Annotated in this window: 156 protein-coding genes and 3 tRNA genes (1 of these 159 only partly in view); 63 read left to right on the top strand and 96 right to left on the bottom strand. The window is 69.3% G+C overall.

Going from position 1 to position 230,686, the window contains the following annotated elements; genetic code table 11:
• From BSZ36_RS02285 to BSZ36_RS02240, 10 genes are all read right to left on the bottom strand, one after another.
• On the bottom strand, window positions 1–1,196 hold the 5' portion of the coding sequence (locus BSZ36_RS02285; RefSeq protein ID WP_094545585.1) for a DUF92 domain-containing protein. It extends 334 nt beyond the left edge of the window; only the first 1,196 of its 1,530 coding nucleotides appear in the window; the start codon lies at window positions 1,194–1,196; the stop codon falls past the left edge of the window.
• Window positions 1,197–1,246: 50 nt separating this feature from the next.
• A complete protein-coding gene (locus BSZ36_RS02280) occupies window positions 1,247–1,492 on the bottom strand; it encodes a hypothetical protein (RefSeq protein ID WP_179270975.1) in 246 nt (81 codons plus the stop codon).
• A 68-nt stretch (window positions 1,493–1,560) separates the two neighbouring features.
• Window positions 1,561–2,730 carry a type IX secretion system outer membrane channel protein PorV gene (gene porV, locus BSZ36_RS02275; RefSeq protein ID WP_179270974.1) on the bottom strand — a complete coding sequence of 390 codons (1,170 nt, stop codon included), beginning with the start codon at window positions 2,728–2,730 and terminating at the stop codon, window positions 1,561–1,563.
• A gap of 76 nt (window positions 2,731–2,806) precedes the next feature.
• Window positions 2,807–6,850 (bottom strand): type IX secretion system sortase PorU, encoded by a 4,044-nt coding sequence (porU, locus tag BSZ36_RS02270; protein WP_094545576.1) that lies wholly within the window; start codon window positions 6,848–6,850, stop codon window positions 2,807–2,809.
• Between the two features lie 317 nt (window positions 6,851–7,167).
• Window positions 7,168–8,175, bottom strand: a complete 1,008-nt coding sequence (locus tag BSZ36_RS02265) for a tetratricopeptide repeat protein (RefSeq protein WP_143536725.1) — start codon at window positions 8,173–8,175, stop codon at window positions 7,168–7,170.
• 274 nt (window positions 8,176–8,449) lie between these two features.
• Window positions 8,450–9,130, bottom strand: a complete 681-nt coding sequence (locus BSZ36_RS02260) for a histidine kinase dimerization/phospho-acceptor domain-containing protein (protein ID WP_094545570.1) — start codon at window positions 9,128–9,130, stop codon at window positions 8,450–8,452.
• Between the two features lie 102 nt (window positions 9,131–9,232).
• The gene (locus BSZ36_RS02255; RefSeq protein WP_094545568.1) at window positions 9,233–10,987 is read right to left on the bottom strand and encodes a PAS domain S-box protein; all 1,755 of its coding nucleotides are present in this window, start codon (window positions 10,985–10,987) and stop codon (window positions 9,233–9,235) included.
• 151 nt (window positions 10,988–11,138) lie between these two features.
• Window positions 11,139–11,582, bottom strand: coding sequence for a T9SS type A sorting domain-containing protein (locus BSZ36_RS02250; RefSeq protein WP_094545565.1), 444 nt, complete (start codon window positions 11,580–11,582; stop codon window positions 11,139–11,141).
• A 30-nt stretch (window positions 11,583–11,612) separates the two neighbouring features.
• The gene (locus tag BSZ36_RS02245; protein WP_094545563.1) at window positions 11,613–12,491 is read right to left on the bottom strand and encodes an MBL fold metallo-hydrolase; all 879 of its coding nucleotides are present in this window, start codon (window positions 12,489–12,491) and stop codon (window positions 11,613–11,615) included.
• A 172-nt stretch (window positions 12,492–12,663) separates the two neighbouring features.
• Window positions 12,664–14,055, bottom strand: a complete 1,392-nt coding sequence (locus BSZ36_RS02240) for an ABC transporter substrate-binding protein (protein WP_094545560.1) — start codon at window positions 14,053–14,055, stop codon at window positions 12,664–12,666.
• A 207-nt stretch (window positions 14,056–14,262) separates the two neighbouring features.
• Between BSZ36_RS02240 and BSZ36_RS02235 the strand changes: the two genes are divergently transcribed.
• The gene (locus BSZ36_RS02235; protein WP_094545558.1) at window positions 14,263–17,046 is read left to right on the top strand and encodes a DUF5916 domain-containing protein; all 2,784 of its coding nucleotides are present in this window, start codon (window positions 14,263–14,265) and stop codon (window positions 17,044–17,046) included.
• 96 nt (window positions 17,047–17,142) lie between these two features.
• Here the strand turns inward: BSZ36_RS02235 and BSZ36_RS02230 are convergent, their stop codons facing one another.
• From BSZ36_RS02230 to dusB, 11 genes are all read right to left on the bottom strand, one after another.
• Window positions 17,143–17,754 (bottom strand): hypothetical protein, encoded by a 612-nt coding sequence (locus tag BSZ36_RS02230; protein WP_094545555.1) that lies wholly within the window; start codon window positions 17,752–17,754, stop codon window positions 17,143–17,145.
• 54 nt (window positions 17,755–17,808) lie between these two features.
• Complete coding sequence (locus BSZ36_RS02225) at window positions 17,809–18,336, bottom strand: hypothetical protein (protein ID WP_143536724.1); 528 nt, start codon at window positions 18,334–18,336, stop codon at window positions 17,809–17,811.
• Between the two features lie 166 nt (window positions 18,337–18,502).
• Entirely contained in the window at window positions 18,503–20,728 is a 2,226-nt protein-coding gene (locus tag BSZ36_RS02220; RefSeq protein ID WP_425442694.1) for an APC family permease, read from the bottom strand.
• A gap of 142 nt (window positions 20,729–20,870) precedes the next feature.
• Window positions 20,871–21,815 (bottom strand): quinone oxidoreductase family protein, encoded by a 945-nt coding sequence (locus BSZ36_RS02215; RefSeq protein WP_094545547.1) that lies wholly within the window; start codon window positions 21,813–21,815, stop codon window positions 20,871–20,873.
• Window positions 21,816–21,903: 88 nt separating this feature from the next.
• Window positions 21,904–23,478, bottom strand: a complete 1,575-nt coding sequence (guaA, locus tag BSZ36_RS02210) for a glutamine-hydrolyzing GMP synthase (protein ID WP_094551110.1) — start codon at window positions 23,476–23,478, stop codon at window positions 21,904–21,906.
• Window positions 23,479–23,604: 126 nt separating this feature from the next.
• Window positions 23,605–23,988: a glycine cleavage system protein GcvH gene (gene gcvH, locus BSZ36_RS02205; RefSeq protein WP_094545545.1), complete on the bottom strand. Its 384-nt coding sequence runs from the start codon at window positions 23,986–23,988 to the stop codon at window positions 23,605–23,607.
• A gap of 68 nt (window positions 23,989–24,056) precedes the next feature.
• Entirely contained in the window at window positions 24,057–25,409 is a 1,353-nt protein-coding gene (gene accC, locus BSZ36_RS02200; RefSeq protein ID WP_094545543.1) for an acetyl-CoA carboxylase biotin carboxylase subunit, read from the bottom strand.
• 85 nt (window positions 25,410–25,494) lie between these two features.
• Window positions 25,495–26,022 carry an acetyl-CoA carboxylase biotin carboxyl carrier protein gene (accB, locus tag BSZ36_RS02195; protein WP_094545541.1) on the bottom strand — a complete coding sequence of 176 codons (528 nt, stop codon included), beginning with the start codon at window positions 26,020–26,022 and terminating at the stop codon, window positions 25,495–25,497.
• Window positions 26,023–26,285: 263 nt separating this feature from the next.
• The gene (efp, locus tag BSZ36_RS02190) at window positions 26,286–26,855 is read right to left on the bottom strand and encodes an elongation factor P (RefSeq protein ID WP_094545539.1); all 570 of its coding nucleotides are present in this window, start codon (window positions 26,853–26,855) and stop codon (window positions 26,286–26,288) included.
• A 123-nt stretch (window positions 26,856–26,978) separates the two neighbouring features.
• Window positions 26,979–27,893, bottom strand: a complete 915-nt coding sequence (locus tag BSZ36_RS02185; protein ID WP_094545537.1) for a DUF302 domain-containing protein — start codon at window positions 27,891–27,893, stop codon at window positions 26,979–26,981.
• An 85-nt stretch (window positions 27,894–27,978) separates the two neighbouring features.
• A complete protein-coding gene (gene dusB / locus BSZ36_RS02180; protein ID WP_094545535.1) occupies window positions 27,979–29,085 on the bottom strand; it encodes a tRNA dihydrouridine synthase DusB in 1,107 nt (368 codons plus the stop codon).
• Between the two features lie 334 nt (window positions 29,086–29,419).
• On the opposite strand from dusB, the gene BSZ36_RS02175 reads away from it, so the two are divergent.
• Window positions 29,420–31,159 (top strand): RAD55 family ATPase, encoded by a 1,740-nt coding sequence (locus tag BSZ36_RS02175; protein ID WP_094545533.1) that lies wholly within the window; start codon window positions 29,420–29,422, stop codon window positions 31,157–31,159.
• An 84-nt stretch (window positions 31,160–31,243) separates the two neighbouring features.
• Here the strand turns inward: BSZ36_RS02175 and BSZ36_RS02170 are convergent, their stop codons facing one another.
• Together BSZ36_RS02170 and BSZ36_RS02165 are read right to left on the bottom strand one after the other, a co-directional pair.
• Window positions 31,244–33,751, bottom strand: a complete 2,508-nt coding sequence (locus tag BSZ36_RS02170; RefSeq protein ID WP_094545531.1) for a TonB-dependent receptor — start codon at window positions 33,749–33,751, stop codon at window positions 31,244–31,246.
• A 225-nt stretch (window positions 33,752–33,976) separates the two neighbouring features.
• Window positions 33,977–34,738 (bottom strand): hypothetical protein, encoded by a 762-nt coding sequence (locus BSZ36_RS02165; protein ID WP_094545529.1) that lies wholly within the window; start codon window positions 34,736–34,738, stop codon window positions 33,977–33,979.
• 558 nt (window positions 34,739–35,296) lie between these two features.
• Between BSZ36_RS02165 and BSZ36_RS02160 the strand changes: the two genes are divergently transcribed.
• Window positions 35,297–35,935 (top strand): MarC family protein, encoded by a 639-nt coding sequence (locus BSZ36_RS02160; RefSeq protein WP_094545527.1) that lies wholly within the window; start codon window positions 35,297–35,299, stop codon window positions 35,933–35,935.
• A gap of 95 nt (window positions 35,936–36,030) precedes the next feature.
• Here BSZ36_RS02160 and BSZ36_RS02155 read toward each other — a convergent pair whose 3' ends face one another.
• Entirely contained in the window at window positions 36,031–36,933 is a 903-nt protein-coding gene (locus BSZ36_RS02155; RefSeq protein WP_094545525.1) for an SDR family NAD(P)-dependent oxidoreductase, read from the bottom strand.
• A 125-nt stretch (window positions 36,934–37,058) separates the two neighbouring features.
• On the opposite strand from BSZ36_RS02155, the gene BSZ36_RS02150 reads away from it, so the two are divergent.
• The gene (locus tag BSZ36_RS02150; RefSeq protein WP_094545522.1) at window positions 37,059–37,313 is read left to right on the top strand and encodes a MoaD/ThiS family protein; all 255 of its coding nucleotides are present in this window, start codon (window positions 37,059–37,061) and stop codon (window positions 37,311–37,313) included.
• 54 nt (window positions 37,314–37,367) lie between these two features.
• Window positions 37,368–40,247: an alpha-amylase family glycosyl hydrolase gene (locus BSZ36_RS02145; protein WP_094545520.1), complete on the top strand. Its 2,880-nt coding sequence runs from the start codon at window positions 37,368–37,370 to the stop codon at window positions 40,245–40,247.
• 48 nt (window positions 40,248–40,295) lie between these two features.
• Here the strand turns inward: BSZ36_RS02145 and BSZ36_RS02140 are convergent, their stop codons facing one another.
• The 4 genes from BSZ36_RS02140 to BSZ36_RS02125 all read right to left on the bottom strand — a co-directional run bounded on the left by BSZ36_RS02140 (window position 40,296) and on the right by BSZ36_RS02125 (window position 44,964).
• Entirely contained in the window at window positions 40,296–40,589 is a 294-nt protein-coding gene (locus BSZ36_RS02140) for a DUF202 domain-containing protein (RefSeq protein WP_094545518.1), read from the bottom strand.
• 34 nt (window positions 40,590–40,623) lie between these two features.
• Window positions 40,624–42,054, bottom strand: coding sequence for a sugar MFS transporter (locus tag BSZ36_RS02135; protein WP_094545516.1), 1,431 nt, complete (start codon window positions 42,052–42,054; stop codon window positions 40,624–40,626).
• A gap of 116 nt (window positions 42,055–42,170) precedes the next feature.
• Window positions 42,171–44,705, bottom strand: a complete 2,535-nt coding sequence (locus BSZ36_RS02130; RefSeq protein ID WP_094545514.1) for a M14 family zinc carboxypeptidase — start codon at window positions 44,703–44,705, stop codon at window positions 42,171–42,173.
• A 170-nt stretch (window positions 44,706–44,875) separates the two neighbouring features.
• Window positions 44,876–44,964: transfer RNA gene (locus BSZ36_RS02125), tRNA-Ser, on the bottom strand.
• Between the two features lie 137 nt (window positions 44,965–45,101).
• Here BSZ36_RS02125 and BSZ36_RS02120 point away from each other — a divergent pair.
• Window positions 45,102–46,400 carry a M24 family metallopeptidase gene (locus BSZ36_RS02120; protein ID WP_218827525.1) on the top strand — a complete coding sequence of 433 codons (1,299 nt, stop codon included), beginning with the start codon at window positions 45,102–45,104 and terminating at the stop codon, window positions 46,398–46,400.
• A gap of 235 nt (window positions 46,401–46,635) precedes the next feature.
• On the opposite strand, the gene atpG is transcribed toward BSZ36_RS02120, so the two are convergent.
• The 10 genes from atpG to BSZ36_RS02070 all read right to left on the bottom strand — a co-directional run bounded on the left by atpG (window position 46,636) and on the right by BSZ36_RS02070 (window position 54,430).
• On the bottom strand, window positions 46,636–47,565 hold the full coding sequence (gene atpG, locus BSZ36_RS02115; protein WP_094545511.1) for an ATP synthase F1 subunit gamma: 930 nt from the start codon (window positions 47,563–47,565) through the stop codon (window positions 46,636–46,638).
• 59 nt (window positions 47,566–47,624) lie between these two features.
• Window positions 47,625–49,229 carry a F0F1 ATP synthase subunit alpha gene (gene atpA / locus BSZ36_RS02110; RefSeq protein WP_094545509.1) on the bottom strand — a complete coding sequence of 535 codons (1,605 nt, stop codon included), beginning with the start codon at window positions 49,227–49,229 and terminating at the stop codon, window positions 47,625–47,627.
• Window positions 49,230–49,307: 78 nt separating this feature from the next.
• Entirely contained in the window at window positions 49,308–49,859 is a 552-nt protein-coding gene (locus tag BSZ36_RS02105; RefSeq protein ID WP_094545507.1) for a F0F1 ATP synthase subunit delta, read from the bottom strand.
• 66 nt (window positions 49,860–49,925) lie between these two features.
• Window positions 49,926–50,435, bottom strand: a complete 510-nt coding sequence (gene atpF, locus BSZ36_RS02100) for a F0F1 ATP synthase subunit B (RefSeq protein ID WP_094545506.1) — start codon at window positions 50,433–50,435, stop codon at window positions 49,926–49,928.
• A 107-nt stretch (window positions 50,436–50,542) separates the two neighbouring features.
• Window positions 50,543–50,785, bottom strand: coding sequence for an ATP synthase F0 subunit C (gene atpE / locus BSZ36_RS02095; RefSeq protein ID WP_094545505.1), 243 nt, complete (start codon window positions 50,783–50,785; stop codon window positions 50,543–50,545).
• Window positions 50,786–50,887: 102 nt separating this feature from the next.
• Window positions 50,888–52,132 carry a F0F1 ATP synthase subunit A gene (atpB, locus tag BSZ36_RS02090; protein WP_094545504.1) on the bottom strand — a complete coding sequence of 415 codons (1,245 nt, stop codon included), beginning with the start codon at window positions 52,130–52,132 and terminating at the stop codon, window positions 50,888–50,890.
• A gap of 7 nt (window positions 52,133–52,139) precedes the next feature.
• Window positions 52,140–52,490 (bottom strand): hypothetical protein, encoded by a 351-nt coding sequence (locus tag BSZ36_RS02085; RefSeq protein WP_143536723.1) that lies wholly within the window; start codon window positions 52,488–52,490, stop codon window positions 52,140–52,142.
• A gap of 134 nt (window positions 52,491–52,624) precedes the next feature.
• Entirely contained in the window at window positions 52,625–53,020 is a 396-nt protein-coding gene (locus BSZ36_RS02080; protein ID WP_094545502.1) for an AtpZ/AtpI family protein, read from the bottom strand.
• Window positions 53,017–53,436, bottom strand: coding sequence for a bactofilin family protein (locus BSZ36_RS02075; protein WP_179270973.1), 420 nt, complete (start codon window positions 53,434–53,436; stop codon window positions 53,017–53,019). The genes BSZ36_RS02080 and BSZ36_RS02075 overlap by 4 nt, the downstream gene beginning before the upstream one ends.
• 67 nt (window positions 53,437–53,503) lie before the next feature.
• Window positions 53,504–54,430, bottom strand: coding sequence for a M23 family metallopeptidase (locus tag BSZ36_RS02070; RefSeq protein ID WP_094545500.1), 927 nt, complete (start codon window positions 54,428–54,430; stop codon window positions 53,504–53,506).
• Between the two features lie 194 nt (window positions 54,431–54,624).
• Between BSZ36_RS02070 and rpsT the strand changes: the two genes are divergently transcribed.
• The 6 genes from rpsT (at window position 54,625) to BSZ36_RS02040 (ending at window position 64,396) form a co-directional block, all read left to right on the top strand.
• Window positions 54,625–54,879 (top strand): 30S ribosomal protein S20, encoded by a 255-nt coding sequence (gene rpsT, locus BSZ36_RS02065; protein ID WP_094545499.1) that lies wholly within the window; start codon window positions 54,625–54,627, stop codon window positions 54,877–54,879.
• A 348-nt stretch (window positions 54,880–55,227) separates the two neighbouring features.
• Entirely contained in the window at window positions 55,228–56,871 is a 1,644-nt protein-coding gene (locus tag BSZ36_RS02060) for a PKD domain-containing protein (RefSeq protein WP_179270972.1), read from the top strand.
• 453 nt (window positions 56,872–57,324) lie between these two features.
• Window positions 57,325–58,587 carry an OmpA family protein gene (locus tag BSZ36_RS02055; RefSeq protein ID WP_094545497.1) on the top strand — a complete coding sequence of 421 codons (1,263 nt, stop codon included), beginning with the start codon at window positions 57,325–57,327 and terminating at the stop codon, window positions 58,585–58,587.
• Between the two features lie 166 nt (window positions 58,588–58,753).
• Complete coding sequence (locus tag BSZ36_RS02050) at window positions 58,754–59,317, top strand: ECF-type sigma factor (protein WP_094545496.1); 564 nt, start codon at window positions 58,754–58,756, stop codon at window positions 59,315–59,317.
• Between the two features lie 46 nt (window positions 59,318–59,363).
• Window positions 59,364–61,823 (top strand): tetratricopeptide repeat-containing serine/threonine-protein kinase, encoded by a 2,460-nt coding sequence (locus BSZ36_RS02045; RefSeq protein ID WP_094545495.1) that lies wholly within the window; start codon window positions 59,364–59,366, stop codon window positions 61,821–61,823.
• Window positions 61,824–61,870: 47 nt separating this feature from the next.
• Entirely contained in the window at window positions 61,871–64,396 is a 2,526-nt protein-coding gene (locus BSZ36_RS02040) for a serine/threonine-protein kinase (protein ID WP_179270971.1), read from the top strand.
• 44 nt (window positions 64,397–64,440) lie between these two features.
• Here the strand turns inward: BSZ36_RS02040 and BSZ36_RS02035 are convergent, their stop codons facing one another.
• The 3 genes from BSZ36_RS02035 to BSZ36_RS02025 form a co-directional block, all read right to left on the bottom strand.
• Window positions 64,441–65,979, bottom strand: a complete 1,539-nt coding sequence (locus BSZ36_RS02035) for an HAD-IG family 5'-nucleotidase (protein WP_094545493.1) — start codon at window positions 65,977–65,979, stop codon at window positions 64,441–64,443.
• Between the two features lie 108 nt (window positions 65,980–66,087).
• Window positions 66,088–66,759, bottom strand: coding sequence for a deoxyribonuclease V (gene nfi / locus BSZ36_RS02030; protein WP_094545492.1), 672 nt, complete (start codon window positions 66,757–66,759; stop codon window positions 66,088–66,090).
• 79 nt (window positions 66,760–66,838) lie between these two features.
• Complete coding sequence (locus BSZ36_RS02025) at window positions 66,839–67,240, bottom strand: hypothetical protein (protein WP_094545491.1); 402 nt, start codon at window positions 67,238–67,240, stop codon at window positions 66,839–66,841.
• Window positions 67,241–67,561: 321 nt separating this feature from the next.
• Between BSZ36_RS02025 and BSZ36_RS02020 the strand changes: the two genes are divergently transcribed.
• A tRNA-Val gene (locus BSZ36_RS02020) sits at window positions 67,562–67,635 on the top strand.
• Window positions 67,636–67,713: 78 nt separating this feature from the next.
• Here BSZ36_RS02020 and BSZ36_RS20130 read toward each other — a convergent pair.
• Window positions 67,714–68,829, bottom strand: a complete 1,116-nt coding sequence (locus tag BSZ36_RS20130; protein ID WP_425442693.1) for a glycosyltransferase family 4 protein — start codon at window positions 68,827–68,829, stop codon at window positions 67,714–67,716.
• Window positions 68,830–68,958: 129 nt separating this feature from the next.
• Window positions 68,959–69,984 carry an NAD-dependent epimerase gene (locus BSZ36_RS02010; protein WP_094545489.1) on the bottom strand — a complete coding sequence of 342 codons (1,026 nt, stop codon included), beginning with the start codon at window positions 69,982–69,984 and terminating at the stop codon, window positions 68,959–68,961.
• Window positions 69,985–70,320: 336 nt separating this feature from the next.
• Between BSZ36_RS02010 and BSZ36_RS02005 the strand changes: the two genes are divergently transcribed.
• On the top strand, window positions 70,321–72,183 hold the full coding sequence (locus BSZ36_RS02005) for a T9SS type A sorting domain-containing protein (RefSeq protein ID WP_094545488.1): 1,863 nt from the start codon (window positions 70,321–70,323) through the stop codon (window positions 72,181–72,183).
• Window positions 72,184–72,197: 14 nt separating this feature from the next.
• Here BSZ36_RS02005 and BSZ36_RS02000 read toward each other — a convergent pair whose 3' ends face one another.
• The gene (locus BSZ36_RS02000; protein WP_094545487.1) at window positions 72,198–73,160 is read right to left on the bottom strand and encodes a serine hydrolase; all 963 of its coding nucleotides are present in this window, start codon (window positions 73,158–73,160) and stop codon (window positions 72,198–72,200) included.
• Between the two features lie 131 nt (window positions 73,161–73,291).
• Here BSZ36_RS02000 and BSZ36_RS01995 point away from each other — a divergent pair, with 131 nt between their 5' ends.
• Entirely contained in the window at window positions 73,292–73,705 is a 414-nt protein-coding gene (locus BSZ36_RS01995) for a BlaI/MecI/CopY family transcriptional regulator (RefSeq protein ID WP_094545486.1), read from the top strand.
• On the top strand, window positions 73,698–75,509 hold the full coding sequence (locus tag BSZ36_RS01990) for a TonB family protein (protein ID WP_094545485.1): 1,812 nt from the start codon (window positions 73,698–73,700) through the stop codon (window positions 75,507–75,509). The genes BSZ36_RS01995 and BSZ36_RS01990 overlap by 8 nt, the downstream gene beginning before the upstream one ends.
• Window positions 75,510–75,649: 140 nt before the next feature.
• Here BSZ36_RS01990 and BSZ36_RS01985 read toward each other — a convergent pair whose 3' ends face one another.
• From BSZ36_RS01985 to radA, 5 genes are all read right to left on the bottom strand, one after another.
• Complete coding sequence (locus tag BSZ36_RS01985) at window positions 75,650–76,939, bottom strand: N-acetylmuramoyl-L-alanine amidase family protein (RefSeq protein WP_094545484.1); 1,290 nt, start codon at window positions 76,937–76,939, stop codon at window positions 75,650–75,652.
• 273 nt (window positions 76,940–77,212) lie between these two features.
• Window positions 77,213–77,971: a hypothetical protein gene (locus tag BSZ36_RS01980; protein ID WP_094545483.1), complete on the bottom strand. Its 759-nt coding sequence runs from the start codon at window positions 77,969–77,971 to the stop codon at window positions 77,213–77,215.
• Complete coding sequence (locus BSZ36_RS01975; protein ID WP_094545482.1) at window positions 77,971–79,674, bottom strand: hypothetical protein; 1,704 nt, start codon at window positions 79,672–79,674, stop codon at window positions 77,971–77,973. The genes BSZ36_RS01980 and BSZ36_RS01975 overlap by 1 nt, the downstream gene beginning before the upstream one ends.
• A gap of 52 nt (window positions 79,675–79,726) precedes the next feature.
• Window positions 79,727–80,389 (bottom strand): RNA polymerase sigma factor, encoded by a 663-nt coding sequence (locus BSZ36_RS01970; protein WP_094545481.1) that lies wholly within the window; start codon window positions 80,387–80,389, stop codon window positions 79,727–79,729.
• A 496-nt stretch (window positions 80,390–80,885) separates the two neighbouring features.
• Window positions 80,886–82,289 (bottom strand): DNA repair protein RadA, encoded by a 1,404-nt coding sequence (gene radA, locus BSZ36_RS01965; protein WP_094545480.1) that lies wholly within the window; start codon window positions 82,287–82,289, stop codon window positions 80,886–80,888.
• Between the two features lie 309 nt (window positions 82,290–82,598).
• Between radA and BSZ36_RS01960 the strand changes: the two genes are divergently transcribed.
• The 3 genes from BSZ36_RS01960 (at window position 82,599) to BSZ36_RS01950 (ending at window position 85,280) form a co-directional block, all read left to right on the top strand.
• Complete coding sequence (locus BSZ36_RS01960) at window positions 82,599–83,369, top strand: MlaE family ABC transporter permease (RefSeq protein ID WP_218827524.1); 771 nt, start codon at window positions 82,599–82,601, stop codon at window positions 83,367–83,369.
• Window positions 83,370–83,493: 124 nt separating this feature from the next.
• A complete protein-coding gene (locus BSZ36_RS01955) occupies window positions 83,494–84,264 on the top strand; it encodes an ABC transporter ATP-binding protein (RefSeq protein ID WP_094545478.1) in 771 nt (256 codons plus the stop codon).
• On the top strand, window positions 84,261–85,280 hold the full coding sequence (locus BSZ36_RS01950; RefSeq protein WP_094545477.1) for an MlaD family protein: 1,020 nt from the start codon (window positions 84,261–84,263) through the stop codon (window positions 85,278–85,280). Before BSZ36_RS01955 ends, BSZ36_RS01950 begins: the two co-directional genes overlap by 4 nt.
• A gap of 145 nt (window positions 85,281–85,425) precedes the next feature.
• Here BSZ36_RS01950 and BSZ36_RS01945 read toward each other — a convergent pair whose 3' ends face one another.
• From BSZ36_RS01945 to BSZ36_RS01935, 3 genes are all read right to left on the bottom strand, one after another.
• A complete protein-coding gene (locus BSZ36_RS01945; RefSeq protein ID WP_143536722.1) occupies window positions 85,426–86,031 on the bottom strand; it encodes a hypothetical protein in 606 nt (201 codons plus the stop codon).
• Between the two features lie 241 nt (window positions 86,032–86,272).
• Entirely contained in the window at window positions 86,273–88,024 is a 1,752-nt protein-coding gene (locus BSZ36_RS01940; RefSeq protein ID WP_094545475.1) for a T9SS type A sorting domain-containing protein, read from the bottom strand.
• Between the two features lie 123 nt (window positions 88,025–88,147).
• The gene (locus BSZ36_RS01935; protein ID WP_094545474.1) at window positions 88,148–91,186 is read right to left on the bottom strand and encodes a TonB-dependent receptor; all 3,039 of its coding nucleotides are present in this window, start codon (window positions 91,184–91,186) and stop codon (window positions 88,148–88,150) included.
• A gap of 307 nt (window positions 91,187–91,493) precedes the next feature.
• On the opposite strand from BSZ36_RS01935, the gene BSZ36_RS01930 reads away from it, so the two are divergent.
• Window positions 91,494–92,855 carry an MFS transporter gene (locus BSZ36_RS01930; protein WP_179270970.1) on the top strand — a complete coding sequence of 454 codons (1,362 nt, stop codon included), beginning with the start codon at window positions 91,494–91,496 and terminating at the stop codon, window positions 92,853–92,855.
• 3 nt (window positions 92,856–92,858) lie between these two features.
• Here BSZ36_RS01930 and BSZ36_RS01925 read toward each other — a convergent pair whose 3' ends face one another.
• From BSZ36_RS01925 to BSZ36_RS01895, 7 genes are all read right to left on the bottom strand, one after another.
• Window positions 92,859–93,557, bottom strand: a complete 699-nt coding sequence (locus tag BSZ36_RS01925) for an HAD-IA family hydrolase (protein ID WP_094545473.1) — start codon at window positions 93,555–93,557, stop codon at window positions 92,859–92,861.
• Between the two features lie 65 nt (window positions 93,558–93,622).
• Window positions 93,623–95,104, bottom strand: a complete 1,482-nt coding sequence (gene rho, locus BSZ36_RS01920; protein WP_094545472.1) for a transcription termination factor Rho — start codon at window positions 95,102–95,104, stop codon at window positions 93,623–93,625.
• Window positions 95,105–95,238: 134 nt separating this feature from the next.
• On the bottom strand, window positions 95,239–96,513 hold the full coding sequence (locus tag BSZ36_RS01915; protein WP_218827523.1) for a bifunctional folylpolyglutamate synthase/dihydrofolate synthase: 1,275 nt from the start codon (window positions 96,511–96,513) through the stop codon (window positions 95,239–95,241).
• Window positions 96,510–96,971 (bottom strand): tRNA (adenosine(37)-N6)-threonylcarbamoyltransferase complex ATPase subunit type 1 TsaE, encoded by a 462-nt coding sequence (gene tsaE, locus BSZ36_RS01910; protein ID WP_179270969.1) that lies wholly within the window; start codon window positions 96,969–96,971, stop codon window positions 96,510–96,512. The genes BSZ36_RS01915 and tsaE overlap by 4 nt, the downstream gene beginning before the upstream one ends.
• Window positions 96,972–97,014: 43 nt before the next feature.
• Window positions 97,015–97,701, bottom strand: coding sequence for a metal-dependent hydrolase (locus tag BSZ36_RS01905; protein ID WP_094545470.1), 687 nt, complete (start codon window positions 97,699–97,701; stop codon window positions 97,015–97,017).
• Between the two features lie 253 nt (window positions 97,702–97,954).
• Window positions 97,955–98,749: a Rad52/Rad22 family DNA repair protein gene (locus BSZ36_RS01900; protein WP_094545469.1), complete on the bottom strand. Its 795-nt coding sequence runs from the start codon at window positions 98,747–98,749 to the stop codon at window positions 97,955–97,957.
• 177 nt (window positions 98,750–98,926) lie between these two features.
• Entirely contained in the window at window positions 98,927–100,600 is a 1,674-nt protein-coding gene (locus tag BSZ36_RS01895; protein WP_094545468.1) for a sensor histidine kinase, read from the bottom strand.
• Window positions 100,601–100,978: 378 nt separating this feature from the next.
• Here BSZ36_RS01895 and BSZ36_RS01890 point away from each other — a divergent pair, with 378 nt between their 5' ends.
• Window positions 100,979–102,457, top strand: a complete 1,479-nt coding sequence (locus tag BSZ36_RS01890) for a beta strand repeat-containing protein (RefSeq protein WP_143536721.1) — start codon at window positions 100,979–100,981, stop codon at window positions 102,455–102,457.
• An 81-nt stretch (window positions 102,458–102,538) separates the two neighbouring features.
• Here the strand turns inward: BSZ36_RS01890 and BSZ36_RS01885 are convergent, their stop codons facing one another.
• The gene (locus BSZ36_RS01885; RefSeq protein WP_094551099.1) at window positions 102,539–103,849 is read right to left on the bottom strand and encodes an MFS transporter; all 1,311 of its coding nucleotides are present in this window, start codon (window positions 103,847–103,849) and stop codon (window positions 102,539–102,541) included.
• A gap of 166 nt (window positions 103,850–104,015) precedes the next feature.
• Here BSZ36_RS01885 and BSZ36_RS01880 point away from each other — a divergent pair, with 166 nt between their 5' ends.
• From BSZ36_RS01880 to BSZ36_RS01870, 3 genes are read left to right on the top strand one after another with little or no spacing between them, the layout of a single operon-like run.
• On the top strand, window positions 104,016–104,396 hold the full coding sequence (locus BSZ36_RS01880) for a SpoIIAA family protein (RefSeq protein WP_094545467.1): 381 nt from the start codon (window positions 104,016–104,018) through the stop codon (window positions 104,394–104,396).
• Window positions 104,393–105,547: an MBL fold metallo-hydrolase gene (locus tag BSZ36_RS01875; RefSeq protein ID WP_094545466.1), complete on the top strand. Its 1,155-nt coding sequence runs from the start codon at window positions 104,393–104,395 to the stop codon at window positions 105,545–105,547. The genes BSZ36_RS01880 and BSZ36_RS01875 overlap by 4 nt, the downstream gene beginning before the upstream one ends.
• Window positions 105,544–106,647 carry an adenylate/guanylate cyclase domain-containing protein gene (locus tag BSZ36_RS01870; protein ID WP_094545465.1) on the top strand — a complete coding sequence of 368 codons (1,104 nt, stop codon included), beginning with the start codon at window positions 105,544–105,546 and terminating at the stop codon, window positions 106,645–106,647. Before BSZ36_RS01875 ends, BSZ36_RS01870 begins: the two co-directional genes overlap by 4 nt.
• Window positions 106,648–106,823: 176 nt before the next feature.
• On the opposite strand, the gene BSZ36_RS01865 is transcribed toward BSZ36_RS01870, so the two are convergent.
• The 3 genes from BSZ36_RS01865 to BSZ36_RS01855 form a co-directional block, all read right to left on the bottom strand.
• A complete protein-coding gene (locus tag BSZ36_RS01865; protein ID WP_094545464.1) occupies window positions 106,824–107,579 on the bottom strand; it encodes an ATP-binding cassette domain-containing protein in 756 nt (251 codons plus the stop codon).
• Between the two features lie 110 nt (window positions 107,580–107,689).
• The gene (locus tag BSZ36_RS01860; protein ID WP_094545463.1) at window positions 107,690–109,162 is read right to left on the bottom strand and encodes a DUF5687 family protein; all 1,473 of its coding nucleotides are present in this window, start codon (window positions 109,160–109,162) and stop codon (window positions 107,690–107,692) included.
• A gap of 93 nt (window positions 109,163–109,255) precedes the next feature.
• A complete protein-coding gene (locus BSZ36_RS01855) occupies window positions 109,256–114,754 on the bottom strand; it encodes a DUF7619 domain-containing protein (protein ID WP_094545462.1) in 5,499 nt (1,832 codons plus the stop codon).
• A 141-nt stretch (window positions 114,755–114,895) separates the two neighbouring features.
• Between BSZ36_RS01855 and BSZ36_RS01850 the strand changes: the two genes are divergently transcribed.
• Window positions 114,896–116,077 (top strand): CNNM domain-containing protein, encoded by a 1,182-nt coding sequence (locus tag BSZ36_RS01850; RefSeq protein WP_218827522.1) that lies wholly within the window; start codon window positions 114,896–114,898, stop codon window positions 116,075–116,077.
• A 58-nt stretch (window positions 116,078–116,135) separates the two neighbouring features.
• The gene (locus BSZ36_RS01845; RefSeq protein ID WP_094545461.1) at window positions 116,136–117,629 is read left to right on the top strand and encodes a UDP-N-acetylmuramate--L-alanine ligase; all 1,494 of its coding nucleotides are present in this window, start codon (window positions 116,136–116,138) and stop codon (window positions 117,627–117,629) included.
• 218 nt (window positions 117,630–117,847) lie between these two features.
• On the opposite strand, the gene BSZ36_RS01840 is transcribed toward BSZ36_RS01845, so the two are convergent.
• Both BSZ36_RS01840 and BSZ36_RS01835 read right to left on the bottom strand, forming a co-directional pair.
• A complete protein-coding gene (locus BSZ36_RS01840) occupies window positions 117,848–118,732 on the bottom strand; it encodes a hypothetical protein (protein ID WP_094545460.1) in 885 nt (294 codons plus the stop codon).
• Window positions 118,733–118,794: 62 nt separating this feature from the next.
• The gene (locus tag BSZ36_RS01835; RefSeq protein ID WP_094545459.1) at window positions 118,795–119,238 is read right to left on the bottom strand and encodes a CBS domain-containing protein; all 444 of its coding nucleotides are present in this window, start codon (window positions 119,236–119,238) and stop codon (window positions 118,795–118,797) included.
• 99 nt (window positions 119,239–119,337) lie between these two features.
• Between BSZ36_RS01835 and BSZ36_RS01830 the strand changes: the two genes are divergently transcribed.
• Together BSZ36_RS01830 and BSZ36_RS01825 are read left to right on the top strand one after the other, a co-directional pair.
• The gene (locus BSZ36_RS01830; protein WP_094545458.1) at window positions 119,338–120,105 is read left to right on the top strand and encodes a helical backbone metal receptor; all 768 of its coding nucleotides are present in this window, start codon (window positions 119,338–119,340) and stop codon (window positions 120,103–120,105) included.
• The gene (locus tag BSZ36_RS01825) at window positions 120,102–121,331 is read left to right on the top strand and encodes a CaiB/BaiF CoA transferase family protein (protein ID WP_094545457.1); all 1,230 of its coding nucleotides are present in this window, start codon (window positions 120,102–120,104) and stop codon (window positions 121,329–121,331) included. The genes BSZ36_RS01830 and BSZ36_RS01825 overlap by 4 nt, the downstream gene beginning before the upstream one ends.
• Window positions 121,332–121,367: 36 nt before the next feature.
• Here the strand turns inward: BSZ36_RS01825 and BSZ36_RS01820 are convergent, their stop codons facing one another.
• The 5 genes from BSZ36_RS01820 to argS all read right to left on the bottom strand — a co-directional run bounded on the left by BSZ36_RS01820 (window position 121,368) and on the right by argS (window position 127,363).
• Complete coding sequence (locus BSZ36_RS01820) at window positions 121,368–122,483, bottom strand: saccharopine dehydrogenase family protein (protein ID WP_179270968.1); 1,116 nt, start codon at window positions 122,481–122,483, stop codon at window positions 121,368–121,370.
• A gap of 137 nt (window positions 122,484–122,620) precedes the next feature.
• The gene (locus BSZ36_RS01815) at window positions 122,621–123,220 is read right to left on the bottom strand and encodes a hypothetical protein (RefSeq protein ID WP_094545455.1); all 600 of its coding nucleotides are present in this window, start codon (window positions 123,218–123,220) and stop codon (window positions 122,621–122,623) included.
• A gap of 131 nt (window positions 123,221–123,351) precedes the next feature.
• The gene (locus BSZ36_RS01810) at window positions 123,352–124,335 is read right to left on the bottom strand and encodes a Rossmann-like and DUF2520 domain-containing protein (RefSeq protein ID WP_094545454.1); all 984 of its coding nucleotides are present in this window, start codon (window positions 124,333–124,335) and stop codon (window positions 123,352–123,354) included.
• 6 nt (window positions 124,336–124,341) lie between these two features.
• Window positions 124,342–125,121 carry an AmmeMemoRadiSam system protein B gene (amrB, locus tag BSZ36_RS01805; protein ID WP_094545453.1) on the bottom strand — a complete coding sequence of 260 codons (780 nt, stop codon included), beginning with the start codon at window positions 125,119–125,121 and terminating at the stop codon, window positions 124,342–124,344.
• Window positions 125,122–125,590: 469 nt separating this feature from the next.
• On the bottom strand, window positions 125,591–127,363 hold the full coding sequence (gene argS / locus BSZ36_RS01800) for an arginine--tRNA ligase (protein WP_094545452.1): 1,773 nt from the start codon (window positions 127,361–127,363) through the stop codon (window positions 125,591–125,593).
• A 381-nt stretch (window positions 127,364–127,744) separates the two neighbouring features.
• Here argS and BSZ36_RS01795 point away from each other — a divergent pair, with 381 nt between their 5' ends.
• Entirely contained in the window at window positions 127,745–130,384 is a 2,640-nt protein-coding gene (locus BSZ36_RS01795) for a M36 family metallopeptidase (RefSeq protein ID WP_094545451.1), read from the top strand.
• Window positions 130,385–130,482: 98 nt separating this feature from the next.
• Here BSZ36_RS01795 and BSZ36_RS01790 read toward each other — a convergent pair whose 3' ends face one another.
• The 3 genes from BSZ36_RS01790 to BSZ36_RS01780 form a co-directional block, all read right to left on the bottom strand.
• Window positions 130,483–132,195: a Mur ligase family protein gene (locus tag BSZ36_RS01790; RefSeq protein WP_094545450.1), complete on the bottom strand. Its 1,713-nt coding sequence runs from the start codon at window positions 132,193–132,195 to the stop codon at window positions 130,483–130,485.
• 93 nt (window positions 132,196–132,288) lie between these two features.
• Window positions 132,289–135,195 (bottom strand): cyanophycin synthetase, encoded by a 2,907-nt coding sequence (gene cphA / locus BSZ36_RS01785; protein ID WP_094545449.1) that lies wholly within the window; start codon window positions 135,193–135,195, stop codon window positions 132,289–132,291.
• Window positions 135,196–135,384: 189 nt separating this feature from the next.
• Complete coding sequence (locus BSZ36_RS01780) at window positions 135,385–136,992, bottom strand: YncE family protein (protein ID WP_094545448.1); 1,608 nt, start codon at window positions 136,990–136,992, stop codon at window positions 135,385–135,387.
• A 255-nt stretch (window positions 136,993–137,247) separates the two neighbouring features.
• Between BSZ36_RS01780 and BSZ36_RS01775 the strand changes: the two genes are divergently transcribed.
• The gene (locus tag BSZ36_RS01775) at window positions 137,248–137,985 is read left to right on the top strand and encodes a DUF429 domain-containing protein (RefSeq protein ID WP_094545447.1); all 738 of its coding nucleotides are present in this window, start codon (window positions 137,248–137,250) and stop codon (window positions 137,983–137,985) included.
• 17 nt (window positions 137,986–138,002) lie between these two features.
• On the opposite strand, the gene BSZ36_RS01770 is transcribed toward BSZ36_RS01775, so the two are convergent.
• Window positions 138,003–138,551, bottom strand: coding sequence for a GNAT family N-acetyltransferase (locus BSZ36_RS01770; RefSeq protein ID WP_094551095.1), 549 nt, complete (start codon window positions 138,549–138,551; stop codon window positions 138,003–138,005).
• Window positions 138,552–138,730: 179 nt separating this feature from the next.
• Between BSZ36_RS01770 and BSZ36_RS01765 the strand changes: the two genes are divergently transcribed.
• Complete coding sequence (locus BSZ36_RS01765; RefSeq protein WP_094545446.1) at window positions 138,731–139,453, top strand: YqjF family protein; 723 nt, start codon at window positions 138,731–138,733, stop codon at window positions 139,451–139,453.
• A gap of 64 nt (window positions 139,454–139,517) precedes the next feature.
• Here the strand turns inward: BSZ36_RS01765 and BSZ36_RS01760 are convergent, their stop codons facing one another.
• Window positions 139,518–140,624, bottom strand: coding sequence for a hypothetical protein (locus BSZ36_RS01760; protein ID WP_094545445.1), 1,107 nt, complete (start codon window positions 140,622–140,624; stop codon window positions 139,518–139,520).
• Between the two features lie 186 nt (window positions 140,625–140,810).
• Between BSZ36_RS01760 and BSZ36_RS01755 the strand changes: the two genes are divergently transcribed.
• A complete protein-coding gene (locus tag BSZ36_RS01755) occupies window positions 140,811–141,197 on the top strand; it encodes a hypothetical protein (RefSeq protein ID WP_094545444.1) in 387 nt (128 codons plus the stop codon).
• 105 nt (window positions 141,198–141,302) lie between these two features.
• Entirely contained in the window at window positions 141,303–143,003 is a 1,701-nt protein-coding gene (locus BSZ36_RS01750) for an FAD-dependent oxidoreductase (RefSeq protein ID WP_094545443.1), read from the top strand.
• Window positions 143,004–143,009: 6 nt separating this feature from the next.
• Here the strand turns inward: BSZ36_RS01750 and BSZ36_RS01745 are convergent, their stop codons facing one another.
• From BSZ36_RS01745 to BSZ36_RS01735, 3 genes are all read right to left on the bottom strand, one after another.
• Entirely contained in the window at window positions 143,010–143,804 is a 795-nt protein-coding gene (locus BSZ36_RS01745) for a DUF3667 domain-containing protein (RefSeq protein WP_094545442.1), read from the bottom strand.
• A 102-nt stretch (window positions 143,805–143,906) separates the two neighbouring features.
• A complete protein-coding gene (locus tag BSZ36_RS01740; protein ID WP_094545441.1) occupies window positions 143,907–145,499 on the bottom strand; it encodes a trypsin-like peptidase domain-containing protein in 1,593 nt (530 codons plus the stop codon).
• A 397-nt stretch (window positions 145,500–145,896) separates the two neighbouring features.
• Window positions 145,897–147,297, bottom strand: coding sequence for a class II fumarate hydratase (locus BSZ36_RS01735; protein ID WP_094545440.1), 1,401 nt, complete (start codon window positions 147,295–147,297; stop codon window positions 145,897–145,899).
• Between the two features lie 154 nt (window positions 147,298–147,451).
• Here BSZ36_RS01735 and panC point away from each other — a divergent pair, with 154 nt between their 5' ends.
• From panC to BSZ36_RS01690, 9 genes are all read left to right on the top strand, one after another.
• On the top strand, window positions 147,452–148,357 hold the full coding sequence (gene panC / locus BSZ36_RS01730) for a pantoate--beta-alanine ligase (protein ID WP_094545439.1): 906 nt from the start codon (window positions 147,452–147,454) through the stop codon (window positions 148,355–148,357).
• A 53-nt stretch (window positions 148,358–148,410) separates the two neighbouring features.
• Window positions 148,411–148,881: an aspartate 1-decarboxylase gene (gene panD / locus BSZ36_RS01725; RefSeq protein WP_094545438.1), complete on the top strand. Its 471-nt coding sequence runs from the start codon at window positions 148,411–148,413 to the stop codon at window positions 148,879–148,881.
• A complete protein-coding gene (locus BSZ36_RS01720) occupies window positions 148,878–149,267 on the top strand; it encodes a hypothetical protein (RefSeq protein ID WP_094545437.1) in 390 nt (129 codons plus the stop codon). Before panD ends, BSZ36_RS01720 begins: the two co-directional genes overlap by 4 nt.
• Before the next feature lie 59 nt (window positions 149,268–149,326).
• On the top strand, window positions 149,327–152,683 hold the full coding sequence (locus BSZ36_RS01715; protein ID WP_094545436.1) for an exodeoxyribonuclease V subunit gamma: 3,357 nt from the start codon (window positions 149,327–149,329) through the stop codon (window positions 152,681–152,683).
• Between the two features lie 225 nt (window positions 152,684–152,908).
• A complete protein-coding gene (locus BSZ36_RS01710; RefSeq protein ID WP_179270967.1) occupies window positions 152,909–156,760 on the top strand; it encodes a UvrD-helicase domain-containing protein in 3,852 nt (1,283 codons plus the stop codon).
• A 256-nt stretch (window positions 156,761–157,016) separates the two neighbouring features.
• Complete coding sequence (recD, locus tag BSZ36_RS01705; RefSeq protein WP_094545434.1) at window positions 157,017–158,939, top strand: exodeoxyribonuclease V subunit alpha; 1,923 nt, start codon at window positions 157,017–157,019, stop codon at window positions 158,937–158,939.
• 175 nt (window positions 158,940–159,114) lie between these two features.
• On the top strand, window positions 159,115–159,765 hold the full coding sequence (locus tag BSZ36_RS01700; RefSeq protein WP_094545433.1) for an NUDIX hydrolase: 651 nt from the start codon (window positions 159,115–159,117) through the stop codon (window positions 159,763–159,765).
• A 4-nt stretch (window positions 159,766–159,769) separates the two neighbouring features.
• A complete protein-coding gene (locus BSZ36_RS01695; protein ID WP_094545432.1) occupies window positions 159,770–160,648 on the top strand; it encodes an SPFH domain-containing protein in 879 nt (292 codons plus the stop codon).
• Window positions 160,645–161,694 carry a diacylglycerol kinase catalytic domain-containing protein gene (locus tag BSZ36_RS01690; protein WP_218827520.1) on the top strand — a complete coding sequence of 350 codons (1,050 nt, stop codon included), beginning with the start codon at window positions 160,645–160,647 and terminating at the stop codon, window positions 161,692–161,694. The genes BSZ36_RS01695 and BSZ36_RS01690 overlap by 4 nt, the downstream gene beginning before the upstream one ends.
• A gap of 43 nt (window positions 161,695–161,737) precedes the next feature.
• Here the strand turns inward: BSZ36_RS01690 and BSZ36_RS01685 are convergent, their stop codons facing one another.
• The 8 genes from BSZ36_RS01685 to BSZ36_RS01650 all read right to left on the bottom strand — a co-directional run bounded on the left by BSZ36_RS01685 (window position 161,738) and on the right by BSZ36_RS01650 (window position 172,019).
• Entirely contained in the window at window positions 161,738–162,658 is a 921-nt protein-coding gene (locus tag BSZ36_RS01685; RefSeq protein ID WP_094545431.1) for a 1,4-dihydroxy-2-naphthoate polyprenyltransferase, read from the bottom strand.
• Window positions 162,643–162,993 carry a hypothetical protein gene (locus BSZ36_RS01680; protein ID WP_094545430.1) on the bottom strand — a complete coding sequence of 117 codons (351 nt, stop codon included), beginning with the start codon at window positions 162,991–162,993 and terminating at the stop codon, window positions 162,643–162,645. The genes BSZ36_RS01685 and BSZ36_RS01680 overlap by 16 nt, the downstream gene beginning before the upstream one ends.
• 142 nt (window positions 162,994–163,135) lie before the next feature.
• Complete coding sequence (locus BSZ36_RS01675; protein ID WP_094545429.1) at window positions 163,136–163,987, bottom strand: 3-hydroxybutyryl-CoA dehydrogenase; 852 nt, start codon at window positions 163,985–163,987, stop codon at window positions 163,136–163,138.
• Between the two features lie 48 nt (window positions 163,988–164,035).
• On the bottom strand, window positions 164,036–165,142 hold the full coding sequence (locus BSZ36_RS01670) for a WG repeat-containing protein (protein WP_143536720.1): 1,107 nt from the start codon (window positions 165,140–165,142) through the stop codon (window positions 164,036–164,038).
• 136 nt (window positions 165,143–165,278) lie between these two features.
• Entirely contained in the window at window positions 165,279–166,454 is a 1,176-nt protein-coding gene (locus tag BSZ36_RS01665) for a thiolase family protein (RefSeq protein ID WP_094545427.1), read from the bottom strand.
• 295 nt (window positions 166,455–166,749) lie between these two features.
• Window positions 166,750–168,816 carry a threonine--tRNA ligase gene (gene thrS, locus BSZ36_RS01660; protein ID WP_094545426.1) on the bottom strand — a complete coding sequence of 689 codons (2,067 nt, stop codon included), beginning with the start codon at window positions 168,814–168,816 and terminating at the stop codon, window positions 166,750–166,752.
• A 139-nt stretch (window positions 168,817–168,955) separates the two neighbouring features.
• A complete protein-coding gene (locus tag BSZ36_RS01655; RefSeq protein WP_094545425.1) occupies window positions 168,956–171,463 on the bottom strand; it encodes a serine/threonine-protein kinase in 2,508 nt (835 codons plus the stop codon).
• Window positions 171,464–171,467: 4 nt separating this feature from the next.
• Window positions 171,468–172,019 carry an ECF-type sigma factor gene (locus BSZ36_RS01650; RefSeq protein ID WP_094545424.1) on the bottom strand — a complete coding sequence of 184 codons (552 nt, stop codon included), beginning with the start codon at window positions 172,017–172,019 and terminating at the stop codon, window positions 171,468–171,470.
• A 276-nt stretch (window positions 172,020–172,295) separates the two neighbouring features.
• On the opposite strand from BSZ36_RS01650, the gene BSZ36_RS01645 reads away from it, so the two are divergent.
• Window positions 172,296–173,348 (top strand): YfaP family protein, encoded by a 1,053-nt coding sequence (locus tag BSZ36_RS01645; protein WP_094545423.1) that lies wholly within the window; start codon window positions 172,296–172,298, stop codon window positions 173,346–173,348.
• Between the two features lie 194 nt (window positions 173,349–173,542).
• Here the strand turns inward: BSZ36_RS01645 and BSZ36_RS01640 are convergent.
• The 3 genes from BSZ36_RS01640 to BSZ36_RS18785 form a co-directional block, all read right to left on the bottom strand.
• A tRNA-Ala gene (locus BSZ36_RS01640) sits at window positions 173,543–173,615 on the bottom strand.
• Between the two features lie 131 nt (window positions 173,616–173,746).
• Window positions 173,747–178,141, bottom strand: a complete 4,395-nt coding sequence (locus tag BSZ36_RS01635) for a M36 family metallopeptidase (RefSeq protein ID WP_179270966.1) — start codon at window positions 178,139–178,141, stop codon at window positions 173,747–173,749.
• Window positions 178,142–178,541: 400 nt separating this feature from the next.
• Window positions 178,542–182,159 (bottom strand): M12 family metallo-peptidase, encoded by a 3,618-nt coding sequence (locus BSZ36_RS18785; RefSeq protein ID WP_179270965.1) that lies wholly within the window; start codon window positions 182,157–182,159, stop codon window positions 178,542–178,544.
• Between the two features lie 205 nt (window positions 182,160–182,364).
• On the opposite strand from BSZ36_RS18785, the gene acnA reads away from it, so the two are divergent.
• The 5 genes from acnA (at window position 182,365) to BSZ36_RS01605 (ending at window position 194,337) form a co-directional block, all read left to right on the top strand.
• The gene (acnA, locus tag BSZ36_RS01625) at window positions 182,365–185,088 is read left to right on the top strand and encodes an aconitate hydratase AcnA (protein ID WP_094545421.1); all 2,724 of its coding nucleotides are present in this window, start codon (window positions 182,365–182,367) and stop codon (window positions 185,086–185,088) included.
• Window positions 185,089–185,373: 285 nt separating this feature from the next.
• A complete protein-coding gene (locus BSZ36_RS01620) occupies window positions 185,374–187,788 on the top strand; it encodes a T9SS type A sorting domain-containing protein (protein ID WP_179270964.1) in 2,415 nt (804 codons plus the stop codon).
• A gap of 994 nt (window positions 187,789–188,782) precedes the next feature.
• Window positions 188,783–191,251 carry a T9SS type A sorting domain-containing protein gene (locus BSZ36_RS01615; protein ID WP_094545419.1) on the top strand — a complete coding sequence of 823 codons (2,469 nt, stop codon included), beginning with the start codon at window positions 188,783–188,785 and terminating at the stop codon, window positions 191,249–191,251.
• A gap of 233 nt (window positions 191,252–191,484) precedes the next feature.
• Window positions 191,485–192,780: an MFS transporter gene (locus tag BSZ36_RS01610; RefSeq protein ID WP_094545418.1), complete on the top strand. Its 1,296-nt coding sequence runs from the start codon at window positions 191,485–191,487 to the stop codon at window positions 192,778–192,780.
• A 258-nt stretch (window positions 192,781–193,038) separates the two neighbouring features.
• The gene (locus BSZ36_RS01605) at window positions 193,039–194,337 is read left to right on the top strand and encodes a GAF domain-containing sensor histidine kinase (RefSeq protein WP_094545417.1); all 1,299 of its coding nucleotides are present in this window, start codon (window positions 193,039–193,041) and stop codon (window positions 194,335–194,337) included.
• 26 nt (window positions 194,338–194,363) lie between these two features.
• Here BSZ36_RS01605 and BSZ36_RS01600 read toward each other — a convergent pair whose 3' ends face one another.
• The 5 genes from BSZ36_RS01600 to BSZ36_RS01585 all read right to left on the bottom strand — a co-directional run bounded on the left by BSZ36_RS01600 (window position 194,364) and on the right by BSZ36_RS01585 (window position 201,007).
• The gene (locus BSZ36_RS01600) at window positions 194,364–196,631 is read right to left on the bottom strand and encodes a hypothetical protein (protein WP_179270963.1); all 2,268 of its coding nucleotides are present in this window, start codon (window positions 196,629–196,631) and stop codon (window positions 194,364–194,366) included.
• A 2-nt stretch (window positions 196,632–196,633) separates the two neighbouring features.
• Window positions 196,634–197,227, bottom strand: a complete 594-nt coding sequence (locus BSZ36_RS18780) for a hypothetical protein (RefSeq protein ID WP_143536718.1) — start codon at window positions 197,225–197,227, stop codon at window positions 196,634–196,636.
• A gap of 229 nt (window positions 197,228–197,456) precedes the next feature.
• Complete coding sequence (locus BSZ36_RS01595; protein WP_094545415.1) at window positions 197,457–198,503, bottom strand: TIGR03915 family putative DNA repair protein; 1,047 nt, start codon at window positions 198,501–198,503, stop codon at window positions 197,457–197,459.
• Complete coding sequence (locus tag BSZ36_RS01590) at window positions 198,503–199,864, bottom strand: putative DNA modification/repair radical SAM protein (RefSeq protein WP_094545414.1); 1,362 nt, start codon at window positions 199,862–199,864, stop codon at window positions 198,503–198,505. Before BSZ36_RS01590 ends, BSZ36_RS01595 begins: the two co-directional genes overlap by 1 nt.
• A 117-nt stretch (window positions 199,865–199,981) precedes the next feature.
• Window positions 199,982–201,007, bottom strand: a complete 1,026-nt coding sequence (locus BSZ36_RS01585; protein ID WP_179270962.1) for a LacI family DNA-binding transcriptional regulator — start codon at window positions 201,005–201,007, stop codon at window positions 199,982–199,984.
• 259 nt (window positions 201,008–201,266) lie between these two features.
• On the opposite strand from BSZ36_RS01585, the gene BSZ36_RS01580 reads away from it, so the two are divergent.
• The 3 genes from BSZ36_RS01580 to BSZ36_RS19640 all read left to right on the top strand — a co-directional run bounded on the left by BSZ36_RS01580 (window position 201,267) and on the right by BSZ36_RS19640 (window position 208,161).
• Window positions 201,267–203,900 (top strand): TonB-dependent receptor, encoded by a 2,634-nt coding sequence (locus tag BSZ36_RS01580; RefSeq protein ID WP_094545412.1) that lies wholly within the window; start codon window positions 201,267–201,269, stop codon window positions 203,898–203,900.
• A gap of 388 nt (window positions 203,901–204,288) precedes the next feature.
• A complete protein-coding gene (locus BSZ36_RS01575) occupies window positions 204,289–205,881 on the top strand; it encodes a sodium:solute symporter (protein ID WP_094545411.1) in 1,593 nt (530 codons plus the stop codon).
• Between the two features lie 120 nt (window positions 205,882–206,001).
• Window positions 206,002–208,161 (top strand): PfkB family carbohydrate kinase, encoded by a 2,160-nt coding sequence (locus tag BSZ36_RS19640; RefSeq protein WP_218827518.1) that lies wholly within the window; start codon window positions 206,002–206,004, stop codon window positions 208,159–208,161.
• A gap of 80 nt (window positions 208,162–208,241) precedes the next feature.
• On the opposite strand, the gene BSZ36_RS01565 is transcribed toward BSZ36_RS19640, so the two are convergent.
• On the bottom strand, window positions 208,242–210,872 hold the full coding sequence (locus BSZ36_RS01565) for a T9SS type A sorting domain-containing protein (RefSeq protein WP_094545410.1): 2,631 nt from the start codon (window positions 210,870–210,872) through the stop codon (window positions 208,242–208,244).
• A gap of 156 nt (window positions 210,873–211,028) precedes the next feature.
• On the opposite strand from BSZ36_RS01565, the gene BSZ36_RS01560 reads away from it, so the two are divergent.
• From BSZ36_RS01560 to BSZ36_RS01525, 8 genes are all read left to right on the top strand, one after another.
• Window positions 211,029–211,607, top strand: a complete 579-nt coding sequence (locus BSZ36_RS01560; protein WP_143536717.1) for a GNAT family N-acetyltransferase — start codon at window positions 211,029–211,031, stop codon at window positions 211,605–211,607.
• A gap of 3 nt (window positions 211,608–211,610) precedes the next feature.
• On the top strand, window positions 211,611–212,696 hold the full coding sequence (locus BSZ36_RS01555; RefSeq protein WP_094545408.1) for a serine hydrolase domain-containing protein: 1,086 nt from the start codon (window positions 211,611–211,613) through the stop codon (window positions 212,694–212,696).
• 103 nt (window positions 212,697–212,799) lie between these two features.
• Window positions 212,800–213,291 carry a DUF427 domain-containing protein gene (locus tag BSZ36_RS01550; RefSeq protein WP_094545407.1) on the top strand — a complete coding sequence of 164 codons (492 nt, stop codon included), beginning with the start codon at window positions 212,800–212,802 and terminating at the stop codon, window positions 213,289–213,291.
• 159 nt (window positions 213,292–213,450) lie between these two features.
• Window positions 213,451–214,944 (top strand): ammonium transporter, encoded by a 1,494-nt coding sequence (locus tag BSZ36_RS01545; RefSeq protein WP_094545406.1) that lies wholly within the window; start codon window positions 213,451–213,453, stop codon window positions 214,942–214,944.
• Window positions 214,945–215,103: 159 nt separating this feature from the next.
• On the top strand, window positions 215,104–216,192 hold the full coding sequence (locus BSZ36_RS01540) for a hypothetical protein (RefSeq protein ID WP_094545405.1): 1,089 nt from the start codon (window positions 215,104–215,106) through the stop codon (window positions 216,190–216,192).
• 107 nt (window positions 216,193–216,299) lie between these two features.
• Window positions 216,300–217,553 (top strand): YihY/virulence factor BrkB family protein, encoded by a 1,254-nt coding sequence (locus BSZ36_RS01535; RefSeq protein WP_179270961.1) that lies wholly within the window; start codon window positions 216,300–216,302, stop codon window positions 217,551–217,553.
• Between the two features lie 89 nt (window positions 217,554–217,642).
• Window positions 217,643–219,940, top strand: coding sequence for a BamA/OMP85 family outer membrane protein (locus tag BSZ36_RS01530; RefSeq protein ID WP_094545403.1), 2,298 nt, complete (start codon window positions 217,643–217,645; stop codon window positions 219,938–219,940).
• A gap of 56 nt (window positions 219,941–219,996) precedes the next feature.
• Window positions 219,997–225,411, top strand: coding sequence for a translocation/assembly module TamB domain-containing protein (locus BSZ36_RS01525; protein WP_094545402.1), 5,415 nt, complete (start codon window positions 219,997–219,999; stop codon window positions 225,409–225,411).
• A gap of 44 nt (window positions 225,412–225,455) precedes the next feature.
• Here BSZ36_RS01525 and BSZ36_RS01520 read toward each other — a convergent pair whose 3' ends face one another.
• Window positions 225,456–226,007 carry a J domain-containing protein gene (locus BSZ36_RS01520; RefSeq protein WP_218827517.1) on the bottom strand — a complete coding sequence of 184 codons (552 nt, stop codon included), beginning with the start codon at window positions 226,005–226,007 and terminating at the stop codon, window positions 225,456–225,458.
• A gap of 141 nt (window positions 226,008–226,148) precedes the next feature.
• Here BSZ36_RS01520 and BSZ36_RS01515 point away from each other — a divergent pair, with 141 nt between their 5' ends.
• The 4 genes from BSZ36_RS01515 (at window position 226,149) to BSZ36_RS01500 (ending at window position 230,638) form a co-directional block, all read left to right on the top strand.
• Window positions 226,149–227,093, top strand: a complete 945-nt coding sequence (locus BSZ36_RS01515) for an MlaE family ABC transporter permease (RefSeq protein WP_094545400.1) — start codon at window positions 226,149–226,151, stop codon at window positions 227,091–227,093.
• 98 nt (window positions 227,094–227,191) lie between these two features.
• Complete coding sequence (locus BSZ36_RS01510) at window positions 227,192–227,992, top strand: ABC transporter ATP-binding protein (protein WP_094545399.1); 801 nt, start codon at window positions 227,192–227,194, stop codon at window positions 227,990–227,992.
• A 165-nt stretch (window positions 227,993–228,157) separates the two neighbouring features.
• Window positions 228,158–229,306 (top strand): MlaD family protein, encoded by a 1,149-nt coding sequence (locus BSZ36_RS01505; protein WP_094545398.1) that lies wholly within the window; start codon window positions 228,158–228,160, stop codon window positions 229,304–229,306.
• Window positions 229,307–230,638, top strand: coding sequence for an AI-2E family transporter (locus tag BSZ36_RS01500; protein WP_094545397.1), 1,332 nt, complete (start codon window positions 229,307–229,309; stop codon window positions 230,636–230,638).
• Window positions 230,639–230,686 lie beyond the last annotated feature (48 nt).

The raw sequence follows: 230,686 nt of genomic DNA, 5'->3' as shown, positions 1-230,686 counted from the left end.
AGCGTGCCGCCGAACGACACGCCGCCGGATTCGCCCGCGTCTACGCGCCGCCAGCGGAGCACCTCGCGTGTGGGCCCGCCGATCCACGTGCCGATCTCCGTGCCCCACGTGTCCGCCGCCGCTGCGGCAAACGCCCCCACAAAGCTCCAGTAGAGTGCTGCACTCCAGGCCTCTGGCGCGAACAGCGTAGCCGCTAGGAGCAACCCTGCTACGCCCCCGTTGGCAACGACCTGCGCGGCATCGCGCTGGCTCCCTTTCGCGGCCTTCGCCTCCGCCGCGTGCTTCCTCTGGCGCCCGAGGCGGGAGAGAACACTGGAGGCGAAGAAAAACGTGAAGCCGGGCACCGCCCATGCCACGCCGCCCAGCGCCACCACCGCCCACGCCAAGAGCCCCGCCGCGAGCGCTCCCGAGAGGTCCAGAAACCGTGCTCGCACCGAGAGCAACCCGAACGCCACCGCAATGCTCAACGCCGCCAGCGCGACGCCGGAAGCCTCTGGCGCCTCGTGCATCGCCGTCAGCCCGACGATCACGGCGAGCACGATCCACAGGTTGTCCCAGCCGCGCACGCCCAACGCCTCGGCAGCGCCCGCGAGCGACGCCGCGACGAGCGCGCCCGCACCGATCCAGCGCCAGTCCGCTCCGCCGGAGGCCTGGAGCTTCAGAGCCTCTGGCGCCCAAAACGCTAGAGACAGTGCCAGCAGGGCCACCGCGCTCACCACGAACGCGACCGAGCCCGCAATGGTCTTGGTCTGCCCGTTCACGCGGTAGCGACCGCCAGAGGCCCGCCCGCCGACCCACGCTGCCAGAGGGTCCGAGATCGCGAGGACGAGAAACGCCGCGCGGAGGATGTAGACGCGCTCCGGGTCCAGCGTCCAGCACAGATACAGCGCCACGATCAGCGCCAGAGGAAACGCGACCGTCCCCCACGTCTCTCTCGCGATCCCGTGCATGCCCAGGAACAGCCGTCGCCGAACCGCTACGAGGTTGACGCCCACAAACACGACCGCCAGCACGTAAATCCCCGCCGGCCCGGAGAAGAACGGCGGACACAGCGCCACCGCGATCCCCGTCGCCGCGTGCACGAATCGCCGCGAAGCCTCTGGCGCCCAGCCCGCCCACGCGCGCAGCGCCTCCCCTGCCCCGACGACCGTCAGCAGCGTCAGGAAAAAGAGCGCGGTTGCGAGGAGGTCGGGCACGGACTGCGAGGAAGCCGCCCGAAGCTACCCGCGCCTCTGGCGCCAGAGGCTCAGTCGCCGCTCTCCCTCTGCCGTCGCTCGCGCGAACGGCGCACCTGCGGCGGCTCGCCGAGCATCGGGGCCATCTGAAACGCGGGCGGCTCCGGCCCGCGGAGGTCCAACACGATGGGCCTCAGCAGGACACGCCGCGTCGGCTCACGCATCGGCATCGCGTGCACGCCAGAGGCCATCACCGCTAGCCACGAGGCCTCTGGCGCTACGTCCGCTTCTGGCGCAGGACTGGCCGCCGGGGCCAAAACCTGCGCGGCGCTGGCCCCCGAAAGAGCCAGCGCCGCGCAGAGCAAAAAGCCGAAGCGGCTCACGATCAGCGGGGAACGTTGAGCAGCAGCGAGAAGCGCAGCTGGTCCGCCAGAGGTGAGTCGTCCGCGAGCGCGTAGATGTACGAGAGGTCGAAGCCGACCACGTTGTAGCGGATGCCCGCGCCGAAGGTCAGGAACTCGCGGTTGCCGTTGGCCGGGTCCTCGTAGAAGTAGCCCGTCCGCAGCGCGAGGAGGTCGTTGTACCAGTACTCCAGGCCGGCGCCGAGCGTGAGCTGCTGGAAGCCGCTGATGAGCTCGCAGTCGTTGGTCGCGTTGTCGTCCGCCGCGCGGGAGTCGCACGAGCCCTGCGTACCGCCAGAGGTGTCCACGATCCGCTCGCCCCACGAGGACGTGAGTGCCTCGAAGAACGAGTCGTACTCGCCCGTCTCCGGGTCGCGCGAGACGATCAGCTTGTTGAGGTCCGCCGCGACCGTCACGCGGTTGAACTCGTCCAGGTCGATGTCGATGCCCGTGCCGAAGCGGAGGTTCGTCGGGATCGCGTTCGGGATGCCGTTCTCCAGGTACTTGATGGACGGCCCCATGTTGGCCAGGTTCACGCCCAGCTTCGGCGTCACACCCACACCGCCCGCGTCGATCTCCGGCAGCTTATAGATCGCTCCGAGGTCGAGCCCGAAGGACAGGCCCGCCTGCGTCTCCACATCGTCCACCTCCTGGCCGCCCGTGAGGTTGGAGTAGATCACGCGCCCGCCCGCGCCGAGCGAGAGGCCTTTCCCCACCTCCACGCCGTAGCTCGCGCCAGCGGCCAGCTCGAAGCTTTTGAAGTCGCCCAGCGAGTTGCCGATCTCGTCCGTCCACTGCTGCTCACCCAGGTTGAAGTAGGTGAAGTGGCCCCCGAGCGTGCCGGCCTTGCCCATCGAGTGCTTGCCGGAAACGTAGTTGAACGAGAGGTCCGCGCCGAGGGCGGGAAGCCACGGGGCGTAGGTAAAGGAGACCTCGGTGCCCTCCTGCCCGGCCAGGCCGGCGGGGTTCCAGAACGGAGCGTAGGCGTTGTCCGCGATCGCGACGCCGGTCATGCCCATGCCCGCAGCCCGGCTGTCGGGCTCGATCTGCAGGAAGGGGACGGCCGTCGTGATCACGACGTTGTCCTGGGCGGCGGCGCCAGAGGCCCCGGCGGCGAGCGCGAGGAGGAGCGCAGAGGAGAAAAAGCGGTTCATCAGCATGCCCACAGGGCGGATATGTCAGATCGGTATACCAGAGGGAGAGGGCGGCCTCTGGCGCAAAAAAGGTGGGTCAGCGGATCACGGCGAGCCGGTCACGGCGCTCGGCTACGCGCTGCGTGCCGTCGGCGGCGTCGACCTCCACGCGGAGGCGGTAGAGGTAGATGCCGCTGGCGAGCGGGTCGAAGTCGTCGTCCAGCCCGTCCCAGTCCATCCGGACCATCCCGCCGTTCAACGGCTCATCGCGCTCCAACGTACGTACGGGCCGGCCCGCCAGGGAATAGATCCGGAGTTGGATGCGCGCCGGCGTGCCCGGCGGCTGGTTGTGCTCGAAAAAGAACGTGCTCCGCCCCGAGGTCGGGTTGGGGTACGGGTACGCGTTCTCCACGACGAGGTCCGAGCCCTCGGCGACGACAAAGGAGATCTCCTCGGTGGTCGCGTTGTTGGCGCCGTCCCAGGCCGTGAGCGAGAGCGTGTGCCGCCCGGGCTCCAGCTCGCTCAGCGGGAAGCGGATCGTGCCGGAGCGGAAGGTATCGAGGTCGCCCTCGTAGTAGCGGCCCACGTCCACGGCTTTCGTCGGATCGCCGTCGATGGTAAGGAGCAGCTCATGCCCCACGCCCGCGCCGACGGTGTTGATGCCGTTGGCGTCGCGCAGCCGCGCGATCAGGACCGGGTCCGGGCGCGAGATGCCACCGGAGACGAACGTGGTGTCGTCGAGGAACAGGCGGACTTCAGGCCCGACGCCGTCGTCGGGCCGTTCCGCGGCGTCCTGCGCAATCAGGGCTTCTTGCGTCTGGCCGAGCCCGTCCATGAGGTCCGCGCCCGTCCCCCCGCCGAGCACGTAGGCCGCGATGCGGCCGGGGCGGCCGGAGTACGAGACATCCTGCGGGACGAGGAACTGCGCGTCGAAGCGTCCAGCCTGGACTGAGGCGCGGCCGGCGTAGATCGGGTCGTTCTGGACCACGTAGTAGCCCGGCGTGTTGACGCGGACCGGGAGTTGGATCTGGCGCTCCACGTCCTGAACCGTGAGCGAGACCGTGCCCTCGAACGATGCGTCCGGCTGGCCGCCGAAGGTCAGCACCTCGCCCTGGATCCGCGCCGTCTCAAAGGCGCGCAGTTGGGGCGCTGTCCCGGCGGGCAGCGGCACGCCGTTGACGTGTGTGATCCGCACGGGCCGCTCTGGCAGGCCGATCCGCATCGCGGGATCGCCGAGGAGGTTGAACTTCCGGTTGTTGCGCTGCGCGCCCACGTCCGTGTTCTTCGCCTCCGCGAGGATGTCGCCCAGGCGCCTCGGGCGCCCATTCGCGTCGCGCTCCAGCATGGCACGGGTCAGCGCGATGTTGAGGCCGAGGTTGAGCGAGGTTGTGGAGATAAACGTGTAGACCACGCGGACGGTCGTAAACATGGCGACGGAGCCACCGCCGTCGCGAAGGAGCGTTTCCTCGGCCAGGCTCTGCCCGTCTACGATGTCGTACTTGCCGAACGAGCACGTCGCCGTGACGAAGATGGGGAGCCGGTCCGGGTTGTCCATCGCGCGGACCTCGCTGGCCGTGAACAGCTGCTCATCGGCGAGGCCTTCGGGACCGCCGTGGCCCATATAGTTCCACACCAGCGTGCCCTCGTTGAGCGCGCGCAGCGAGGCCTCGGTCGCGCCCGGGCGGCGACGGCGGCCGGACTCGCCGCCCACCTCGGGGTAGGACGGCATGTAGATCTTCTGGACCGTGATCTCCGGGCTCTCGCTCCGCACCCGCTCCGCAACGGCGTCGGCGTTCTGGATGTGGAGGTCGGTGTCGGTGTTGTTGGGGTACTGGTCGTCGCCCAGGAACGTCATGCGCGTGCGCCACTCGCCCAGCGCCTCTGGCGACTCGTAGGCGATCATCTTGTCCACGAGGATGTTCGCGTCCTCGCGCGTCTGCACGGGGAAGCGCCCGATGCCGAGGTCCACGCGCTCAAAGCTGGTGGAGGACGCGCCCTGCGAAGCCGTCCATTCCCAGACGCCCTCGTCGTCACCGAGGAGGCCGAAGTAGTCGTCCGAGGTGTAGCTCCGGTCACGGACCAGCATCTCCTCCGTCTGGTACGTCGGCACGTAGATGGGCGGGCCGTTTTTGATGCCTCGGAAGTCGTAGTGGCCGTCGCCGAAGAGGAGCAGGTGCTGCGGCAGGCTGGCCTCGTCCGGCGCGCGGTCGTAGAGGAACTTCATGTAGTCCCGGATGGCGCGCATGTCCAGCACGCCGTTTCCGAACTCGTTCTGGATCTGCCCGACCGGCACGACGAGCGTCTCAAGCCCGTCCGCCTGCCGGTAGGCCGCCAGACGTTCGGCGGGCTCACGCAAGCTCTCATGGACCACGATCACGTAGTCCGGGTAGCTCCCGATCCCGTGCAGGTTCTGGTTCGCGACGGCCTCGCCGCCCGTGAACGTCCGGAGCGGCGCGCCGGGATCGAACGCGACGATCTCGCGCTCCCCACCCGCGGCTTCCACCTGCACGCGGTAGTTCCCGCCAGAGGCCTGGACTCCCAGGCGGCGGACCGCACCCGGCTCGGTTACGTCCCACGCCTCTGGCGCGGCGGCGAAGCCCTCCAGAGCCACTTCGAAGCGTCCGGTCTGTCCGCCGGGCGTGGGAAACTGCACGACGCCGCCAGAGGCCCGCGCGCGGCGCTGGAACGTGGCCTCGATCCAGTCGATCCAGGCCGTCGCGCCGAGGCCGGCGGTGGGGGCGCGCGCCGTGATGGCAAGAGTGGATGCGGGCGACGTGCTCACCTCGGCGACCTGCATCGTCGCAAGCGCGCCGACGGGCGTGGAGAAGTCGACCTGTGGGGGGCGCACCTGCGCGATGGTCTGCCCATTCTGGACAAGCGTGACCGGAATGGAAGGAGCCGCCCGGGCGGCGAGCTGCGCGCGGTACAGCACGGCGCCGACGCGGTCGGGCGGGATCGTGTCCAACACCGTTACGCCGGTGCTGGTGCGCGTGATCTCCTCACCCAGCCAGTGGAGACCGGAGCCGCTCTGCTCGCGCTCCAGGTTTTCCAGGTCCCTCTCGTGCAGGAGGCGGCCGGTCACGGTCGCCAGAGGCTGCGCGTCGCTCCAGCCAGGGAACGTGGCCGCGCCCACGCGGCGGGCCTCTGGCGCGTCGACGCGGATAAACACGGCGGACGTGGTCGTGAACGGGTTGAGGGTGTGGTCCCAGCCGTCGTCATCGGGCGAGGCCGTGCCGCGGTCGCTCCACTGCCACGTGCGCGGACCCTGGGCGTAGAGGATCACGGCGTCGCCCTCGCCAAAGCTGCCGTCCCCCCCGCCGATCACGAGCGAGGGCGTTTCCACGAGATCCACGGGCCGGTCTGCGCCCGCCAGTTCGGGCAGCGGCTCGCCGCCGTTGTGGTACGTCGCGATGCGGTTGGGGTCGGTCGTGGCCGGGTCCACGCCGAGATCGGTGAGCAACGTGCGCGTGATGCGGTACACGCCGCTTTCGGGGACCGGGAGCTTGAACCAGCGCCCTTCGGCGAGGGCGCTCCGCGTCACGGCGAGGTGCGCGCTGCCACCGCCGGCCTTGAGCGCGAGCGAGCCAGCCCCTGGCGCCGTGCGCCGGACGCGGACGAGCACGCGCGTGTACCGCGTGACACGGTCGCCGTCTACCTGTAGAAGGCGGATCCGGAGGCTGCCCACCGTTTTGCGCCGCCGCTCCCCCACGCCGACGACCTCCGCCAGAGGCCCAGCAAACGCTTCGGTCAGGCGCGAGGCGCCCGCCATCTGCACGTCTTCGCCGTCGGCCTCCAAGACCTCCACTTGCGGGGGAACGCGGGAGCCGAGTTCGATCAGGGCCGTCGCGGTGGCCTCACTGCCGACCAAGCGCGCGGCGAGCGCGTCGGCGCTTTCTGGCGCCGAGCCGTCCTTCATCCGCTCCGGCCAGTACGCGGTGACCTCCAACGTGACCGCTCCCGGGGTTTCCTCCACGATGCGGACCGTTGCCCCCTGTTTCGGCGCGAGATCACCGGCCGCGGCGGAGCGCGCAACACCGGCCTCTGGCGCGAGGAGCTGAGCGGCATCGGCGCGCTGCTGGGCAGCGGCGGGGAGCGCGATCAGGGCCGTAAAAACGGCAGCGAGACGCAGGACATGCGTCATAGGTCTGTGCAGGCTAGAACCGAGGAGCGGGCCAAGAATGACTCGCGGGGGTAGCACAGATGCCGATACGCTGGAGGTCTAACGGGTGGGGACCCACTAAGATAGGGTGTGCCCCGTTTGGAGGAAGGGCGCTCTGCAGGGCCCCTGCCGGTTTCACACAACACCTCCACATGCACGCCAGAGGCGCTTTGTGTGGCTCGGGCCTCTGGCGCCCCACCGTTTCGTGGAAGCGGCTCCCCACTCGCCTCCTGCTTCAGAAGCGAATGGGGAGCCCACCACGAGACGATTGCAGACGGGCGGCTCCGTGCCGCAAGTGGCTAGCTGTTGATGTTGCGGTGGATGGCCTGCCGCGTGAGGCCGATCCGGTTGCCGAGCTGCGTCCGGTTGTCGATGCCGGGGATGCCGACGAAACCGTTGACGAGGCTCGTGAGGTACTCCTGGCGCAGCCGCGCGATGGGGATGGGGCCGAGGATCTTGGCGAGGTCCAGTTCGGCGAGCTCGCTCTGCGCCGAAGCCATGTCCTCGTCCACGCGCTCCACGACGCTGGGCCACACGGGCACCTCGTCGAAGATGGCGCGGGCCTGCTCGTAGTACTCCAGCGCGAGGCCGTAGAACTTGAAGTCGTGGTGGTAGACCTGCGCGAGCATGTGGAGCGCGATGCCCTGCTCCGCGAGGAGGTCGTTGCGGCAGGCGAGTTCGTACGCCTTCTGGAGCTGCTCCTCGCCCTGCTGCGGGCGGCCGAGCTGAACGAGGGCGTAACCCTTGTTCATCAGCGCTTTCGGGATGTACTCCACCAAGCCGTTGCGGCGGCTGAGGTTGTACACGCGCATGCACACCTCGATGGCCTGCTCCAGCGAGCCCTGCGCCATCAGCGTGGCGCTCTTCTGGAGCAACGCCGCGATCTCCCAGGGACGCGTCCCGAGGCGGCGGGCCTCCTCGCGCACGCGGTCGAAGTACTGCAGCGCGGCGGCGAGGCTGGAGAGCCGGTGGCGCATCAGCCAGCCGAGACGGTAGTCCAGCACGACGGTCTGGTAGGCGTCGTGCGGCTCGATAAGCGCGAGTTCGGTCTTGACCCGCTCGACGGGCGCGTCCCGGAGGCAACGGACCGCCTGGAGCTGCGCGTCGGTGCGGGCCACGGCGTCCAGGCCGGGCATTTTGAGGAGCTCGTTGAACTCCAGGAAGGCATCGTAGACGCGGGCGTTCTCGACGTGCTCGTTGGCGCGCGTCCATCGTTGACGGGCGGCATCAGGGAGCGCTTCGAAGGAAGCAGCGGCGCGATCGAGGTGGTCTCGTTCGTGCGCCGGGGTCATCGGAGCGGAAGGCATGGGCGCGTGCTGAGTAGGTGGGCATCAGCGGGCTGCGCTGACTCCCACGGTATCGGTGCCGCGCGCGCTTCCCTTAAGTGGGATGGAGGCTCCTTTTTCCCACATCGCGTCCCATCCCGAGAACTCGCGCGGCGTGTGGCAATAGCGCGCGGTTCGCCCTATCGCCCGGTTTTCCGGTCCCCTCCTGCGCGCCGGTCGCCCGCCGTTACGTTTCCGCTCCTCGCGCGCACGTTTCGCCCCCTCATCCGGGCGGCGCCAGAGGCCTCTGGCGAGCTCAGCCGAGCTCCGGCGGGGGCGGCGCGAGCGAGCGCCGGAGCTCGTTGATGTCTTCGATCAGTGCGCCGAGCTCCTTGGCGGCCGTCTGGATGTCCTCCAATGAGCTGGACACCATCGGGTCCTCTGGCGCGGCGACGATGAGCTCACGCGCGAGCTGCACGTTCCCGGAGATCACCGCGAGCGGGTTGTTGAGCGCGTGCGTGATGCGGCCAAGCTCGCCGCGCACGCGCTCCAAGTAGAGTGCGGTCGCCTCTGGCATCTGCTCGTCGCTCGCGCCTTCATCCCCGCCGGCTTCGTCCGCGCCTTCGCTTTCCGCCAGAGGCGCCACGAGTTCGGAGAGCCCCGCGTGCCACGCGACGAATGGCCCCAGAGCGCGGGCGTCCGGCCCGGCCACGAAGCCGACGGCGCCATCGCGCAAGGCCTCTTCCGCCCGGAGCGCGCTCCCTGCGCGGACCCACAGCGGGGGTATGGTGACTGGGAGTTCGAGAAGCGAGAGCGCCGGTCCATCGGGGAGGTCGTACTCCGCGAGGATGGCGCCGAACCGGCTCCCGACGAGGTGCGCGCGCGCGGCCACGAGGCTCGTGCACGGCGTGACGCTCAGGCCCGGCACGTCGCGTTGCAGCGCTTCCGCCAGAGGCGCTGCGTCCCGGTCGATGAGCAAAAGCGCGAAGGAGGCCATGTCAATGCGAGAGGAGTGCGCGAATCTAGTGACGCGCCCCTTCTCGCTCGGCCCCGCGGTCCCATCGGGAGCAGCGAGGGTCTCGGCAGGCCTCCCGCCGGCCTAGGCGATGCCGTCGCCTCCCGGGCCTCTGGCGACCCAGGTACCGCCACCGGGCGGCGGCTGGCGGCGGCGGCCACCGCCTCCAAAGGCGTCCGGCTTGTCCGAGGACAGGCGTCGGATCCAGGCCTCTTCCTCCGCGATGGCCTCTGGCGTGGGCGCCTCGTCCATCGTGGCCTCGAACACGTAGCCGCCCGCGCGCGCGTGGCGGGACGCCAGAGGCGCATGGGGAATGGCGGACGGGCGCGGCGCCTCGGCCGGGAGCTCCTGGATGGGGAGCGAGTCGGGGACCTCGACGCCGACGAGCGTGCGCGAGTCGGTCTGGCCGGGCTCGGCGTTGCGGACGCGGCGCCACACCATGCGGCGCTCGACGCTTTCACCGCTTTCCACCTCGAAGGAGGACGTGGCGACAAACGGGTGCTCGGCGTCGCTCCAGAACCAGCGGGCGAGCGAGGCGGCTTCTTTCTCCGTGAGGCCGAGCGTGGCGACGGCGGCGTGGAAGCCCGCGGCGTCGGCCTGCATCCGGCCAGTGAGGGTTTGGGCGGCGCCGTTCCAGCGGATCGTGATGCCGGCGGCGTCGAAGGAGGCGAGGACAACGCTCGCGCGGTCGATGAGCTGGCGGAGCGTGGTGCGGCCGGCGGAAAGGGCGGCGACGCGCTGATCCACCATCAGCTCCAGGGAGTCGCTGAAGGCGGCCACCTGGCGCTCCAAGCGCTTTTGCGTGGACACGTCCGTCGCCTGGATGAGGACGGCTTTGCGGCGGCGCACCGTGACGGCGCGCAACGAGACGAGGACGGGGAGCTGGCGTCCTTCCCAATCCACCAGTTCGTACTCGATGCCCTGGATGGAGGAGTTCTCGCGGTCGCTCCGGTCGGCGACTTCGAGGAGCGGCCCGAGCGGGAAGATGTCTCGCAAGAGGTCCACGCTGCCCCCGCGCACGACTTCGTGCGAGAGGCCTGTGGCCGCGTAAAACGACGGGTTCGCCTCGATGATCTCGCCGTCGAACGTCGCGATGACGACGTAGTGCGGGTTGATCTGGAGCAGCGCCGCGACCTGGCGGCTGGCGTCGCTCAGGTCGGAGCGGTAGGCGAGTAGTCGGTTCGCCAGAGGCTCCAGCGAGGTCGCCAGAGGCCCGAGCACGCGCGTCGCGGCGACGACCTGGGTTCGAGGATCGCCCTCGCGGTTGGCGGCCATGCGCTCGGCGGTGACGCTCAGCACGGCCGTCGCCCTGGGTCCGGCGTACCACGCGAGCGCGGCGACGGCGCCGAGCACGAGCGCGGCAAGCGCGAGCGCGATGCCGAGCACGCCCCACGTCCCGCCCGCGGGCTCCACGTACTGCACGACGCCGAGCGACTGTCCGCTCTGCCCCAGGGCGCGAACGGCGACCGCCACGCGAGAATCGCCGCGCGAGACCACGATGGCCCCTGGCGTGAGCGCGGCCTGGCTCCACGGCGTGACCTCGGCCATCGCGGGATCGGAGGCGCTGACGATCTCGCCAGAGGCGTCCAAGAGAGCGAGCCCGGCGGGCCAGTCCAGCGAGGCGAGCGCGTCGAAGCGGTCGGCAAGGCTGCCCCCGCTGCCGTCGGTCGCGAGCGCGGCGGCGAGCGTGGCGGCGCGGGCCTCGACGCCTCTGGCGGCGGCGGTCTCCGCTTCGTGGTCCACGCGCAAGAGGTGCAGGACAACGGCGAGCACGCCGACGATCACAACCACGAAGGCCGCGACGAGGGCGGCGCGTACGGCGGGAGTCGGGGCGGTCATAGACGGGCGGTGGGATTACGGTTCTACCCGGCAGGGGCACGCACGGGCCGCGCGTCGCACGCCGGAGGCGCGCGGAGGGCCAGAGGGAGCCACGCAGGGCCGAACACAGGGATCGCCTCCTGACGGTTCAAACCGCGTGCCGCCTCTGGCGCTACCGCGCGACCGTCAGCCGCGCGCTCACCGCCCCGCCCCCGATCTCGGCGCGGACGACGTAGACGCCAGCGGCCCACGCCGACGCGTCGATCTCCCACGCGTGCTCGCCTCTGGCGGGGCCGGCGCCAGAGGCCCACACCGCCCGGCCTCTGGCGTCGAAGACGGTAACGGTCACGGCCTCTGGCGCGCCGAGGTCCAGCGGGGTCCAGTCCCGCTCGTCGTCGTCGAGCCGGTAGGTCCGCCCCGCGTGGACGTAGACGGCGGTGCCCCCCCCGGGCGCCTCCGCGAGGGCGAGGGCGGTCACCATGGCGTTCTCGTTCACCGTCTGCGCGGTGGAGGGGAGCGGCTCCCACACGACCGGCGGCTGGGCCGCGGCAGGTGTGATGACCGCCGCCGCGCCAGAGGCGAGGACCACCGCGAGCAGGACGAACGGCAACCGCATGGCCCAGGATACAGCCTCTGGCGCCAGAGGCTAGAGCGCCGCCCGCGCGTCCTCCACCGCGAAGCCGCGCTCCGTCTCCACGATGCGCCCGGCGGCGGTTTCGGCGTCGTGCTCGAAGACGACGGTCCAGCTGCCTCTGGCGGCTTGCTCCAACAGCGGCGCCTTTTCCGCAATCGTATCCAGCGGCGCGATGTCGTACGCCATGATCCAGAGGAGCGGGACGTGCGCGGCGGTCGGGAAGAGGTCGCCCGCGAAGAGGAGCGTGTCCTCCTCCCCCACCACCTTGAGGAGTTGCTGGCCGCGCGTGTGGCCGTCTACGGTCACGATCTCCGTCTGCTCGAACGGACTCGGCGCGCCGCTCTCCAACAGCGCCAGCCGCGCGCCGTCGCCCTCGCGAGGCAAAGACGCCAGAGGCTCCAGGTTTTCGGCGAGGAACGAGGCCATCTCGCGCGGGCTCTCGTGTGCCCACTCCCAGTGCTCTGCCTGCACCCAGTGCGCGGCGTTGGGGAACGTGAGCCGGAGCGCGCCAGAGGCGACATCGCCAGCGGCCGGGCCTCGCGTGACCGCGCCGCCGACGTGGTCGAAGTGGAGGTGCGTGAGGAACACGTCGGTCACGGCCTCTGGCGCCACGCCGAGCGCGCCCAGTTCGTCCAGGAGCGTGAACGGCCCGGCGTCGTAGATGCGGGCGAACTTCGCGTCGTGCTTGTCGCCCATGCCGGTGTCCACGAGGATGACGCGGCCGTGGCCGCGCAGCAGCAGGCACCGCGCCATCATGGGGATGCGGTTCTGCTCATCCGGCGCGATGTGCCGCGCCCACAGCGCACGCGGCACGATGCCGAACATGGCTCCGCCGTCGAGGGCAAAGCGCCCGGCGTCTACGGTGTCGATCTGGTAGCCTGCGAGGTGCATGGGGGGGGTACGGGGTACGAGGTGCAGGGTACGCCCAGCCGAGCTACAGAGGCCACATGGGTGGGAGCCTCTGGCGAGGCTCAGGAGACAGCATATCTGCTGTCTTTCTCGGGCGCCAAAGCCCCTTCGCAAGCAAAGCCCTCCACGTACCCGGCCCCCTGTACTCGGTACCCTACTCCACCAGGATCGCGTTGCCGTCGCGGTAGGCGAGGATGAACAGCGCGGTGTTGACCTGCCCGCCGTCGAAGTTGAAGCGGTGGCCGAGGCCCTGGTAGGTCGTCGCGGCGCGGAGCCGGTCTGCGAGCGAGCCCTCGCCAGAGGCGTCGAGGTTGCGCGCGACGAAGCCCGTGAGGTCGTAGCCCATCAGCGCGAGGCGGTCCGGGCCGATGCCCGAGAGCTCGCGGTAGCGCGCGCCAAAGGCGTCCACGGCGCCCGGGGGCGAGAAGAAGTCGCGGGTGAAGAGCGCCGCGAGGCGGCTGGCGCGGGCGCGGCTCGTCGTGAGGCCCTCCCACTCCGTGTTGCCGAGCGGGCGCGGCGGCGCGGCGAGGCCTTCCAGGCTGCGGAGCGCGTCGGCGGCGTAGGCCGGAGCGTCCTCGCCCGTGACGGGGAGGTAGACCGCCTGCGCGCGGCCGAGCACGCTCGCGCCCACGCGGCGCTCCAGGTCGCCCCACCCTGCGGCGCCGACGAGGCGCTCCTGGAACACGACGGCGGCGCCCAGGCGGCTGGCCTCTTGCGCGAACGCCGTGCCCATGTCCTCACCAAAGGTGTTCGATTCGCTCACCACACCCAGGCGCCGGTAGCCCAGCACGTTGACCGCGTAGCGGGCCATCGCGCGGCCTCTGGCGGGGAAGGTTGGGTTGGCCTGGAACGCGAGCGTGCGGCCCTCGGTCACGTCGGCGGCAGTCGCCAGAGGCGCGAGAAGCGGGATGCCGGCCTCTTGCGCGGCCTGGGCAGCCATCACGGCCTCGCCGCTGTACAGCGGGCCGATGACCGCCTCCGCGCCCGCGGCGGCGGCATCGCGGACGGCCTGGGCCGCGTTCTCCGCCGAGCCGCCGGTGTCGCGGAAGATGAGGCGGACCGGGCGGCGTGGGGAGCCTGCGTTGTGCTCCTCGACGGCGATCCGGATGCCGTTAAAGACGGCCTGACCGAGGTACGCGTCCTCGCTACCAGCCGGCAGGATCACGCCGAGATCGAACGGCACCTGCACGTCGGCGCCAGAGGCCTGCGCGAGGACGCGGCGCGCTTCCTCAGCGTAGCGGCTCGCGGGGTACTCGGTGATGAGTTGGTCCAGCGCGGTGCGGGCGCGCGAGAACAGGCCGTCGGCGTAGGCGGCTTTGCCGGCCATGAGCAGCGCGGCGGTCGTCCGCTCGTGGTACGGGTAGCCCCGGGCCACGTTCATGAACAGGCCGTAGGCCTCGTCGTAGGTGCCCGCGTTGTAGCTCTCCAGCCCGGAATCGAACGTGTTGTTGGCGGCCGTCAGCACGTCCGCCGTCTCCGGCTGCGCCGCCAGAGGCGCGGCAACGAGGAGGGAGAGCGCCAGGCAAAGCGTCGAAAAGCGAACCATCGGAGTCAGGCAGGGTGAGTTGCAAGGTCCGACTTCGCGAGGGGCGCGGCAACCGCCATCGCGCCGGCGCCGGGTCAATCCGCGGTGAACGCCGCCGGGCGCCTCTGGCGGCCCGAGGAGCAACGGCCGTGCTGTTTTTTTAGCACCTCCTGTAACTCCCCTGGCGCGGCGTCCGTCCTGAGGCACATCCCCAGGACTTCTCTGCACATGCCTATCCCCTTTCGCGCCGCTCTTGCCCTCCTTTTCTTCGCGCCTCTGGCGCACGCCCAGCCCTCTGCGAGCGTGGCGCCCGCCGCCAGAGGCACGGCGCCCTCGCTCCGCGCCCTCGCGCTTCAGCCGGGCCAGGAGCCGCGCATCGACGGCGTGCTGGACGAGGCCGCGTGGGCCGAGGCGCCGCGCGCGGGCAGCTTCGTGCAGCGCATCCCCAACCCGGGCCAGCCCGCCGGTGAGAAGACCGAGGTCTCGGTCCTCTACGGGACCGACGCCGTCTACGTCGGCTTCACGTGCTGGGTGCGCGATCCCTCCACGCTCGTGGCGCGCATGGCCCGGCGCGATCAGTTCGTCGGCAGCGACCGCGTGGCCGTCGCCTTCGACTCCTACAACGACGACCGCACGGCCTTCTACTTCGGCGTGACGGCCGCTGGCGTGAACCAGGACATCCTGATGTTCAACGACGGCAACGAGGACTCCAGTTGGGACGCCGTGTGGGAAGGCAAGACCGCGCGGTTCGACGACGCCAGAGGCCAGGGCTGGACCGTCGAGATGCGCATCCCGTTCTCGCAGCTCCGCTACAGCACCGGCGCGGGGCCGGAGGTGTGGGGGCTTCAGTTCCAGCGCCGCGTGCCCGCCTCTGGCGAGGACGTGTTCTGGGCTCCGATCCTGCCCGAAGGCAACGGCTTCGTCTCGCGCTTTGGCCAGTTGGACGGCCTGGACGTGGAGCGCGCGCCGCGCCAGCTGGAGGTCATCCCGTACGCGCTCACCCAGCTCACGCGCGCCCCTGGCGACGCGGACGATCCGTTCTACGCGGCCAACGACCTCGGGCCCAACGCGGGCTTCGATGCCAAGGTCGGCCTCACGTCGGATCTCACGCTGACGGCGACCGTCAACCCGGACTTCGGGCAGGTGGAAGCCGATCCGGCCGTTGTGAACCTGAGCCAGTTCGAGGTCTTCTTCCAGGAGCGCCGCCCGTTCTTCGTCGAGGGTGTGGACATCTTCGACTACGGCAGCACGCGGACGAACAACACGTCCAACCGCCCGACCTTTTTCTACTCCCGCCGCATCGGGCGCTCGCCCGTCCGGCGCGTGGGTGGCCCCGGCATCGCGTACGTGGACAGCCCGCAGCAGACCACCATCGCGAGCGCGGCCAAGGTCAGCGGTAAGATCGGCGGCTGGTCCGTGGGCCTCTTGGACGCCGTGACGCTGGAGGAGCGCGCCCGCTACGTCACCGCCTCTGGCGAGAACCTGACGACGCCCGTGGAGCCGCTGTCCAACTACCTCGTCGGCCGCGTGCGGCGCAACGTGGGCGGGAGCAACACGAGCATCGGCGGGATCGTGACCGCGACGAACCGGCAGATGGGCAGCGAGGCGCTGTTCGACGGCGTCGCGGCCTCTGGCGCGTACATGGCCGGTGTGGACTTCGAGCACTGGTTCTCAGGACGCCAGTGGGTCGCCAGCGGCGTGGCTGCGGCGACGACTGTGAACGGGACCGAGGCGTTTATCACGCGGCTCCAGAACGCGCCGCAGCGCTACTACCAGCGGCCCGACGCCGACCACCTCGGCGTGGACCCGACGCGCACGAACCTCTCGGGCGCCTACTCCGAGCTCTCGCTGCAGCGCAGCGTGGAAGGCAGCTGGGACGCCTCCCTCACGGCCAACGTCCTCACGCCCGGCCTGGAGCTCAACGATCTCGGCTTCCAGGGCCGCGCCGACGCTGCAAGCCTCAACTACTTCATCGGCAAGCGCTGGCCCGAGGCCAAGGCGTTCCGTCGCGTGAACCTCTACCACTACGGTGGCAGCGGCGTCAACTTCGCGGGTGACCGCGTGATCACGTACTTCGGCGGAGGCGCCGGCGGCGAGCTGAACAACCGCTGGAATTTCGACGCCGGGTTCAACTTCGCGCCCGTCAGCAAAAACGACCGGCTCACGCGCGGCGGGCCTCTGGCGGAGCGCCCGATGGACGCGAGCATCAACGCGAGCCTCGGGACGGACGACAGCAAGACCGTCTCCGCAGGCGTCGGCGTCAGCTTCCGCTCCGAGTTCGGCAACGACTACGCCGGCGCGCCGCCGGAGTACGACCGCGGCATCGGGCTGGGCGTCACCGTCCGGCCGAGCAACGCCATCGCGCTCTCCTTCGAGCCGGAGTACTCCCGCGAGTTCGACAACGACCAGTACGTCACGCGCGTCGCCGCGCCAGAGGCCACGTCCACTTTTGGCAACCGCTACGTGTTCGCGGACATCGATCAGGAGTCCTTCTCGCTCGGCATCCGCGCGGACTGGACGTTCACGACCGACCTCTCGCTCCAGCTCTACGCGCAGCCGTTCGTGACCGCCGGCCGCTACTCCAACCTCAAGGAGTTCGCCACGCCCGGCTCGTTCGACTACGACGTGTACGGCGACGCTAGAGGCTCGGCCACGCCCCAGGTGCCGCAGCGCGACGCCTCTGGCGCGATCGTCCGCGACGGCGACGGCAACACGCTCTACCGCGAGGCCGGTGCCGATGAGACCGCGGCGCGCTACCTCGTCGATCCCGGCGATGGGGGCGAGGCCTTCGCCGTCGGCAACCAGGACTTCAGCTTCCGCTCGCTGCGCGGCAACGCGGTCCTGCGCTGGGAATACCGCCCGGGCAGCTCGCTCTTTTTCGTGTGGCAGCAGCAGCGCACCGTCTCCGACGACTTCAACGGCTTCAGCGTGCCGCGCGAGCTCGGCGAGGTGTTCCGCTCGCCCGTCGAGAACGTGTTCCTGATCAAGGCGACCTACTGGTTCGGGCTGTAGGGGCCCGCACCAGTAGGCGGGAGCGGGTACCCTCCCTCCCACGCCGCACCGCCAGAGGCCTCCCCGCCTCTGGCGGTTTTGATTCGGCGCCAGAGGCTACCGCTCCAACGCCGCGGCCTCTGGCGCGGTGGTAGCGGTCGGACTCGGCTCCGCCAGAGGCTCCGCGGTCAGGAGTTCGAGCGCAGCGTCGGGGTAGCGCGTCACGGGCGCTTCGTAGACCGGCACCATCTCCCTGGTCGTCGCGCCGAGCGCGCCGGCGCCTGTGCCCACGACGGCGCCCAGGACCGCGACCGCACCTCCGCCGGCAATCATGTATGCCTCCGCGAAGCACCAGTCGCAGTTCGTCGTCGCGAGCGATATGCCCCCGGCTCCCGCCATGAGGAGGCCCGGAATCGCTCCGTAGAGCGCGCCATTTCCTGCCCCTTGCGCCGGCGTGAGGCTCGCGTCCAGTTCCACGCGGAGGATGTCAGCGGTGGGGACGCGGTGGTTCTCTCCCGACCGCTCCACCACCGTCGTTTCCTCGGCACCGATGCGCACGAACCCGCGCACTGGCTCCCGCCCATCGGCGTAGACCACGTTCGCGCGGTGCCCCTCAAGTGCCCGGTTGACCTCGGAGAGCCTCACCGGTGGCGGGGTCAACTCGGCGCGGCGCGAGGACGCACACCCGGTGAGCATGAACGCGACGAGGAAAACGGCGAGGCAACGCATATTGAGACGGGTGCTGGATGGATAGATACGGCCCCGAGCCTCTGGCGCCAGAGGCTACCGCTCCGGTGCGGCGGCCTCTGGCGCGGACGTCGCGGTCGGGTTCGGCTCCGCCAGAGGCTCCGCGGTTAGCAGCGCGAGCGCGGCATCGGGGTAGCGCGTGATCGGCGCCTCGTAGACCATCAGTGTTTTCTCGAACTCGTTGGCGCCGCCGCCGCGCAGATAGCCCACCGTTACGGCCAGCGCGCCGAGTGTGGCGCCCCAGGCCAGGCGCGTGCTCGCGCAGTCCCCCGGTCCCCACGCGGCCGTGCAGGGCGTGTCGTTGACGGCGGCGACGGCGCCCGCTCCCATCACCACCAGGGCCGGCAGCACACCGTACGCGGCACCGCGCTTCTCGCCGTAGGCCTCTGGCGACTCCGTCCGGATGCGGATGTGCGAGATGTCCGCGGTCAGCACGCCCGCAGGCTCATCGAGGGGTTCCATTCCGAGCGGCTGAATGCTCGTTGCCGCCTCGCCCACCCGGACGTAGCCCTCCACGGGCCTCCGCTTGTCCAAGAAGTGCACCACCACGATGCGATCCCGCATGACCTCGTTCACTTCCGCGAGCGTAGCCGGGGGCTCGCTGTAGTTCGGAGATCGGACCGAAGCGCAGCCAGAACAAACGAGTAGAGCAAAAACGAATCCAAACAAACGCATCGGGACGCAGTCGAGTACTAGGAGTAAAGCTACCCCGGCCTCTGGCGCCAGAGGCCTACGCCTGCATCTGCCCGAACGCGATGTCCTCCGCCGCGAGCACGAACAGCGTCGTGGGCAATCCCTCCGTCCGGTCGCGGAGCGCGGCGTAGTAGTCCGCGAACCCGTCGCCCTCGCCGGGTGAGGCCATGCCGAGAAGGACGAGGTCCGCGTCGCGCGAGGTCTCGCGCAGGATCTGATCGAACGGCCGGGAGCGGGCAAGGATGACGTCCAGTTGGGCGCCGGTCCGCGTGTCGCGCAAGAGGCCCTCCACGCTTGCGCGCATGTCGCGGGCGGCCTTCTCTGTAGGCGCCACCATCTGGATGCGGACCTCAGATCCGCGCCAGTCCAGGCTGGAGTGGAGCAGGTACGCCAGGATGAGCATCAGCCCCCCGTTGCCGCGCAGGCCGCCCCACCACACGTCGATGCGCTTGCGCGCGCCGAAGCCCTGGGCGCCCCCGTCCCGCGCGATGATGACGTTGCGGTTGCGGGCGTAGAAATGCGCGATGGTCTGACCGTACCGCTTCTGGCGCTCGGGATCTTGCGGGTCCCCCAGGAGGATGGTGTTGGGTACGAGCGCGCCCAGGCCGTAGCTGTCCACCAGGCGCTCGGCGCCCTCAAACGGGTCCGGCGCAGCGATCACGCGGACGAGCGACTGCACCGCGCGCTCGGCGAGGTACTCCTCGATCTGGCGCTCTGCCTTGCGCACGCGCTCGGGCGTGACCTCTGGCGCGGTGAGGACCGTCGAAACGGTGAGGATGGAGCGGTTGTGCGTGATCGCGCTCGCGAGTTGGACCAGCGGCCAGCGGTTCTGCGGCGCGCCCGAGAGCACGAGCAGGTTGGGCCGCCAGTTCTTGCTGTCGTCGGCCTCGCGGAGGCGCAAGAGGCCCGCGCGCGTGACCGCCATCCACACCCCGCGCCGCACGTCGCCCCAGGTGGTCTCCAGGCTGCGCCGCTCCAGCCACAGGTACACGCCGAAGATGGACGCGATAGCCACGACCGTCGCGATGGCGTTGATGAGGAACATGACCGCCAGGCACCCCGCGAAGCCCAGCAGCGAGAGCGCCCAGTGCACCCGGAACGTCGGGCGGAACGAGGGGCTCTTGAGCAAGGACTCGACAAACGCCGATGCGTTGAGCACGCCGTACGTCGCGAGGAAGAACATGCTCAGAACCGGCGCGATGAGATCCAGGTCGCCGAACCAGACGGCCGCGAGCGCGAGGCCGAGCGTGAGTCCGGTCCCGATGCGCGGCGTGTCCTCGTCGCCGCTGCCGCGCCCCAGGAACGCCAGAGGCCTCGGGAGCACGCCGTCTCGCGCGAGCGCCTGGAGCACGCGCGGCGCGCCCAGCACGCTGCCCAACGCGGACGACAGCGTCGCGCCCCACACGCCGACAAGGATGGAGTCCCCCCAAACCGCGATGCGCGTCATCACGAGCGGGTCCGAGAGCAACGCGGCCTCTGGCGCCCGGAAGAACAGCAGGATGGGGAGCAGCATGTAGATCGCGTAGCCCACCGCGACGGCCGCAAACGTCCCGGCCGGGATCGACCGGTTGGGATCGCGCAGGTCGCCCGACATGTTCACGCCCGCCATGATCCCCGTCACGGCCGGGAAGAAGACCGCGAAAACGGTCCAGAAGCCCACGCGCTCGACGGCGCTCGCGGCGCCAGAGGCGGCCTCTGGCGGGATGGACGAGCCGAAGATCAGCGCGAGCAGCGAGAGCACGATGCCCGCCATGATGACGTACTGCGCCCGGATCGCGAGGCTCGCCGAGACCAACGCGAGAACCGCCACGGCGACCGTCGTGACGAGCCCGATGAGCTTCTCATCCACGCCCGGAAACCGCAGCGCGACCGATTCCGCGAAGCCGATCGTGTAGAGCGCAATCGAGAGCGCCTGCGCCAGGTACAGCGGTACGCCCACCGCGCCGCCAGTCTCGATGCCGAGGCTCCGCGAGATCATGTAGTACGCGCCGCCGGCACGCACCCGCTGGTCCGTCGCGATGGCCGCGATGGAGAGCGACGTCAGAAACGTGATGCTCGTCGCGAGCGTCACGATCACGAACGTGCCCAGCAGTCCCACTTGGCCCACCACCCAGCCGAAGCGGAGGTACATGATCACGCCCAGGATCGTCAGGATCGAGGGCGTAAAGACGCCGCCAAACGTCCCGAGTCCACTCGGGATGGGCTGGACGACAGACGCTACGGGGGGACGGGAGCGGCGGAGTCGCCGGAGCACAGGCAGCAGGTGGTGGGGCCGCGAAGGGTACGCACGCGTGCCCCTCCGGGCCTCTGGCGCCAGGCGGGCCGCCCTCTCCCCCGTACACGAAGGCCTCTGGCGGAGCACGTCTCGCCAGAGGCCTGGAGGGGGTTAGAGCCGGGCGCTGCCGCTACGGCTTGAGGATGATCTTGCCCTCGATGCCGCCCTTCTCGATCCGGCGGTGCGCTTCGGCGGCGTCCGCCAGAGGCATCACGCTATCGATGCTGGGCTCCAGATCGCCGGTCTCGACCAGCGCCGCGATGCGGTCCAGCATCCCGCCGTCGCGCTGCATCATCATGGGGAAGATGGAGCCGTTTTTCTGGTACACCTTGCCAAACGCGCCAGAGGCGTCGCCGACGATGGTGACCATCCGGCCGTTGAGCGCGAGCGCGTCTACGCTCTTGGCGAGCGTCTCGCCGCCGACCGTGTCGAAGATCACGTCGGCGCCGAGGCCGCACGAGAGGTCCTCCATCGCGCTCGTGCCGTCGGCCTCGTGGTAGTTGACGAACACGTCCGCACCGCCGTCCAAGAGCACGTCCTCCATCTCGGGACTGCCGACGACGACCACGCGAGCGCCAGCGGCGTGCGCGATCTGCACCGCGAAGTGGCCCACGCCGCCGCCGCCGTGGATCAGCACGTGCTCTCCGATCTTCAGCCCCGCCTTGTCGATCAGCGCCTGCCACGCCGTGCAGGCCGCCAGCGGGATCGCCGCCGCCTCTTCGTGCGAGAGGTCCGCGGGCTTCACGACCACGATGCCGGAGTCGGCAACGTGGTACTCCGCATAGGCGCCGTTTGCGTCTAGCTCGGGCGTGTAGAACACCTCGTCGCCCACGACGAGATCGTCCACGCCGTCACCGATGGCTTCGACCACGCCCGACACGTCGTACCCGATGATGACCGGCGGCTCGATCCCGTACTGATCGCCATGCTGGCGGATCTTGGTATCGACGGGGTTGACCGAGGCCGCGTGGACGCGGACGAGCACCTGACCGGGCCCGGCCTCTGGCGTGTCCACGTCGTCGCGGAGTTTGAGGTGGTCAGGGGAGCCGAACTGCTCGAGGACGATGGCGCGCATAGGAGAGAGCTGGGGGAAAGAAGGGTCTCTTCTTATGCGGCACGGCCGCTGCCGTTCGCAGCGGCGCCAGAGGCCTCTGCACCCGCCCCTACTCCCACTCGATCGTCGCCGGTGGCTTGCTGCTTACGTCGTAGGCGACGCGGTTGATGCCGCGCACCTCGTTGATGATGCGGTTGGACGCGCGGCCCAGCACTTCGTACGGCAGCTTTGCCCAGTCGGCGGTCATGCCATCGGTGCTCGTTACGGCGCGGAGGCAGACGGCCTGCTCGTAGGTCCGGTAGTCACCCATGACTCCCACGCTCTTGACGGGGAGCAAGACCGCGAAGGCCTGCCACACGTCGTCGTACGTGCCGCTGGTTTCGAGTTCGTCCAGCCAGATGGTGTCGGCCTGCCGCAAGAGGTCGGCGTCGGCGCGCGTGATGGGGCCGAGGATGCGGACGGCGAGGCCCGGCCCGGGGAACGGGTGGCGGCGGATGATGGCATCGGGCACGCCCAGTTCGGTGCCCACCTCGCGGACCTCGTCCTTGAACAGCTCGCGGAACGGCTCCAGGAGCTCGAAGCCCAGCTTCTCGGGCAGGCCGCCCACGTTGTGGTGGCTCTTGATCGTCGCGCTGGGGCCCTTAAAGCTCACGCTCTCGATCACGTCCGGGTAGAGCGTGCCCTGCGCCAAAAACTTCGGCCTGTGGCCGAGCTCCTCCTCCAGCTTGTGCGTCTCCTCGGTAAACACGTCGATAAACGCCGCGCCGATGATCTTGCGCTTCTCCTCCGGATCGGCCACGTCGGCCAGGCGCGAGAGGAAAAGCTCGCTCGCGTCGACGGCGCGGAGGTCGATGTGGAAGCCGTCGCGGAACGTGGTCTGCACCTGCTCGAACTCGCCGGCGCGCAAGAGGCCGTTGTCCACGAAGATGCACGTCAGCTGGTCGCCGATGGCTTTGTGCAACAGCGCCGCCGCGACCGACGAATCCACACCGCCCGAGAGGCCGAGCACGACGTGGTGGTCACCCACGGTCTCGCGGATCTCGCGGATCTTCTCGTCGATAAACGACTCGGTCGTCCAGTCGCCTCTGGCGCTGCAAACGGCGAGGGCGAAGTTCTGGAGCAGCCGCGCGCCGTCGTCGGTGTGGACCACCTCGGGGTGGAACTGCACGCCGAACAGCGGGCGGCTCTCGTGGGCGACGGCCGCCAGAGGCGCGTTGTCTGTCGCGGCGATGGCGCGGAAGCCTTCGGGCACCTTTGTCAGGTGGTCGCCGTGGCTCATCCAGACGCGTGTGTGGGTCGGGATGCCCGCGAACAGCGGCGTCTCGGCGTGTCCCACCAAGTCGGCGTGGCCGAACTCGCGGCGGTCGGACGCTTCCACCTTGCCGCCGAGCGCCGTCGCCATGGCCTGCAGCCCGTAGCAGATGCCAAGCACGGGAACGGGCTCCCCCGCTTCGCCGGTCATCTCGAACAGCGAGGGGTCCACCTGCGGCGCGCCCTCGTCGTAGACCGACATCGGCCCGCCCGAGAGGATGAGCCCGGTGGGGTTCATCTCCACGACGGCCTCTGGCGCGATCGTGCACGGGTGGATCTCGCAGTAGACGCCCGCCTCGCGGACGCGCCGCGCGATGAGCTGGGTCGTCTGGCTCCCGAAGTCCAGGATGACGATGGTTTCGTGATTCGGGATACGTGACACGTGAGGCGGGAGGTCTGTGTGGGTGCGGACGCCAGAGGCCGTCGGGAACGGGGTAGAAATGCGTGAGGGTGCCTCTGGCGGTCGGCCGAGGCACCCTCACGAAGCGCGCATCGCAGATCAGCTATCGGCGCCGATCATGTGGGCGTACTCCTCGGCGGACATCAGGCCGCTGCCGTCGTCGTCGGTCGTGATCCGGATCATCCAGCCGTCGCCGTACGGGGCGGAGTTGACCGTCTCGGGCGCGTCCTCCAGGTCCTCGTTGATGGACTCGACGGTGCCCGCCAGAGGCGCGAACAGCTCGCTGACGGTCTTGACCGCCTCGACGGTCCCAAAGGCGGCCTCGGCCTCGACCTCGTCGCCCTCGGCCACGTCCATCTCGACGAACACGATGTCGCCCAGCTCGCCCTGGGCGTAGTCGGTGATGCCGATGGTGGCGACGCCGTTTTCGAGGCGGACCCACTCGTGGTCTTTGGTGTAGCGGAGGTCAGCAGGGATGTTCATGGTTGGGGGGACTGGGTTCTGGGGACTCGCGACTGGGGTAGGACCGGCCTCTGGCGGGTCCCCAATCCCTAGTCGCCAGTCCCCTTAACGAGCTCGAAGCGTTCGAGGAACTTGGTATCGAAGTCGCCCGCCTGGAAGCGGGGGTCCGCCAGGAGCTGCTGGTGGAACGGGATGGTGGTCTTGACGCCCTCGACGATGAACTCGCCGAGCGCGCGCTGCATCTTGGCGATGGCCTTTTCGCGGTTGCTGTCGCGCACGATCAGCTTGGCGATGAGGGAGTCGTAGTACTGCGGGATGGTGTACCCGCCGAACACGTGCGTGTCGCAGCGGACGCCTCGGCCCTTCGGGCTGTGGAACGCCGTGAGCGTGCCGGGGCTGGGCGCGAAGTTGCGGAACGGGTCCTCGGCGTTGATCCGGCACTCGATGGAGTGGCCGTAGAGCTTGCGCGCGCCGCTGTCGAACGTCTCGCCAGAGGCCACGCGGATCTGCCACTCGATGAGGTCGGTGTCGGTCACCTCCTCCGTGACGGGGTGCTCCACCTGGATGCGCGTGTTCATCTCCATGAAGTAGAAGTCCCGGTTCTTGTCGACCAGGAATTCCACGGTCCCGGCGCCGGTGTACTTCACGGCCTCGGCGCCGGCCATCGCGGCCTCGCCCATCCTCTGGCGCAGATCCTCGTCCACGATGGGTGAGGGCGCCTCTTCGAGCAGCTTCTGGTGGCGGCGCTGGATGGAGCACTCGCGCTCGCCGAAGTGGATGACGTTGCCCGTCCCGTCGCCGAGCAGTTGGATCTCAACGTGGCGCGGCTCCTCAACGAACTTCTCGATGTAGATCCGGCCGTCGCCGAAGGCGCTCATGGCCTCGTTGCTGGCCGCGACGAAGAGCTTCTCGAACTCGGCCTCGTCGCTCGCCATGCGCATGCCTTTGCCGCCGCCGCCGGCAGAGGCTTTGATCATGACCGGGAAGCCGGCATCTCGCGCTGCCTTCAGGCCCTCGGCTGCGTCGGCCACCGCGCCGTCCGAGCCGGGCACGACGGGGACGCCTGCCTTGACCATTGTCTCCTTGGCGACGCTTTTGTCGCCCATGCTGGAGATCGTCTCGGGGCGTGGGCCGATAAACGTGAGGTTGTGATCGGCGCACGTCCGCGCGAAGTCGGCGTTCTCGGCGAGGAAGCCATAGCCGGGGTGGATCGCGTCGGCGCCGGTGACCTCGGCCGCGGCGATGATGCTCGGGACGTGGAGGTAGCTCTTCGCGCTCGGCGGCGGGCCGATGCAGACGGCCTCGTCCGCGAAGCGGACCGGGAGGGAGTCGCGGTCCGCCGTGGAGTACACCGCGACGGTCTGGATGCCCATCTCGCGACAGGTCCGGATGATGCGCAGCGCGATCTCGCCGCGGTTGGCGATGAGGACTTTCTTGATCATGCCTGGTTCGTGATGCGAGATGCGTGAGGGCCTCTGGCGCGGGATCTCGCCAGAGGCCGGGCGGCGTGGGGCGGAGCCCGGCGCGCTAGCCCTGGATCACGAAGAGCGGCTGGTCGAACTCGACCGGCTCGGCGTTCTGGACGAGGATCTGCTTGACGACGCCGGCCTCCTCGGCCTCGATCTCGTTCATCAGCTTCATGGCCTCGATGATGCACAGCGTCTGGCCCTTCTCGACGCGATCGCCGACCTTGACGAAGGGGTCCGAGTCGGGCGTGGGCGCGCTGTAGAACGTGCCGACGATGGGGGCGGGGACGAGCGTCTCGCCGGCGCCGGAGCCGGGCTCGGCAGCGGCCTCTGGCGCCGGGGCCGCGGGCGCGGCCGGAGCAGCCGGCGCGGCGGCGGGAGCCGGCGCCGCCGGGGCGGCAGCCATCGGGGCCGCGGGCGCGCCGTAGCCGGGCATGGCGATCACCATCGGCGCCTGGGCGCTAGAGGCCTCTTGCGGCGCGCTGGTGGCGCGGACGGTGAGCTTGAAGTCCTTTTCTTCGACCTCTACCTCGGCGAGGCCGCTCTTGGCGACGATGTCGAGGAGCCGTTCGATCTTGTCGAGGTCCATGTGTGGGAGGAGCAGTCAGAGGGGGAGCGCCAAAACTACGACGCGCGCGCGCCGGGTTCCTCCCTCTGCATAGCCTCTAGCGCCAGAGGCGGGCGGACGGGCGTGCAGACCCCTAAAACGGAGCTCTGGCCCGCAGGGGCCGTCGCCACATTCTCACGCGCTCCAACGTCGCTCAGCGTCTGCGCAGCAGCTCCTGAAACGGACGCCGCCCCGCAAGCACTCGGCTCGCGGGGCGGCGGGGCGGTCGCCAGAGGCCCCTGGCGCTAGGCGGCGGTTACGCGCGTCTGGTAGCTCTTGCTCTCGATGTCGACGCGGATGAGGTCGCCCTCGTTGATGAACAGCGGGACGTTGACCGTTGCGCCGGACTCCAGCGTGGCGGGCTTGGTCGCGCCCTGCGCGGTGTCGCCCTTGAGGCCGGGATCGGTCTGCGTGACGATGAGCTCCACCTGGCGCGGAAGCTCCACGTTGAGTGCCTCCTCGGTGCCGGCGTCGATGAGCACGTCGATCATGCCGCCCTCCTTGATAAAGTCCTTGTCCTCCACCATGTCGGCGCGGAGCGTGCGCTGCTCGTACGTCTCGGTGTTCATGAAGTGCAGCCCGAGGTCGTCCTCGTAGAGGTACTGCATCTCGCGGCGCTCCACGCGCGCGATCTCGATCTTCTCGCCGGCGCGGAACGTGTTGTCCACGATCTTGCCGTTGCGCACGTTCTTGAGCTTGCCGCGCACGAACGCGCCGCCCTTGCCGGGCTTGACGTGCTGAAACTCGACGATCTGCCAGAGATCGTTTTTCCAGGTGAAAACGAGGCCGTTGCGGAAGTCTTGAGTGGAGGCCATGTGCGCTCGGAAAGGGTGGAATCAGCGCCAAACCTACCGCCAGAGGCCTCTGGCGGCGATGAAGCGCGGGCGAGAAGTGCGCGCGAAGGAGTTGGGTAGCCGGAGCCTGCCGCGCCAGAGGCGTTAGTCGCGGCCTGCGGCGCCAGAGGCCAGGCCTTCGAGCGCGTTCGAGATCGTCGTGAGCACGTCGTCCTGGCCGGTGATGCCGTGACGTGAGGCGATGTACACCGGATCGTTGTAGGCGATGGTCACGGCGCCGTCCTCGCCTTCGTAGACGAGCATTTTCTGCGGCAGGTCGATGGCGGCGGTCTGTCCGGACTGCATGAGCGGCGTTCCGAGGCCGGGGTTGCCGAACACGAGCAGGACCGTCGGCCGGAGGTCCATGCCCACCGAGGCGGCGTTCTCCGCGTGATCCAGTTCGGCGACGAGCGTGAGGTTCGGGTTGTCTTGAATGGCCTCCTTCAAGCGGCCGACGGTCACGTCCACGCTGTTCTCGCTCGCCACGGTCACGACGCCTTGCTCCCCGGCAACGCCCGTTGAGGGGTTCCGCACCGCCCGAACGGAGGTTGGAACGGCGGCACTCGCGAAGGTGGAGAGAGCCGTTTCGATCTGCGCCAGCGTCCCCACGCCTCCGACGCCATGGCGCGCAGCGAGGTACTCGGTCGTGTTGTACGCCACGATGGTGTACCCGTCGGCGTCCTCGTACACGAGCACTTTCTGCGGAAGGTCGAGACCGGCTTGCTGGTTGGCCTGCATCAAGGGCGTCCCCAGCGCCGGGTTGCCGAACAGGACGACGCGCGTCGGGCGGAGCGCGAGCCCCGCGCCAGAGGCATTGGCCGCGTGGTCCACCGTCGCGACGACGGAGACGGGGCCAGCGTTTGAGAGCGCGGCCTGGAGTTGGGAGGTCGCCTGCTCCACGGACGTCTGACTGGCCGAAAGGTCCAGGCCGGGGACGGAGGTCGCGAAGCGCACCTCTTCCGTTGAGGAGCAGGCCGCGAGAGCGAGCAGGAAGGCGAGCAGCGGGAGACGAGCGAGCATGGAGAGGCCAGGGGGCGAAGGGCCTCCCTATACGCCTCTGCCGGCCCGGCGGTCCGTCCGCGCCCATGGCGCCGGCCGCGTCGTCTTAGGCCGCGCGCTGGGCGATGCGCTCGCGGAGCGCGGGCGGCAGCGTCGCCTTCTTGGGAAGCCGCGCGGGCTTGACCGCCAGCGGCGCCGGCGTCCCGGCCTCTGGCGCCAGAGGCCCGACGGGCACCTGGACCTCGGGCTCGTTCTCGCGCCAGTTGAGCAGCACTTCGAGGACCGAGTCGCGCTCTTTGTGCTCCATCAGCGCCATGCGGAGGCCGCTGGCGCCGCGGTGGCCCTTGAAGTAGCCGCCGTACATGCGGCGCATCTCCAGCACGCCTTTGCGTTCGCCCAGCCACGCGCACTTGCCCGTGAGGTGCTCGGCCACGACCGAGATGCGCTCCTCCCATGAGGGTGGATCCGGCACCTCGCCGGTTTCGAGCAGCGCTTTCGCGTCGCGGAAGATCCACGGGTTGCCGATGGCGCCGCGGCCGATCATGACCGCGTCCACGGGCGTCTCGTCGAACATCGCCTTGACTTTCTCGGGCGTCGTCGCGTCGCCGTTGCCGAGAAGCGGGATGTCCTGGAGCGCCTCACGGATCTTGGCGAACCACTGCCAGCGCGCCTCGCCGCGGTACATCTGCGCCCGCGTCCGCGCGTGGACGGCCAGCGCCGCAACGCCCGCCTGTTCCAGCATTCGCGCGACCTCCTCGATCTGGATCGAGTCGTCGTTCCAGCCCAGCCGCGTCTTGACCGTCACGGGCCGCGTGGCCTCTTCGATCACGGCCCGCGTGATGGCTTCCATCTTGGGGAGGTTGCGCAGGATCCCCGCGCCGCCGTCCTTGCAGACCACCTTTTTGACCGGGCAGCCGAAGTTGATGTCGATCAGCGTCGGGTTCTGCGCGTCGGCGATCCGCGCGGCCTCGCGCACCTGATCGATCTCGCCGCCAAAGATCTGGATCCCGACCGGCCGCTCCTCTTCGTAGAACTCCAGCTTCTGGACGGAGCCCTTCGCGCCGTAGCTCAGGCCGCCCGCGGAGATGAACTCGGTGTAGACCACGTCGGCGCCCATCCGCTTGCAGAGCAGGCGGAACGGGGGGTCGCTCACGTCCTCCATGGGCGCGAGAAGCAACGGGCGGGGGCCGAGATCGATGTCTGCGATACGCATACCGTGATTGTACAACGCCTCTGGCGCCCTGTTCAATGAGGAAGAGCGGGATTGCCAGAGGCCGCAGGCAAGACCGCTCAGGCCTCTGGCGTTCGCTGCGCGGGTGCGGCACCGGCGCCGAGAGCCCGAGCCGGCAGCGCCAGAGGCCGCGGGCGCCCACCCCCATCGCTCCGCCCCCGCGCCGCGTTCCGTTTCCATTCGCCCCGGCCATTCCACCTTTTCTCCCTACGTTCCGACTCTGCGCGCGCGATCCGTTCTCGAAACGAGAAGGGAGCCCTGCGCAGCCTGGCACGTCCTTTGAGCTTACGCAACGCTGAGACCTCTCCCTTCCGACATGACTGCCGCCTCCTCCCCCCCTACGCCATCCGGTATCGCCGCCGTCGATGACCGCTGGGACGGGCTCCGCCCCGGATCCGCCCTCCTGCTCGTGGGCCGGTCCGGCGCGGGCCGAACGGACCTCGGGATGGCTGCCGTGCGCTCCGCCGTCGAGGCCGGGCAGACGTGCCTGCTGCTCTCTCCGCGCGCAACCGATGCTCTCGCCGAGGCCGCCAAAGCCGCCGGCGTGGACCTCGCGGCGCTCCACAAGACGGGCCGCCTGCGCGTGCTCCGCATTCCCTCTGGCGCCGACCTCGCGGCGAAAGGAAACGCCGGGCTGGATTCCGCCTACCGCGACCTCGGCGCCCTCGCGGTCAAAGCGGGCGCTCACCGCGTCGTGATCGAGGACTTCACGCCGCTGGTTCAGTACACCACCTTCGAGGCGTTCGGGGCCGCCTTTAGCGGCCTGCGCAAAACCCTCGCCGACGCAGGCGCGGCGTTCCTGCTCGGCCTCGGCGAGCCCGCCAACGAGGCCTCGAAGCGCTTGCTCTCGGTCGTGCAGACGCGCGTGGACGCGACCGTCCGTGTGACCTCTGGCGAGAACGGACGCATCGTCAGCATTGACGAGACCGTGATGGCTGAGCCTCCGGTTCCGGCGCCCAAGGCACAAGCCGCGCCAGAGGCCCGCACCACGCCTGCTCCAGAAACCCGCGCTCCAGCCGCGCCAGAGGCCAGGCCCGCTGCGTTCGCACCTGAGGCCCCTGCGCCGGAGCCGACCGCACCGGAACCGTCCGCAGCAGAGCCGCCCGCGCAGCCCTTCGCGCCCGCTCCCTTCGCGCCTGCTGCGCCAGAGGCCTCAGCCGAGCCGTCGCCTCCGCCCATGCCGGACGCCTTCTCGCTCGACAGCGCTCCGGACCCGTTCGAGACGGCGCCGCCCGCGTTTCCATCCAGTGATGGAGCGTCTCTGCCCGTTGATGAGCCTCTGGCGCCAGAGGCCTCCGGCCTGGAAGCGTCCCCCGATTTCGGCGAGACGCCGCTCCCGCCGCCTGCGGTTCAGGAGACCTTCGCGCCGGAGCGCCCCTCACCTCCGTCGAGCGTGATGAACGCGGGCATCGAAATCGCGCCGCCGCCGGACCCAGACCTGCTCGCCCCCATCGCCGACCCGTTCGGGCGCGACCCGGGCGGCACGTTCTTCGACAACGGGTACCTCGTGGACTCGAAGGGGGCCGCTACCATTCCGGTCACGTCGGTCCATCAGGAGGCCTACCCCGAGGTGTTCACGCCGCCCACCCAGGAGCCCGAGCCGCTGGCGCCCATGCCTCCGCCCACCATGCCCTCGTTTGCCTCCATTCCGGCGGCACCGGCGCAGGACAACGGGCGCGCGGCCACTCGGCAGGCGCTCGATTCCGCTTTCGCCGCGCGGGACTACGGCACGCCGTTCCTCATCGTCGCCGCGCGGATGGAGCGCTCGCAGCCGGAGTCCGTCTCGTTCGAGACCGTGACCGACGGGCTACGTGCCGCCCTCCCCTCTGGCGGCACGCTCTACGCCGACTCGGCGCGCCTCCGCTCGCTTCTCGTCCTCCCGGGCGCGGACGCCAGCGGCGCCCAGCAAATCTTCGCGACGTTGCAGCAGCACCTCCAGAAGCACCTCGGCCAGCAGGCCGAAGCCACGCTTCAGGCCGTTGCCGCCATCACGGTCCCGGACGGACAGCCTTTCGGCTCCGCCGAGGAGCTTTGGAACTACGCCGTCGAGAGCTAGGCCTCTGGCGGATCACAGACAACGCCCCCTCCCCCAAGCGGGCCTCTGGCGCCAGAGGCCCGTTTTGCGTTTGTCCGGCCGGGGCTAGAAGTCCACGCGCAGGCGCACGTTGAATGTCCGCGGCGTGAGCCGCGTCGGCACGGCCTCGAAGAAGTTGCTGCCGTTGGGCCGCTGCTGGAGGTTGTACGCGTTCGCGATCACGTTGGCCTGGTCGAACACGTTGAGGATCTCGACCGTCGCCAAGAGCATGAGCGGCGCGCCAGAGATGCCCTTGCCGATTCGGAGGCGCTTGGTGGCTCCCACGTCGAAGCGGAAGTAGGCGGGCAGCGAGATCGCGTGGCGCACTCCGTCCTCGAACGTGCGCTCGCCCGTCTCGGCGTCGATCGTCACCGCGGGCGCGGTCGTGGGCAGGCGCGAGCCGTAGAGCGAGCGGAGGTGGAGGCTCCACGTGTCGTCTCCCGGAATGCGGTCCTGCACGAAGATGGACAGGTTGTGGCGCCGGTCCGTCGGCCGCCGCACCCAGTCGCCGCCGCCGTTGCGGACGAACCGGAGCGAGTCGGCGCGCTGCTGTGGCGAGGCCGGGTTTTCAAACCCGTCGGGCGTGAGGAACCGCTCCTCGGTGAGGAGGAAGCCGTAGTTGATCCAGCTCTCCAGGCCAGGCACCAGCTCGCCACGCAGCTGCATGTCGATGCCGCCCGCGTAGCCCTCCGAGTCATTCTCTCCCGAGTACCCCACGCGCACGTTGTCGACGGTGTACGAGATGAGGTTCGTCAGCCGCTTGTAATAGGCCTCGGCGCGGAACGTGAGGCGCCTCTGGCGGAACAGGTGCTCCACGCCCAGAACCGCCACGTCGGCACGCTGGGACTTGAGGTCTGTTTGGATCGTGATCGTGCTCTCGCCAGGGGCTGGCTCGCCGCGGAGCTCGCGGTACGTGGGGGCCTGGTGGTACACGCCGAGCGAGCCGGTAAATGTGGTGATGTCGCTCGCGCTGAAGACCGCCGCGAGGCGAGGCGATACCGTCCACTCGTCCGTGAGGTCGTAGTAGTCCGCGCGAACGCCAGCGGTGGCGACGAACCGGCCCCGCTCCGGGAGGAGGTCCAGCGCCTGCTCCAGCCAGAGGCCCGCCTGCACGGCCGTCGTGTCGAACTCCGCCTGGAGCACGCCCTGCTCGAACTCCGTCGTGTCGTTGGACACCGTCGGGTAGGAGAACAAAGAGCGCTCGTTGATGCGGTCCGTAAAGCGGAGGCTGCGCAACTGCCAGCCGATCTCGCTCGCGCCGCGGCCGAGCCCGAGGCGGTAGCGGCCGCCGCCGGTAAGCGTCGCCACGCCGACGGAGTTGTCCGCGAAGTCGGCCTGGGTCACGGGAGTGCCCGTGGGGATGTTGTCGAACTCGGTCGGCGGCGCGCCGGGGCGCCGCACGCGGTTGGAGTACTGCACCGTGGACGAGATGTCGCTCGTCTCGAACTCTTCAGTGTCGTACGCCGAGAGGCTGTGCTCCAAACGGAGCGACTGCGCCAGAGGCGTCTCCAGGCGGAGCCCGCCGAAGAGCACGTCGTAGCCGTCGTTTTCCGACCCTCGGAACTCGAACGACGCCGTGCGCACCAAGTCCGGGAAGATGCCGAAGGTGGTCACGCGGCTCTGCGGCTTGAAGCGGAACCGGTGCCGCGCCGCGAGCCCGATGGCGCGGAGCCTGTGGCCGCCGCCGAGGTCGAGATCGGCGAGGCCCTGTACGTCGCGGAAGTCCGGGTCGTAGTCGCCCTTGAGTTCCTGACCGCCCAAGAACGACTGCGGGCGCGAGATGCGGGACGCCACGGCGACCCCGAGCGGGCCTGCGCCGCCCTGGATGGCCGCGCCGCCGTCCAACGTGGAGGCGTACGCCGTGCCGACGATGGCACCCGTCGGACGGGCGTACGTCACGTCTAGGACAGACGCCAGCTTGCCGCCGTAGCGGACGGGAAAGCCGCCGGCGTACAACGTCAGCCCCTCGGCCAGGTCGCCGTTGACGAGGCCCAGCCCCTCCTGCTCCCCCTGCTGTGTACGGATGGGCCGGTAGATCTCGAAGCCGTCGATAAAGAACTGGTTCTCGTTCGTGCTCCCGCCGCGGACGGAGTAGGCGTTGGAGAGCTCGTTGTTGCTCGTCACGCCGAGTTGGACCTTGACGGCGCGGAGCGCGTCGGCCACAGGCGTCGGCATCGCGCGGATGTCGGCAGGCGTGATGCTGCTGACGCCCGCGCCGATGGTCGCGCGGTCCGCGGTCACCTCTACCGAGCCCAGGTCGTCATCGAGCGCGAGCGCGACGTTGAGCGCGACGGTCTGCCCCTTTCGCACGCGAAGCGTGTCGCGCGCGCTCGCGAACCCCACGGCCGAGACCACCAGGACGTAGCGCCCTTCGGGTATGCGGAACGAGAACGCGCCGTCGAGATCCGCGGCCGTCCCGAAGTTGGTGCCCTCCACGAGCACGTTGGCGCCCGGGACCGGCTCCCCCCCGGCCTCTTGCGTGACGACGCCCGCGATCGTGCCCTGTACCTGGGCGGAGACGGCGGCGGGGAAAAACGCCGCGAGAAGAGCGGCGAGCGCGAAGAGACGGGACATGGTCCGGAAGGTCCGCAGGGCGGAAAGAGACGAAGGCGTACCGAACGGACCGATGGGCGTCTAGTGTGTGAGCCGCAAGATAGAACGCGGCGCGTCGCCCGTCCGGGGCCTCTGGCGTGCCCCGCCCTCGCGCCGGGTGGTGTGTTCACTGTCCCCACCAAACAGAACGTCGCGGCCTCTGGCGCCAGAGGCCGCGACGGGGCGACGCGAGGAATCAACCCCGCTCTAGCTGTCGACGCGGGTCATCCGCACCTCCTGGCAACGGAGCGCGAGGCCCGTGATGCTGTCGCCACGGCGGTATACGTCCAGCCCGACGCCAACCTCACCGCTCGGGCACACCTGAGCCGTTTCCCACTTCCGGCAGTGCGAACGCGTGAACTGGTCGGAGAAGCTGGCATCGCGCACCACCCGTCCACGCCCGTTCGGGTTGAGGCGCGTGCCGAAGATCTTGATGCCTTTGAGCTTGATGTTGCGGTCGTTGCGGTCGTTGGTGCATACCTGCAAGCCGTGGATGGCAACATGGCTTTCATACCCATCCACAGTAGGCGCCGACGGCGGGCGCACCCTCTTCGTCGTCGATTGGACTCCCTGCTCCATGGTCTGCCTACTGCTCGTGCCCATCCAATTGGTGCCGCATCTGAAGTCGACCCTCGTATCGAGCTGTTCTCCGTTACTGGGCTCGTACTCGTGATCGGGCCCCAGAGTGTAATGGACAAAGCTCGCCTGCATGAAGCATGGCTCATCCCCGCGTTCGCGGAACAGAAGGCTTCTGAGGAAAGAATGGGGCTGCGATGGAATCAGAGTGAACGAACTCGACCCCGTGTTTCCCGAAATGCCTGTCGTGGTGATGTTGCCGACGAGCCTGATTTTCTGACTGCTCGGACCTGAGACGGTGCGTGTCATCGCCGGAGCCCGGCTGATTCGGCGCTGGGCCTCGGCAGCATCGGTGGCGAGAGCGGCGAGAAGGAGGAAGAGGAGAATGCGCATGGTCTAGAAGAGGGATGTGTGTATCCATACGTCGCTGCGTCGCGTGAGGGACCACACCGCGCCAGAGGCGCCCGGCCTGCTCCTCTCGCGAGTTCCAACCGCTCTGGCCGAGGCTTCTGGCGCCAGAGGCGAGACAAGACGCTCCTCACTCGTAGAGAACCGATGTCCTCCCGTGTTTTCATGCTCATGCCCACCGACACGCTGTTCGGCGGCGTCGCCCTCGCCTCGGGCGCGCTTGTTCTCCTTCGCCGCAAGGGCGACCAGCTGGGTGCACCGCCACTCCGGTTTGGTCTACGTCGTCTTGATGCTGCGTCTCCGTGCAGACAGTCGGGACCGGAATGCGCAAGGGGCTCGGCCTGCGGCCAAGCGTAGCGTTTCCTCTCGTCGTCGCAGTGTCCCGCCACTGCTGACCGTCTTCAGGTTGCGCGCCAGAGGCCTCTGGCGAAGGCGCAGCGGAGGCGAGGTGAACGTGAGGCGAGATCGCGACGCAGCGCGGCAATTTGTTTTTTCAGACGTTGGAGGTGGCGATACTCGCCCGCTCGATTTCCACTCTGTTCTGTGCCTGACTTCGGCGCCGCCCTTCTTGCGGCCTTTCTTCCTCTCTTCGTCGCCATCAACATTCCCGGCATCCTGCCTATCTACATGGGCATGGCCGAGGCGTTCACGTTGCAGGAGCGGCGGCAGCTTCTCGTGCGCGCCCTGGCCGCGGCGGCGGTCCTCGCTGTGCTGATGCTGTTCGCCGGCGAGGTCATTTTCGCCTCGCTCGGCATCACGCTCAACGACCTCCGCGTCGGTGGTGGGCTGATCCTGCTCATCATCGCGATCACCGACCTCGCCTTCGGGGATTTCAAGAAGCGCCGCGGCGGCCGCAACGGCGACGCCATCGACGAGATCGACGCCGATGACCCGGACTTGCCCGTCGTCCCCCTCGGCATTCCGCTCATCATCGGGCCGGGGGCGATCACCACGATCCTGCTCTCCCAGGGAGAGTTCGGCTACGCGCCGACGCTGGCGTCCATCCTGCTCAACCTCACTCTGGTGTTCATCGCGTTCACCTTCGGCCCGTCGATCCTGCGGCTGTTCGGCAAGGACACGTCCAAGGCTGTCGCGAAGGTGGCGAGCCTCTTCCTGGCCGCCATCTCGGTGGCGATGATCCACGCGGGCATCGCGGGCATGATCGCGGGGCCGAACGCCTAAACAGAGCACCCCGGCCTCTGGCGCCAGAGGCCGGGGTGGAAGCCGACAGGGGTGCACGGTGAGCATGTCCCGCTAGAGGCCTCTGGCGCGGGCGCCTAGCTCGTCGGTGCTGCCGAGGGATCGGAGGCGGTCTGGAAGCGGAGCTTGAGTTTGCCCTTGGGCTCCTGCTTGATGTCCTTCGGCACGTCGTCGCCGGGCAGGCCGTGCACGATGGTCGTGGCGCCGTCGACGAGCCAGAGCGCGCCGGTGACGTAGCTGGCCTCGTCGCTCGCGAGGAACGCGTACACGTTGGCGATCTCCTCCGTCGTGCCGCGACGACCGAGCGCGGTCGCACCCGTCAGCGTCTTGACCGTCTCCTCGTCCATCGGACCGGTCTCGACGTGCGTCCACGACGTGTCAACGGGGCCGGGGCAGACGCAGTTGGCGCGGATGCCGTACTTGCCTTGCTCGCCCGCGATGCCCTTCATGAACGCGTGATTCCACGCCTTGGTCGGGCCGTAGGGCGTGAACTGCGGCGTGCCGTTCCAGCCCGCCTCGGAGCCAGCGCTGACCACGTTGCCGCGCGACTTCTGGAGTTCTGGAATCGCAGCGCGTGTCATGAAAAACGTCGTGTTGATGTTGTTGTGGACGAAGCGGTGGAAGTCCTCGACGGGGTACTCGTCGATCTCGGCGAGCGTGGGCAGCACGCCCGCGTTGTTGACGAGGATGTCCAGAGCGCCGAACGCGTCGACGGCAGCCTTGACCGCGGCCTCGGCGTTTTCCTGCGTGCCGATGTCCCCGGCGAACGTCTCCACCCGGGTGCCGGGGTACTGCTCCTCGATGTCCGACTTGACCTCGTCGAGCGGGTCGTCCGGGAGCCCCGCGAGCAAGAGGCCGCTGGCGCCTTCGTAAGCAAACTTATGAGAGATGGCTTCGCCGACGCCCTCGGCGGCGCCAGTGATGATGGCGACTTTGCCGTCGAGCTTGCCGGGGCGGGCGTGTCCGTTAGAGGCTGACATGGGGATTGGGGGAAGTGAGAAAGGATGTCTTTGAGAGGCCGTGCGCCCTCGCTGTTCCGTGAATCGCCCACGCTCAGCTCTCCCCCTACCCCTCACAGGCCTCGCGCCGAGAGCGATATTCCGCCATGTCCATCTCCGTCCGTGTTCTGCTTTTCGCCGCCCTCCAAGACGCCGTTGGCGAGAGCGAGCTGACCGTGCCTCTGGCGCCAGAGGACGCCACGAGCACGGCGCTACTCAACGCCCTCGTCGATGCGCATCCCGCCATCGGGCCGCACCGGCCAACGCTGCGGCTGGCCGTCAACCAGCGCTACGTGCGCGGCGACGTGCCTCTGGCGGACGGCGACGAGGTCGCGCTGATTACGCCGGTCAGCGGCGGATAGCGCCGGGACGCCGCGGCTCCAGAGCGGAGCGCTCGCGCCAGAGGTTCGCGTGCCATGGAAGCGCTTACTTTCGGGCAGTCCCCCGCCCTGCCGATGTTCCGCTTTCTCCTCCTCGCGCCGCTGGCGCTGCTCCTCGCCGCCTGCGCCATGCCCGCGCCCGTTGCTCAGACCTCGCCAGAGGCGTACGCCTTTACGCCCTTGGAGCGCGCCCAGGGCTACGCCCTCCGCGGCGACACGACGGTCTTCGTGTTCGACAGCGCGCTCTACGGCCGCGCCCCCGAGCGCGTGGCGGTGACCGGCGCGTTCCGAAGCTGGAGCGACGACATGGACGACACCGCGTGGGCGCTCGCGCCAGAGGCCTCTGGCGGCGTCGATGCCGGCGTGTGGACGCTCGCGGTGCAGAACCCCGAGTTCAGCGTCGTCGGCGCGGCGACGCCGTTCAAGTTCCGGGTAGACAATGGGATCTGGCTGGACCCGCCCGGCGCGGCACCCAACGTGGAGGGCGGCAACTACGTGTTCATGTTCGGCGTGACGCCGCCGCGGCTCGTGGCCGAGCTCCGCGGCGAGCGCTCGGTCTGGGTCGAGATCACCGGTGAGGACCTCTCGCGCCCGACCTCGCCAGAGGCCTACACCATCGTGCGGTGGGACGGGCAGCGCGTCCCCGTCACGACGGCCATCCCCAACGAGGCGCATAGCGTGCTGCTCGTGCCCGCCGGGCCTCTGGCGGCCAACCAGGTGCATTACGTGGAAGCAAGCGTCCCGGGCCGCGAGCAGCCGCTTCGCGGCATGGCGCGCTTTGACGGCCTCTGGCGCAACATGGCCGACGGGCAGCCACTCGGCGTCACGTTCCAGCGGCCCATCGGCGTGCCGGGAGCAGACGGGGCCGCCCCGTCCCCCGCCCCCGACTACACGACCGTCTTCCGGCTATTCGCACCTCGCGCAGATTCCGTCCACCTCCTTCTGTACGACGACCGCGAGGGCGACGCGCGCCAGAGGATTGAGATGGACCGCAGCATAAGCGGCACGTGGGTGCACCGCGCAGACGCGGACCTCCACGGCACGTGGTACGACTACGCCGTCTACGGACCCGACGGCCCCGGCTCTCACTTTTTCAACCAGACCGGCGAGACCGTCTCCGATCCGTACGCGCTCGTCAGCGACGACTCGTGGGGCCGCGCTCGCGTCTGGCGCGATGACTTCGGGGCGCCAGAGGCCTTCGACAAGCGTCCCAAGATGGAGGACGTCGTCGCCTACGAGGTCCACCTGCAGGACTTTACCGACACGCTGCCCGTGGCCTCTGGCGTCGGCCCGTTGGAGGCGTTTATCGCGCCCGGGCTGACCAACGCCAGAGGCGAGCCCATCGGGCTGGATTACCTGGAGCGCCTAGGCATCAACACCGTCCACCTCATGCCGGTCCAGGAGTTCTTGCACTACCCGGACGATGCGTGGCAGGCCGCCTTCGGCGATGACCCGTTTATGCAGGAGCAGGGCATCGCAGATGAGAACTACCAGTGGGGCTACCGCACCACGCACGCCCTCGCGGTCGAGAGCCGCTTCCGGTCCGCTGGCGACGAGCCGGGCGCCGAGCGCCAGCGGTTCCGCGATCTCGTGGACGCGCTCCACGCCAGAGGCATGGCCGTCCTCATCGACGTGGTCTTCAACCACACCGGCGAGAACATGGAGGGCCGCCAGCAGCTTCTCACGTTCAACGGCATCGACAAGCACTACTACTACCGCTTGGATCCCAACGGCGAGCACATTGGCGCCTTTGGCAACGAGGTCAAAAGCGAGAACCGCCCGATGACGCAGCGCTGGCTGCTAGACCAACTCAAGCACTTCGTAGAGGTCTTCGGCGTGGACGGCTTCCGCATCGACCTCGCGGGCCAGACGGATCAGCAGACGCTGGAGTGGATCCAGTCCGAGTTGGGCGAGGACGTGCTGATCTACGGCGAGCCGTGGATCGGCTCCAACGACCCCGATTACGAGGCCAACCCGAGCTGGGACTGGTACAAGGTGGACTCCCCCATCACCTTTTTCCAGGACGACTCCCGCAACGCCTTCAAGGGCTCGACCGCCGACCCGACGCCGGCCGTCACCTCTCGCGGCTTCGCCGGCGGCGATCCTCTGGCGCGAGAGGCCGCCATGCGCGCCATCGCGAACGACTTCCCAGACGAGGCGACGCCCAACACGGGCATCAACTACCTCGACATCCACGACAACTGGGCGCTGGCCGACCGCTTCGCGTCGAACACCTCTGGCGAGAACGCCTGGGACGGGCGCGAGGGAGTGCGCGAGGCCGAGATGCGCATCGCGGCAACGCTCCTGATGACGAGCCTCGGTCCGGTGGTGATGCACGGCGGGACGGAGATCGCGCGGAGCAAAGGCCTCGCGCCGCTGCCAGAAGAGATCGGCGGTCAGCAGGTGCTGACCGAGATGAGCATCGCGCCGATCTACATCAAGGGCCGCGGCGACACGTACAACCTCCGGACGGCCAACCACTTCCTCTGGGAGACTGTCGGCGAGGCCTCTGGCGCCGTGGACTTCAAGGCGATGGAGGAGTGGTGGAAGGGTCTCATCGCGCTGCGGATGTCGGACGCGGGCTCGGTCTTTCGCGTGGGGCATAAGCCGCAGGCTGGGTACGTGGAGTTCCTCGCGCCAGAGGCGCACCCGCAGGCACTCGGGTGGCTCGTGGGCGACTACGCGCTAGTGCTCGTCAACGCAGGCGACTCCCCTGCTACATTCGATTTCAGTGACAAACTCGCGTGTCACACATGGTGGCTCGCAGCATCCTCAGACCAAGCGGAAATGTCCGTGAATCGAGAATGGCAGAGGACGCCATCTCAACGATTTAGAAGTAAGGCAGCAGCGCCGAAGTCAGCGCAAGTCTGGTTTCGCGCTGCGCCTTGCGAGACATACACCCTAGATGACGACTAGCGCCAGAGGCCTCTGGCGTGATGGCCCCTCCCCGCAACCCCGCGGCTGTTAGCCCACGACGGGCTTCGCGAGCAGCGGCTTCAGCTTTTTGCGCACGCGGAGGTACCGCCAGAGGCCATAGCCGAACGCCATTGGCGCGATGGTCATAAACACCACGCCGATAGCGACCAGAGAGTCGTTCCCGAGGTAGATCAGCGCCCCGCCGCCGCCGATCAGGCCCAGCGCGGTGCGGACGTGTGCGAGCAGCGTCCGCTCGTTCGCGAGAACCGTGCGGTCGGTCGCGAGGCGGTCGCGGAGCGTGAGCGCGTCCGGGTCGAGGTCGGCGTAGGCGTCGTAGGACATGGGGCCTCTGGCGCCAGAGGTGCGGTGGAGGATGCTACCGGCGGCCGGTGGGGAACTCGTCGTTCTCGGCGTATACCGCCGTCGAGGAGCGCTCGGCGTCTACGGCGGGCGTGGCGCGGGCGCGCCAGAGCCCGTAGGTCGCGATGTAGCCGTAGCAGAGCGTCAGGAGCAGGAACGCGGGCTGCACGCCGACGGCATCGGCGAGGGCGCCGTAGAGCGGCGGGATGATCGCGCCACCCACGATGGCCGTGCAGAGGATGCCTGAGCCTTGCGCGGTGTTCTCGCCCAGCCCGTCGATGGCGAGCGTAAAGATGGTCGCGAACTGGATCGAGTTGCACAGTCCGACGGCGAGGATCGCCACCATCGCGACGGCGCCAGAGGACGAGACGCTGAGCGCGATCAGGGCGATGGCCGCGCCGGAGAACAGCGCCAGAAGCCGTCCGGGCGAGACGAACTGGAGGAGCGCCGAGCCCACGAACCGGCCGATCATCGCGCCGCCCCAGTAAAGCGCTACGAACGTGCCCGCCAGCCGCTCCACGTTGAACGTCTCGAAGTCGCCCCCGGAGAGGAAGCCCGCGATACCCGCGAGTCCCGGGCTCTCCCGCACCAGCGCGGCCACGTCCAACTCTAGGAAGTAGTTGACGAGGTAGCTGCCAATCGCGACCTCGGCGCCGACGTAGACGAAGATGCCGAGGGCGCCCCACATCAGCGCGCCAGAGGCCCGCGCGGCGCGGTAGCTGCCCGCGATGTGCCCGTCGCCCTCCAGGATCGTTGGCAGCTTGAACAGTGCGAAGCCGACGGCGATGGCGGCGAGGATGACCGCGAGGACGATGAACGGCGTCTGCACTGTCCCTGCCTCCGCCGCGAAGTAGGCCGCCTTGGCCTGGGGTGACATGGCGCCGATCTCGTCCGAGGTGAGCACCGTGTTGCCCAGGATGAACGCCGCCCCCACGAGCGGCGCGATGGTGGTCCCGAGCGAGTTAAACGCCTGCGCGAGGTTGAGCCGGGACGAGGCGGTGCGCGCCGGTCCGAGCGCGGCCACGTACGGGTTCGCGGCCACCTGCAGAACCGTGATGCCGCCCGCGAGCACGAACATCGCGAGCAAGAACAGCGGGTACACCCGGATCCCCGCCGCCGGCACGAACAGCAGACACCCCGCCCCCATCGCGAGCAGCCCCACGACCACGCCGCGCTTGTAGCCGATCCGCGCGATGAGGTTGCCGCTCGGGATGGAGACGATGAAGTACGCCGCGAAAAACGCGAACTGCACCAGCGCCGCCTCGAAGTAGCTCAGCTCGAAGACCGCTTTCAGCCTGGGCACGAGCGCGTCCACCATCACGGTGATGAACCCCCAGATAAAGAAGAGGCTCGTGACGACGATAAACGGCGTCCTGTAGCGGGCGGCGGTGGTGGCGCCAGAGGCCTCTGGCGCGATCGCGGTGTCTAGCGGGTTGGTCTTGGCCATGCGGGTGGGGATCGGAGCCCTGAACCTACCCGATGCGCCGGGCTGTGCCTAGCGGGACGGCCGACGCCGGGCGCGGCCTCCGGCGCCGGGCCGCGTTCTGGCGCCAGAGGCCGCGGCTAGAACGTCCGTCCGAAGTAGACGGCGTTCAGCAGCAGGCCGTCGGTGCCGTACCAGAAGGCTCGGAAGGCGGGGTTGAAGTCCATCAAGATCACGCGCCCGCGGCCCATCGACGAGGCCCGGAGCGCGGCGGCGCCGGCGAGCCTCTGGCGGACGGCGCCTGACGCGTACCCGCTTAAGACCGGCGTTTGGGCGTCGTAGCGGCCCACGTCCACGCCCGAGTTGGTGGAGTCGGGCGCGAAGACGGCCGTGCCGGACTTGAAGACGGGGATGCGCGCGCCGTAGCCATAGGCCAGCGGGTGCGTGGGGTCTACGACGAGATCGAGGATGGAGCCGCCCAGCGCCTGCGCGCCTCTGGCGCCGTCACGCTCGGCATACGGGTAGGCCGTGGAATCCGGCGGGCTGCTGCGCGTGGGAGACGTGAGGAGCCCGCCTCTGGCGGCCCACAACGCGCCGCCCTGCAGGCCAATCACGACGCCGCCGCCGCGCACCCACGCTTTCATCCGCTCGATGTCGGCGTCGCTGAGCGAGTTGTACGAGCCGTTCGCGAGAATGAGCGTCGTGTAACCGTCCAGCGACGGGAGCTCGGCGGGGTCGATCAGCGAGACCTCCTGGCCGAACCGCTCGCTGAGCAGGTGCCACACCTCGCCGACGCCGTAGGAGCTGGTGCCCTCGCCCGCGAGAAGCGCGACGCGCGGCGCGACCAGGACCGGCCAGTCGTTGCTGCCGAGGTCGTTGCCGCTCGGCGTGAGGCCGGAGTCCAGCGCGTACGCCTCGACGTGGTCCATCTCGGCGGCCCGCATCACGACGGCGTGGACGGAATCGGGCGTGATCTCGCCTTGCCGTGCCTGCACGATCAGCGTGCCGCGGTCGAATTGGCGGCGCGAGCCGCCAGAGGCCGCCTCGAACGGGCTTTTCGCCAAGCGCACGCGCAGCCCGGCCTCTTGCATCCGACGCAACGCGCGGGGCGCGAAGTAGCGGCCCCACGGGATCGCGTACGCCACGCGCGCTTGCCCGCCGACCACGCGCCCGCCATCGTAAACGGGCTGCATCTCGGCGCCCATCCGTGGCACGCGAGAGACCTCGGCCACGTCCGCGCCGTAGGCGAGCGGGAAGGTCCAGGCGGAGACATCGTAGAACAGGCTGTCGGTGTAGGTCAGCACGCGCTCCATCGCGGCTTTGACCAGGCGTCCCTGCGTTTGCGCCAGAGGCACCACGTAGGCCTCACCGGCGCGGTAGGTGCGGCCACCGGCGGTCACGTCTTGCTCCAGCGCGTACATCTTGACGCGGCTCCGCGAGAGCGCCTGCGCCAACGCCTGCCCACGCGTCCGGCTCTCGCCGAGCCCGATCACGTAGGCGCCAGAGGCCGCGTCTTCGGCGTAGAAGTCGCGCGCGTGCGTCAGAAGCCTCTGGCGGAGCGCGATGGCGGCGCGGAGCGTGGAGACCGACGTCGCGAGCTGGTTGCGAACAGTGACAGCGTAGGTGAGCTCGCCGTTGGCCTCGGTCTCGCGGCGGAGCGCGCGCGAGGACGCCTGCTCGAAGAGGATGCCGACCGCGCCGTTCACGTCGGGGTAGGTAGAGCCCTTGCCGTAGTAGAAGTCGTCGAAGCTCTCCTCGGAGTAGTAGAACTGCCCGATGCGGTCCAGCTCGTCGGCGTGGTACCGCGCGATCGCGCCCGTGAGCTCGTACGTCGCCTCTGGCGTGTTCGGGTTGTTGCGCGAGGGGATGCCGGGTTGGAAGAAGAAGGTGGACTCCGAGCCCATCTCGTGGTGGTCCGTGCTCACCTGCGGGCGCCACGTGTGCCACCACGCCATGCGGCCCTGGCTCTCCTTCAGTTCCGTCGGCAGCCAGTCGCGGTTGATGTCGAAGAAGTAGTGGTTGGTGCGTCCGTTCGGCCACGGCTCGCGGTGCTCACGGTTCTGCGGGTCTGCGACGCCAGAGGCTCCGCGGTAGCCGTTCACCCAGTCCGCGAAGCGGTCGCGCCCGTCCGGGTTGAGCATGGGATCGAGCAGGACGACGGCCTCCGCGAGTTGTGCGTCGATCTCGGGTCCTAGCGCCGCGGCGAGGTGATAGAGGTAGACGAGCGCTGCCTCGGTCCCCGAGGCCTCGTTGCCGTGGACGGAGTAGCCCTGGTACACCACGACCGGCATGGCCGCGATCTCGCTGTCGCTCACGGCCTCTGGCGACTCGCTGAGCATCAGGTTCGCGTCGCGGATGGTCTCCAACCGGGCGTGGTTCGCGGGCGAGGTGACAATGGCGTGGACCAGCCGCCGCCCTTCGTACGTGGTCCCGTGGAAGCCTATCTCCACGCGCGGTGACGCGGCGGCAACGGCCTCGACGTAGCGGATCACTTCCTCTGGACGCGTGTGCCGCTCGCCGATGGTGTAGCCGAGCACGGCCTGGGGCGTCGGGATGGAGGCGTCGTAGCCTCTCGTCCCTTCAACGGCGTAGGGGGTCGCCAGAGGCACCTGCGGTTGGGCGCCAGCGGCGGTGGCGGCGAGGAGAACAGCGGCGAGAACCGAAAAACGAAGCATGATGGGGCGGTGGGCTCGGCCGAAACCTACTTCGCCTCTGGCGGGCGGGCCGGCCGTTGATGCCAACCGCTGCTCGAGCCTCTCGCGGCGCGGCGTAGAGCTCTCGCCAGAGGCCGCTGGCGCCACAAAAAACGCCCCGCACGGATTCGTGCGGGGCGTCCTAAGACCGGCGGAGAGGGGGGGATTCGAACCCCCGGTACCCCGTAAAGGGTACACTGCTTTAGCAAAGCAGCGGTTTCAGCCACTCACCCACCTCTCCGTGGGGCGCGCAAAGTAGAGCCGTGGGCACCTGGGAATCAACCGCTCGTCTCGTCGCCACACAGATTTCGACAGCGCGGCGGCTCCGGCCCCTGAGGCCTCTGGCGGTAGGTTCGGACACGCCCCTCCCCTATCCCGATGCGCGCCACCTTTCTCGCTCTCCTCTTTCCCCTCGCGGTCGTCGCGCAAGAGGCTCCCGCACCGGAGACTTCGGGCGATCCGTGGCCGGCCATCCGCGCCGAGCGCGTCGCCACGCTCCTACCGGACGCGATGGACCGCGCAGACGTGGACGCGTGGCTCGTGCTCTGCCGCGAGAACGACAACGACCCGATGGCGCGGCACGTCGGCTGCGAGAACGCGGGCGGAGAGGCCGCCTTCCTGTTCTTCCGGACCGCCTCTGGCGTGGAGCCGTTTGCCGTCTCGCCCGCGGGGGAGGCCGCGTCGCTCGCGGAGCTGGGCCAGCAAGAGGTGATCGAGATCCCGCGCGGCGAGTCCGTTTGGTCGTCCGTCGTCTCTCTCTTCCAGCGGTTCGCGCCAGAGGCCATCGCGATCAACCGCGGCGGCTCGCCCATCTCGGATGGCCTCTCGTCTACGCAGTACGAACGGATGCAGGCCGGCCTGGACGACTGGATGGACCGAACTGCATCGGCTGAAACGCTGATCTCCGAATGGCTCTCGGTCAAGACACCAGAGGAGGTCGACTTTATGCGCCGCGCCGCGAACCTCACCGCACTCTGGCAGGAGCTGGCCTACGCCGCCGCTGTCCCGGGCGTGACCACCGACCGCAACATCGCGGACTTCCTCGAAGCCAAGATGCGCGAGGCGGGTGTTGACGATGGGTGGGCGCCGGATCAGAACCCGGCCGTCAACTCAGGGCGCGACCGCGGGCACTCTCACCCGACGGACCGCGTGATCCAGCCCGGCGACTTTATCCAGACCGACTTCGGGATTCGGGTCGGGGACATGTGGGTAACGGATATCCAGCGCTTCGCCTACGTCCTCGCGCCTGGAGAGACGGAGGCGCCGCCAGAGGCCGTCGCGAAGTGGGAGGCCGCCAAGCGCGGACGGCAAGCCGCCTTCGAGGCCATGCGGCCCGGCGCCAGAGGCGTAGACGTGGACCGCGCGCAGCGTGCGGAGATGCGCGCCAGCGGCTCGCTCCCCGTCATGTGGAGCACCGGCCACCCCGTCGGCTACTGGGCGCACGATAGCGGACCCAGCCTCGGCGGCGGTCAGGAAGGCCGTACGCCCTCTGGCGCCCAGCTCAAAACGCTCCGCCCCGGCATGACCTTCGCCTTCGACGGTTTCCACAGCTGGCCTCTGGCGAACGGTGAGACCAAAACCATCTCGGTCGAAGAGATGGTCGTTATCACCGAAGACGGCGCCGAGTGGCTCGTGCCGCCGCAAGAGGATCTGATCCTGATCCGCTCGCGGGATTAAGACCGTCGAACCAAACCCTATGGGTGTCATCCCGAGGGGATAGTGACCCAGCGCCCCCGTTACTCCCCGCTCATCTGGACCAGATTGCGTCGCGAGCGCTCGCAATGACAACAGGGTTTGTCAGGGCGTGTAAGCCTCTGGCGCCAGAGGCGCACGAAAAAAGCCGGAGGCGACACGCGCCCCCGGCTTCGGGATCGGGATCGGTCTCGCCAGAGGTGGCCTCTGGCGAATCAGCTCAGCCGCCGGTGGCCTGCCGCAGCGCCTCGGCACCCGACGAGATCTCGATGATCTCCGTCGTGATGGCGGCCTGACGGGCGCGGTTGTAGGTCAGGCGGAGGTCCTTGAGTAGCTCGCCCGCGTTCGTCGTGGCGTTCTCCATCGCGACCATGCGCGCGCCCTGCTCGGCCGCGTTGCTCTCCAGCATCGCGCGCCATAGCTGGTACTGCATGTACTCCGGCACGAGGCGCTCCAGCAGAGCCTCGGCGCTGGGCTCGAAGATGTACTCCACCTCGCCGCCTTCGTCGCCGCCAGAGGCCACGTCCTCAGCGTTCTCCATCACGGGCGTGAAGAAGGCCTCTTGCGGGATCGGGAGCAGCTGCTCCGCGATGCGGTTCTGCGAGATCGTGTTCTGGAACTCGTTGTAGACGACCTCCACGAGGTCCCAGCGGCCGTCCTTCCATCCCTCGATCGCCACGTCCAGCACCTCGCCCGCGATGGGGAAGCGGAGGTCATTAAACGCGCCGCGGAAATCGCCGACGAGGTCGTAGCCGCGGTTGCCGAAGTACTCGTGGCCCTTGCGGCCCACGGCGAGCACGTGGATGTTCTCCTGCCCGAGCCCGGCGTAGTCCTCGCGGATGCGCGTCTCGGCCACCTTGAGAAGGTTGGTGTTGAACGCGCCGGCCAGGCCGCGGTCGCTCGTCACGACGATGAGCAGCACGCTGTTCACCTCCTCCCGAGGCTGGAAAAACGGGTGCGCCAGAGGATCGAGCCTCTGGCGGAGGTGCCCGATCATCTCGCGGATCTTGAAGGCGTACGGACGGGTCGTAAAGATCCGCTCCTGCGCCTTCCGCAGCTTCGCCGCCGCGACCATCTTCATGGCGCGGGTGATCTGCTGCGTGTTCTTGACCCCACCGATGCGGGTGCGGATGTCGCGAAGAGAAGCCATCTAGAGAGATGCGCGGGGGCTGAGGGGAAGCCTCTGGCGCGTCGCCAGAGGCCCGGGGGTTAGGCGTCGGCGGTCTCGGCGTAGCGGGAAGCCACGTCCTTGGCCTCCTGCTCGAAGGCCGCGATCGCCTCGTCCGAGAGCTTACCGCTGGCGACGAGCGAGTCGAGGGTGTCGCGGTGCTTGAGGCGGAGCGCCTCGCGGAAGTCGTTCTCCCACTCCTTGATGCGGCTCACCGGCACGGCATCGGCGAGGCCCTGGCCTGCGGCGTAGACCACGGCGACCTGTTCCTCGACGGGAACCGGCGCGTACTGCGGCTGCTTGAGCACCTCCACGAGACGGGCACCACGGTTGAGCTGGCGCTGCGTCGTCGGGTCCAGGTCGGAGCCAAACTTGGCGAAGGCCTCCAGCTCGCGGTACTGCGCGAGGTCCAGGCGGAGCGTACCGGAGACCTTCTTCATCGCCTTGATCTGCGCATTACCACCGACGCGAGACACCGAGATGCCCACGTTGATGGCCGGACGCACACCGGCGTTGAAGAGGTTGGACTCCAGGAAGATCTGACCGTCCGTGATCGAGATCACGTTGGTCGGGATGTACGCGGAGACGTCACCCGCCTGCGTCTCGATCACCGGGAGCGCCGTCATAGACCCGCCGCCTTTGACGATCGGCTTGAGGTCGGCCGGCAGGTCGTTCATGTCGGCCGCGATGCCGTCGTCGTTGATGATCTTCGCGGCGCGCTCCAGAAGGCGGGAGTGCAGGTAGAACACGTCGCCCGGGTACGCCTCGCGGCCCGGCGGGCGGCGGAGGAGAAGGGATACCTCACGGTACGCGACGGCCTGCTTGGAGAGGTCGTCGTAGATGCAGAGCGAGTGGCGGCCGGTGTCGCGGAAGAACTCACCGATGCAGGCGCCCGCGAAGGGAGCGATAAACTGCAGCGGGGCCGGAGCGGAGGCCGGGGCGCTCACGATAACCGTGTACTCCATCGCGCCGTAGCGCTCCAGAGCGGACTGCACCTGAGCAACCGTGGACGCCTTCTGACCGATGGCGACGTAGACGCAGTAGACGGGCTTGTCGCCCTCCTCGTGCGTGCGCTTCTGGTTCAGGATCGTGTCCAGCAGGACCGCCGTCTTACCCGTCTGGCGGTCACCAATGACGAGCTCACGCTGGCCGCGGCCGATCGGCACCATCGCGTCGATGGCCTTGATCCCCGTCTGCAGCGGCTCGGTGACGGGCTCGCGGAAGACGACGCCCGGCGCCTTGCGCTCGATGGGCATCTCGTAGAACGGGCCCTCAAGCGCGCCCTTGCCGTCCACTGGGTTGCCGAGCGGGTCGACCACGCGGCCGAGCATGGACTCGCTGACGCGGATAGACGCGATGCGCTTGGTGCGCCGCGCCTCGTGGCCCTCCTTGACCGTGGACGCGTCGCCGAAGAGCACGGCGCCGACGTTGTCCTCCTCAAGGTTGAGGACCATGCCGGTCACGCCAGAGGCGGGGAACTCGATGAGCTCACCGGCCTGGACCTTGCTCAGGCCGTAGAGGCGGGCGATACCGTCACCGACCTGGAGGACGGTGCCGACCTCGTAAACGTCGGTCTCGGCATCGAAGCCGCCAAGCTCCTGGCGGAGCACGGCGGTGACTTCATCAGGGCGAATCGCGGTGGCCATGTTCAGATGGGGTCAGTGGCCTGTGGCCAGTGGGTCAAATCGGGTGGCCTCTGGCGCCAGAGGCGCGCGAGGCGAATGCTAGTTGAGGCTGACGGCGGCGCGCTCCAGGAGCTGCTCGCGCATCGTCTTGAGTTGGTGCGAGACGCTCCGGTCATAGACCACGTCTCCCATGCGGACGACGAGGCCGCCCATGAGCGACGGGTCGACGACCATGCGGACGCGGACGCTTTTGCCGGCCTGCGCTTCGAGCTTCTGGCGGAGGCGGTCCGCCTCATCGTGCGCCAGAGGCTGCGCGCTCTTTACCGTGGCCTCCACGATGTTCAGGCGCTCGTCGCGGAGGGCGGCGTAGGTGCGGACGGTCTCGGGCAGCAGCTCTTCGCGCTGCTTCTCGACCATCAGGCGCAGGAACCGCATCGTGAGGTCGTTCACCTTGCCCCCGAAGAGGCTCTGGAGGACGGCGTCCTTCTTTTCGCGCGCGATGATAGGGCTGGCGAAGACGGCGGCGAGGTCTCGGGAGCCGTCGAGGGCGGAGTGGAGCGTTTCCACGTCCGAATCGATGGTCTCGACCATGCCCTTGGCTTCGGCCTCTTCGTAGAGCGCGAGCGCGTAACGGCGAGCGACGGGGTTCATGCGTGAGGGGACTGGGGGCGGAAGGACCGGGGTGGAGCCGAGCCCCACGCCCTCGTCTCTGCGCCCCTAATTCTGGGGCAGCTCGGAAATGAAGTCGTTGACGAGCCGGCTCTGCGTCTGCGCGTCGATCTCCTGACGGAGGATCTTCTCCGCGCCGTTGACGGCGAGGTTGGCGACTTCGGCGCGCAGCTCGGCGAGAGCCTGGCGCTTCTCGCGCTCGATGTCGGCGCGGGCGCTCTCCTTCATCTCGGCGAGGTCGGCGCGGGTCTTCTCCACGTCGGCCGAGCGAAGGGCTTCAGCCTCCTCGCGAGCCTCGCGAAGGATGGCCTGCGCCTGCTGCTCGGACTGACGCCGCGCGGAGTCGTTGTCGGCCTGGAGCTGCTTGGCCTGTGCGAGGGCGCGGTCGGCCTCGGTAAGCGAGGTCTCGATGCGGCGCTCGCGCTCTTCGATCCCGCCGACAATGGACGGCCACGCGAACTTGCCGAGCAGCGTCAGCAGGATCGTCAGCGCCAGAACCATCCAGAAGATGAGCCCGGCGTTGGGTGCGAGGAGGTTGGCGGCGAGGACGAACGTCATAGCGGGGTAGGGTCAAAGCGCCCTCCGCCTGCCCCTGGCGCCAGAGGCACAGGTATGCCGCCGGAGCAGGCGAGGCGGAGGGCCGGTTCCCGGACGCGAAGCGTGAGCTACGCGCCGATCGGCGCGCGGAGCGCCATGAGGATGCAGACGACGAGACCGAAGAGCGCCACACCCTCAATGAGGGCGGCAGCGATGATCATCGTGGTCCGGATGTCGCCAGCGGCTTCGGGCTGACGGGCAGAGCCTTCGAGGGCGGCGGCAGCGAGGCGGCCGATGCCGAGTCCAGCGCCGAGGGCGACGATGCCAGCTCCGAGGCCGGCGGCGATGTAACCGAGTGCGAGGGGATCCATTTCGCGGGTGAGGTTTGGGGGGTGTTGTCTACGAGAGGGCGCAGTCGCGCCCGGGGTGTTGGGTGGCCTCGGAGAGGCGCCTCTGGCGCCAGAGGCCGAGCGCTACGCGAATGTGGCTTCGGTGCCGACGGTGCGCTCGTGGAGTTTGTGGGGGGCCGTTCCGTTCGCTTTCGCGACGGCGACGTCGTGGTTCGTCAGGCCGTGGTCCTCGGCGTGGTCGTGGTCATGCTCGTGCTCTGCCGAGGCCATGCCGATGAACAGCGCGCTGAGGATCGTGAAGACGTAGGCCTGGATAAACGCGACCAGGACTTCGAGGGCGTACACGAACAGCACCATGAACGTCGCCGCGACGCCCGTGCCGATGCCGGCGCCGGTACCGAACGTCTTCGAGATGATGAAGATGATCCCGATGAGGTTCAGGATGACCAAGTGCCCTGCCGTGAGGTTGGCGAAGAGACGGATGGCGAGCGCGAACGGCTTGGTAAAGATGCCGATGAACTCAATGGGGATGAGGATCGGCTTCAGCGCCAGAGGCACGCCAGGGGGATTGAAGATGTGACCCCAGTAGTCCTTCGTGCCGGCAAGCTGCGTGACGATAAACGTGAACACAGCCAGCACGACCGTAATCGAGATGTTCGCCGTCGCGGTCGCGCCAAAGGGCACGAGGCCGAGCAGGTTACAGATCAGGATGAAGAAGAAGACCGTCAGCAGGTACGGGAGGTACTTGCTCGTCTTCTCGCCCAGGTTGGGGCGCGCGATCTCGTCGCGGACGTAGATAATGACCGTCTCCAGCATGTTCTGGAGCAGACCGCGCGGGGCGGTGTCGCGGCCGATGCCCTTTTTGTACTTGCCCGCCATCGGCAGGAAGAGCAGGCAAAGCACGCCGATCGCCAGGAAGACGAAGACGAGGTGCCGCGTCGGAGAGAGGTCCACAACCACATCCGATCCGCCTGTGGCCACCAAGTGCGCATCGTAGGGGGCAGCGCTGTCCTCGATCACGCCCAGCTCTACAAGCGACTCGTCTGCGACATCCTCAACAGGAGACTCCTCGTGGCCGGCATCCCCGACGTGCTCCTCTTCACCATGAGCGGCCCCGCCGTGGCTCTCGATTTCGAATTCGCCAGAGGCCACCGCAGCCGTGGACGAGCCGAAGAACCGGACGCCGAGCGAGCCGCTGGCGTCACGCACCACGAATAGGCGCGGCAGCTCAACCTTGCCGATCGGCAGGAAGTCGAGGTAGTTGCCGTCGGCGGTGTGGTGAACGGCGTCGAAATCCTCTTCGTCGCCAGCGGCCGAGGCCGCAGGAACGAGTGCGAGGGCAAAGAGGAACGCGAGAGCGAGGCGCATCGGGGCGTCAGGCGCGGGTGGGGGTAGCGGACGAGTGCCGCAGCAGCAGAAAGACCTCTGCGATGAGGCCGATCACGAACGTCACGCCGAGCCCTGTGATAAACGAGGCGATCTGAACCGACGAGAACAACAGGAGCAGCGCGACGACACCCAACACCATCATCATGCGCAACGCGGTGCCGCCGAGAATCACGGTGGCGAGCACGTTGCCCGATGCGCCTCTTGCGAGGCGAGCGATCACGAGGCCCGCGAGGCCATGCGCAACTCCGAGAGCGGCGCCGAGCAGCAGACTCGTGATAGCAGTCATGGGGCGGACGGACAGGATGGGGATCGGCCCCCTTTCGGGGAAGTCCAGCAAGCTAGCCGCCCCCCCGCGGAGGCCCCCGCAAGGGGGGGTGAAATCCGATAGAAGCGGTCTGGACTCCTTGCTTCTCCCCTCTTGCCGCTCACCTGATTCTCTGCCCGCCCTCACTTCGCCAGAGGCCTCTGGCGCTATGGCTTCGTTTTGGCGTCGTTCGCCAGCCGGAGGACGAGTGCCATCACGCCCAGAAAGCCGAGCACCGTTCCGACCAAGATGCCCCACGGCGAGGTGCCCGCCCACTCATCTAATGCCCACCCGCCCCCGACGAAGAGGAACATCGAGCCGGCGATCTGCAGACCGATAGTGAGGTAAGGCCCAGCCTCTCGCATCCCCTCCTCGTAGGAGTCCGCGACGGACTTGATGCTCGCCTTCTCGGGGCGGTACGCTGCCGAGGGCGGCTCCACCTCGTCATCGCCAGAGGCCTCTGGCGCTTTGTCGGTCCACTTCTCTTTCCACGCGCGGTCGTCCTCGGCCCACCGGTCCGGCGGATCGGCCCAAGCGTCGCGTTCGTCAGGGGGCGCGCTCACGCGGCCTCCTTTTGCTCGGCGGGGATCACGCGGCGCTTCCGGTCGGCGCCAGAGGCCCCAGCCTGCGCGCCCATCTGGCACCCGCCGTTAAACGTCGCGCCGTCCTCAATGACCAGCTTGGCCGTCTGGATGTCCCCATCCACGACGGCCGTCGGCTTGAGCACGAGGCGCTCGCGGCACGTGACCTGACCTTTTATATGGCCGCCGACTTCCGCGCTCGTGGAGGTGAGCTCTCCGTCTACGACGCCGCCTGGCATGACCACCGTCCGGCCTTCCACTTCCACATTGCCGTTGATGGTGCCCGCGATGTGGACGTTGCCCCCGCCTCGGAGGGTGCCCTCGACGACGGAACCCGCGCCGATGATGTTGTGCTGGTCGGCGGGGCCTACGGAGGCGACGGGGCGTTGCTTAGCCATGGATCCGGACGGGCTGGAGTTAGAGTCTGAGCGGAAGAGGGCCATCGGTCAGGGAGGGAAACGGAGCCTAGCGGGCTCCACGCGATGGCACGATCAGGAACGAGGCGGGGTCTTGCGCCAAGCCGTCGCGCCAGATCTCGAGATGTAAATGCGGCCCGGATGTCACCTCGCCCGTGTCGCCAGAGAGGGCGACGGTCTCACGGTTGCGGACGCGGTCTCCCACTCGCTTGAGCAAGCGGTCGTTGTGCTTATAGACAGAAAGGTAGCCGTCGGCGTGTTGGACGGCAACGGTCCACCCGCCGGCGTTCGTCCAGTCGGCGGCCACCACGTACCCCTCGCCCACGGCTCGAACGGGCGTGCCCTCGTCAGCCGCGATGTCCAAGCCGAAGTGGCCCGAGCTGGCGTCGAAGCCCCGCGAGACGACGCCGTCCAGCGGTGGCGGAACAGGAAGGCGGAGACTGGAGAGGTACGCCTCGGCTGCGGATCCCGGAGCCGGCCCCTCGCCTCTGGCGCGCAGAGCGCGGAGCGAAAGCCCCGACGGCTCGCCAGAGGCCTGGCGGGGCGCCTCGGGCGGCACAGGCCGCGGCGTATCCCCCAGCTCCGCAAGCTCGTCCTCCGACGGCAGGACCACGGATTCCGGGTCCAGCATCGCCTCGTCGGTCAAGTCACCCGTGATAAGCGCCCGGAGCTGAGAGATCTGGCGGTACTGGACCTCCAGCGAGTCCTCCAGAGCAGCGGCGCGGATCGCGTTGTCCTCGGCTGTGTCACGAAGCTCACCCGTGGACGGCCCGGCGAGCACCCGGCGGAGCGGCGTCAGCACCACGAGCACGATGAGGAGCGAGGACAGCAGGACAGTGCCAATCACCGCTGCATACGCCGCGTAGCTCGGACGCACCTCATATTGGCGCGGCGTGCTCATCGTGTCCTGCTCCAACAGAATCACCGTCCGGGTCGCTCCCGGGCGGGAAAAGAGGTCACGGAGGAAGTTGAGCATGGGAGCGGGCCTCTGGCGGGCGCCAGAGGCGTGTGGGACGCGCGAGCGCGGCGCGCAAGAAGGGTTGTCGAGGTGTGCTGTTTCGCTTCATCTGCACAGAGAGCCGTCTAACTTAGCTGGCTGCATCCCGAGCGCTTCTCTGGATGCGTTGAACTCTGACTGAAACCCTGCCCGATTCGGATCGGGCCCGCCTTATGCCCCAGCACAAGTCTGCTGCTAAGCGCGTCCGTCAGGACGCCCGTCGCCGCCTTCGCAACCGCCAGCACAAGCTCCGCGTCCGCACCATGATGAAGGACCTCGAAGGTCTGACGGATCGCGCGGCCGCCGAAGCCAAGCTCAACGACGTCAAGGCCCAGCTCGACCGGATGGCGACTCGTCGCATCATCCACCCGAACAAAGCCGCGAACATCAAGAGCGCGCTCGAGCAGCACGTTCAGTCGATCGACTAGCTCCGGCCGCTGGCGCCAGAGGCCCGTCGTTCGCTTCCCTCCCTCTTCGCAGGGAGCGATTCGTTTCGATGGAACCCGTTTCTATGTGGACGGTATCGGCCTCACCGCCTCCACGCCCCTTTGTGAGGAGTTTTACGTCTGACGTTGGTCTAGCGGCCGCTCTCGCAGCGCCCGCTTTCTTGCGCGGACGAGCTTGATTTCGCATACTTGGGACGCGGATTCGGCCATGGCTTTTGCCACCGATCTCCCCGGCACCCGCCTCGTTTCCGGCGTTCGCCACCTTTCCTTTTCGGCCCGCCCTTCACCCACACCCCTTCTATGATGCTTCTGAACCGACAGGAGAAGAATATGACCTCGCGTCTCTCTTCCTCGCTCCTGCTCGGGTGCACGGCGCTTCTGCTCCTCGCCTCGTCGGCTCAAGCGCAGGTCGTGCGACCCAGCAACACTCTCTACCTCGCCCTCAAGGGCGGCGTGGTCACCTACGGCGGCGAGCTTGATCGCACCAACGGTGTCATCACGGGAGACCGCATTGACAACCGCGCTTGGGCTACCCGCGACTTCGGCCCCGGCTTCGGCCTCGAAGTCGGCTACCAGTTCACTGAGAGCCTCGCTCTCGGCGTGACGGGCCAGTACGCGGCGTACAAGAACCTCAACGAGGCGTACCCTGCCCCCAACGGTACACGGAGCGCGGCGGACTGCCGTCTGCCCGAGAACGAGGACGCGTGTCGGATCAACGAGAGCGAGTCGCTCCCGTCCCTGATCGCAGCGCTGCGTTACAGCCCGTTCCCGAGCTCGCGCATCTCGCCCTACACCAACATCGGTGGTCAGGTGACGTTCGGCAACGACGACCCGACGCAGCGTGATGTTGGCTTCGGTCCGTACGCGGGCCTCGGCATCGACTTCATGCTCGGCCAGCAGCTCTCCGCATTCGTGGAGGGCAACGTCTCGTTCATCTTCGACGACGCCGCTGTTGACGGCGTTGACCCCGGTTCCGTCACGGGCGGTATCGGCGAAGGCGGCGACGACGCTGACTACGACAACCTCGGCTTCTACAACATCGGTCTCCGGTACGCCTTCAAGGCGCCGTACACGCCGGTGATGATCGAAGGCCTGCAGTGCCCTGCAGAGCTGACCGCAGGTGAGTCTGGTTCGTTCATGGCGATGACCAACATGGACGCCACGCCTCCAGTCAGCCTGAGCTGGGATTGGGGCGACGGTGCAACGGGTGCAGGCATGAGCGCTTCGCACACGTACCGGACTCCTGGCACGTACACTGTCTCCGCGACGGCTGTGGGTGACTACAACGAGGACATGGACACCTGTGTCGTGACGGTCGTCGAGCCGCAGATCGCGCCGGTCCTTACGGCTTGCCGTATCAGCCCAAGCACGGCTGGCCCTGGCGACACGGTCACGCTTAACGGCACCGTCAACTCCGACGCTTCTCAGCCCGTGACCATCTCGGTCCAGTGGGGTGACGGCGACGGCGACAGCGGTACCCGCTTCCCATCCTCGCACAGCTACAGTGAGCCTGGTACGTACACCGTTACCGCGACTGCGCGGAACGCATACGGATCCGACTCCTGCACGGCGACTGTGACGATCGCAGACACCTACTGCGCCGACGTGTCCGAGCTCAACTCGGTCTACTTCGACTTCGGTAGCGCAGCCCTCACGGCTGATGCCCGCGAGCGTCTCGACGAGAACCTCGACGTTCTCCGTCGCTGCCCGGACATCTGCGTTCTCGTCCGTGCTTACACGGATGACCGCGAGACCGAGCAGATCCGCCTCTCGCAGGCCCGCGCCAACGCCATCCGCGACTACTACGTCGCCAACGGCATCGCGATGGACCGCGTCCGCGCAGAGGGCCTCGGTGAGGATCCCAACGCTGACTCGAAGGAGGATCCAGGCCCAGGCGATAGCCGCGCACGTCGCGGTGACTCGATCCCGGCCACATGCGGGACGTTCACGCCCCGCGGCACCTCGCGTCGCTAATCGGTTCTCAGTAGGCGGCCACGCCGCCTGCTGACTCCGCCAAAGGGCGGCCTGCTGGGTAGCAGGCCGCCCTTTTTCTATGCCTGAGCGGGGCCTTTCCCCACCGAAGCCTCTGGCGCCAGCGGCTGATCCTACGAGTTCGCCAGAGGCCTCTGGCGTTCCGGCTTTCAGCCAACTGGAAGGTTGGGGCTGCGCGCGGCCGCATTCAGCATGTGCCCAGATCTACTCGCGAGAAGCCTTCGCCACAGCGGCGCTCGGAGACAGGAAGCCTGACAGGAGTAGATCCACTCCGTTCTGACCTTTACGGATCGGCCTCGGGAACGATCATCGGTCCAAGAGCGAAGTTGAATCCGCTCACATGCCGTTCCGTCCGGTTTTGGTAAGGGACGAGCCCGAACGCCCGCACACGGGACCACATCCCCTGGTAGACCGGCCACTCCTGGCCCTTCCGATATGACACACCGTCTCTCATTTCCCCTCTTTCTGATCGCCTTGCTCATGACGAGCGTGGCGTCTGCACAAGTCATCGGCACGCGCTATGACACCGACGGCGGTAGCTCCGGTGTCCGCATTGGCATAGGTGTCGGCGCATCCGTGTACAACGGCCCCAACACTCTCTACCCGCTCGACAACGTCGTGCAGGAGAATGTGACCGAGGTCAAACCCGCTGTTACGGCCTTCGTAGGGCTCCCCCTCGGTGGAGACCGCCTGTACGGGCGCCTGTTGGCGGGCTTGTTGAACATCGGCGCGGACAGCGACAACGAGATCGCGCGGCAGGGCGGCAACCCGTTCCTCACCAACGAGCAGGCGCTTGCCGAGGTAGACCTCCTCTTCAACCTCGCATCGCCACGTACCTCCAGCGTAGTGCCTTACGTCTACACGGGTATTGGCGCCATCATCGCAGATCCCTTTGGAAGGGACGATGTCGCAGATGCGTTGGACCGCGACCGTGTCGCATACGTTCTGCCGGTCGGTATTGGGGTGGACCTCAACCTCTCGCGCAACCTCTCCCTGTTTGGTGAAGCCAGCTACCGCTTCCCTCTGAACAACGTCGGTCAGGGAGCACGAGTCGCGGCCGACTTCTTCGAGCTCTGCGACGGTGACCCGGACTGCATCGCGAAGTGTGAGGCCGATCCAACGGACCCCGCGTGTGTCCTCGGAGACGGTGACAGCCTGTTCGACACCAAGTTCGGCTCCGCCCTCCTTACGGGTGGACTGCGCCTCGGCTTCGGAGCCCGCTCCCCCGCCCCCGTCGAGTACATCCCACCGGTTCCAACGCGGGAAGTCATCGTGGAGCGCGAGACGATTTACGTGGAGCCAGAACCACTGGTCTGTGACCTTGTCGAGCTCAACTCGATCTATTTCGACCACGGCTCGTCTAGCCTGTCGATGCGGGCGCAAGATCTCCTTGGTGAGAACGTCGAACTGCTGCTCGACAACTCCGCTTGCTGTGTATTCCTGGATGCCTACACCGACACGTCAGAGCACGACCGCTTCGGAATGGGTCTGGCGGGACGCCGCGCTCAGGCCGTCTACGACTACTACCTGACGCAGGGGGTCGCTGCCAGCCGCCTCCAGATCCGCAACCGCGGCGTCGCGTCGCCCTCGTGCGACAAGGAAGACCCCGGCGTTGGCTGCAGCCGCAACCGGCGTGTGGACTCCGTGCCGATGGACTGCGAGCGCTTCCGCCTCATGCTGGAAAACGGCGGGCAGTAGACCGGCAGCCTCTGGCGTGAACTGCGCGGGCGTTCACGTGAGGCCGTTACCTACCGGCGACGCTCGCCTCACGCCGCGCGACGGCCTCGTTTCCTCGGAAGCGGGGCCGTCTCTGTTGTTTCCGGCCGGAGTCGTACCCTAGGTCATCCCACCCTCTCTTGGTCACATGCCTTCTGCCGACGTCACGGCCTTGCTTGCGGACTCCCGCAACGGAGACTCCAGCGCGTCCGACCGGCTTCTGGGCGCGGTGTACGACGAGTTGCACCGGCTCGCGCAGATCCACCGCTCCCGCTCCCGACGCGATGGCACGCTCAACACGACTGCGCTCGTCCACGAGGCCTACCTCAAGCTCGTAGATGGAGACCGGCTGCCCTTCGACGGCCGCGCTCATTTTTTCGCCGCGGCGGCACGCGCCATGCGGCAGGTGATCGTGGACGACGCGCGCAAGCGCAACCGGGTCAAGCGAGGAGGCGGGGAGCGGCCCACGTCACTCGACCGCGTCGGCGAGATCCGCGCGGACGAACCGGCAGACGAGATCCTGGCCCTGGACGAAGCCCTTAAACGCTTTGAAGAGATCGACCCGCGCGCAGCGCGAGTCGTCGAATGCCGCTACTTCGCGGGCCTGACGGTCGAGGAAACGGCGGAAGCGCTGGGCATCTCCCCCACGACCGTCAAGCGCGAGTGGGTGGCCGCACGCGCGTGGCTGTACCGCGCCCTTGCCGAGGCATGACCCGACGGGGCCTCTGGTGACGTATGGACAAGACCCACCCCGCCTCATGGAACTCGCTCGCTGGTCAGAAATCAAGGATCGGCTGGCTGAAGCGCTCGCGGTTGAGGGCGTAAAGCGGACGGCGTATCTGGAATCCCTCTCGCACGACGTGCGCTGCGAGGTGGAGGCCCTGCTTCAGGCAGACGAGGATCACGGCGTCTTGGAGCACCCGCCTACAAGCGGTCCGCCTGTGGAGGACACAGAATGCTTTCTCGATCTGGCTCCCGACCGATTGATCGGGACCACGATCGGCCCGTATCACATTGAGGAACGGGTGGGACAGGGCGGTATGGGCGACGTGTACCGAGCGAGGCGTGCCGACGGGCTTTTTGACCGGGAGGTCGCGCTCAAGATGGTGCGCCGTGGGGCGAACACCGAAGCCGTGCTGCGCCGGTTTGCAGCGGAGCGGCAGATTCTGGGACGGTTGCGCCACCCCGGCATCGCGCGCCTACTGGACGCCGGCCTCGAAGATGGCCGCCCGTGGCTCGCGATGGATTACGTATCTGGCGACTCCATCACCGATGTCGCCAGAGGCCTCCCCGTTCGCGAGCGCGTGGAGTTGATGATCGGCGTCGCCGAAGCGGTCCACACCGCGCACCAGTCGCTCGTGGTCCACCGCGACCTCAAGCCGTCCAACGTGCTCGTCTCGCGAGACGCAAGGGGCCTCTGGCGCCCCATCCTGCTGGACTTCGGCATCGCGAAGATCCTGGACCCTGAGTCGGACCCCGACCTTACGAGCGTGGACGGCCACCGGCCGATGACGCGCACCTACGCCGCGCCCGAGCAAATCCGCGGCGAGGTGCCGACCACCGCGACCGACGTGTACGGTCTTGGTCTGCTGCTCTACGAGGTCCTCGTGGGAGAGCGCCCGTTTCCAGACACAGGACACCAGACGGCACTCGAGCACGCCATCCTCCACGACGAGCCCCTCCTCCCGAGCGCGGCCTCTGGCGGCGCGCCAGAGGCGCAAGGGGCGGACCCGAAGGCTTTGCGCGGAGACCTCGACACGATTTGTCTCAAGGCGCTCCGCAAGGAGCCAGCCGAGCGGTACGCGTCGGCGGAGGCGCTGGCGGCGGATCTCAGGCGGCACCTAGATGGACTGCCCATCGAAGCTCGTCCGCCATCGGCGGGGTACCGTGTGGGCAAGTTCGTGGGGCGCCACCGCGTGGGCGTGGCCGCCATCGCGGCGGCGCTTCTGGCCACCATTGCGCTGAGCACCGTGTACGCGACGAGCCTCGCGCAGGAGCGGGACCGGGCGCGGACGGAGGCAGAAACGGCCGAGCAGGTCGCGGGCGTCATGGCGCTGATGTTCGACCGCGACCCCTTTGCTGCCGACGCCGAACGCCTGGACACGATGCGCGTCGGCACCTTTCTCACCCAGCGCGGCGACTCCGTGATCGCGCGGCTTGGGGGCCAGCCTCTCGTGCAGGCCCGTTTGGCGCGGATGCTGAGCCACCTCCACGCCAACCTCGGCAACTACGGAGCCTCCGAGCCTCTGGCGCGCCGCGCTGTCGCCATCTACGATTCCCTCGGCGCCTCCGGCGCGGACGTCAGCCACGCGCATACTGCGCTCGCGAGCGTGCTGAGCTATACCGGCGACTACGAGGAGTCCGAGCGGCACTACCGCCGAGCGCTCGCCCTGGCGCAAGAGGCCTTCCCTCCAGGCCACGCGTCGGTTGCCGAAGCGACGAACAACCTCGCGTACCTCCTCTCCGACGTGAGCCGCGAGGGCGCTCTCGAAGAAGCCATCCGACTCGGCACGCGGGCGCTCGCGCTCACGCAAGAGGCCCTGGGACCCGACCATTTGGACGCGGCGCAGACGCACAACAACCTGGGGGCCTACCTCTACACTGCGGACCGAGGCTCAGAGGCGGCGGAGCACTACCGGAAGGCGCTCGCGATCCGCGAGTCGAACCTGGGCACGCACCCGCTTGTGGCCAACACGCTGAGCAACCTTGCGAACCTGCTCAACAGCGAAGGCAACGCGGAGGAAGCCGTTGTCCTGTTCGAGCGCGCGATTGAGATCTGGAGCCAGACGCTGGGGGACAATCATCCTTCCATCTCGACAGGACTCTACGGCCTGGGCGGCGCCTACCGCGACCTCAGGCGGTGGGAGGACGCCGAGCGCGCCTACCAACGCTCGCTCGACCTCGACCGCGCCAGCCTTCCCCCCGATCATCCCTACATCGCCGACGGGCTGGTCAGCGTCGGGCAGATCCGTAACGAGGGCGGCCGCTACAGGCAAGCCGAAGCGGTGCTCCGCGAGGCACTCGCCATCCGCCTCTCGCGTGAGGACACAAGCGAGGAGGACCTCGCCGTGGCCCGCGCGGCGCTGGGGTACTGCCTCTTGCGCCAGAAGCGCTCGGAGGAGGCGATCCCGCTTCTGGAGCAGGCCATTCCAGCGTTGGAAGGCGACGCCCAAACCCGGACGCAGGCGCACCTCACCGAGGCTCGCGCGGCGCGATGACAGAAGGCGGTCCAAGCTGGAGCGAGGTAAAAGCCCGCCTCGCAGACGTGCTCTCTCTCTCCGGCGCGGAGCGGGACGCCCTATTGGGCACGTTCAGCCCGTCGCTTCGAGAGGCCGTCGAGGGCTTGCTCGGCGCGCACGACACCTCTGGCGACTTCCTGGACACCTCGCCGATCAACAGCGGCGCTGCCATCCGCTCGCTCGCGGAGTCCATGCGGCGAGATCCGCTGCTGGGCGAGGCCATCGGCCCCTGGCGCGTGCGCGCACGCCTCGGCGAGGGAAGCATGGGGACAGTCTACCGCGCCGACCGCGACGACGGATTGTTCGAGCGCACCGTCGCGCTCAAAGTCATCCGCGCGGGCCTCGCTACAGGCCCGGCCTCTGGCGAGTTGCGCCAGCGCTTCGACGCCGAACGGAGGCTCCTGGCCAATCTGGACCACCCCGGGATCGCGGGCCTCTTGGACGGCGGGACGCTACCCGACGGGCGCCCGTGGCTCGCGATGGAACTCGTGGAAGGCGAAACGATCACGGTCTGGGCCGAGCGCCAGAGGCTGGACGTGCCCGGGCGGGTTGGTTTGTTCCTAGGCGTGCTGGACGCCCTCGCACACGCCCACCGCCACCTCGTCGTCCACTGCGACCTCAAGCCGCCCCACGTCCTCGTCGAGACGGGCCGAGCAGGGCGGCCGCAAGTACGCGTGCTGGACTTCGGCGTCGCCGCAGCGCTTGGCGACGGTGCCACGGCTGGCCCGCACACCACCGCCTACGCCCCGCCCGAGCAGATCGCCTCTGGCGCGATTACGACCTCGGCCGACGTGTTCGCGCTGGGCGTGATGCTGTTCGAACTCCTCGCAGGCCGCAGGCCCGAGCGCAGCGCCTCTGGCGCCGTTTCCGAGTCCTTGTCGAGTGCCGCGGCGCCAGAGGCCCGGCGGCGGCTCAAGGGCGACCTCGATGCCATCCTCGACCGCGCACTCCACGATGTCCCCGAAGCGCGCTATCCCACGGCCGAGGCCTTCGCGGCAGACCTCCGGCGCCACCTCCGGCACGAGCCCGTCCAAGCGCGCCCCTCGACTGCGTGGTACCTGCTGAGCCGCTTTGTGCGGCGTCGGCGGCTGGCCGTCGCGGCCTCTGGCGTCGTCCTGGCCGCTCTCGTCGGGCTAGGCGCCTACCACACGGCGTCGGTCACGCGAGAGCGAGACGCGGCGCGTCGCGAGGCAGCCAAGGCGACCGCCACGGCCTCGTTCCTAACCGACCTTTTCCGCACGTACGACCCCGACGCCGAGATCGGCGACCGCGTTTCGGCGCGCGACCTCCTCGATTCTCGCGTCGCGCGGCTGCGCGAGATGACGACCGACCCGGCTACGCCGGGGTTGCTGGAAGCCGCCGCCCGGGCCTACGCCGGCCTCGCGCTCTACGACGAGGCCCTGCCTCTGGCGCAAGAGGCCCTCGCACTCCGGCGCGCGGACGCGGCAACGCGGCCCGCCGAACGCCTCGCGTCCCTTCTGCTCCTCTCCGACCTTCAACTCTGGACGGAGCAGTACGGCGGGGCGGACAGCCTCACGTCGGAGGCCATCGCTCTCGCCAGAGGCCAGCGCGACCCCGCCATTCTCGCCGAGGCGCTCCGCATGCGCGCCAACTACGTCGCGGTAACGGAGGGGCACGCGAGAGCGGACTCGCTTCTTCAGGAGGCTCTGGCGATCCAGCGCCGCACGCTTCCCGCAGACGCGCCAGAACTGGCTGCGACGCTCCACGTCTATGGCATGACGCTCGTGCACAGCTTCCAGCGTGCCCAGGCGGTCGCACCGCTTCGAGAGGCGCTCCGCATCCGCCGTGCCCGCCTGGGCCCCTCTCATCCAGACCTGGCGCAAACGCTCACGATGCTCGGCGTCGCCCTCTCCACGTCCGGCAGCGACCGGCGCGAGGCCGTGCGCATGCTCGTAGAGGCCGACCGGATCTTCGATGAAGCCCTGGACCGCGCGCACCCCGAAGCCGCAACTGCGATCATGAACCTCGGGCACGCCGCATGGAAAGACGGCCAGCATGAAAGCGCCGAGGCGTATTACCTGCAAGGGCTCGCACTCCGGCGCAGCCTCCTGGGGCCGCAGCACCACACGGTCGCGTTCAGCTTGAACCACATCGGCTACGCGCGGGCGTATGCGGGCGACTTGGGCGAGGCGTACGCCCGGTACGATGAGGCACGGCGCATTCTGGAGCGCTCCTTTCCCGAGGGCCACATCCGGACCTCGCATCAACTCGTCGCGATGGGGAAAATCCGGCGGCGCCAGGGGCGCTACACAGAGTCCGCCGCCCTTCTCCGCGATGCCGTAACTCTGCGCGAGCGCGTGGCGGTGCACCGCCCGAAGCTTATCGCCAAGGCGCGGCTCCACCTCGCCGCAACCCTTCTTCCACTCGGCCGCCGCCAGGAAGCCGAGCGGCTGCTCGACGCTGCTGCCACGCGGCTTACGGATCCGACCGATCCAGACTGGCCTACGCTAAACACCACGTACGCGCAGCTCTACGCCGAGACCGGGCGGCCACGCCTCGCGGCGCGCCACGAGGCCTTGGCCCAGCAGTAGCCTCTGGCGGTGGCCCGGAGGCCTCTGGCGCCAGAGGCCCGCTGCTACTCCGCCGCGCTTCCGTCGCCGAAGTCCTCGATGCCGAGATCCTCAGCGGCGGCTTCCAGTCCCCCGTCCTGAGGCGTCGCGTCGTCGTGCGGGAGCGAGCCGCGACGGCTGCGGAGGTACACGAACGGCGTGTAGTGGAGGAAGTTGGAGACGCGCGCGGTGTAGATGTCCGCGCTGGATTCCATCTGGCTCGCGAGCAGGCTTTTGTCGTTCCCCGCTCTCAGTAGCGGCCCCCAATTCTCGTTGACCAGCCGGCCCGAGGCTTTCGCCAGAGGCGAGATCTCGGCGTCGAGTTGGACGAGCGTTTCTCGCACCTCTTCGAACCGAGCCTGGAGTTCGTCCGGGTCGCGGTCGGTCCGAGGGCCGTAGCCCTCGGCGTTGCGCTGCCGCTCCAGACGGAGCGCCGAGGCGTAGGCCTCCAGGCGCTCTTTGCGCTCCATCAGTCGCGTCAGGCGCTCCTGCTGCGGGGCGAACCCGTCCATTGCTTCGATCTCGTCCTCAACAGCGCGGAGCACGAGCGCGGTCCGCCAGCGGTTGAGTTGCTTGCTCACGCGGACGTCCGAGAACACGTGGTCGCCTACGTAGAGGATCTGGTCGCCACGCACGCCGAGGCTCGCTTCCACGAGCGCCGCGTGCCCGCCGACGTAGGCCCGCCCTTCTTCGAGCGGTCCCCTCACGCGCCGCAGTTCGCCGGCATCGCCCACAACCTCAAACGCGGGCGCCGACTCGTTGAAAAACGCGGGCTTGCGCGCGCCCACAATCGCGAGGGAGAACAGGTCGCGCCACGTCATCTCGCCCGGCAGGTAGGGATCGAACGCGTGCTCCATGATGGGCGCGGCGTAGTCCCAGTCGGAGTTGGTGATGAGCAGCACCTTCTTGCCCGCCATCTTCTGGTCCAGCAGCGCCAGAGGCACCTCGGGATCGGCTTCGACGAAGCGCTCGGGGTTGGCGAGGATCTCGGCCTTGAGCAGGCCTTCGATGTGCGCCGCGTCCAGCGTCTCGCGGACCGTCCGGTACAGGTCGTCGTAGCCCAGCCGTTCGGGGAGCTTGCCGGCGTCCAGCAGGTCCACGAGTTGGAGGTAGATCCCCGCCTCGGAGATCGAGAACAGTGTATTCATGAACCGCCAGCGCCGGTCGTGCAGGTCCACGAGCGAGCGGCGGTACGTATCCCGGAGCTCGGAGTAGCTCAGCGCGCGCGTGCCGTGGAAGGCGCGCTTGATGTAGCCGAAGCGGTTGGCCTTGACGACGTTGCCGGTCTCGGTGTCCACCACGAGCCCCTGGATAACCAGCGACGGGTCGAACACGAGATCTTCCACCGGCCAGCCTCTGGCGGCGAGCCCCTGGCGGACGTAGGCGTACGCGCGCTCTTCCCACAGCTCGACGTGGTAGTGGACCAGCGTGTAGTCCATGTCGTAGCCGATGGCCTCGATGCTGCGGAGGTTGAGGGTGCGGTTGCAGAACAGGCCGCGCGGGTGCGCGAAGGCGTCGGGCACGCCGGGGTTCTGGGTGGTCCCAGAGCTGATAGTGGCTTCCATGCTTAGGATTCGGTTGACCCGTTTAACGCGCGAACCCGGACGGCGTCCCGCCGCCGCGCGATTCTTGACAGCGGCGCAACACCCCAGCCTCCGGCGCGGCGCCAGAGGCTACAACTCCCCGCGGTAGCTGAGCCGGTGCGCGAGGTGCGTCGGCATCGGGAGCTTGTACTTCGTCGCGAGGCGGACCGTGAGGAGGCACGCGTCCCGCAGCGTGACGCGATGGCCGACGGAGACGTAGACCGGCTTGACGTTTTCGCGCGTGCGGACGGCCATGCCCACCGTTTCATCATTGTGGATCAGTTCGGTGCCGCTCCCCTTTTTCTCCGCCAGAGGTCCGTGCTTCCCTACGAGGATGCTTTTCGCGACGCCAAACGCAGGTCGTTCCAGAAGCACCCCGAGGTGGCACGCGAGCCCGAAACGCCGGGGGTGCGCGTAGCCCTGGGCATCGAGCATGAGCACGTCCGGCAACGCCCCCAGTTGCTCCAGCGCGGGCAGAATGGCTGGGACCTCACGGAAGGAGAGCAACCCTGGCACGTATGGAAACGGCGTCGGACCTTCCCAAATCGCCTGGTCCACGACGGCCATCTCGCGCACGTCCAGCACGACGATGGCCGCTCGCACGCGGTCGTCACGCACGCTCACGTCCAGCCCCGCGACGGTTCGGACAGCGTCGAACGCAAGAGGCTCTTCGCGCACGAGCGGCGCGAGGTCTCGCTGGATCTGGACGGCTTCTTTCGGCGTGACGTCCCAGGGGTGCGCGTGGTGGAGGTCGAGAGTCATCGCCAGGGTGCGTCGGGTGTGGCGCTCTCAAACGCACCTGCGCGAGCACCGGTCCGGCCTCTGGCGGCGCGCCAGAGGCTCAGGCGCTGTCCAGACGCACCACGCCCAGGATTTCCTCGCGAGGCAGCATCTCGGAAACGTCTTCGAGCCCTTCTGGCAGGCCAGAGCCGATCCACGTCGCGTCCACGCCCTCGACGGCTAACGAGAGCAGGTAGCGCTGAATCGCCGTCAGGCACCGCTCGCGCGTATGCTCTTGGGCGTCGCTCCGCCGGCAGGTCACCACGATCCACGACCGGCTGCGCCCCTCGAAGTCGTCCAAGATCCGCTTAGCCGCTGGCGTGGCGGGTCGGAAGCCCCACGGTGCGCGAGCGTACGCCCCCGGCACGGCGTCTGCGTCACGCGCGGCTTGCTGGAGCGCGGCGTCGAGGAACGCGGCGGGGGCTGCGGGCGCGTGCGGGAGGTGGGGGTCGAGTCGGAACATTGGAGGCGGAGAACGCCCGTCGCCTTCCAAAGCGCGTGCCACGGCCCCCGTTTCCTCGGGGGGGGCGCCTCTACACCTATCGGTATTGTCACGCCCTCACGCCCGGAGTCCAGACAAACGGCCTCTGGCAGCGCCAGAGGCTCACTCGCGCCAGAGGCCCAGCCGGGCATCCCACCCGGGGTTTCGGTAAATGTGAAGCGCGCCCGGGCTCTGGGCGTCACCTTCCGCACGGCCGATTCACACGCTCTCTCGCTCCGTGGGTTGCCGACGGTTTCTCCGACGGCCTATCTTCGCGTCCCCTCGAACGGGCGACCGTTCAGCGGGCTCTTAGCTCAGTTGGTTAGAGCGCGTCGTTGACATCGACGAGGTCACTGGTTCGAATCCAGTAGAGCCCACCCCGACCGGCCCGCGCATCTGCGCGGGCCGTTTTGTATACGCCTCAGGAAGCTCTGCCTTACCGTTGATGGCGGCGGCTACGATGAGGGGACCAACCCTCCTTGTCCAGATGCGACGGATCGGAACAGGGCAACCATCCGGTCTGCCACGTGGTCCAGCGAGTGTGTGTCTTCGAAGCAGCGAAGGGCGGTTCGGCTTAGAAGAGACGCGCGCTCAGTATTAGAAAGGAGGTCAACGATCGCGCGAGCAAACGCGGAGGCATCGCAAGGAGGAACAAGCGCGCCTGCCCCCCCTCCAAGGATATCGCGAAGGGCCGGGATGTCGGAGGCTACGATGGGACGACCGAGCGCCATCGCTTCCAAAACCGAACCTGCAGCGCCCTCACGCAGCGACGGAAAAACGAAGACGTCTGATGCGCTCACGATGTCTGGTACATCGGCTCGGTAGCCGAGCAGGGAGACATTCTCCTCCACGCCGAGAGCTTTAATCTTGCCGAGAAGTAAAGGCGTGGTCGTTCCTTCCCTTCCAAGCACGAAGGCCCTGACATTAGGAAGGGTCTTGCGCACGAGCGCTACGGCTTCCACGAAGGTTTTCTGGTCCTTCTGCGTCTCGTGACGTCCCACGTTAACAAGCACCGGAGCCCCCTCTGGAACGCCCAATTGGTAACGGGTTGCTGCGCGGCGTTCACGCGAAGGTTCTCCCAGGCGTCCCCGTGCTCGGCCCCGATGTACGACCGTGATCTTGTCTGGGCGAACCCCGTATCCCCGCACGTAGGAGTCTCGGACCGCTTCCGCAACCGCGTGGTAGTGGTCCGTCCAAATGCGACCGGAGTATCTATCAACCCTCTCAGCAAGACGCCGCTTTGCAGAGGGCTCCGCCCGTTGCTCCAGCCCAGTCGGGTCATCATAGGTGTTGACGAAGGAGCCGAGAACAGGAATCGGCCGCCCGATCCTACCGAACCGCCCAATGAGGTCTGCCTCAAACAACGACGTGTAGATGAGATCTGGTTGGCGCTCCCCGACCAAGCGGCGAAACGCCCCCGCCCACGCGCGCCATCCCTCTCCATGCAACCGGACAACCTCGGCTCCTCGGCGCTCAGCTTCGCGCTCCCCTTCTGGTCGACTTTTGAGGACGGCGATCGTTGGCCGGACGCCCCGTTCGACGTAACCGGGAAGCAACTCTAGCAAAGACATTTCTGCCCCACCGGACTGACCCAGTCCGTTGATCAGGAACAGTACGTTAAGGGGATGTGACAGAGACAACTGTATTGGGCGTTGAAACGAGAAAAGAATCAGACTACGCATTAGAGCACCAGCCGGTCTCTACGCGAGTGTTCTGACCTTGTAATACTCGCGGTACCAGTGCACAAAACGCGCAACCCCCTCTTCGACGGACGTGCTCGGCTGGTACCCCGTATCCGACATTAGCTGGTTGACATCAGCGTAGGTCGCAGGAACATCTCCAGGTTGGATTGGAAGCATGTTCATCTTGGCTTCGCATCCGGTCGCTTCCTCAATAGCTCGGATAAAGCGGAGAAGCTCTACCGGCTCGCTGTTCCCGATGTTATACACCCTGAACGGTGCGACGCCACTCATGCCTGGGTCTGGCGCATCGCTGGACCAGTCGGCGTCGGTTGTTGGAGGCCTCCTCGCAACCCGGTAAATCCCTTCGACCACGTCGCCCACGTACGTGAAGTCTCTCTGCATCCGGCCCTCGTTGTACACGTTGATCGGGTCCCCGTTGAGGACGGCCTCCGTGAACAGGAACAGCGCCATGTCTGGCCGCCCCCACGGTCCGTAGACGGTGAAGAAGCGCAAGCCCGTAGACGGAAGGCCGTACAGGTGGCTGTAGGAGTGTGCCATGACCTCGTTCGCCTTCTTTGTCGCAGCGTAGAACGACATCGGGTGGTCCACTGAATGCTTCGTCGAGTAGGGCATCGCCGTGTTCGCGCCGTAGACGGACGACGATGACGCGTACACTAGGTGCCCTACTTTTCCATGCCGACACCCCTCAAGGATATTTGCAAACCCCACGAGGTTGCTCTGGACGTAAACGTCCGGGGCTTCTACGGAGTAACGCACGCCAACTTGAGCGGCCAAGTTGATTACGGCGTCGAACGGGTTGGAGTCGAAAAGGGCCGCGACCGCAGAGCCATCTGCGAGGTCCAACTCGTGGAAATCGAACCCCTGCTCGGCCGCCAGGAGCGTGAGGCGGTCGGCTTTTAGTTGGGGGTCGTAGTAATCGTTCAGGTTGTCCACCCCCACCACATCAACACCCTCAGCCAGGAAGCGCTTCGCGGTGTGGAAGCCGATGAAGCCTGCCGCACCGGTTACCAGGATACGCGTCATGTCTAAGGGGATAAGGGAGCGGTGACGCTCGTGCCGAGCGAACCGAGGCGCTCATTAAGCGAAGGGGGCGAAACGGAGCCCGAGGCGAAGATAGATGCACCTACGTTTTGCTGGGACCGCCTAAGACGAAGCTCGCGTTCGGAACCACACGTGGAGCATCACCCATCGGGCAGCCTCCTGTGCGCGTGAAGCGCGCCACCTTGGAGTGTACCGGCCGCTGGCGCCGAATCGCTCAGCGCCCCTCTCCCACGGCCGGCCGAGTGGTCCGAGTTCAGGCCTCTGGCGACGCGGCCGATACTCCCCGTGTATCCTTCGCCAGAGGCCACCACCCGCGCCATGTTTGCTCGCCTGCTCGCCCCCGCCATCCTCGCGGGCCTTCTCGCCTCTGGCGCCGCCGCGCAGAGCGCGTGGGAATCGGCCATCGTGTACGAAGGGGCCAGCGGGGCGCTGACCTACGCGACCGACAGCGAGGGCAACCGCGTCCCGGATTTCTCGAACGCGGGATACCAGGGTGGCGGCGTACCGCTTCCAGAGGTGGCCGCGCGCCTCACGCTGACGGCGCTGGAGGGCGACGACACGCAGCGCATCCAGGCCGCGCTCGACGCCGTGGGCGCGCAAACGCCCGACGCCAGAGGCTTCCGAGGAGCGGTCGTCCTCGCAGCCGGCGAGTACCAGATCAGCGGCACGCTACGGGTCGCCAAAAGCGGGGTGGTCCTGCGCGGCGCGGGCGACGGGGACGACCCAGCGACGAGCACCATTCTCCAACGCAGCGGGACGAGCCAAGCGCCCATCGTCGTCCTCGGCGCGAGCACGTCGGTCAGTACGGAGGCGATCATTCGGCAGGACGTCTCCCGAGGGAGTTCCTCCATCGCCGACGCCGTCGTACCGATCGGCGCGACGTCGTTCAGGGTAGATACCCCTGGCGTATTTGCCTCTGGCGATGAGGTCGTGGTGTTCCACCCCGCAACGGCGGAGTGGATCGCGTCGGTGGACGGCGGTGGCACCTTCGGCGACCCGGACTGGGAGGTCGGCGATATGCCCATCGCGCTCGTGCGGACCGTTACCGGTGTGGACGGCCAGACCCTGACGCTGGACGCCCCGACGTTTACCCAGCTCGACGCCAGCCTCTCGCCATCGTTCGTGTATCACCGCGACATGCGCGGCGTGATCGAGAACGTGGGACTGGAAAACCTTCGGATCGACATCGAGACGGCTGGACCGACGAGCGAGACCCATGCCGAAGACGCCGTCCGCTTTCTGCTCGTGGAGAACGCGTGGGCCTCTGGCGTGACGGCGTTGCACTTCTGGCACGCGGGCTTCAGCGTCCAGAACTCGCGATACGTGACCATTCAGGACTGCGAGGCGCTGGAGCCGCACTCCCAGGTCACCGGCGAGCGGCGCTACAACTTCGAGGCGCAGCGCTCTCAGTTGGTGCTGTTCGAAGGCAACCGCGCCACCGAAGCGCGGCACGCATACGTGGGCAACGGCGAGACGCTGGACTCGGGGATCGTTTTCCTAGACAACGTCTCCGAAGACGCGAGCACGTCCAGCGAGGCGCACCGCAAGTGGGGCACGGGCTTCCTGTGGGACGGCCACACCGAACTCGGCTCGACCGGCAACACGTGGGCGGCGCGGCGGCTCCACATGGGCAACCGCGGCAGCTACGGCACGTCGCACGGTTGGTCGTGCGCGAACTGCGTGGCGTGGAACGCAGACATGAACGGCGCCCCACTCATCGTGGAGAAGCCGCCGACGGCGCAGAACTACTCCATCGGCACGCAGGGGCCCGCGCTGGACTCCGGGCCGTTCGTGGGCAACACCGGCTCGTACATCGAGGGGACCGACCGGCCCGGTCTCTCGCCGAGTTCGCTCTACCGCCGCCAGCTCCAAGACCGCCTGGGCACGACGGCCACGCCAGAGGCTCCGGCTGACCGCTCGGGCGCTCGCATGCAGCCTCTGGCGCCAAACCCGGTGCGTGGGGACGGCGTGGTGCGGTTCGAGACGGGAGCGCCAGGCCCGGTGAAGTTGTCCGTGTTCGACGTGCTCGGCCGCGAGGTCGCCGTCCTTGTCCAAGGCGTTCTCCGCGCCGGCGCGCACGAGGCACCACTCGACGCCAGAGGCCTCGCGCCCGGGGTCTACGTCGTCCGGCTCGTGGCCTCTGGCGCGAGCGCAGCGCAGCGCGTGACGGTAAGTCGCTAGGGGCAGCCGCTAGCCTACTCCACCTGTTCCAGCTCAAACGTTCCGTCGGAGGCGGAACGCCAGCGGCTCTCGGGCTCGAAGGTGCGCCAGAACAACGCCGATAGCTCACGGAGCAACACAAACCCCTCGTTGTCCGCGCCCCAGCTCTGGTCCTCTTGCGCGTCGGTGATGACGGTGAACACGTAGGGGCCGGAGGGCGCGTGGACGTAGAGGACTTCGGAACGCGAGGCGCTGACGGCTCCCTGCTTGCTCGCGACCTGCACGCCGGGTGGAATCGCAGACAGGGCCTCGCCGTCCCAGAAGGTGCGCGTGAGGGCGCGGTGCATCCGCTCATCAGCTTGGGGCGAGACGATGTCCACGTCGCGGTCCACGATCTCCCGCACCAGGTGGCTCATCTCACGCGGCGTGGTCTGGCCCCATCCATACCGCTCCCAGTCCGCGCGGCGGCCATCGGTCCCGCTGTTCATGCGCGTGCCGGTGTAGCCTCTGGCGGCGAGGATCTCGTTGATGCGCGCGCCACCGCCAGAGAGCGATTGGAGCCACAGGCTGGCGTTGTTGTCGGAAGCGGAGAGCATCGCCTCCACCGCGACGTGGAGTTCGATGCGCGCGCTGTCGCGCAAGAGGCCGATCAGGCCGTGATCGTCGTAGCGGAGCGAGTCGCGAAAGACGAGGGGTTCGTCCCACGCGAGGTCACCGCGGTGGATTGCCTCCATCGTTGCGACGAGGATCGGCACCTTGATCATGCTCGCCGTCGGGAAGAGGCTATCGGCGCGGAGCGCTGCGCTCCGGCCAGACGGGAGGTGCCGCACGTAGACGCCCACGCGTCCGCGGAAGCCTCTGGCGAGCTTCTCAACCGCGCTCTGCAACTCGGAATCCAAGCGCTCTGGGGGCCACGGAGCGTCCGCCTCTGGCGCTAGAGGCGGGGACGAGGCACAGCCGGCGATAAACAGGGAGAGAGCCAGGAGGACGAGGCGCATAGGAAACCGGGTGAGAGCCGCAAGATCGGTCGCGCCGCCTCAGGAGGACACGCCAGAGGCGAAACGAGTCTCTGCCTTGACACCCTACTATCCAGTTCGTACGATTAGAACACGACACCTTCCGCCCTCCCATGCGAAACCCCCTTACGCCTCTCGGCGGAACCGAGATGGAAGTCCTCCGCCACGTCTGGGCGCTTGGCCGCGCGACAGTCCGCGAGGTTCACGACCGGATCCAGAGCGACCGGCGCCTCGCGTACACGACGGTGATGACCGTCATGAAAAACCTCGCCGAGAAGGACTACCTCGCCTACGAGCGCGACGGGCAGACCTACGTCTACACCGCCAAGCGGCGTCCCGAGGACGTCCGTGGGTCCGTCCTCTCAGGCATCCTCGACAAGGTGTTCGGCGGCGACCCCGCCTCGCTCGTCCAAACGCTCGTGGACGCCGACCTCTCCGACGCCGACCGCCAGCGCCTCCGCGCCATTGTGGACGGCTTCGACGCGCCAGAGGCCTCTGGCGCCCCAGACCCCTCTGACGATGCGTGAGATCCTCCTCCCTCTCGTGGAAATGGGCGCCTGGGCGCTCCCCGCGCTCTGGCTTCCCGTAGCGGTCTGGACGCTCGCAGCGCTCACCACCGAAGCCGCGCTCCGGCTCCGGCCGCGCACGCACCCCGTGGTCGCGCTCGGCGTTCGGCGCGCGATGCTATGGGCGTTGCCCGTCGGCGTCCTGGCCGCGCTCGCGCTTCCAGGCCTGTTGCCTGCCGAAGCGGCCGAGCGCGTGGCCGCGTTCACGCCGACGCCGCTCGCGCTCCCGACGCTCACCGTCGGCGGCGCGCCAGAGGCCGCCGGTCCCGCAGCAACCTCGCCGGTGCCTCTGGCGCCGATGCTCGCGGGGCTCGCGCTCGTGGCCGCAGCGCTCGTCGCCATCGTCCGGCTGGGCGTGCTCGCCAGAAGCCTCTGGCGGCTGCGGCACCTGGCAGGCGAGACCACGCCCGACGCGGGCGTGCAGGCGCAGGCGGATCACCTCGCGCGGCTTTCAGGCGTGCACCGCGCCGTCCGGGCCGTTACCACCGCGACGCCGACCGTCCCCTACACGTACGGCTGGCGACGGCCTGTCGTGGTGGTCCCGGCCGAGTTGACGAGCGAGCCCGCGCGGCTCCGTCTCGTCCTCGCGCACGAGATCGCGCACGTGGCCCGCGGCGACTTCGCCTCTGGCGTGGCCGAGCGCGCTGCCGTGGCGCTCTTTAGCTGGCACCCGCTTATGGGCGCGCTCGCTGGACGCATCGACCTCGACCGCGAGCGCGCGACCGACGCCGCCGTGCTCGCCTCGCGCCCGGAGGAGCGGCGCGATTACGCCGATCTGCTCCTGTCGTTTTCTCGCCTCTCCTCGCCGTCGCTCGCGCTCGGCGCCGCCAGAGGCTCCCGTTCCCTCACGTCCCGTATCACAACCATGCAGTCGCTCCCCCTCTCTCCCGCCCGCCTGCGCCGCCTCGGCCGAGCGGCACAGGCCCTCGCGCTCACGCTTTTCCTCGGCGCCGTTGCCCTCGCGGGCGCGGTCGCGGTTGGTCCCCCCGCGCAGGCGCGGACGCTCGTCTCGCCAGAGGCAGCGACGGCTCCCGCCTCTCGCGCCGTTGTGGTGCCCGCTGCGCCAGTCGTGGCGCCGGCTCCTCTCGAAGAGGCCCCAGCAGATGCCGCGCCTCTGGCGCCAGAGGCGCGCGTGATCCGCGGCAACGTCACGGACGCCACCACGGGCGCGCCGTTGGTCGGCGCGAACGTTGTGGTGGTGGACACTCAGATCGGCGCCGCGACGGACCTCGACGGCGACTTCATGCTCAACGGCGTGGATCCTGGCGACGTGCAGATCCGCGTCACGTTCGTCGGCTACGTGCCGCTCACCGTCGTCCCCCAGGCCGATGAAGAGCTCCGCATCGGCCTCGTGCCGATGGACCGGGACGTACGGATGCGCCAGATGCGCGAGGCAGCAGAGCGCCGCGCGGACGAGGCGCGCGACATAGACCCGAACTCGCCGCAAGCTCCGGCCGTCTTCGAGGTCGTGGAGGCGCCGCCAGCGTTGGTCGGCGGCCTTGAGGCGCTGCAGCGCTCGCTCGTCTATCCGCCAGGGGCCAAGGCGGACGGTGTCGAAGGCAAGGTGTTCGTGCAGTTCGTCATCAACGAGACCGGCGGCGTGCAGGATGCGCAGGCCCTCCGCTGCCCCGATGAGCGCCTGTGTGAGGCCGCGCTCACCGCCGTCCGTGCGGCGCGGTTTACGCCCGGGCGCCAGCGCGGCCAGGCCGTCAAGGTCCGGTTCGTACTCCCGGTTGACTTCAAGCTGCCCGACTCTGACGAGTAAAGGCGCGAGGCCTCTGGCGTGGTCTTGCCCGCGCCCTACCTATCCCTCCCCCGTTGAGCGCGGGCGCCATCGCGGTGCTCGCGCTCATCTGCGTTCCCAAGCCGCGTCGGCTTGGTCGAGGGGTCTCTGGCGCCAGAGGCTCAGCCGCTCGACGCGAGGCGTAGGCCGCGCTCGTAGCGCGTTTTGTATGCCCTCACGGCGCGGAAGATGGACCGCGCGGTCTTTTCCTGCCCGTCGGCGGAAGCCAGGAAGCGGGCTTCGTCCGGGTTCGTGATAAAGCCGGTCTCCACCAAAATGGCGGGCATAGACGCGGCCCACAGCACGAGGAACGGTGCCTGCTTCACGCCACGGCTGTGGCGGCCGGCGTTCGAGAACTCACGCTCCACGAGCGTCGCCAGCAGCTGGCTTTCTTCCTGGTACGCGCTCATCGCGAGCGAGCGGAGGATGCCGCCCTCGTCGTCGAAGTCGGCGTAGAGGCTGGGGTCGCTTTCCAACTGGATCACGGAGTTCTCGCGCTCCATCACCTGGCGCGCGCTTTCCGAGCGGTGCGGCGCGAGGAAGAACGTCTCCGTGCCTCTGGCGCGAGAGGAGCCCGCAGCGTTTGCGTGGACCGAGATGAAGAGCTTTCCACCCTCCCGGTTCGCGATCCGCCCGCGTTCGCGCAGTTCGTGGAATTGGTCGTCGCGGGTGCGGGTGTAGACCACGCGCACGCCCAACTCGTTCTCGATCATCTCGCCCAGGCGGCGCACCACGCCTAGTGCGACCTCTTTGTCGCTCGTGCCGTTGGCAACGGCGCCGTGATCGTCACCGCCGTGCCCGGCATCGAGTACGATCGTGTCCAGGCGCCAGTTCGTGTCCCCGACCGTCGTTCCGCCCGGCGAAGGCCTCGGGGTGCTGGTCTGCTGCACGGGTGGCGTGGTGCCGCGCGGCGTCGGTCCCTGGGCCACCGGCTGAGACATCGTAGACAGCGCCACGAGGAGGTCGTCGGACTCGCGGTCGGGGTAGGCGGCAACCTGGACCGTCCCACTCACGGCGAACCGGATCGTCACGTCGTCGCCAGCGGCGTCGATCCGGTAGGAACGAACGGGTCCCTGCGCGTCGCCCCGCCGGACGCCTCTGGCGAGGCGCGCGCCGTGCATCGTGAGTACCACGGCGCCCTCCTGCTGGCTCACGCTGAAATCGTCGACGGCGTCGGTTGCGTGGACGCGGACGACGTACCCCCGCCCGTCTGATCGCCGCGCGAACGACACCCGCTCAATCCGAGCGGCTACGCCGGAGACCTCAGCGCTCGGCGCGCCAGAGGCCTTTGTCTCTACCGCCGGGGCGCCTGCGGCCGGAGCGGCGTGGGCGTCTGGCGAGATCGCCAGGAGAGTCAAGAAACCCGCGAGCGTAGCGCGGAAGAGGAGCGGGAGCGTAGCGAAAATCGTCATCGGTCAGGGGCCGAGTGCGAGGGAGGTACGGAGGCTCCCCCAAGAGCCGTGCCAGGAAGAATCGTCCTGGGCATCGGTGTACCGTCAGCGAGTCTTAAACGGCGCTCACCGATTGGGACGGGAGCGCACGTTATCCACAACGTAAAGAAAAGCCGCGCCTCTCGCACATCTTCTCATGCGAGGCGCCGCAATCCGTTGCCGCCCATCAGCTAGACGGGTACAAAAAGAATCGCACGGGGTCCGCTTTGCCTCTGCGCTCGCCGCCAGAGGCCCCTACCGCTCGACGGCTTCGAGCCCGAGGAGCTCGCGGAGGCGGAGGTCGATGATCTGGTCGCGCATGGACCGCCGCTCCGCGAGGACCGACCTCAAGGCGCGGAGTTCGGACTCGGCGCGGTCGAGCTCTTCGGCGCGGATCTCTTGCTTGAGGTCGAACAACGTCTGGAGCCTCTGGCGCAGGTCCGTCGTGATCGTGTCGTAGCCCTGGCCGGGAGCGAGCGTGCGGGCGCGCGCGGCCAGCTCGTCGATCTCGTATTCCAATTGCGCCTCGCGCTCCATCTGGTTGTACAGCGCCCGGTCCGCCTCCGAGAGCTGGCGCCGGTACATCTCGTTTACGACCGGGTCCAGCCGCTCCTCTGGCGAGGTCGAGGGCACGAGGATCTCCTCGCCCATGATGTACACCGCGTTGCCGGCTTTGGAGGATTGCGCAAACGGTACCAACCTCTCGCTCTCAAACACGAACGGCGCTCCGTCTACCTCCACCACCGGAATCACGGGCCCGACGAGTTCCATCTGCACGATGATGCCCGAAAGGTCGATGCCCTGCGGAATGGCCTCTGGCGGGAGCTTGCGGCCGTCCAGCCACAGAGCGCCCTCGCGGATCTCGAACATGCGCGACGCCGGCGCCATCTCCGCTCCGCGCGGGGCCTCACCGATCACGGACAGGTTTCGGACCGGCGTCGCAGCGGGGGTCTGCGCGCGCGCGGGGGCGGCGAGGACGAGTGCCAGGGCGGCGGCGGCGAGTACGCGAGTCATTAGCGGTCGGTAGAAGGCGTACGAGAACGGACAAGAGCGCGCCCGAGAGGCGCCGTCTCCCGAACGGCCTGGATGCCGGGGGTCGTGCCCGCGCCGGCGCCAGAGGCCCCGCCAAACGCGACCGCGGGCTCGTCCCACTCCAGGCCGGTGTTTTGCTCGCGGAGCTGCTTCAAGCGCAGCGAGAGCAACCGGACGTCTTCGCCAGCCTCCCATTCCGTCGTGGCTTCGGAGGAAGCGAACGTCGCGTCTGCGAGGTCCGAGGCGGCGGCCTCTCGCGCTGCCTGCGCCGCGCGAGGTGTTTGGGTCGGTGCGGGCGCCGCCTGGCGGGCCACGGCCGGCTGAAACCCCTCAGCCGACGGGCCGCGAGGCGCCGAGCGCTGGACAACCGGACGTGGCGGCTGCGGGGCCACCGCCAAAAACTCGGGCTGCGGCTCTTCGGGGGCGGGCACCACGACGGGGCTCTCCTCAGCCGCCGGTGCGGGAGTCGTCTCCACGATATCCTCCGAGGCCACCATCTCCGTCTCTGGCGAGACCACGCCGAGACCGGGATCGAGCAACGTCACCGCCGCGAGTATCGCGACGGCAAGCGTAGCAACGCCCGCGACGATGCCACGCATCCTGCGGGGACGCGCCGCGCGCACCGCCTCGCGGTCCGAAGCGCGCCTCTGGCGAAGCGCGGGCGTCGCAGCTGAAGCCTCCGCAAGAGGCGTTCCGCTGGAGGCCGACGCCGCCGCAGCGAAAACGGCAGCAAGCGCGGCCTCGCTTGGAGCATAGGCCGGCGCAGCGTCTAGGATCTGCTTGGACTGCGCTAGGAGGCCAGCCTCTGGCGTCGAGGACTCCCCATCGCCATAGGCGGCGTGGAGCGGCGCGAACGTCGCGTTGAGCGCGGCCCCTTCGATTGCGGAGAGGACGGCGGCGCTCGGCGCGTAGGCCGGGAGCGCGTCCAGAGCCAGAAGCGATTGCCGCAGAAGCTGGGCCTCAACGCCCGTTGCCTCGCCTTCGCCAGAGGCCTCCAGCAGAGGCGCAAACGTGGCCTCTTGCGCGCGGGCCAACACGGCCGCGACGGCGTCCGCCGAGGGCGAATAGGTGGGCAGCGAAGCCAGCGCCGACTCCGACTGACGGGCCACCTCTTCTTCGATCTTGCCAGAGGCCGGCGACTCTACCGGCGGCTGGAGCTGCGCGGCGCGGGCCAAGACAGCGTCGAGCGCCTCTGGCGACGGGGCGTATGCAGGGAGCGCATCAAGCGCCTGGAGCGACTGCGAGAGCACACCCTCTTCCACGCCTGAGGCCGCCTCGGTATCGCCAGAGGCGCTCAGCGCGGAATGCAGAGGAGCAAACGTGGCGTCTTGCGCGTGCGCCGAAACGGCAGCTTCGGCCTCTGGCGTAGGAAGCGACGGCGGCAGCGCGTCCATCGCTGCAAGAGACTGCGCCAGAACGGCGCCTTCAACGGTCGGCTGCGCCGGGCCGAGGCCACAGGCTCCACGGATCGCGCTCAGGGCGCCCACCTCGGACGCGTCGAGCGCACGTGCGGCGATCTGCGCGAGGACCGAGTCGTCGGGCTGGACTCGCGGCAGCGCGTCGAGCGCCTGGAGAGACTGGGTGAGGACCGCTGCTTCTACGGCGTCGGCGCCAGAGGCCGGGGCGGACCCGGCAGGCACAGAGAGGCCGGCGATGCGGCGGATGACGGAGAGTCCGTCGGGCATATCAGGAGGGAAGGAGTACCGAACGTGCGGAGGCGCTGGGGTCGTGTGAGCGTCAGGCGACGGGCTTCGTCTGCGTGGCCCGCGCGGAGGGGCGGGGCGCACCGGGAAGGCTGTCCGTCTGTACATCATCGAACCACTCGGGATCGAGAATCTTGCGGAGGTTGATAAGCGCGTAGCGCATGCGCCCGAGCGCGGTGTTGATCGACACGTCGGTCAGTTCGGCAATCTCACGGAAGGTCAGTTCCGACTGATGCCGCATGAGCACGACCTCGCGCTGCTCGGGCGGCAACTCGTCGATGGCGGCCTCGACCTCTTTCCAGAGATCGGCGCGGCCAAGGAGCGCGCCCGCGTCCGGCGCCTCATCTGGCAGTCGGTCCCAGAACGACGCTCCCGCGTCCTCATTGTCAACGCGGTCCACATCGCTCCACTTCTTGCGGCTGCGGAGGTGATCCAGCGCCGCATTTCTCGCGATGCGCATCACCCAGGCGATCCAGCGGTTCTGGCGCTCGTAGGCGCCGCGCCGCTTGTGCATGGCCTGGATCGCGCGGAAAAGCGTGTCCTGGAACAGATCGTTCGCGATCTCGCGATCCCGCACCATCCCCACGAGGAATCCGAAGATCCTCTCCTTGTGACGAGAGATGAGAATGGAGAAAGCTTGTTGGTCGCCGCGTTCGAGGTACGCGGTGACCAGTTGCTCGTCGGTGAGCTCGGGCATGGGGGCGGGACGCGCGCTGGGCACAACCAGGCCAAGCGGCGGGTTATTGTACGGAGACTACCTATACGCGGGGCGCCGTGTGGTGTGCCCTGCTCCGCCAGAGGATCCGCGCGGTTGCAGGCCTCTGGCGAGGGGTATGTGCGCGAAGAGGCCGCCTCCCTAGCACACGACACCGGGGAGACCCCCAAGTTGGTTCTCACAAGGGACCCCGGGCATGTGCGGGCGTATCGTGCGGTGCCCCTCCACCGGCCCCCCTCCCGCGACGTTGACCGCTTGTGGGCCCCTGCCTCCTCCCGACGCACGGCGCCTCCCCTCTTCAAGCGCTCCACCCGCTCCCTGGCACCTACGCTCCGCGCGGTAGACGCCGACCTGGCCACCCCACAGCCCGGACTCCTTGATCGGTGTCCGGGCTCTTTTTCGTGAGGCTTCTGGCGCGCTAGCCCTCCGCCCTCAGGGCCATAGGTAGGGCTCCACTCGGGCCTCCGGCGCCAGAGGCTCAGGCGACGAGGTCGATGGCTTCTTTGAGGCGCGAGACCGGGACAAGCTTGATCCCCTTGGGGGCTTTCAAGCCCCGCATGTTCGCTTTGGGAAGCATCGCCGCCTCGAAGCCCATCTGCTTAGCCTCTGCTAGGCGCGCTTCGACGCGGCTGACCGCGCGGATCTCGCCACCCAGCCCCACCTCGCCGAACACGACCGTGCTGCTGTCCAGCGGTACGTCCCGCGCGCTGCTCGCGATGGCAAGCGCCACGCCGAGATCGACGGCCGGTTCGTCCAGCCGCACGCCGCCCGCTACGTTGACGAACACGTCGTGCTGGTTCATGCGGATGCCCTCGCGCTTTTCCAGGACCGCGAGCAACACCTGCAGCTTTTTGCTGTCGAAGCCCGTCGTTGTGCGCTGCGGGTTGGCGTAGGACGTGCTCGCCACGAGCGCCTGCACCTCCACCAGCAGCGGGCGCGTCCCCTCGGTCGTGGCGACGACCGCCGAGCCGCTGGCGCCGAACTGACGCTCGGCCAGGAAAAGCGCGCTCGGGTTGCCGACCTCGACGAGCCCCTGTTCGCGCATCTCGAAAACGCCCATCTCGTGCGCCGGGCCAAAGCGGTTTTTCACCGCGCGGAGCACGCGGTAGGCGTGGTGCCGGTCGCCTTCGAAGTGGAGGACGGTGTCCACCATATGCTCCAACACGCGCGGCCCGGCGATCTGTCCGCCCTTGGTCACGTGGCCGACGAGAAACGTCGTCGTCGGCAGCGACTTCGTGACCGCGAGGAGCGCCGCCGTGCTTTCGCGCACCTGCGTGACCGAGCCCGGCGCGCTTGTCAGGTCCGGGCGCCAGACCGTCTGGATGGAGTCGATGATCATCACCGCCGGCTGGTGGTCGTACGCCGCGGCCACGATGGCTTCCACGTTGGTCTCCGCGAACAACAAGAGGCCATCTGCGGAAACGCCCATGCGCTCGGCGCGGAGCTTGACCTGCTGCGGGCTTTCCTCGCCCGTCACGTAGAGCACCACCTCGCCTCTGGCGCCGAACTGCCGCCCCAGTTCGGTCATCAGCGTGGACTTACCGATTCCCGGCTCACCCGCCACAAGCGTGAGGCCGCCCACCATCGCGCCGCCGCCCATCACGCGGTCTAGCTCCCCTACCCCGCTCACGAGCCGTGGCCGCTCGCTCATCTTGACGTCCGAGATCCGCTGCGGGCGCGTCTCGCCGTAGGCCCCGCGCATCCGCGCGCCGCTGCTCGTGCCGCCGCCAGAGGCCGCGCGCATCACCTTGGCCTTGATCTCCTGCGGTTGCGCCTCCTCTACAAGTGTGTTCCACTCGCGGCAACCGGGGCACTGCCCCTGCCACCGGAGCGATTCGTGCCCGCAGTCCTGGCATACGTAGTGGGTCTTTGCTTTGGCCATCGGGGGAGAGCGGGGGGGTAGCGCCAGGTCTTCTGGCGAATGGGGAGCGGGCGCCAGAGGCCTCTGGCGAGAACCCGAGCGCGCCGCAGGGCGGGCGTGAGGAGAAACAGCGTGCGCGCCGGTCTGTAGACCCGCCGTGCGGGGCTCCGAGTACCTTCACCACCCGGCCCACCGCCGCCGTTTCCGCCTCTGGCGAAACGGAGGATACGCCGCCCCGCTGACACCCGACCGTCACGCCCCCTCCGGGCGTCCGCTCCCACGCTCCGCATGGAGACCGCCCCTGCCCCACCGCGCTCCTTCTTTGGCCGCGTGCTGCTCCCGCTCTTCGCGAAGCCGTTGCGGTGGGTTGAAGGGATCGGCGCGTACGCGCTACTGCTGATCCGGGCGTTCAACCTGCCACGCGACCTCAGCCCCAAGCTGTACCTCCGCAACATCACGACGCAGATGGTGCAGATCGGCATCGAGTCGATCCCGATCGTGGCGCTGGCGACGGCGTTTACAGGCGCGGTGGTGGTCGTGCAGGCGATCTACCAGTTGGAGAACCCACTTCTGCCGTCCACCCTCGTCGGCACGTTTGCGCAGCAGTCCATCCTGCTGGAGTTGGGCACGCTCGTGACCGCGTTCGTGCTCTGCGGCCGCGTCGGCGCCCGCATCGCGGCGGAGTTGGGCACGATGCGCGTCAAGGAGCAGATCGACGCGCTAGAGGCGATGGGCATCAACAGCCTGAGCTACCTCGTGGTCCCGCGCGTGGTGGCGGGTGTGCTCATGTTCCCGATGCTATACGTCGTAGCGTCGTCGGTCGGCATGCTGTCCGGGATGGTCGTCGCTGAGGCATCGCCCGATGTCTCAGCGGGGCTTTTCTGGGAAGGCGCGCGCCTCTACTTCAAGACGTACGACGTGTTCTTCGGCCTGGTGAAGTCCATCGTCTTCGGCTTCGCGATCACGAGCGTGGCGTGCTATACCGGCTACAACGCCGCTGGCGGTGCGGAAGGCGTCGGCGAGGCGACCACCCGCGCGACGGTGATGGCCTGCGTGTTCGTCCTCGTGGCCGACTACGTCTGCGCCGCGCTCTTGCTGTGATGGTGGGTTCCGAGTTCCGAATCCTCAGCGAGCGCGCCCTCTTGCCTAGCCTCTGGCGCCAGAGGCCTCTCACGATCTGCGCCAGAAGCCCCCTCCCCTCTTCACCCGCCTCCCGCCCCTCGCGATGATCGAAGTCCGCGATCTGGAAAAGAGCTTTGCCGGCCGGCCCGTGCTCAAGGGGGTCACGCTCACCATCCCCGAGGCCAGCACGACGTGCATCATCGGCCGCTCGGGCTCGGGCAAAAGCGTGCTGCTCAAGCACCTCGTCGGGCTGCTCAAGCCGGACGCGGGGCGCGTGATCGTGGACGGCGCGCCGCTGGATGACCTCTCCTACTCCGATCTCCGACGCGTGCGCCGCAAGTTCGGCGTCCTCTTCCAGGGGGGGGCGCTGTTCGACTCGATGACGGCCATCGAGAACGTGGAATTCCCGCTCCACACGTTTACCGACCTCAACGCGCGAGAGGCCCGGCGCCGGGCGCTGGAATGCCTGGAGTTGGTGGAGCTTCCCGACATGGGCAAAAAGACGCCCAGCGAACTCTCGGGCGGTCAGCAGAAACGCGTCGCCCTCGCGCGAGCCATCGCCATCGAGCCCGCGTACATCCTGTACGACGAGCCCACCTCGGGCCTGGACCCGGAGACGAGCCGCACCATCGACGAGCTCATCGAACGCCTCGGGCGCGAGCTCGGCACGACCAGCGTTGTGATCTCCCACGACATGCACTCCGTCCTCCGCATCGCCGACCACGTCGCGTTCCTCCACGAGGGGCAGATGCACTGGAGCGGGAGCGTAGACGACCTCCACGCCGCGACCGACCCCACGCTTCTCCGCTTCGTCCGCGCCAACGAATACCAGATCGGCAACCCCTCCCGCACGGCGGGCGCCGCCTCCTCATGAGCAACGAAATTAAAGTCGGCCTCGCCGTCCTGATGGCCGTCGTGGTCATCTTCTTCGGCATCCGCTTTCTCAAGGACCAGCCGCTCTTCGGCGGCGGATATGAGGTCGTCGTCGTCTTCGACGACGCGCAGGGCCTCACGCCAGGGGCCTTTGTCCGTCTCAACGGCGTCAACGTGGGCTCTGTAAAGAGCGTGCGCCTGAGCGACGACGCACGCGAGGTGTACATCACCATGGGCATCGACGGCGACGTGCAGATCCCCCGCGGCGTGAAGGTCGGCACGAGCGGCCTGAGCGCGCTCGGTGAGGTCAACATCGAGCTTACGCCACCCGATGGCGGGGACGCCGGGCGGCCCCTCATCGCCGGGGACACGTTGCGCGCGATCTCGACGCCCGACCTGTTCGACTTGCTCGCCGGCGAGTCCACCGGCCTCACGGCCCGCGCCGATAGCGCGCTGTTCCGTGCCGTGAGCGTGTTCACCACGCTCGACGAGACGCTCGCCAACTCCGGCGACGACGTGACGGCGGTCCTCGCGCAGCTCCGCTTCCTCACGCAGACCGCCACGCAAACGCTCCTGACCGAGCGCGAGCGCGTCGGGGAAACGCTGGCCTCGTTCCAGCGCGCCGCCGGCAGCGCCGAACGGCTCTCCAACGACCTCTCCACGCTCGGTACGGACCTCTCTAACGATGTCGCCGTCGACATCCGCGCGACGACGCAGACGCTCCGACAAACCGTGGACAGCAACGCGGACTCCGTCTCCGTGACCGTCGCGCAGCTCAACCGGACGCTCCGCAACGCCGAATCCGCGCTCGCGCAGCTCACCCTCCTCTCGACCGAGTTGGAGCAGACGCTCGCCCTCGCGAAAAGCGACTCCTCCTCGCTGGGCCTCCTCTTGCGCGACCCCTCGTTGTACCACAACGCGAACTCCGCCGCCGCCAGCCTCCAGCAGCTCTTGCAGGACGTGCAGCGCGACCCCGGCCGCTACGCGAAGGAGTTGGACCTGATCCGGGTCTTCTAGCCGCCAGAGGCCTCTGGCGAGGTCCGCACTCCAGGCAGGACGACTCGCCCGCCTCTGGCGTCAGAGGCGGGAAGCGGAGAGGCCAGAAGAGGCCCCGCCGCTTAGAACCGTGCTTGCCGATGGGCGGTCTGGCGCCGCGCGGCGCTTACTCTTCAGCGCCAGAGGCCGCAGCGGGGATGTAATCGAACGAGAGCGGCGCGCTGCCGAGCTCGTTGAGGTAGATCAGACCGTCGGCGGTCCCGCCCGGCGGAATCGTGAGGCCGAAGAGTTCGTCCTCCACCAGCACCCGCTCGGCCTTGCCGTTGGCGCGCGACGCCGTAAGGATGCTCGCGCCGGCGATCCCCAGCCCTACGGGGAGGAAAAGCGTCACCTCATCGTTCTCAGTCACGGTGACGTTGAGCAGCCCCCAGAGGAGGTGCGTCCATACGGGTTGGTTTACGACGTCTGCCACCATCTGCCCTCGGACCGGCGTCACCGGGTTGGCGCCATACTTCACCCGGAGCGAGTTCCGGTCCAGCGTGACCGGAGCCTCGGTCTGGTTTACGACGCGCACCGCGACGATGTTGACCCCCCGCTTGCGCGCTTTCTTGCCGTAGTAGCCGGGCTGCGCGTCGTACAAATAGGAAAACGCGAGGCCGTCATCGGCTGGCGCCTGGACGTACGCGCCGGAGTCATAGGCCACGGATGAATAGCTCGACGCACAGCCGGTGGCAACGAACGTAAAAGTAATCAAAACAGTAACAAAGCGCATGAAACGGGTGAGTTTGAGGATGAATCTCTGCGCGAGAAAACTACTCCCTTGAGCGACCCAAGGCCCGTTTGCCCCCGGCTTCTGGCGCCAGAGGCCCAAACAAAACCGCGCCGGTCCCCTCCCACAGGGACCGGCGCGTAGGCTCGGCGGGCGGGGCGGCCGAGGCCGCCGGTTGGACGGGCTCCGCCGAATGCCGAGCGGTAGGGGCCTCTGGCGGCAGTGCGCCGCCAGAGGCAACTGGCTAGCGGACGACCGTGAGCATCTGCGTGCTCACCGCACCCTCCGTCGCGAGGCGGACGAGGTAGGTGCCCGCCTGGAGGTCCGCGACGGGGAGCGCGAAGCGCGTCTCGCCTGCGGCGGTCTCGCCAGAGGCGAGCACGGCGACCTCGCGGCCGAGCATGTCCACGACGGTCAACTGCACTTCCTGAGCCGTTGCGAGCGTGAGGGCGACCGTCGCCACGCCAGAGGCGGGGTTCGGGAAGGCGCGGAGCGCGGACGCGGCGGCCTCTGGCGCCTCCTCGGCGTCCACGGTCACGTTGGCGCTGAAGTAGAGCATGTCGTCCAGCGCGGTCCAGCCCGCGGCCCAGAAGAGGCCCTGGTTGGTGGCGGGGAAGGCTCCCTTAAAGCTGACAGGCGTGAAGAAGTTGTCGCCGGAGAGGCGCGCGAGGGTGAAGTCCGCGCCAGAGGCCGCGGCGCTTCCGAAGCCCGGGCGGGGGTCCAGCACGCCGTCTTGGTCGCGGGCATCGTCGGCGGCTCCAGAGCCATCGGCGACGTTGACGAGGCCGGGTGTGACGAACTGGTTGGCGGCCGCGATGGTCGCCTCGATGTCTGCCTCGTCGCGCCGGACGATGCTCGCGGCGTCGTTGCCGACGCTGAAGTCGAAGAAGATGTTGTTCGCGATGGTCAGCTCGCCCTCGCGGAAGTTCTGCGCCGTTGAGATCGTGGCGTCACCGACGGGGTTGCCGTTGTCGTCCTCCGGCTGCACTTCCAGGTCGATCCCGCCCGCGCTGGATTGCACGGCGGTAAAGACGGAGTTGTAGATCGCGCCGCGGGTGTTCTCGCGCAGCTTGAGCGTGGGGCCGCCGGCGTCCGAGCCGCCCGGTGTGGAGCCCACGCCGGAGCCGACGCAGGTGAGGTTGCTCACGACGGGATCGGAGAGGAGCGCCGCGGTGAACGGGCTGGCGGCGCCGTCGCCTTCGATGCAGCGGCCCACGTCGCCGCTCTCGTCCTTGAGGGAGAAGACGAATTGCAGCTTGCCGGTGTAGCCCTGGTCCCAGTCGATGTCGTCGTCGCCGCTGAAGGAGGCCACGAGGTACTTCGCGTTGACCGTTCCGCCGAAGAACTCGAAGGAGTCATCCGAGTTGGCGAACACCTCGATGTGCTCCAGCAGGGTGCCGCGGCCGACCGAGCCGAGCGTGAGGCCGTTGATCTCCGCGTTCGGCGTGAGCGTGAAGCCCGCGTGGCGGATGGAGACGTAGGTCATCTCGCCCGAGTCGTCGTCCTCGTCGCAGTCGAAGCCCGCATCGCCGCAGCCGTACTTGGAGCGGTCCGTGGACGGGATGCCCTCCACCTGACGCACGCCGCGGTTGTTGGTCGCGTTGCCGAGAATGATCACGCCGCCCCAGAGGCCGCGCTGCGTCTCGTTGGTGTCGAAGGGGTCCGTGACGTCGTCGCCCTCGGCGGTGAAGATGATCGGCGCCGCGGCTGTGCCTCTGGCGTTGAGGGTGCCGCCGCGCTGGACGACGAGCACGCTGGACTGCCCGTTGCCCGTCGTCGGGTTCTGCTTTCCTTTGAGGACGGTGCCCGCTGGGATGTTCAGCGTCGCGCCGTTGTCCACGTACACCTCGCCGTCGATGAGGTAGACCTCGTTCGCGCTAAGGGTGGTGGTGCCGGTGAGGACGCCGGAAAGCGTCTGGGTGGTCGACTGCGCGAACGCGGTGCCGGAGAGGAGCAGTGCGAGAGCGGCTGCGGTGAGAGTAGCGAGAGATCGCATGAGAGCAGGAAGAGAGGGAAGCGTGAGCCTCTGGCGCCAGAGGCGAGGGAAAAGCGGAGTGGGAACGGAGCGCGCCCGGGGCTGGCGCCAGAGGCCGCTGGCGGGGCAGGCCCGCCAGGCGGGCTAGAGGCGCCCGACGCCCGAGGCGGACGGCGCCGGGGGAACAGCGGGAGATCCGCCGCCGAAGGCGGGGCTGAAGCTGATGCCCAGCGAGAACGAGGTGCCGCGCTCGCGCTGGAGGTAGAAGGGCGTGAGCCCCCCGATGGCGCTGTACGTGGACTCCGGGAAGTCGTAGACCTCCTCGGCGTTGGCGTTGAGGATGTTCTTGACCGAGAGCTTGACCGAGATCTGATCCAGCAGGCGCTGGCTCGCCACGAAGTCCAGCTGCGGGCTCGGGTTTTCGTACACGTCCGGGATGCCGACCCGCGAGAGGCGGCGGCCGAACACGTTGAAGAAGAGGCCGGCGCGCGTGTCGCTCGTGGGGTTGTCGTAGGACAGGTCCACGTTGACGAGGAACGGGCTCTGCCCCTGGAGTGGGCGCGTGTCCGCGGCATCGGGGTTGACCGTGCGGCGCTCGGCCAGCTCGGTCTCGCCAATGGTGATCTCGGAGCGCGTGACCGTCAGGTTGCCGCCGAGCGAGAGGTTGCGGAGGACGGGCCCGGTGAGCCCGAACGTCTCCAGCCTCTGGCGCGCCTCGAACTCCGCGCCCAGGATCGTCGCGTCGCTGACGTTCTGGAATTCCTGGAGCCCGTTGTCGTTGTCGATGATGACGCGCTCGATGGGGCTCTGGAGGTCCTTGTAGTAGACGCTGGCCGCCAGAAGCGAGCCCGGCGTGTTGAACCACTCCCAGCGGAGGTCGAGGTTGGAGATCAGCGTCCGGTTGAGCTCCGGGTTGCCGCACAGCTCGCCGTCGGTGCCGAAGTCAAAGGCGCAGAACGGTGCGATCTCGCGGAACGTGGGCCGCGCGAGCGTGCGCGTGGCCGCCGTGCGGACGTTCATGTTGTCCGTCAGCGCGTAAACGACGTTGAGCGACGGCAGGATGTCGTTCTCCGCGATCTGGTTGCTGAAGTCCGGGTCCTCTGGCGCCACGGCATCGCCCGTGATGCGGTTGACGACGTCGATGGAGAGGTCGGTCCGCTCGTAGCGCGCGCCGGCGATGACGCGGAGGCGGTCGATGAGCGAGAACTCCGCCATCGCGTAGCCCGCGGCCACGTCCAGACCGCCGTCGTACTGGTTGTTGTCCTGCGTGCCGTCGCGGAAGATGTTGCCGAGCAGGTAGGTCTGGCGCTGCTGCGGATCGCGCGGGTTGGCAGGGAGCACCTCCAACACGCCGGAGTTGGCTTCACTGAAGAAGGCGTTGACGGACTCGGCGTCCTCGCCGTTCAGTTGAAGGCCCTCAGAGAGGATCTCGAAACGGCGCTCGCGGAAGTCGCGGGCGGTGGTCTCGTAGAGCCCGCCGACCTTGATCGTCGCCAACCCGCCAAGCGCGCGCTCGGGGACCGTGAGGTCCAGGCCCAGACCCCCGAGAGTCTCGGTCGACTCGCGGAAAAAGTGCAGCGTGTTGTTCAGTGACGCGCCGCCCACGACCAAGTCGTTGCCGCCAGAGGCCCCGCTCAGGTTCGCGTTGGCAAAGAAGCGCAGGTCGGGCTCGTCGAGTTGGGTCTCGGCGTAGCTCGCGCGCCACTCTACGCCCACGCCCGCCGCGCGGGGAAGCTCGTGGCGCCCGCGGAGCGATGCGGAGGCCAGCTGCCGCTCGGCGTGGCCCACGACGCGGTCCGTGACCGTGATCGGGTCGCCGGTCCCGCCGATGGGGAACGGCGCCGGGCCAGAGATGAGGCGTGCCTCGCTCTCAGCGTTGCGCGAGAACAGCGTGTTCAGCGACACCTCGTTGAACTGCCCGATGCGGTACGCCGCGTTCGCGATGCCGCCGAGGTTGGACGCCAGCGTCGTGCGCTGGTCGTTGCGCCTCTGGCGGAGCTGCGGGAGCTGCTGGCCGCTCTCGTTCTCGCCGGCCGTCCCGTAGCGTCCCACGATGCCCTCGTCGTAGGACGAGACGCCGCGGTCGAACGTGCCGCTGACGATAAAGCCGAGGTCGTTTCCGAGAACGCTGAAGCGGTTGCCGAAGGCGCCAGAGGCGCTGACGTTCGGCGCCGCCGTGCCGGCCTCTGGCGCCACGCTGCGCGCGCCGAAGGCGTCGACGAGCCGCTCATTCAACTGGACCGCCGCGAGCATCTCGGGGTCGGCCTCGGGGTTGAAGCGGATCTGGCGCGAGAGGACCGGCAGGTCCGCCTCTCCCAGGAGCTCAGACGGGATCTCGAAGTCACTGGCCGTGCCGACGTACGAGACGCTTGTCGCGGGGTCCACGAGGATGTCCCCGCCGGGCGTGACCAGCGTGGAGGCGCCGGTCGAGACCGAGAGCGAGGCCGTCATCTGCTCGGGGAACGAGCGCGTGTTGATGTCCACGAGACCGCCGGAAAAGCTGCCGGGCTTGTCCGGGGTAAAGGTCTTGAGCGTGATGATGTTTTCCAGGAACTCGCTCGGGAAGAGGTCGAACTGGACCGCCCGGCGGTCGGGGTCGGCGGTCGGGAGCGTGGCGCCGTTGAGCTGCGTGTTGGCGTAGCGGTCGCCGAGCCCGCGCACGAAGACGTACTTGCCGCCCTGGACGCTCGCGCCGGTCACGCGCTCCATCGCGTCGCTGGCGTCGCTGGAGCCGCTCTGCGAGATGGCCTCGGCCGAGATCGCGTCCGAGACCTGCGCCGCGCGGGCGCGCAGCCGCAAGAGGCCGACTTCGCTGTTCGTCTCGATAATGGCGGCGGCCGTGACGGTCACCGTCTCCAGTTCGTCGGACGTGAGCTGGACGTTGATCGTCGTCGTCTGCCCCGCGACGATCTCGACGCCCGTGACCGTCTGGTCCACCAGACCGGCGAAGGAGTACTGCACATCGTAGGAGCCAGCGGGGAGCCCAGTGATCCGGTAGTTGCCGTCGAGGTCAGTCGCCGCGCCGCGCTCAATGGAGGGGACGTAGATGTTGGCGCCGATCAGGGTCTCGCCGGACTCGGCGTCGACGACCGTTCCATTGAGGATGCCGGTGGCCTGTGCGCTCGCGCCAGAGGCTCCGAAGAGGGCGACGGCCAGCAAACAAGAGGTGACGAAAAGGCGCATGAGAGGGGGTGTGGGAGAGCGCGAAAAGCGGCGCCGCAGGAGTGGGAATCAGCTGCGGTGCCCGTCCGCGAGCACACTACCCCGGCCCTGTTACGACCCGGTTACCCGCCCATTACCAGGGCGTTACCGGTCTATCACGCCAGCGTTACCGACGGCCTCTCCGGAACGCAGGCCGCACTTCTCGGCCCCTTCACGAGCGCCCTTGGGCCTCTGGCGTGGGCATATCCTCGCCCCACGGGCCCCACCCGTCTCGCCCCGGGCGCGAGATTCCCCCGGACCTTTCCGACCGCCTCTGCGTCCACCGCCGATGCCTGTTGCACCAAACGATTCCGACGACCCCTCTTCTCCCTCCGCCTCTGGCGCGTCCGCTCCGAGCGGCGACTCCGCCAGAGGCCTCTCGGGCCTGGGACTGGGATCGGCATCGCGGGCGGCTGCTACGCTGGGCGCGCTGTGGCTGCTGGTGTTCACGGCGGCCAGCCAGACCATCATCATCACGCCCATCCTGCCGGTGATCGGCGAGGCGCTGCGCGTATCGGATGCGCTCCTGGGGTGGCTGATCCCCGCCTATTCGTGGGCGCTCGCGGCGGCGGCACTCGTGATGGGCCCCGTCTCGGACCGGATCGGACGGCGGCGCGTGCTCCTCATCGGATCGGGCGCGCTGGCGGGCGCGCTGCTGCTGCACGGGTTGGTCGGCTCGTTCGTGGGGTTGATGGGCGCGCGGGTGCTTGCAGGCGCCTGCGGCGGGATGCTCTCGGGCGCGGCGGTGAGCTACGTGGGCGACGCGGTCCCGTACTCGCGACGCGGCTGGGCCACAGGCGTCGTCATGAGCGGCGTCCCGGTCGGGCTCGTTTTCGGCGTGCCGATCGGACGGGTCTTGGCGGCCGGGTTGGGCTTCCGTGTCCCGTTCATCATCTTCGCGGCGCTGATGGCGCTCACGTGCGTGCTCGTCCTCGCTGTGGTCCCGCAGCCGAAGGTGAAGCTGGACGAGAGCCGCCTGGACCTCCCGGCCTTTCTCGCGGGCTATGCCAGCCTCTTGCGCTCCGGCGACAACCGGGCGGCAGCGGTCACGTACTTCCTGATGTACCTCGGGCTGGGTCTCCTGATCGCCTACCTCCCGATCTGGATCTCCGCGACGCAGCCGCTCGGCGTCACGCTGTTCGGCGAGCCTCTGGCGGTGTTCGGACTGCCCATCGACTTTATCGCGACGCTGTTTTCGGTCGGCGGCCTCGCGAGCGTTTTGATCGGCCCGTGGGCGGGCGGCCTCTCGGATCGGACGGGGCGCAAACCGATGATCCTCGTCTCGTGCATCGGCCTGGGCCTCGTCACGCTCGGGCTCACCTACGTGGTCGGCGAGGCGCGGTGGGCGCTGTACCCGATCTACATCGCCATCATGGGGTTTTTCGCGCTCCGCGCCAGCCCGCTCCAGGCGCTCCTCACGGCGCTAGTGCCCGGGCGCCAGAGGGGAACGCTGATGTCGCTCGTGATCGCCGTCGGGCAGATCGGGACCGGCGTGGGCGGCATCATGGCCGGCGCGCTGTACGGCGCGTGGGGCTTCCGGTCCGTCACGTTCGCCTCCGCCGCGACGGTCGTCGTCCTGGCGTGGGTCGTCTGGCGGTATCTCCCCGAGCCGACGGGACAGGCCGAGTGCGTCGAGCCTCTGGCGGCCTGAGCGCTACTCGTGGTCTCCGTCCATCACGGAGATCACCAGCGGGAGGTCGTCCGCGCGCGAGACCGCGACCTCAGCCCCCGCGCTGAGCAAGACCGAGGAGTGCGCGCGCGTCTCGTGCCCCGGCGGAACCACACCGATCGCGCGCACGCCAGCGGCTCGGGCGGCGCGGATGTCGTCCACCGTATCGCCTGCCATGACGGCGGCCTCTGGCGCGACGCCCAGCCGTTCCAGGGCGAGCGTCACCGCGAACGGGTCCGGCTTGCCGCGGTCGCCCTGTGTTTCCATCCCGATCACGAGCGGGATCAGGTGCGCCCACCCAAAGTGCTGGAGCGTCCAGTGCGCGTCCGCCTCCACGCGCCCGGTCACGAGCGCGAGCTTGGCGCCAGAGGCCAGCCGCTCCAGCGTTTCTGTGGTGATCGCGGGCGTCTCCTCGCGGATCAAGCCGCTGTAGTCGTCGCCGCGGTAGCGCCGCTCGAACTCGTCCACGACCTCCGGGTACGGCGTGCCGATCCCGGCGTCGGTGAGGAGCGAGTGCGTGAGCACCCAGTCGTTGTTGAAGCCGCCCTGATCCTTTTTCGCCTGCGTGGCGCCGGCCGCCAGAGGCGTCCCGGCAAAGTGCTCGTACGTCTCCGCGATGGCGCGGCGGTACGAACCGCTCACGTCCACGAGAACGCCGTCCATGTCCAGTAATACTGCGTCCATAACAGGTGGAAGGGCCTCTGGCGTTCTCGGCGGCGCCAGAGGCTTGTCCCGGGCTCACGCCGGGGTTAAGCGGGGATGTCCGCGAGAAAAGCGTCGTTGCTGTCGGTCCCGCGCATCTCGGAGAGGAGGGCCGTCATCGCCTCCGTCGGGTCCAGGTCCGCGAGCTTCTGGCGGAGGCGCCAGATGCGCTGGAGCCGCTCGGGCGCGATCAGCATCTCTTCGCGGCGCGTGCCGGAGCGGAGAAGGTCGATGGCCGGATAGATGCGGCGGTCCGCGAGGTCACGCGTAAGCGTGAGCTCCATGTTGCCGGTGCCCTTGAACTCCTCGAAGATGAGATCGTCCAGGCGGCTCCCCGTGTCCACGAGCGCCGTCCCGATCACCGTCAGCGACCCGCCCTCTTCGACGGCGCGCGCGGCGCCGAACAGCCGCTTGGGACCGCGGAGCGCGCTCGGGTCCAGCCCGCCCGGCAGCGAGCGGCTGGCGTTGTCCCCCTCGGAGGCGATGGCGTTGTGGGCGCGGGCAAGGCGAGTAATGGAATCCACCAGCACGATCACGTCCTGGCCTGCCTCCACCAAGCGCTTCGCCTTTTCCAGTACCAAGTCCGCGATGTGGACCTGCCGCTCCGGGTCCTCGTCAAACGTGCTCGCGATGACTTCGCCGCGGATGGAGCGCTGGAAGTCCGTCACCTCCTCCGGCCGCTCGTCGATCAGCAGAACGATGAGGTACGCGTCCGGATGGTTTGCCTCGATGGCCTGCGCCATTTTCTGGAGCAGGACGGTCTTGCCTGACTTTGGCTGCGCCACAATCAGCCCCCGCTGACCTTTCCCGATGGGCGCGAACAGGTCCACGACCCGCATCGTGGTCTCGTCGCCAGAGGTCTCCATGCGGAGCTGGCTGTCCGGGTAGGCCGGCGTGAGGTAGTCGTAGCCCGTGCGCTCGGAAAACGCCTCTGGCGACTTGCCGTTGATGGTGTTGACGCGGAGCAGCGCGAAAAAGCGCTCGCCCTCCTTAGGCGGCCGGATCTGCCCGTCCAGCGTGTCGCCGATGCGCAGCGAGAAGCGCTTGATCTGACTCGGGCTGACGTAGATGTCGTCCGGCGACGGCAGGTAGCTGTACTCCGCCGAGCGGAGGAAGCCGTAGCCGTCGGGCAAGATTTCCAAAACGCCGACCTTCCGCGCGAGCCCTTCCAGGGTGATCCGCTGCGGGTCGTAGCCCTGCATGTACGCCGGCCAGTCGGGAGAGATCGGGAGCCTCTGGCGGGTGGCGCGGCGGCGGCGCGGGCGCTCGGCCTCCCGCTCGGCGGCCTGCTCCCGAAGCGACTCGCGGGAAAGCCGCGAGGAGGTGAGGTCGACGGCCTCGCGGGAACGGGGAGGTCTGTCTCCACTCTGGGCCGGCTCGTCGTCATCGGAGTCGGCGTCCGCGTGTGCCTCCAGGATGCGATAGATCAGATCCTGCCGACTCAGCCCCCCGGCGTCTCGGATGTCCATCTGGCGGGCGATTTCCTCGAGCTCGGAGGAGCGCTTCTGCTGGAGAGCGGCGATAGTCATGGGAAGACACCGCGGCACAAGGCGCCTGCGGCACGAGAACGGAAGAGAGAGGGGCGGCGCGTGCGGCAGAAGGGCGGGATCCGCACGGCTAAGGGTTTTCCTGATACAGGTCTCCCTGTGCAAGGATCCAGATTCTAACCTCCCGGGGTTGCAGAGGTTCGCTCTGTTTTCAACACGTCGGAAACGGTGACGTGGGAACCGGTTACGAGGAGCCGATCGGCGCCAGAGCCCTCGCGCCTGAATCGGTCCAGTGCGTCTTCTACGGAGGCAGCGGTTTCGACCTCGGCGCCGCAGGCGCGGAGCCGCTCCGCCAGAGGCTCGGCGCCGAGCGCGCGCTCGCCCTCAAGGCCAAGGGCCAGAACGCGTGCGCCTCTGGCGGCGAGGAGATCGCCCAGGCCTTCTACGTCCTTATCCGCCATGACGCCAGCAAGCACCCACAGGTGCGCGCCCGGAGCACCGGGAACGGCGTCGAGCGCAGCGCGCCATCCGTCCGGGTTGTGCGCCACGTCGAGCACGACGCGTGGGTCCTCGCTCCAGACTTCGGCGCGGCCCCGGAGGCCGGTTAGAGCCACCACGTCGCGCAAGCCCGAGAGAGGCGCGGGGCCACCCAGTGCGATCTCGGCGGCGCGGAGCGCGAGGGCGGCGTTCCACGCCTGATGCGCGCCCGAAAGCCCGAGGCCAACGGGGCTGTAGCTCGCCTCTGGCGTGGTAAACGCGTAGTCGGCGCCAGAGGCGCTGACGCGGCAGGCGTCCCGGACCGCCTCTGGCGTGGCGCCTCGACGGCGAGCCTCGGCTTCGAGGGCGTCGCGCGTGGGTCCCGCCGGGAGCGCGTGGAGGAACGGCGCGCCGGGCTTGGCGATGCCGGCTTTTTCGCGCGCGATGGCCTCTGGCGTGTCGCCCAGAAGGTCCGTGTGGTCCAGCCCGATGTGCGTGACCAGCGCCGCCAGAGGCTCGATGACGTTCGTAGCGTCCAGCCGTCCCCCGAGGCCGACTTCGACGACGGCGACATCGACGCGCTGCTCTGCGAAGTAGAGCAGGCTGAGCGCGACGGTCGCCTCGAAAAAGCTCGGGCCGATCTCGCGCATCTCGCTCTTGTAGCTCTCCACCGCGGCGTCCAGCCAGGCGCCAGAGGCGGGCACGCCATTCACGCGCATCCGCTCGCGCAGGTGCAACAGGTGAGGCGAGGTGTGCAGACCCACGCGCAGGCCGCCCGATGCCAGGAGCGCCGCCGCAAAGGACGACGTGCTGCCCTTCCCGTTCGTCCCCGCGACGTGGACGACGCGGAGCCCGCGGTGTGGATCGCCCATCGCCGCCAGGAGGGCGCGGATGCGGCCCAGTCCGGGCGCATACGCGCTCGCGCCAGAGGCCGCGAACCTCGGGAGACCGAGCAAGAAGGCCTCCGCGCTCACGGAAGGCGCCCGATGCGGCGCTGGTCTCCCCCCTCGTGGCTCAAGTGTACGCGGATGGCCTCTGGCGGCAGGCGACCGGCCGCGCGCTCGGGCCACTCGATTAGCGTGATGGCCTCGGGGTCGGCGAGCATCTCGTCCAGGCCGATGCCGTCTAGCTCGTCGTCGCGCTCGATGCGGTACAGGTCGAGGTGGCGCAGCGGCGGATCCGTCGCGTACTCCTGCACGAGCGTAAACGTGGGCGAGGTGACCTCGTCCGGGGCCACGCCCAAGCCTCTGGCGATGCCCTTGGCGAGGTGCGTCTTCCCCGCGCCGAGGTCTCCCGTCAGGGCAACGACATCCCCCGGCTGGAGAAGCACTGCGAGACGCTCGCCCAGGTCGAGCGTGTCCGCCTCGCAGGCAGTCGTCGTGGGAAAAAGCGAATCGAGCGTGTCCATGCGGGCCGAGTGAGAGTGCGTCACGGTGTGCGCCAGAGGCCGGGCGCCAAGCCTCTGGCGCGGGAAGCTAGAACTCCAGCGTCTCGCCGGGCGACAACTTGCGGGCCTCCAGGCCGGCGCTCATCATCTTGCGCACGAAGTCATCGGGGTCGCCGGTGAGGAACGGGAGCGTGCCCCAGTGGAGCGGGACCGTCATCTTGGGCTTGAGCATCTGCGCGGCCTTGACGGCGTCGTCCACGCCCATCGTGAGCACGTCGCCCACGGGCAGGAACGCAAGGTCGATGTCGAAGCGCTCGCCGATCTCGGCCATCTCCGAGAAGATGGCGGTATCGCCCGCGTGGTAGATCGTCTTGTCGCCGGTTTCGACGACGAAGCCGCCCGCGAGGCCTCCGTAGGTGCCGTCCTCAAAAGAAGAGGAGTGCCGCGCGTACGTGTTCGTGACGCGGCCCCAGCCCAGGCTGGCCGTGCCGCCGGTGTTCATCGGCTGTACGGCTTTGTGGCCGATCTGCTTCTGCACGTAGACCATGATCTCGAACTGGCACACGAGCGTCGCGCCGGTCCGTTTCAGGATGGACTCCGTGTCGCCGTAGTGGTCGAAGTGAGCGTGCGTGAGCAGCAGCGCGTCCGGCGAGAGGTCGTCGGCGGCGACAACGCCTTCGGTGTGGGGGTTGCCCGTAATGAACGGGTCGAAGAGCAGCGTCGTCTCGCCGGTATCGATCTGGACGGCGGAGTGCCCGTAGTAGGTGGCGGTCATGGAGGGAGGGGGAAGAGGGGGCCGCTCCTACGCCCCTCTCCCCTGCCCCGGTTCTCCGCCAGAGGCCTCTGGCGCCACCACCGCCAGCACAAGACGCGCCGCCGAGGCCTCCCACGGCAGCGCAAAGGTCTCGCCCCGCCAGAGGCGACCTCCGGCGCGGGCGTCCGCCCTCATCGCGCGTGTGCGCGCGGGCTCCCGGGGCCGCTCGCCTCCGCGAGGCGACTGGGCGTTCCGGGCGGGGCGGAAAACGGGATTAGAACGGCCGCGGTGGCGCGGGGGGACGCGTAGCGCCGTCGCCGCCGGCGTTGCTCCGGGCATCCGAACGGTTCTGCCCCCCGACGCGGCGGATCACCTTCTTCTGGCCCGCTTGTGGCCGGTTGCCCCCGCGCGGGTCGGCCGGGCGCTCAGAAGTCGGGCGCGGGGAGCGGGCCGGTTCATCCCGCGAGGCCTCTGGCGCCGGTCGAGGGCGCTCGGGCTGCGCCTGGGACGCGGGCCGCTGCGGGCGGGACTCGGACTCCCGGGACTGCCCGACGCCTGACGGGCCGTTTGGGGAGGAGCTGGTCTGGGAACCGCTCGAGCGCTGCGAGCCGCCAGAGGCGGGGAGGTACTCGCGCGGGATGCGCGGCGTCTGCGCGAACCGGCCGCGGTCGTCCAGCGGCACCCACTGGGACGGCAGCTTGTAGAGGTAGCGGCCAATGCCGAGGGCGGCGCCGGTACGCTTCATCGCGTTGGAGAGCCCGCCTTTGACGGCCTCTACGTCGGTGTTGTCCGCGCCGTCCTCACGCCACGCCCACTCGGCTTCGCCAGAGGCGTCCACGTGGCCGGTCTTGAAATAGATGCGGCAGATCACGCCACCATCAGGCCCCGCGCGGAACTCGTTTTTCCAGCCACCGGGCGTGAACACCTCGTCCAGCCGTTCCTGCACGGCGCGGGCGGTGATGTAGGCCATCGCGAGGCCTTTCTTTTTGTCGCGGGTGGTGGCGCCGGGCTTCCACTCCACGTCCTCGGGCGCGAAGGGGGCGGAGAGGTGGTTCCAGTCGATGCTCATGGCAGTGCGGGCGGGTTCTGACACCAAGATCGGAGCCGCTGGCGTCACCCGTTTGTCACACCCAGCTGAGAGAGTATGGGAGCGTGAGCAGGACCAGCGGGCGAAACACACAGGCAGACTCCGCGCCAGAGGCGGGCGGGAGAGTTGCCTCTCGCGCAACGCATCGAGCCACGCCCCTCACACCCGCCGCTCCGATTTACGGCGCATCGCCGGGCTGCCCGAGCGAGCCCCCGCGCCCGGAGCGTCGTCCGCGCGGCGGCGGGGCGTCTCGGCCTCTGGCGTCGGGATGGCGACCGAGAAGGTGGAGCCAACGCCCTGCTCGCTCACGACCTCGATGCGGCCGCCCATCGCGCGGACCAGCCCGCTCGCGATGGCCAGCCCCAGGCCGGAGCCTTCGAACTTGCGGTTGACGCGGTGGTCCTCCTGCGCGAACGGCTCGAACAGCCCGTCCACGAACGCCTCGCTGATGCCCACGCCGGTATCGGTCACCCGCACGCGCACCTCGTTGATGTCGGGCTCCACCCGGACGGTGATCTCGCCGCGCTCAGTGAACTTGACCGAGTTGGCGATCAGCCCGTCCACGACCTGCTCCAGCCGCGACGGGTCGCCCTGGACCACGGCTTCCCCAGAGGCCCGCTCCAGCGTGAACGCGAGCCCGTTGGCCTCCGCCTCTGGCGCGTGGCGCAGGGCCACGCCGGCGACGAGCGCGTCGAGGTCCAAGGCCTGCGAGGCGAGTTCGATGGCGTTGGTCTCCAAGCGCGAGAGATCGAGCAGGCTGGAGACGAGGCGGAGCGCGCGGTCGGTGGCCTCGGCGATGGTGCGGGCGAACTCCGGGACCTCTGGCGGGGCGCCGTCCAGGGCGCGGACCTCGTCTTCGAGGATCTCCGCGAACCCGCGGATGGCGCCGAGCGGCGTGCGGAGCTCGTGGCTCATCGTGCGGAGAAACGCCATGCGGGTTTGGGCGGCGCGCTCCGCGACGCGGCGAGCGCGGACGAGCGTCGTCTCGGCGTCTTTCCGCTCAGTCACGTCGGAGAGGATGCCGCCGACGGCGAAGCGCCCGGCGGCATCGATGTTGGGCGTGGCGCGCTCGCTCACCCAGCGGACGGAGCCGTCGGCAAGGCGCAGTCGGTAGTCCAAGCGGCTGGGCTCACCGGCGCGGAGCCGTTCGTCGTGCGAGGCGAACGTCTCGGCGTCAACGTCGGCCACGAGCGCCTCCCAGCTCACCTCGTCGTTGACCAGAAGGCGCGGCTCGACGCCCGCCATCGCCTCCACCTGCGGCGTGACAAACGCGTAGCGCCGCTCGCCGTCCTCGTCGTAGCTGAACGTGAAGAGCGCGTCCTCGAGGTCCGCGACGGTGCGCTGGAACCGGGCTTCGGACTCGGTCCAGGCCCAGAGCGTGCTGAACAGCGCCACGAGGCGGGCCGCGCTCGCGCGCGTGACCTCGTCGTCCGCGCCGGCGATGACGAACACGCCCTCGGCCGCCCCCTCGAACGGCACGCGGAGCGCCGCCTCCGTCCCGAGCACCTCCAAGAGGTCTCCGTGGGCCTCTGGCGGCACCGCCGTCGGCTGCGTGCTGTCCAGGGCGTCCGCCAGAGGCATCTCGACAGGCGAAGCCGTGTCGACGGGCCACGTCGCGCAGCGCACGAGAACGTCGTCCCCGGCCACATATGCGATGGTCGGCCGCCCTCCGAGCGCGCCGCTGAGTTGGCGCACGCCGGCTTCGAGCAACGCCAGAGGATCCGGCCGGCCGAGCGCGACGGCGCGAAGTTCCGCCTCGGCCTGCTCCATGCGGAGCTGGAGGTCGAGGGCCGCGAGGAGGTCGGGGACATCGGGCGAGACGCGGGGAGCCATACACCAGCCAGGGATTTCCTGAGGTATCGGCGGGTTGGCCCGCGGGTGAAGCGGCCTCTGGCGCCAGAGGCCGGCGGCGGCTCAGAAGCGTGCACCTAGACGCCATCAGAGAACTACGCCGAAGGCGATCACCACGCGGCGTTGATCGACCGTTCTGACCCCTGGGCATATCCTCAGCAAACACAAACGCTAGCGCGGGTTACAACATCGGCCTCTAATACGCCCTGAGGCGCCAGAGGGCCGCTTGCTGCAGGTCGGCTTTCAGGATTGAATGCCTCGCTCTCCAGTGTTTACGGCGCCCGCACGCCTTAGGAGTTCCTCCAGCGGATAACCTCTCCCCCATTACCTATGCGACTCTTTCTTCTAGCCGGCGCCCTCGTGCTGATCGCCGCCCCAGCGTACGCGCAGAACACTGGCACCGTCACCCAGAACGGCTCTGGCAACACCGGAACCGTGAACCAGAACGGAGGCTCCGGCAACGACGGCAAGGTCCTTCAGGGTGTAGATGGCGGAGGCGCTCTCGGGCTTGCTACCGGCAGCAGTGGCATCGTGAATCAGACCAATGGCACAGGCAACGCGGCGACCATCCTGCAAGGGCCAAACGGTGGCAGTTCGACAGGCGATATCGCGACCACTCACCAAACGGGTGGACTATCCAATCAGATAACCGTCGAGCAAAGCCGTGGAGCGGCAGGAATTGGCTCTACGAACGAAGCCACCGTCACCCAGATCGACGGAGATCAGAACCGGGCCGTTGCCTCTCAAGCTGACGGAGGACCGGGCAGTAGCAACGTCCTGACCACCACCCAGGATGGGGGTGTGATGAACTACCTCGATGTCGAGCAAGCCAACAACGGGGGATCGGGAAGCCAGAATGAGGCAGCCGTGACACAGACCGGAGGGACGAGCAACGAGGTGTTTGTCGATCAAGGCGACGATGCCGGCAGCGGGGACCTCAACAAAGCGACCGTTTCACAATCCGGTGGCGACGACAACAGAGCCGTCGTCGAGCAAGGAGAAGGCGGCGGTACGGGAAGTTCCAACGTTGCTACCATCACGCAGATCGGAAGCAGGAACGACGCGGACGCCGACCAAGCCGCGAACGGCGCGTTTCTTGGCGACTCAAACGGCAGCGACATCGCTCAGACCGGTGACGACAACGACGCGCTGACCATCCAGGTCGGCAACGGCGGGAGCAGCGACGTCGATCAGACGGGCGACAACAACGACGCGACTGTGAACCAGAATGGCATGAGCAACACGGCCATTTTGCAGCACGACGGCGACAGCAACCTCACCACCATCTTGCAGGCTGGTGACAACAACCGGGCTGCAGAGCGGATGTCGAGCAGCAACGTCAAACGAAGCGACCGCAACGATATCGATTTTGCTCAGACTGGAAACGGCAACAACGCTGCTTATGAGACCTGGGGCAGCGACAACACCGTCGACATCGTGCAGACAGGCGACAACAACAAGCTGTACGTCAACGCCAGAGGCGTGGGCACGGTGCTCAGCGCCCCTGGAGGCGATGTGAACAGCAACATCGTCACATTGACGCAGGACGGGAACGGCCATGTTCTCTCCGGCGCCCTCGATGGCATCGGCAACACCATCACGACGATGCAAACGGGTACCGCCAACCGCATCGGTACCACGCAGTTTGCCGACGACGGGCTCGTCGTCATCGGAGACGGCAACATGATCGACGTGCTTCAGGAGATGACAGGCAACGACGCCTTCATCAACGTTCAGGGCGCGACGAACACCGTGGACATCGACCAGACGACGTCAGGCAACACGGCCACCGCTACGGTATCCGGCATGAACAACACCGCGACGGTGATCCAGCAGTAAACCTCCGGCGAGACATCGTTGTAGCGCGCCCGGCTTCACCACAGCCGGGCGCGCTCTGTATCGGGCCTCTGGCGCCAGAGGCTATCCTGAGCCGTCGCGCTCCGCGGGCACCATCACCAGCAGCCAGGTGAGGCCCGCCGCTACCTGGATGCTTGCAAAGGCGAGGACCGCTGTCCGCAACGGCACGCCCATCTCCAGCGCGACGCTGGCCGCGAGCGTGGACGCGCTCTCGACGAGCGCGAGGATGAGCCAGTCGGCGGTGAACACGCGCCCGCGGAAGCGGTCTTCCGTCCGCATCTGCAGGATCGTGGTGGAGAGCACCCAGTTGGCGCCAGAGGCCGCGTGCGCGAAAACGACCGTCGCGAGGAGCAGTAGCGCGCTCGTGCCCGGCTCCCACGAGAGCGAGCCCACGGCGAGGTAGCCCGCGCCGCTGATGGCGATGCAGGCGCCGAGAACGGCGAACCAGCGGCGGGTGTCGCGGAAGAGGGCACGCGCGAGGATGGGCCCGATGCCCGTTCCGAGGCCTCTGGCGGCGAAGAGGAGGCCGATGCCGGTCGTACCCGCGCTCGGAAAGAGGCGGTCACCGATCAGCGCGAGGCAGAGCATGAGACCTCCGCCGCCGAGCGTCCACGTCGCCTTGGCAAGCGCGGGGCGCAGGACGCGCGCGTTCTCGCGGAGGTAGCGGATGCCGTCGGCGGACTGCCGCCACGCTTGGGCGAGGACGCTCCCGCCAGAGGCCTCGGCGCGCTCCTGGGGGATCGTCATGCCGGCGATAAACGCCGCGCTCACGAGGTACGTCACGGCATCGAAGATGAAGACGGCGTCGGTGCCGAAGAGGTCCACTGCCGGGCCGCCCGCGGCGGCGCCGAGTGCGAGCATGACCGACCACGAGGCGGATAGCAGCGCGTTGGCCGTCAGCAGTTCGCCTCTGGCGGTGATGTTGGGCAGCGCCGCGCTCTTGGCCGGCCCAAAAGCGGCGCTGACGGCGATCTGGCAGAACGCGAGCGTGTACAGCAGCCACAGGTCGCCCGGCTCGCGCACGAACAGGAAGCCAAGCACGATGACCGCCCGCAGCAAGTCCGCGCCGATCATGACATGCTTGCGGTCCAGCCGATCCACGAGCGCCGCAGCGACGGGCGCGGCGAGCGCCAGAGGCAACAGCTTGGTCAGGAGCACGCCCCCCAGCGCGAGTTCGCTGCCGGTCAGTTCCAGCGCCAGGCGGTACAGCGCGAGCGTGTTGAACCAGTCGCCGAAAAGCGAGACAAGCGTGCCACCCCACAGCCGCCGCACGTTGCGGTTGCCCCGGATAAGCGCGAGGTAGCCGATCTCGGCGGGTTGCGCCCCGGCGGGTTGCGCCTCTGGCGGATCGGCGGGGCGGCGGCGTGACGGCATCGGCCCCCAACCCGCGGCGCGCGGCGCGGTTCGCCCCTGGCGCCAGAGGCCGGCGGGGTCTTTCAAGAGAGGCGCAGTCGCGAGATCTACACGGGCACCTCGCGCGCGCTGGGCCGTCCCACGAGGCGCCAGAGGCCACTCCTGGCGCCGTTCCCCCTCCCCGCTCATGCTCCGCCTCCACCCTGACACTCCCTCCCACGTCGTCGCGTACGAGATCGACGGGACCGTAACCGCGCCCGACCTCGCCGGGCTGTACCGCGCCGTTGAACGGGCGATGGACGGCACGAGGCCGGTCCACCTCTACGGCGAGATTCATGGCGTGGGCGGCCTGACGCTGGACGCGCTGAGCGCCAACGTCCGGCGCAGCCTCGCGCTGCTGCCGCGTATTGGGCGCGTGGACCGGTACGCCGTCGTCAGCGACCGCGGGTGGATCACCGTGGCGGCGACCGTCCAGGGCGCCGTGATCCCTGGCCTGACCGTCCGCACGTGGCCGACGTCCGGGCGCGAGGACGCCCTCGCGTGGGCCTTCGAGCCTCCGGTCCGATGAGCGGTCTGCCCTCCGTCCCGCTGCTCAAAACGCTCGGCGCGCGAGCCTCTGGCGAGCGCCAGAGGCGCATCGAGGCCTCGCCGCAGTGGAACGGATCGCGGTTCGTCAACCCCGAGGGCGCACGCATGGCGAGCGGCGCCGGCGCGGCGTGGGAGTGGCTGACGGGCGGGAGCCCCCACCGCAAGCCCGACGCCTCTGGCGTGCCCGTCGTGCGCCGCACACGCGAGGACTTCGCCTCGCCCGCCAAAGGCCTCCGCCTCACGTGGATGGGCCACGGCACGACGCTCGTCGAGATCAGCGGGCGGCGCTTGCTTGTCGACCCGTTGTGGAGCGGCAACGCCTCGCCGGGACGGCTCTTCGGCGTCAAGCGGTTCCACGCCGTGCCGCTGGCGCTGGAGGACCTCCCGCCCCTAGACGCCGTGCTCATCACGCACGATCACTACGACCACCTGGACGCCGAGACCGTGACGGCGCTCGCCGGCCGCGTGCCGCGCTGGGTTTGTCCGCTCGGCGTCGGCGCGCGGCTGGAAGGCTGGGGCGTGCCGCCAGAGGTGGTGACCGAACTCGACTGGTGGGAGGACATCGAAGTGCCCCACGCCTCGGGCCTCCGCGTGACCGCAACGCCCTCGCGGCACTTCTCCGGCCGCTTCCTGACCGACCGCGACAGCACGCTTTGGTGCGGGTTCGTGCTCCAGGCGCCAGAGGCCTCTGGCGGCCACTCGGTCTACATCGGCGGCGACGGCGGCTACTCGGACGGCTTCCGCGCCGTCGGCGAGCGGCTGGGGCCGTTCGACGTGGCGCTGATGGAGATGGGCGCCTACAACGAGGCGTGGGCCGACATCCACCTCGGGCCGGAGCAGGCGGTCCAGGCCGCGCTCGACGCAAAGGCCGAGTTGCTCCTGCCGGTCCACTGGGCCACGTTCGATCTCGCGCTGCACGGCTGGACCGAGCCCGCCGAGCGCGTGCTCGTAGCGGCACGCAAAGCCGGGCTGCCTTTGGCGCTGCCGCGCCCGGGCGAGAGCATCGACGTGACGCCAGAGGCCGCGGGTGCCGAGCCCACGCGGTGGTGGCCGGACCTCGTCTGGCAGACGGCCGAGGAGGCGCCCGTCGTATCGTCCGGGGTCGATCCCGCCAGAGGCTTGTTTTCTTGAGCGCCCGCCTGTCCCACCGCCGCGTCCGCCGCGCCCTCGCCATCGCGCCGGGGTTAATTCTGGCGTGGTCGGTGGCGGCGTTCGTGGCGGCGCGCATCGTCGGCATCTCGGCGCCCAACGGGACGGAGAGCCTCGCGGTGGCGGTTGTTCGCTCGGCCACCATCGGGCTCACGGTGGGATCGCTCGGGGCGTGGCTGGAGACGGGGCCTCTGGCGCGGATCGGGCGGCTGTTCCCGCTCGGGATCGCGCTAGCGCTCCGGACGGTGGCGTACGCGCTCGCGGTCACGCTCGGCATCCTCGTCATCATCGGGGTCGTCTCGTGGGTGCAGTTCGGGGTTTCGCCCGGCGTGCTCGTCCGCACGCCCGAGTTCCAGGCCCTCCTCGCTGGCACTCAGATCTGGAGCATGCTGGGGCTGCTGACCGTCGCCTCGTTCGGGATCAACCTCGGGCTCCAACTCCGGCGCGTGCTCGGCCCCGAGACGCTCCTGGCGCTCCTGGTCGGCCGCTACCGCCGCCCCGTGGAGGAGGACCGCGTCTTCCTCTTCCTGGATCTCACGGACTCCACCGCCATCGCCGAACGCCTCGGGCCTCTGGCGTTCACGGACTTCAAGAACGACTTCTTCGCCGACGTGGCCGAGCCCGTCCTCGCCACCGGCGGCCGCATCGTGCAATACGTCGGCGACGAGGTGATGGTCTCGTGGCCGATGGCGAGCGCGCTCAAGACCGCCGCGCCGCTGCGCTTTTTCGCGCTCGTCGATGAGCAGATCGACGCCCGCGCGGAGCGCTACCGCCAGAGGCACGGCGTGGTCCCGGCGTTCAAGGCGGGCTGCCACGGCGGGACCGTGGTCACGGCCGAAGTAGGCGACCTGAAACGCGACATCGTGCACTCGGGCGACGTGGTGAACACGGCGGCGCGCATCGAGGCGGAGTGCCGCCCGCGCGGCCACCGGCTGCTCGTCTCGCACTGGCTTCTGGAGCAGATGGCGCTGCCGGACGGCCTCGCGAGCCTCGCGCTCGGCCCCATTGGGCTGCGGGGCAAAGCCGCCGAAGTGGATATCTGCGCCGTGCAACGCGCTCAGCCCTCTGGCGTGGCGGCCTAGCCGGACGCACAGGCGGCACACCACGCAGGGCCTCTGGCGAGATCAGGTCCCGCCAGAGGCCCGCGTTCGCGCTCAGAGGGCGGCTTCCACCACGACAACCAGCCTCCGCGCGCGAGACCTCGCGCCAGGACGGCGCGGGTCTATCTCTACACATCGAGATTCCGGCGCCAAACGGATCAAGCCCCGGAGGGGCCGGCCTCTGGCGCCGGGCCGTGTCCGCCAGAGGCGAAGAAGGACCGCAGCTCGCGCAGCGTGTGGGGCGAGGCGGGCGTGTCGCGCACGAGGCGCCCGTCGGCGAGCACGAGCACGCGCGTGGCGATGCCGATCACGTGGTCGAGGTCGTGGCTGGAGACGAGGACCGTCGCGCCTCTGGCGGAGAGCCGGTCGGCGCCAGAGGCCTCGCGCGTGATGAGGGTCTCCAGCGCGATCCGCGCGCCGGGATCGAGGTTGGCGAACGGCTCGTCGAGCAGGATCAGGTCCAGCTCCGGCAAGAGGGCGCCCACGATGCCCACCTTGGCCGCGTTGCCGAGCGAGAGGTCGCGGATCAACGCGCCGTCCAGCGCCGCGCCGAGAAAGTCCGCGAAGCGCGCCAGCCGCGCGTCGGCCTCTGGCGCCGAGACGCCGTAGCTCCCCGCGACGAGGCGGAAGTACTCCTGCGGCCGGAGGAAGTCCACGAGAAAGCTGGAATCCAGGAACGCGCCCGTCCGCCGCTTCCACGTTTCGTCCGCGCCGCCGACGCGCACGCCGTCCAGATCGACGTGGCCCGTTGTGGGTCGGATGAGGTCGAGCGCGAGCCGGAGCAGGGTCGTCTTGCCCGCCCCGTTGTTGCCGACGAGCGCGATCCGCTCGCCCTCGCCGATCTCCAGCGAGTCCAGCGCGAGCGCCGTCGACTCGCCGTAGCGCTTGGAGAGGCGGGAGGCGGAGAGGGTCATTCGGGGACTGGAGAGTGGGTACTGAGGACGAGGCGGAGAGAGCCGAGGTTCACGTCCGCCTCTGGCGCCAGAGGCGAGCGCTACGGTTGGAAGTCTTCACGGCTCCCGCGTCACAGCGCGCCTCGGAAGCGGGCCGAGATGACGTGCCTCTGGCGCCGGATGCGGCGCGCGAGGGCCCGGAGCCAGAGCGGCGCGAGCGCGATGCCAGCAGTCCCGAGCAGCGCCGCGACGGCCGGCCCCCACGTCGGGCCTGCCAGCGCGAGCAGCCCGCCCACGAGCACTGCCGTACCGCCGACCGCGAACTGCGCTCCGAACGACTGCGCCTTGTAGTTGAACGCGAGCCGCTCCGAGACGTCGACCGGCTTCGGGCCCAGCGTGGAGCCCCACAGCGCCGAGGGCGCGAGCACCCCGAGGCTGAACAAGATGGACACGCCGATCAGCCAGACCGAGCCCGGCGCGAGGATCAGAACCGGGATCACCTGCAACGCGCCGATCCCGAGCGTCCCGAGTACGACCGTCCCCGCCGCCGCGCGCACGAACCGCTCGATCCCGCCGGGGAGCGTCAGCAGCCGGTCGAAGTAGCCACTAGCGAAGGGCAGCGCGTACTGACCGAGCGAGCCCGCGAGCGCGCCCGTCGAGAACACGAGCACGAGCGACGACGTGAACAGCCCCCCAGTAAAGCCCCCGCTGTCTGGGATCAGCACGAGCACGGTCAGACCCAGGCTCACCAACACGGCGTTGACCGCGATGCCGCGCGGGAACGTCGTCCGGCGCAGGAGCACGCCGTTGAGGTCCAGCCAGTCCCGCACGCCGCCGCGCGCGAAGCCGCTGGCGCCAGAGGCCTTCTTCCTCTTGCGCTGCGAGCGGTGGTCCAGGTACAGCGACGCCACCAGCCCGCGGTAGGCCGCCGCGCCTATCGCCGCGAGGAGAACGCCCAGGACCGCCAGAGGCCAGAGCGCGCCCGCGCGGACGCTCGCGAGCAGGCCGCCCGCCGCGAGGTCCAGCAACGCCACGGCGCCCACGGTCCCGGCCACGCCCAAAACCGTCGCCAGAGGCCGCGCGCCAGACTGCGTTTTCCACACCACGAACAGGAAATGCGAGAGCGCGACCAGCAGCACCGCCGCCACGCCCACGCCCCACGCTGCGCCAGCAGCGGACGCCGAATCGGGACCGCCCGAGGCCATCTGCACCGCCCGGACCGCGAACGGCAGCATAAACGCCAGAGGCGCAAGGTTGAGCGGCGTCGGCAGCGAACGCGCGAGCACGCCCGAGGCGACGCGGCGGCGCGAGACCGGCAGCAGCAGGAACGCCGTCGCCCCTCGCGTGGGCACCTCCTGGAACACGAACCGGACGCCCATCAGCACGGCCAGCGCCGGCAGAAACCACGTCTCCACCAGTCCCACCGCGTCGGCCTCTGGCGAGACCACGCCCACCAAGTCCGGCCACACGAAGCCGATGATGAGCGCCGAGGCGATGGCGTAGAGCGCGCCCGCGCCTTTGACGAGCGCGAGCGCGATGCGCCCGCCGAGGTAGGGCGCGCGCCAGAACGCGAGCGACTGGAGCCGAAGAAGCGAGAGGAACACAGCGCCGTGGTGGGGCCCCAAGGTATCGGCCCTCGGCGGCCCCACGTTAGCCCGTCGGCCTCTGGCGAACCCTCACCCGCCAGAGGCCGGCCCTCACCGCACGACCGTCAGGCGCTGGTGCCGCACCTCGTCGCCCGCTCGGAGCTCCACCACGTACACACCCGAGGCCACCGACGGCGACCACTCCGCCGCGTGCCATCCCGCCGCGCTCTCGCCCGAGGCCAGCGTGGCCACCTCACGGCCAAGCGCGTCCAGCACGCGCATGCTCACGGCTGTGCTCGTTGGCACGCCAAAGCGGAGCCGCACGAGGCCTCTGGCGGGGTTGGGGCGTGGCGCCTCCAGCGTCAGCGCCAGAGGCCCGGTGGGGGTCTCTTCGCCTGCAACGGCGATCATCGTCGTCGCCTCGGCCTCGGTCTTCGCGCCTTCGATGTTGCCCACGAAGTCGATGCCTAGCGTGTAGAACCCGTACGTGCTTCCGGGCTCCAGTTCCACCTCGAACTCCGGGGCCTCGGAGACCGCTATCTGCAGGAAGTCCCCGCCGTCCTGCGAGGCGTAAAGCGCGTAGATGTTGACCCCGCTGCCGGAGTCATCGCCAGAGGCCGTGATCCGGACCGGACTCTCCACCACTGCGCCCAGCGGGTCCGCGCTCGTCATCGGCGCGGTGGTGTCCACGGTGTTCGTCCACACTGGCGTTACGATGGGCGCGTTGACATCAAAGACGATCTCGGCCCCGTTGGAGACTGCTGTCCCCGTTGGAAGCGCAGGGTGGGTGCGCACAGAGAACGTCACGCTCCCTTCCCCCTCCGGCTGGGTGGTATTGGGCGGGAGGAACCCGACCGTGCCGTCCTCAGGAAGGTCGCCTGTGGATGGGTCAAGCGTGGTGAAGCGCCACGTCGCGCGGCCCGTCGTGGGATCGAGCCCGGCAGTGATAAGCAGCGTGGCCTGCAGCCCCGGGGAGAGATCGACCTCGGCCTCGAAAGCCTGAGCGCCCGGCGGCGGGATGACGACGCCAGAGGTGCCCCAGCGAATGGGCCCGAGCGAGAAGGTGGAAAGGTCGAAAACGCTTGCATCGAGGGTGTCCACAACCACGACTTCCTGGGCGGGGAAGGTGGCGGTGTCGATGTTCTCGAAGCGGATGGTGTACGGCGTCGTGGCGCGAGCGGGATCGTAGAACCGCTGCCCGCCTGCGCCGACGGGGCCGAGCTTGTCGTTGGGGTCAAACGAGCCGCCTAGCTTGCCGCCGCCGATGCCGCCACCCGGGCCGCCGTTGGGGCCGGCCGGGCCGCCGGATCCGCCGCCGCCGGGTGGGCTGCCAGGTGGGCTGCCGGGCGGACCGTTTGGCGGGTTCGGCCCGCACTCCTCTGGCGGGAGGATATCGCGGTCGCAGAGGATCTGGCGAGACTTCAGTCCATACGCCCGAACCGTCCACATCGCGGTGATGCCACCTGCGATGATGGCCGCGATGGCCGCGGTGCTGTAGCCCGCTGCAATGGCCGCCTCTTGGAACAGGGGGCTAATCAGAAATCCTCCCAGGTTGTCGACGCTCGTCTGCTCGCTCGGCTGGATGTCTGTGTTGTAATAAGAGTTGAACCGGCCGGCGGTGTCGTACTCGTCGAAGATCTGGTCGTCGGTGTAGTCCGAGATCGGCTTGTCGCGGTCCCACCGCGGGTTCGGGCCTCTGTTGCGTATCAGAGCCGTGCTGCTTTCGCCAGAGGCCAGGAAGTCCGGGAGTTCCCCGCTCTCGGGCGTGAACTCGATCTCGGAGAACACTCCGAATCCGCCCCAGAGCAGCCCGTAATTGTACGGGATGTCCTCGCCGTCGAAGTCCCCGCTCCACGTGACCGGGTTGAGGGCCTCTGGCGGGTAGAGCTCGTAGGCGATGCCCATGCCGTCGCCGATCCCGAGCGGGGCGACGTTCTTGAGTTGGACGCGGAACGACCCCGTGGAGCGCGCAGGGAGCTTCTTGAACCACATCGGAACCACTTGCGACTGGCCCACGGCCGTCAGCGAGGGCTCCTGCTCACTCGCGGGGAGGCCGGTGAGATCGTTGACCCCCTCCAGGAAGCGGTACTCGGTGTCCGGCGTGATGCGGAGGACGAGACCCACGTCGTAAATGTCGGCGTCGGAATCGTTGCCGAGGAATAGGGTGTAGGTGCTCCAACGGCCGCTGCGCGGGGCCGAGGTCCCAGCGATGTCCGCCCAAACCTCCACGCGGCGAGGGACCTCGACGATCTCGAAGGCGCCCGCGAGCGTAGCGGCCTCGCCGCCCTCCTCCACAACCACGTCGTAGGCACCGGGCGCAAGGCCTGCCACGTCGAACTCGGCGCTGACGCCCGCCCCGCCCGTCGCCGCCGAGACGAAGGAGGCCGTGACGGACGCGCCGCCGCGCTGCAGCCGGACCGTCGCCGCGTCGCTGAAGCCAGAGCCGAAGACGGTCGGGGTGACCGTCCCCGTGTTGGCGCCTCTGGCGGGGGCGACGCCGTCGAGCGTGAGCGCGTCCACCGACGGCCCGTCGGTGATGACGACGCCAGCCTCGGCGAAGCCCGGGAGGGGAGTCGCATCGCCGCCGTCCACGACGCGGAAGACCACAGCCTCCGGCCCCTCCGTCGTGCGCGCGTCGCGGCGGGGGAAGAGCGTCACGGCCGTCTCGGTCGTGTTGGGCAGCGCGCGGATGGTGCCGCGCGAGACGGAGAGCGTGTAGTCCTCAAACAGCGTGGCCTGCCCATCCAGTTCGTACTCGATCGTAAACGGGGTGTCGAAGCGGGGGTGCGAGAGGAGGAACGCGACCGGCGCCCCCCCCTCACGTACCTCCGCCACCGGCGCGCTCACCGCCACGCCAGAGGCCGCCCGCAGAACCACGGCGCCAGGATTTGACGCGTCCACCACAAACGTGACCTCTGGCGGCCCGCCGATTACCTCGATGGAGGAGAAGTCGCCCTGCGTCAGGTTGTTGCGAAGATCGCGGATGATGGTCCACGACTCGCCCGCGGTGGGCGTGTATCCGTCCTGCACACGCACGACGAGCGTGCCGCCGAGCGTGACCGTCTGCTCGGTGTTGATGAGGTCGCCGGTCCCGTCCGGCCCCACGTCGATCACAAGACGGGCGTCGCCTTCAGAATCGCTCAGGCGGAGGTTCCCGTCGTGGTTGACGGCGACGATCTCGGCGCCGGGGACACCGGGACTGAAGGTGCCTTGGAGAAACTGGGTGGTATAAATGCTCGCGCTGTCCTGCGCTGCGAGGGTGAGCCGCACGCCCGCTCCGTAGTTGGCCGGGTTCTCGTCGCTGAGGAAGAGGCGCCCGTTGAGCGTCCGCAGTTCGGAGCCGGGCGCGCTCCGTAGGTAGCCGCCAAAGCTTGTGCTGCTGCCTTCTGTCTTGAGTACGAGGAACTCGTTGGTAAACGTGCCGCCAGAGGCGTCTCCTCTGATGCTGCCGCCGCCGGCGAAGATGGCCGTGCCGGTGTTGCGCGCGGTTGCGCCCTCGTTCAACCGAAGCGTCGTACGGACGATCAGTTCCCCCTCGTTGAGCAGGCTCGCGCCCTGCATCCAGAGCCCGTTGTTCGATATGGTCGCGCGGCCGGTGTTGGTGAACGCGCCCTGGAGGAACGTGGCTTGCCCGCTGCCTGGCGTAAACACGATGCCGTTACCGCCCACGTCCAGGGTGGTAGTGCCCGCCCCCGAGGTAAACGTGCCGCCCGAGGTGAACAGCAACGCTCCCTCGGAGCTGCCGGAGAACGTACCCACGAGGGTGAACTCCGAGCTGTACATCCACAGGTCGAGGTCTTCTGCCACCGCTACGACGGCGTCCTCCCACGTGCCGCCGCCCTGGAAGAAGAGGTCCGCGGCCTCTGCTGATACGCTGGCGTTTTCTACGTCAACGGGAACAGAGATCGTTGACCGCGCCGACGTGCGCTGATCGAGAGTGCTGATCAGGTCTCCGCGGTTGACGACCCGGCCGCTGCCCTCACCCGGCGTGATGCCGCCGCCGTCTACAAATCGGAACGTGGCGCCTCTGGCGTTGACGATCTGCGCGCCGGAAAGCAGCCGGACGTTGGTGCTGGCGTCGAACCGTGCCTCGTTGAGGAGCGTGGTGCCGTCCAGCCAGAGGCCGTTGCCATCCGCCGTGAGGAGGCCCGTGTTGAGGAACGCGCCGCCCGCGCTCCGGAAGAACGCGGTCTGCCCGCTGCCAGGCGAAACCGTGAGGCCCGTTCCTCCTACGTCCAGGGTGACGCCGTCCGCGACCGCCACGAACGTGCCGCCAGAGGTGAGCAGGAGTTCGCCCGCGATGTCGCCCGCGAGGGTGCCGCCCACCTCGAACGCGCCGCCGACGCCTCCCCCGTTGCTGGACGTGAGCCAGAGCGAGCTGCCCTCGCTCACCTCGAACGTGACATCGCGGAGCGAGCCGCCGCTCAGTTGCAGGCGTTCCGCGTCGGTGACGGCTACGGTCGCCCCGTCGAGAAACGAGGGCACAGTGATAGAAGCCCGCCCTCCCGACGCGGCCTCGATCCGCCCGGTCCCCCGGACTGCGCCGCCGGCCACGCCACCCGAGATCCCTCCCCCGTTCGCCAGTTCGATCCGGCCAGAGGCCTGGTTGTTCAGCGTCGCGGCTTCTTCCAGCCGCATCCCCGTCCGGATGGTCATCCGGCCCTCGTTGCGAAGCGTCGCGTTGTTGAGCCAGAGGCCGTTGCCCTGCGCCGTGAGCCGCCCTTTGTTGATGAACGTGCCGCCCGCGCTGCGCAAGTACGTGGTTCTGCCACTGCCAGGCGAGACCTCGATTCCCGCACCGCCCACGTCGAACGTGGCGCCGCCCACGCCTGCTGAGAGGGTGACGCCGCTGCTGAACTGGACCTGTCCGGCGGGGCTGCCTCCAAGCGTCCCGGTGACCTCATAGGCCCCGCTCGTAAACCACAGGTAGCCCCCTTCGGGCACGTCGAACGTGCCGCCGGTCCACGTTCCTCCTGTCGAGAAGTCCACGCGGCCGGCGGTCACGGCGATCGTTCCGCCCGCGAGGTCCAGGCCGCTCCGGACGTTCACGCCGCGTGGCGTCTCGCCCTCCGCGTCGAAGAGCAGCGTCCCTCGGACGATGATCCGCGAGGGGTCGTCCGCCGAAAAGGAGCCCATGGACACCGAGTTGATGCCGGTGCGGACGCGGAGCGTGCCGCCAGAGGCCACGTCCACGGTCCCGCCTTGCGTGAGGAGCCCCGAGCCGTTGCGGTGGACAAGCGTGCCCTCCACGGTGAGCGTGCCGGTGATGTCGCGCAGGCCTGACGTGCCGATCTCAACGCGGCCTCTGGCGCCGATGGTGCCGCCGCCGAGCGACGTGAACGTCCGGTCCAAGACCAGCGTCTGCTGACCGCTGCCGCCCCCGACGACGAGCCCGGCGAGGGCCTGATCGCGGTCTAGCGTGACGGTGTACGTCCCGTTCCGCGTGATGCAGGCCGTGTCCGAGGCGCCTGGCGCGCCGTTGCTCCAGTTGGCGTCCCCAGACCACGCGCCAGAGGCGGCGGTCCACGAGGTGGTGCAGGTTTGAGCGTCGGCGCCCGAGGCGAAGGCGCCGGCGAGCAGCGCGAGGGCGAAGCAGAAAGCGCGAGTCATGCGTGTGGAGTCTGGGGTGACCACAGATCGCATTCCCGCGCCGGATCGGCTCACGCCCCACACAAATCGCAGCGGCCTCTGGCGCCAGAGGCGGACCCGACGGGCAGCGCGCGCGTACCCGGGAGTCACCCCGCTTCCACCATGCTCCTGTTCCTCGTCCCCGGCGGCGCCGTCGGTACCGGCTCCGGCTCGCTGACCCTGCTCATCCTCTACATCGCGCTCGCCATCGGCGTGAGCTTTCTGTGCTCGGTCCTGGAGGCCGTGCTGCTGAGCGTGAGCCCGGCCTACATCGGCAACCTCTCGGCGACGAAGCCCAAGGCCGCCGAGCGCCTCAAGGGCCTCAAGGCCGACGTGGAGCGGCCTCTGGCGGCGATCCTGAGCCTTAACACGGTCGCGCACACGATCGGCGCGGCCGGCGCCGGCGCCGAGGCGGCGGCCTACTTCGGCAACGAGGCCATCGGCATCTTCTCCGCCGTCCTCACGCTGGGCATCCTCGTGCTCTCGGAGATCATCCCCAAGACGCTCGGCGCAGTCTACTGGCGCGGCCTCGCGCCGCTGGTCAGCCGCGTGCTGCCGTGGCTGATCTGGATCACGATCCCGCTCGTGTGGCTCTCGCAGGGCATCACCAAGCTCATCGCCAGAGGCGAGAAGGAGGGCTCGGTCTCGCGCGAGGAGATCGCCGCGCTCGCGCAGATCGGGCACGAAGAGGGCGTCTTCGACAAGTCCGAGAGCCGCATCCTCGCCAGCCTCTTGCGCTTTAACGAGCTCAAAGCGCGCGACGTGATGACGCCGCGGACCGTCACGGTCGCCTTCGACGAGAGCACGCCTCTGGCGACCGTCGCGGAGCAGAAGACGTTTTCGCGGCTGCCGCTCTACACCGGCTCGATGGACAACGTCACCGGCTACGTCCTCCGCGACGAGGTCCTCGCGGCCGTCGCCGGAGGCGAGGGCGAGGTGCCGGCCTCGTCGCTCCGCCGCGACGTGCTCTCGGTCGCGCACGACCTCCCGCTGCCGCAGGTCTTCGAGCAACTCCTGGACCGCCAGGAGCACCTCGCCGTCGTCGTCGGCGAGTACGGCGGGACGGCCGGCGTGGTCACCGTCGAGGACGTGATCGAGACGCTGCTCGATGTGGAGATCGTCGACGAGGTGGACACCGACCACGACATGCAGGCCGCCGCTCGCGAGCGCTGGGAGTCCCGCGCGCGCAAGCTGGGCCTCTCGCCAGAGGCCGCGGAGAAGGCCTCCAAGCAGGTCGCAAGCGAGAAAAAAGCCGTCGTGGAGCTGGGCCTCACCGGCGGCGTTCCGCCGGTGGACGAGGCGTAGCCTCTGGCGCCAGGGGCGGGCGCTGCCGGTACCTTCCCGGCTCCCCTTTATCCGCCTCATGCGCCGCCTCGAAGACTTCGCCGATGCCGACCTCCGCGTCTTCGCGCGGCCCCCGCTCCCGCCGCCAGAGGCCATCCGGAAGGTGTACCTCATCGGCATCTGCGGGAAAGGCATGGGCGCCCTCGCCGAGCTCTTGGCGGAGGCCGGCTACGAGGTGCGCGGAAGCGACGAGGCGGCCTACCCGCCCATGAGCACGCGCTTGGCCGCCAGAGGCATCCGGGTGGACGAAGGCTACAGCGCGGCGCACATCAGCGGCTGGGCGGACCTGGTCGTCGTCGGCAACGCGGCCACGCCGACGCACCCGGAGGCCGCGGCGGCGCGCGAGCAGAACGTCGTGCAGGCGTCGCTGCCCGAAACGCTCGCGCACCTCTTCCTGCGCCAGAGGCGCCCGGCGGTCGTGGCCGGCACGCACGGCAAGACGACCACGACGGGGCTCCTCACGCACGTGCTCCGCGAGGCGGGGCTGGACCCCGGCTTCCTCGTCGGCGGGGTCATGGTGGGCGAGGAGACCACGAGCGGGCTGGGGACGGGCGAGGTGTTCGCCATCGAGGGCGACGAGTACGACGCGGCGTACTTCGACAAGCGCCCCAAGATGATCCTCTACCAGCCGTACCGCGCGATTGTGACGAGCCTGGAGTTCGACCACGCCGACATCTACCGCGACTGGGAGGAGTACAAGCGCGCCTTCCACGCCTTCGTCGCGCTCCCGCCGCCGGACGGCCTGCTCGTCCTCAACGGCGAGGACGCCGAGGTCCGCAAGCTGGCCAAGCGGACGTGGGCGCGCGTGCGGCTCTACGGCGAGGAAGGCCGCGAGGCCTCTGGCGTGACGTTCCACGTCGCCGCGCGGGACCTCACGCCGGTCGAGGGCGGGCAGGCGTTTACACTTGTCGTGCATGGCGAGCCCGTCGCCGACGTGCGCCTGCCGATGGGCGGCCGCTACAACGCGCTCAACGCCCTGGCCGTCGCGGCCGTCGCGATCGACGCCGGCGCGACGCCAGAGGCCGTGGCGCGCGGGCTGGGATCGTTTGGCGGCATGAAGCGGCGGCAGGAGGTCATCGCCGAGGAAGCGGGCGTGCTCGTCGTGGACGACTTCGCGCACCACCCAACGGCCGTCAGCGCGACGGTCCAGGGCGTGCGCGAGCGGTGGCCGGGGCGCCGCGTCGTCGCCGTCTTCGAGCCGCGCAGCAACTCCTCGCGCCGCAAGGCCTTCGAGGCTCCGTACGCCGAGGCCCTCGCGACGGCCGACGCGCTGTTCCTCTCCACGCCGCCACTCCGCCACAACGACGACCCCGCGGATTTCCTCGACGCCGAAGCGGTCGCCTCTGGCGTCGGCGCCAGCGGCACCTCGGCGCGCGCCTTCGCCAGCGCCGACGACCTCCTGCCGGAGCTAGTAGAAGCGTTGCGTCCCGGCGACCTCGCGCTCGTCATGTCCAACGGCTCCTTTGACGGCCTCCCGCGCCGCCTGGCCGCGGCGCTCGCGCCAGAGGCCTGAGCCTCTGGCGACAGGGTTTAGTCTCTCTCGCCACGTCCCCATCGCCGGACCTCCGCACCGGCGTCATCGGTGTCATCGCGAGCGAAGCGCGGCGATCCTGCGGCGCCGAGCACGGACCCGCCAGATCGCCGCGTCGCACGCTCCTCGCGATGACACCGGCTGGAAGGCCTCTAAGCCGGGAACCGGCCCACCCATCCAGAGCCTCTGGCGCCAGAGGCTCAGCTTTCGTCGCCCTCCGCCTCTGGCGCACGGAACGGGGGCACGAGGCTCGGTGGGGCTTCCAGCAGGAGATAGAGCGCCTGCCGCTCCCGGGCGTACGCCTCGATCTCCGTCTGCTCGCACGCGAGGCTCCGCGAGGGTGCGGGCGGCCCGCCGTTTCCGGCCGTGCCGACCTGATACGAGAGGATCGCGAGGTCCACGCGGCGGGAGTCCTCAGCGTGGAGGTCGCGGAGGGCGTGGACGCGCCAGCCCTCCCGCGGCCCCCACAGGATGTAGTTGAGCCGGCCGTTGATGCTCCGGAGCGTCTCGTACCGCTGGCGCGCGAGCAGCGACGCCGTGTAGTGCGTCAGCGCGGACGCGGCGAGCGCGTGCGCCGGGGACTGCCCCAGGTCCACCTCGCCAGAGGCCGCACGTAAGCTGTCCAGCTCCGCCTCTTGCGGGTCCAGCGCCAGCGCGCGGATGGCGGCGGCGGCGACCACGGGACGGCTGAAGTCCGCCGCGCGGCGCGCGAACGCCTCGCGTGGCGCCCCGAGGCCGCTGGCGGCCCGGAACGCGTAAAAGGCGTGGTCCTGCTGGCGGATCAGCGCATCCAGGTCCCCATCCACGCCGGCCTGCCCGTCTGCGAGGGCGAGGAGCGGCGCGACGAACGCCCCGTCGCCAGAGGCCGCGATGCGGTCGCTGAGGTCCTCCAGTCGGTACGGCGGCGCGGGCTCGGCCAGGAGCGCGAGGGCCTCTGGCGCCGAGACGTCGCGCGGGTCCAGGTAGCACGGGCCGCCGTCGCCGCAGGCGATGTAGGCGCAGTCCGAGGGGTCGGCGAAGGTGAACGCCTCCTGGGCCTGGGCGGCGCCAGAGGCGAGCAGGAGGAAAACGGCGAGACGCAGCATGGGACGGGGAAGATCGGGGGTCCCAACGCGCGTGTGGCGCCAGAGGTGCGTGAAGCCGGGCGCTACCCGGTGTACCCGCCCGCGACGAAGCGCTTGAGCTCATCAGCCTCGCCTCTGGCGGCCTCGGCCTGGGCGCGCACGCAGTCGCCGATGGAGACCACGCCGACGAGGCGCCCGGCGTGCAGAACGGGCAGGTGGCGGATCTTCCGCTCGGTCATCGTCGCGAGGCAGGCGTCCACGCGCGTCTCAGGCGTAACGGTGACGAGGTCGGTCGTCATGACCTCCTCGACGCGCGTCTCGCGAGACGTGCGGCCCTCTAGCGCGATCTGCCGGAGGTAATCCCGCTCGGTAAAGATGCCCCGCACGTCGTCTCCGTCGGCCGCGATGATGGCGCCGACGTTGTGCTCCACCATCCGCCCGATGGCTTCGAACACCGTAGCCTCGGGGTAGATGGAGACAACCCCGCCGCCTTTGTGCGTGAGCATGGAGGAGACCGTGATAGACATGGCACTTCAGGCTGGTGACCCCTCACGATACGGCGCAGCCTCCGCGCATCCGAGCGGGGCCTCTGGCGCCAGAGGCGCCCGCACCCGGTAGCTTGCCCCATGGCCGCGCAGCGCATCGTCTCCCTCGTCCCCAGCCTCACCGAACTCCTGGCCGACCTCGGCCTGGACGACGAAGTCGTCGGCCTCACGCGGTTCTGCGTCCACCCCGCAGACTGGAAAGCGCGCAAAACCATCGTTGGCGGAACGAAAAACGTGGACCCCGAGCGGGTGCGGCCTCTGGCGCCGGACGTGGTGCTGGCAAGCAAGGAGGAAAACGTGCGCGAGCAGGTCGAAGCCATCGGGACGTTCGCGCCGGTCCACCTGACTGACATCGCGACCGTAGACGGGGCGCTGGACGAGATCCGCCGCATCGGCGTCCTCGTCGGCCGCGCGCCAGAGGCGGAGAAGTGGGCAGCGGACATCGCGAGCGCGTTCTCCTCTCTCGCGCCAGAAGCCGAGCCAGCGAGAGGCCACGCCCCTCCGCCCTCCACCCGTGCGCTGTACCTCATCTGGCGCGAGCCGTGGATGACGGTCGGCGGCGACACGTACATCTCGGACGTGATGGCGCGCGGCGGCTTCGCCAACGTCTGCGCCGACCAGACGCGCTACCCCGTCCTCACGCCAGAGGCCATCACGGCGCTCGCGCCCGACGTGGTCATGCTCTCTTCCGAGCCTTACCCATTCGCCCAGAAGCACATCGCCGAGCTTCAGCCTCTGGCGCCGGAGGCGGAGATCGTGCTCGTAGACGGCGAGGCGTTCTCGTGGTACGGCAGCCGCATGCGCACCGCGCCCGATGCCCTGCACGCGCTCCGCCAGAGCCTCGCATGATGGACGTGCTCAAGGGGATCCGCGTGGTCGAGCTCGCGGGCGTGCTCGCGGGCCCCAGCGCAGGGCAGCTATTCGCAGAACTCGGCGCCGAGGTCATCAAAGTCGAGAACGCGCGCACGGCCGGGGACGTGACGCGGACGTGGCGCCTGCCCGGCGAGGCGCCAGAGTCAGGTACGGCGCCAGAGGCCTCTGGCGAGAGCACGGCCGACGACCGCACGGCGTACTTCAGCGCCGCCAACTGGGGCAAGCGCTCGGTCGCGCTGGACCTCACCCAGCGCGGCGGCCGCGAGGCGCTGGCGCTCCTCCTCGACGCCGCCGACGTCGTCCTCACCGCTTACAAGCCCGGCGACGCCGAGCGGCTGGGCATCGCGGGCCTCTGGCGCCAGAGGCCGGACCTCATCGTCGCGGAGCTGACCGGCTACGGACCGGACGACCTGCGCGCGGGCTACGACGCCGTGGTGCAGGCCGAAAGCGGGTTCATGTACCTCAACGGCCCGCCAGAGGCCGAGCCGACCAAGCTGCCCGTCGCGCTGATGGACGTGCTGGCGGCGCACCAGATCAAAGAGGGCGTCCTCGCGGCGCTGTTTCGGCGCGAGCGGACCGGCACGGGCGCGCGCATCCAGGTCTCGCTGCTCGGCGCCGCGCTCGGCGCGCTTGCCAACCAGGGCACGGCGTGGCTCCAGGCCGGGCACGAGCCGCGCCGGATGGGCTCGGCGCACCCGCAGATCGCGCCCTACGGCACGCTCTACCCCACCCTCACCGGCCCCGTCGTCCTCGCCGTCGGAACGGATCGGCAGTTCGCGGCGCTTTGCGAGGTTCTGGACCTGCCTCTGGCACGTGACCCGCGTTTTGCGACGAATCCGGCGCGCGTCCAGCACCGCGACGCGCTCGAAAAGGCCTTGGTGGCGGCGACCTCCACCCGGGAGCGCGAGGCGCTGCTGGCGGCGCTCCACGCCCGTTCCGTCCCCGCGGGCGCCGTGCGGCGCGTCTCGGACGCGTTCCAGGCGCCAGAGGCGGAGCGAGTGGTGCTGCGCGAGGGGCCGCTGGCGGGACTGCGGCAGGCCGCGTTTAGGCTTGATGGGATGGCCTCTGGCGAGGGGCTAGCGCCCCCTCCGATGTACGCCGACGGCACTCTGGCCGTGCTCTCAGAGCATGGCGCCTCGCCAGAGGCCCTCGCGCGCTGGATCGCCTCCGGCGCGGTCGTGGACCGCTCCGAGTTCGAGTAGATCAGCGCGTGCACGCCTCGCTTTTCGCGCCAGAGGCTAGCGGTAGACGCGTCCGACGAACGCGCCGTTGAGGAACGCGTCGGGGTCGAGGTCCATCTGGAGAACGGCGCCCTTGTGACTACCGGCAAGGAGCACCTTGGCGGACTCTGCCAGGCCCGCGGCGGTCGTCGCCTGGATCGCCCGCATCCGGCCGTTCGGCGTGTCCACCGGGTCGATGACGAAGCTTCTGGCGATGCGGCGGCGGCGGCCGTCTTCGTCGGCGCCTTCCACGCTCGCGTACACAATCACCACGTCGTCCTCCTCCATCGGGATTTCCCGCTCCATGCGGGCCTGGAGCATGTCGGGGTCGCGGCCGGTCTCGTACATCATCTCCTCCACCCACGCGTAGTGGCCGGGGTAGCGGAGCGTTTTGTAGTCCAGCGTCTTGATTTTGCCCGCGAAGTGCTGCGGCATGTCGGCCGCGCCGCCCGAGGTGAGGTCGTCCTCGTAGGTGACGCCCTGGATCACGATCTGGCCGCGTTCCGAGAGCGCGTCCACCTCCTGCACCTGCCCGCCGCGGAGCACGATCGCGGGCTTGACGTACTCCGTCGCGACGCCGATGGGGCTCCACGTGAAGCCGTAGTGGTGCGGGCCGCTGGCGTGGCGCGTGAGCGCGCCCACCTTCATCTCCACGGCGACGACGGTCCCGCCAGAGGCCTCGAATCGCCGGATAAGCTGGTGCGCGAGGACGTTCACCGTTCCGGGCGCGAGGCCGGTCTGGAGCAGGAACGCCGTTTCGGCGCCCTCGGCCATCTCCATGATCGCGTTCGTCTCCGCGACGTACTCGGTCAGGTTCGCGTAGTGGCACCCGGCGTCCATCGCCAGCTTGGCAACCGTTGGCGCGAGGCTGCCCGGCAGGCAGTCCAGCACAACCGCCGACGCCTCCAGCGCCGCCGCCAGAGGCCCGGTCGGGTTCGCCGAGATCGCCTGGGGGACGGGCACCAGCCGGTCCGAGTCTCCCACAAACCGGAGCGCCCGCGAGAGCTGGTCTGCGTTCGCGTCCGCGATGTACACCCGGTTTACGGGGACATCCGCCCACTCCAGGAGCATAAAGGCCGTGGCCTCGCCGATGCCGCCGGCACCCGCGATGAGAATGGAAGGGGCGTCGGACATGGAGGGTCGGGCAACGGGGAAACGAGAAGCGCGAACGTACCCGTCCGAGGCCATACGGAGCAACCGTGAACCGTGAAGCCCCCGTGCCTCTGGCGCCAGAGGCCCTGTCCCTACGTCCCGAAAAGCGCCGGGCTTCCCTAGTCCACCAGCCGCTCGATGTCCGCCAGCAGCGTGTCGCGCGAGTGGCGGAGCATGGAGGCCACCTCGGCGCCGAGTTCGCGGGCGGCGGAGCCCTGCGGCTGCGCCTCAGCGAGGGCGTCGAGGTGCGTGGCGGTCTCGCCCAGCGCCTCTACGGCGCGGGCGGTCGAGACGAACCAGCCGCTGCCACCGCAGGCCTCAGGCTGGAGCGACGTGCGCGCGGCTTCGCGGACGGCCTGCGCCGCGTCGGCGAGGCGTTGGCGCGTGGGCCGCACGAGGCCTCGGAGCGCGGCGCTCAGCGAGGGCGCCCCGGTGCGGAGGCAGCGCGCCTCATCGGCGATGCCGGTGTAGAGGGCCTCTCGCGTGGCGATCAGGTTCTCCGCGATACCGTGGGCGTGCTCTTGCTGCGCGAGGCACAGCGCCGAGGACTCCGCCGCGCGGACGGTGGCGATAAGGCGGCCAAGCGCGTCGTGCGTGGCAGCCAGCAAGCTCTGAAAAGCGGCGCCAGACTCGCGAGCGAGGCTTCGCGCGGCGAGCGCCGAGACCCCATCCGGGGTCGGGAGTGCGGCCGAGGCCGCCAGAGTCGTTTTCGGGTCCATACACAGGCGGGTCGCCAGAGGCTAGCCGCGCGGGTCGCACATCGGTGAGACACAAGGTATCCCACGTTTCGTCTTTCGTTCCATCCCTCACTGCGGATCCACCCTCCCGACACGATCCGTTCGCCCCCTCCTCACCCCGCCTCCACAGGCGGAGGAACGGGCGGTCGGTCCGGGCCTCTAGCGTCGCCGGCGCGGTTGGGCAGCGGCGTGGTCACCATGCGCTGGAGCAACGAGAGCACGTCATCGGCGCGGTCCGGGTCCAGGCGCCCCGAGCGGACCGCGAGGCGGACGGTTTCAACGCTGAGCGCCGCGTAGGCCGGCACGAGGTGCGGGAGGTGCTGGCGCAGCGCGAGCCCGTGCTGGCGCAACGTGTGGATGTCGCCGCGTACGACGGGGCCGGTCAGCGCCTCCTCCGGGCCTCTGGCGCCGAGGTTATCGAGCGTGCCGCGCAAGAGGGGTTCGAGCATGGCGATGCCCTCGCGGCGGTCGATGTCCAGCGAGGCGAGGACCTCTTGCACCATGCCGAGCAGCGTCACGAGGAAGTTGGACGCCATCGTAGCCGCGAGGTGGTAGCGCGGCTTGGCCTCGGCCGGAATCACGATGTAGCGCAGCCCGAGTCCCACGGCCAACTCGATGCCGGCAGCGACGCCTCGCGGCGCGCCTTCAAGCCCGATGTACGCCCCGTCCAGCGTCGACGCGTCGGACTGGCGCGTGATGGCCTGGAGCGGGTGAAACGAGAGCACCGCGGCGCCCTCGGCCTCTAGCGGCGCGAGCGCCTCGGATTGAATCGCGCCCGACGTGTGCGCCACGACGATCTCGGACCAGTTCCGGCGTACGCCGGTCAAGAGCTCGCCCACGTCCTCGATCTGGTCGTCGCCGACGCAGAGCAGCACGAGAGCGACGCCCTCGGGCACGTCCTCCAGGCGGTCCGACGAAACGGGCGCGCCGACGGCCCGCGCCAGCGCATCTGCGCCAGAGGCCGTGCGGCTGATCACGGCCCGGATGGGGAAGCCGCGGTCAGACAAGCGGAGCGCGAACGCCCGGCCTACGGCGCCCGCGCCGATAATGGCGACGGGCGGGCGAGGCTCGCGGAAGGCCGAGGCGAAGACGTCCATACGGGTTTACTCGCGCGTGAGGGCGATGGCGATGGCGCCCGGGGCGCCGTTCTCGTCGGGCTCGCTGAGCGCGAGGATGGTGGCCTTGTTGGCGCCGCGAGCCTGCGCGGCAAGAAGCGTCACGATGAGGGACCCCATGCCTTCCACCTTCACCTTCTCGCTGCCGAGAAGGTGCATGAGCTCCGACGTGTTGAAGGTCTCAATGGCGTCGCGCAGCGCGTCCAACGCACCGTCCTCGGCGCCAACGACGTCGGACGAGCCCACGAGCAGCGACCGGTGGCCGTAGAGCACCTCGCCGACGGCGTGGCCGAGCTCGCGGCAGAACGCCGGGCTCTCCTCCCCCATCACGATGGGGACGGCCTTGAAGTCGCCCTCCAGCACGCGCTGGAGAAACGGCAGCTGCACGTCGGCACCTTCGGTGTGGTAGTGGCCGGTGTCGTCCACGAAGATGTCGTCGTCCTCGTCGCACAGCTCGTGCCGGAGGCGGTCGTCGATCGCGACGGGGCCGAGCGGCGTGGTGTAGGTGTCGGCCTGGCAGATGGAGAGCCGTCCGAAGTCGCCGGTGTGGCTGGGTGAGACGAGGATGACGCTCTCCATTGAGCGGCCTTTGGCGTACGCGTAGGCGGCCGCAGCGGCGGTCCCGCCCGCGAGGCGGTTGGAGTCGGGGACGACGAGGGCGATCAGGTCGGCCTCTGGCGCGGGGGCAGCGTTGGCGAGGAGGGAGTCGAGGGTCTGGCCGAGGGGGCCGGCTTGCGTCGGGTAGACGGCGCGCTGTGCGAGGCTCATCGAGGAGATCCGGGCGTGGGAGGAGCGGGCCTTCCGGAGCGGGAGGCCTGAAGGGGCCCCAACGCGGGTGCCGCCGCCGAGGTGCCCGGGCCGGGAGATGAGCGGAAAAGGTCGGGTATCGGAGCGAGACACATCAAGAGCGCCACACGGAAAGCTGTGTAGACACCTCGCGCGGGTGTTGCACGGCGCCAGAGGCGGACAGGGCGTGACGGGAGGACTCCCAAAAGCAGTGCCACGCTCGGCTTCTGGCGCCAGAGGCTCGGCGCCGAACCATTCCGAGAGTCCCCAAGGCCGCCCCGCCTGGATGGCGGTCGGCCTGTCCTCCTTGGCAAAGGGGACAGCGTTTCGATCAGAGGAAGCAAAGCGGGGGGCAGCCACCCCTCACCGCAGACCCCAAACGCGCCTCTGGCGCCAGAAGCCGCGCCGCTCTACCAGTCCCCTTTCCCTAGTTCCGCGCCAGCGCCGCCGATTACATCTCCTCTGGTGCCGAGAGGCCGAGAATGGACAGCCCATTCTTAAGAACCGTTTTCGTCGCCATCGCGAGGGCCAAGCGCGCGCCCGCGATGTCGGCGGGTTCACCGAGGATGTGGCAGTCGCGGTAGAAGCGGTTGAACAGTGTTGCGACCTCGCGGAGGTACGTCGCCAAGCGGTGCGGGCCCATGGCCTCGGCGGCGCCGCGGATCTCGTCCGGGAACTGAAGCAGGCCCTTGGTGAGGTCGACGGCGCTCTCGTGCGTAAGCGTGGAGAGGTCCGCGCCAGAGGCCGTGATGCCGGCCTCCGTAGCCTTGTCGATGATGCTCGCGATGCGCGCGTGGGCGTACTGGAGGTAGAAAACGGGGTTTTTCTCCGCCGTCTCGGTCGCCTGATCCAGGTCGAACTCCAGGTGCGTGTTGGGCGAGCGCATGAGGAAGAAGTAGCGCACCACGTCGGCGCCGGCGTCCTCGCTCGCCTCGCGGCCGGGCTCGGCCTGGGCGGCGAGCGCGGCGTTGACCTCGTCCATCAGGTCGTCCAGCGTGACGTAGTTGGCCTTGCGGGTGCTCATCTTCACCGGCTGCCCGCTCCGCACGAGCGTGACGAACTGGTAGATGAGCACGTCGATCTTCTCCGCCGCCTCGTCGCCGGCGAGCGCGCGCACGCCGCGGATCACGTCGGGGACCGTCGCGATGTGGTCGGCGCCGAACACGTCCACGATGCGCTCATAGCCTCTGGCGAGCTTGTCCAGGTGGTAGGCGATGTCCGGGAGCCGGTACGTCGGCTCGCCAGAGGCCTTGATGAGGACGGTGTCCTGCGCCTTGGTCTCGCCGTCGCGCGTGACGGTTTTGCCCAGCTTGCCCGTCGCGAACCACGTGGCGTCGTCCTTCTCGTAGGCGAGGTCCTGCGCCTTGAGCTTCTCCACCACGTCCCAGACCGCGTTGTTGTCGTAGACGGTCTGCTCGGTGAAGTAGCTGTCCATGTGGATCGACATGCGCTCCAGCGTGGCCTTGATCTCGGCGAAGACGGCGTCGCGGGCGGCGTCGCGGAACGGCTCCTCCGTCTCGGCGCTCATGAGCGCGTCGCCTCTGGCGTCGAAGAGCGCGCGCGCCACGTCGGTGATGTAGGCGCCGCGGTAGCCCTCGTCGGGGAAGCTCGCCGGCACGACGGTCCCGTCCTCCAGCGTCTTCTGCGTCGCCTCGGGGTCCACGATCTGCTGGTAGCGCGCGCGCACGCTCTCGCCGAGCACGCGCATCTGGCGCCCGGCGTCGTTGAAGTAGTACTCGCGCGTGACGTCCCAGCCGGTCCACGTCAGCAGCGTCGCCACGGTGTCGCCCAGGACCGCATTGCGGCCGTGGCCGACCGTCAGCGGGCCGGTCGGGTTGGCGGAGACGAACTCCACGATGGCGGTCTTGCCCGCGCCGTCCTCGGTCCGCCCGTAGTCGTCGCCAGAGGCGAGGATGTCCGCCAGGCCGTCGGTCAGGTACGCCTTTGCAAGGCGGACGTTGATAAAGCCCGGCCCGGCGATCTCGACGGCCGCAACCTGCTTAGGATCGGCGTTGAGATTCGCGACGAGCGCCTCGGCGATCTGGCGCGGCGCGCGGCGCAGCGGCTTGGCGAGCTTCATCGCGACGTTTGTCGCGAGGTCGCCGTGGTCAGGGTTGCCGGGCACCTCGAAGTCCACCTCGACCGTCTCGGGGTCGAAGTCGGCGGGGAGGTCGGGGAGCTGCGCGAGAGCGTCGCGGAACAGGCGGGCGAGGGTGTCTTCCATCGGGGCGCGGACTGGAGCGCGGGTGTCGGGCGCGCAAGCTAGCCCGCCAGAGGCGCCGGCCTGGGCTCGCGGCCTCTGGCGCCCCCTGCGTTGTCCGATTCTTTACCGCGGCGCGGGCCGCTCCTCTCCTGCGGCTCGGCTCCCCGCGTTCGTTCAAGAGGGGCGGAGAGGTGGCGACGAGTGAGGCAGATCGCGAACGCACCGCCGGCCGCCTCAGGGCCGTAGCGGCACGCCTCGGTGCGGAATCGCAACGCCTCTGGCGCCCGACCGGACGGAGACGGGCCGCGTGATCCGGAGCGGCGGGTAGGATAAGAGGGCCTATATGGTGGCGATTCTTCCGAGGCGGGGCTTTCTTGGCCCTCCCCTGCACCCCCTTGGTTTATGCGCCTCCGCTACGCGCTTTTCGCCCTGCTCGCCCTCGGACTCTCCGCGCCGATCCTCGCTCAGGAGTCCGCCGCCGTCCTCGCCGCCCGTCAGCACGTCCAAGCCTCCGCCGCCGACGCGTTTAGCGGCTCGGACCTCGCTGACCTCCACGTGTCGGACAGCCACTTCGACCGGCGCACAGGTGCCACGTACGTCTACCTCGCGCAACGCCACGCGGGCATCGAGGTCTGGGGCGCCATCGCGCCCGCGGCCGTTCTCGCCAGCGGCAAGGTCCACGCCGTCCGCCCGCGCTACGCGTCCAACCTCGCGGCCCGCGCCAACGCCACCGAGCCGAGCCTGGCCTCTGGCGCCGCGTCCGCGCTCGCGGTGGCGCACGTCCGGGCGTCCACGCCGGCCCCCGTCGGGCCGATGTGGCTCAGCGATGAGCCCGGCGAGACGATCCCAACGCCAGAGGCGACGGCCTACGAAGCGACTGAGCCCCACCTCGTCTACCAGCCAACCGCCGACGGCGCGCTCCGCCTCGCGTGGGCGATGACGCTCCACGCCACCAACGGCTCGCAGATGTGGGCCGTCCGCGTGGACGCCCTGACCGGCTCCGTCCTCGCCACCGACGACCTCGTCGCTCGCGATCAGTGGCCGGCAGCGCACGGCTCGGGCGCCGAGGTGGCCCCGGTCTCGCGCGCGCCTCTGGCGCCAGAGGCCAGCCTCGGCATGGTGGCGGGCGGGAGCTACCGCGTGGTCGCGTGGCCTGCCGAGAGCCCCAACCACGGCAGCTACGAGCTCGTCGCCAAGCCCGCCGACGCGACGGCGTCGGAGTTGGGCTGGCACGACACCGGCTCGCAGCAGTTCACCACCACCCGCGGCAACAATGTCTGGGCCTACCTCGACCGCGACGACACCAGCGCGCCGACCGCCAGCGGCCAGCCCGAGGGCGGCGCCTCGCTCGTCTTCGACTTCGCCTACGACTTCAACGCCGAGCCCGTGGACAACGTGGACGCGGCGGTGACCAACCTCTTCTACTGGGGCAACGTCTTCCACGACATCACCTACCAGTACGGCTTCGACGAGGCCGCCGGCAACTTCCAAGTCAACAACTTCGGCCGCGGCGGCGCCGGTGGGGACGCGGCGCGCCTGGAAACGCAGAGCGGGGCGGACACCTGCCAGTCGACGAGCCCGTGCCTCAACAACGCCAACTTCGCGACGCCCTCGGACGGTAGCCCCGGGCGGATGCAGATGTACGAGTGGTCCGGCACCGTCTTCGAGGTCACCGCCCCTGCGGGCGTGGCACGCACCTACCCGAGCGCCGCAGCCTCCTTCGGCCCTGAGCGGCTCGCCTCCGGCCTCCTCGTCACCGTCGTGGACGCGAACGGCATCCCCGGGCGCGGCTGCACGGTGGGGTCCATCGCGAACGCGGCGGCGCTGGCGGGCAACATCGCGTTTATCGAACGCGGCGATTGCAACTTCATCGACAAGGCCCGCAGCGCCGAGGCCGCTGGCGCCATCGCGGCCGTGGTCTACAACAACGACCGGAAAGGAGCGGGCGAGACCGGCAGCCCTGAAGACCTCGTCAACATGGGCCTCCCCGCGGGGGGCGTCGACGATGTCGGCATTCCCTCGTCGTTCGTGCAGAACAGCACGGGCACCCTCCTTCGGTCCACGGCTGGCGTGCAGGTAAACGTCGGGCCTCGAATCCGGCGCGATAGCGGGCTCGATTCGGGCGTGGTCATCCACGAGTTCGGGCACGGGCTTTCCAACCGGCTCACCGGCGGCGCCAGCCGCGCGGGATGCCTCGGCAACCAGGAGCAGATGGGCGAGGGCTGGAGCGACTACTACGGCCTCCTCCTCACCATGCAGACCGGCGAGGACATCCCGAGGGGCATCGGGACATACCTGGAGTACGAGGGCACGGACGGAGGGGGCATCCGCCCGGCACCGTACACCCGGGACTTCGCCGTCAACCCGCTCACCTACCAGAGCGTGATCTCGGGAGCCGGAACTACGCTCTCGATCCCCCACGGCGTCGGTAGCGTCTGGGCAACAGTTCTGTGGGACATGACGCTCGACCTCGTGGACCGGTACGGCTTCGACACCGACGCCTACGACGCCGACGGCGGCGCGGGCAACCAGGTCGCACTCAACCTCGTCACGCAGGGGCTCAAGCTCCAGCCGTGCAGCCCGGGCTTCGTGGACGGCCGCGACGCCATCCTCGCGGCCGACGAACTGCTCTACAGCGGCGCCAACAGCGACCTCATCTGGGCCGCATTCGCCCGCCGCGGGCTGGGCGTCAACGCCAGCCAGGGCCTCTCCTCGAGCGCGACGGATGGCACGGCGGACTTCAGCCTCCCCGTCGCTGCGGAAGCCTCGCCGAACGCCTCTGGCGCCGTCTTGTCGGTTACCGGCGCCAACCCCTCTCGGAGCGGGACCACGCTCGCGCTCACGCTCGCCTCGCCAGAGGCCGTGACGGTGGAGGTCGTGGACCTGCTCGGCCGGAGCGTGCGCACGGTGCACGAGGGGCCTCTGGCGGCGTCGGTCCACTCGCTCGCGCTGGACACGTCGGGTCTCGCGTCGGGCGTGTACGTCGTGCGCGCGCAGGGCGAGACGTTCTCCGCCACGCAGCGCATCACGGTCGTGCGCTAAGCCCAAAGCCTGGCCTCTCGCGAGCCCCGTTGCCACCTGGCAGCGGGGCTCGTTCGTGTGCGGCGTGAGCAGGCGCCGAGACGCGCGTCGCCAGAGGCTCAGGCGGGCACGCCTCCGGCCTCGCGGATGGCCCGGATCGCCTCCTCGCGCCGCGCGAGCACCATCAGCATCAGCACGTCGCCGGGCTCGGCCCACGCGAGGGCCTGCCGCACGCCAGAGGCCGGGTCCGGCGCCTCCTGAATGGCCTCTGGCGAGACGCCGAGGCCCAGCAGCGTGTCGCGCTGGAGCGCTGGGATCTCGCCCGGCTCGCGTCCGCGGAGGTAGTCCGGCATGTCGGCCACGACGTACTGCGCGGCGTCGAGCGCGTGCAGCGTGTGGGCGATGGCGCGGATCTCGCGGTCGGAGCGGTCGCCCGCGTGGCTCATCTGCACGAGTCGGCGCGTGGCCGGCAGCGCCTGCACGGTCTCCACGAGGGCACGGAGCCCATGGGCATTGTGCGCGAAGTCGATCCACGCCGTCGCGCCGTTGACGCGGAAGACGTTGCCGCGTCCGGGGTTGGTCTCCACGTCGCTCGCGAAGTCGCCCAGGCCTCTGGCGATGTGCTCGTCCGCGATGCCGAGCGCGTGCGAGAGGCCCGTCGCCGTGAGCGCGTTGCGCACGTTGTACTTCGCCGCGCCGCCGCGGGCGGCGGGGATCTCGGTCACCTCTACGACCCGGGTCCAGCCGCCAGAGGCGCCTCGGCGCACGACCCACCCGCCCACGACCGAGACCGCGGGGCCCTCGGGCAACGCCTCTGGCGTCATGCCGGTCCAGACGATGTGCGCGCCGCGCTGCGCCAGAGGCCCGGCCAGGCGCTGCCCCTCGCGGCGGCAGTGCGCGTCGTCCCAGTTGGTGACGAGCGCGCCGCCCTCGCCGAGCGCCTTGGCGACGACGAATTTCACCTCCGCGAGTTGCGGGACCGTGTCGATGCCGTAGTCGCCGAGGTGGTCCTCGTCCACGTTGTTGACCGCTACCGCGCTCGCGTTCGGGAGGCCCAGCCCGCGCCGCAGGATGCCGCCTCTGGCGACCTCCAACACGCCGACTTCGACGCGCCGGTCGCGCAGGGCGGTCCGCGCCCCACCCGGGCCTGAGTAGTCGCCGCGCTCCACCATCTCGCTGCCGACCACGACGCCGTCCGTGCTCGTCATGCCGGGCACGGCGCCAGAGGCCCGTACCACCGCGCCGACCATCCGCGCGGTCGTGGACTTGCCGTTGGTCCCCGTGATGATGCACGTCGGGATGCCGCGCACGGCGTCCCAGCTGATGGCCTCTGGCGAAGGAAGCGCCGTGACGGGCCACGTCTGGCTGCCTGCGCCGAGCCCAACCGAGGCCTCGTCGTCGTCCCAAAGGAACGGGACGCCTCGGGGGCCAGAGGCCTGTTCGAGCGCGAGGAGCGCTGGGTTCTGCTCGTCGCGGACGCTGGCGATCAGGTCGCCGGTCGGGTGCATCTGGCCTGTCCCCTCCAGCGCCGCCGCGGCGTCACCGCCGAGCGTTGCCACCGCGGCGCCGACGGCGGTCTCGTTGATCTCGGTCGCGGCGTAGAGCGCGTCGGTCGGCGCCGCGAAGGCGAGCGAGGCGCCGCCGCTGTAGATCCGAACGGCGGTGTGGGGCGCAGGCCAGCCCACGGCGCGGCACAGCGCGCGGAGGTGCGTTTCCCAGGCGTCCGCCAGAGGCCGCGCCTGGGCGTCCTCGCAGGCGACTTCGGCGATGGCGCCGGGGCCGTCGAGGAGGAGGCTGGGGCCGGTAAGCCGGCGGGTGTCGGTCAGTTTCATGGGGTCCGGGTACGGGGCACCGAGTACGCCTCTGGCGGAGTGACGGAGCGACCCGCACCTCGTACCGCGTACCCTGCACCTGCGCCAGAGGCGCTAGTCAGCCTCCTCGTCGAGAACGATCCGCACGCCGCGCTCGTCGCGCACGAGGCGCTGGCCGTCGGGGAGGTCCACCGCGTCCATGTCGGCGTCGCGCCGGGTGATGGGGCCCTTGGCGGGCTTGGCGGAGGCCGTCGCAGGTGCGGCGATCATGCCGCCCGAGGCCTCTGGCGCGAGCATCGGGGCCGTGACGGGCGTCGGCGGCGCCGTTTCGTCCTCGCCGTCGCCCGAAGCCTGCCCGAAGTAGATGATCTGTTTCCACGAGCGGCTGATGTCGTCCCCGAAGATGAGGATGAGGTCGTTCTCCTCGCCAGAGGCGAGCGCGTGTTCGATGGCCTCCTGCTCGTCCACGACGATGTCGACCGCCTCTGGCGCCACGCCGGCGTCGAGGAGCGCTTTCTGGAGCATGAGCGGGACCTCGCGCTCGTCGCGCCCGCGGGGGTTGTCGTCGCGCTTGCAGACGTAGTGGTCGAAGTGCCCGGCCGCGATCGTCGCGATCTCGCGGATGTCCTCGTCCCGGCGGTCGCCAGGGGCTGCGAGGACCAGGCGGCGCTTGCCGCGCACGTCCAGCTTGCCCGCCAGCTCCACCATCATGCCGACGGCGTCCGGGTTGTGGGCGTAGTCCAGAATGACCTTGAACGGGTGCTCGTCGAACACGTTGAGCCGGCCCGGCGCCTCGTAGTAGGAGGTGGAGAAGGTCCGGAGGCCGTGGCGGATGTGGTCGAGGTTGATCTTCTCCATCGCGTTCTCGCCCAGCGCGTAGGCCATCCCGGCGGCGAACATCGCGTTCTGTACGTTGTGCGTCGCTTTGCCTTCCATCGTGGCCGGGATGAGGTGCGTCCAGAGAAGAGGGATGTGCCTCCCGCCGTCGTAGATCGTGATCATGTCCCCGTTCATGCCCGGCTCCAGAACGACCGCGCGTCCCCCGGCGCGGACGTGCTCGCGCACGATGGCGTGCTGCGGGTCCATCGTGACGTAGCAGATGCTCTCGGCGCGGCTGTCGGCCGCCATCGCGAGGCAGCGCTCGTCGTCGGCGTTGAGCACGGCGCAGTCCTTCGCCACGTCGATGGGGATCTTCTTGATCTCCGCGAGCTGGTCCAGCGTGTCGATGCCCCGAATCCCGAGGTGGTCGGCGCGGACGTTGAGGCAGGCGGCCACGTCGCACTCGTTGAACGCGAGGCCGGAGCGCACCATGCCGCCTCTGGCGGTTTCGAGGATCGCGCAGTCCACGTCCGGGTCACGGAGCACCATGTTGGAGCTCGTCGGACCGGTCATGTCGCCCTTGACGCTCATGCGGCCGTTGATGTACACACCGTCGCTGGTGGTCATGCCCGGCGTGTAGCCCGCCATCTGCGCGATGTGCGCGAGCATCCGCGTCGTGGTCGTCTTGCCGTTGGTGCCGGTGATTGCCGCGATGGGGATCCGCGCGGGCGTGCCGGGCGGGAAGAGCAGGTCGATGACCGGCTCGGCGACGTTGCGCGGCGTGCCCTCACTCGGCGCCACGTGCATGCGGAAGCCGGGCGCGGCGTTGCACTCCACGATGCCGCCGCCGATGTCGCGCCAGCTTTTGGTGATGTCGGTCGAGAGGAAGTCCACGCCGCCCACGTCGAGCCCGATGGCCTTGATGGCGCGCTCGGCCATGTCGCGGTTGTCCGGGTGCACCACGTCGGTCAAGTCGATGGCCGTGCCGCCGGTGGAGAGGTTCGCCGTTTCGCGCAGGAACAGCGTCTCGCCAGAGGCGAGCACGGTCTCTTTCGTCACGCCGCGCTTTTCCATGAGGCGCTCGGCCTGCTCGTCGAACTGGAGTTGCGTCAGCACCTTTTCGTGGCCCACGCCGCGGCGCGGGTCGGCGTTGACGATCTCGACGAGTTCCTCAATCGTGTGCGTGCCGTCGCCCACGACGTGCCCCGGCACGCGCTTGGCCACGGCGATGAGCTTGCCGCCCACGACGAGCATCCGGTGGTCGAAGCCCTCCACGAAGCTCTCCACGAGGACGCCGCGGCTGGTCCCGTGCTCGCTCGCGACGTGGAAGCCGGTCTCGACGGCCTCTGGCGTCATCAGCCGGATGCTCACGCCGCGCCCGTGGTTGGCGTTGAGCGGCTTGACGACGACGGGGTAGCCGGTTTTCTCAGCGGCGCGGATGGCGTCGCGGACCGAGTAGCAGAGCGTCTGCTTGGGAACGGGCAGGCCGAGGTCGCCCAGGAGCGAGTGCGTCTCGTCCTTGTCGCTGGCCAGCTCGACCGAGATGTGCTTCGTCTCGCTCGTGACCGTCGCCTGGATGCGCTTCTGGTACTTGCCGTGGCCGAACTGGACCAGGCTGTACTTGTTGAGGCGCAGCCACGGGATGCCACGGGCCACCGCCGCGTCCACGATGGACTGCGTGCTGGGGCCGAACTCGCGGCGTTGCGCGAAGCGGATAAAGTCGTCGCGCTCCTCGTCCCAGTCCCAGTCCTCCTTTTCCTCGTCGATCTCGGCTTGCACCTCTGGCGGTAGGAGTTGCAAGATCAGGCGCCGCGCCAGCTTCCCCGCCTCCAGCCCCACCTCGCGCTGGTGGTAGGAGTAAACCATGTCGTAGCACCCCGGCTCCCCCCTCCGGCTACGCGTCTTGCCAAACGTCACGTCGCTCCCCGCGATCCCCTGGAGTTCCAGCGCGACGTGCTCCCACACGTGGCCGAGCCACGTCCCCTCGTCCTCGGTCATGCGCCGGATAAAGCCTCCGGGCTCGCGGTACGAGCACCCGTGCTCCTGAAGCCCTGGCAAAGCCTCCACCAGCCGCGCAGGAAAGTCGCCGAGCGTGCCCGTCGGGTAGTTCTCCAGCGGGCCCAGGTCGATGACGTGGCGGATCACGGGGAACCGCGCGTAAACGTTGGGACCGACGTAGACGTTGGTGGAGAGAATCCGCATGACGAGGCGTAGGAGATGGGGCCTGGAAGGTGCCCACGCCAGAGGCCACGTGCAAGGGGTCCGCCGGCAGGGAGTGGCCGGCGGCGGAAATCGGGCGCGGCCTCTGGCGGTCACCCGAGGCCGAGGACCACGGGGGCGCTCCGCTCGAGGCCGGGCGGCCGCTCCGGTCGCCAGAGGCCTCTGGCGCCGCTAGTGGTTGTCGTGGTTCATCCCGCCATGATCCATTCCGCCGTGATCCATCGTCTTCTCGGGGAGCGAGACGGGCTCCAGCCCGGACGGGTACGCGCCGAGTTGCACCACGCCGACCAGTTCGCCCATGGGCGTGAACGCGGCCACGTTGCCAAAGGCGCGCGCGCTCGCAGGCTGACCATCGGCGCCGTGGAAGAGGTACGGCGGCGTCCAGTTGCCGGTGAGGTTGGAGGAGGTCACGAAAAAGCGGGAGCCGTCCGGGCCGGGAGCCGGGCTGTGAGGCTGCGAAAGCGCCGCGTTGCGGACGGTCGCGGCAGGCTGGCGGGTGTCGGCGGTGAGGATGGAGACGGTGTTGCCGCGCTGGTCGGGGATGAGCAGCATCGTGCCGTCGTGGTTGGCGTGGGCGTGGTACGGACCGTCGCCGGCCGGGGCGGTGCCGTCCATCGTGAGCGTGCCGTCCTCAGCGAGCGTGAAGAAGAGGACCTCGTTGGTAGAGCGGCTGGTGAGCGTGACCGTGTAGGGATAGCTCGCCATGCTGTGGCCGGAATGACCGCCGCCGTGACCGCCCATGTGGTGCGCGCCGAGAATGCTGAAGTGGATGAACTCGCGCGGGCGGTCGTCGGTCGGGATCGTGACGAGGGTGATGTCCTCCGTGCGCGTGTCATACACGAGCGCGCGGCTGGCGTCTGCCTGGCCCGAAAGCTCGGCAGTAATGACGTAGCGGCCGTCTGGCGTGGCGGAAAGCGCGTGGGGCACGGCGAACGGCGTCGCGACGCTCTCCATCTCCATCGTCTCGCGGTTCAGGATGCCGAAGCCGTTTGCGCGCGGGTCCGAGAGCGTCGAGCGGCCGACGTAGATGCGGTCGCTGGAGGGGTCCAGCGTCATCATGCCCGGCGTAACAAAGCTGTTGTCGGTGCGGCCAAGGAGAAACGCGGGGTCCGAGGGATCCACCGAAAGGTCCAGCGAGACCTTGGCGACGACGCCGGCCGAGACGAGCGAGACGTAGGCCGCGCTGCCGTCGGGCTCGAAGACGAAGTGGTGCGGGCCGTAGGGCGTGCTCGGGATGCCGTGGTCGTCGAAGTACACACGCCGGACGAGCCGGAGCGTTTCGGCGTCCAGAATGGCGAGGCTGTTCTGCCCCTGCTCGCCCGCGAAGAGGAGGTGCTGCGCGTCCATAAACGGGATGTGCCCGTCGGAGCCTCTGGCGCCGGCCTCGATCCAGCGCTCGAGGTAGCGGAGCTCGTCGGGCTCCAGGTCGCGGAGGTTGGGGAACGGGATCTCGGCGGTCTCGGGGAGGTCGCGGACGAACCGGAGCATCAGGCTCCCGGCCGCATCGAACGGCACGACAAACCCGCTCGGGCCGGCCATGACGACGCTTTCGAGGTCGTAGGCGGCGGGGCCGCTGGCGCCAGAGGCTGCCAGCACGTCGCGAGAGGCGAGGAGTGGCCGGACGTAGCGCTCGTAGTCCAGCGATTGGAGCGCGTCGTAGTCGATGTCGGCGGAGGGCGCGGCGCCCGGCGTGGCGGGAGCGGAGGGCGCCGGGGCGCTGCCGCTACATCCGGCAAGGACGAAGGCGAGCGCGGGGACGAGGAAGAGGCGGGGGTTCAACAGAGCAGGAGAGGTCAGGTCCGAGAGCGGAAACGATCAGGAGGGGTCCGGGTTGCCCGGGCGCCCTCGAAGATCGGCTGCGCGCCGTTCCGGCGCCCCGCTTCCGACACGGCGGCCTCTGGCGCCGCCACCCCGCGCCCCGCTACGTGGCGGCGCTCGGCGTAGACCCCTCGGCTCCTGCGGACTCCACCGCTTCTCGCGCGTACACGCCTCTGGCGCCCCAAGCGCCGCCCTTCCCAAACCGCCCTTCCTGCTATGCTCCTCGTCGGCCTCGACTGCGCGACGCAGCCCAAGAACACCGGCCTCGCCCGCGCCACGCTGGACGGCGGCCACCTTACCGTTCACGAGGCGCGCACCGGCCGAAGTGCGGAGGACATCGTCGGCACCCTCGCCACCTGGCTCGCGGCCGCGCCAGAGGCCGTCTTTGCGCTCGACGCGCCGCTGGGCTGGCCTCTGGCGATGGGTACGGTCCTCGCGGCGCACCAAGCGGGCGGGTCTCTGGCGCCAGAGGCGGACCAGATGTTCAATCGCGAGACCGACCGCGTCGTGCGGAAGATGCTGGGCAAAAAGCCGCTGGAGGTCGGCGCCGACAGGATCGCGCGGACGGCGCTCTCGGCGCTCGGCGTCCTGAACGCCGTCGGCGCCCGCATGCCCGTCGAGATGGGGTGGACGCCCGGGGTCGTCGCCTCGCGTCAGGCGCTGGAGGTGTACCCCGCCGCCACGCTCCTCGCCAGAGGCCTGCCGACGCGCGGCTACAAAGCCGCTGGCGCGCGCGACCTCCGCGCCGACCTCGTGGACGCGCTCGACGCCGAGATCGAGCCCGAGGCCCGGACGGCCGCGCTCGTCACCGACCACGCGCTCGACGCCATCCTGTGCTGCGTTGCCGCGGCGGACTACGCCTCTGGCGACGTGCTCACGCCAGAGGCCGCCGGCGTGGCGCCCGAGCGGGCGCGGCGTGAGGGCTGGATCTGGTTCCAGAAGCCCGGCCCCTGAGCCGCTGGCGCCAGAGGCTATTTCCCCGCGAGCGTCAACGCTTCATCCACGGGCTGGTAGCGCTCGCCGTAGAACTCCTCGTCGCGCCACGTGTGGATGTGCTCGTAGGTGGCCTTCATGTGACGGTACACGTCGTCCTCGGTCGTGGTCTCGTCCGGCGCCCAGTAGAGGATTTCCAGCTCGTTGACCTCGCCGGTGGCGAGGGAGCGACGGCGGTACGAGAGGCGCTTGGCGTGGTGGAACCCCTCGCGGGCGTAGAACCGCTGGCGCTTGACCGTATCGGTGTCGTCGTAGTCGGTGGGCTCCACTTCCAGGAGGATCGTCTTGCCCTTCGCCTTGAGCCGGTCGAGCAGCTTGGCGCCCAGGCCCTGGCCTCTGGCGGAGGCCTTGACGAGGAGGTAGTCCACGAACACGAACTCCTCGCCTTCGACATAGAGCAGCACGTGGTGCTCGTCGCGGTCCACGTGGTAGACGTGACCGCGCTCACGGAGCAGCGCCTCGATGTGAGGGCGCGACTTCATCTCCTCGATGGGGAAATAGGTGTTGAGGGCGTCGTACCAGTGCATGGGCTGCGAGTCAGGAGTCGTCATAGGTACAGCATACCGGCCGCCGCCGCTGGCGTTGTGCGGCTCGCGCGAGCCCTCGGTGAACGCTCCCCGAAGCTCGCCCGGGAATCCGGCCGCCCGTGCGCCGCGCCTCGCGCCAGAGGCCTCTGGCGTATCGTGACGCGCCTGCCTCTTGCGCCATGTCCCGCCCGTTCCTCACCGCCCGCTGGGAGAGCCTGCTGCTGCTCAACTACGCCGTCCCGCCAGAGGCGCTCTTGCCGCGCGTCCCGGCCGGGACCGCGCTTGACCTCTGGCGCGGCGAGGCGCTCGTAAGCGTGGTCGGCTTCATGATGCGTGACACGCGCGTGCTGGGCGTGCCGGTCCCGTTCCACCGCACGTTCGAGGAGGTCAACCTCCGCTTTTACGTGACCCGAACGACGCCAGAGGGCGAGGTGCGCCGCGCGGTCGTGTTCGTGCGCGAGCTGGTGCCCAAGCGCGCCATCGCCACCGTCGCGCGCGTCGCGTACAACGAGCCCTACTCCGCCGTCCCGATGTCGCACGCCATCGCGCTCACGCCAGAGGCGGGCGGCTCGGTGACGTACGGCTGGCGCGACGGCGGCCGGGAGTTCGCGCTACGCGGCGTGGCCTCTGGCGCGGCGGCGCAGAGCGAGCCGGGGACCGAGTCCGAGTTCATCACCGAGCACTACTGGGGCTACACGCGCCAGCGCGATGGCGGCACGCTGGAATACCAGGTGGAGCACCCCAAATGGGACACGTGGGCGCTGGACGAGGCCACGCTCACGGGCGACACGTCGGCGCTCTACGGGCCGGAGTTCGCGGGCGTCCTGGCCGGGCCGCCGCGCTCGGCGTTTCTCGCCGTCGGCAGCGAGGTGGCCGTTCACAAAGGGCGGCGCATCGCCTAGCGCCAGAGGCCTCTGGCGCCCTCGCGGGGTCAGGCGCGCCAGAGGTGGAGGCTCTCGCCAGAGGCTAGCGGCCGAACACGGCCTCGCGCATGACCGGGTTGGCCGCGACCGCGAGGCCCAGCGAGACGATGAGCCCGATGGTCGCGTAGAGCACGTCGCGCCCGGCGAGGCGGAGGCCCTGCTGGAACGAGCGGTCGGAGCGCGTGAGAAGCGTGATGGCGAGCTCGCGGCCTGCCAGAAGCCCGATGAATACCCACGTCGTGGACATGGGGATGCTGGAGACCTCCTTGAAACCGAACAGGATGACGGCGTAGACGATGTCCACCAGCGTCGCCGCGCGGATGTCGACGACCGAGGACTTCTCGCTCACGATGCGCTGGATGCGGTCGCCGCGGAGGTAGAACAGCACGCCGAGCCCGAAAAAGACCGTCCCTGCGAAGGCGGCGAGCTCCCAGAGCCCGAGCTGGCGCGGGAGGTACACCGCGAGGTTCGCCATGTCCTGTTGCACCCAGCTCACCCACAGCACGCCCGTCGAGAGCCACTGCGCGGGGCCCCACCACCGCGAGGCCGGGGCGTGAGCGGCGCGGGCCACCCATCGGGCCGTGAGGCCAAACGCTAGCGCGCCGAAGAGGAAGGCGATGCCGTATCCGTAGAGGCTCTTTTCCAGCACCTCGGCCACGCCCTCGGGGTCCGTCGCGAAGCACGAGAGGATGAGGAACGTCGTCGAGACCGGCATCCGCAGCCGCGTCAGGATCAGCAGGAAGACCGGCGCGGCCACCTGCAAAAACGAGAACTGCGTCGGCGCCTCGGCGAAACCCTTGGAGGCGAGGCGCCCGAACGACACGTCGCCAGAGGCGGAGATCCAGCCGTACGTCACCGTCGCGAGGAAGACGCCGCCGATGAACAGCCACAGCACCCACCACCGCTGCTTCTCGTTGGAGACGATAAACGTGCCGACGGTCTGGATGGAGTCGTTGGCGACGGTGGAATAGGCCGCGAGCGCGAACCCAATCCATCGCGCGACGTCCGGCACGCCCGCAAAGGCGCCCGCGAGGAAAAACGCGAGGCCGACAAGGAGGAGGAACTGCCGCTCGTTCCGGGCGACCCGGAGAAGCGTGTCGCGCCGGGAGAGGTCGGCGGTGGCGAGCGAACGCTCGACGGATGTGGACAATCGCGTGGCCCGTGAGGGCGCTGGATCGGCCGCAAACGCCGCGGGTTTCCGCCGGTTGTGCGCGGCGGTGTTAAATGATTGCGTCCAACCGCCGGCGCCTCCCCTGACTGCGGCCTCTGGCGCCAGAAGCCGCTCGCGCGCGGAACGCGGGGCGTCGGCTATCCTCCGGCGTCTTCCCCCGGCACCATGCGTATTCCCGCCCTACGTATCCCCCCTCTCGCGTTTCTCCTCGCCCTCGCCTCTGGCGCGGGTGCCCAGACGCCCGCCGAAGCCCTTGTCGGCGCGTGGACCGTGGACCTCCGGCCGTCGCCAGAGGCCGCCTACTACGCCGTCCCGTTCGTGGTGGAGGCTGCGACGGACAGCACGATGGAGGCCACGTTCTACGGCTCGCCCGTCCGGGAGGCCGTGCTGAACGGCGCGTGGGGCGAGGTCCGCTTCGCCTTCGTCACGTCCGATGGCGGCACCACGTACCACACGACCGGGATCCTCCACGACGGCTGGCTGGAGGGCACCACGCACGCCATCGAGCGCGGCTTCCTCTCCTACTGGACCGCCACCCGCGACGCCGACTGACAGGGCGCCTTGGGCCGGCGCCCTTTCCAGCCCCGCCTCTGGCGCCAGAGGCCCGGATCCGCGCCCGGCGAGGCGGGTACAGCCCTCCCCTCTCCCCCGCCCGTCATGCCTGCCGATTTCGTCCGCGTCGCCTCCGTCTCCGACCTCGCCGATGGCGAGATGAAGCAGGTCGAGGCCGGCGGCACCGCCGTTCTCCTCTCGCGCGTGGACGGCGGCTTCCACGCCTGCACGGCGCACTGTCCCCACTACGGCGCGCCTCTGGCGACGGGCGTGCTCACCGGCACGACGGTCGTGTGCCCGTGGCACCACGCCGCCTTCGACGTGTGCAGCGGCGCGCTGGACCAGCCACCAGCGCTGGATGCGCTCCGCACCTTCGAGGTCAAGCTGGACGGCGATGACGTCTTTGTGCGCGTCCCGGACGACGCCGACCAGCACGGCAAAGGCATCGACTACCGCGAGAGCGACGGCCGCGAGCCCGACTCCGTCGAGACGGAGCCGTCGCTACGCGAGGGCGCGGCCTCTGGCGGGCAGACCGTCCTCATCATCGGCGGCGGAGCCGCGGGGCAGGCGGCGGCCGAAGAGTTGCGGAGGCAGGACTACGCCGGGCGCCTCGTGATGGTGACGCCCGAGACGCGCGCGCCGTACGACCGCACCAAGCTCTCCAAAGGCTTCCTGGGTGGAGGCGCCGGACCGGAGTCGCTCCCCCTCCGTGACGGCGGTTTCTACGAGCGCCTCGGCATCGAGGTCTGGACCGACCGCACGATCACGGGCATCAACACGGACACGCGGGAAGCGAGCTTTGAAGAGGGCGAGCCTCTGGCGTACAGCGCGTGCCTGATCTGCACCGGTGGTACACCGCGGCGCCTCCCCATCGACGGCGCGGACCTGGAAGGCGTCCACGTGCTCCGATCGTGGGAAGACGCCAACAGCATCGTCGAGGCGGCCTCTGGCGCCAAGCGGGCCGTCGTGATCGGCACGTCGTTTATCGGCATGGAAGCCGCGGCGGCGCTGACCGAGCGCGGCGTCGAGGTCGCACTCGTGGGGCGCGACAGCGTGCCGTTCGAGGGCGTCCTTGGCGAAGACCTCGGCCGCACGTTCCAGAACGCGGCCGAGGCCAAGGGCGCCACGTTCCACCTCGGCGCCGACGTGGAGCGCATCGAAACCACCTTCGGCGGCGACGAGCACGGAGCCGGCGCCAGAGGCCTCGGTGTCGTCCTCGCCTCTGGCGAGCGCGTTGACGGCGACCTCGTCGTCCTTGGCGTCGGCGTGACGCCCGCGACGGAGTTCCTGAGTGGGCACGGCGAGTTCTACGGGGAGCACGGCGCGCTGCTTGCCGCGAGCACGCTCGCCCTCGCGCCCGGCCTCTACGCCGCTGGCGACGTCGTGGAGTACCCCGAGGTGCGGCTTGGCCGCCGCGTCCGCATCGAGCACTGGCGCCTCGCGCAGCAGCACGGCCGCCACGCCGCGCAGAACATCGCGCGGGCGCTCGTCTCTGGCGCCGACTCGCCCGAGGATTCCGGCGAGCCGTTCACCGATGTCCCCTTTTTCTGGACCGGCCAGTGGGGCATCAGCCTCCGCTACGTCGGCCACGCCGATGATTGGGACGAGGCCGTTGTGGACGGCGACCTCGCGGGCAAGGACGCCGCGGTCTATTACCTCCAAGACGGCCGCGCCCACGCCGCCGCGTTTGTCGGCCGCGATAAAGCCGCTGCCGCGTTCGAGTGGCTCCTCGCCGAGCACGGCGCGCCAGAGGCCAGCGCCGTCCGCGAGGGCTTCGACCCGCAAGAGGCCCTCGCCAGAGGCTGACGCTCCTTACAGCCTCTGAAGAGCGACGATGAGCAGACTCACTCCCGCGATGTAGGTCAGGAGGCCGAGCACTAGGACCGTTGTGCCTCCCGCGAGTCCCGCCCACCACGTCTGGCCGAACGCTCGGCCCAGGCTCCACACGTACAGCGCTGCTGCGGACGTGAGAAGCAGTGTCTCAATCGCGTATCCGACGGTGGCGGGCGCAAACTGATACGCGGTGTTTCCCAGAACCATCACGAGCCCGAGCCCCAGCACGAACACGCCCAGGAAGTAAAGGTGCGCTACGGCGTGCTCCGCAAGCGTCCGGCGCGCGCGGCGGAAAACGGTCCGGCTCCAAAGCGTCATCACGGGTACCAGGCCCGCGAGGCCGACAACCCAGAACCGCTGGAGCCGGTCCACGAGCGTCGCGTGGTCCACGATCTCGGCGCCTGTCGTTCGGCCCGAGTTGAATCCATCGGCGAGTGAGCCGATGAACTCGGGCGCGAGGCCGAGCGCGAAGACGGCAACCTGCACGAGAGTCACAGCCACAAGAAAGAACCGACCCGGCCCCGCATACGGAACGGTCCGCCCGCGCCAGTAATCCGTCGCCACCTCGGCCGGCCGACGCACGAGGTCCACCACTGTCCGCCCGAACCCTCTGTCGAGCGACGTGAGATGCTGAAGCGCCTCTCGCGCCACGCTCCCGAGCGTGAGGCGGTGCGCGCGTTCCTTCTGGCCACAGGCCGAGCAGTACGGACCACTTCGGACCGCTCCGCAGGAGACGCACGGGGCGGGGGACGCGGTCAGAATGGGCTCCGTCATGCACCCAAATTATCGGCCTCTGGCGCCAGAGGCCAGATACAGAACGCCCCCGCAGGCCTCGGCTTGCGGGGGCGTTTTTCAAGGGCGCCAGAGGCGCCGGGCTCAGCCAGGCTTGGTCAGCGCGGTGAGCGTGCTCGCGGACTGGCCGCCGCCGAAGCGCTGCACGCGCACGAGGAACGTCTCGCCTGGGGGAACGCTCGCGAGGGCCGCCTCGAAGTCCTCGCGGTTGGCGACCGGCTTCCTGTTCACTTCCGTGATAACCATGCCACGCACGATGCCGGCGTCCCGGAACGCCTCGCTGTTGCGCTCCACGTCCGTCACCACCACGCCTTCCACGGCGTCCGCGTCGATGCGGTAGCGCTGGAGGACGGCGCGCGTCGGGTTCTGGATCGTCAGGCCGAGCGCCTCCATGGACGCGGGCTCCTCCTCCGGCATTGCGGGCGCCGACGGGGCCTCTGGCGCGGTGCCGCCGAGGTTCTCGGGGCGCACGCCGAGGCGGACGGTCACGGTTTCTTCCTTCCCGCCGCGGTTGATGGTCAGGTCCACGCGGTCGCCGGGGCGCTTGTTCGCGATCAGCGAGACGATCTGGCGGCTGTCGATCAGCGCCACGCCGTCAACGGCTGTGATGAGGTCATCGGTACGGATGCCCGCCTCCTTGGCGGGTTCGCGCCCCTGACCGTCTGGAGAGGTGTTCGCCACGCGAGCCGCGCCCGGGCCGGCTCCATACGCGCGGCGGAGGCTGGGCGTCGCGGCCTCGAACGAGATGCCGAGGAAGCCGCGCTCCACCTCACCGCTTTCGATGAGTTGCTCGGCGGTGTTGCGCACGATGTCGACCGGGATCGCGAACGAGATGCCGTTAAAGGTGCCCGTCCGCGTCGCGATGGCGCTGTTGATGCCTACGATCTCGCCGCGGAGGTTGACGAGCGGTCCGCCGGAGTTGCCCGGGTTGACCGCCGCGTCGGTCTGGATGTAGTTCGAGATCGAGTTGTTGCCGCCCTGGTAACGGCCGAGGCTGGAGATGATGCCGCTCGTCACCGTGTTGGAGAGGTTCTCATCCAGCGGGCTGCCGATTGCGAGCACCCACTGACCGACGCGCACTTCGTCGCTTTCGCCAAACGGGATGGTCGGGAAGTCGTCGCCTTCCACTTTGATGACGGCGAGGTCCGAGAACGGGTCCGTGCCGACGATTTCGGCCCGCAGCTCGCGCCCGTCGAACAGGTGCACCACGAGTTCGCTCGCGTTCTCGACGACGTGGTTGTTGGTCACGATGTACCCGTCGTCGCGGATAAAGGCGCCGGAACCCAGCCCGCTCCGCGCGAACGGCTCGCGCTCTACGTCGGGCGCGGCGTCTGGGCTCATGCCAGGCGGCCGCTGAAAGAAGAAGTCGAGCGGGTTGCCGCCCGCCATCGGGTCATCGCTCCGGTCGATGAGTTGCGTCGCGCGGATCTGGACAACGGCGGGGTTGACACGCTCGGCGACCTGGGTAAACGCGCGGCCGAGGTCCTCGGCCGTGGCGATGGCCTCGGTCTGCTCCACGCGCTGCGCGATGCTGCCGGGCAGCAAGTCGGTGAGGCCGAGCAGGTTGGCCGCGGAGGCCACGAAGAAGATGCCGCCCAAGAACGCGGCGGCGACGAGGAGCCCGGTCGCCAGCTTCCGCCGGGCCGGACGTGGTTCGTTGATGGGATCGGTATGCATCGGTGTGTCGAGAAAGCGGTCGTGCGTGGGACGCCAGAGGCCCTACGCGGTTGCAGTCGTGGGCCGTTCCAACGGCGCGCCTCTGGCGTTTCGTGCGGGTGCGCGCAAGACCGTCGGCCTCTGGCGTGGGGCGTGAACGCCTTTGCCCGCCAGAGGTCCGGCCGTCGCGTTATCTCGTTCCGGCATTCACGTTGCGCCGGAAGCGGACGCACAAAAAAACGGGGCGCCCGTTCTGGGCGCCCCGCACCGGCTGTGGCTCACACACAAGCCCAACTCGGAGGTAGCGACGGGGTAACGAAGCGTGCATGCGCTTCGTGTCCCCCTCGTCGATTTTTAGGGGTTCCGCCTACACGGCCCCGGCGCTCCGCGTGTTTTGGGGCGCCAGAGGCCTCTGGCGCTACGCGTCGCGTCCGGGGATGCCGGGCTCGGTCATGCCGCGCACGTCCAAAATCTCGTCGATGCGATCCTCGGGGATGAGGCCCATCTCCAGGACCACGTCGCGGACCGAGCGCTTCTCGGCGGCGGCCTTTTTGGCCACCTTGCTCGCCTTGTCGTAGCCGATCTCGTCGTTGAGGGCGGTCGCGATGCTGGGGTTCTTGAGCAGCAGGTCGCGCGCGCGGTCGCGGTCGGCGGTGATGCCGTCCAGGCAGCGCGTGCGGAAGGCGTCGCAGGCGCCGGCGAGCGAGCCGATGGACTCCAGCATGGCGTGCGCCATGACGGGCATCATCACGTTGAGCTCGAAGTTGCCGTGCTGGCCTCCGACGGTGATCGTGGTCGCGTTGCCCATCACCCTCGCGCAGACCATCATCATGGCCTCGCTCATCACCGGGTTGACCTTGCCGGGCATGATGGAGGAGCCGGGCTGGATGGCGGGAAGCTGGATCTCCGAAAGGCCGCTCGTCGGCCCGGAGGAGAGGTGCCGGATGTCGTTGGCGATCTTCATCAGGCTAACGGCCAGCGTGTTGAGCGCGCCGGCCGCGGCCACGTATCCGTCCTTGGCCGCTTGCGCCTCGAAGTGGTTCTCGGCCTCGCGGAACGCGATCCCGGTCATGGCGCTGATCTCTTTGATGGCCGCTTCGGGGAACGCCAGAGGCCGGTTGATGCCCGTGCCCGTCGCCGTGCCGCCAAGCGCTAGCTCGGCCAACTCCTCGCTCGCCGCCTCGACGCGCGCGATGCCCTTACGGACTTGTGCGGCGTAGCCGCCGAACTCCTGGCCCAGCCGGACCGGCGTGGCGTCCATGAGGTGCGTGCGGCCGGACTTTACCACGTCATCGAACTCGTCGGCCTTGGCCTCCAGCGAGGTCGCCAGCTTCTCCAGCGCGGGCAGAAGCTCCTCGTGCATCGCGACGCGCGCCGCGACGTGCATGGCGGTCGGGATGACGTCGTTGGAGGACTGCCCCATGTTGACGTCGTCGTTGGGGTGCACGCTCTCGCCAGAGGCCTCTTGCGCGACGCGCGCGATGACCTCGTTGGCGTTCATGTTCGTGCTGGTCCCCGAGCCTGTCTGGAAGATGTCGAGCGGGAACTGCGCGTCGAGCTCGCCACTGCGGACCTTTTCGGCGGCGTCGGCGATGGCCTGGCCTCTGGCGCCGTCCATCAGGTCCAGGCTCACGTTCGCGCGGGCCGCAGCGGCCTTGACGGTCCCGACGGCCTGGATAAAGCGGCGCGGGAAGCGGATGCCCGAGATGGGGAAGTTGTCGACGGCGCGCTGCGTCTGGGCGCCGTAGAGGGCGTCGGCGGGGACGCGCACGTCGCCGAGGGAGTCGGTTTCGATTCTAGTTCCGGGTTCCGAGTTCATAGTTCCGAGTTGTGGTAGGCAAGAAAGGGCAACGCTTCCGGGTCGACTTCCTCAAACTCGGAACTCGGAACCCGGAACTCGGAACGTACTTGGCCCGCCGGTTGCCGGTTCGGAGAACTCCCGCGAACTTGCGCGGCCCTCCCACGCCCAGATTTTGGACACGATCACCACCGTCGCCGCGATGCAGGCGGAAGCCGATGCCGCGCGCTGCGACGGCCGGCGCCTCGCCCTCATCCCCACCATGGGCGCGCTGCACGACGGCCACCTCGCGCTCGTCCGCCACGCCCGCGAACAGGTCGGCCCCGAGGGGCACGTGACCGTCAGCATCTTCGTCAACCCGACGCAGTTCGGCCCCGGCGAGGACTTCGACGCCTACCCCCGCACGCTCGACGCCGACCGCGAGGCGCTGCTCGCCTCTGGCGCAGGCGTCGACGCCGTCTTCGCGCCAGAGGCCCGCGAGATGTACCCCTTCGGCTTGCCGCCTCTGGCGACCGTCCAGGTGGCGGAGATGGGCTGGTACCTGTGCGGCGCGAGCCGCCCGGGGCACTTCGACGGCGTCACCTCGGTCGTGACGCGGCTCTACCTCGCGTGCCGGCCGCACCTCGCCGTTTTCGGCCAGAAGGATGCGCAGCAGCTCGCCATCCTGCGCCGCATGACGCGCGAGCTGGGCTTCGGCATCGAGGTCGTGGGGCATCCCATCGTGCGCGAGGAAGACGGCCTCGCGCTGTCCTCGCGCAACCGCTATCTCTCGCCAGAGGAGCGCAGGCAGGCCACGGTCCTCTCGCGCGCGCTCTTCGCCGCCAGCCACGCTGCCGGACAGGGCGAGCGCTCCGCCGACGTGCTCCGCAGCGCCATGCGCGAGCAGATCGCGCTCGCGCCCCAGGCCCGGATCGACTATGCGGAGATCGTGGATGCCGACACGCTCCTACCCGCAGACACGCTGAACCCGCAAGGGGCCTCTGGCGGGCGGTACCTTGCCGCTGTCGCCGCGTTCGTCGGCGAGACCCGACTCATCGATAACGTCACGCTCCGCGTGGGGGACTCGGGACGTGGGGACTAGGGACTTTTGCATTTCCCCAGCCCCCAGAACCCAGTCCCCATTCCCTCCCAGCCATGACCGTCACGCTCTTCAAGGGGAAGCTCCACCGCCTCACCGTCACCGAGGCCGACCTCTACTACGAGGGCTCCGTCACGCTCGACCGCGAGCTGATGGAGATGGCGAACATCCTGCCGTACGAGCGGGTGCAGATCGTCAACGTCAACAACGGCGCGCGCCTGGAGACCTACACCATCCCCGCCGAGAAGGGCACGCGCACGTGCTGCCTTAATGGGCCCGCCGCTCGGCTCTGCGCCCCCGGCGACGTGGTGATTGTGATGGCCTACGCCGACATGACGCCAGAGGAGGCCGAAACGCACCAACCGCGCGTGGTCCTCGTGGACCGTGACAATAACCCGGTGCAGACGTTCGACCTCGACGGCGCCTCGGTCAGCAACCCGAACATGCCCGCCGTGACGGACGCGATCGACGTGACCAACATGGACCACAGCGTTTGGGCCCCCTCCTGGCGCGGCGGCCGGAAGTGATCTCTCGCGATTACCTGCTGCGCCAGATCCAGCAGGCGATCCAGGTCCTCGCGCAGGTGCTTCTCCAGAAGCAAGACGGCGATCCCGCCGGCGCCTACGCGGCCCTCGCCGAAGGCATCGAAGCCGTCACCGGCGTGACCCTCGAGCGCCTCCGCCAGAGGCCTCTGGCGGACATCCTCGACGCCGCGAGCGACGAGGGCACCTTCTCCCCCGAAAAGGCCGCGGCGCTGGCGCAACTCCTGGCCGAAGACGACGCCCCCGCAAGCCGCGTCCGCGCGCGGTGGCTGTACGAAGCCGTCCTGGCCTCTGGCGGCCCCGTCCCGCTGGACATCCGCGAACGCATTGCGGCCTTGCCCGCACATGAGCCGGGCACGCGGGGGGCGTGACAGACGCTCGTCATAACGGGCGGCCGTAGATTCGCGAGCACAAAAAACCACCCTAGTCTGTGCCCAACCCGGGGCTCCACGTCCTCACCGCGCCGCGCCTCGAACCGCTCCTGACCCGCCTCGCGGAGACGATGCGCCAGAGGCCGCTGGCGCCGTTCCAGCGCGAGACCATCCTCGTGGCGCAGAACCAGGCGCTCCGCACGTGGGTGGAGAACGAGCTGGCGCGCGAGCTGGGCTGCGCGGCGTCCATCGAGATGCGCTCGCCGCGCGAGGTGGTCACGAGCCTGATGCGCCAGCTCGTGCCGGAGTCCATGCCGCCAGAGGGCGAGCGCGGCCACCCGTTCGAGGTGGACGGCCTGACGTGGCGCATCCTCGGCGTGCTGGAAGACCTGCCCGCCTCTGGCGGCACGTATGACCGCGTACGGGCCTACCTGGAGCGCGCTGCCGACGAGGGCGAGGAAGGCTCGGGCACGATGGCGCTCGCGAGCCGCCTCGCGCAGCTCTACGACGACTACCAGCTTTACCGCACGGACTGCCTCGCCGCGTGGGCCTCTGGCGCGACCGTCGCCCACGGCTGGGAGGACGAGCCGTGGCAGGCCCACCTCTGGTGCCACCTGCTCCAGAGCGCTCCCAGCAACCGCGAGGGGCGGGTCATGGACCGCGCCACTTCGACGCTGCGCCTGCTCGACGTGCTCGGCCAGTCCGACGAGGTCCGCGAGACGCTGGCGCGCGTGAGCCTGTTCGGCACGACCGTCGTGCCGCCGCTGTTCTGGCGCGCGCTCCACGCGCTCGGCCGCCACGTGCCCGTCACGGCCTACGCCGCCGTCGCCGCACCTCTGGCGCCAGAGGCCGAACGCCGAACGCCAGAGGCGATGCAGCGCCACCCGCTTCTGCGCGACCTCGGCGGCCGCACCCGCGACTGGGTCGCGGTGATGCGCGACGTAGCGGGCCACAAGTGGGAGCCCGAGCCGTGCGAGTCAGATGCCCCCCCCTCCGCGCCAGAGGCCTCTGGTGATCCCCTGTGCGCGCTCCACGCCCTCCAGGCCGCGCTCGTCGCCGACACGCCGCCCGCCGCGCCAGTGACGTGCCCGGAGGACGACCGCTCCATCCGCATCCACGAGTGCCACTCACCGCTGCGCGAGCTGGAAGTCCTGCGCGACGAGATCCTCGACGCCTTCGACACGCTGGGTGACCTCCGCCCCGGCGAGATCGGCGTGCTCGTGCCGGACATGACGACCTACGCGCCGCTCATCGACGCCGTCTTTGGCTCGGAAAAGGTGGCGGGCGTGCGCGTCCCGTATCACATCGCGGACCCGCCGTTCTCGCCAGAGGCCCGCGTGCTCGACGCCTTCGCGCGCGTTCTCGCGCTCGACTCCGGGCGGGCGACGGCGTCGGACCTGATCGGCCTGTTGGATGTGCCGGTGATCCGTCGCGCGGCGCGCATCCACGAAAGCGAACTGGGCACGCTCTTGGACTGGGTGCGCGAGGCGCGCGTCCACTGGGGCCGCGACGCCGCGCACAAGGCGGGCTATGGCCTGCCCGAGGACGACGTGCACACGTGGCGCTTCGGCCTCGACCGCCTGCTCGTCGGCTATGCCATCGGCCGCGAAGACGAGGTGGTGATGGGCCGCCTGCCCGTCGCCGAAGCGGGGCTGGACGGCGCCGACCTGCTCGGCCGCTTCGCCGAGTGGGCGACGGCACTGTTCGACGCGCTCGCGCACCTGCGCCAGAGGCGGCCTCTGGCGTCGTGGCGCGAGGACCTCCTCCTGTTCGTGGACGGCGTGTTCATGCCGCGCGAAGAGGCAGAGTTGGGCGCACTCGTCGCGCTACGGACCGCCATCGACCGGCTGGTGGCGCTGGACGAGCCCGAGACCGTCGTGACGGCCTCGACGGTCCGCGGCCACCTGCAGAGCGCGCTGTCCGGCATCGACCGGCGCGAGCCGCACCTGACCGGCAAGGTGACGTTCGGCTCGCCTCTGGCGCTGCGGCACGTGCCGTTCCGCGTGCTCGCGGTTGTCGGCCTGGGCGACGGCTTCCCGGGGACCGACGCGCGGCCCGCCTTCGACCTCCTCGGCCACGAGCGCCGCGCGGGCGATCCCGACCTGCACGCCGACGACCGCCTGAGCTTCCTCGCGGCGGTCCTCGCCGCGCGCCAGAGGCTCGTTCTGAGCCGCGTGGCCCGCTCGCACATGGACAACGCCGAGCGCGCCGCCTCGGTCGCGCTCGACGCGTTCCGCGACGCGTGCCGCAAGACGTTTGGCGCCGAGGCCTCTGGCGCCTTCGTGATCGCGCACCCGCTCCAGCCGTCGAGCCCCGGCTACGTCTCGCGCCAGAGGCCAGAGCTGTTCACGTTCGCCGAGCAGCACGTTCTCCCGCAGCCCGAGCCCGGCGCGCCCGAGGGACTCCGCTTTTTCGAGGCACCCGCGCCCGACCTGGAGTTCGTGCTCCCGGAGGAGACGCACGAGACGACCGCGGCGGCGCTCGCCCGGGCGTGGTCCAACCCATGCCGCGCGCACACGGACGCGCTCGGCCTGGACCTCCGCCTGGAAGACGCCGCGCTCGCGGACGACGAGCCGGTCGAACTCGACGGCCTCGCCTTCCACGGCGTCAAGCGCGATGTCCTGGACGGCGACCTGCTGGGACGCGACGCCCCCACCATCGCGGACCGCCTGCAACGCTCCGGCCAGCTTCCGCCCGGCGACTTGGCCGACGTGTACGTCGGCCGCGCGATGCGCGCCGTCGGCGACGTGGCCGATCACGTCCGCTCGCACGGCGAGACTGAGAAGCGAGCGCTGCACGTCGCCTGCCCCGAGGGCCGCTGGCGCGTGGACGCCTCGGTGGACTACGCGCCAGAGGCCGGCGCTCTCCGCTGGCGCCCCGGCAAGCTCCGCGGGACGGACCTCCTTTTCGCCTGGGCCGATCACCTCGCGCTCTGCGCCGACGAGACCGTAGACGGCGTGCGCCGGACGGTCGTCCACGGGACCGACGCGAGCGCGGCCTTCGGGCCTCTGGCGGAGGATGAGGCGCGGGCGCTGCTGCAGTTCCTGATCCGCGGCGCCATCGCGTTCCAGCACGTGCCGCCGCCTCTTTTCGCGCGCGCCTCCTACGACCACGCCCGGCAGCGCCGCGGCTCGTGGGAGCACGACTTCCGCCGCAAGATCCTCGCGCAAGAGGCCTGGAAGCCCATGCGCATGGGCCGCTCCGTCGCGCTGGACACGCCAGAGCAGTTCGCCGTCCTCAAGCCCGATGTCCGCAAGGCGTTCGACGGCCAGTACGAGACGTTCTGCGACATCACCGACCCCGCCGTCGCGCTCTGCTACCGCCGCCGCGCCCCGCTCGACACCATGACGGCGTCGTTCGACCGCTGGTCGCGCCTCCTCTGGGGGCCGGTCTTTTCCGCGATGGAGGATGAGTAGGGGGTTCCGAGTAGGCTTCGCCGGCCTTACAGCTCCCGGTTCCGAGTTCCGGGTTCCTCCTGCTCGGGACTCGCGCGCGCTGGCCTCTGGCGGGAGAGGCACGGGGTACCGGGTGCGGGGTACGTCATGGCGCGCGGCCTCTGGCGCCAGAAGCGAGCATCCGTGTACCCAGTACCCCGCCTCGCGTCTCCGCAACTGGCCACTGGCCCCATCCCACTGGCCCGCATGACCGAGACGTTTAAGGCCCTCGACGTGCCTCTGGCGCCCGGCATCACGCTCGTCGAGGCCAGCGCCGGGACGGGCAAGACGTACGCGCTGACCGAGCTCGTCTTGCGCCTCGTGCTGGAGGACGGCGCGCTCGGCGAGGGCACTCCCGACCTCCGCAAGCTGCTCGTCGTCACGTTCACCGTGGCAGCGACGGAGGAACTCAAGACCCGCATCCGGCGGGCGCTCCGCGAAGCGCTGGACGCCTTCGAGGGCGGCGAGGCCTCTGGCGTGGTCGAGCCGTTTCTCGCGCGCTACGGCGCGACGCCAGAGGCCCGCGAGGCCGGGGCACAGCGGCTGCGGCACGCGCTCGGGCAGGTCGGCGAGGCGGCGGTCTTCACCATCCACGGCTTCTGCAAGCGCGTGCTGGAGCGGAGCGCGTTCGAGAGCGGCGAGCCGTTCGCGTTCGACTTCACCGAGGACGCTGCGCGGCTCCAGACCCGCGTGGCCCGAGACGTGTGGCACGGCCTCGTCGGCGGCCACACCGACCTCGGGCCCCTGGCGCTCGCCGCGGGGTGGACGCTGGACCGCCTCACGCAGCACGCCGCCAACGCCACGCAGTTCGTGGACACGCGCATCCTCCCGCCCGCCGAGCCTCTGGCGGACGCGATGGCCGAGGTCCGCGACGCGCGCCAGCGGCTCCGCGACGCCTGGCACCCCGCGGCGCAAGAGGACATCGTCGACCCGCGCCTCTGGCGGATGGACACCAAGAGCAAGCCGTTCACGACCGACCTCCGCGGCGTCTTCGCCCGCGTGGACGCCTTCGCCAGAGGCGACTGGGGCGAGATCGGCGCCGTCGAGATGGCGACGGTGGAGCGCGCGAGCGCGGCGATCAAGAACGGCTCGAAGGCCGGCAAAGAGGCCGTTTCGGACGTGGAGGCCGATGCGGGATTCCGGGCCTGCACAGATGTCGTCGCGGCGATCTCGCGGCTGGAGACGGCGCTGATCCACGCCTTTGTCGCTTCGCTCGAAGCCGGCACGCGCCGCGCCAAGGCCGCCGCGAGCCTGCTCACGTTCGACGACCTGATCGAGCGGCTGGACCGCGCGCTCGCGCACCCGGCCACAGGCCCCTCGCTGCGCCGCGCCATCCAGGACCAGTTCGCGGTCGCGCTTATCGACGAGTTCCAGGACACCGACCCGACGCAGTACCGAATCTTCCGCCGCGCCTTTGGCGCGTCGCCAGAGGCCTCTGGCGAGTCCGCCACTGTCCACTCCCCACTCCCCACTGGCCCGGCCACCGGCCGCCCCCTCTTCTTTATCGGCGACCCGAAGCAGGCCATCTACGCCTTCCGCGGCGCCGACGTATTCGCGTATCTGGAAGCGCGCGGCGACGCCGACCGGCGGTTCACGCTCGGGACCAACTACCGCTCGTCGCCCGACCTCGTGAGCGCCGTCAACGCGCTGTTCTCGCGACTGGGAACGGGTGGCAAGCCTTTCATCTACGACGGCATCCCCTTCGAGCCTGTGGCCGCGAATGCGAGCGAGCCCGGGATTCGCGGCGTGACGCCAGTGGCGCCGTTCGTGTGGTGGGCCGGGGACGGCCTGGAGCGCGGGCGCGGCAACATCGTCACCAAGGGCAACGCGCGAGAGGCCGCGATGGAGGCGACCGTGGCGGAGATCTGCCGCCTGCTCAACGACGAGCGCGCCGAGATCCGCGACGCCAAGACGGGCCTCTGGCGCCGGCTCGAAGCGGGCGACCTCGCGGTTCTGACGCGCACGAACGGGCAGGCGCGAGAGCTTCAGGACCGCCTGCGGCGCGCGAACGTCGTCGCGGTGGTCGGCAAGGGCGACGACATCCGGACCTCGCGCGAGATGGACGAAATCGAGCGCGTGCTCCGCGCCATGGCGCGGCCGACCGACTCCCGCCGCGTCCGCGCCGCCCTCGCGACCGAGATGTGGGGCTGGACCGGCGCCGACCTCGCCGCGGCCTCTGGCGACAGCGACGAGCAGGGCCGGATGCTCAAGGTCGTCGAAGGGCTCCGAAAGGACCGCGCTCTCTGGCGCCGCAACGGAGTCTTCGGCGCTTTGACGGCGTGGGTGCGCCGCGAAGACGTGCGCCAGAGGCTTCACCAGTACGCCGACCGCGAGCGGCGGCTGACGAACCTGCGCCACTGCCTCGAACTGCTCCACGAGGCCGAGACCTCCGAGGACCGGTCCGTGGACGAACTCCTGCACTGGGTCCGCACGCGGACGGAGCGGACGTTTGCCGAGCGGCAGCGCGTCGAGATGCGGCTGGAGAGCGACGACCACGCCGTCCAGCTTGTGACGATGCACAATGCGAAAGGGCTAGAGTACCCGGTCGTGTTCGCGCCGTTCGTGTGGGACGACAAGGAGAAGGCGACGTGGCACGGCACGTTCGAGGCCAGCCCGCCGGTCGCGCACGTCGGCTCGGGCGGGGCGGTCTACGACCTCGGGAGCCCGGCGCAAGAGGCCCACCGCGCGCTCGCGGACGCCGAGCGTCTCGCCGAAAGCCTCCGCCTCACCTACGTCGCGCTCACACGGGCGCGCGAGCGGCTCTACGTCGTCTGGGGACCGCTCAGCGGCGGCCACGCCAGCGGCATCGGCCACCTCCTGCGCACGCTCCCACTGCCTCTGGCGGAGGGTCTCGCGAGCTTCGACGACGCGACCCGCAAGACGGCCCTGGAGCACCTGCGGACGAGTCTCGCGACGCTCGAAGAGTGGATCGCGCGGGCCGAACTGGGTCACGTGATGGCCGTCGCGCCGCTGCCGCAGGGCGGGGGGCGCGTGGAGCGCGAGGCGCAGGCCGAAGACGCCTCTGGCGTCCGCACGCTCGGTGCGGGAGCGCGCGACCGCGTCCACTCGCCCGAGGCGCGCGCCAGCTTCTCGTCGTGGGCCTCTGGCGCTCCGCGCGACGACCGCGCCGACGAGGGCGACGCCGCGCCCGAGGCCGACGGCGACACGCCAGAGGCCGGGCTGTTCGCCTTCGCTTCCGGCCCGCGTGCCGGGACGTGCCTGCACGAGGTGCTGGAGAACGCCGTTTTCCGCCTGCCCGACTCGTACCGCGATCTCGAGAGTTCCAACGCGCAGGCCATCGCGCGTGTGCTTCGCCGCCACGGTCTGCACGACGGCACGAGTCGCGTCCACCGCGCCGTCTGCCAGCCTCTGGCGGACGTGTCCGAGATGATCGCGACGCTCGCGGAGACCGAGATGCCGGGCCTCGGGTTCGCGCTCAAGGACGTGCCGCGCGGCGGGTTCGCGGCCGAGTGGCGGTTCGTGGCGCCTCTGGCGCGGGTCGCGCCGTCGCAGATCGCCGACCTGTTCCGCGAGCACGGCGACGAAGTACTCCAGAGCTACGCGGAGGTCGTCGCGCGCCTCGCGCCAGAGGCCGTGGACGGGCTGTTCGTGGGCTCGGCCGACCTCGTCGTGCAGCACCCGGGCGAGGAGCGCTGGTCGCTCATCGACTGGAAGAGCAATCACCTCGGGCCGACGGCGGCGCACTACGGCGCGGAGCCTCTGGCGCGGACGATGCGCGCGCACCACTACCTCTTGCAGGCGCACCTCTACCTCGCCGGCCTGCATCGCTACCTCCGCACGCGCCTCGCGGACTACGACTACGACCGGCACGTCGGCGGTGCGGCCTACGTCTTCCTTCGCGGGGTTGCGCCACCGACTAGTGCGCCAGAGGCCTCTGGCGAGAACCTGGAGGCCGCGACGGGCTTCCACGTCGTCCGCCCGCCTCGCGCGCTCGTGGAGGCGCTGGACGCGCTCCTGTTCGCGCCTCTGGCGGAGGAGGCGCCGGGTGCAGGAGACGGCGCGCGCGAAAGCGAGCCTCGGGCGCCAGAGGCTGGATGAAGCTGCACCACTCCAGTTCTGTCATCTCGAAGGAAGCGAAGCGACGCCTGTCTCGAACCGTAGGGAGAGAAGGGATCTACCCTCAGCCGCACACGGAGTCAGTTGTAGCCTCACGCCATTCGGCGAGTAGATCCCTCACGTTCGTTCGGGATGACAGGATGGAAGAGGCTCGCTCGCCAGAGGCCTCTGGCGCGATGGGCGGCCCCTCCCCCTGCCTCTCTCCCCACTGGCTACTGGCCACTCCCCACTGGCCCGCATGAGAACCCTCGCCCCCGAGACCACCGCCCTGCTGGATGCCCTCGCCGAGAGCGAAGACGTGGCGCCCATCGACCTCGCCCTGGCGCGGATGCTGGCAGAGCATGATCCCGAGCGCGCCCGCGAGGTGGCGCTCGCGGCCGTGCTCGTGAGCGCGATGCAGCGGCGCGGGCACACGGCCGTCGAACTGGACGCGTGGGCAGGCGAGCCCTTTCCGGGAGCGGCCGTACGGCTCCCCGAGACCGACGCGTGGGTGCAAAGGCTGAACGAGAGCCCAGTCGTGAGCGACGGCGGGACCGTCGCGCCGCTCGTGCTGGATGGCGACGGGCGGCTCTACCTCTACCGCCTCTGGCGCGCCGAAGGGCGCGTGGCGAGCCGGATCGCGGAGTTGGTGGGCGAGTCCGGGCAAGCGCCAGAGGCCGTCCGCGAGACGTTCTCGGCGCTGTTTCCCGAGGCCGGTGCGGGCGACCGGCAGGCGCTGGCGGCGGCGGGCGCTCTGCGACACAGAATGGCTGTCGTGGCGGGCGGACCGGGCACGGGCAAGACGACGACCGTCGCCAAGCTCCTGGCACTGCTCCTCGCGGCCGACCCGGATCTGACGGTCGCGCTCGCGACGCCGACCGGCAAGGCGTCGAACCGCCTCACGGAGTCCATCGCCTCGCGCAGCGCCGCGCTGCCCGTCTCGGACGACGTGCGCCAGAGGCTCGCCGTGGAGGCCGTCACCCTGCATCGCCTGCTGAAGTACTCGCCCACGCGCCGCGCGTGGGGCCGCGGACCGGCCTCGCCCATCCCGGCCGATGTCGTCGTCGTGGACGAGACCTCGATGGCGGACCTGCTCATGTTCGACGCGCTTCTGGCGTCGCTGCGCCCCGGCGCGCGGCTTGTGCTTCTCGGCGACGCGGACCAGCTTCCGAGTGTCGGCGTGGGCGCGGTCTTCGGCGACCTCTGCGAGGCGGGCGCGCGAGATGCAGTCGGCCCCGGCTTCCAGGCGTTCTGCAACGCGCTAGGCGTGACGACGCCAGAGGCCTCTGGCGACAGCGCCTCTGGCGAGGCACCGAGCGGACACACCAGCGGTGTGTCCCTACGGGAGCCAGACGCGATGGCCGACGCCGTCGTGCGCCTAGTCGTCTCGCACCGCTTCGCGGCCGACTCCGGCATCGGGCGCCTCGCCTCCGCCTTGCGCGATGGCGACGAAGCGGGCGTCCGGGATGTGCTGACAGACGGAGCCTCTGGCGACGTGGTCTGCCTCGACCCCGCCGACCGCGCCGAGGCCATCTGGACCCATGCCGAGCCGCACGCTCGCGCGCTGTGCACCGCGAGCACGCCAGAGGCCGCGCTGAGCGCCGCCGCCGCGTTCCGGATGCTCGCGCCGACGCGGGGCGGACGCTGGGGCGTGTACGCCCTCAACCGGCTCGTCGAGCGGCGCCTGAGCGAGGACGGCCTGCGCCTCTCGCCGACCGACCCGTGGTACCACGGCCGGCCGATCCTCGTGACCGAGAACGACTACGACCGCGACCTCTTCAACGGCGACGTGGGCGTGGTCTGGCGGCCATCCGCCGAGGCCCGCTGGCGCCAGAGGCCCGTGGTGGTCTTCGAGGGCAAGGACGGCGTGCGCGAGGTGCCCGTCGCGCAGTTGCCGGAGCACGAGACGGCGTGGGCCATGACGATCCACAAAAGCCAGGGCTCGGAGTTCGACGACGTGCTCCTCGTCCTCCCCACGCCGGGCTCGACGCAGGCGCGGCGCCTCTCGCGCCAGCTCGTCTACACCGCCGTCACCCGCGCGAAGGGCACGGCGCCAGAAGCCTCTAGCGGGCCGTCGCTTACGATCCTAGGCGCGGCGGAGCAGATGGCGGAGGCCGCAGGCGTGGCCGAGCGGCGCGCGAGCGGGCTGGCGGCGCGGCTGCGTGAGATGCCGGAGCGGTAGCCTCTGGCGAGGCGCGAAGGAGTCGCGGCGAGAGCGTCGCCAGAGGCGGATCCTGAGGAAACAGAGCCTCTGCCGCCAGAGGCCGAACGGGAAAAAGTGGGCGCCTGCAACTCCGGGGCCTTGACTTCGTGTACGCGACACACTTAACTAGTTCGTGTCGCTACCACACCAAGTCATGACGCCCACCGTCTCCCTCACGACCGACATCGCGCTCTTTACCCTCCGCGAGGGCGTGCTGCACCTCCTGCTCATCGAGCGCGGCATCGCGCCGTTTAAAGGCAAGTGGGCGCTGCCGGGCGGGTTCGTCGTCGACGGCGAGAGCCTGGAGGCGTGCGCGCGGCGCGAGTTGGCCGAGGAGGCGGGCGTCGAGGACGTGTACCTGGAGCAGCTCTACACGTTTGGCGCGCCGGGGCGCGATCCGCGAGGCCGCGTCGTGACCGTCGCCTACGTCGGCCTGGTGCCGTCGGACGAGTTGAGGCCTGTCGGCGGCAGCGACGCCAGCCGCGCGGCGTGGCACTCTGCCGACGCCCTCCCGCCTCTGGCGTTCGACCACGCGGAGATCGTCGCCCTCGCGCGCCAGAGGCTCACGGCCAAGCTGGACTACACGACGATCGCCTTCCAGTTCTTGCCGACCACGTTCACGCTTTCGGACGCGCAGGCGGTCTACGAGGCCGTGGGCGGCGCCGAGCTGGACAAGAGAAACTTCCGAAAGGCCATCCTGGCCACAGGCCACCTGGCGGAGACCGGCGAGAAGCGCGGCGGCGTGGGCCGCCCGGCCTCGCTGTACCGCCTTACCGATCCCTCCACCGTCCACATCACCAAGTAGAGCCATGTTCGTCTCACACTTTAAAGGCGCCCCGAGCGCGTTCGTCCGCCAGTACCGAGGAGGCGAGGTCGTTCGCCAGGGCCGCGGCCTCTCGTTCTTCTACGCGCCCATGACCACGACCGTCGTCTCGGTCCCGGTCACGACGCAGGACCTCCCGTTCGCGTTTTCCGAGACCACCTCGGACTTCCAGGACGTGGCCGTGCAAGGTCAGCTCACCTATCGCATCTCGGACCCCGAGCGCGCCGCCGAGCTGCTGGATTTCAGCGTGCAGCCCGCCACGCAGCGCTACCGCTCCGAGGACCCGCAAAAGCTGGAAGACCGCATCTTGAGCGCCGTCCGCGCTCAGGCCCGCGCGTGGGTGCGCCAGAGGCCGCTCGAAGCCGCGCTCAAGGACGCCGACGCCCTCGCGGCCTCGCTCCTGGCGCGCGTCCGGCAGGACGCCACGCTCGCCGAGATGGGCATCGCCGTGGAGGCGCTCTACCTCGGCTCCATCACCGCCGCGCCCGAGACCAAGCGCGCTCTCGAAGCCGAGTACCGCGAGGCGTTGCTGCGCCGCGCCGACGAAGCCGTCTACGGACGCCGCGCCGCCGCCGTCGCTGAGGAGCGGCGCATCCGCCAGAGCGAACTCGACACCGAGGTGGAGTTGGAAACGGCCCGGCAGAGGCTTGTCGAGCAGCAGGCGCAGAACCAGATCACGCTCGCCGAAGCCGACGCCCGCGCCGACGAGATGAAGCTGGCGCCCTACGCCGAGCTTCCCGCCCGGACGCTCGTCGGCCTCGCCCTCCGCGACTGGGCCGAGCACGGCGGATCGGTCGACGCGCTGACGGTCACGCCGGACCTCGTCACGAACCTCGTGCAGGCGCTGGGCCGGGAGAACCGATGAGCGAGCGCGTGATCCTGGCCTCTGGCGAGAAGCTCCGTAGGGGCGACCGGGCCGGTCGCCCGCGACGCAGCGCACCAGAGGCCCGCTCGCCAGAGGCCTCTGGCGCCGAGCGCACGGCCATCGAGCGCGCCGTGCTGGTGACGAAGCCGACCGCGTGGGAGGAACTGCTCGTCCGATTCGGCACGCACGGGCAGGCGCGGTTCTGGCTGGAGCGCGCGGGCGAGGACGTGGACGCCATCGAGGCCGAGCACGAGCGCTACCACACGGCGCTCGGAGCGGTCCGGCGCCAGATCCCGGGCGAGTTGCGCGTGCAGGTGCTCGGGCGCGATCTCCTCCCGCAGTACCGGTTCGACGCCAGCGACGTGGTCGTCGTCCTCGGCCCGGATGGGCTCGTCGTCAACGCCGCGAAGTACCTCGCGGGACAGCCCGTCGTGGCGATTAACCCCGACCCCGAGAGCATCGAGGGCGTGCTGCTGCCCGTCGAGATCGACCAGGCCTCTCGCGCCATCGCGCGCGCCGTGCGGCACGACGCCGCCCTCCGCGCCATCTCGATGGCCGAGGCCATGACAAGCGACGGCCAGCGGCTCCTAGCGATGAACGACCTCTACATCGGCGCGCGCACGCACGTCTCCTCGCGCTACACGCTGGACCACGGCGGGCGGAGCGAGCGGCACTCGTCCTCTGGCGTGATCGTCTCCACCGGCGCGGGCTCGACGGGCTGGCTCCGGTCGGTCATCGCGGGCGCCAGAGGCGTGGCCGTGGCGTGCGGCGGGGCCGTGCCGCTGGCGCCAGAGGACGTGCGGTTCGCGTGGGACGCCGAGAAGCTGGTCTTCGCCGTCCGCGAGCCGTTCCCGAGCGTGGCCTCTGGCGCCGAGGTCGTCTGGGGCGAGGTGACGCGCCGCGCGCCGCTCCGGCTGACCTCGCACATGGCCGAGGGCGGCGCCATCTTCGGTGACGGCGTGGAGGCGGACTTCCTCCCGTTCCGCCGCGGCGTTTCGGTCACGGTCGGCGTGTCGGCGCAGAAGACGTGGCTGGTGACGCCGTAACGCCAGAGGCCTCTGGCGCCCCTTTACGCAATACGCTTTCCGCTCACGTCAGCCACCAGCCCAGTGCGAACGCGAGGCTGTAGACGAGCAGCAGCAGCGCTGTCTTGCCGAGAAGCGGGTTGAGAACCGCCGGGTCCTCGTTGCGAGCCAGGACGGTCGCCAGGCGGCGCCCGGCGAGCGACGCGATGGCCGAGGCCGCCAGCGCGCCCAGGTGCCCGCGCGAGACCCACACCATCGCCGCCGGCACCATAACGGCCACCGTGATCATCAGACTGTAGAGCGCGACGCCCGCGTTGCGTCCGAACCGCACGACGAGCGTCATCTTGTTCGCGATGCGGTCCTCGTTCACATCGCGGACGTTGTTCGCGAGCAGGATCGCCGTCGCGAGCGCGCCCGGCCCGAGCCCCGCGATGGGCACCCAACTCGGCAGTGCGAGCGCCTGCACGTAGTAGGTCCCCGCCACGGCCACAGGCCCGAAAAACACCAGCACGAAGAGGTCGGCCAGCCCTGTGTACGCCAGCGCGTACTTCCCCGCCGTGTACGCCACGCCGCTGGCAATGCAGACGAGCCCCAGGATCAGGATCTCCACGCCGCCTCTGGCGATGAGGTACCCGCCAGAGGCGAAGGCGAGGGCGAAGGCGATGCCGGCCGCAGCGCGCATCGCGCCGGGCGAGACCAAACCTGTGGCCACGGCGCGCATCGGCCCTTTGCGGTCAGCCGTGTCGGCGCCCTTGATGGCGTCCTCAGAGTCGTTGACGTAGTTCGTCCCGATCTGGATAAAGACCGCACCCGCGAGCGCGCACAGCGCCGCCAGAGGATGGAACACGCCGTCGCCGAGCGCCAGGCCGACGCCGAGCAGGACCGGCGCCACGGCCGCCCACAGCGTCTTGGGCCGCGCCGCCGCGATCCACACGCCAAGTCTCGCCGAGCCGGGGGCGCCAGAGGCCGCTACGGGATCAGCCATAGATCGAACGCGCTGAGCACGGCGTCGAGGTCGGGCCGGTGCTTTTTCTTGATCTTGAGCACGAGCTCGCCCTGCGCGCCGCCGGGCAGGTCGCTGACGAGGTGCATGGGCTGGGTGCGGAGCGTGAGCTTGTCGCCCAGCATGGACTTCTTGTAGCGGACCGCGTCGAGGTCCGTCAGGTGGAACGACGCGCGCTCCGTGCGGCCGCTGAAGATGCCGCCGAGGTGTGCCACCTGCACCTCCACGTTGACCTCGTCGCCGTCCACGCGCAGCACGCCCTGGCCTTCACTGAGGCCGCCGTGGATGTCGAGTGTGGTAAAGGGGACGCTGGGCACGGGCCGAAGCTACGTGCGCGGGGCATGCGAGGATTCAGCCCGCGGCGCCGCGCCAGAGGCCTCTGGCGCGGCAGACCACGGTGCGGGCGAAAGGCGGGGCCGGCACCTGCGGCGGGGCGTGGTACCCCGCCGCGGCGGCCGTCTACGCCGAGTAGTCGTAGAAGCCCTGGCCGGACTTGCGGCCCATGCGGCCCGCGGCGACCATCTTGCGGAGCAGCGGGCACGGGCGGTACTTGTCCTCGCCCAGCTCGTGGTGGAGCACCTCCATGATGCTCAGGCACACGTCGAGCCCGATAAAGTCCGCGAGCGTGAGCGGCCCCATCGGGTGCGCCATGCCCAGCTTCATCACCGTGTCCACGGCCTCTGGCGTGGCGACGCCCTCGTGCACGCAGAAGATGGCCTCGTTGATCATCGGCATGAGCACGCGGTTGCTCACAAAGCCCGCGGCGTCGTTGACCTCGACGGGGACCTTGCCGAGCTGCTCGCTCAAGTCATGAACCGCCTTGTACGTCTCGTCGCTCGTCGCCAGCCCGCGCACGACCTCGACGAGCTTCATGACGGGGACGGGGTTGAAGAAGTGCATCCCGATCACCTGCTCCGGCCGCCGCGTGGCGCCCGCGATTTGCGTGATCGAAATGGACGACGTGTTGCTCGCGAGGATGCAGGCCTCTGGCGCGTGGTCGTCGATCTGGCCGAAGATCTTGGCCTTCAGGTCCGCGTTCTCGGTCGCGGCCTCCACCACGAGATCCGCCTGTGCGACGCCAGAGGCGAGGTCGGTTTCGAGCGCGATGCGGTCCAACGTCGCCGCCTGGTCCTCAGCGGTGATCTTCTCCTTCGCGACCTGCCGGCCGAGGTTCTTGTCGATGGTCGCGCGGGCGCGGTCGAGCGCGGCGGCGTCGAGGTCTACAAGGGTGACGGCGTGGCCGCTCTGCGCGAAGACGTGGGCGATGCCGTTGCCCATGGTGCCGGCGCCGATAACGGTGACGTTCATGATGATGCGTGCTGCGTGATGCGTAAAGAGAAGTCTGGTGGCCTGCGGGCGCTAGTCCTGCGCCCAGACGACGGCGCCAGAGGCGTCGATGTAGCGCAAGAGGCGCCCTTCATAGACGCGGGCGAGGCCTCTGGCGAAGGGCTCGGCCTTGGTGTAGGTGGCGCGGATGGCGAGGTCGCCTGCGGCGTCGATGTAGCCCCACTGGCGCCCGACCTGTACGGCGGCGAGGCCTTCGGAGAAGCCGCGCGCCTGCTGGAAACGCGGCGCGATGGCGAGCGCCCCGGAGGCGTCCGCGAAGCCCCACGCGCCGCCCACCTGGACGGGCGCGAAGCCTTCGGAAAACGAGAACGCGAGCGCGTACTGGGGGGGGATCACGAACTCGCCGCCGCGGTCCACGAAGCCGACCTCGCCGCCAGAGGCCACGCGCGCGAGGCCGTCGGTGTGGCGGAACGCCGGGCCATCCAGCTCGGCCGCGATGACCTCGCGGCCCTGGGCGTCGAGGTAGCCCCAGGTCGTGGAGCGGAAGAGGCCCTGGCTTTTCTCGTACGGCGCGAGGCCGCCGGAGAACGACGCCGCGGAGATGCCGGAGGCGGGGACCCGAACGGCCACCTCGCCGTCGCGGTCCAGGAAGACGAGCGTGGAGCGGGGGGAGAACAGCTTTTGAACGAGGGTCTGCTTGTCAGCCAGGCGCACCAGCGCGAGGCCCTCGCTGTAGCTCAGCGCGTAGGGCAGCACGGTAGGCACAACGAAGGCGCCCGTCGCGTCTACGAACCCGAAGCGGCGCTCCTTCGCGCCGCCCACGCCCACCAAGCCGCGGCCGTCCGAGAAGCCTCTGGCGCTCGCGAACTGCGGCGCGATGGCCCACGTACCGTCGGGCGAAAGGTAGCCCCACAGGTTGCCCTGCTTGGCTGCGGCGAGGCCTTCGGAGAACGGCGTCGCGAACTGGAACCGCGGCGAGATCACGACCTCGCCGCGGCGGTCCATATAGCCCCACCGCCCCGCCTCCACGACGGGGAACAGCCCCTCCCCTGCCGCGATGTCTCGGGCCTCGACGCGTGCTGAGGACGCCTCTGGCGTGAAATCCACCCGCGCCCCCGCGCAGCCCGTGAGGGCCAAGAGCGCGAGGAGGAGGAACGAGCGGAGGGAGACGTAGGGCATCGGGGTGGGGAGAGAGCGGGCCGCTGGCGTGCTGACGGAGGCTGGAACGTCCGCGAGGCGCGCGCCCGTGCACACCGCCCGCCGCCGCACGACGCCAGAGGCTCCGGTGTGGTGCCTCTGGCGCGAGAGAGCAGGCTTACGCGCCGCGCTCCAGGATGATCGCCGTGGCCTCGCCGCCGCCGATGCAGATCGCCGCCAGCCCGTAGCGGGCGTCGGCCTCCTCCATCGCGTAGAGCAGCGTGGTCATGATGCGCGCGCCAGAGGCGCCGATGGGGTGTCCCACGGCGACGGAGCCGCCGCGCACGTTGAGCTTCTCGCTCGGGATGCCGAGCGCGTCCTGCGCCGCGAGCGCCACGACGGCGAACGCCTCGTTGATCTCGAATAGGTCGATATCGTCCAGCGAGAGGCCGGCCTTATGCAGCACCTTGTTGATCGCCTCGATCGGCGCCGTCGTGAACTCGACGGGCTTCTGGCTGTGCTGCGAGGTGGCGACGATCTTCGCCAGAGGCTTCTTGCCGTTGGCGCTCGCCCACTCCTCGCTCGCCACGATCATGGCCGCGGCGCCGTCGTTGATCGTGCTCGCGTTGGCGGCGGTCACGGTCCCGTCCTTGGTGAACACGGCCCGGAGGCTCGGGATCTTGTCGAAGTTGGTGCGCGGCGGCTCCTCGTCCTGCTCCACGACGGTGTCGCCCTTGCGCCCCTTGATGGTGACCGGCACGATCTCCTGCGCGAAGCGGCCGTTCTCCATGCTCGCCTGGGCGCGCGTGTAGCTCTCGATGGAGAAGGCGTCCTGGCGCTCGCGCGGCACGTTGCACGTGTCGCCGCAGAGGTCGGCGGCGACGCCCATCGCGTTGCCGTCGTAGGCATCGCGCAAGCCATCGTGGAAGAGGGAGTCGATCAGCGTGCCGTTGCCGTAACCGTAGCCCGTCCGCGCCTTGTCCAGCAGGAACGGCGCCATGCTCATGTTCTCCATGCCGCCCGCGGCGACCACGTCGGCGTCGCCGGCGCGGATGGCCTGGTCCGCGAGGAGGACGGCCTTCATGCCGGACCCGCAGACCTTGTTGATGGTCAGGCACGGAACGGAGTCCGGGATGTCTGCGCCGAGCGCGGCCTGGCGGGCGGGCGCCTGCCCCTCGCCGGCGGTGACGACGTTGCCGAGGATGACTTCGGAGAGGTCCGAGCCCTGGATGCCCGCGCGCTCCATCGCGCCGGTAAGCGCCGCGCTGCCGAGTTGAGGGGCCGGAACGGACGAGAGCGCGCCGTTAAAGGAGCCGACGGGCGTGCGAGCGGCGGAGAGAATGACGGAGGCCATGGTTCGGGGACTGGGGGTTCGGGACAGGGGACTGGCAGAGGGTTCACCTCTTGCGCTTCGGATCAACGCCAGAGGCACAGGCGGCCAGGGCCTCTGGCAGGACCGCGCTCGGGGCGCGCGCCAGAGGCGGCATCACCGCGTGCGGCCGGAAGCGGTTCCAAGCTAGGTGGGCCGGTGCGGGATGGGGTTGACCGGGGGTGAAATGTGGGGCCTCTGGCGCCAGAGGCGCACACAGAAGCCAGACCGCCCAGCCTCTGGCGGCGGAGACGAATCCACGCGCCAGAGGCCGACGCCGCTACGCGCGGCCCGTGCTGGCGGCGATCTCCGCGAGGAGCGCGTCGCGCAGATCGGCCGTGGACTGGGCGCCCTGGTCGGAGTCGTCGCCCAGGCCGTGGCGGCGGACGGAGACCGTGCCGGCCTCGGCCTCTTTGCGGCCGACGATGAGCATGACCGGCACCTTCTCGACCTCGGCGTCGCGGATCTTGCGGCCGGTCTTCTCGGAGCGTGTGTCGACTTCGACGCGGAGGCCCGCTTCGCGCAACTCCTTCGCGACGCCCTCGGCGTAGCCGTTCTGGTCGTCGGTGATGGGCAGGATGCGGACCTGGACGGGCGCGACCCACAGCGGGAGGTTGCCGCCGGTGTGCTCCAGGAGCACGCCGATAAAGCGCTCCAGGGATCCAAACGGCGCGCGATGGATCATGACCGGCCTCTGGCGCTGGTCGTTCTCGTCGGTGTAGGTGAGGTCGAAGCGTTCCGGGAGGTTGTAGTCCAGCTGGACCGTCCCGAGCTGCCAGGAGCGACCGAGCGCGTCCTTGACCATGAAGTCCAGCTTGGCGCCGTAGAAGGCGGCCTCGCCTTCCTCCTCGACGGTGTCCAGGCCCATCTCGGCAGCGGCCTCGCGGATGGCCTGCTCTGCGGCGTCCCACGTGGCGTCGTCGCCGATGTACTTGGTCGTGTTCTCGGGGTCGCGGAGCGAGACCTGCGCGGTGTAGTCGGTAAAGTCGAGCGCGCGGAGGACGGTCATCGTGAGGTCGATGGCGGCCTTGAACTCCTCCTTGACCTGATCCGGGCGGCAGAAGACGTGGGCGTCGTCCTGCGTAAAGCCACGGACGCGCGTGAGGCCGCCCAGCTCGCCGCTCTGCTCGTAGCGGTAGACCGTCCCGAACTCGGCCAGGCGCACGGGCAGATCGCGGTAGGAGCGCGGCTTGCGGTCGTAGATCTGCGTGTGGTGCGGGCAGTTCATGGGCTTGAGCAGGTAGCCCTGCTCGTCGCCGCTCGTCGCCGCGCCAGAGGCCTCGTCGTGCGTGCGCGCCTCTGGCGTCTCGCCGTCGGGCAGCGCCGGGCCCTTCTGTCCCTCCAGCATGGGCGGGAACTGCGAGTCCGAGTAGTACGGGTAGTGGCCGGACGTGCGGAAGAGGTCCAGCCGCGCGATGTGCGGCGTGATAACGGGCTCGTAGCCGCGGGCCACCTGCTCGGTCTTGAGGAAGTCCACGAGTGTCTCGCGCAGCCTCGCGCCCTTGGGCAGCCAGATCGGCAGGCCGGGGCCGACCTTGTCGGAGAACATGAACAGCTCCAGCTCCTTGCCCAGCTTGCGGTGGTCGCGCTGCTTGGCGAGCTCCAGGCGCTCCAGGTGCTCCTCCAGCTGCTTCGCCTTGGGGAAGCTGACGCCGTAGATGCGGGTCAGCTGCGGGCGGCTCTCGTCGCCGCGCCAGTAGGCACCCGCGAGGCTGAGCAGCTTGACGGCCTTGATGGGCTTCGTGCTCGGGATGTGCGGCCCGCGGCAGAGGTCCACAAAGTCGCCCTGCTGGTAGAACGTGATCTCGCCGTCCTCCAGGCGCTCTAGGAGTTCGAGCTTGTACGGGTCGCCCTTTTCCTCGAAGTAGGCGACGGCCTCGGCCTTAGAAACCTCGCGGCGCTCGAAGCGGCTGTCGCCGCGCGCCAGCTCCTTCATCTTGGCCTCGATGGCGGGCAGGTCCTCATCGGTTAGGCGGTCCTTGCCTGTGTTCGAGAGGTCCACGTCGTAGTAGAACCCGTTGTCGATGGCGGGCCCGATGCCGAGGTGGATGCCGGGGTAGAGCGCCTCCAGCGCCTCGGCCATGAGGTGCGCCGACGAGTGCCAGAAGGCCATCTTGCCGCCGTCCGAGTCCCACGTGAGGATGGAGACGGTGTCGCCGTCCGCCAGAGGCCGGTCGAGGTCGCGGACCTCGGGCGCGGGCTTGGGGGCCTCTGGCGTCGCTTCGGGCGTGACCTCAACGGCGAGGGCCATGCGGGCAAGGCCGGAGGAGATGGATTCGGCGAGGTCTCGGCCGCTGGCGCCAGAGGCGAGCTCGCGGGCGGAGCCGTCGGGGAGGGTGATCTGCATGGGGGCGTGGCGCCGGTTCTCGGCGCGGTCTAGCGTTTGTGGAAGCTAGCGGCGCCAGAGGTCCCAACGGGTTGCGCCTCCGGCGAAGGTGAGGCGAGAACCGAGCGCCAGAGGACGCTCCAAGGTCACAGCGGTCTCGTCAGGTTCGCCCGCCCAGCGATCGGAGCGCCCGCTCGGCCTCGCCGATAAACGGGTCCTCCCGCCACGCCGCCAGAAGCTCCGGCTCGAACGTGTCCATCACGTCGAACGCCTCGTTCAGCAATGCGCGCGCGCCCGGCCGCCCTTGCTTGTGCAAGGCCACCCCCGTCAGCAGCCGCGCCATCGCGTCGAGCTCGCCGAGGCGCGTGGCCTCTGGCGGGAGTTGCTCGCGGATGCGGAGCGCGATCCGCCCCGCGCGTTCGGTTCCTCGGTAGTCCCCCCGGTCCTTGCGCATCTGCGCGAGGCTGACGGCCATAGACATCCCCGTCGCCGTTTGGGCGCTGGGCAGCGCCTGCGCGATGGTAACCGTCGAGTCCAGATACGCCTCGGCTTCGGCGGTCTCGCCAGAGGTCTGGAGCAGCTGCCCCAGCAGGCCCATCGCCAAGAACCGCTCGTGGTGGTCCGGGCCGTACACGTCTCGCGCGATGGCGACGGCCCGGCGGGAGTACGGGATCGCGTCCTCCAGGCGCCCCACGGCCAGCAGGTGGTGAGCCGTCTGGGACATCGCGAGCGCGAGCGACGGGCCGCTCTTGCCCTCCGCGGCCTCGTAGTACGCCACCGACTCGATGGACGTGTCGATGGCCTCGTCGTACTGCTCGTTGTAATACTGGGCCCGCGCGAGCGAGGTCAGCGCCCGTCCCCGGTCAGTGGGGCCTGCCGACGCCCGGACCAGGCGCTCGGCGGTCTCGGCCCATTCCAGAGCCTCGCCGGGCTGCTGGAGGCCGCGATACGTCGCCGACGCCGTGAGCGCGATCTCGAACGCCAGCGACGAGTCAATCCGCGTTTCCAGACGGGCCAGGGAATCTGCCCGGAGCACGAGCGGCAACGCGCCGCGGTGGTCGCCCCGGAACCCGCGGTTGTACGCCAACCCTTCCAGGTTCAGCGCCCGGACGCTAGGTGCCACGTCCTCGCCCTTCAGCAGCTCGGCGGCGGCCAGCAGCAGGGAATCACCCCGCTCAAAGTCCCCGATGTCCAGATACGTCGATCCCAGAACCGTGAGCAGGTAGCCGCGGAGCGACGCGGGCTCGACCGTCCCGATCCGGTCCAGGCCGCGGTCCAGCGCCTCGCGGATCGTCACGTCGCCCCGTCCGGCCGCGGCCTCTGGCGTGGCCTCCCCGAACAGGTCCCGGAGCAACCGCGCCGCCTCGCCCGCCCGGTCCGCCGACGCGGTCGCTTCCGCGAACGCCTCGCGCTCGTTGCTCAGCGACACCAGCGCGCTTCCCAGCCCTACGGTGAGCGCCAGCACCGCCACCGCGGCTGCGGCCACGATGCCGCGGTTCCGCCTCGCGAACCGCCCTGCGACGTACGCCAGCGAATCGGGCCGGGCCTCCACGGGCCGGCCGTCGAGGTAGCGCGCGAGGTCGTCGGCGAGGTCGGCCGCGCTGGCATAGCGCCGCGCCGGGTCCGGGTGGAGCGCCTTGAGGCAGATCGTGTCCAAGTCCCCACGGAGCGCGCGCGATCTCGTGGACGCATCCGCCAGAGGCCCCTCCCCCGCCGTTTCCGTCACGATCCGCGACGGGCGCGTCGGCTCGGCCGTCGGGGGGCCGGTGGCGGCGCCGTCGCCGTGCGGGCGGCGGCCGGTGAGCAGCTCGTAGAGCAACGCCCCGAGGCCGTACACGTCAACCGCCGTCGTTACCGTCTTCCCCGGGTCGTAGAGTTCGGGGGCCGCGTACGCCGGGGTGAGCAACCGCATCCCCGTCTGCGTCAGCGGGAACGCGCCGCTCGCCTCGTCGGAGGCGTCCACCAGCTTCGCGATCCCGAAGTCGAGCACGACCGGCCGCGGCGTGCCGTCGTCCTGCGCGCTGACGAGGACGTTGGACGGCTTGAGATCGCGGTGGACCACAAAGCGCCGGTGCGCGTGATCGACGGCGAGCGCCACATCGGACACGAGCCGAACGCGCTCACGAACGCCGAGGCCTCTGGCGTCGGCGTAGTCCGTCACCGGCTCGCCCTCGATGAACTCCGTCACGAGGTAAGGAACGCCGTCGGAGGTCTCGCCGCCGTCTACCAGGCGGGCGATACCGGGGTGGTCCAGCGCGGCGAGGAGCTCGCGCTCGCGGCGGAGGCGGGCCGCCACGTCCGAGCCCGCGAGGGTCAGCGACCGCCGGACCACCTTGACGGCCACGGTTTTGTCATAGGCGCCGTCTGCACGGCGGGCGCGGTAGACCCGGCCCATGCCGCCCTCCCCCACCATCTCCTCAATCTCGTACGGCCCAACCCGGTGGCCTTCGTTCACGCCAGAGGCCGCATCTTCTTCCCCCAGCGACGCGACCGCGCCCTCGGGGTGGTCCAGCAAGGGATCGTCGGCAAGGGCGGCCTCCAGCATCCGCTCGATCTCTGCCCGGAGGTCGGGGTCGAGAGAGGCGAGGTGGGCCGCCCGCTCCTCGCCGTCGAGGTCTAGGGCGCGAGCGAGTTCGGCATCGAGGCGGGTCCAGTTCGTGGCGTCCATGGCATCAGCGGATCAGGGCGTGGAGGTGGGCTTTGGCGCGGGCCCACTCACGGGCAGCCGTGCGTGGGGAGATGCCGAGCGCTTCTGCGACCTCCGCGACCTCCATCCCCCCGAAAAAGCGAAGCTCGACCAAGTGAGCCAGGCGTTTATCGTGCGTCCCCAAGCGAGTCAGGGCCTCGTCAACGGCCAGGATCTGATCGGAGGGGGACTCCGCCGCACCTGCTACGTCCGCGTTGAGCGTGATGGCGCGCGCGTCGCCGCCTCGCTTGGCCGCGCTCCGCATCCGTGCCCGGTCGGTCAGGATCTGCCGCATCGCGCGCGCGGCGACGGCCTTGAAGTGGGACCTGTCCGCCCAATCTCCCCCGTCGATGAGCTTGAGGTACGCGTCGTGGACGAGGCCCGTCGCCGAAACCGTTACCACGCCTGGCTCCGCGTCGATCTTCGATTGCGCGAGCCGCCGGAGCTCGTCGTAGACCTGCTGAAAAAGAGCGTCCGATGCGCGCCCGTCTCCTTTTTGAGAGGCGCGGAGCAGCACGGTAGTTGGAGAAACAGACACGGCCCGGTGACAACAAACGGTCTCAAACTAGAGACGACGCAGGGTGAGAGAAGAAGGCGCCGGCAGATTTATCGGGGGTGCGTGGCAGTCGGTGGCGGCGGAATCCGCTTGTGGGTTGAGCTCCAACCAGCCGCATCCCTCATCTCGACACGCGCCCTTCCCCCGCGTCCCTCCAGGTGAAAGCGCAACGGGAGGAGCCTGCCAGAGCGCGCTCTGGCACCCCCTGCTGAGCCACCCCCGTGACCCAGCGCAACATCACCCCAACCACGTACTGCTATGCGCTTCTTCCCCACGGCCCTCTTCTTGGGCGCTCTTACCCTCTCCGCGTGCGCAGAGACGACCGACGCCCCCCCGGCAGACGACGCGGCCGTCGCCGCGGGCGAAACGCCCGTCGAAACGGTCGCCGATTCTGGACCCGCGTCGCTCGCTCGGACTCCCTGGGAGATGCACGCCGGTGAGGGCGCTCTCGCGCTGGCATCCAGCGCGTCCACGCCCGTCCCGGACCTGTTCACTCTCGCGTCCATTCCCGCCGAAGGCGACGGAGGCTGGGAGGCCGCCCCAAACCCCGAGGTGATCGGCTTCGGCAACGACCGGGCCTCACAGCTCTCGGGCTGCAACAACGAGGTGGACTACACCTACTTCCAGACGTACGTCGACATCCCGAGCAGCATGCAGATGTCGGCCTTCGCCATCGAGTTCGAAGGGATGGACGACGCCTCTCGCATCACGATCTTCAACTCCGACTACCCGGACGGCCACATCGTGGAGGGGAGCTACGTGCGCCGTGGCGCCGAAGGCACGGCGAACCTCGTCGACTACGTCAAGTCCGGCGAGCGCAACCGCGTCGTGGTGACCCAGGTCGACAACTGCCGCATCGGCAACCAGCTCGACGTAGCCCGCGTCGTCCTCGACGGCCAGGTTATCGAGACCGGCAACGACGGTACGATCACCGTTGACGGCACGGAGATCCGCACCGGCGACGTGCAGGTAACGCTGCAGTGGAACAAGGCCGTCGACCTCGACCTCTACGTCTCGGACCCCGCCGGCGACGAGGTCTCGTACCAGAACACCAGCGTGGCCTCTGGCGGCGAGTTGGACGTGGATGCGCGCCGGTCGTGCGCCGACACGCCCGAGACCGTCGAGAACATCATCTGGGCCGGCACCCCACCCACTGGCGAGTACAGCGTCAAGGTGAACTACTACAACGCCTGCGACGAGGGGCCAGTCGAGTACACGGCGACGCTGCGCCGCGGCGGCACCGTTGTCGAGGTCTGGGAGGAGACGGTCGCGTTTGGCCAGTCCAACACCCACACGTTCTCCGTCAACTGAGCCCGGCTCACGCCGTCTCAACCGCCGGCCGCCCTGCATCTGCTGGGGCGGCCGGTTTCATGTCTGCGGGGTTCGGTGCCTCTGGCGCGGGGTTCCTCCGCCAGAGGCCTCTGGCGCACGTGCGCTGAACGCCCCGTCCCATGCCAGAGCCCAAACGAAACGGCCGCCCCGCGGAGTGCGAGACGGCCGACGTGTGGAGCATAGCGGAGTCGAACCGCTGACCTCATCCATGCGAAGGATGCGCTCTACCAACTGAGCTAATGCCCCGGAACGCCCGCAGAATACAGCGCCGCCCCGGCAGGCGTCAACCGGCCGAGGCGGCGAGATCGTGAAGCCTCACGCGAGGCGTCGCAGCGGGGGCCTCTGGCGCGAACGGTACGCGCCAGAGGCCTCATGCGCTACCGCACGACGACCGCGCGCTGCGTCTCGACGCGGCCGCCAGAGGCGAGGCGGAGCACGTAGACGCCCGGCGCCATTGTGCCGGTCTGCCACGCGACCTCGTGGCGGCCGGCCTCCAGCTGGCCGTCGGCCAAACGGGCGACCTCGCGGCCTTGTACGTCGTAGATCGCGACCACCGTCGGGGCGGCCTCCTCCAGCGTGAACGTGACGCGCGCGACGCCCCGCGAGGGGTTCGGCGAGACCGGCGCGAGACCGAACGCGAAGCCTTCCGCGACCGCCTCTGGCGAGACGCCCGTCTTGACGGAGAGCACGAACCGCGTCACCGACGCCGAGGCGTCCGACGTGGCGACCTCTGGCGCCGATGCGCCGGTGAACCACTTGCGAGCCCGCGGCGCGGCCTCGAAGGCGTAGCTCTGTGCCCGACGGAGGTCGAGGGTCTCGCCCGTCACCACGTCGCGGAGCGTCACCTGCCAATCGGCCGGGAGGTCCGTCATCTGCGGCCACGTCAGCGTGAGCACCTCTTCTGCACCGACCGTCTCCAGCGCCAGAGGCACCTCGAACGAGGCGGGCGCGAGGGCGCGGGACTCGCTCGCCTTCAGCACGCGCTCGCCGTCCAACGTGGACTCTACGCCCAGCGAGACGTAGGAGGCCGCCAGAGGCTGCAGCTTCTGCGCGTCGTTGTCGTCCCAGCCGTCGGCGCCGTCGGCCTCAAAGGCGACCTCGGCGGAGCGGTCCAGGAGAACGCGGCCCGTTGCGGCGTCGCGGCCCTCCAACTCGAAGGCGATCACGCGCCGGAGTTCGGCCTCTGGCGAGGCCTTGGCTGCGGACGGCGTGACGGCTGCCGAGGCGGGGATCGTGAGCGTGCCGCCCTTGGCGACGGACTGCACAGCGAAGCCCTGCCACGCCTCCACACGCTGCGCGGCCGTGCCAGAGATCCACGTGCTCAGCACGGGGTCCCACACGAACGCGCGGCCCTTGGACGCGACGGACCCACCGCCCGGCCAACTCTTGATGTTCGTCAGGTCCAGCGGCGTGCCGAACGGGTTGCCGAGCACGTTGATGCGGTCGCCCACCGTGTGAAGCACGCGGGAGACGTCGGCGGTGTTGACCGCGCCGGGCGCCGTGAGCGTGACCGGGAAGGCCACCGCCGCGCTGCCGTTCGGCGTCGGTTCGGTCGGCACGAACGCCGAGTTCCAGAAGTACCAGAGGAAGGCCTGGCCGCTGGCGAACGTCTCGCCTGCGCCCGTCGAGGCCGTCCAGCCGTTGCGGTAGCCGTTGTACAACGTCGGCGAGGGCGTGCCGTCGAAGAACGTCGGGTAGTAGCCAGGGAGGCCCGCCACGAGGTTCATGGACGCGAGTTGCTCGATGGTCGTGTTGTTCGTCGGCGACGCCATGAGGTACCAGCCCGGCGAGCCGGTGATCGTCGCGCTACCGGCCGTTGCGCCGACGACGACCGTGACGGGCATCGTGACCGTGGAAGGCACGTTGGTCGTCAGGACGAGGTCCGCGGTGTAGGTCCCGGCCGGGAAGCCGGTCGCATCCACGTTCAGGTTCATCGTCGCCGAGCCGCCCACAGGGACGCTCACAAACTTCGACGAGAGCTTCATGATGCGCTCCGGCGCGCCATAGGCGAGCTGGAACTGCATGTCGCCTCCAGCATCCGCGATGGCGTTGGCAGGGTTGCCGTTCACCGTCGTGTACCGGGTACCGCCCGCGTACGGGTTCCGACTGTCGTACTGCAGTCCTGTCCGCCCCGAGGTCATGTCCAGGAACCACGTGTAGGTCTGGCCCTCAACGATCTCGACCGGAGCAGGCAGCGGGATGGTGAGAAGGAAAGCGCCGCTAGCGGGGTTCGTGTACGTGTACGAAGGCGACGCCAGAAGCGTCCCGCTCGTCCCCGTCCCGGCGTAGACGCGCATCGTGAAGCCCCACGTCTGGTTCGTGTTCAGCCCACTCGCGCTGATCACAGGAATGACGCTGTTGAGGAAGCCGGTGCAGGTCGCGGTAAAGCTCTGCCCTACCTCCAGCGCTCCTGAGATCGTGCTCATCCCAAGGTTGGCCGCGAGTTGCTCAAAGAGCTGTCCGCTCGCGCAGTCGGTGACCACCTTGGCGCTCGCGGGGACCTCACCGATGCGAGAAGCCGTCGGAACGACGAGCGGCTCCACGGCCAGTTCGGCCTCTGGCGCCAGAGGCTCGGCGCGGCGCACGGTGATTTCGCCAGAGGCCTTCATTCCGCCCTCGGGCACAAAGCTGGCAACGGCGCTGCTCGGGGGTCTGGGGTCCGACGGGACGAAGTTGCTCAGCGACGCCTGCACGTTGAGGTCGCCGGAGCCCGGAGCCGCGGTGTTGCGGATCACAATGGGCTTGCTGTCCCTCTGGCCCGTCTGCACGGAGAAGGAGAGCGAGCCTGGCGCGTAGACCATGCTCGGCGACGCCAGAGGCGCGTCGAAGGCCTCCACGTTGTCCACGTTGCTCGTGGTCACGCCCTGGCTGGCGCTGACGCCGAGGCCGCGGCGGGCGAAGGCCTTCCACAGCGTGGTGTAGTGACGGCCACGGCCGGGGTTGGTCGCGTCGGGGTAGAGCAACGCGTCGGCGGCGAGGATGGCGTCGCGGCTGCTCACGAAGCCGGGCGAGCAGGGCTGCATCTTGAGGCCCTGCGTGACCAGGTTCAGCATGATCTGGTTGCCTGCCGTGCCGCCGGCGTTGTAGACGTCGTCGCTGAAGCCGTGTTGGTCGATCAGGTCCCAGGTGGCCTCGTGGAGGATCGTTGCCCAGACGAAGCCTACCTGGTGGACGGCCGTCATCGTCTTGGTGCGGCCGTAGGTGTAGCTGTTGACCGCGAAGTCCGTGGAGTACGGCGCGAGGCGGATGCCGATGCCGTTGGGCCCCTGCGCGAAGAGGTACGTTCCGATGCCGCGCGCGGTGGTCCGCGTCTCGGTCGGCTTCATGGTGAAGAGGACGGCGTAGAAGTCGCTCCAACCCTCGCCCTGCTGCTCGGCGTTCTGGAGGCAGGTAGCGGCAGCGGGGCCGCCGGTGAGGCGGTTGGAGATGCCGTGCCCGTACTCGTGGATGACCACGCCGTTGTCGAACGAGCCGTCACGGTTGGGGCTCACGTCCACGCCCACGTACATCTGCATGCGGGGGCGGAACCCGTCCACGGGGGTGCTGAAGTTGGCGTTGTTGGTGCCGCCGCCGTCCTGACTCTCGGCCTGCACGTAGTCGCCCCCGGCACCAAGGCCGGAGTAGTTCGTCGTCTGGAAGTTGCCTGCGGCCTCGGTGAAACCGTACTGCACCATCACGTCATGGATGATGTTGTTCCAGTAGAAGAGGTTGATGACCGAGGCCGGGCGGTACGCGCTCGGGTTCTGCGTGAGGTCCAGCGCGGCGTCGAACACGAGGCCTGCGCCACCATCGGGCGAGCTTCCCGTGTCCGGAATGTTGTTGGCGTCGGTGTCGGTGTAGGCGTGGACGTTGTTGCCCTGCGTCGTCGTGAACAGGGCGCCAGAGGTGCCGGCGGCGTTGCGGCTGTCGTGCCAGCCGTTGGGGCTGGCGAGGAGGTTGAACGGGTTGGCGACAAGCGAGCGGCCGTCGGCCGGCGGTGCCGCTGTGCCGCCGTGGTGCGGGCTCTCCAGCGGGAACGGGTACACGCGGTAGCTGGAGGCCATCGCGCCAGAGGCGCCTTCGAGGAACGAGAGCGCGGACGGCGTCGAGAGCGGCGCGTAGCTCCGGGCCGCTGGCGCGTGCTCTGCGGGGCCGAACGCGTCGTGCACGACCAGGTCGTAGCGCGAGAGCTCGGCGCCGGTTTGAGCGTCCACGCGCACGAGCCAGAGGTGCTGCGTGTCGCGCGAGGGCAGCATCACCTCCCACGCGAGCCGGAGCCCGCCCTGCGGCACGCCGACGTACACCAGCCGCGCCGTCACGGGGTCCCCCGCGACGCTGGCCAGCTCCGTCCGGCGCTCCACGCCAGAGGCCGCTTTGGCAAAGGCGGTGGATGGCGTGGGCTCACCAACCAGGCTCGCCACGCGTGCCAGAGCCGCCTCTGGCGTCAGGCCTGCGCCTTTCGACGCGGACGTCGTCCCGGCGGCGACGTCGCCAGCGGCGTGGGCCACCCGCCCATCGCGGCCGACGGTGACGGTCACGATGGACTCTGCGATCTCGATCCCGTCCACTCGTTGCTGGACGTACACGTACGTGGCGCCGGTGCGCGGGTCCTCGTGCGCGCTCGCAACCGACAGGTCGGCGAGGTCGCCCGCCTTGAGGCCGAGCGCTCCCGCTTCGGCTCGGAGGTACGTGAGTGCCGTGCGGACGGCGTCCGAGGACGCAGCACGGTCCTGCGCGGAGGCAGGCGCGGCCAGCACGAGGGCTAGCAGAAGCACGGGCAAGGAGAGTCGCATGTGTTGGGGATCGGGTAGGGGTAGTCCGAGGAAAGGAGACGGGCGAACGCGCCTCTGTTGAAGCGCGCGATCGTACCGACGTTTTCCCACTCTGCCAATAGCCCGGCCTATCATTTTTTACCAGGCCAGACAAGTTTTTTTACACTCTAACCCAGAACACGGCAACCAAGGGTCTCATGCTCTGTGAGCGAAGCTGGCACCCGTTCGCTCCTACCCGCGCGAGGCCCATCCGCTGTTGTAGGCTCGCTCCCCCGCAATCCAACCGCGCGCCGCCGCTCGCCGTGGCCTCTGGCGCCTATCCCTGGTGACGTACAGAACGACAGGCGCCCCGCCTCCCAGATGGAAGCAGGGCGCTCGGGGCCTCTGGCGCCAGAGGCGGCTCGGACTGCTGCGGCTCGGACTACCGCACGACCGTCAGCCGCACCACCCGCACCGCCTCCCCGCTCTGCAGCCGCACCGCGTACACCCCCGCCGCCAGGCCGCCCACGTCGAACGACGCCACCTGCGGCCCGGCCGGGACCTCCCCGTCGGCGAGCGAGGCCACGCGGCGGCCGAGGAGGTCCACGACGTCGAGGCGGACCGGGCCGGCGGCGGGGAGGGCGTACCGGACAGTGGCGGCCCCGCGGGCGGGGTTCGGGACCGGGGCGTCGAGCGCGAGCGCACCCGAGGCCTCCAGAGACGACGAGGTCGCGAATGACGGCGTGACGGCCACGACGAACCGCACCGGCACCGCGTCCGCGCTCAGGGCCGAGCCTGCGGTGCGGCCTGGAACGCGAAGCCCAGCCTCTGGCGAGACCGCCCGCGGCGCCACTTCGAACGTGTAGCCATCCTCCGCACGGAGGTCAACGGTTGCGCCCGTCACCACGTCGCGCAGTTCTACGGCCCACTCCGTCGGGAGCCGGTCCAGCGTGGGCCATGCGAGCGTGAGCACGGTGCCGCTCCCGGCAGCGTCCACATGGAGCGGGACCTCGAAGGCGCCGTCCTTGGGAGAGCGGCCCTCGTGCCCGCGAAGCTCGGTCCCGCCAGAGGCCGTCTCGGCGCCGAAAGCGAGCGTGACGTACCGGGAGTCGATCGGCTCCAGCTCGGCGAGGTCAAATGCGTCATTGCCAGCGCTCGCAGCCTCGTCGAAGTAGAGGACGGCGCCGCGGTCCGCCAGAGGCTGGCCGCCGCGGGACTCCTCGGTGAGCTCGAAGGCGAGGAACGTCCGGTCGTCCTCTTTGACGAGGGTGCCGCCCGTCGTCCGCGCGCTCTCGGGGATCGTGAGCGTGCCGGCCGTCTTGCCGTAGGCGTAGAAGCCCTGCCACGCCGAGACCACCGGCGTCGTCGTCGAGTAGGTGTAGCCGTTCGTCCCCGAGTTGTAGATCGCGAAGACGGGCGTGAGCAGGTTGTTCTTGCCCACCCACGTGTTCGCCGTGGAGAGGTCTAGGCTCTGCCCGAACGGGTTGCCCAGCAGGTTCACCTTGCTGTTCTCCGCGTGCAACGTCACGTCGACGTCTTCGGTCGTCGGCGCCCGGTCCGTCGCGAGCGTGAACGGCAGCGCGTAGCTCGGGTTGGCCGCGCCACCCGGGCACTCGGCGTCGGTCGTGCAGTTGGCGTCGTAGAGGTACCACCAGAAGCCCTGGCCGGATTCCAGCACCTCGGCGCCGCCAGAGGCCGCGATGAAGTCCTGCCCGTCGAAGCCGGTGAAGATGTTTGGGAGGCTGCCCGTTGGGTTCTCAGGATCGTTGAACTCGTCGTAGCCCGGGATGCCGGAGAGCCGGTTGAGGCCACCGAGGTCGGCCACGGTCAGGCCTGGGGCCGCTGGCGCGAAGAGGCGCCACCCGGCGTCGCCGTCGATGGTGGCGGAGGCTGTGGCGCCGTCCACATAAAGCGTAATCGGGATGGTCACAGTCATCGCGTCCGGGTCGTTGGTGCTCAGCACAAGGTCGACCGAGTACGTGTCCGCAGCGAGGCCCGTCGCGTCCACGCGGATAGTGATCGTTGCGGAGCCGCCCTGTGCGATTGCGTCACTAGCGGGCGCAACGGACGCCCAGCGATCTGGGGCGCCGAATACCATCCGGTATGCCATGTCGCTGTTCGAGATAGCGCCACTCGAACCGGGCGCTCCGTCCGTTGACACATATGCTTGGCCTCCGGACTGCGGATTGTCTACGGAGTAGAGCGTAGCGGTCTGCCCAGCAGTGAGGTCCCAGAACCATGTGTACGTCTGGCCCTCCACGATCTGTATCGGTGTCGGGAAGTCAAACGCTAAGTACTCCAAGCCGCTTGCCGCGTTGACGTAGTCGGTCCGCGTCTTCTCTCCCAACACGGTCCCACCGGTCCCTTCCCCTTCGTAGACACGGAGCGTCGCACTCCACGTTTGCCCTGCCGAGTTCTCACCCGACATGTAGTTCGTTGGGGACACCCCCCTAAGCGTGCCGGAGCATGGGGCCGTAAAGCTCTGTCCGTACTCCGCCCCGCCGGAGACGACGTCTGCGAAGAAGCTGATGCTCGACTGCTCGAACACCTGACCCTCTGTGCAGTCCAACGCGCGGCTCTTCGAGGCCTCTGGCGGGTCACTCGTCAGGCTGTTCGAGCTGTAGTTCTGGAAGGCAGCCGTATAGGCGAGCGGGGAGGCCCCTGCAGCGGCGATGTTCTCCAACTGGAGGTCGAGCGTCGTCGCGCCGCCAGAGGCGAGGGAGACAGAGAAGGACCCAGGCGAGTACGCCAACTGCGGTGCGGTGGACTCGGCCCGGAACGCGGCGACCGTCCCACCACGCTCTTGGAGGACGCGGGAGTTGTCGCGGAGCACTGCGTCTCCGGTGGGGCCATCGGCCTCTGGCGCGGTCGTGTCGTCGTAGATCACGTCTGGATCGGACCAGAACGGCACTCTGGTGCACCCGGTGTTGGGCACGGTGGCGATGCATTCGTCGTTGTAGGCCATCACGGTACGCCAGCGGCCCGCCGTGTTCACGGACCCGTGCCCGTACGCATAGGGCGTCAGGGAAGGCTCCACGAACGGGTCGTGGAGCGCACCGAAGTTGTGGCCCAGTTCGTGAGCGAGCGTGAGGTTGCCGACGGCACAACTCGCGGCGCTGACACTGAAGGCGAACGCTGCGTTCGAGTTGACGTAGCCAACACCGCAGCCGCCAGCGCTTTCTCCGAGCATAGCCACCATATCACCGCCGAACGCGTCTCGTAGCCCGTGGACTTCGTCGAACCGCCCATCAGAAGGGTCGCGGAGATCCGCTAGATCATCCCCCGAGTTGGCCGATGAGGCGAAGGGGGTCTCGTACGCGTAAACGAGGCGCAACCGCAGGCTGAGCCCTGTGTTCGCGTAGGTCATGTTGGATGCGTCTATAGCCGCCTGTGCGAGAGCCTCCGGGTCGGCGTAAGCCGCAGTGATGTTTGTCGTGTACGGCATGATGACATCCACATTGGGCACCATCGAGACGCCAAGTTGCACGCTGCTGGCCTCTGGCGCCGGAGGGGTGCCGGGAGCTGGCGCGACGCGCTCGCGCTCCAGCCGCTCTTTTTCTTCCCGCTCGAACTCATCGTAGTCGTCACCATGGTCACGGAAGGCCTCTGGCGCCTTGCGCGAAACGGCGTGCAGGCCGCCGGTCAGCGGCCGGACATCATAGACGAACCCGCCGGCCCAGATGGTGCCGGTGATCATGCTGCCTCGCTCTACGAGAACAGCCGTTGCAGCATCTGGAGCGGCTTTGCCTGCTGTATCCTCCACACCGGACCAAGACAGCAATTCCGATGCGCGGCGCTCGGCCGAGCGCGTCTGCAACACGATATCGAGGCCGAGAACGGAGATCTGCACATCGCCAGAGGCCGCGAGAAGCGACGCATCGGCGCGTACGATCTCGACGGCCTGGACGCCAGGCTCGGCGCTCAGGATCTCGAAGATCTGGGACTGGCGTGGGGTGAGGTCTCCAGCCTTGGAAGCGGATGGAGCAAACAGCGCCGGCTGGGCTGCGGCAGACGAGGCCGCGGCGAGCAGCAGGACGGCGAGCAAGGGTCGGAGACGCATCAGGAACACGGGAGCGGTGGGGACACCCGCGTATCGGCGCGTGTCTACGATGGCTGAAGGCGAAGGGGAAGAATAGCAGGCGTGTGTACCCCCTCGTGGCACCTTGGGGCAAACCCACCCGCGTTTCACGCCTCTGGCGGGAGCAGCGCACGGCCTCCCGCGTATCCTATCTGCTCTATTCCGCATCCCCCGCCCCTCCCGACACATGGCTTCCGACCCCTTCGGCGCACGCGACACCCTACAGACCTCTGGCGGTGCCGTCACCATTTTCCGCCTCGACTCCCTTCGCGAGGAGTACCCCGGCATCGACCGGCTCCCGTTCTCGATCAAGGTGCTCTTGGAGAACGCGCTGCGGCAGGCCGCGATGCCTGGCCCGGTCGGCGAGGACGACATCCGCAACCTCGCGAGCTACGACCCGGCCAACCCCGCCGACGTCGAGATCCCGTACACGCCGGCCCGCGTGCTCCTGCAGGACTTTACTGGTGTGCCGGCCGTTGTTGACCTCGCGGCGCTGCGTAGCGCGATGGCGCGCAACGGCGGCGACCCGGAGGCGATTAACCCCCGCGTGCCCGTCGACCTCGTGATCGACCACTCGGTGCAGGTTGATTCCTTCGCGCTCCCGGCCGCGTTCCAGATCAACGCCGACATCGAGTTCGACCGCAACGCGGAGCGCTACGAGTTCCTCCGCTGGGGCGCCGACGCGTTCGAGAACTTCAGCGTGGTCCCGCCCGAGCGCGGGATCTGCCACCAGGTCAACCTAGAGTACATCGCGCAGGGCGTGTGGACCTCGCCCGGCGATGACGGCCTGCCGATCGCGTACCCGGACACGCTCGTCGGGACGGACAGCCACACGACGATGATCAACGGTCTCGGCGTGCTGGGCTGGGGTGTTGGCGGGATCGAGGCCGAGGCGGCCATGCTGGGACAGCCGATCTACATGCTCATGCCCGAGGTCGTCGGCTTCCGCCTGACGGGCTCGCTCCGCGAGGGCGTGACCGCGACGGACCTCACGCTCACGGTCACGCAGATGCTCCGCGAGCACGGCGTGGTGAGCAAGTTCGTGGAGTTCTTCGGCTCGGGCCTCTCGGCGATGAGCCTGCCGGACCGCGCGACGATCGCCAACATGGCGCCCGAGTACGGCGCCACGATGGGCTTCTTCCCCATCGACCAGGAGACCGTCGACTTCCTCAAGCGGACCAACCGCTCGCCAGAGGCCGTGGACTTGGTCGAGAAGTACACCAAGGCGCAGGGCCTCTTCCGCACGGACGACATGGAGGAGCCCCAGTTCGCGAGCGTTCTGGAGCTGGACCTCGGCGACGTGCAGCCGTCCATGTCCGGGCCGAAGCGCCCGCAGGACCGCATCACGCTGGGCGACGTGCAGCGCGAGTTCACCGAGAGCCTCACGCGTCCCGCCTCGCCGCAGGGCTTCGGGCTGGCGCCAGAGGCGCTGGGCAACACCGGCCGCTACACGGACGAGGCCGGGAACGACCTCGACATGAAGCACGGTGACGTCGCGATCGCAGCCATCACGAGCTGCACCAACACGTCCAACCCGAGCGTGATGCTGGGCGCGGGGCTTCTGGCGAAAAAGGCCGTCGAGCGCGGCCTGAAGGTCAAGCCCTACGTCAAGACCTCGCTGGCCCCCGGCTCGCGCGTGGTCACGGCGTACCTCCAGGAGGCCAATCTCCAGATCTACCTGGACCAGCTCGGCTTCAACCTCGTCGGCTACGGCTGCACCACGTGCATCGGCAACTCGGGCCCACTCCCGGAGCCTGTGGCCAAGGCCATTACCGAAGGCGACCTCATCGTCTCGGGCGTGCTGAGCGGCAACCGCAACTTCGAGGGCCGCATCCACTCGCTCGTCAAGGCCAACTACCTCGCGAGCCCGCCGCTCGTCGTGGCGTACGCCCTCGCGGGGACCGTGGACATCGACCTGCAGAACGACCCGCTGGGTCAGGATGAGCAGGGCAACGACGTCTACCTCAAGGACGTGTGGCCGTCGCAAGAGGAGATCTTGGACGCCATCAACACGGCCGTCAAGCCGGAGCAGTACGCCGAGCTCTACGAGGGCATCGAGACCAGCAACCCACGCTGGAACGACATCGAGATCTCGGGCGGCGCGGTCTACGACTGGCAGGACGACTCCACCTACATCCAGGAGCCGCCGTTCTTCCAAGACGTGACGCCAGAGGTCCCGGCCGTGCAGTCTATCTCGGGCGCGCGCGTGCTCGTCAAGGCCGGCCCGTCCACGACGACGGACCACATCTCGCCCGCAGGCGCGATCCCGAAGAGCGAGCCTGCCGGTCAGTACCTGCAGGATCACGGCGTCGAGCCCAAGGACTTCAACTCGTTCGGCTCCCGCCGCGGCAACGACCGCGTGATGACGCGCGGCACGTTCGCGAACATCCGCCTCCGCAACGGCATGGCGCCAGGAACGGAAGGCGGCCACAGCACCTACCTCCCAACGGGAGAGCAGGGCTACATGTACGACGTGGCGCAGCGCTACGCCGAGGACGGCACGCCGCTGATCGTCTTCGCGGGCCAGGACTACGGCATGGGCTCCTCTCGCGACTGGGCCGCCAAGGGCACGCTGCTGCTCGGCATCAAGGCCGTGATCGCGGAGAGCTTCGAGCGCATCCACCGCTCCAACCTCGTCGGGATGGGCGTGCTGCCGCTCACGTTCAAGAGCGGCGAGACGCTAGACACCTACGGCTTGGACGGGACGGAGACCTACGCCATCCCCGTAGATGACGACGTCACGCCGGGGCAGATGCTCACCATCACGGCCGAGAAGGCCTCTGGCGAGAGCGTGGAGTTCGAGGTCCGCGTGGCGCTCAACACGCCCGTCGAGGTGGAGTACTACCGCCACGGTGGGATTCTGAACTACGTGCTGCGGGACTTCCTCAACACGTCGATGCAGCCGGCCTAGCCACTGGCGCCAGAGGCCTCGGCCTCTCGCTTTCTACCGCCTCTGGTGCTTCGGCGCCAGAGGCGGTTTGCGTTGGCAATCTCAAGGAAGCAGTATGCGAAAGCATCTTCACATCTACAGTATTAAGGGACGAACACCAGAAGCCGATACTCGGGGGAACTCCCCACCATAGGCTTCTTCCTGATGAGACCTTTCCTCACCCTCACCGCTTTCCTTTTGGTTGCTAGCGGCGCACTCGCTCAGACCAGCTCTCCGGCTACCAAGGCGGCAGGCCCTGTGCCGGGGATGTTTACCTACACCGGACAGGACGCGCCGGTCACGGAAACCTACGCGCTCGACCCCAATGGGCAGGCTAAGGCAGCGCAGACGCTGTTTCTCAACGACCTCGACCCGGAGACAATCTCCTTTTTCGACTTCGAGGACGAGACCCCAAACTCGACGGACGCAACGCCTGGCCGTTCGGCAACGGCGGGCCTCACGCTGAACGCGACCGCGCGTTTCAACGCATACGGAGACAATGGGCAGATCCCCGCCCTCGTGAGGGGCCGCAACGGTGCCATAGTTCGGCTGAACACCAGCACGAACCGTATCGGTACGTTCGCGACCAGCGGAAACCAGTACCTCTACGCTGTGGGCTACGACGGGAGCAACCCGAGTGTACCCGCTTCGATCCCAGACGGGACGACGCAGACAGCGCTCGCACTGGAGTACGCTCCCGGCAGCGCTGAAGCCGGGCGTATGGCTAAGCCGTTCTCCGCCTTCGGCGCGTACGTCAACGACACCGAGGCATACGGGACCATCCGCCTCACGCTCACGCCGCTCGGCGGCGCGACGGCGCAGGATCCTCTTGTAATCGTCGACTACGACGGGATCATCAACCAGGGCAACACGGGCCTTACGCCCGGCAACTCTCAGGTGACTTTTATCGGCTTCGCCGACTTCGACAGCCAGTATGAGCGGATCGACATCTCCTTCACGAACCGGAAGGCGCCCGCGCCGGGCCGAGTGGTGGAGGACAACGAGGCTTTCGGCTTCGACGACTTCGTCGTTGGAGAGCTCAACCAAGTTTTCGTCCCCAACGAGGTGATCGAGACCCGGCGCGTGCTGGACCAGGTGGACGAGCCCGGATGGCGGCTCCTCTCCGCACCCGTGCGCGGCGTGACGGTAGCAGACCTGGCCGCTCAGAACCTCGTCCAGGGCGTACCCGCGGGCGATGGAACCCCCGCGCAGTACCCTGAGGCGGGCTCCAACTTCTACTGGGAGTACGGCGGCGGCACGCGCTGGGACTACATCCCCGTGCCCTCCACCTCCACCGTTCTACGGCCTGGCCGCGGCTTCTGGTGGTACTGGTACGACCTCGAGCTCACGCCAGATCCCACTGGAGCAGGCGGCGGTACGAGCGCGAGCGTGGAGTTGGACAACTTCCAACTCATGGGCAACGGCCCAGCGCTCCGCGGCACGTTCTCGGAGTCCTTTGACGACAACACGGACTGCGCGTCCAACGCGGCTATTTGCCCTTTGGGGCGCGAGCGCAACGGCGCCCCCCCTCCTTCTGTAGAGCTCCCCACGGGCACCCAGACGCCCCGGGAGAACTTCACGCCTGCGGACGACGACTACTACATGGTCGGCAACCCCTTCCCGTTCCCTATGGACTTCTCCGCCATTACCGCCACGGGCGGCACGCTGGCGGCCCAGGGGGTGATCTGGAACCCGGACACGCAGTCCGAAACGTTCCCGCGCACCGGCGAGGACATCGCGTTCGACGGGCCGGGCTCCTACGAGATGGTCTTTGCGGACCCGCCCACTGGAGAGCAAGGCGCCGTGGCGGTCTGGAACGGCATCCTCGTGGAGGTGGCCAAAAACCCCGTAGCGGGTGACATTCTGGGCGAGCCGGTCGTGTTCACGTTCGACCCTGTAGTGGCCGCAACGGAGGAGCAGCCGCTGTTCCACGGCAAAGACGGCACGCCAGAGGCGAGCGCCGAAGCGTACATCCGCTTCGGACTCTTCGGCGAGACGCTCTCTGGCGCGAAAACGCGCGACGAGATCGCGTATCTCCGCTTTACCGAGGGCGCCACGTTTGGATGGGACCCCACGGACGCCTCCAAGCCCGCATGGCCCGGCGGCCCCGTCGGCTTGGTGGCCTTGGAGGGGTACCGCGATGGTGCACCTGCCGCGCACGCTGTGATGGCGTTGCCGCCACGGGCGGCCTCGCGCCGGACGCCGTTAAGCCTGAAGCTATCCGAGCCTGGCACCTACGAGCTCGTATGGCGCTCAGAGGGTCTCGGCGGCAACCTTTACGACCTCATTACTGGTGAGGCAGTCTGGCTCTCCGCCGGGCGTTATACCTTTACCTCTGATGGAACTGGCGAGGAATGGGAGCGGCGATTCATCCTGAGAACCGCGGCGCGCTCTAACCAGAGCTACAGCAAGGAGGAAGCGGGGGCGGAAGAGGCATACGTCGGTATGCCGAGCCCGAACCCGACGCGCGGTGCGTTCACCCTCGACGTGCAAACCGAAGGGGAAGCAACGGTCTCCGTCTTCGACGCGCTCGGCCGCCGAGTCTCCGAGATGACGCTCCGTGACTCCGAAGCCGGACAAAGCGTCCGCGTCTCCACCGATGGGTTCGCCCCGGGCGCGTACCTCGTCGTCGTGGAGGCACCGGACGTGCGGGAAACCCGCCGCGTGACGGTCCTTCGCTAGACCGGATCGACCGGGGGCCTCACGCGAGGCTTCTGGCGAGACGCCCCCGCCGCCTCTGGTGCCCCGGCACCAGAGGCGGCGTTGCGTTTAGGCCTCTGGCGCGGTGCCTCTAGCCCGCGGGCATGAGCGCGGCCTCGCCAGCGCAGCACGCAAAGCGAGAGCGGCTCGCGTCGAGTTCCCACCGGGGGGAGCCTGTCTGAGTCCAGGCCTACCGCACAGATTGGTTCCAGCGCCAGAGGCCTTGGACAGGCTTATCGGCGACACGCAGGGACAGACGGCAAACGCCCCCGTACCACGCTGGGCTCACACATATGCCGCAGCGTTGGGCTGGGTAGTGCCGAAGGGGGCGCCCTCCAAGGGATGCGCCCGTCAGCCACCCCTCTAGGTCAGGTTCGAGGGTGGTTACAGGCCGAACCCCTGATCGTAGGCAGAGCGGGCCCTCCAGGCGGTCCAGCCCAGGCAAAAGAGGGGCGCAAGCAGGGGGGAGTTGGGGCACCTCTGGCGAGGCCCGATGAGCACGAAAGCGCTCTAGGGGAAGAGCGCTACAGGCGCCGGGGACCCCTCCTGCCCAAAATGTGCCATACGTGAAATTCGCGTGTACGAATCCGGGTTCCGACACGCGGGCCCAACGAACGGGACGAACAATGGGCCATATCTCTGAACGAGACAAAGCAGCACCCCATACTGGGACAACAGCGCTTCGCATCTACACACATATCCGCACCTCCCGCTACGCCTTATTAGACCCAGTCCATTCCGATCTCTACCCCGCTTTGGGCGAGCCGGCGCCGGATCGCCCAGTGCCTTTGATCTCAACACTGCCTAACGACTACATCCTCCTGCGGCCATGCAGCCAGACTCAGCGCATCGGCTGGCATCCTTGGCCTCACCTTTTCGATGCTGCACATAGATCCACCGATGTAGACAACTGAGCCCCACTATTCAGGCTGATCCATTCTTGCTCGCGCCCGAGCCACCCCTTCCCCATCCCGTCATGAGATTCTTTACCACGTACGTCATCGCGTGCTTTGTAGCGGCTAGCGCCTTCGCGCAAGACGCCCCTCCCGTTCAGTACTTCGGACAGGACAGCCCTCTTTTTCCCAGCTACGAACTCCAACCCAACGGCGGAGCTGTCACCGCTCGGAACGCGTTTGTCGAAAGCCTCGCAGACAGAACGGTGGGGAGCCACGGCTTCGAATCTGACACCCCCCACTTTATCAACAACCTTCCGTCCCGGGTGGCCTCGGCGCTGTTCCAGACCGCCACGATGGCTCGCTTTCCAGCGTACGGCGACGGTGGAGAAATCCCTGTTGTAGTCAAGGCTCGCAACCGGGGAATTATCGAGCTAGACGCGAACCTAGGACTGATCTCGCACCTCCTCGGAGCATGGCCCACGGGCGGTAACAAGTACCTCTTCGCCGCCGGCTATGACTACAGCATCCTCGACGTGGTGAACGAGATCTTTCACGGCACGACCCACGGCGCGGTGCGGCTCGAGTACGCTCCAGGCCAAGTCTCTGCGGGCAAGGTTGCAAAGCCGATCTCGGCGTTCGGGACGTACGTCACGGACATCGAGGGCTACGAGACCATCCGGCTGACGCTGACGCCCCTCGGTGGAGGCGCACCAGTGGTCCTGGACTATGGCGAGGTAACCAACCTAGGCGTGATCGAGTTGTCCCCTGGAAACGGTCAGGTCGCCTTTATCGGATTCACAGATCACGACAGTCAGTACGAGGCGATCGAAATCAGCTTCACGGACCGCCGCGTACTCGGTCTTCCCATCGGCAGCACCGTCGTAGACAACGAGACGTTCGGGTTCGATGACTTCATCATCGGTGAGATCAACCAGGTCCAAGGCCCAGAGATCACGGGCGCAACGCCTCCTGTTCTCAGCGAGCCCGGATGGCGTCTCTTGAGCGCTCCCGTTCAAGGGGTGACCGTGGACGACCTCGCGCAGCAGAACGTTGTACTCGGAGTCCCCGATGGCGACGGCGTGGAACAGGCGCAGTACCCCAACCTGGGCTACAACCTCTACTCGGGGTACCAAGGCGGCGCACGCTGGGACTACGTCCCGGCCCCGACGACAGGCACAGTCCTCCGCCCCGGACGCGGCTTCTGGTGGTACTGGTACGACCAGGCCTTTACGCCCAATGACCCCGCCTTCGGTCCTGGCACGAGTGTCAGCGTTGAGTTGGACGGGTTCCAGCTCTCGGCAACGGGCACGGAAATCTCCGACGCCTTTAGCGAGACGTTCGAGGACAACACGAACTGCGCCTCAGACCAGGAGACGTGCACGCCCCCATTTACGACGCCGAATGCGGACCCGACAACAGTGGGCGCGCCCGAAGGGAGCATCGCGCCAGACGACGACGATTTCTACCTGTTTGGCAACCCGTTCCCATACCCGATGGACTACTCCGCGATGTCCGTGACCGGCGGCACGCTGGCAGCCCAGGGGTTCATCTGGAACCCCGGCAATCCCGGTGGCCTCAATCCACGGACGGGTGACGTGCCCGAACTGGATGGCCCGGGCACGTACGAGATCGTGTTCGACACTCCCCCGCCCTCCGACCCAAACGATCCCACGCCGCAAGGGGCGGTATCCATCTGGAACGGCGTTCTGGTGGAGGTAACGAAAACGGCGGGTGAGGTCGGTGATCCCGTGACGGTGACCTACGATCCAGTCCTTGCGGCCACGCCAGAGGTCCCGCCGTTCCATGGCAAGACCGCCGCACCAGAGGCGTACGCCCGCTTCGGGCTCTTCGGCGAGACGGCCTCTGGCGCTAAGACCCGCGACGAGGCCACCTACATCCGGTTCCTGCGAGACGCGACGCTGGGTTGGGACCGCACGGATGCGTCCAAGCCCTCGTGGCCATCGGGGCCGGTGGGCCTGATCGCGCCGATGGGTGAGCGGGATGGCGAGCCGATGGCGCAGGCCGTCATGGCGCTGCCGGAAGGCGCGGCGGGCTCCTCCGTTCCGCTCTCGGTCCAGCTCACCGAGGCCGGAGAGTACACGCTCGTCTGGCGCAGCATGCGCTTGAGCGGGACGCTTGTAGACATCGAGACCGGGGCGCAGGTGGACCTCGCGAGCACAGAGGGCTACACGTTTACCGCCCAAGCGACAGGTGAGGACTGGGTCCCACGCTTCGTGCTGACCGCTGCCGTCACCGCGGTCGTGGACACCGAGCAGACGCCAGAGGCCTCTGGCGCGTACGTCGGCGCCCCGATGCCGAACCCCGCCGCCGGCGCCTTCGCCCTCGACGTCCGCCTCGGCGCCGCCGCCGAGGCCACCGTCTCCGTCTACGACGCGCTCGGTCGCCGTGTCGCCGAGCAGGCCGTCCGCCTCTCCGCCTCTGGCGAGAGCGTCCGCGTCTCCACCGCCGGATTCGCCCCAGGCGCGTACCTCGTCGTCGTGGAGGCGCCGGGCGTGCGGGAGACCCGCCGCGTGACGGTCCTCCGGTAGGCCGCTCAGCCAGCGGGCCTCCCCGGAGGCCTCTGGCGAGACGCCCCCCGCCGCCTCTGGTTGCTTCGGCGCCAGAGGCGGCGTTGCGTTCGGGCCTCTGGCGTTGAGGCCGGTGCGCTTTGCGTTGCAGCGCCAGAGGCGGATGCCTGCCCCTCGCTTCTCCCCTCGCGCCAGCGGCGTGTTGGCCGCACCTCCACGCGACTGGCGGAGCGGGCGGGCTAGGTTCGCCAGCTATGCGAGACCCTGCCTCCTCCTCGATCCCGCCACAGGCCGACGGCGTGATCCGCCGCACGCCGTTCTTTTTCGGCTGGGCCGTGACGGGCGCGGCGGCGCTCGCGATGGGGATGACGCTGCCGGGACAGACCGCGGGCGTCTCGCTCTTTATCGACGCGTTTATCGCCGATCTCGGCGTGTCCCGGTCGGCAGTCTCCCTCGCGTACACCGGCGCAACGGTCGCGGCGGCGTTCGTACTGCCGTGGACGGGTAAGGCCCTGGACCGCTGGGGGCCGCAGCGCGGGATGATCGTGATCGCGGTGCTTCTGGCGCTCGCGTGTGTGGGCATGGGCCAGGTGCAGGGCTTTACAACGCTCGCGGTTGGCTTTTTCCTGATGCGAACGCTGGGCCAGGGCGCGCTCAGCCTCTCGGCCGTCCATGCCGTCAACCTGTGGTTCGTACGGCGGCGCGGGTTCTCCGTCGGCCTGATGGGGATCGGGATGGCGGTCGCGCTTTCGGTGGTGCCGCCGCTGATCGAGCGCGGCATCGCGAGCGTGGGCTGGCGCGCGACGTACGGGTGGCTCGGCGTCGCGGTCGCCGCGCTCGTGATCCCCGCCGCCCTTCTCTTCGTGCGGCGCCATCCCGAGCGCTACGGCCTCCGCCCTGATGGCGACGCGCCGATGGCCTCTGGCGAGGCCGAAACGCCAGAGGCGTCGATGAGCCTTCCCGAAGCGCGGGGGACGGCCGCGTTCTGGGTGCTCCTGGCAGGCATCGCGACGACGAGTTGCCTGGGCACGGCGCTCCTGTTCCACCACGTAGACGTGATGGCGAGCGCGGGGCTGGACCGGGCGTCCGCGGCGCTGCTGTTCGTGCCCTACGGGGTCGTGACGGCGCTGTCCAGCCTTCTTGGCGGCGGCCTCGTGGACCGCTTCGGACCCGGGCGCGTGATGGCGGCCTCGCTCGCGTTCTTCGCCGCGATGATGGCGCTCGTGCCGTGGGTGACCTCGCCAGAGGCCGTCTGGGTGTACGGCGCGGCCTTCGGCGTGAGTCAGGGCGTGATGGGCAACGTGAGCGGGAGCGGCTTCGCGGCCTATTTCGGCCGCGCGCACATCGGCGCGATCAAGGGCTACGCCGGCACAGCGTTCGTCGCCGCCACGGCCCTCGGCCCGCCGCTTTTGGCCGTTGGCGCCGAGACCTCTGGCGGCTACACGCAAGCGCTCTGGGTGCTCGCGGTGATCCCCCTCGGCGTGGCGTTTCTCGCCGCGCGGGTGCTCTCGGTCGCCGATGGGATTTCGCTGCGGACGCGGGAAGCCTGACCTTGAGAAGCGCCTCTGGCGCCAGAGGCGGTGAGCGGGCACACGGTGATTCCCGCGTGGATGATGCATGCGAGAACGTGCCCTTCTTTCGACCTCTTCAGCGCACGAAAGCCCTCCTGCTCTCTGCACACCGACACAACCAGGGTGCGGATTATATATAGGCAGATCCGTTGTCGCTTCAGCGCGGGATAATTGGACCCGATTGTGCGCAGTTAGGCGGCGTGCAGCACTCTACTATCGAGCCCTTCCCTAGCCCTGATGAACGATCACACCTCCTGGTCCGGTGCCCCCGTAACCTCCGTCGACGCCTGTCTTCCCGCCCTCGTCCCGTCCGCGCACCCCGTCCCGGAACGGACGGCAGAAAGCGCGCGGCTGAAGCAGCTGCTCAGCATCAACCTCGCGCTCAACACCTTCGGCGATACGGCGCAACTTCTGGACGTGATTACCAACACGGTCACCGGAGTCGCCGACTGCGACGCGGCGTCGATCCTGCTCTTCGACGAGCGCTCCAACTCGCTCTGCTTCGAGGCCGCCAGCGGCGAGGTCGGCGCGTCGCTAGTCGGTACCACCGTGCCGATGAACGGGAGCTTGGCGGGCGAGATCTTTCGCGAGGGCCGCCCGCTGTACTCCGCCGATGTCCAGAGCGACGAGCGGCACTTCCGCGCCGCTGACGAAACGACCGGCTTCGTCACTGAGGCGCTTCTCGGCGTGCCGATGCACATCGACGGGCAGCCGGTCGGGGTGATCGAGGTGCTCAACTCCCGGCATGGTGGCTTCGACATGGGGGATGTAGAGGCGCTGCAGATCGTCGCGGCGCAAGCGGCCATCGCCATCCGTGATGCGCGCCACGCCCGCGCGCTCGTCGAGCTCAACGAGCGTCTCGCGGAGGTGGACCGCCTGAAAATGAACTTCCTCGCGATCACCTCGCACGAGCTGCGCACCCCGCTGACATCCGTCCGGGGGTTCGGGCAGATCCTCGCCGACGAAGTCGAAGGGCACCTCCGCCAATACGCCGACGCCATCGTCCGGGCGGGGTACCGCATGACGGACGTTGTTCAGACCCTCGACGTGATGGCAACGCTTGAGGGCGAGATCGGCGCTCATCCGTCGCGCCGCGTCGATGTGAGCACGATCCTAGAGGAGGCCATCCGTGGCCTGGCGCAGCGGAAAAACGAGATCCAGGTGAGCTTCCCACACGGCCTCACGGTCGCAGGCGATGGGCTCCGGCTTCGGCTCGTGTTTAGCAACCTGCTCAAGAACGCCGTCCGGTTCTCCCCCGCCGGCGCGCCGGTCCGCGTCAAAGGCTCTGTGGAAGGGGAAACGTTGCACGTCCGCGTCACGGACGAGGGCTGCGGCCTCGCACGCCACAACCTGGAGCGGATCTTCGAGGGCTACGTGCAGCTACAGGACCCCGACCGCCGCGACCACGAGGGCCTCGGCGTCGGCCTGACCGTCGCGCGCGCGGTGGCGGTCCGCCACGGTGGCCAGCTGTGGGCCGAAAGCGACGGCCCCGGTTGCGGCTCCACGTTCCACCTCGTGCTGCCGCTCCTGCTATAACCGGTCCGGCCTCTGGCGCCAGAGGCCTACCGCACGACGGTGAGCCGCGAAACGGCCAGCACGTCCCCGGCCCGCAGCACGATCACGTACGTGCCGGCAGACAACCGGTCGGCGCGGAGGTCCAGCACGGTCTCGCCTGCGGGGAGGTAGCCCTGGACGAGCGTTGCGACGCGCCGGCCGCGGAGGTCCAGCACGTCCACTTGCGCCAGTCCAGGCTCGGCCAGCGCGAGGATCACGCGTGTGGTCCCGCGCGCGGGGTTGGGCGCGGGCGCCGAAAGGCCGAACGCGCGCGGTGGGGCCTCTGGCGTTCCCACAGCCAGCCCGGCTCCGGCCAGCGCCAGTTCGCTCGCTGTCAGCACGCCTTCGGCGACGATGGTCTCTCCCGCGACGGCGGTCGCGAGCGCCCGGAACGGGCCGCCGGAGAGCGGTCGCGCGTAGACCGCGAAAGCGCTCGGGTCGGCCAGCGTGAGGCGAGGGAGCGCGCTCAGACGAAGCGCCACGCGCGCGCTGTCGAACTCGAGGCCGCCTTCTGCGCGAAGCTCCCAGCGGTACGGCGCGATCTCGACACCCGTCGGGATTCCAGCGGGCGACTCGGGCCGTGCTTCCTCGAAAAACGCGCTCGCGCTGCCCGTCTCGCGAAGCCCACGCAATGTCACGTCCAGCCCCAACGGGCCGACAAACGCCACGCGCTCAGTGTCCACCCGGACCGCGCCAGAGGCCGCCGAACTGTCCCCACGCGCCACGCCGAACCCGTCGACAACTCCGATGCCCTCTCGTACGAGCAGCGCGAGGGCTCGCGCGAACTCCGGCGCGTCAGTGAGGGTGACGGCTTCGCGCACGAGCAGCTGGAGCGCCGTCGAAAACCGCGGCTGGTCGCGAACGCCTATAGCCTCGCGGAGCGAGAGCTGTAACGGCAAACGGGCCTCTGGCGAATCGCGGGTGCGCACGTCCTCGCGGAGGTAGAGCTGGGCCGCGAGGCGCGGCGCGGGCGAATCGCGCGTGCGCACGTCCTCGCGGAGGAACAGCTGCGCGGCCAGCCGGGCCCCTGGCGCGTCACCCACAGTGACAGCCTCGCGCACGACGAGTGCGACCGGCCGAGACGGTGGAGGCCCGGGTGGCGGCGGCGGGGCTGTGCGCTCCGTTGTGTGCACGTACGCCACGGCCTTCTCACTCGTCACCACGGTCCGGTCCGACAGCGCCGTCGACATTCCGAACTGCGCTCCGGCGGTGCCGCTTCCTTGCAGCGTGACGCGCGGCTCCCACTCACTTCCAAGACGCGCGAAGACGTGGACCTCGCCCCCCTGCCCACCTACGGACTCGCCGGGCGCCGCGACAACGGCCCGGTCCGCCTCCAGCGCAACCGCGAACCCCACGCTCGCGCCGGCTGTCAGCGCCGGCGTGAGCCTCTGGCGGAGCGTCCACGCCCCCGCCGCGCTGCGCTCGAACGCGTACGCCGCGCCCGAGGCCACAACGCCCTGCCCCGGCACGGTCACACCTTGCCCCCAGGCGCCGATGAGTGCGCGGTCCCCATCCAGCGCGACCGCGGTTCCAAACCGTGTGGGCGCACCAGAGGCCCGGGGGTCGGGCGATTGTAGCGTGGCGACGGCCGTCCAACCAGCACCCACCTTCTCGTACACATAGGCGCGTCCGTCCTCACTCGTAGATGCGGGCTCTGCCCCGATCAGGAGCCGCGCGCCGTCGAGCGAGAGCGCGCGCCCGAAGCCCGCCTCGCCCTCGCCCACCGGTCGCCGCAGCGTGGCTGAAAGCGCCCACGCGCCGCTGGCCTCTCGCGCGAATACGTAAACCGTCCCGCCCCTGTACGAGGCGCCGGGTCGCGCCCCTGGCGCTGCGACGGCAACCGTGCTTCCACTCAGCGCCACCGCCGCCCCAAACCCAGCGCCCGCTTCGGACGCCGGAGGCGAGAGCGTCGCCGCGCGCGTCCACTCGCCTCCGGCGCTTTGCTCGAACACGTACGCGGCCTCTGCCCCCGGGGCGCCGACTACAAGCCGGTCCGCCGCCAAGGCCACCGCCGATCCGAACGCGCCCTCTGACGTCCCCGGAGCCAGCCTCTGGCGAGAAACCCAGCGCCCGTCCTGCGCGCGGCCGTACAGCGTGACGGCGCCAGAGGCCTGGGCTTGAGGCGCGCCCACGGCGGCCACGTCTCCCTCTACCGCTATGGCGCGCCCGAAGTCCGCGCCCGAGGCCTCTGGCGAGCGCAGCACCGCCAGAGGGTCCTGGGCTCGCGCGCCGATCGCCGCGAGCAGAAGCGCGATGGAGAACAGGGCGCGGCGCACCCCTAGTCGAACGAAAGTTCGAACGTCACATCGACGGTTTGGCCGGCCTGGACGGCGAGCGGAGTCCCCAGCACGCGGCTCGTGAACGCATCGGCGGGGGCGGCATTGGAGGCGTCGCATGCCAGCACCTCGCCGTACTCGCACGGCGCGAACCAGGACTGCACCTCGGTGATGCTGTCATTGAACCCAGCGGATACCGAGCCGGTGTAGCGGATTCGCTGCGGCAGGCCGTTCCCCGCCGGGACGATCTGGAACACGAGTTCCTCTGTCACCGCCTCACCCTCGCCGATCGCGTCAGGCTCGCGGAGGATGCAGGCCGTCCGCGCTCCCCCCTCTCCGATGCACGGCCCCTGCGCGCTGAGCACGCGGATTCCCAGCGCGCCATGAACGCTCTCGCGAGCGAGGATGCCGAGGAGGTACCTCGCGCCAGCGGCCGTCAAGTCGTTGTGGAAGCTCCGCCCCTCTACAGGCGTCCCGTCAGCGGCGCGTACCTGCAGCGTCCATGCCCCCGAGACGTGGATGCCGGCCTCTGGCGCCTGGGCCAGGGCGCCAGAGGCGAGGAGCGTGCAAGCGGCGGCGAGGACGAGGCGTTTCATGGCAAGGCGGCGGTTCGGGCGGCTCAGAGTACGGACGCGCCCGTGAGGCGACATACCGTTTGGGTGTGCCCTCGTCGCTGGAGAGGCCGCTGGGCAAGCGGTGCCACCCTCAACGCGCGCAGCGAAGCTCGTGGCGCTTAATCGCGCACAAAAAGACCCCTAAAGAAAAATCGTCTAACGGCCTGCTCGTCGGCACAATCGCGTGGGTGGTCGAAGGGTCCTGAACGTTTTACGTCCGAGAGCGCGGGCCGAGCGCCTTGACGGCGCGGCGGGGCTTCGGAGCGGCCGTCCGCGAGATGGCCTCGGCGTCCACGTCCGCCTCTGGCGTCAGAGCCATCATGGACACCTCTGGCTGCTTCTCGGTCAGCTGCGGCCAGTATCGCTTGGGCACGTGGCGGAGGTGAAGCTTCAGGTTGCGCCGCTCGGGGATGTCCACGGCGCGGAAGTACGCGCGCCACATCGCCTGGTAAGCGCGCTCGTCCGCTGTCGGCGCGAGGTCCGGGAGCGAGGACGCCGGCACGATGCGCGTTGCGTCGGCCTCCGGCGCGAGGTCGGCCGCGGGCGTGTCGTGCACGAGGGCGAGGCGGCGGCGCTCGTCGAGGATGGTCCACCGGAGCGCGGGGTAGCGTAGCGCGAAATGTTCGGCGATGACCGGCAGCACGTGGTACTCGGGCCGGACCCGGGCGAGCCAGCGCTCGCCGCCAGAGGCGGCGGGACTGGGGCCGAGGGACTGGGGACCAGCAGAGACGGGGGCCTCTGGCGCCAGAGGCGTGCTCGGGGTCTTCTCTGCCACTGCCCACTCCCCACTGGCTCCTTCCTCATGCCTCTCGAAGCGCACGAACGCCTCCATGCGGTGCGCCTCGCGTCCCACGCGCTGCGCCCAGCGCGAGACTTGGCGCGAGGGCTCGAACGTCCAGTCGCCCACGGCCTCAGCGCCATCCACCGCTACGGCGTCGATCATCTGCAGGATGGCGACCTCGATGCCCGCCCGCTCGCTCAGAAACGCACGGAACAGCTTGCCCACCAGCCCTGGCTTGACGCGCTCCAGCCCGTGCTCCATCCGCGACGCCAGAGGCGCCTCGGTCTCGACCGCCTCTGGCGCGCCGAACAGGTGGCCCGGCGCGGCCTGCCCCGCCGTGACGACCTCGGCCGGGAGCGCGCCCGCGCGGTGCGCCCGGGCATACGCGCAGAGCAAGCCCGCGAACGAGCCGTCGGTCGCGTAGGTGGCGGTGCCGAGTTGGAGCGGGGCGCTCGGACGAGCCTCTGGCGCCGGCATTAGGCTGCTCGCGCCAGAGGCGCGGAGGCGAGCGGTGCGAGAGCGCCCGAGGGCGTGACGATCCGGCCTCTGGCGGGCGCGGCGGGCGGCGGCGTCACGACCGGCGGCGGCGCGCCGAACAGCGAGAGTTGGGGCGCGCCAGAGGCCTTGCCGCCCACGATGCGGCGGCGGATCTCGCCGGGGTCGGTCCCGATGAGGTGCGGCCGGTGCTCGGGCGTCGTGATAAAGTAGCGGGCGCGCTTGAGGACCACGCCCATCGCGCGGAGATGCTCCCAGCGGACGGTCCCGCGCCGACGGGCGGCGACGATGCGGCGCGCGCTTTTGAGGCCCAGCCCCGGCACGCGTTGCAGCCACTCCATCGGAGCCGTGTTCACGTCGATGGGGAACAGCTCAGGGAAGCGGAGGGCGTAGGCCGCCTTCGGGTCCAGTTTCATGTCCAGGTGCGGCTGCTCGGCGGGCAGCACCTCGTCCAGCGAAAAGTCGTACTGCCGGATCAGCCAGTCGGCCTGGTAGAGCCGGTGCTCGCGCGCCAGAGGCTGCCGGTAGGTCGCGGGGTCCGGCACGCGGCCGTCGGACGAGATGGGCACGTAGCCGGAGTAGTACACGCGGCGGAGCTTCTGCTCCTTGTACAGCCCGTCGGCGAGGCTGAGCACGGTCCGGTCGTCCTCTGGCGTGGCGCCGACGACGAGTTGGGTGCTCTGGCCGCCGGGCGAGAAGCGCGGCGCGCGCTTGGTCTTTTTGCGCTCGGCGCGGTACTCGTCGTGGCCCTCGCGAATCGTGTCCATCGGGCGGATCACGCTCGCGTAGTCCTTCTCGGGCGCGACGGCCTTGAGGCTCCTCTCGCTCGGGATCTCGATGTTGACGCTCAGCCGGTCCGCCAGCCGCCCGGCCTCCACCAGGAGATCCGTGCTCGCGCCCGGGATCACCTTGAGGTGGATGTAACCGTTGAACTGATGTTCGTGGCGAAGGCTGCGCGCCACCTCGACAAGCTTCTCCGTCGTCGTGTCGGCGTCGCGGAAGATGCCCGACGAGAGGAACAGCCCCTCGATGTAGTTCCGCTTGTAGAACTCCATCGTGAGGTCCACGACCTCCTTGACCGTGAACGCCGTCCGCACGACCTCCTCGTTGCTCCGCCGCGTGGTGCAGTACGCGCAGTCGTAGATGCAGACGTTGGAGAACAGCACCTTCAGGAGCGACACGCACCGACCGTCGGGAGTGTACGTGTGGCAGATGCCCATCGCGCGGGAGTTGCCGAGCCCCGTCTTGCTGTTCTCGCGCTCGCCGCCCGAGGACGCGCAGGACACGTCGTATTTCGCCGCGTCGGCGAGGATTTCGAGCTTCTCGATGACCTGTGTGCGCATAGCCTCTGGCGTCGCGGGTGGAAGAAGGCCAAGGTCCCCACCACATGTGCCAACCGTGTGTCGCACGAGAAGGGGGACTCCGCATTCACCCGCGCCTCTGGCGCCAGAGGCCGAGCCCTACCCCACCTCCGCCCCGATCACGCGCACCGACTCGTGCTCCACGAGCTCCGTGCGGACTGTGACCGCGAGGGCGGCGCCGGCGTAGTGCTGCCGCATCATGCCCACGAGGATGTGCGCCGCCTTCTGCCCCACTTCCTTGCCCGAGTGCAACAGGTGGGTCACCCGCGGGAACAGAAATTCCGGCGCCCGGCCGTCCGAGATCGCCACGAGCGAGACGTCGTCCGGGATCGCGCGGCCTCTGGCGAGAACGGCGTGGTAGGAGCGGACCAGGAGCTCGTCAGACATCGCGAACAGCCCGGTCGCGTCCGGGTGCGCATCCATCGCGCGCCCGACCAGGGCCTCGAATTCCGCCAGGTGCCGCACGTGGACGATGGCGCTCTCCGCCAGAGGCAGGTCCCGCTCGGCGAACGCCTGCCGGAAGCCCTCGGCGCGGACCACGGAGATCCTCTGGCGGTCGTCGGCGAACACGCCGAGCACGCGCTCGTGGCCGCGGTCCAGGAGGTAGCCCGTCGCGCGGCGGGCGGCGTCCCGCCCGTCCGTCGAGACCGTGGAGTAGCGGTCGGTATCGAGGATCTTGTCCAGGAGCACGACCGGGAGGTCCGCGTCGGCGAGCGCGTCGAGGTGCGAGAGTTCGGTCGTCTCCGAGGAGCGCGCGAGGAGCACGCCGTCCACCGAGAGGTTGAGGCAGAGCTGCGCCAGCTTCCGCTCTTGCACGATCGAGTCGTCACTTTCGAAGAGCAAAAGCGAGTAGTCGTTCTCGCGCAGCACGTGGTCCACGCCCGTCATCAGCGAGGGCACGAAAAACATGTTCACCTCCGGCACGATGAGCGCCACGAGGCGGGAGTGCTGGGAGCGGAGGTACCGCGCGCGGAGGTTCGGGATGTAGTTCAGCGCCTTCGCCGCCTCGCGCACGCGGGCCTTCGTCTCCGGCCCGATGTCCGGGTGGTCCGCTAGCGCGCGGGAGACCGTGGACGGAGCGACGCTCAACAACCGGGCGATGTCTTTGATGGTGACGCGCTTCATCGCCAGGGGGCTGAGGGGGCGGGAGAAACCGCGCCGGTTTGGGAGGGCCGGCGCCTCGGCGGACCCGGCGCATGACCACATCAGGCCACGGGGTGCGCGAAGGTCCAGAGAAACGACGGACAACTTATCCACCGCAAACGATTCCGCAAACGGTTGTGCAAGGTATTGCGGCGAAAGCGCTTGGCGCCAGAGGCCTCCCCACACGAGAATCGGAGTGTTGGAACCGCTTCCGAGACCTCTCCACACCGACTCCCCAGCCATGCTACGAGCCGCTACCCTGCTCCTCTTCACGCTCCTCGCGGGCTCTGCCGCTTCGCAGACCACCGTGCAGGGCACCGTCACCGACGAGAACGGCGACCCGCTGATCGGCGCGACCGTCATCATCGCCGGGTCCGCCTCTGGCGACGCGACCGACTTCGACGGCCGCTACACGTTTACCACCACGCAGACCGGCGAGGTCACGCTGGAGGCGACGTTCGTCGGCTACGGCTCCGAGCGCGAGATCGTGACGCTCTCCGGCGGCACGCTCACCCGCGACTTCCAGCTCTCACCCGACGCCCTCGGGCTCGGCGAGGTCTTCGTCACCGGCGTTGTGAACCCGGTCTCGAAGCTCAACAGCAGCGTCTCCATCTCGACGCTCTCGCCAGAGGCCACCGAGCTTGTCGTCCCGCGCAACACGGCGGAGATCTTCCGCGCGATCCCGGGCATCCGCTCCGAGGCGTCCGCAGGTGACGGCAACACGAACATCACCGTTCGCGGCGTGCCGATCTCGGCCGGCGGCTCCAAGTACCTCCAGCTCCAGGAGGACGGCCTGCCCATCTTCATGTACGGCGACATCGCCTTCGGCACGGCCGACGGGTTCCTCCGCGCAGACCAGAGCGTCGCGCGGATCGAGGCCATCCGCGGCGGCTCGGCGTCTACGCGCGCCTCGAACTCGCCTGCAGGCATCATCAACTTCATCTCGAAGAACGGCCAGGTCGCAGGCGGCAGCATCTCCACCACGGGCGGCCTGGACTACAACTTCCAGCGCGTCGACTTCGAGGCGGGCTCGCCCTTCGGCGACGGCCTGGCGTTCCACGTCGGCGGCTTTTTCCGCTCCGGTGAGGGCGAGCGCGACCTGGGCTACACGGCCCAGCAAGGCGGCCAGATCAAGGCCAACATGACCAAGTTCTTCGAGCGCGGCTACGCCCGCGTCTATGCGAAGTACCTCAACGACCGCACGCCGACGTACCTCCCGCAGCCCATCGCGGTGAGCGGCTCCAACGAGAACCCCGAGTTCTCCGACGCCGGCACGCTCGGCATCAACGACCAGGCCATCGGCAGCGCGCGCTTCCTGAGCAACTTCGGGCTCGGTGCCGACGGCCAGCGCCGCCGCGTCAACCTCTCGGACGGCCTGCACCCGGTCAGTTCGGCCGCTGGCGTCGAGTTCTCGTTTGACCTCGGCAACGGCTTCCAGCTAGAGAACCGTGGGCGCTTCGCGCTCAACTCCGGCCGCTTCGTCTCGCCGTTCACCGCCGCCGTCGGCGACCGCGACGCCATCCTCGGCGCGCTCGAAGACGCCTCCGGCCGTGACCTCTCCGACGCGACGCTCACCCGCGCCGACAACGGAAACGCCGTCAGCGGGGACCTCCTCCAGGGCATTGTCCTCTTCGACACCGAGTTGGAGAACTTCAACACCGTGTTCAACGACGCGAGCCTCTCGAAAAGCTTCGCGGACATGGACCTCGACCTCACGCTGACCGCAGGCCTCTTCACGGGCATCCAGCGGATCAACATGGCGTGGCTCTGGAACTCGTACATCTCTACCGTGGAGGGCGACAACGCCTCCCTCGTGGACGTGATGGACGACGACGGCACGATGCTCACCGACGACGGACTCGCAGCCTACGGCGCGCTGTTCTTCGGCAACTGCTGCGGCGTGCGCTTCGACGCCACCTACGACGTGAAGGCGCCCTACGCGGCCATCGCGTACTCCCCCATCCCGCAGCTCAGCCTGGACGGCAGCGTCCGCTACGACTTCGGGAGCGTGACCGGCGTCGGCTCCGGCGGGTTCGTCGGTGAGGTGGACGTCAACGAGGACGGCGAGATCTCGGAGCCCGAGAGCCGCGCCAACTTCATCGACCAGGCCAGCCGCAACCCCGTCGACTACGACTACGACTACTGGTCCTTCTCCGCTGGCGCGAACTACACCCTCACCGACGCCTCGGCGGTCTTCGCCCGCGTCAGCCAGGGCCACTCCGCCAAGGCCGACCGCGCCATCTTCCCGACCGGGAGCTACATCGGCGTGGACGCGCTCGGTATCGAGAACCCGTACGACCAGCTGCAGCAGGCCGAGCTCGGCTACAAGCAGCAGTTCCCCATCGGCGGCGTGTTCGTGACCGGCTTCTACGCCAAGACGACCGAGCAGGGCGGCTTTGAAGCCACCACGCAGGAGTTCATCGACAACGACTACGAGGCGTTCGGCGTGGAGGTAGAGGGCGTGGTCAACTACGGTCCGTTCAACTTCCGCGGCGCGACGACCTACACCGCGGCGGAGATCACTTCTGGCGGCAACGAGGGCAACACGCCTCGCCGCCAGCCGGACTTCCTGTTCAGCTTCGTGCCCTCCTACACGATGGACAACCGGGGCACGCTCGGCCTGAGCCTCTTGGGCCAGACCGAGAGCTATGCGCAGGACTCCAACGAGCTCGTCCTCCCGAGCTTCGTGATCCTCAACGCGTTCGCCGAGGCCAACATCACCCCGGCGCTCTCGCTCGGCCTCTCGGCCAACAACCTCCTCGACTCCATCGGCATCACCGAGAGTGAGGAAGGCGCCATCCCCGGCAACGGCTACATCCGCGCGCGCTCCATCTCGGGCCGCTCGATCTCGGCCTCGCTGCGGTACGGCTTCTAACGCCCTCGCCTCTGGCGGTCCACCACCCGCCAGAGGCGCTGGCCGCGCCCGGTCTCTCCTCCGAGCCAGGCGTCCCGCCGCCCCGCAGACTCGACTCCTGCGGGGCGGCGTCTTTGATAGGCCTCTGGCGCCAGAGGCCACGTGACTGCCTCCTCTCCCGCATGGGAGGGGGCTGGGGTGAGGGCAACCGGGCACGCTCGCGCGCTCGGCCTGGCCCCCTCCTCCCGGCCTCTCCCGTCTAGAGAAGGAAAGACGGCGGCCCGCCTCTGGCGCCAGAGGCTCTGATTCCGCGCAACGCGTTTCGAGTTTGCACCGGCCACTGGCCGAAGCCCACCGGCTCCGCTCGCCAGAGGCTCCCGACTCTCCCACTCCGTCCGCCCAATCCGTTATGGACTTCGCCCTCTCCACGCTGGACCTCGCCGTAATCGGCGTCTACGTCCTCGGCATCGTGCTCTTCGGCCTGTGGATCGGCCGCAAGCAGGAATCCACCGACGACTACTTCCTCGCGGGCCGCTCGCTGGGCTGGGGCGTGATCGGGCTGAGCCTGTTCGCGAGCAACATGAGCACCTCCAGCCTCGTCGGCATGGCCGGCGAGGCGTACGGCGGCATGGGCGTGGCCGTGTTCAACTACGAGTGGATGGCGGGCATCGTGCTCGTCATCTTCTGCGCGTTCTTCCTGCCGTTCTACATCAAGACGGGGATTTACACGCTCCCCGAGTTTCTGGAGCGCCGCTTCGACGGGCGCAGCCGGCTCTACTTCTCGGGCTGGACGGTTTTCCTGAACATCACCGTCGACACCGCCTCGGCGCTCTACGCGGGCTCGCTCGTGATTGCGCTGATCTACCCGGGCGTGGACATGCGACTCAGCATCGCGATCCTCGCGCTGGTCGCAGGGCTCTACACGATCGCGGGCGGCCTCAAAGCCGTCGTCTACACCGACGCCGTGCAGGCGATCCTGCTCCTGGCGGGCAGCGCGGCCGTGGCATGGATCGGCTGGACCACGATCCAGGCCGGCGGCGGATGGGAGGCAGTGACCGCAGTCACGCCAGAGGACAAGCTCTCGCTCATCCTGCCCGCGAACGACCCCGTGATGCCGTGGCCGGGTCTGCTGACGGGCGTGTTCATCCTGGGCTTCTATTTCTGGGCGACCAACCAGTTCATGGTGCAGCGGACGCTGGCGGCGCGCACGCTCAACCAGGGTCGCTGGGGTGCGCTCTTCGCGGGCCTGCTCAAGCTGCCGGTCATCTTCCTGATGGTGCTTCCGGGGACGTTCGCGCGGGTCCTCTACCCCGGCCTGGAGCGCGCCGACGCCGTGTTTCCGACGATGGTCTTCGACCTGCTCCCGGGCGGCATCCGCGCGCTCGTGCTGACGGCGATGGTCGCGGCCATCATGTCCAGCGTAGACAGCACGCTGAACTCCGCCTCGACGCTCGTGACGATGGACTTCGTCAAGCGCTTCCGCCCGGCGTTCACTTCTCGGCAGCTCGCCAATGTGGGCCGGATCGTGACGCTCGTGTTTATGGTCTTCGCGGCCGTCTGGGCGCCCATCATCCTCCAGTTCGACACGCTCTGGGGCTACCTCCAGAGCTTCCTGGCCTACGTCGTCCCGCCGTTCGTGGCGCTCTTCGTCGTGGGCGTGTTCTGGCGGCGGGCGACCTCTGGCGCGGCCTTCTGGAGCCTCATGGCAGGCCACGCGACCTCGGCACTGCTGTTCATCCTGGGGCCCGTTCTGGGCGCGATCGCGATCCCGTTCCTCTACATCCCGGGCATCCTGCTCCTCGCCAGCGGCCTCGTCCTCATCCTGATGAGCAAGGCGCAGCCCGCGCCGGACATGGCCAAGATCGCCGACGTGACGTGGACGCCGAGCCTCTGGCGCGAGGACTCGGAGGCGCTCCGCGCGCTTCCGTGGTGGCAGAACTACCGCGTCCAGGGCGCCGCGTTGGTCGCGCTCACGTTCGTCGTCGTCGCGCTGTTCTGGTAGGGGCCGACGGGCAGTAGGGAGTCGCGTGCTCCTCCCCGCGCCTCTGGCGCCAGAGGCCCGCACCCCCACCTGCCCGGCTGTTCATCCGCCATTGCCTCCTGGCCACACCCCACTGGCCCCATGACCGCCCTCGACCTTCTGCGCCGTTCGCTCACGCCCGCCGGGTACGTCGCCTCCCCGGAGGACACGACGAACTACCGGCGCGTGTGGGCGCGGGACGGCGTGATCTGCGGCCTCGCCGGGCTCGCCTCTGGCGACGCCGACCTCGCCAGAGGCCTCCGCGCAACACTGCAGACGCTCGCCGATCACCTCGGCCCCGAGGGACAGGTGCCGTCCAACGTAGCGGTCTCGTCCTCTGGCGAGACGGAGGCCGTGAGCTATGGCGGCCTCGCGGGGCGCGTGGACGCCGGGCCGTGGTTCGTGCTCGGCGTGGCGCTCTACTCACGGCTGACCGGCGACCGCGGCTTCGCGGTCCAGATGGCGCCCGCCGTGGGTGGCGTGCTGCGCCTCTTGCGCGCGTGGGAGTTCAACGCCCGAGGCCTCGTCTACGTCCCGCAGTCCGGCGACTGGGCCGACGAGTACGACCTCCACGGCTACCTCCTCTTCGACCAAGCGCTGCGGCTCCTCGCGCTCCAGCAGTGGGCGCCTCTGGCGGCGGACAACGGCGACGCCGAGCGCGAGGCCGACGACCTCCGCCGAACTATTGAGGCCACGTTCTGGCCACGCGAGGGCGGCGCGCCAGAGGCAGCGTATCACCCTGAGGCGTTCCGGCGGGCGCTCGGAGAAGGCGCCGAGCCGTTCCCGTTTGCGGGCCTCACGCCCGGCGGCTACGCCCGCCGGTTCGACGCACTGGGCTCCGCGGTCGCCCTTCTCGGGGGCCTCTGGCGAGAGCGCTCCGCGCCGCTCCTGGACCACGGGCTGGGTCTCGCCAGAGGCAGCAGCGGGCTGGTCCCCGCCTTCGACCCCGTGATCCGCGAGGGCGACGCCGAGTGGGACGTGCTCCGCGCCAACGTGCGCGACCGCTTCTCCAACCGCCCCGGCCACTACCACAACGGCGGCGCGTGGCCGATGGTGAACGGCTGGTGGGTGGCGGCGCTCGCGCAGTCCGGCCGCGAGGCCGACGCCAGAGGCCTCGCGGACGCGCTCGCCGCCGCGAACCGCATGGGCGGCTTCCCCGAGTACCTCGACCCCGAGGGCGCGCCTCACGGCACGACGCCTCTGGCGTGGAGCGCCGCGGGCGAAGTCCTCGCAGAGGCAGCGATCGACGGACGCCTCGCGGACTGGTGGTCCCCGCCAGAGGCCGCGCCAGCCCCGGCCGTGCCTCTGGCGGAGGGCGGCGCGCCAGAGGTCGTCGTCGCAGGCGAGATCCTGGTGGACCTCCTCTCGGCCGAGCCCGCCAGCGGCCTCGGCGAGGCGGCGATGTTCGAGCGCCACGCCGGCGGCAGCGCGGCCAACCTCGCGACCAACCTCGCGCGGCTGGGCGTGCCGACCGCGCTCGTGGCGAGCGTGGGCGACGACGGCTTCGGCCGCTTTCTGCGCCGCTCGGTTGAGGCCACTGGCGTGGACGCCCGGCTCCAAGAGATCACGGACTCCCCCACCTCCGTCGTAACCGTCACGCGGACCGACGCCACACCGGACTTCGCGCTCTTTCGCCACGCCGACCGCCGCATCGCGCCCGGCCAGCTTCCCGACTCGCTCCTGGCGAGCGCGCGTCTGTTCCACACGTCGGGCTTCGCGCTTTCCCGCGAGCCCGCGCGCACGACGCTGCTCGACGGCGCCGCCCGCGCCTCGGCCGCGGGCGCCACGCTCAGCATCGACCTCAACGTGGCGCCGCGCTCGCGCGACGAGCGGACCGAAATCGGCGCTACGGCGCGCGTGTTCCTCGCGCTCGGGCCTCTGGCGAAGGCCAGCCGCGACGACGCCGAGCGCCTGTTCGGCGAAACGCTCCCGGACGACGCCATCTGCGAGCGCCTCCTATCCTGGGGCGCCACGCTCGTGTGCCTCACGCGCGGCTCCGAAGGCGCCCTCGTCGCCTGGGACGGCGGTCGCGCCGACGTGTCTGCCGAGCCGCTAGAATCCGTCGCCGACGCGACGGGCGCGGGCGACGCCTTCTGGGCAGGCTTCCTCGCCGCGTGGCTCCGCGGCCTCGCGCCAGAGGCCTGCGCCCGCTCCGGCGGACGCCTCGCCGCGCTCAAGCTCGCGCGCGTCGGGCCACTCCCGGACCGCGTCGATCCTGAGACGGTGTTCGCAGCCGCGCGCCAGAGGCCTCTGGCGGGCTAGCGCCTCGCCCGGGAGCCCCCACGCAAAAGCGCTCCCCCCGGGTGGGAGGAGCGTCTGGATCGACAGGTTTCCTGACGGGTCTAGCGGGTTAACACCATCGTCCGCGTGACGGTCGAGCCGCTGTGCTGCAGGCGGTAGAAGTACATCCCGCTCGCGAGGCCCGTCGCGTCGAACGAGACGGCGTGGTCGCCAGAGGCCACCGAGCCGTCCACCAGGGTTGCGACTTTCTGCCCGAGGTGGTTGTAGACGTGCAGTTGCACGTCGCCCTGGGCCTTCAGCGAGAAGCGGATCGTCGTCCGAGCCGTGAACGGGTTCGGAGAGTTCTGCGCGAGCTCCACGTTCTGAGCCGCGGCCGTCTCTTCCGCGCTGACCGGGGGCGCCGAGCCAAAGGCGAGGTCGTCCCAGTAGTAGGTCGCCTCTGCCACCGGCGTCTCATCGGGGCACCGGAAGTTGAAGAAGATCGAGGCCTTCGTGTACTCCGAGTCGAGGTTGAGCGCGGCCGTGCCTGTCCGCTCGTTCGCGAAGTCAAACACGAGGACGTCCCATGCTCCCGCCACCGACGTTGTGGCCACCGTTTCCACGCTGATCTCCGGCGTCCCGGCCTTCTCGACCTTAACGAGGACGGGGATGCCGGCCTCTGGCGACCAGACACGTACGTTCATCGTCGTCGCGCCAGAGGCGAACGGGATCGGCGCGGTGAAGCCGGTCCGGTCGGCGACCGTCGTGCCGGCAAAGCATGCGGCCGTGGCCGTGCGGACGGACTGCACGACGGTGTTGCTCGCGTCCTCCGGGTCGGGGACGAGCGTGGAGGCGTTGCCGCCGAAGTCCTGCAGCTCGTAGTAGTCGGCGTCCCCGCTCTCGAACCGGATGGGGAGCGAGACCACCGGCATCGGCGGCGCGAGCACGTCGCCCTCCGCAATGGCGAGGAGTTGGTAGCCGTCGGTCGCCGGGGTAGCGGTCGTGAACTGACCGACGACGCCCGTAAACGTGAACGCGGCGCCGGGGATGTCCGTCCCCTCAAGCGCGGTGTCGTTCGCGTTCGGGATGCGGAGCGTGCCCGTGCCGGAGTCGTCGGTGGCGGTGTAGTTCGTGCCCGCGGAGAACGTGCCGGTCTCGGCAACCGTGAGGCCGGTCAGTTCCACGAGTTCGGCTTCGTACGCCTCGCCATTGCTCGCGAGCTCCGCGAGCGTGATGCTCTGAGCAGCGGGCACGTCGGTGACGCCGTCCACGGTGTAGCTCGCGAGGCCTCCCTCGTTGAGCTGGAAAAGGCCGCGGAACTCACTCGTGGTGCCCACGAGGGTGACGCGCGTTCCTGCCGCGATGGTGCCCGCCGCGATCTCGGCGAAAAACGCGCCGCTGGTCTGGCGGACCGTGATGGCACCCGTGGCGTCCTGCACGTAGGCGAACGCGCCCTCTGCGCGGGTCACCACCCCCGTAAGCGTGACCTCGGTTCCGGCGCCCGCAGCGCGGGCCTCGGCGATGGTGTCACCACCACTGGTGGCGTTGTTGCAGCCGCCCGGCACAGCCGTGCCGCCAAAGGAGACATCGTCCCAGTAGTAGGTCGTCGGCGTCGGCGCGTTTTCCTGGCCGAAGTTGAAGAAGACCGACGCCTTCGTGTACTCGTTCGCGAAGTTGATGTCGGCCGTATTCGGGACTTTGTCCGCCACGAAGTCATAGGTGATCGTCTCCCACGCCATCGCGGTCGTCGTCGGGCACTGGGCCTCCACGCTGATCCCGCTGTTGCCCGCGTTCTCGACCTTGAACCGAACGGGGATGCCGGCCTCTGGCGACCAGACACGTACGCTCATCGTCGTCGCGCCAGAGGCGAACGGGATCGGCGTGGTGAAGCCGTTCGCGTCGGCGACCGTCGTGCCGGCGAAGAAGGGGGCGTTGGCGCCACGGATGGATTCCACGACCGTGTTGGAGGCATCGGTGGGGTCGGCGATCAACTGGGATGCGTTCCCGCCGAAGTCCCGGAGTTCGTAGAACGCCCGGTCGCCGTCCTCAAACGTGACGGGAAGTGCGACGGTGGGGCCAGGCGGCGGCGGGCGGCACCCGCCCTCGACGGCCGTACCTCCAAAGGCGACGTCGTCCCAGTAGTAGGTCGTGGCCTCCGTCGCGTTCTCGAGCCCGAAGTCGAAGAAGATGGTCGCCTTGGAGTACTCACTGTTGAAGTTGAGATCAGCGGACCCTGGCACCTTGTCGGTGATAAAGTCATAGGTGATCGTCTCCCAGCCGCCCGCTGTTGTCGTCGGGCACTGGGCCTCCACGGTGATCGTCGGGTCGTTGAACTTCTCCAACTTGAAGCGGACCGGAACGCCGGCCTCTGGCGACCACACGCGCACGCTCATCGTCGTCGCGCCAGAGGCGAACGGGACGCGCTGGGTGAAGCCGTTGTCGTTCGCGACCGTTGTACCGGCGACGCCCCCGGCGCCCGCGGGCCGTACAGTCGTCACGACGCTGTTGGAGGCGTCCGTGGGGTCCGCGGTGATGTCGGAATCCGCCCCCTCGAAGTCGAACAGCTCGTAGAACGTGGCGTCACCGCTCTCGAACGTGATGGGGAGCGAGACCTGCGCCTGCGCTTGGACGCGAGGGGCGGCCAGCACGAGCACGGCGAGAGCCAGCGCCGTCGCGAGACGGACCCAGCGGGAGGGGTGTGGCTCTGGACGCGTCCAAGAGGTGCGCAGGGAGAGGAGTAGCGGATGCGTCATGCGGGATGGCCACGAAGGCAGAGGAGAGAACAGAGCCTCAAGGTAGGCGGCGTGAAAAGGTTTTCATAACACAGAAAAGCGTTTTTCTAGCCCGTGAGGCTATATCGGCCACCACGCCCCCTGTGGCCACATTTCTGCGCCTTTCGGTCCTACCGTTTGAGACATCCGGCGTGCAACGTCCCGCCATTCGCCGAGGCCTCTGGCGAGTCCGGCCCGCCAGAGGCATCTTCGGCCATGCTGTTCCAGACCGAGCGCCTCTCCGTCCGCCGCTTCACGCTGGGCGACGCGCCTTTCGTGCTCCGCCTCCTCAACGAGCCGCTGTGGCACCAACACATCGGCGACCGCGGCCTCCGCACGTTGGAGGACGCCCAGACGTACCTCACCACGCGTCTGCTCGCGCACTACGAGGCCCACGGCTTCGGCTCCTACTGCGTGGAGCTGCGCGACACGGGGGAACCCATGGGCCTGACGGGCCTGATCCAGCGCGAGGGGCTGGACGCGCCGGACCTCGGCTACGCCATCCTCGGAGCGCACCACGGACGCGGCTATGCCACCGAGGCGGCCCTCGCGACGCTCACGCACGCCCGCACCGACCTCGGCCTGGACCGCGTCGTCGCGTTTATCGACGCCGACAACGTGGCGTCCCGGCGCGTCCTGGAAAAAGTGGGCATGCGCCCGGCGGGGACATACACCGCAGAGGGCGAACACGAACCCTGCCTCCTCTACGAGATCTGACCCATGCCTAGACAGCTTCTGGCGAGACGCCTCGCCCTGCTCCTCTTCCTCTTCGCCTCTGGCGCGAGCGCGCAGCCTGCCACGCTCGACGTGGCGGTAGAGCGCGCTCGCGCGATCGCGGACTCGGCCGCCAGAGGCCTGCCGGGCATGGCCATCGCGGTGAGCGTGGACGGCGCGACGGTCTGGAGCGAGGGCTTCGGCCTGGCGGACCTGGAGCAGCGCGTGCCGGTGACGACGGAGACGCGGTTCCGCATCGCGAGCGTCTCCAAGCCGATGACGGCCGTGGCAGTGGCGCAACTGGTGGAGGCGGGGGCGCTGGACGTGGACGCGCCGGTGCAGACGTACGTCCCGGCCTTTCCCGAGAAGCGCTGGGCGGTCACGACGCGAGCCCTGGGCGGGCACCTCGCGGGCATCCGGCATTACCAGGGCGACGAGTACTTCCTGGCGCGCCCGTTCGGGAGCGTCGGGGAGGCGCTGACCGTGTTCTCCGCGGACACGCTGATGTACGCACCCGGGACGGCGTACGCGTACTCCAGCTATGGCTGGAACCTCATCAGCGCCGTCGTGGAGGGGGCCTCTGGCGAGCCGTTCCTGAACTACATGGAGCGCCGCGTCTTCGCCCCGCTGGGCATGGCGCACACCGCCGCCGACCAGCCGAGCGCCCTGATTCCCAACCGGGCGAGGCCGTACGAGCGCCAGGGCGAGGCCTTCGCCAACGCGCCCTATGTGGACAACAGCGTGAAGTGGGCGGGCGGCGGCTTTCTCTCCACGCCAGAGGACCTCTTGCGCCTGGGCGCCTACGTCACGGCGGACACGCTCGGCACGCGCTCGCGCGCGCTCCTCTTTACCGAGCAGACGACCGCCTCTGGCGAGGGCGTCAGCTACGGGTTCGGATGGGCGCTCGGCACGGACGCCAGAGGCCGTGACGTGGTCTCGCACAGCGGCGGCGCCGTTGGCGGGACCTCGCTGCTGTGGGTGGTTCCTGAGGCGGGCGTGGTGGTGGCCGCGGCGATGAACCTCACCGGCGCCGACCTCGCCTGGGTCCGCGAAATCGCGGCAGTCATCGCCGACGCCGCAGACGCCGACTGACGCCACAGGAGGCCTCTGGCGCCAGAGGCCACGGCGGCACGAGAGCTCTGGGCGGGAGCCGGGCGCCCGCGAGCGGGTTGACACCCGCCCTGCCTCTGGCGCCATGCCCACCCCTATCCCGCCCGGTCCCGGGCAAGAGTCCGTCTGGGACTACCCCCGCCCACCCGCGCTCGAACCCGTCGGCCAGCGCGTGCGCGTCGAGTTCGCGGGCCGTACGGTCGCCGAGAGCGACGGCGCGCTCCGCATCCTGGAAACGAGCCACCCGCCGACGATCTACATCCCGCCAGAGGACTGCGACCTCTCCCTTCTCGTGCCCACGGCGCGGACCTCGGGCTGCGAGTGGAAAGGCCTCGCGCGCTACTTCGACCTGGACGTAGACGGGCGGCGCTCGCCAGAGGCCGCGTGGGCGTACGCCAGCCCGCGCGAGCGGTACCTCGCCCTCAAGGATCACCTCGCGTTCTACCCCGGGCGCGTGGACGCGTGCTGGCTGGGCGGCGAGCGGGCGCTCCCGCAACCGGGGACGTTCTACGCCGGGTGGATCACGTCGAAGGTCGTGGGGCCGTTCAAGGGCGAGCCCGGGACGTGGGGCTGGTAGCGCCAGAGGCCTCTGGCGCCGCGCGTGTTAGGAAACGAGGCAGAAAGCGCTTCCGGGATTACAGAGTGAGCACCAACTCTCAACATGCCTTGCAAATGACAGCCCGCATGCTCTAGACTCCTTCATTCCTACTGCGCCCCGTCGCGCTCACCGTAGAACATGAAGCGTCTTGCCTGCCTCGCCTTTCTTTTCGCGCCCACTCTCGCCCTCGCGCAGGACGCGCTCCCGCCAGAGGCCGCTGCGGTTCAGGTCAACCTGGACTACGTGTGGATCGCCGTCTGCGCCGCGATGGTGTTCCTCATGCAGGCAGGCTTCGCCCTGCTGGAGACCGGGCTGACACGCGCCAAGAACGCGGCGAACATCATCATGAAGAACGTGATGGACGCGAGCGCGGGCGCCATCGTGTTCTTCGTGGTCGGCTTCGGGCTGATGTTCGGGCCGAGCGCGGGCGGCCTTATCGGCACGAGCGGGTTTGGGCTGACGGGTCTGGAGGGCGAGGCGTCGTGGACGTACCTCTTCTTTTTCTTCCAGGCCGTGTTCGCCGCCACAGCGGCGACGATCGTCTCCGGCGCGGTCGCGGAGCGCGTCAACTTCGCGGCGTACCTCGTGGTCTCGGTCGTGCTGTGCGCGTTCATCTACCCGATTTTCGGCGGCTGGGCGTGGGGCAGCCTGTTCGCGGGCGGCGGCTGGCTGGAAGGCCTCGGCTTCCACGACTTCGCGGGCTCGACGGTCGTCCACAGCGTTGGCGGCTGGGCGGCGCTGGCCGGCGCGATCGCGGTCGGCCCGCGCGCGGACAAGTACGACGAGACCGGCGCCCCGCGCGAGATCCCTGGCCACAGCCTGCCTCTGGCGGCGCTGGGCGTGTTCATCCTGTGGTTCGGCTGGTTCGGCTTCAACGCCGGGAGTACCGGCGCGGGCAGCACGGCCCTCGCGCTGATCGCCGTCAACACGTTCCTCTCCGCCGCCGCTGGCGCCCTCGCCGCGATGGCCTACACGTGGGTGCGTGGCGGGATGCCCGATGTGGGCCAGACGCTGAACGGCGTTCTCGCGGGCCTCGTCGGCATCACCGCCGGCTGCGACGTGGTCGCGCCCATCGGAGCGCTGGCGGTCGGCGGCCTCGCGGGCGTGCTCGTCGTTGTGGCCACAGGCCTGCTGGAGCGCCGCGGCGTGGACGACCCGGTCAGCGCCGTCGCCGTTCACGGCGTGTGCGGCGCGTGGGGCACGCTGGCCGTCGCACTGTTTGCCTCTAGCGGCCCGAGCCTCGCGCAGTTCGGCGTGCAGGCGGTGGGTGTAGGCGCCGCGTTCGCGTGGACGTTCCCGCTCGCTTTCGGTCTGTTCAAACTGCTCGACGCCACGATGGGCCTCCGCATCGACCGCGACGTGGAGCAGGGCGGGCTGGACCTGCACGAGCACGGGACCGTCGCCTACCCGGAGTTCGTGCCGTTCTCCGCAGCCACGAGCGCCTCTGGCGACTCGTTCTCGTTTACCACCACGAGCGGCGACGGCGCGATCGTGGAGCCGACGCTCGCGCTCACCTCCAGCACGGCGTTGGAGCGCCCGGCTCCCACGCCGATGCCGGCGCTCAACACGCCCTGGCTGGCGGCCCCGCCCACCTGGAACGCGTACGACGCCGCGCGCGGCGGACCGGGTTAGCGCACCAGCACCACCCGAGCCGTCCGCGACTCGCCCAGCGCCGCCACTACCAGGGGAGAATGCGCCGAAGCTAACGAGGCGGCCTCTGGCGCCAGAGGCTAAAGGAGCGCCCTGCCCGCTGACACCCGACGTGGCACGCCAGAGGCCTCATCCTGGGCCATGACCGCCCCGTTCCACGTCACCGTCGCCTGCGGCCCGCCCGAGGGCGTCCCGGACCTCGCCGCCGAAGTCGCTCTCGTCCGCGCGGGGCTCCTCTACGGCGACCGCGTCGCGCTCGTCAGCCCCGGCGCGAGCCTCTTGCGGCGGCTCCTGGCGGACGCCGCCCTGGCCTCCACGCCGCGCCAGAGGCTGGACCTGCTCGCGAGCCTCGCCGACGACCTCGGGCTGGGCGCGGCGCCCCTGGCGATGCGGGAGCGGCTGGGCGAGCCCGACGTGGCCGCGACGGTCCGGCACCTCTGGCGCGCGTTCCGAGGCCGGCTGGACCGTGCTGCACAATCCAGCGGGCTGGACGAGTTGGCCGTCGCCGAGCGCGCCGGGGCGCTGGAGATCGTGGACCTGGCCGGCGCCGAACTCCCCGCCGACCTCGCCGCCTGCACCTCGGACCACTACGCCGCGCGCGTGACCGACGCCGTGGCCTCTGGCGTGACGTACCCGCTGCTGGACGGCGCGACGGGCGAGGCCCTCCGCCAGAGGCTGGACCTCTCGCCGGGGCGGGCGCACCAGGCCCGGCACATCGCGCTCGCCGCGCAGTTGGTGGAGCGGCTCCCCCTTTTCGACCTCGCGACCGTTGCCGAGACGCTCGACGTCCGCGCCGACCTCCACGCGCCTCTGGCGCGCTTCCGCGGCGCCGTCCTGGAGTTCTCCGAGGCCATCGCCAGAGGCGCCCCCCGCCGCGATCCGTGGGACGCCGACTTCGCGCGAGACGCCGAGCAGGTCTACCGCCGCGACGTGGCCCCCGCCGTCGAGGACATCCGCGACGCGATCCAGAGCACGGGCTACCTCCGCGCCCTCGTCTCGCGCTACGCCGACCGCCCAGCGCTGCTGGCGCCTCTGGCGGCGCCGGCGCTCGCGCTGGCCGTGGCCGGGCCGGACGCGCTGACCCACGCCGTGGGGCTCGCCATCGGCGGGCTCTCCGTCGCGGCCAACGCCGCCCAGGCGCGCTACGATGCTGGCGACCGCGCCCGCGAGGCCGAGGCGCACCGGCTGTTCTTCTACGTCGCCGCCGGCGACCGCTTCGCGCGGGGCTAGCGCGGGAGCAAGCCAGCCTCCCACCCCAGGCCTCTTGCGAGATGGGGAATTGCCCTACAGGCGCCAGAGGCCGCTCTGGCAGCGCACGTCCGTATCCTGTGCGTCGCATGTCCGTCCTGCCCAGTCCCCCCTCCCCGACGACCATCGGCCGCGCCATCGCGCGGACGGGGAAGTACTACGGCTCCGGGCTGGCGAAATCGCTCTTCACGCTGCCCATCTTTATCTGGGCGCAGGCGATCGCCTTCAAGGTGTTCATCACGCTGCTGCCGCTGATCCTGCTGGCCACAGGCGTGTTCGGCTTGGTGTTGCGGCAGGATGAGCCCTCGCGGATCGTCACGGACTTCCTGCGGGACTTCCTGCCCGCAGGCCAGAGCGAGCCGCTCGTCAACCTCGTGCAGCAGTTGCAGTCGGCCTCTGGCGGCCTCACCTTCGTCGGTGCCGGGGCCTTTCTCGTGACGGTCATCACGCTGCTCTCCACGCTCCGCTACGTGATCGGGATGGCGATGGGCGGCGACCGCCACCAGATGCGCTCCATCCTCAAGGGCTACGTGTTCGATATGCGGATGGTGCTCCAGGTGGGCAGCCTGTTCCTCATCTCGTTCGCGCTCACGGTCGGCACCCAGATCGCGCGGCAGTACGGCGCCGAGTGGGGCTTGAGCACGGCGTTTTTGGACCAGTTCACCGAGTTCGTCCTCACCAAAGGGCTCCCCTTCACGATCACGCTGGGCATGATCGTGCAGCTCTACTACTTCATCCCCCGGCCGCACCCGCCGTGGCGCAGCGCTATCTGGGGCGCCTCGGTCTCGGCGGTCCTCTTCGAAAGCGCCAAAAACGGCTTCGCCATCTACGCCACGCACATCGGCAAGTTTGACCGCTACGCGGCCTCCGGCAAAACCACCGACGCCACCGCCGACGTGGCGAACGCCGTCGCGGACGCGGCCTCTGGCGTTGCCGACGCCGCCGGCGGGGCCAGCGACAGCCTCGGGGGCCTCGGCGGGGCGTTCGGGCTCATCCTCGCGTTCGTGTTCTGGGTGTACCTCTCCGGCCTCATCCTCGTGATCGGCGCCGTCGTCACCACGCTGCATGAGAAGCGCCACCGGCCGCGCCGTAACGCCCTCCGGCGCATCTGGAAACGGTTCGGCATCCGCCGCCACAGCGCTCACCCCGAAGGCGCCTCGGACACGACGGCCGACGCCGACGCCTCTGGCGGCTCCCCCGCCTCCGGCGACGGCGCGGCGACGCCAGAGGCCACGCCCGGCCTCCCCGCACCGGCCCCTCTCCCGCTCCCGCCAGAGGCCTCTGGCGGCCCGCAGGATCCTGAGCCGGTGCCGGCCACGCCTCCCGCCTCCGCGAAAGGTTGACGGAGGCGCAATCTTATCTGAAACACGCGTTCTGCCGTAGCTTCCGGCCCTTCTCTCGACTGCTCGCTCCGTGCTCCGGAGCGCCCTGCGTGCCCTTCTCCCGCCTCTCTTTCGTCGCGGCCTTCGTGGTCGGTCTCGTTGCCTCTGGCGCGGCGGCTCAAGAGGGCGCCCCGCTGGTGTTCGTCAACGACGACACGCAGGTGTCCGCGCTCTCGTTCGAGGCCGTTGACGGGAGCCTGACGCTGGACCCCGCGTCGCTTGAGCTCCAGGTCGCGACCACGGCGCCGACGTTTTTCGAGAAGGCCCCGTGGCGGTACCTGAGTCCCGGCGCGCCGCCGCCGCACCCGCTCAACCCCATCGAGCTGCAGAAAGACGTGGTGCGCCTTCAGCGCTACTACGAACGCAACGGCTTTCCCCGCTCGCTCGTGGACTACACGGTGGACCTGGACACCGCCCGCAACGCGGCAGGCGTTACGTTCCAGATCGCCGAGGGCCCGCCGCTGGTGCTTGAAGGCGTGGAGTTCGGCAAGCCCTCCGCGCCGCCCGTGACCGAGTCGCTTATGCCGGAGTTGCGCGAGGAATGGCTGGACTACGTGGAGACGCTGGGGCTCCAAACCGGCGAGCGCCTGACCGAGTTCAGCCTCGTCTCGCTCCAGAACCGGACGCGCCAGTGGCTCCGCACGCGCAGCTACGCCTGGGCCGATGTCAGCTACGAACGCTTTATCGACTCGACCGGCCTGGCCGCAACGGTCCGCCTCAAGGTCTCCCCGGGGCCTCCGACGACCTACGGCGAGATCGTGATCGAGCGCGTTGATTCCACCGCGCAGGCGAACATCACGGACAACGTCATCCTCCGCGAGCTCCCGTTCCGGCCCGGCGACCCCTTCGATGCAGGCGATCTCGCCGTGGGGCAACGCGAGATCTTCGGCCTCGGCGTCTTCCAGCTTGCAACGGTCGACGTGGAACCCCAGTCGCCCCCGTACGACTCCACGGCGACGATCATCGTCCGGGTTCGGGAGGCGCCGCTGCGCGTGCTCCGCGCCTTCGGCGGGTACTTCACCGAGGGCGGCGTGACCGGCCGGCTAGAAGCCACGCACCGCAACGCGTTTGGCGGCGCCCGCAACGCGACGGCCACCATCGAAGCACGGACGGGCATCCTCGACCAGAGCAACGTCGTGGACGGGCTCTACGACTATCGCGCCTCCCTCGCGCTGCGGCAGCCATACGTGGGCTACCGCGCACTCTCCTACACGCTCACGCCCGCCGTCCGCTCGCGCAACGACGAGATCGAGCGCTCGGTCTCGGCCAGCCTAACGAACACGCTGCTGTTCACGCGCTCCACGCTCCAAACGGCAGCCGTCAACGCGAGCTTCCAGAACCGCCGCGTGGACCCCTTCGGTACGGCTACGAACGGGTTCTTCGACCTCCGCAACATCCTCCAGGGCGACAGCACGCTTGCCGTGACCACCACCGCCGTTGGCGTGGACGTAACGGCAGGCTTCGTGGACAACCCGCTGCAACCGCGCAGCGGCGTCATCCTGCGGCCGTCGGCGCGCGTGGCGACGCCTCTGGCGACGGACTACCAGTACGCCCGCGGCGCGCTCAGCGCCTCGGCGTTTTACCCCTTCGGCGACCGCACCGGCCTGACCGCTAAGGGCACCGTTGGCGCGTTCTCGACCTATGGTGGGACCACGCTGTCGAACCCGATCGCCTACGTCCTCTTGCGCGACCAGTATTTCTACGGCGGCGGCGCGACCGACGTGCGCGGTTGGGCGGTAACGCAGCTCGGCCCGAAGGTCATCAACTTCCGCATCGCGGACGTGCTGGGCAGCCGCGGCGAGGTCACGCGGCAGGACACGACCGTGACGGGCTACGCGGGAATCGGCGGCACGCGGAAGCTGTTCGGCTCCGTTCAGCTGAACCTCCCGTTCTTCCTAGGCCCCCAGTGGGGCTCCAACGTTTTCGTAGACGCGGGCATGATCTCCGCCGCCGCCGACTTCGACCTGGACGAGGCCTTTGGCGCGAGCCAGGCGACGGAGGACTTGGAGGACATCCTCCGCAACGAGGGCGGCCTCCGCGTGGCGACGGGCGCCGGCTTGCAATACCTGACGCCCATCGGGTTCGTCGGCTTCGCGCTCGGCGTCAAGCTCAACCCGTCCTATTTCGACCTCCGCAACCCGGAGCAGATCTTCTGCGGCCCGACCGACGCCAGAGGCGCGGTTCCGGACGACAGCGGCGCGCTGTTCTGCGACGCCGGGTTTGCCGACGCCGCCCGCAACGGTCAGGCGTTTGACTTCGAGGGCGTCGCGCCGTCGAAGGGCTTTTTCGGCCTGATCCCGCAGGCCCGCCGCCTCCAGTTGCAGATCACCTTCGGGCAGTCGTTCTAGCCCTGACTTTCTCTCTCGCCCGGCAAACAGACCGGCGATCCCAACGTTAGGCCTCCATGCCCACCGATCCCACCCGCTCCCCCGACCCCTCGGGCGCCGACGCCGGCGCCCAGGGCGCAGCGGGTACAGGCGCCTCTGGCGACGGGGCCGCTCCGAGCGGCGCGCCCGTCTCGGACGGCGGCGCCTCTGGCGCGGCGCCAGAGGCGGGACGGCGCTCGCTGGGCGACGTCGTCCTCCGGTGGGGCGCGGCGGCGCTTGTCGGCCTCTTGGTGCTCGCGGGCGGGCTGTACCTGCTGGTGCGGACCGAGGCGGCGCGCGTACGCATCCAGAGCATCGCCGTGGACCAGATCGCGAACCTCCTCGCGGACGACGCCGAGGTAAGCGTGGAGCGCCTGGAGGGCAACTTCTGGACCGGCGCGCGGCTTCTCGGCCTCAAGGTCGTCCGCTACGGGGAGACCGTCGCGACGGTCGATACCGTGCTGGTGGAGTACGACCTCAAAACGCTGCTCCGCTCCCGGTTTTCGGCCAGCCAGCTGTACGTCAAGGGGCCATCGGTTTTCGTGCGCCAGAGGCCGGACAGCACGTTCAACGTCTCCGGCCTGCTCAAGCCCGCCGAGGACGACTCCACCCAAAGCGGCTTCGTCGTCGACATCGCCGAGTTGGGCGTGCAGCGCGGCCTCGCCGAGCTCCGCTGGTACAACCCGGACCGCGACTCCGTGATCGTCGTGCGCGACCTCACGCTACGCGCCAGCGCCTTCCACTCTAGCCCGGACAGCCTCGTCGCCGCCATTGACGGCGTCTCGCTTCAGGCCTTCGCGCCCGAGGCCTCTGGCGGCGGCGGCCCCGCCGCCGCGCTCACGCTTGCCGGGGCGGGCGCGTTCTCGCGCGAGAGGCTCGCCCTGCGCGACCTCGCGCTGACGAGCGAGGCCGGCACGAGCGTCGAGGGAGACGCCGTGTTCCGCTTCCCGCAGGAAGGCGACAACAACGCGATCCCCGCGTTTGAGGCCAACCTCCAGGCCCAGCCGTTCGCCCTCGCCGACGCCCGCGCCTTTACAGGGCTCTCCATCTACGGCCGTCCCCGCGTACGCCTCACCGCCGACTCCGACGGCGAGCGGCTGGACTTCACGCTGCGCGGCTCGCTGGACCCCGAGACCGGGAATGCCCGCCCCGCGACGGTCGTCCTGGACGGCCAGATCGACATCCAGCCCGACGGCGGGCCTCTGGCGACGCGCGTCAACGGCGAGCTCCGCAACCTCAACCCAGCCGCGCTTCTGGGCAACCCCGCTCTGGAGGCGGACCTCAATGGGACCGTGACCGCCGACCTCCGGGGCCGCTCGCCAGAGGCGCTGACCGGCCCGTTCGAGCTCGCGCTCAACGACAGCCGCGTGGGCGCGCAGGTCGTGGAGCGGCTGCGCGTGGACGGCTCGTTCCGGACGGGCGCCGTCGACTTCCGCGCCGACGCCGCCGTGCCTGGCCTCATCGCCCGCGCCAGAGGCGCCGCGCGGCCGTTCGACCGCGTGCCGTCGGTCGAGACGACGGGCACGATCTCCGAGTTCGACCTCGCGCGCCTGACGGGCGACCCGACCAAACAAGCGCGGCTGCGCGGCGACTTCGCGATTGAGGGACGCGGGACCTCGCTGCAAACCCTCATCGGCAGCGCGGCCGTCACGCTGGACGACGCCGCGTTCCCCGTCGGCACCGACGGGCGCATCCTCCGCCTCGCCGGCAGCGAGCTCGACGCCACGTTCCGCGGCGGCCTAGCCGCCTTCGACGCCGACGTTCGCCTGGCCTCTGGCGGGCGCCTCGAAGCCGTCGGCACGGCGGACCTCACCGATGAGCCCATCCCCTACCGCGTCTCGCAGGGCCAGTTCACCAACCTCGACCTCGCGACGCTGACCGGCAACCCGGACCAGGCCTCCGACATCACCGGCTCGTTTACGCTGCAAGGCAGCGGCTTCGACCCACAGGCGTCCGACATCGCCGCGACGCTCCGCCTCGCGCCCAGCCGCCTCCCGGTTGGCGCCGAAGGCCTCCGCGTGGCCAGCGCAAACGTGGACGCCCGCCTGCGCAACGGCGGGCTCACCTTTAGCGCCGCCGCCGACCTGGGCGACACCGGGGCGTTCACCGCAACGGGCACCGCGCGCCCCTTTGCAGACCCGCTGACCTACGACGCCAGCGGCTCGTTCACGCGCCTCAACGTGGCCGCCATCACGGGCAACGAGGAGCAGTCCTCGGACCTGAGCGGCACGTTTACCGCCAGAGGCTCGGGCATCGACCCGCAGACGCTGACCACGAGCGGCACGCTCAACCTCGCCTCCGGCTACTACGGCACGCGCGACATCGACGGCGCGGACCTCACCTTCCGCCTGGCCTCTGGCGCGCTCGCCGTTGGCGGGACGGTCGCGCTGCCTGAAGGGCAGTTCGCGCTCGACGTGACCGGGCGGCCGTTCGACGCCAACCCGTCGTTCGCGCTGGGCGAGAACACGTGCTTTAACGGCCTGGACGTGGGCCGCCTGACCGACAACCCGGACCTCTACACCGACCTCAACGGCTGCTTCCGCGGGGCGATCTCCGGCTTCGATCCCGAAGTCGCCGATGGCTCGGGCGTGATCACGCTCCGGCCCTCCACCATCAACGCCGCCGAGGTCTCGGGCGGGCAGATCTCGTTCTCGCTCAACGACGGTGCCGTTGGCGCGACGGTCGACCTCCGCTTTGTGCCCACGGCCTCGGCCATCGCGGGCGCCGAGGCGCCAGAGGCCAGCTCGCTGTACGCGGTCTTCCAGGGCCGGCCCTTTGCCGAGGAGCCCACCTACGCGCTGACCGGCCGCACGGAGTTCTTGGATGTCAACGCGCTGCTGCCCTCGGCCCCCACGCAGCCGCTCCAACTCTCCGCCGACTTCAACGTCGAAGGCGTCGGGTTCGACCCTCTGGAGGCCGTGGCCTCTGGCGAGATCGTGGCGCAGCCGTCCGCCATCGCGTTCGCGCAGATCCAAGCGCTCACGCTGGACTTCGCGCTGGACCGCGGCACGCTCCGGTTGGACACGCTCCTGCTCCAATCGGACATCGCGACGCTCAACGGCGGCGGCCAGATCGCCGTTTTCGACACGACCGCCGCGACCGACTTCCACCTCGTCGGCGAAGCCGCTGACCTCTCCCCGCTTTCCGCCTACGCCAACCGGCCGCTCACCGCCGACCGCGTCGCGCTCGACCTCCGCATCCAGGGGCTCGCCGGCGAGCCGCTCAGCATCAACGGGACGGCCGAGGCCCGCACCTTCGCCGCTGGCGACCTCCTTCTCACCGGGCTCGACGCCACGCTGGCGGCGACGGTGGACCCGCAGGAACTCCTCAACGGTAGCGGGCTCAGCGTACAGCTCGATGCCAGGTTTGACTTGCTCCAAACGGCTTCGCTCCGCGTCCAGAGCGGGGAGCTAACCGGGAGCTACGACGGCGAGGACATCCAGCTCGCGGGCAACGTCATCGTGGACCAGGACCGTGACGTGGCGTTCAACGCGCGCGTCGAGATCGACCCGGAGCCGGACGTGGCGCCGGGCGCGCTCGGGTTGCTGCTGGAGCGCGCGGACTTCCGCCTGGGCGATACGCGGTGGTCCCTCGCGCAGGAGAGCAGCATCCTGATCGGGGACGTGATCCGCGTTCGCGGCCTGCTCCTTCAGAGCGCCGAGACGGGTCAGCAGATCGCCGCCGACGGCACGCTGAACATGAACGGCGAGCAGAACTTCGTGCTCACCGCCGAGGAGGTCGACATCGGCGTGCTCACCGACCTCGTCGGCTTTGGTAGCCTGGACGGCACGCTCTCCGCGACGCTGCTCCTCACCGGCCCGGCGGAGGCGCCGCTGCTCGACGGCGCCATCACGCTTGAAGACCTCGCCTCCAACGGTGAGCTCTTTGGCGCGATGGATGCCCAGGTGAACTACGCCAGCGGCCGGCTGGACCTGGACGCCGTGCTCACGCACCGCGACGGCGAGGAGCTCCTCATCACGGGATATGTCCCGACCAACTTCTCGCTCGCGGGCGGAAGCCCCGAACTCAAAGACGCCGCCGGGGACGAGGGCGTCCAGATCCGTCTCCAAGCGGGCGCGTTCCCCGTTGCGTGGGCGCAGCCGTTCCTCGCCGCAAGAGGCTACACCGACATCGGCGGCACGCTCCGCGCGGACGTTACCATCTCGGGCACGCAAGAGGCCCCGGACCTGACGGGCAACGCGCTGCTCACCGGCGGGCGCCTCGGCGTCGCGGCGACGGGCATGACGTACGCCCCGCTCTACGCTGACCTCGGCTTCGAGGGCAACCGGATCCTCTTGGAGGATGTGCGGATCACGAGCCCTGACACGAGCGCGACCGACACCAAGCTGGCCGTCACGGGCGATATCACGCTACAGGAGCTGTCGGTCGGCGAGTTGGACCTCACGATCCAGCCCAGCGAGTTCGTCGCCATCGACACGCGGACGTATGACCGCCTGGTTCTGGACCGCGGCAGCCGCCCGCTCCGCCTTACCGGCACGCTTCAAAACCCCGTCCTACGCGGCTCGGTCGTGCTGGCCTCTGGCGACATCTACCTCACGGACGAGCTGGTCCCGCCCGAGTTGGAGCCCGTCGAGCTCACCAACGAACAGCTCCGCTTGGTAGAGGCGCGCTTCGGCCGCCGCATCACCAGGCGCGATACCGCCGTGAGCCGCTTTACCGACGCGCTGGACTACGAGTTGGACGTCGAGATCCGTCGCAACGTATGGATCCGCAGCGAGTCCGGGTTGCCGTTCGCCATCGAGTTCAGCGGAGACGTGGAGGCGTCCAAGCGCCCGTTCGCGGACGGCAGCAACCTTTCGGGCACCATCAACCTCGTGCGCGGCAACGTGGAAACGCTGGGCAAGCGGTTCGAGCTCCAGCGCGGCACGCTCGTCTTCGACGGCGGCTCCGCCCTGGGCGCCAGGGTGGACCTGCTGGCCACGCTGGACGCGAAGCTTAAACAAGGCTCGGTCCGATCCCCCATCGAGATCGACCTGCGCGTGATCGGCCAGTTGGACCAGAACCCCGAGATCCGCCTCAGCAGTCCGCAGCTTTCGGACCCCGCCGACATCGTCTCGGTGATCGCGACGGGACAGCTCTCCGGCGACCTCTTCGGCGCCAACGCCGTCACGGGCCTGGGCACGGGCCTGGCGCTGGGCCAGATCTCCGGCCTGGTCGAAGGCGTCGCGAGTGAAGCCCTGGGCCTGGACCTCGTCGAGATCGACTCCGACGGCTCCGACTTGGTGATCCGCATCGGGAAGTACCTCACGAGCGACCTCTTCACCTCGCTAGGCTACGTCGTGGTCCCGAGCCCGACCGACCGGAGCGCGACCGATGACACCCGCTTCGTGGCCGGTCTGGACTACGAGCTCTACAGCTGGCTTCTGGCGCAGGGCGAGTACTCCGGCGAGCGCGGCATCGGCGGCGGCCTCCGCACGGAGATCGCCTGGTAGCCCCTGGCGATCTCCATGGGCCTCTGGCGCCAGAGGCCTGAGCGCTACGTGTCGGCGGGAGGCGGGCCGAAGACGCAGCGGAAGCGGTGATCGTCCAGCGGAACGGTCCAGACGCCGAACGCGGGCGTGTCCTCGGTCGCCTCGGCGCGCGCGACGCAGGTGCCGCCGGGCGGCGGGGTTCGGGTCGGCGTCCACTCCGGCGGGCGGGCGCCTACGTCGTACGCCACGGTCCGCCGCCCGCGCTCCGACGTGACGCGGATCGGGCAGGTCGGGTACTCACTGGGGTCCAGGCCGGCGGCGTAGCGCGAGTGCGCGGCCTCTGGCGGGGGGCGCCAGAGGCGACGGGCGCCTTCGAGGTCTTGGGTGAGCGCGCCGTAGGCGACGCGGACGTCGTGGAAGTCGCGCGCCGAGCCGCCCCGGTCGGGGTGCACTTCCCAGGCGAGGCGCCGGAAGGCCTGGCGTACGTCGGTCGGCCCTGCGGTGTAAGGCAGGCGGAGCGTTCGGAACGGATCGCGGGAGTCGGCCACGAGGGAGCAAAAGCGGGGCACGCTGCGGCGGCGTGCCGCGTTGAGCCTCTTGTAACGAGAGGCGCTCACCGCGTGGACGGGGTGGGGTTCCAGCAACCCCCGCGCGGGTTGCAATCCCGGCGCGCCAGAGGCCCGGCGGCCCATTCAGGATCTCCCCTCTCGACTTTTGAGCCCGTACGGGTTACCCTCCCCTTTCCCCTCCGACCTCGCATGGAGCCCCCGGTCCAGCCCACTCCAGACGGCCCTCTGCCCGCCCTCTCGGACTCGCTCACGCAGCGGCTCCGCAGCTCGCGGCGCTCTCGCCTCAACGAGAAGATCCTCCAAGAGAAGGACTTCGAGCAGAAGGCCCTTGAGATCGAGGCCGAGACGCGCGCCGTCGTGGCCGCCAGCGGCGGGTTTTTCGACCGCGCGGGCGCGTTCTTCAGCTTCACGTGGCGCTACTTCGCGCGGGTGTGGCGGCGCCCGTACGAGATCAAGGAGCTGTTCAACCAGATGGATGAGGTGGGCTCCAAAAGCCTCATGCTGACCGGCGTGGTCGGCTTCGCCATCGGCATCGTTCTCGCGATGCAGAGCCGCGGCACGCTCGCGCGCTTTGGCGCTGAGAGCTTCCTGCCGTCGATGCTCGCGCTGAGCGTGATCAAAGAGATCGGGCCGGTGCTCACGAGCCTTGTGCTCGCCGGACGCCTGGGCGCCGGCATGGGCGCCGAGTTGGGCTCGATGCGCGTGACCGAGCAGATCGACGCGCTGGAGGTGGCGGCGCTCAAGCCGTTCCACTACCTCGTCATCACGCGCGTCCTCGCTTGCGTCATCATGTTCCCCATCATGACGCTTATCACCGACGTACTGGCCCTCGCTGGCGGCTACCTGGAAGCCACGCTTTCGGGCGGGATGGACATCCGCGTCTTTATCGCTACGGCGTTCGACTCGCTCCGCATCGCGGACGTGGTCTCGGACACCGGTAAAACGGCACTCTTCGGCTTCATCGTCGGCATCGTGAGCTGCTTCCTGGGCTACAACGTGCGCGGCGGCACCCGCGAGGTGGGCCGCGCAGCCATGCAAGCCGTGGTGGTGAGCAGCCTCCTCATCCTCGTCACCGACGTGATCTGGGTGCGCATCTCGATCATGATCTTCGGCGACATCTCCAACGCCGCCTGACCGGCGTCCACGCGCCGTAGCTCGCGCCCTGGAATCCCCCCGCGCGCGGCCTCTGGCGCCAGAGGCCCGACCGACCCACCGACGACCGCCCTACTGACATGGAGGACCCCGAACACGAGCCGGTCACCGGCAACGCGCCGCCGCCGCCCGAAAACGTCGCGATCGAGATGCGGAACGTCCACAAAGCGTTCGGCACGAAGGAGGTGCTCAAGGGGATCAGCCTCGCCGTGGAGCGCGGCACGAGCGGCGTGGTCCTGGGCGGCTCCGGTACGGGCAAGAGCGTGCTCACCAAGCACATCGTGGGGCTGCTCAAGCCCGACCGCGGCGAGGTCTGGGTGCTCGGCGACCGCATCGACCTGATGAGCGGCGACCCGCTCGACCGCAAGAGGCTCCGCCTGGGCTACCTCTTCCAGGGCGGCGCGCTGTTCGACTCGATGACGGTCTACGAGAACATGCGGTTCTTCCTGGACCGTCACACCAAGCTCTCCAAGGGCGAGAAGAACGACCTGGTGGAGGAGAGCCTGGAGGACGTGAACCTGCCGCAGACCAAGCACCAGTACCCGGCCGAGCTTTCGGGCGGTCAGAAAAAGCGCATCGGGCTGGCGCGCACGCTCATCCTCCGGCCGGACATCATCCTGTATGACGAGCCCACGACGGGCCTCGACCCCGTCAGCGTCCGCGTCGTCGCCGACCTCATCGTCAAGCTCCGCGACACGCGCGGCATCACGTCGGTCGCCATCACGCACGACCTCCTCGCCGCCGAGATCATCACCGACCGGGCGTTCTTCATCTACGACGGGAAAATTATCGCCTCGGGCTCGCTCAACGAGGTGCGCAAAGAGAAGCACCCGGTCTTGGAGGAGTTCTTCCAGGGGACCGAGGCCTACGGCAGCGCCTAAGCCTCTGGCGCGAAGGAGCAAGGAGCAAGGAGCAAAAGCTGCGCGGCCCCCTGGCGCCAGAGGCCGAACCGTCCGCGCTTCCCTCCTTTCCCCGCTTGCACGCCAGAGGCGGAGCACGTAACGTCCTGAGCGTCCCGTTGGGGCGCGATACACGCACTCGCACTCATGGCACGTCAGGCACGTCTCGGCCTCCTCGTCACCCTCGGGCTTGTCGCCCTCGTGGCGGCGATCTTCATCATCGGCTCCCAGAAGAACCTCTTCGCGGATACGTTCACGGTCCAGGCGGACTTCAACGACGTGGCCGGGCTCCAGCAGGGAGCCGACGTGTTTTACAACGGCATCTCGGTGGGCCGCGTGCAGCGCGTCCAGCTCCCCGACGCGCCGGGCGAGCCCATTTCGGTCCGCCTCGCGATCAAGGAGGAGGCGCGCCAACTGCTCCGCTCCGATAGCAAGGCCGCGATCCAGACCGACGGACTCGTCGGCAACGTGATCGTGTCGCTTACGGACGGGAGCCCCGAGCTTCCGCCTATCCAAGAAGGCGGGCGCATCCAGGGCGTCGATCCGTTCGCGCTCGCCGAAGTCACCGACCGCCTGTTCACCAGCGTCTCGCGCTTCGACTCCGTCACCGTCGCGCTGGCGGGCATCATGAACGACGTCCGCGGCGGCGAGGGCACCGTCGGCCGGTTCCTCTACGACGACGCGCTCTACAACGAGACCGTCCTGACCACGCAGGAGTTCAGGCTCCTCCTCGGCTCCTTCGGCCAGCGCGCGGACGACCTCACGCTGATCGCCGAGAACGCCTCGCGCGGCGTGGACCAGATCATCGGCAAGGTCAACACCGGCAACGGGACCGTGGCGCGCTTCCTCAACGAGGACGACGTGTACACCACGTTCCTCCAGACCGCCGAGCAGCTGCAGGGCGCCGCCGCCCAGTTCCAGACCGTCTCCGCCGACGTGCGCGCGATCACGGACCGCTTTGAGCAGGCCGCCGGCTGGGGCGCGCTCGGCGCCTTCCGCTTCTCGGAGCTGATGGAGGCCGGCAAGCACAACTTCCTCTTCAAGAGCTACTTCGAGGACCGCGGCTACCTGGAGATGGCGCCGTTCGAGATCCGTGAGCAGGCGATCTCCGAGACGCTGCAAGACCTGGAAGAGCGCGAGCGCCGCGTCTACCGCGATGAGCAGGAAGTGGAGGCGCTGCGCCAGGAGATCGAGCGCCTGCGCGAGGAGCTCCGCCAGACCAGCGCCTCGCGCCCGATGCTCCCCGGTGAAGCCGCCCGCCGTCCGGCCGGCGGTGGCCCTTCGGCCAACCGATAGGTGGAGACCCGCGGCCTCGCCACGCCGCCAGAGGCCCGCGCCGCCCAGGCCTCTGGCGTGAGCGGCGCCCCTCCCGGAGGTTCTCCTGGCGAGGCCCCGAGCGCCAGAGGCGTGGTGTTGCAGGGGCTCCTGGCGCTGGGCGGACTCGCCGCGCTGGTGCTCCTGGTGGTCATGTTGGGCGACGGGCTCAACCCGCTCGTGCTGGCAGGCGTGGGCGCGATTCTCCTGTGGCCGATCCGGGCGCACAAAGCGGGCCGCGCCATGCTCCTGGCGATCGGCGCCGTTGTCGCGGTGTACATGGTGCGGACGCTGGCGGGCGTGCTGGCGCCGTTTGTGGGCGTGTTCGTGCTGGCGTACCTCCTGAATCCGGCCGTGAACTGGGCGGAGCGGCGGTGGAACGTGCCGCGCTGGGCCTCGACGGCCACGCTCACCTTTGTCGCGGTCGGCGCCTTTGCGGCGGTCTTGTTGCTGCTCGTGCCCGCGTTCGTGGGACAGATCGAATCCCTCGCCGCGAGCGCGCTGGGGCTCGTGGCGGACTTCCCACAGTGGGTGGGCCGAACGAGTGCGCTGGATCCGCTGGAAGAGGCCGGCCTGATCGAGCGCGAGGCCCTTGTGACCGATCTGGGGACGTTCCTGCCGCAGCAGATCCAATCCGTGGCCGGGAGCCTGCCGGCGCTCGTCGGGAGCCTTACCAAGTCGGTCGGTGCGCTGATCGGCGTGGTCACTATTGCGGCGCTGCTGCCCGTCGTTCTGTACTACTCGCTCAAGGACTACGCGGAGCTCCGCGACGGTCTGGTCAAGCTGTTCCCCCGCTACCGCGGCGACCGGACGTACCTGACGCGGATCGCGCACGTGGTCGGTAGCTACCTTCGGGGACAGCTTACGATTTCGGCCATCTCGGCGCTGCTCGTGGGCATTCCGGCGGCGCTGTTCGGTCTGCCATTTTCGCTTTTGCTCGGGCTTCTGGCGGGGCTGCTCAACATGGTCCCCAGCCTCGGCTCCATCCTGACGTACGTGTTCGGGATCTCGCTGATGCTGCTTTTCGGCACGCTGGGCGATGTCGCCATCGTGATCGGCATCCTCGCCGGTCAGGCCATTGTCGAGCAGTCGCTGCTCACGCCAAACATCATGAGCCAGCAGGTGGGCCTCCACCCGGTCGTGGTGATGCTCTCGCTGTTCGTGTTCAGCGCCTTTTTCGGCCTCGTGGGGTTCATCATCGCCGTCCCGATGACGGCGCTCCTGGCGAGCGCGGTAGAGGCCTATCGCGAGGCGTTCGTGCTGGACATCGCGGCGGGCGAGGAGCCGGTGATCGTGACGCCAGAGGCGGCGTAGGCCTCTGGCGGGTACGGGGTACGGGGTACGGGGTACGGGGTACGGGGT

It is taken from the genome of Rubricoccus marinus (assembly GCF_002257665.1).
In the GTDB taxonomy this organism is placed as follows: domain Bacteria; phylum Bacteroidota; class Rhodothermia; order Rhodothermales; family Rubricoccaceae; genus Rubricoccus; species Rubricoccus marinus.
Note: the sequence above shows the minus strand (reverse complement) of the source record. Positions and strands in the feature narration are given on the sequence as shown.

Coding starts and splice junctions, on each gene's coding strand:
- porV (WP_179270974.1), bottom strand. CDS start 2,730: ATGAACCGCTTTTTCTCCTCTGCGCTCCTCCTCGCGCTCGCCGCCGGG.
- porU (WP_094545576.1), bottom strand. CDS start 6,850: ATGACGCATGTCCTGCGTCTCGCTGCCGTTTTTACGGCCCTGATCGCG.
- BSZ36_RS02265 (WP_143536725.1), bottom strand. CDS start 8,175: ATGCCTTCCGCTCCGATGACCCCGGCGCACGAACGAGACCACCTCGAT.
- BSZ36_RS02260 (WP_094545570.1), bottom strand. CDS start 9,130: ATGGCCTCCTTCGCGCTTTTGCTCATCGACCGGGACGCAGCGCCTCTG.
- BSZ36_RS02255 (WP_094545568.1), bottom strand. CDS start 10,987: ATGACCGCCCCGACTCCCGCCGTACGCGCCGCCCTCGTCGCGGCCTTC.
- BSZ36_RS02250 (WP_094545565.1), bottom strand. CDS start 11,582: ATGCGGTTGCCGTTCGTCCTGCTCGCGGTGGTCCTCGCCTCTGGCGCG.
- BSZ36_RS02245 (WP_094545563.1), bottom strand. CDS start 12,491: ATGCACCTCGCAGGCTACCAGATCGACACCGTAGACGCCGGGCGCTTT.
- BSZ36_RS02240 (WP_094545560.1), bottom strand. CDS start 14,055: ATGGTTCGCTTTTCGACGCTTTGCCTGGCGCTCTCCCTCCTCGTTGCC.
- BSZ36_RS02235 (WP_094545558.1), top strand. CDS start 14,263: ATGCCTATCCCCTTTCGCGCCGCTCTTGCCCTCCTTTTCTTCGCGCCT.
- BSZ36_RS02230 (WP_094545555.1), bottom strand. CDS start 17,754: ATGCGTTGCCTCGCCGTTTTCCTCGTCGCGTTCATGCTCACCGGGTGT.
- BSZ36_RS02225 (WP_143536724.1), bottom strand. CDS start 18,336: ATGCGGGATCGCATCGTGGTGGTGCACTTCTTGGACAAGCGGAGGCCC.
- BSZ36_RS02215 (WP_094545547.1), bottom strand. CDS start 21,815: ATGCGCGCCATCGTCCTCGAGCAGTTCGGCTCCCCTGACCACCTCAAA.
- gcvH (WP_094545545.1), bottom strand. CDS start 23,988: ATGAACATCCCTGCTGACCTCCGCTACACCAAAGACCACGAGTGGGTC.
- accC (WP_094545543.1), bottom strand. CDS start 25,409: ATGATCAAGAAAGTCCTCATCGCCAACCGCGGCGAGATCGCGCTGCGC.
- accB (WP_094545541.1), bottom strand. CDS start 26,022: ATGGACCTCGACAAGATCGAACGGCTCCTCGACATCGTCGCCAAGAGC.
- efp (WP_094545539.1), bottom strand. CDS start 26,855: ATGGCCTCCACTCAAGACTTCCGCAACGGCCTCGTTTTCACCTGGAAA.
- BSZ36_RS02185 (WP_094545537.1), bottom strand. CDS start 27,893: ATGCTCGCTCGTCTCCCGCTGCTCGCCTTCCTGCTCGCTCTCGCGGCC.
- dusB (WP_094545535.1), bottom strand. CDS start 29,085: ATGCGTATCGCAGACATCGATCTCGGCCCCCGCCCGTTGCTTCTCGCG.
- BSZ36_RS02175 (WP_094545533.1), top strand. CDS start 29,420: ATGACTGCCGCCTCCTCCCCCCCTACGCCATCCGGTATCGCCGCCGTC.
- BSZ36_RS02170 (WP_094545531.1), bottom strand. CDS start 33,751: ATGTCCCGTCTCTTCGCGCTCGCCGCTCTTCTCGCGGCGTTTTTCCCC.
- BSZ36_RS02165 (WP_094545529.1), bottom strand. CDS start 34,738: ATGCGCATTCTCCTCTTCCTCCTTCTCGCCGCTCTCGCCACCGATGCT.
- BSZ36_RS02155 (WP_094545525.1), bottom strand. CDS start 36,933: ATGTCAGCCTCTAACGGACACGCCCGCCCCGGCAAGCTCGACGGCAAA.
- BSZ36_RS02150 (WP_094545522.1), top strand. CDS start 37,059: ATGTCCATCTCCGTCCGTGTTCTGCTTTTCGCCGCCCTCCAAGACGCC.
- BSZ36_RS02145 (WP_094545520.1), top strand. CDS start 37,368: ATGGAAGCGCTTACTTTCGGGCAGTCCCCCGCCCTGCCGATGTTCCGC.
- BSZ36_RS02140 (WP_094545518.1), bottom strand. CDS start 40,589: ATGTCCTACGACGCCTACGCCGACCTCGACCCGGACGCGCTCACGCTC.
- BSZ36_RS02135 (WP_094545516.1), bottom strand. CDS start 42,054: ATGGCCAAGACCAACCCGCTAGACACCGCGATCGCGCCAGAGGCCTCT.
- BSZ36_RS02130 (WP_094545514.1), bottom strand. CDS start 44,705: ATGCTTCGTTTTTCGGTTCTCGCCGCTGTTCTCCTCGCCGCCACCGCC.
- BSZ36_RS02120 (WP_218827525.1), top strand. CDS start 45,102: ATGCGCGCCACCTTTCTCGCTCTCCTCTTTCCCCTCGCGGTCGTCGCG.
- atpG (WP_094545511.1), bottom strand. CDS start 47,565: ATGGCTTCTCTTCGCGACATCCGCACCCGCATCGGTGGGGTCAAGAAC.
- atpA (WP_094545509.1), bottom strand. CDS start 49,229: ATGGCCACCGCGATTCGCCCTGATGAAGTCACCGCCGTGCTCCGCCAG.
- BSZ36_RS02105 (WP_094545507.1), bottom strand. CDS start 49,859: ATGAACCCCGTCGCTCGCCGTTACGCGCTCGCGCTCTACGAAGAGGCC.
- atpF (WP_094545506.1), bottom strand. CDS start 50,435: ATGACGTTCGTCCTCGCCGCCAACCTCCTCGCACCCAACGCCGGGCTC.
- atpE (WP_094545505.1), bottom strand. CDS start 50,785: ATGGATCCCCTCGCACTCGGTTACATCGCCGCCGGCCTCGGAGCTGGC.
- atpB (WP_094545504.1), bottom strand. CDS start 52,132: ATGCGCCTCGCTCTCGCGTTCCTCTTTGCCCTCGCACTCGTTCCTGCG.
- BSZ36_RS02075 (WP_179270973.1), bottom strand. CDS start 53,436: ATGGCTAAGCAACGCCCCGTCGCCTCCGTAGGCCCCGCCGACCAGCAC.
- BSZ36_RS02070 (WP_094545500.1), bottom strand. CDS start 54,430: ATGCTCAACTTCCTCCGTGACCTCTTTTCCCGCCCGGGAGCGACCCGG.
- rpsT (WP_094545499.1), top strand. CDS start 54,625: ATGCCCCAGCACAAGTCTGCTGCTAAGCGCGTCCGTCAGGACGCCCGT.
- BSZ36_RS02060 (WP_179270972.1), top strand. CDS start 55,228: ATGACCTCGCGTCTCTCTTCCTCGCTCCTGCTCGGGTGCACGGCGCTT.
- BSZ36_RS02055 (WP_094545497.1), top strand. CDS start 57,325: ATGACACACCGTCTCTCATTTCCCCTCTTTCTGATCGCCTTGCTCATG.
- BSZ36_RS02050 (WP_094545496.1), top strand. CDS start 58,754: ATGCCTTCTGCCGACGTCACGGCCTTGCTTGCGGACTCCCGCAACGGA.
- BSZ36_RS02045 (WP_094545495.1), top strand. CDS start 59,364: ATGGAACTCGCTCGCTGGTCAGAAATCAAGGATCGGCTGGCTGAAGCG.
- BSZ36_RS02035 (WP_094545493.1), bottom strand. CDS start 65,979: ATGGAAGCCACTATCAGCTCTGGGACCACCCAGAACCCCGGCGTGCCC.
- nfi (WP_094545492.1), bottom strand. CDS start 66,759: ATGACTCTCGACCTCCACCACGCGCACCCCTGGGACGTCACGCCGAAA.
- BSZ36_RS02025 (WP_094545491.1), bottom strand. CDS start 67,240: ATGTTCCGACTCGACCCCCACCTCCCGCACGCGCCCGCAGCCCCCGCC.
- BSZ36_RS20130 (WP_425442693.1), bottom strand. CDS start 68,829: ATGTCTTTGCTAGAGTTGCTTCCCGGTTACGTCGAACGGGGCGTCCGG.
- BSZ36_RS02010 (WP_094545489.1), bottom strand. CDS start 69,984: ATGACGCGTATCCTGGTAACCGGTGCGGCAGGCTTCATCGGCTTCCAC.
- BSZ36_RS02005 (WP_094545488.1), top strand. CDS start 70,321: ATGTTTGCTCGCCTGCTCGCCCCCGCCATCCTCGCGGGCCTTCTCGCC.
- BSZ36_RS02000 (WP_094545487.1), bottom strand. CDS start 73,160: ATGCGCCTCGTCCTCCTGGCTCTCTCCCTGTTTATCGCCGGCTGTGCC.
- BSZ36_RS01995 (WP_094545486.1), top strand. CDS start 73,292: ATGCGAAACCCCCTTACGCCTCTCGGCGGAACCGAGATGGAAGTCCTC.
- BSZ36_RS01990 (WP_094545485.1), top strand. CDS start 73,698: ATGCGTGAGATCCTCCTCCCTCTCGTGGAAATGGGCGCCTGGGCGCTC.
- BSZ36_RS01985 (WP_094545484.1), bottom strand. CDS start 76,939: ATGACGATTTTCGCTACGCTCCCGCTCCTCTTCCGCGCTACGCTCGCG.
- BSZ36_RS01980 (WP_094545483.1), bottom strand. CDS start 77,971: ATGACTCGCGTACTCGCCGCCGCCGCCCTGGCACTCGTCCTCGCCGCC.
- BSZ36_RS01975 (WP_094545482.1), bottom strand. CDS start 79,674: ATGCCCGACGGACTCTCCGTCATCCGCCGCATCGCCGGCCTCTCTGTG.
- BSZ36_RS01970 (WP_094545481.1), bottom strand. CDS start 80,389: ATGCCCGAGCTCACCGACGAGCAACTGGTCACCGCGTACCTCGAACGC.
- radA (WP_094545480.1), bottom strand. CDS start 82,289: ATGGCCAAAGCAAAGACCCACTACGTATGCCAGGACTGCGGGCACGAA.
- BSZ36_RS01955 (WP_094545478.1), top strand. CDS start 83,494: ATGATCGAAGTCCGCGATCTGGAAAAGAGCTTTGCCGGCCGGCCCGTG.
- BSZ36_RS01950 (WP_094545477.1), top strand. CDS start 84,261: ATGAGCAACGAAATTAAAGTCGGCCTCGCCGTCCTGATGGCCGTCGTG.
- BSZ36_RS01945 (WP_143536722.1), bottom strand. CDS start 86,031: ATGCGCTTTGTTACTGTTTTGATTACTTTTACGTTCGTTGCCACCGGC.
- BSZ36_RS01940 (WP_094545475.1), bottom strand. CDS start 88,024: ATGCGATCTCTCGCTACTCTCACCGCAGCCGCTCTCGCACTGCTCCTC.
- BSZ36_RS01935 (WP_094545474.1), bottom strand. CDS start 91,186: ATGCGCCTTTTCGTCACCTCTTGTTTGCTGGCCGTCGCCCTCTTCGGA.
- BSZ36_RS01930 (WP_179270970.1), top strand. CDS start 91,494: ATGCCTGTTGCACCAAACGATTCCGACGACCCCTCTTCTCCCTCCGCC.
- BSZ36_RS01925 (WP_094545473.1), bottom strand. CDS start 93,557: ATGGACGCAGTATTACTGGACATGGACGGCGTTCTCGTGGACGTGAGC.
- rho (WP_094545472.1), bottom strand. CDS start 95,104: ATGACTATCGCCGCTCTCCAGCAGAAGCGCTCCTCCGAGCTCGAGGAA.
- BSZ36_RS01905 (WP_094545470.1), bottom strand. CDS start 97,701: ATGACCGCCACCTACTACGGGCACTCCGCCGTCCAGATCGATACCGGC.
- BSZ36_RS01900 (WP_094545469.1), bottom strand. CDS start 98,749: ATGAGCATCGACTGGAACCACCTCTCCGCCCCCTTCGCGCCCGAGGAC.
- BSZ36_RS01895 (WP_094545468.1), bottom strand. CDS start 100,600: ATGGCTCCCCGCGTCTCGCCCGATGTCCCCGACCTCCTCGCGGCCCTC.
- BSZ36_RS01885 (WP_094551099.1), bottom strand. CDS start 103,849: ATGCCGTCACGCCGCCGCCCCGCCGATCCGCCAGAGGCGCAACCCGCC.
- BSZ36_RS01880 (WP_094545467.1), top strand. CDS start 104,016: ATGCTCCGCCTCCACCCTGACACTCCCTCCCACGTCGTCGCGTACGAG.
- BSZ36_RS01875 (WP_094545466.1), top strand. CDS start 104,393: ATGAGCGGTCTGCCCTCCGTCCCGCTGCTCAAAACGCTCGGCGCGCGA.
- BSZ36_RS01865 (WP_094545464.1), bottom strand. CDS start 107,579: ATGACCCTCTCCGCCTCCCGCCTCTCCAAGCGCTACGGCGAGTCGACG.
- BSZ36_RS01855 (WP_094545462.1), bottom strand. CDS start 114,754: ATGACTCGCGCTTTCTGCTTCGCCCTCGCGCTGCTCGCCGGCGCCTTC.
- BSZ36_RS01850 (WP_218827522.1), top strand. CDS start 114,896: ATGCTCCTGTTCCTCGTCCCCGGCGGCGCCGTCGGTACCGGCTCCGGC.
- BSZ36_RS01845 (WP_094545461.1), top strand. CDS start 116,136: ATGCGCCGCCTCGAAGACTTCGCCGATGCCGACCTCCGCGTCTTCGCG.
- BSZ36_RS01840 (WP_094545460.1), bottom strand. CDS start 118,732: ATGCTGCGTCTCGCCGTTTTCCTCCTGCTCGCCTCTGGCGCCGCCCAG.
- BSZ36_RS01835 (WP_094545459.1), bottom strand. CDS start 119,238: ATGTCTATCACGGTCTCCTCCATGCTCACGCACAAAGGCGGCGGGGTT.
- BSZ36_RS01830 (WP_094545458.1), top strand. CDS start 119,338: ATGGCCGCGCAGCGCATCGTCTCCCTCGTCCCCAGCCTCACCGAACTC.
- BSZ36_RS01825 (WP_094545457.1), top strand. CDS start 120,102: ATGATGGACGTGCTCAAGGGGATCCGCGTGGTCGAGCTCGCGGGCGTG.
- BSZ36_RS01820 (WP_179270968.1), bottom strand. CDS start 122,483: ATGTCCGACGCCCCTTCCATTCTCATCGCGGGTGCCGGCGGCATCGGC.
- BSZ36_RS01815 (WP_094545455.1), bottom strand. CDS start 123,220: ATGGACCCGAAAACGACTCTGGCGGCCTCGGCCGCACTCCCGACCCCG.
- BSZ36_RS01810 (WP_094545454.1), bottom strand. CDS start 124,335: ATGGACGTCTTCGCCTCGGCCTTCCGCGAGCCTCGCCCGCCCGTCGCC.
- amrB (WP_094545453.1), bottom strand. CDS start 125,121: ATGAGCCTCGCACAGCGCGCCGTCTACCCGACGCAAGCCGGCCCCCTC.
- argS (WP_094545452.1), bottom strand. CDS start 127,363: ATGGAAGACACCCTCGCCCGCCTGTTCCGCGACGCTCTCGCGCAGCTC.
- BSZ36_RS01795 (WP_094545451.1), top strand. CDS start 127,745: ATGCGCCTCCGCTACGCGCTTTTCGCCCTGCTCGCCCTCGGACTCTCC.
- BSZ36_RS01790 (WP_094545450.1), bottom strand. CDS start 132,195: ATGAAACTGACCGACACCCGCCGGCTTACCGGCCCCAGCCTCCTCCTC.
- cphA (WP_094545449.1), bottom strand. CDS start 135,195: ATGCGGATTCTCTCCACCAACGTCTACGTCGGTCCCAACGTTTACGCG.
- BSZ36_RS01775 (WP_094545447.1), top strand. CDS start 137,248: ATGCTCCTCGTCGGCCTCGACTGCGCGACGCAGCCCAAGAACACCGGC.
- BSZ36_RS01770 (WP_094551095.1), bottom strand. CDS start 138,551: ATGCACTGGTACGACGCCCTCAACACCTATTTCCCCATCGAGGAGATG.
- BSZ36_RS01765 (WP_094545446.1), top strand. CDS start 138,731: ATGTCCCGCCCGTTCCTCACCGCCCGCTGGGAGAGCCTGCTGCTGCTC.
- BSZ36_RS01755 (WP_094545444.1), top strand. CDS start 140,811: ATGCGTATTCCCGCCCTACGTATCCCCCCTCTCGCGTTTCTCCTCGCC.
- BSZ36_RS01750 (WP_094545443.1), top strand. CDS start 141,303: ATGCCTGCCGATTTCGTCCGCGTCGCCTCCGTCTCCGACCTCGCCGAT.
- BSZ36_RS01745 (WP_094545442.1), bottom strand. CDS start 143,804: ATGACGGAGCCCATTCTGACCGCGTCCCCCGCCCCGTGCGTCTCCTGC.
- BSZ36_RS01740 (WP_094545441.1), bottom strand. CDS start 145,499: ATGCATACCGATCCCATCAACGAACCACGTCCGGCCCGGCGGAAGCTG.
- BSZ36_RS01735 (WP_094545440.1), bottom strand. CDS start 147,297: ATGAACTCGGAACCCGGAACTAGAATCGAAACCGACTCCCTCGGCGAC.
- panD (WP_094545438.1), top strand. CDS start 148,411: ATGACCGTCACGCTCTTCAAGGGGAAGCTCCACCGCCTCACCGTCACC.
- BSZ36_RS01710 (WP_179270967.1), top strand. CDS start 152,909: ATGACCGAGACGTTTAAGGCCCTCGACGTGCCTCTGGCGCCCGGCATC.
- recD (WP_094545434.1), top strand. CDS start 157,017: ATGAGAACCCTCGCCCCCGAGACCACCGCCCTGCTGGATGCCCTCGCC.
- BSZ36_RS01700 (WP_094545433.1), top strand. CDS start 159,115: ATGACGCCCACCGTCTCCCTCACGACCGACATCGCGCTCTTTACCCTC.
- BSZ36_RS01695 (WP_094545432.1), top strand. CDS start 159,770: ATGTTCGTCTCACACTTTAAAGGCGCCCCGAGCGCGTTCGTCCGCCAG.
- BSZ36_RS01690 (WP_218827520.1), top strand. CDS start 160,645: ATGAGCGAGCGCGTGATCCTGGCCTCTGGCGAGAAGCTCCGTAGGGGC.
- BSZ36_RS01685 (WP_094545431.1), bottom strand. CDS start 162,658: ATGGCTGATCCCGTAGCGGCCTCTGGCGCCCCCGGCTCGGCGAGACTT.
- BSZ36_RS01670 (WP_143536720.1), bottom strand. CDS start 165,142: ATGCCCTACGTCTCCCTCCGCTCGTTCCTCCTCCTCGCGCTCTTGGCC.
- BSZ36_RS01665 (WP_094545427.1), bottom strand. CDS start 166,454: ATGGCCTCCGTCATTCTCTCCGCCGCTCGCACGCCCGTCGGCTCCTTT.
- thrS (WP_094545426.1), bottom strand. CDS start 168,816: ATGCAGATCACCCTCCCCGACGGCTCCGCCCGCGAGCTCGCCTCTGGC.
- BSZ36_RS01655 (WP_094545425.1), bottom strand. CDS start 171,463: ATGGACGCCACGAACTGGACCCGCCTCGATGCCGAACTCGCTCGCGCC.
- BSZ36_RS01645 (WP_094545423.1), top strand. CDS start 172,296: ATGCGCTTCTTCCCCACGGCCCTCTTCTTGGGCGCTCTTACCCTCTCC.
- BSZ36_RS01635 (WP_179270966.1), bottom strand. CDS start 178,141: ATGCGACTCTCCTTGCCCGTGCTTCTGCTAGCCCTCGTGCTGGCCGCG.
- BSZ36_RS18785 (WP_179270965.1), bottom strand. CDS start 182,159: ATGCGTCTCCGACCCTTGCTCGCCGTCCTGCTGCTCGCCGCGGCCTCG.
- acnA (WP_094545421.1), top strand. CDS start 182,365: ATGGCTTCCGACCCCTTCGGCGCACGCGACACCCTACAGACCTCTGGC.
- BSZ36_RS01620 (WP_179270964.1), top strand. CDS start 185,374: ATGTTTACCTACACCGGACAGGACGCGCCGGTCACGGAAACCTACGCG.
- BSZ36_RS01615 (WP_094545419.1), top strand. CDS start 188,783: ATGAGATTCTTTACCACGTACGTCATCGCGTGCTTTGTAGCGGCTAGC.
- BSZ36_RS01610 (WP_094545418.1), top strand. CDS start 191,485: ATGCGAGACCCTGCCTCCTCCTCGATCCCGCCACAGGCCGACGGCGTG.
- BSZ36_RS01605 (WP_094545417.1), top strand. CDS start 193,039: ATGAACGATCACACCTCCTGGTCCGGTGCCCCCGTAACCTCCGTCGAC.
- BSZ36_RS18780 (WP_143536718.1), bottom strand. CDS start 197,227: ATGAAACGCCTCGTCCTCGCCGCCGCTTGCACGCTCCTCGCCTCTGGC.
- BSZ36_RS01595 (WP_094545415.1), bottom strand. CDS start 198,503: ATGCCGGCGCCAGAGGCTCGTCCGAGCGCCCCGCTCCAACTCGGCACC.
- BSZ36_RS01590 (WP_094545414.1), bottom strand. CDS start 199,864: ATGCGCACACAGGTCATCGAGAAGCTCGAAATCCTCGCCGACGCGGCG.
- BSZ36_RS01585 (WP_179270962.1), bottom strand. CDS start 201,007: ATGAAGCGCGTCACCATCAAAGACATCGCCCGGTTGTTGAGCGTCGCT.
- BSZ36_RS01580 (WP_094545412.1), top strand. CDS start 201,267: ATGCTACGAGCCGCTACCCTGCTCCTCTTCACGCTCCTCGCGGGCTCT.
- BSZ36_RS01575 (WP_094545411.1), top strand. CDS start 204,289: ATGGACTTCGCCCTCTCCACGCTGGACCTCGCCGTAATCGGCGTCTAC.
- BSZ36_RS19640 (WP_218827518.1), top strand. CDS start 206,002: ATGACCGCCCTCGACCTTCTGCGCCGTTCGCTCACGCCCGCCGGGTAC.
- BSZ36_RS01565 (WP_094545410.1), bottom strand. CDS start 210,872: ATGACGCATCCGCTACTCCTCTCCCTGCGCACCTCTTGGACGCGTCCA.
- BSZ36_RS01555 (WP_094545408.1), top strand. CDS start 211,611: ATGCCTAGACAGCTTCTGGCGAGACGCCTCGCCCTGCTCCTCTTCCTC.
- BSZ36_RS01550 (WP_094545407.1), top strand. CDS start 212,800: ATGCCCACCCCTATCCCGCCCGGTCCCGGGCAAGAGTCCGTCTGGGAC.
- BSZ36_RS01545 (WP_094545406.1), top strand. CDS start 213,451: ATGAAGCGTCTTGCCTGCCTCGCCTTTCTTTTCGCGCCCACTCTCGCC.
- BSZ36_RS01540 (WP_094545405.1), top strand. CDS start 215,104: ATGACCGCCCCGTTCCACGTCACCGTCGCCTGCGGCCCGCCCGAGGGC.
- BSZ36_RS01535 (WP_179270961.1), top strand. CDS start 216,300: ATGTCCGTCCTGCCCAGTCCCCCCTCCCCGACGACCATCGGCCGCGCC.
- BSZ36_RS01525 (WP_094545402.1), top strand. CDS start 219,997: ATGCCCACCGATCCCACCCGCTCCCCCGACCCCTCGGGCGCCGACGCC.
- BSZ36_RS01515 (WP_094545400.1), top strand. CDS start 226,149: ATGGAGCCCCCGGTCCAGCCCACTCCAGACGGCCCTCTGCCCGCCCTC.
- BSZ36_RS01510 (WP_094545399.1), top strand. CDS start 227,192: ATGGAGGACCCCGAACACGAGCCGGTCACCGGCAACGCGCCGCCGCCG.
- BSZ36_RS01505 (WP_094545398.1), top strand. CDS start 228,158: ATGGCACGTCAGGCACGTCTCGGCCTCCTCGTCACCCTCGGGCTTGTC.